Genomic DNA, 229,620 nt, shown 5'->3' with positions numbered 1-229,620 from the left:
TCGACCAGGGGGTTCGCGATGCGCAGCTCGATCAGGCCCCACAGGACCAGGATCACCGCGGAGGCCCCGAACAGCCCGAGGGTGGTGGTGCTGGACCAGCCCCAGTCGGCGCCCTTGGTGATCGGCAGCAGCAGGCAGAGCAGCCCCGCGGACAGACCGATCGCACCGATGAAGTCGAAGCGGCTGGGCGTGCGGACGCTGGACTCGGGGACCACGATCAGGACCAGCGCGATCGCGACCGCGCCTATCGCCGCGGCCCCGTAGAACAGCACATGCCAGTTGGTGTGCTGGGCGACGAACGCGGCGGCCGGAAGCCCCAGCGCACCGCCGATCCCCAGCGACGAGCTCATCAGGGCCATCGCGGAGCCCAGCTTCTGCGGAGGCAGTTCGTCCCGCATGATGCTGATGCCGAGCGGAATGGCGCCCATCGCCCCGCCCTGGATGGCCCGTCCGACCACCATCACCACGAGGTCGGAGGTGACGGCGCAGGTCAGCGAGCCGATCACCAGCAGGGCCAGGGCGACCATCAGGATCCGGCGCTTGCCGAACATATCGCCGAGCCGCCCCATCACGGGCGTGGCGACGGCGCCCGCGAGCAGGGTGGAGGTGATCACCCAGGACGCGTTCGAGCTGGTCGTGTGGAGCAGCTGGGGCAGTTCGGTCACCAGCGGGACGACCAGCGTCTGCATCACCGAGACGGCGATGCCGCAGAACGCGAGGACGGCCACGAAGCCGCCGCCGACCTCGCGCGGAAGCGGCGAGCCCGGCGACGCGGCGCTCTGGGGCTCCTCGACACGGGTGGGGGCTGACTGGGGCATGCGAGTGCCCGCCTCCAAACAAGTTCACGGGACAACGAATGATGTGCATCCTACACAGGATGTGTACGATGCACATTGTCAAGGAGGAGTACGGGGGCGGTGAGGAGGAAGCGTGCTGGAGCGGCTGGAACGCGAGCTGATGCTGGTCGCCCGATGTCATGTGCTGACACCCTTGTGCGGCCCGGACCGCCTGGACCGCTCCGCCTATCTGCTGCTCTCCCGGCTGGACGCGGAGGGCGCGATGTCCATCGGCCAGCTCGCGGACGCGTTCCAGCTGGACGTCTCGACCGTCAACCGCCAGACCGGGACCCTGGTCCGCGGCGGTCTCCTGGAGCGCATCCCGGACCCGGACGGGGGCCTCGCCCGCAAACTGCGCGCCACCACCCTGGGCGCCGACCGCTTCACCGCCGAACGGGACCGCCGCCGGGCCGCCCTGGCCGGGCTTCTCGAGGGCTGGACGCCGGGGGAGGTGGCCCGCTTCGAGGAGATGCTGACCCGGTTCAACCGCGAGGTGGAGACGCACGAGGGCCACGCCTGGCCCCGCGAGGACAACACCGTGGACGTGTAGGGACGCCGGAATGTGTGCACTCGGCCGTACGTTCATGTGAGTACGGAACGCACTGAGTCCGGAACGCGTCCGGAACGCACTGAGTGCGGAACCACCCGAGAAGTCCGAGGAGGACGCGGTCATGTCGACCCACGCACCCCACCCCACGACCGGAAGCGGCAGCGGCGGGCACCGCGTGGATGTGGTCCGCGGCTCGCAGCACGTCAAGGTCACGATCGACGGCCGGGTCGTCGCCGAGTCCAGGCGCCCGCTGCTCGTCCATGAGACGGGCCTGCCGGTGCGGTACTACCTGCCGCCGGAGGATGTGGACCTGACCCTGTTCGAGCCGACCGACACCACGACCACCTGCCCCTTCAAGGGGGAAGCGGCGTACTGGACGTTCATCGGCGCGGAGAGTGGGGGCGCGCTGCGGCCGGATGTGGTGTGGGCGTATCCGCAGCCGATCGACGCGGTGGCGGAGATCAAGAACCATCTGTCGTTCTACGACTCGGTGGCGGAGATCACCGTGGAGGAGTGACGGCGCCCGGCCTTCGGCCGCCGTCACCCCAACAGGGGCCTTCCTTCAGCCCGGCGGCGGGAACGGCTGTCGCGTGCACATCCACGCGTATACGTGGCTGGGCGAGAAGGAACTGTTCGACAGGGAGGCGCTCCGCCGTCTGCCGGACCGTCCCCGACCGCCCGTCACCGCGGAGGACGAGGAGTACTACCGGTCGCTCCTCGATGCCTTCCGGCGCTCCGAGCTGCCCCCGATGGAAACGGCCCACTGGCTGCTGAAGTCGCCCCGGGCGATCCGCGCGACCTTCGACGAGCCGAAGGACGCGGCGGTCTGGCTGGGCCGCGAACTGACCGAACACGCCCCCGGCTTCCTCTCCCAGCAGGAAGCGGACACCGCCCGCCTGGCCCGCCTGGTGACCACGGCCGCGGAGCGGCTGTCCCACGGCGGTGACGTCTCATTCGGCTTCTACCTGGGCCGTACGTCCTTCCTCTCCCTGGCCCTGGTCACCTGCTCCCCGAACCACACCGCCCCTGACCTGCGGTGCCCGCGGGGCGGCTAGCGGCCCCAGTGGATGGTGACGGGCCCGTCGGGGAGCCGGTCGGCACCGGGGCATTTGAACCAATCCTGAGCGATGTCGCGCGCCGCCTGGGCCGCGAACGCGGACAGCGCGCGAAGCCCCGGGGTCGATTGGCCGGGCGCACCGCTTGACTTGACGGTGTCCCGCACCACGGAGGCGCTGGTACCGACGATGAGGCGGTTCTGACTGTCCCTTGCGGGGGATGGGCCGCAGGGGACGTAAAGCGAGATTCCTCCCTTGTCGGAAAGATATCCGTAGGCGTCTCCCAGGGAGGCGGGGTTTCCCTTGCTCTGGATGCGTTCGCGTGGGTAGTTTCCCTGACCGGCCAGGTAGGTGACGTACACCTCTGCGTCGCCCCTCTTGAGTCGGCAACTGCCGGAGGATTGAGGGGCGCCAAACTGAATCGCCTCCTCCTCGAACTTGGCCCCTTCCGCCGGGAGAAGGGGGGTTGCCTCGTCCCCGGACACGCGATCGTTGCAGATCTTCTCGGGCACCTTGACGGCATCGTCGGACCGAGTGCTGGACACCAGCCACCATGATCCGCCGCAGGCTGCGAATACGACGACGAGGGCGGCTATTGCTCTGCCGCCAGGGATCCGTAACGAGAGCGACATCCGTGAACAGCCCGCTTCCTAGAGGGTTTCCATCGAATTGGCCTTGCTGGACCTTTGGTAGACCTCGGTGGCGGCACGCTTGACGCTGCTGCTGGTGGGGTCGAGACCGGCATCCGTCGCAACGCTATAGAAAGCTCTTTTGGTTGCCTGCGCAGTACGTTCGCGCTCGCTGTTCACATACGCTTCTCGGTTCTCCTCGATCTGCCGGGCCGCACCCTCCGGGTCTTTGATCATGTGCTCCAGTGTTGCTTCTCGGATGTCCTCGGATGCCCAGCTGAGAACGTCACCCGCTACGGGGACATAGCTCGCGCCGAGATCGACGAAGCGGCCGACCCACTTGTCTCTGTCAGCCAGTTTCTCGTTGTACTCCTCGATCTTCTCGACACTGTTGTCAGCGGCGGCGATGGCATCAGCCCGCCCTGTGGCTGTAAGGCCCGCGATTCTCCCGCCAGGGTCTGTCGCTGATGCGGCGAGTTGAGCAAGACTGTCCCCTTCGCCACGTTGGGTGAGCGCCTCGCGGATCATTTCAGTGGTGACGGTCTGCCGGGCCTGAGTGATGCTCGCGTATGCCTCTGGATCTTCCGCTGTGGTCTTCAGGAATCGATCCAGGACACCCAAGTCTTCACTCTCGGTCACGTCGGGGGCGAACCCAGTCGATTTGATGTAGCCGCTGTCGTCCCCACCCGCATACACCCGCTGAATGTCGTGCATGTACTCCGCCGACATATTCCCCAGACTCCCCGCGATCGGCGCGAGTCCACCCTCCCCCTTGAACAGATCGGGGTTCGCCGCGACCTTCCTCACCACCGTGCTGAACAACTCCGCCTGATCCAGGGTGTGATCCCTCGCGGGGCCCGCGCTGTCGTACGCCCGCCCCGACGTGGCGGACTCCAGCGCATGACCAAGGGCCTCCTTGCCGTAGTCCGCGCCCTTGGCGCCCCCGCCGAAGATGTCCGTCGCCTCATCCGCGGCCCACCAACGGTGGTTCTTGCCGTCCTTGTCACCAAGGAAGTAGTCCAGATTGCGGAGCTTCTCGAGCCCGTCGTCCCTCCCCCCACCCGTGGACTCGTGGAAGAACTCCGTCGACGCCTCCGGGCTGTGGCCCAGCCCCTCGAGGAGTCCCGGGATCGGGTCCCACCCCAGTCCGCCCTTCTTGCCGAGATTGAGACGGCAGTCCTGCTCCCCGCCGGGCCTTTCGGCCCACACCCACTCGTTCGGGTTCTTGCGGTCGAAGGTGACCATGTCCTGTGCGATGGGAACGAGGAAGTCCTTGTCGTACTTCCCGTGACGCAGCAGTGTGGAGAGGACCTGATAGCCGTGAACGGCACCGACCCGTCCCCACGGATCGGACGGCAGATACTCCTTCCCCACCCGCTTCAACTCGTTCACCCATGACTTCCCGAGATAGTCCTTGTCCTCGCGGAAGGCGGTGTTGGGGTTGTCCTCGCCACCGGGCTGCCGGGTCGCCGTCGCCAATGCCTCGCCCATACTGACCTGAATGCTGTGCGCCAGCTTGAACCGCGCCGTGTCGGCACCATCCGGTGCGCCGAGCGCGATCTGCTCCTGGAAGCGCAAGGCGTTCGTGGCGCCGAGGGACTGGTAGAAGTCCACGGCGAACTCACGGTCCTTGCGATTCCCCGCGAGGAGCTGCTTCAGCTCGGCCAGCTCCGGCCCGCTGAGCTTGCTCTCCCAGCCCCTGCCGGGTTCGAGCGCCTGCCTGGCGAGGTAAACGGCCCGTTCCGCCTGTGCGTCATCGAGCGAGTCATATGTCGCGTGGCCGAAGTTGTGGCTGTCACCGCCGTGGATCTTCTTCAGGGCGCGGGTCACGGAGTTGTCGATCTCGTCCGCCTGCGCAATGAGTCCGTTGATCCGGCTCTCCAGAGCCTCCCGCTCACCGGCCTGTTTCGGCGTCTCCTGATTGGTGTCCCCTTGGCGGCCCACCGCCACGCATGAGACCGTGCCGCCGTCCAGCCCGGTGACCCTGATGTGCGATTTCTTGGCGTCGACGTCCACGGCGGTCCTGAGGTCGGACTGGATCTCCGTCAGATCCGTGTGCGCGTCCCGGAGCATGCTGCAGATGGCCTTGGCCTCAGTGTGCGCGTCCCGGAATTCCTTCCCGGTCTTGCGGACGAACGGCCGGGTGACATCGGCGGTCACCCCTGACCAGCGCGCCGCGTCGGACTGTTTGACCATGCCGTCCTTGGCATCCGTGGCGAGCGTGTCCAGTTGGTCCACCATCTCCTTCCAGTCGTCGGCCGCCGCGCCGAGACTCTTGAAGGAGACGTGATAAAGGTCGTCGAACGTCAGACGGGCCATGATCACCGCCCCCCTCTACCGGTAGTAGCGGGAGATCCCGGAAACCGACATGGCGCTTCCGTTCCGATGCGTCATGGAAGCGCCGATCTCTTCGTCCGTATGAGCCTGTGACTTCTTGGTGTAGTCGAGACCGTTGGAGATATGGGCGCAGGCCTGGAGTAACGTCTTGAGCTGGTCGTTCCACATCGTGGCCATGGTGGTGAGGGCATCGCCCATGGTGAAGTGGTGCGCCCCCAGCGACTGCGCGGCTTTGGCCGTCGCGCCGTCGTCCTTCGCCCCCCGGGTCATATCGCCCGCCTTCTTCAGACGGGCGTGGAGTAAGAACGCCTCATGGCCGACTCGCCCCAGATCGTCCTGGTGCACCACGAGATCTTTTGAATCCCCGCTCGATGAGCCGTTGCCCGCGCTGTTGACCCGCATCCGGGACGCCGCCTCGGCGCGCAGCCCACTCCATTCCCCATCGAATGACACGCTCTCTCCCCAGGGGCGCCATGAACATGAACTTACATACAAATTATGGGAGTTGACGTCTCGTACGGACGCGCGAAGGTCGGCGTGTCACCGAAAAGCGGTACGTACGCGCCCCGACCCCTTGACGACAGGGCGATCTGAGTAGGAGGACTCATGCGTGGGCACCCCCGGCCGGGGTGAGGTGGTGTGCATGGCCGACAGCGCAGCACACACCCCGGCACCGGGCACCCCGGCACCGGACGCATTCGACCGAAGAGCCTGGATCCCACCCCTGCTTTCCATGCTCCTCTCCCTCCCCCTGACCTTCTTCCTCTCCATCGGCGTGGGGTTCGCGGGAATGGCGTGCGACGTCGGCTCCAGCGCCGAGATCAGCCGCTGCAACGCGAGCGTGCCACCGGCCGCCACGGTGTACTTCTGGGGCCTTCTGCTCCCCTTGGCGCTGCTCGTGGCCGGCTGGGTCCTGCCCTGGCGCCGGAGCTACCGCTTCCGGCGCGGCATCCTCTCGCTGCTGGTGCCCGGCGCCGTGTTCATCCTGTACTGCGTCTTCAACGCCATGGTCGACTGGCCCCCGGAGCCCTCGCCCTGATCTCACCGGCCCGGGGTAGTCGGCAGGGCATGGACGAGTTTCTGGTCGGCACCTGTTCGTGGACGGACCGCGCTCTGTTGTCCAGCGGCTGGTACCCGCCGGGGCTGCGCGACGCGGCGGGGCGGCTGCGGCATTACGCCGCCCGGTTCCCGGTGGTGGAGGTCGACGCCACGTACTACTCCCTCCCCAGCGCCCGTAACAGCGCCCTGTGGTCCGAACGCACCCCGGACGGCTTCCGCTTCGACGTCAAGGCATTCTCCCTGCTCACCGGGCACCCCACGAACCCGAACGCCCTGCCCGCCGATCTGCGTCCCGCGCTGAACGGGCAGCGGAGCCGGCGCGCGGGCTACCAGGACGTCGATCCTGGGCTGCTCGACGAGGTGTGGCAACGGTTCAGCGGAGCGCTCGAACCGCTGAGGCGCAGCGAGCGCCTCGGCACCCTGCTCTTCCAGTTCCCGCCCTGGTTCGCACCGGGCGACGCACGGGCGAAGGCATTCCTCCATCACTGCGCACGACGTACGGAGGGGTGGCCCGTCGCCGTGGAGTTCCGGCATCCCGGCTGGTGGCGGGACGACGAGTGGGCCGAGAGCGTGGCGGCGCTCTCGGACTGGGACATGGCCGCCGTGGCCGTGGACATGACCCAGACCCTGCCCGTCTCCATACCTCCGGTCACCCCGGTCACCTCACCCCGGCTCGCGGTGGCGCGCTTCCACGGGCGCAACGACGCCTGGGGTTCCGGCACCAAAGAGGATCGGTTTCGCCATACCTACACACAGGGGGAACTGGCGGAGTGGGTTCCGCGCATCCAGGGAATGGCCGAACGAGCCGAGCAGGTGCACGTCCTGTTCAACAACTGCTGCGCGGACGCGGCAGTCCGCGCGGCGGAGTCGATGCGGCAGCTGCTGGGTGCGCCCACGGGGCCGGGGTGAACCGGGAGGGCACGCACCCCCGTTGCACCCGCCGGTCAGCCGATCGCCGCCCGCATGATCCGCTTGGCGGTCCCGGCCGCCCGGCTGCCCCCGTTCTGGCCGTCCGCGTCCGGGCCGTCGTCCTCCACGACCACCGCGATCGCCACCCGTTTGCCGCCGCCCCCGCCGCTCCGCGCGTACGAGGTGAACCAATTAGCCGCCCCCGCCCCCGCCCCCGCGCCCGTGCCCGCACCACTGGCCGTGCCCGGCTGGCCGCCGAGGTCGGCGCCGCTGACGCGGGCCGCGCGGCCCGCGCCGTGGGCGATGACGTCCGCCATCGCCGAGCGCAGCGCGCCCGCCGTCGCCGCGCTCACCACCTGGGTGGTGGCGTGGTCCGAGCCCTTGCGCAGGGTCCTGCCCTCGGCGTCCGTCACCCGCGAGACCAGATGCGGCGCGACCAGCGTGCCGTCGTTCTCCAGTGCCGCGGACACCATCGCCAACTGGAGCGGGGTCGCCGTCACGTCGCCCTGACCGAGGCCGGAGAGCGCGGTGTGCGCCCGGTCGGCGCCGCTCGGGTACGTGCTTTCGGCGGCCGCGACCGGCGTGAATTGTTCCTTGTTGTTGAAGCCGAACTTCTCCGCCATGGTCCGCAGCTTCTCCTCGCCGAGGTCGGAAGCCGCCTTCGCGAAGACGGTGTTGCAGGATTCGCGCAGCGCGACGCGCAGGCTGACGTTCTCGCAGTGTGCCGCGCCGTCCCCGTTGCGCACCACCGTGGTGCTGCCGGGGAGGGCGTAGGGCTCGGGGCTCTCCGTGGCCTCGTCGATCGAGTCGTACAGACCGTTCTCCAGCGCCGCCGCCGTCACCACCAGCTCGAACGTCGCGCCGGGCGGGTAGGTACTCCTCAGCGCGCGGTTCAACAACGGCTTGTCCTTGTCGTTGTTGGCCTTCCGCCAGGCCTCCTGGTCGTCGGAGGTGCTCCCGGCGAAGGACGACGGGTCATACGACGGCGTGCTCACCATCCCGAGGATCTCCCCGTTCGACGGGTCGACGGCAACGGCCGCGCCCTTGGCGTCGCCCAGGGCCTCGTACGCCGCTTTCTGCACGGCCGGATCCACGGTCGTGACGACGTTGCCCGGGGCCTTCAGACCGTCCTCCGTGCCGTTGAGAACCTCGCGGTAGACCCCTTCGAGCCCACTCGCGCCGAAGGATTGGGACGCCTGGCCGGTCACGGGGTAGTAGAGGGCACCGTCGGTGTACGTGCGCTTGTACGGGAACGTGGCGTTGGCGGTGTGCTTCGAACCGGTCACCGGCTTGCCGCCCACGAGGATGTCCCCGAGACCGCCCTTGCCGCCGCTCCCGATGGAGCCGCCCTTGGCGTCGGCGTCCTTGTGCGTACCATCGTCGCCCGTGAGCTTCACGACGGTGAACACACCCCCGCCGATCACCGCCAGGGCAGCCACCACCGCCAGCGCGACGCGCGCCCGGGACCGTGACGGCGGTTGGGAGCGCTGCGGCGCGTACGGCGAGTCCGGCGTGTACGGCGAGTACACGGGAGGCGCGGGCGGGGCGCTGGACGGGACGGGCGGGACGACGGAGGCCGAGGAGTGCGGAACGCGGGGGTCCGGAGCACGGCCCGCGGCGCCGCCGGGGCTGGGGGCCTGAACATCCGGTCGGACGTCCGGCGCGGGGCTGACCGGCATGGAGCTGCGCGCGGGGCTGTCCGGCACCGAGTTGCCGGGCCCCGTGCCGTCCGGCGCCCCGGAGGGAGGACTCGGCGCGTCCGACTGCCGCCGCTCCCGTCGCGCCACGTGCCCGGCCACCGCCTCGGGCAGCCACCCCCGGGAATCGCGCTCCAACAGCCCTTCGCCCGCCAGCTCCCGGCAGATCTCGATCACTCCGGTCGGCGTCGGGCGCTCTTGCGGGTCCTTCGCCAGACAACGGTCCACCAGTCCGCGCAGCACCTCCGGGCAGTCGTCGAGGTCCGGCTCCTCGGCCACGATCCGGTACAGCAGCGCGTGCGACGAACCCTCGCCGAAGGGGTGCGCACCGGTGGCGGCGAAATGGGCCAGCAGGCCGAGGGCGAAGACGTCCCGCGCCGGGGAGACGTCCCGCCCCGCGATCTGCTCCGGCGCCATGAACCCGGGCGTGCCCAGCCGTACGTCCGGCCCGGTCAGCGCCGTGGCGTCCATGGCGTGCGCGATACCGAAGTCGATGACGCGCGGTCCGTCGGAGGCCAGCAGCACATTGGACGGCTTCAGATCGCGGTGGATCAGCCCCGCCCGGTGGATCGACTGGAGCGCCTCGGCCACTCCGGCCACCAGCTGGAGCACGGTGGTCGGCGGCAGCGCCCCGTACGCGTTCACCGCCGTACTCAGCGCGGGCCCGGCGACGTACGCGCTGGCGAGCCAGGGGCGCGGGCTGTCGGTGTCGCTGTCCACCACGGACGCGGTGTACGGCCCCTGCACCCGCCGCGCCACCTCGACCTCGCGCGCGAACCGCCGCCGGAACTCCGGGTCCTGGGCGTACTCGTCACGGATCACCTTGAGCGCCACGGGCTGACCGCCGCGGGTGTACGCGAGATACACGGCGCCCATACCCCCGACACCGAGCCTGCCCCGCACCCGGTACCCGGCGATCTCCGTGGGCTCGTTCCGACCCAACGCTTCCAACGCCCTGTCCCCCCTGGCTTCAGCCCCAAGGCTGTGAACTGCCGTGACGGCACACGATGTTAGTGGGACGGTGCGCAGGCGGTGCCCCTACGGGGGCCTGGGCGGCGCCTCGGCAGGAGGGCGCCGCCCGCGCCGTCACTCAGCTGAGCGTGCGCAGCGCCGCCACGTCGTACGCGGCCAGCTCCCCGAGCCGTCCCTCCAGCACCTTCGCCGCCCACTGGGGATCCTGGAGCAGCGCGCGGCCCACGGCCACCATGTCGAACTCCTCGCGCTCCAGGCGGTCGAGAAGGTTGTCGATGTCCTTCACCGCGGCGCCCTCGCCCTGGAAGCTGCGGATGAACTCGCCGTCCAGGCCGACCGAACCGACCGTGATCACCGGCTTGCCGGTGAGCTTCTTCGTCCAGCCGGCGAGGTTGAGGTCGGAGCCGTCGAACTCCGGGAGCCAGTAGCGGCGCGTCGAGGCGTGGAAGGCGTCGACACCGGCCGTGGCCAGCGGGGTCAGGATGGCCTCCAGCTCCTCCGGGGTGGTCGCGATCCTCGCGTCATACGCCCCCATCTTCCACTGCGAGTAGCGGAAGATGACCGGGAACGAGGGCGAGACAGCCGCGCGCACCGCGGCCACGAGCTCCGCCGCGAACGTCGTACGGGCCACCGGGTCACCGCCGTAGGCGTCCGTGCGCTGGTTGGTCTTCGACCACAGGAACTGGTCGATGAGGTAGCCGTGCGCGCCGTGCAGCTCGACCCCGTCGAATCCGATGCGCTCCGCGGCGGCCGCGGCGTCGGCGAACGCCCCTATGACCGCGTCCACGTCCTGGCGCGTCATCGCCTTGCCGGAGCTCTCGGCGCCCTCGGTGCCGTCGTCGACGGGGACGACGGGGATGCCGGACGGGCCGATCGCCGGGGCATCCGGGAACGGGGGCTTGCCGGCCTTGCGCACCATGCCGATGTGCCACAGCTGCGGCACGACCTTCCCGCCCGCCGCGTGCACGGCCTCGGCGACCTTCGCCCAGCCCGCCAGCTGCTCCTCGCCGTGGAAGCGGGGGACCCGGTCGCTCTCCCCGGCCGACTCGTGCCCGACGTACGTGCCTTCGGTGACGATCAGACCGACGCCGGCGGCGGCCCGGCGCGCGTAGTACGACACCACGTCCGCACCCGGGATGCCACCGGGGGAGAACTGCCGGGTCATGGGCGCCATGGCGATCCGGTTCGGAACGGTCAGACCGTTCAGGGAGACCGGCCGGGACAGGATCTGAGCGGCGCGGTCGGCGGAAGCGGGAAGAGTCACTGGGGCTCCTTGGCGAAACAGTTGACTTTGGCAACTATGCAGGTGCTGTACTAAGCAACCGCTCGCCGCGATGCCCCATTCCGGGCAGGACTGTGATCCCGGCTACGTCGGGGCCGGTGAGGCCAGGACCCGCGGGGCCGTGAGGCCAGGGCTCGCGAGGCCAGGGCCAGTGAGGCCGGGACCCGCGGGGCCGGGACCCGCGGGGCCGGGGCCCGCGAGGCCGGAGAGGAACCCCGCCGAGGGCGTCGCGAGGCAGCCCCCGGTCCGGACAGCGCCCGGAGGCCCGAAGGGTCAGCGGGCGAGAGCCGGGGCGGGCTCCCGCTCCCGGTGCTCGTCGCTCTGCCCGCGCCCGGGTGCCGCGGCCGACGGCCCGTGCTTGCGCGGCAGCACCGCGTACAGGCCCGCCGCGACCGCGATCGTCGCCACCCAGCCCAGGCCGTTCCGGCCGATCCAGGTGCCCGACAGCGGCCCGGAGAACCAGGACACCGAGGTCAGGCACAGCCCGATGGTCAGGGCCACGGCCCAGGCGGTCACGGCCTGCCAGGCGAAGCCGCCCCGGTACCAGTAGGCGCTGCCGCGGGTGGTGTCCATCAGCGCCTGGCCGTCGTAGGTCCGGCCGCGCAGCATGTCGACGCCGAAGACGCCGACCCAGGCCGAGAAGGAGACCGCCAGCAGCGTCAGGAAGGCGATGAAGGAGCTGATGAAGCTGGTCGCCACCAGCATCAGCAGAGCCCCGCCGACCAGGCTGATCACCGCGTTCACACTCACCGCCCAGGCGCGCGGCACCCGGATGCCCAGCGTCTGCGCGGTGAAACCGGCCGAGTACATCGACAGGCTGTTGATCAGCAGCATCCCCACCAGCGCGATGATCAGATACGGCACCGCCAGCCAGGCCGGCAGCAGCTCACCGATGAACGACACCGGGTCGGAGGCGGACGCCAGGTCCGGCGTGCCCGTGGCCATGACACCGCCCATGAGCACCATCGGCACGACGACGATGCCCGCGCCGCCGACCGTGTGCGCCACGACCTTCCGACCGGACGCCGAGCGCGGCAGATAGCGGGTGAAGTCGGCACCCGAGGGCGCCCAGCTGATGCCGCCGGCCGCGATGGTGCCGATCCCGGCGATCAACGTGGCCGTACTGCCGGCCGGCCGGGCGAGGACCGCGTGCCAGTCGGTGTCGGTGACCAGGAAGGCGAGGACCAGGAGGCTGAAGCCGCCGAAGAAGTAGGCCGACCACCGGTTGCACACCAGCAGCGCCTTGCGGCCCATGCCGCTGACCGCGAAGGTGGCCCCGACGAAGAGCAGCAGCGCCGCCAGGATCAGGCCGGTACCGCTCTTGATCCCGAAGAGCAGGTCCAGGATGGTCAGCAGCGCGTACGCTCCCGTCACCGCATTGATCGTCTCCCACCCCCAGCGGGCGATCCAGGTGACCACACCGGGCAGCAGGTTGCCGCGCTGCCCGAAGACGGCACGCGAGAGCGTCATGCCCGGGGAACCCCCGCGCTTGCCCGCGATCGACAGCACGCCGACGATCCCGTACGACACCAGAGGCGCGCAGACGGCCGCCACCAGGACCTGCCAGATGTTCAGCCCCCCGGAGACGACCAGACCGGCCCCCATGGTGAGCAACAGCACACTGATGTTCGCCGCCACCCAGGTGGGAAAGAGCTCGCGCACGCGCCCGTGACGCTCGCTCTCCGGCACCGGCTCGATACCACGCGTCTCGACGGCGCCCGCGTCGACGCCCGCGTCGGGGGCGTCCGGCGCACCGGTGGCTATGTCCGTGGGGGATTCGGGCATGGGGAGGCTCCGTGGAGGGGGACGGGGAGCGGGGAACCTCCCCAGCATCGGTGCTTGACCCGAAAAACGCCAAATGCGCCATTGGTCTAGGTCGGCTCTCTCCCGCAGGGAGCCGCCGAGGTCGGCTGTTCTCTCACGGCCGGTGCGTCGGGTGGTGACCGAGTTTTGGGCTCAGGGTGACCAGAGCCGTCAATTGCCCGCTGAAGCAGGGGAATTGGCGCGTGATTCTTCGTCGCGTCAGCGGCCTGCTCGCTGAACTCCTGGCCGGGGGACGACGGCTGGGCCGTCCCGTCACCCTCCGGGCGCCCCGGCCGGGCGGCCGGACAGCCGCACATACGCGAAGACCCCGCTCTCAGCCGCTGGGCGTACATGAGGGCGAACCGACCCATTGGTGGGCGGTGAGCTGGTGATCCAGGCGGTCGTCCCGGTGAATCGAGCGAGCGCGTAGCCGATCGGTGCTTCGACCGCTGCATATGGGAGCCGCCCCTGTCGATGCCGAAGTCGCCTGCGGCGCACGAAGAAGCGCGCTAGCATCTAAGTAAGATTCAATCTACGTAAGATCGAAACTATGTTTGATAGGTGGCCGGAGGTACGGCAGGGATGGACTTCAAGGGCAGGGTCGCTGACCTCGATCTCCTATCCAGGCAACTGGGCGTCGTGACCGGGGGCGCGGGAGCCACCCGGGGCCAGGCTGTGATCATGACGGGGCGGCGTCGGGTGGGGAAGTCTCGTCTGGTCCAGGAGTTCTGCGACCGGTCCGGCGTTCCGTACGTGGTCTTCCAGGCGACCCGGGGACGTAACGCCGTCGCCGAGCGAGCGGACTTCTCCGTGGCGCTCGCGCAGTCCGCGCTGCCCGGGGCGGAACTGGTGGCCGGGCTGCACGCAGCGGACTGGAACCAGGCGCTGCGGTCCCTGGCCGTCGCGGTGCCGGACGATGCCCCGAGCGTCGCGGTGATCGACGAAGTGCCGTGGCTGGTGGAGCAGGACCAGGAATTCGAAGGGGCGCTGCAGACGGTCTGGGACCGTCACCTGTCCGCCAAGCCGGTTCTGCTGATCCTGGTGGGCAGCGACATGTCGGTGATGGAGGCGCTGCAGTCGTACGGCCGTCCGTTCTTCGGCCGGGCCGCGAAGATGACCGTACGTCCGCTGCACCTGGCCGATGTGCAGGCCATGACCTCTCTGGATGCGGCGGACGCGGTGGACGCGCTCTTGATCACGGGGGGCTTCCCCGAGATCGTCCAGTCGTGGCGACCGGGAATGGGCCGTACGGACTTCTTGCGCGAGGCCGTGGCCAACCCTCTGTCGCCGCTACTGATGGCAGGCGAACTCTCACTCCTGGGCGAGTTCCCCGAAGCCTCGCATTCGCGAGCGGTGCTGGAGGCGGTCGGCAGCGGCGAGCGGACCTTCTCCACCATCGCCGCGCAGGCCGGAGGCGCGGGTGCCTTGCCCTCCGGGACCCTGTCGCCATTGCTGCACATCCTGCAGGCCAAGCGCATCCTGGCCACCGACCTCCCGCTCTCCGCCAAGGCCGACACCAAGAACAAGCGCTACCGGATCGCCGACCCGTACCTTCGTTTCTGGCTGGCCTTCCTGCAACGGGGAATCCCGCTCATCGAGCGCGGCCGCGGCGATCTGGCGCTGGAGCGCATCGAGCGCTCCTGGACCACGTGGCGAGGCCGTGCGGTCGAGCCGGTCATCCGCGAGTCGCTGCTGCGCCTGCTCCCCGATGACCGATGGCCCCACACGGAAGCGGTCGGCGGCTGGTGGAACCGTCAGAACAACCCCGAGATCGACCTGATCGGCGCCGACCGCGAACCGGTCGCGGGCGCGGTGCACTTCATCGGCTCGATCAAGTGGCTGGAGTCGCAGTCCTTCGGCCGACGCGAGTACGACGCCCTGGCTCGGGACATGCTCGCGGTGTCCGGCGCCGAACCGGACACCCCGCTCGTGGCCGTCTCCCGCTGTGGCGTTGAGGACGGCCTGCCGCTCGCGGCGCACTGGGGCCCGGAAGACCTGGTCCGCGCCTGGCAGTAGCCGGGGGAGCGGCGGGCGAGCGACCCAGAGGGCGGATGCCGGGGTCAGCAGACGGCGCGAGAGCGGAGGAAGGCCATGGAAGGGTTCAGCGAGTCGACTCTGCGGGCGTTGGCCGGTCCGCGCTCCTTCGAACGGGGAAGGGGGTATCTGGACGCGGTGTCCGGGGTCGAGGTCGGTGACGGCTGGGTCACCGCGAGTGTCCACGGCACGGAGCGGTACGAGGTGGAGCTGACGCTGGACGGGCCCGGCGGGCTGTCCGGAGAGTGCGACTGCCCGTACGGCCTGGAGGGCAACTTCTGCAAGCATCTGGTCGCCCTCGGCCTGACGGCGCTCGCCCAGCGGGAGAGCCTGCCGCGGCAGCGGAAGGCGGCCCGGGACCGCGCGCAGGACCTCGAGGGGTGGCTGTCCGACCTGTCCAAGGACGAGTTGCTCGCCCTGGTGCGGGAACAGGTCGCCGAGGATCGGCAGTTGCGGCGCCGCCTGGAGCTTCGGGCCGCGAGTGCCCGCGGAAACCTCGCTGCGTTCCGGGCCCGTATCCGCGATCTGCTCGACATCGGCCCGTTCGCGCAGCACGGGTACGTCGAGTACGCCGACGCCCGCACCTACGCCGATCAGGCCGGGCAGGCGGTGTCCGCGATCGGCGCGCTCACCGGTTCGGGCCGGGCCGACGACGCGATCCCCCTGGCGCGGGAGGCGATGAAGCTGCTCGCCGACGCGGTGGAGAGCGTCGACGACGCCGACGGCTGGCTCGGGCAGGTCGGTGCGGACCTCGCCGACGCCCACCTCGAAGCATGCCGTGCGGCACGCCCCGACCCCGAGGAACTCGCGCGCTGGCTGGTCGGCCATGCGCTCGGCGACGTGGACGACGGCCTCACAGACATCGACCCGCTCGACTACGAGGAAATCCTCGGCGAAGCGGGGATGGCCGTCCTGCGAGCTGGCGGTCGAGGCGTGGCGGGGTAACCGCCGCGGCTGGGCGGAGAAGTACCTGACGGAGCGTCTGGCCAAGGCGGGAGGTGACGTCGACGCGGTGATCGCCGTGCATGCGGCCGACCTCTCACCGAACGGACACACGCACCTGGTCATCGCCCACGAGCTGGACACCGCCCGGCGCCCCGAGGAGGCCCTGCGCTGGGCGGAACGCGGCATCCAGGACGCCCGCGATCTCGCCGCCGTCGACACTGCCCTTGTCGACTACCTCTGCGACCGCTACGCGCAGGCGGACCGGCTCCCCGATGCCGTGGCCCTGCGCCGCGACCCCTTCCGCGCCCGCCGCACCCTGCTCGCGTACCAGCAACTTCGCGCCGCCGCGCGGGCCGCGGACTGTTGGCCGGCCGAGCGTGAGGGGGCGCTGGACCTGCTGCGCGCCGACGCGGGACAGCGTCGGCAGCCCTGGTACAGCGGCCGGGTTCTGATCGACGCCCTGCTCGATGACAAGGACCTCGACGCCGCCTGGCAGGCCGCCACCGACATCGGCGCCGACGACCAACAGTGGCTCACCGTCGCCCCATGGAACAAAAATCGGGCGCCCGCACCGAAGTGCTGGCACCCGATCATGGCACCCGGGACGGACAATCACGGCAAAACCGTCATGCCCATTCCCATTCTCTGGGTGCCCCCGGCAGGATTCGAACCTGCGCACACGGCTCCGGAGGCCGTTGCTCTATCCCCTGAGCTACGGGGGCGTTGCCGCCGGTGTTTCGCGGCGACGGGTAGAACCCTACCAGCTCACTCGGGGTGTTCATGAACGCTTATCGGGAGAGGGTCCGGAGGGGCGGGCGGCGGGAGCGGAGGGGGGTATACCGCATGTGGCGGCGGGGGCGCAGGAGTCCGGGGCAAAGGTCCCCCGCACGTGGCGGAAGTGGGCAAAACCCGGACGTGGCCGGGGCCGCGCGCCTACTCTTCAGTTTGTGCCTGGGTTGTCCGGCCGGGTCCTTGTCGTTGACGACAACAAGGTCATCCGGCAACTGATCAGGGTCAACCTCGAGCTGGAGGGCTTCGAGGTCGTGACCGCGGCGGATGGTGCCGAGTGCCTGGAGATCGTCCACCAGGTGCGGCCCGATGTGATCACTCTCGATGTCGTGATGCCCAGACTGGATGGGCTGCATACGGCATCACGGTTGCGTGCGGATGCTCGGACGTGTCATGTGCCCGTCGCGATCATCAGTGCGTGTACGCAGTACGAGATGGACAGTGGGAAGGCGCTGGGCGTCGACGCCTTCCTGGCCAAGCCCTTCGAGCCGACCGACCTGGTGAAGCTCGTGGGGCGGCTGATGAGGCGAGGGGGTGCTGGGGCCACGGCTCCTGGTGATGCCGCGCCGGTTGTGGGGCCCACCGGCTAGTCGGCCGGTCGGCGGTGGGCTCCGGCGGCCGGTGGCCGACAGGTGGCAGCCGGTGGCCGGCAGCCGATGGCCGGTGGTCGTCAGTCGGCCGCCGGTGGTCGGCAGTCGGCAGCTGGCAGACAGCCACCGGCCGCCGGTGGATGCCTCGGGCGCGGGCCGTTCTTCACCGGCCCGGCGTCCGAAGGACGAAACCGGTTCGCGGGGGCACCCCCCTCCTCCCATACGCTTGTCCCGTGACTCCCGCCCAGCTCTCCCGCACTGTGCTGCACACCGTGCGTCGTGCCGTCGAGGACGACGAGCTGTGCGTCACCGTGCCGGAGCGGGTGAAGGTGCGGACTCCGCCGCGGCCCGGCTGCGGCGATTACGCCACCAACGTCGCCCTCCAGCTCGCCCGGGCCGAGGGGGTGTCCGGCGGCGGTGCGCTGCGGATCGCCGAGATACTGCGGCGGCGGCTGGTCCGTACGCCCGGGATCGCGCGCGTCGACATCGCCGACCCCGGGTTCCTGAACATCACCCTCGACGCCACCTCCCACGGGCACCTCGTGGACACCGTCCTCGCCCAGGGGCGCGACTACGGGCGCGGGGACGGAATGGCCGGGGAGCGGGTCCGGTTCGCCTCCGGGACCGCCGTGGGCGAGGTACGCGCCGCCCTCGTCGCCCATGTCGTCCGCGGGCTCGTCACCGCCTGTGGCGGGGAGGCGGAAGCGGACGGCCCCGGCGGGGAGGCGCTCGCCGTCCGCGCCGCCGGTGTCTCCGCCGACGGGCTCCTCATCCGGCTCGGCCCCGACGCCGCCCGCTGGGCCCTGCTGCGGCCCGCCGCCCACGACCTCCCCGACCTCGATCCCGAGCGGCTCCTCTGCCAGCGCGAGGCCAACCCCCTCTTCCGGGTCCGGTACGCCCACGCGCGGGTCCGGGCCGTGCTGCGCAATGCCCACGACCTCGGAGTCGAGGCACAGCCGGACGGGACCGACGGGACCGACGGGACCTTGGACGGGGCCTCCTACGGCCACCCCGCCGAGATCGCCCTCCTCGCCCTCCTCGGCGACTTCCCCCGTACCATCGAGGCCGCCGCCCGCCACCGGGCGCCCGACCGGCTGGTCCGGCATCTCGTCGCCACCGCCGACGCCCTCTTCCGCTTCCACGACACGTGTCCGCCCCTCCCGCGCGGCGAGCAGAAACCCTCGGCCGTGCACCGCTCGCGGACGGCCCTCGCCGAGGCCGCCGGCACGGTGCTCGCCAACGGCCTCCACCTGCTCGGCATGACCGCTCCAGAACATCTGTGACACCTGCGAGAGAGACACCATGAGCCGTTCCGCCCACCCCGCCGGCCCCCGCCACGCCGATGTCCTTCCCGAGGGGCACTACAGCGCGCCGCCCGCCGACCTCAACCAGCTCGACCCGCGCGTGTGGTCCCGTACCGTCGCCCGGAACGCCGACGGTGTCGCCACCGTGGGCGGGATCGACGTGACGCGGCTGGCCGAGGAGTTCGGGACGCCCGGCTACTTCCTGGACGAGGAGGACTTCCGGGCCCGGTGCCGGGCCTGGCGGGAGGCGTTCGGGGACGAGGCCGACGTGTTCTACGCGGGGAAGGCGTTCCTCTCCCGGGCCGTGGTGCGCTGGCTGCACGAGGAGGGGCTCAACCTCGACGTGTGCTCCGAGGGGGAGCTGGCCACCGCGCTGGCCGCCGGGATGCCCGCGGAGCGGATCGCGCTGCACGGGAACAACAAGTCGACGCGGGAGATCACCCGCGCGGTCGAGGCCGGGGTCGGGCGGATCGTGCTCGACTCCTTCCAGGAGATCGTGCGGGTGGCGCACATCGCCCAGCGGCTCGGCAGGCGCCAGCGGGTGCAGATCCGGGTCACCGTGGGCGTCGAGGCGCACACCCATGAGTTCATCGCGACCGCGCACGAGGACCAGAAGTTCGGCATTCCGCTGGCGGGCGGGCTGGCCGCCGAGGCGGTGCGGCGGGCGCTGAAGCTGGACGGGGTGGAGCTCATCGGCATCCACTCGCACATCGGCTCGCAGATCTTCGACACCTCCGGGTTCGAGGTGGCCGCCCACCGCGTGGTCGGGCTGCTGAAGGAGGTCCGCGACGAGCACGGGGTGGAGCTGCCGGAGATCGACCTCGGCGGCGGCCTCGGCATCGCGTACACCGCGGACGACGATCCCAGCGAGCCGCACGAGATCGCCGCGGCGCTGCGCGAGATCGTGCACCGCGAGTGCAAGGGGGCGGGGCTCGCGGTGCCGCGGCTGTCGGTCGAGCCGGGGCGGGCGATCGTCGGGCCGACCGCGTTCACGCTGTACGAGGTGGGAACGGTCAAGGAGCTGCCGGGCCTGCGGACGTATGTGAGCGTCGACGGCGGGATGTCCGACAACATCCGTACCGCGCTCTACGACGCCGAGTACTCGGTGGCGCTGGTCTCCCGCACCTCCACCGCCGAGCCGATGCTCTCCCGCGTCGTCGGCAAGCACTGCGAATCCGGTGACATCGTGGTCCGGGACGCTTTTCTGCCCGCCGATCTGGCGCCCGGCGACCTGATCGCCGTCCCCGCCACCGGCGCCTACTGCCGCTCGATGGCGAGCAACTACAACCACGCGCTGCGTCCGCCGGTCGTCGCCGTACGCGACGGACAGGCGCGGGAAATCGTCCGGCGGGAGACCGAGGAAGATCTCCTGCGGCTCGATGTCGGCTAGCGAGAAATAAATCTCGGATACTGGACCCGGGATAGGAATTTCCGTCCAGTGCCTGAGACTGGTGCACCAAACGATGGATGAGAGACGAGGTCGGATGATGCGTACGCGTCCGCTGAAAGTGGCGCTGCTGGGCTGTGGGGTAGTGGGCTCAGAGGTGGCGCGCATCATGACGACGCACGCGGACGACCTGACGGCGCGCATCGGGGCTCCGGTGGAGCTGGCAGGGGTGGCCGTGCGCCGCCCCAACCGGGTCCGTGAGGGGGTGCCGGAGCACCTGGTGACCACCGACGCCACCGCCCTGGTCAAACGCGGGGACATCGATGTGGTGGTCGAGGTGATCGGCGGGATCGAGCCCGCCCGGTCCCTCATCACCACCGCGTTCGAGCACGGCGCGAGCGTGGTCTCCGCCAACAAGGCGCTGGTCTCCCAGGACGGCGCGGCCCTGCACGCCGCGGCCCAGGAGCGCGGCGCGGACCTGTACTACGAGGCGGCGGTCGCGGGCGCGATCCCGCTGGTGCGGCCGCTGCGCGAATCGCTGGCGGGCGACAAGGTCAACCGGGTCCTCGGCATCGTCAACGGCACCACCAACTTCATCCTCGACCGGATGGACGGCAGCGGCGCGGGCTACAGCGAGGCGCTGGACGAGGCCACCGCGCTCGGCTACGCGGAGGCCGACCCGACCGCCGACGTCGAGGGGTTCGACGCCGCGGCCAAGGCCGCGATCCTCGCCGGGATCGCCTTCCACACCCGGGTCACCCTCGACGACGTGCACCGTGAGGGCATCACCGAGGTGACCGCGGCCGACATCGCCTCCGCCAAGCGGATGGGCTGCACCGTCAAGCTGCTCGCGATCTGTGAGCGCGCCGCCGACGGCCGGTCCGTCACCGCGCGGGTGCATCCGGCGATGATTCCGCTGGCCCATCCGCTCGCCTCGGTCCGCGAGGCGTACAACGCGGTGTTCGTGGAGGCCGAGGCCGCCGGCCAGCTGATGTTCTACGGGCCGGGGGCCGGTGGCTCGCCGACCGCATCGGCGGTGCTGGGCGACCTGGTCGCCGCCTGCCGCAACAAGCTGGCGGGCGCCGCCGGACCGGGGGAGTCCGCCTACAGCAGGCTTCCGGTGAGCCCCATGGGCGATGTGGTCACGCGATACCACATCAGCCTCGATGTCGCCGACAAGCCGGGAGTTCTCGCTCAGGTCGCCACAGTCTTCGCCGAGCACGGAGTGTCGATCGATACGGTCCGCCAGCAGGGGAAGGACGGTGAGGCTTCCCTCGTTGTCGTGACCCACCGCGCGAGCGACGCCGCGCTGTCGGCGACCGTGGAGACGCTCCGCAGCCTCGACACGGTCCGCGACGTCGCCAGCATCATGCGGGTCGAGGGCGAGTAGAGAGCGGGTGGAGCGGGTGACGCGGGCGTACCGCACAGCAGCGGGGCCGGGAGTAGCAGGGGAGTAAGGAAAACATGAACGCAATCGCCGACGCAGGGCCGCGAATGTCCGGCACCCGCCAGTGGCACGGCTGGCGGGGCATCATCGAGGAGTACCGCGACCGGCTCCCGGTCAGCGGGACGACCCCCGTCGTCACCCTCCGCGAGGGCGGCACCCCGCTCGTGCCCGCGCAGGTGCTCTCCGAGCGCACCGGCTGCGAGGTCCACCTCAAGGTCGAGGGCGCCAACCCCACCGGGTCCTTCAAGGACCGCGGGATGACGATGGCCATCAGCGCGGCCAAGGAGGCCGGTGCCAAGGCGGTCATCTGCGCCTCCACCGGCAACACCTCGGCCTCGGCCGCGGCCTACGCGGTGCGGGCCGGGATGGTCTGCGCGGTGCTGGTCCCGCAGGGGAAGATCGCGTTGGGCAAGATGGGCCAGGCCCTGGTGCACGGCTCGAAGATCCTCCAGGTCGACGGCAACTTCGACGACTGTCTGACGCTGGCACGCGGGCTGTCCGAGAAGTACCCGGTGGCGCTGGTGAATTCGGTCAACCCGGCCCGTATCGAGGGGCAGAAGACCGCGGCCTTCGAAATCGTCGACATGCTCGGCGACGCGCCCGACATCCATGTGCTCCCGGTGGGCAACGCGGGCAACATCACCGCCTACTGGAAGGGTTACAAAGAGTACGCGGTGCCCTTCGGGGACCAGGAGCCCCGGTCCACCCGCACTCCCCGGATGTGGGGGTTCCAGGCGTCCGGCGCGGCGCCGATCGTGCGCGGTGAGCCGGTCCGCGAGCCCAGCACCATCGCCACCGCGATCCGTATCGGCAATCCCGCCTCCTGGAGCTTCGCCGAGCAGGCGCGGGACGAGTCGGGCGGTCTCATCGACGAGGTGACCGACCGTCAAATCCTGGCCGCCTACCGGCTGCTCGCCTCCCAGGAGGGCGTCTTCGTGGAGCCGGCCTCCGCCGCGAGCGTGGCGGGCCTGCTCAAGGCCGCCGAGCAGGGTCTGGTCGACCCGGGCCAGCGCATCGTGTGCACGGTGACGGGCAACGGGCTGAAGGACCCGGACTGGGCGGTCGCGGGCGCGCCGCAGCCGGTTGTGGTCCCGGTGGACGCGGACGCGGCCGCCGTACGCCTCGGACTCGTCTAGCGCCGCGGGCCGGGATCCACCGGATTCCGGCCCGTTCCGGTGCCGGCCCTCGACCCCGCTTCCACCGGCGGCTTTCTCAAGATCCACTCAAGTGGTGGAAAAGATGCACGGGAGCGAAGTGGGCGCGCGGCACGCTCAAGTAGAGTGGTCGGGGACGGCGGCAGGGAGCGCGACACGCATCGTGCGCCTCCCGTGCGCCCTATGTCGCCACAGAACCTTCCTTCGATAGGCTGTACTGAATCCGCCCCGACGCAGAGTGCTCACCTCTGCGCGGCGTCGCCGTACTTCGCGTGACAACCCCCGCGGTTTTCCGTACCTCTTCGAGAAATCTCACGCACACACAAGGAGAGTCATCGAGCGATGGCCGGTCCAGCGTTCCGCGCCGCCGCCGTCCGAGTGCGCGTCCCCGCCTCGAGCGCCAATCTCGGCCCCGGCTTCGACGCCCTCGGCCTGGCCCTGGGGCTCTACGACGATGTGGTGGTCCGGGTGGCCGACTCCGGTCTGCATGTCGACATCGCGGGCGAAGGCGCACCGACCCTGCCGCGCGACGAGAGCCATCTGCTCGTACGGTCCCTGCGGACCGCGTTCGACCTGCTGGGCGGTCAGCCGCGGGGCCTCGAGGTGGTCTGCGCCAACCGGATTCCGCACGGCCGCGGCCTCGGTTCCTCCTCCGCCGCCATCTGCGCCGGGATCGTCGCCGCGCGCGCGGTGACCATAGGCGGCGCCGAGAAGCTCGACGACGCGGCGCTGCTGGAGCTGGCCACCGAGATCGAGGGCCACCCCGACAATGTCGCCGCGTGTCTGCTCGGCGGCTTCACCCTCGCCTGGACGGACGCGGGAGCCGCGCGGGCGATCAGGATGGACCCGGCCGATTCCATCGTTCCGGTGGTCTTCGTCCCGGGCAGCCCGGTGCTCACGGAGACCGCCCGCGGACTGCTGCCGCGCACCGTCCCGCATGTGGACGCGGCGGTCAACGCGGGCCGGGCGGCCCTGCTCGTTGAGGCCCTGACCAGGCGTCCCGAGCTGCTGCTCGCGGCGACGGAGGACCGGCTGCACCAGGAATACCGCGCTCCGGCGATGCCCGAGAGCCTGGCCCTGGTGAACCGACTGCGCGCGGACGGCGTCCCCGCGGTCATCTCCGGTGCGGGCCCCACGGTGCTCGCGCTGGTCGAGGACGGTGCGGCCGACAAGGTCGCACGACTGGCGGGTGAGGGATGGGCGGCCAACCGGCTGGCTCTCGACGCCGGGGGGGCGAGCGTTCTGCCGCTCAGCTGACACCACGCCCGGCACGGCCCGGGCGCTGGGAAAACTCGATTGCCGGTCTTGGAGAGGGGGAATGTTTGTTGGATCCGGTAGTGTTAACCTCAAGTCTGCACTGGATGCCTCTTGGATGTACTCGGAGGCGAGGTGCTCAGTGTCCCCATCAGGGACCACCCTTCTTCCGGGAGCCTCCCAGCACTGCCTGAGCAGCCTGCCTGAGCAGTATCGAGCACGCTCCGGAATCGGCGTGGCGGAGCCGAGGAAAGTCTTCCGTCTCGCCGGAACCATGAACTGATCTCTCCGCCGTAACCCGGCGGACCACCGCCCCGGCCCGGTCCGTAACGGAAGGACCACAGCCGGACAGCACAACCGGTCGCCGAGCCAGACAGGCCGACGCCCGCTCCAGGGAAGGACCCTTCGTGAGCGACACCACCGATCTGATGGGCGTGAACGCCTCCGGTACCTCCGACAGCAGTGTCGGCAATGCCGCCGCGCCCGCTACGGACGCTCCCGCCGCGCCTGCCACCGGTGCTGCCACTGGCGCTGCCCCGCGGCGACGCCGCTCGGGCACCGGCCTTGACGCCATGGTCCTGGCGGAGCTCCAGCAGCTCGCCTCGAGCCTCGGCATCAAGGGCACCGCGCGGATGCGCAAGAGCCAGCTGATCGAGGTCATCAAGGAGAAGCAGGCCGCGGGCTCCGGCGGAGCCCAGAGCTCCGAGAGCGCCTCCGACGAGGAGGTGACCAAGCCCAAGCGCCGTGCCACCTCCCGGGTCCGTACGGGCGATGGCAGCGCCGACGCGGCCAAGCAGGAGACGACCGCGAAGGCGGGCAAGGCCGACAAGGCCGACAAGGCCGACAAGGCCGACAAGTCCGCCAAGGCGGAGAAGAGCGACCAGGCCGAGAAGGCTGTGGCGCAGCAGCAGATCGAGATCCCGGGCCAGCCGGGCGAGCCGGCTGCCGATGAGCAGCCCGCCGGTGAGCGCCGCCGCCGTCGTGCGACCGCGTCCGCCGGGAGCCCCGAGCAGGGGGCCACGGCCACCGCCGTCGAGACCAAGACCGAGGCCAAGGCGGACGCGAAGGCCGAGGCCGCCGTGGACACCGCCGAGGGTAAGGGCGGCAAGGGCGGCGCCGACCGCCAGGACCGCCAGGAGCGCGGTCAGAAGGGCGACCGCCGGGAGCGCGGCGGCCAGCGCGACCGCCGCGGCGGCAAGGGGGACGACGGCCAGCAGGGCGGCGGCCGCCAGCAGCGTGACGGGCGCGGCCAGGGCCAGCAGCGCGCCGGCGCCGATGACACCGACGACGACTTCGAGGGCGGGCGCCGCGGGCGCCGCGGCCGGTACCGCGACCGCCGTGGCCGCCGTGGCCGCGACGACTTCGGCAACGAGCCGCAGGTGTCCGAGGACGATGTGCTGATCCCGGTCGCGGGCATCCTCGACATCCTCGACAACTACGCGTTCATCCGGACCTCCGGTTACCTCCCGGGCCCGAACGACGTGTACGTCTCGCTCGCCCAGGTGCGCAAGAACGGTCTGCGCAAGGGCGACCACGTCACCGGTGCGGTCCGTCAGCCGCGCGAGGGCGAGCGCCGCGAGAAGTTCAACGCGCTGGTCCGGCTGGACTCGGTCAACGGCATGGCGCCCGAAACCGGGCGCGGGCGGCCGGAGTTCGGCAAGCTGACGCCGCTTTACCCGCAGGACCGGCTGCGGCTGGAGACCGAGGCCAGCGGGCTGACGACCCGGATCATCGATCTGGTCGCGCCGATCGGCAAGGGCCAGCGCGGCCTGATCGTGGCCCCGCCGAAGACCGGCAAGACCATGATCATGCAGGCGATCGCCAACGCGATCACCCGCAACAGCCCCGAGTGCCATCTGATGGTCGTCCTCGTCGACGAGCGGCCGGAAGAGGTCACCGACATGCAGCGGTCGGTGAAGGGCGAGGTCATCTCCTCGACCTTCGACCGCCCGGCCGAGGACCACACCACCGTCGCCGAGCTGGCGATCGAGCGGGCCAAGCGCCTGGTCGAGCTGGGTCATGACGTGGTGGTGCTGCTGGACTCGATCACGCGTCTGGGCCGTGCGTACAACCTGGCGGCGCCCGCCTCCGGCCGCATCCTGTCCGGTGGTGTCGACTCCACCGCGCTCTACCCGCCGAAGAAGTTCTTCGGTGCGGCGCGCAACATCGAGGACGGCGGCTCGCTGACCATCCTGGCCACCGCGCTGGTCGAGACCGGCTCGCGGATGGACGAGGTGATCTTCGAGGAGTTCAAGGGCACCGGCAACATGGAGCTCAAGCTGGACCGGAAGCTCGCCGACAAGCGCATCTTCCCGGCGGTGGACGTCGACCCGTCCAGCACCCGCAAGGAGGAGATCCTGCTGGCGCCGGAGGAGCTGAACATCGTCTGGAAGCTCCGCCGGGTGCTGCACGCGCTGGACTCGCAGCAGGCCATCGAACTGCTGCTGGACAAGATGAAGCAGACCAAGTCCAACGCCGAGTTCCTGATGCAGATCGCCAAGACCACGCCCACCCCGGGCAACGGCGACTGATCCGGCACGGTCCGCGGAAGGGGCCTTCCCGCCACGGCGGGGAGGCCCCTTCGCCGTCCGGGCGACGGTGGAGATCGCCGTCGGGACCGCCGTCGAGATCGTTGCCGAATCTGTTGTTGAGATCTGAACCACAGCGGCCGAGTCCCTCACGGACCGGCCGCGATGTCGTTCTGGGCAGCGAAAACACAGGTCAAGGCGGTAGGCGGACGAAGGGGACGAACGGCACCGGCCTCGGATCGAACAAAAAGCAAGAAAACAACATGTGCAACCCTTGCGCTCGGCCTTTCGTCTGTCTGGGCGACACCGATCCGCACCGCGATGCCAGGCCTGACCGTGACGTCAGGGGGGTACCCGGGAAACGAGGACTGAGGAGCACATGGCTGACGACAGCAGCGGTACGCCGGTGAGCCCGGGCCCAGGAGCGCGCGGAGCCGGTGGCCGCCGCCGCAAACGGCCCAGCACCCGCCGCCGCGCCGTGCACTACACGATATGGACCCTGGCCGCCGTGCTGGTCCTCGGCGGTGCCGGACTCGGATACCTCTACTACAAGCTCAACGGCAACCTCACCAGCGTCGACATCAACAACGCCCTCGGCTCCGACCGCCCCAAGAACGTCGACAACGGTTCGATGGACATCCTCGTCCTCGGCTCCGACTCCCGGGCCGGGAAGAACGCCAAGTACGGCAAGGACGAGGGCACCTCCCGCTCCGACACCGCGATGGTCGTCCACGTCTACCAGGGCCGCCAGAAGGCCAGCGTGGTCAGCATCCCGCGGGACACCATGGTCAAGCGCCCCTCCTGCGTGAAGGACGGCGAGGAGAAGCCCGCGGCGCGGCAGGCCATGTTCAACAGCGCCTACGAGGTCGGCGGCCCGGCCTGTGCCGTGAAGACCGTCGAGTCCATGACCCACATACGCATGGACCACTACCTCGAAGTCGACTTCTCCGGCTTCAAGCAGCTGATCAACGACCTCGGCGGCGTCGACATCACCACCACCACCCCGATCCACGACGAGAAGAGCCACCTCGACCTCGAGCCCGGCCCGCACAGCCTCGACGGAGAGCAGTCCCTCGGCCTGGTGCGGACCCGGCACGGCGTCGGCGACGGCAGCGACCTCGGGCGGATCAAGCTCCAGCAGGCGTTCGTCAAGGCGCTGCTGGACCAGATCAAGCAGGTCGACGTGTTCGACAACCCGAAGAAGCTCTACGACCTGGCGGACACCTCCACCAAGGCCCTCACCACCGACTCCGAGCTGGGCTCGGTGAACAAGCTGAAGGGCTTCGCCGAGGGCCTCAAGGGCATCGGCTCGGGCGATATGAAGATGACCACGCTGCCCGTGCAGTACGACCCCGAGGACCCCGCCCGGGTGCTGCCCATGAAGCGGAAGTGCGAGCTGATGTGGCGGGCGCTGCGGCAGGACCGGCCGATCCCCGCGTCCGCCACCAAGGGCTCGGCCGGCGACGCCACCAGCGCGGGCAAGGTCGTCAAGTAACGCGGGTCCGCGCCGCCCCGCACGGCGCGGCCGGGGCCCGGGAATATCCGGGCCCCACCCCCGGTTTTGGGGGATACGGCCAGTGCTGGCAGACTGGACCGTCGGTCCCGGTTCACGACAGGCAACCCGCCCGTCGACCCGGCACCCTCCCGAACCTAGGAGAATCCCTTGAAGCGCGACATCCACCCGGAGTACGTCGAGACGCAGGTCAGCTGCACCTGTGGCGCGTCCTTCACCACCCGTAGCACCGTGAGCGGCGGCACCATCCGCGCCGACATCTGCTCCGAGTGCCACCCGTTCTACACGGGCAAGCAGAAGATCCTCGACACCGGTGGCCGTGTGGCGCGGTTCGAGGCCCGCTTCGGCAAGAACGCCGGGTCCGCCAAGAAGTAGCGACCCGTACGGCGCCGGTCTTCGGTCGCCCCTCTCCTGGGGCGACCGGACCGGCGTTTTGTCGTCACCGGCCTTCCCGGCTCTTCCCCGCAAGCCCTTACGCAGACCACCCAGGGAGCCCCGATGTTCGAGGCGGTCGAGGAACTCATCGGCGAACACGCCGACCTCGAGAAGCGGCTCGCCGACCCCGCGGTCCACGCCGACCAGCGCGAGGCGATGCGGCTCAACAAGCGCTACGCCGAGCTGACGCCGATCCTCGCCGTCTACCGCGACTGGAAGCGGGCGGGCGACGACATCGGCACGGCCCAGGAGCTCGCCCAGGACGACCCGGACTTCGCCGACGAGGTGAAGGAGCTGGAGCTGCGGCGCGAGGAGCTCACCGAGCGGCTCCGGCTGCTGCTGGTGCCCCGCGACCCCAGCGACGACAAGGACGTCATCCTGGAGGTCAAGGCGGGCGAGGGCGGCGAGGAGTCCGCCCTGTTCGCGGGCGACCTGCTGCGGATGTATCTGCGCTACGCCGAGCGCGTGGGCTGGAAGACCGAGATCCTCGAGGCCAACGAGTCCGACCTCGGCGGCTACAAGGACGTCCAGGTCGCGGTCAAGACCAAGGGCTCCGCCGAGCCCGGCCAGGGCGTCTGGGCCCGGCTGAAGTACGAGGGCGGGGTGCACCGCGTGCAGCGGGTGCCCGCCACCGAGTCGCAGGGCCGCATCCACACCTCCGCCGCCGGCGTGCTGGTCACCCCGGAGGCCGAGGAGGTCGAGGTCGAGATCGGCCCCAACGATCTGCGGATCGATGTCTACCGCTCCTCCGGCCCCGGCGGCCAGTCGGTCAACACCACCGACTCCGCGGTGCGCATCACCCACCTGCCCACCGGCATCGTCGTCTCCTGCCAGAACGAGAAGAGCCAGCTCCAGAACAAGGAGCAGGCACTGCGCATCCTGCGCTCGCGGCTGCTGGCCGCGGCCCAGGAGGAGGCCGAGAAGGAGGCGTCCGACGCCCGCCGCAGCCAGGTCCGCACCGTCGACCGCTCCGAGCGCATCCGTACGTACAACTTCCCGGAAAACCGGATCTCGGACCACCGGGTCGGCTTCAAGGCGTACAACTTGGACCAGGTGCTCGACGGCGAACTCGCCCCGGTGATCCAGGCGTGCGTGGACGCCGACGCGGCCGCCAAGCTGGCCGCGGCGCAGTAAGCACCCACCGGGAAGTCCTGTGCCCTTGTCCGGACCGGCTGGAGGAATTCAGTGAACGTGCTGCTCGCCGAGGTGGCCCAGGCCACCCAGCGGCTGGCCGCCGCGGGCGTGCCCTCTCCGCGCTTCGACGCCGAGGAGCTCGCCGCCTTTGTGCACGGCGTCAAGCGGGGTGAGCTGCACGGCGTCGCCGACGCCGACTTCGACGCCCGCTACTGGGAGGCGGTCGCCCGCCGCGAGGCCCGCGAGCCCCTTCAGCACATCACCGGCCGGGCCTTCTTCCGCTATCTGGAGCTCCAGGTCGGGCCGGGTGTCTTCGTACCCCGTCCGGAGACCGAGTCGGTGGTCGGCTGGGCCATAGACGCGGTGCGGGCCATGGACGTCGTCGAACCGCTCATCGTGGACCTGTGCACCGGCTCCGGGGCCATCGCCCTCGCCCTCGCCCAGGAGGTGCCGCGCTCCCGGGTGCACGCCGTGGAGCTGGACGAGGGCGCCGTCCAGTGGGCCCGCAAGAACGTCGAGGGGTCCCGCGTCGTTCTCCAGCACGGAGACGCGATGACGGCCCTGCCCGAGCTCGACGGGCAGGTGGACCTCGTCATCAGCAATCCGCCGTACATCCCGCTGACCGAGTGGGAGTACGTCGCACCGGAGGCCCGCGACCACGACCCCCAGCTCGCGCTGTTCTCCGGCGAGGATGGCCTCGATGTGATCCGCGGCCTGGAGCGCACGGCCCACCGGCTGCTGCGTCCGGGAGGCGTCGTTGTCATCGAGCACGCAGACACCCAGGGCGGCCAGGTGCCATGGATCTTCACGGAGGAGCGTGGCTGGGCGGACGCCGCCGACCACCCCGACCTGAACAACCGGCCCCGGTTCGCCACCGCGCGGAAGGCCATGCCGTGACGACGGCACCGCACCCCACCCTGGCCACGTACGAGGAGGTCCGTTAAATGGCACGGCGCTACGACTGCGGGGACGCCACCGATCGCAAGACCGGCCTGCGCGAGGCCGCGTCCGCGGTCCGCCGCGGCGAACTGGTCGTGCTGCCCACCGACACCGTGTACGGGATCGGTGCGGACGCCTTCAGCGCCGAGGCGGTCGGCGATCTGCTGGAGGCCAAGGGCCGGGGCCGCAACATGCCCACCCCCGTCCTCGTCGGCTCCCCGAACACCCTGCACGGTCTGGTCACCGACTTCTCCGAACAGGCGTGGGAGCTGGTCGACGCCTTCTGGCCCGGAGCGCTCACCCTGGTCGCCCGGCACCAGCCGTCGCTCACCTGGGACCTGGGGGAGACCCGCGGCACCGTCGCGATCCGGATGCCGCTGCACCCGGTCGCCATCGAGCTGCTCAACGACTTCGGGCCGATGGCGGTCTCCAGCGCCAACCTCACCGGCCACCCGTCCCCGCAGGACTGCGACGCCGCCCAGGAGATGCTCGGCGACTCCGTCTCGGTCTACCTCGACGGCGGGCCCACCCCCGCCGCCGTGCCGTCCTCCATCGTCGACGTCACCGGCAAGGTGCCGGTGCTGCTCCGCGCGGGCGCGCTTAACCCCGAGCAGCTCCGCGAGGTCGTACCCGACCTCGAGGTGGCCAATTGACAGCCCCTGAGACGGGGCGTGGCATAGCGGAACACCGGGCGAAGCACGCCGAGACCTCCTTCCGCATCCTCCACGTCAGCACCGGCAACGTCTGCCGCTCGCCGATCACCGAGCGGCTGACCCGGCATGCCCTCGCCCACCGCCTCGGCAGCGCCCGCACCAGGGGACTGATCGTGGAGAGCGCGGGCACCTGGGGGCACGAGGGCGCGCCCATGGAGGCGCACGCCGCGACCGTCCTGACCGACTTCGGCGCCGACCCGGCCGGTTTCCTCGGCCGCGAACTGCTGGACGAACACGTGATTCGGGCCGATCTGGTGCTCACCGCGACCCGTGACCACCGGGCCCAGGTCATCTCCATGGGGCACTCGGCGGGGCTGCGCACCTTCACCCTCAAGGAGTTCACCCGGCTGGTACGGGCCATAGACTCCGCCACGCTCCCCGATCCGGAGGAGGCGGGCGGAGTGGTCGAGCGCGCCCGCGCGCTGGTGCAGGCGGCGGCCGCGCTGCGCGGCTGGCTGCTGGCCCCCAACGAGGAGGCGGACGAGGTGCATGACCCCTACGGGGCGCCCATCACCTTCTTCCGTTCCATCGGCGACGAGATCCACCAGGCGCTGGACCCGGTCGTCACGGCCCTGACGGGGGTCGCCGCCCCGGCCTGAGCAGCTCCGGCCGCGACGGCCGCACGGCGCGCACGGACGGTCTGCCCGGCCTACATTGGGGGTGACGCCCGACCGACCCTCCCAAGGCTGTGAGCAGCGATGGCCGTCACCTCCGCAGGGCCCCGGGGCGGCACCTCCGCCGATCCCGCCGGTGTCCCGGGCCGCACCCCCTGGGGCCCCGACTTCGAAGCGCTCGCCCGCCAGGACCCCGAGCTCGCGGGGATCATCCTGAGCGAACTGGACCGCGTCTCCAGCGGGCTCCAGCTGATCGCCGCGGAGAACTTCACCTCGCCCGCGGTGCTCGCCGCCCTGGCCTCGCCGCTCGCCAACAAGTACGCCGAGGGCTACCCCGGAGCCCGCCACCACGGCGGCTGCGAACTGGTGGACATCGCCGAGCGGGTCGCCCAGGACCGCGCGAAGGCGCTGTTCGGCGCGGAGCACGCCAATGTGCAGCCGCATTCGGGCTCCTCGGCGGTACTGGCCGCGTACGCCGCGCTGCTGCGGCCCGGCGACACCGTGCTGGCCATGGCGCTGACCCACGGCGGCCACCTCACCATGGGCTCCCCGGCGAACTTCTCCGGCCGCTGGTTCGACTTCATCGGCTACGGCGTCGATCCGGCCACCGGGCTCATCGACTACGACCAGCTCCACGGGCTGGCCCGGGCCCACCGCCCGAAGGCCATCGTGTGCGGCTCGATCTCCTATCCCCGCCACCCCGACTACGCCGCCTTCCGGGCCGTCGCGGACGAGGTCGGGGCGTATCTCATCGCCGACGCCGCGCATCCCATCGGCCTGGTCGCGGGCAAGGCGGCGCCCAGTCCGGTGCCGTACGCCGACGTGGTGTGCGCAACGACACACAAGGTGCTGCGCGGGCCGCGCGGCGGGATGCTGCTGTGCGGTGCGGACCTGGCCGAGCGCATCGACCGGGCGGTGTTCCCGTTCACCCAGGGCGGCGCCCAGATGCACACCGTGGCGGCCAAGGCGGTGGCGTTCGGCGAGGCCGCCGCGCCCTCCTTCACCGCCTATGCGCAGCGGGTGGTCGCCAATGCCCGGGTGCTGGCCGACGCGCTGGTCGCGGAGGGTCTCGCGGTCACCACCGGAGGTACCGACACCCACATGATCACCGTGGATCCGGCCCCGCTGGGCCTGGACGGACGCACCGCACGGGGCCGCTGTGCCGCCGCCGGGATCGTGCTGGACACGTGTGCGCTGGCGTCCGCGACGGAGCCCGCGGGCTGGACCAAGGGGCTGCGGCTGGGCACCGCGGCGGTGACCACCCAGGGGATGGGAACGCCCGAGATGGAACGCATAGCCGCGCTGATCGGAACCGCGCTGCGGGACGAGGGCGTGATACGGGAGAAAGTGGCGGAACTGGCGGGCAGATTTCCGCCCTATCCGGACGAGGGCCGGCGCATGCAACCATCCGAAGGTGTAGGACGTCTGTAAGTACGTTCACCGGTTGCGGTCCGACACGCATAGGGTGTGTGGCTGTGATGGCCAGCGATACCTGTGGGGCAGCCTGTGCGTGAATACCTGCTGACTCTGTGCATCACGGCCGCGGTCACCTATCTCCTGACCGGGCCGGTGCGGAAGTTCGCCATCGCGGCTGGCGCGATGCCGGAGATCCGTGCCCGTGATGTGCACCGCGAGCCCACGCCGCGGCTCGGTGGCATCGCCATGTTCGGCGGGCTGTGCGCGGGACTGCTGGTCGCCGCCCACCTCACCAACCTCAAGGACGTCTTCGAGCTGTCGAACGAGCCGCGGGCGCTGCTGTCCGGCGCCGGGCTGATCTGGCTGCTCGGTGTGCTGGACGACAAGTGGGGCGTGGACGCGCTGATCAAGCTGGGCGGCCAGATGATCGCCGCGGGTGTGATGGTGCTCCAGGGCCTGACGATTCTGTGGCTGCCGGTGCCCGGTGTGGGACCGGTCTCGCTCACGCCCTGGCAGGGCACGCTGCTGACGGTGGCGCTGGTCGTCATCACCATCAACGCGGTCAACTTCGTTGACGGGCTGGACGGTTTGGCCTCCGGCATGGTGTGCATCGCCGCCGCCGCGTTCTTCATGTACGCCTACCGCATCTGGTACGGCTACGGTCTGGAGTCCGCCGCCCCCGCGACGCTGTTCGCCGCCGTGCTGATGGGCATGTGCCTGGGCTTCCTGCCGCACAACATCCACCCCGCGCGGATCTTCATGGGCGATTCCGGCTCCATGCTGATCGGCCTGGTGCTGGCGGCGGGTGCCATCTCCATCACCGGTCAGGTGGACCCGGACGCGATGAAGCTGTTCGCCGGGTCCGAGACGGCCGCGGTGCACGCCACCGTGCCCGTCTACATTCCGCTGCTGCTGCCGCTGACCGTCATCGCGGTGCCCTTCGCCGACCTGGTGCTGGCCATCGTGCGGCGCACCTGGCGCGGCCAGTCGCCGTTCGCGGCCGACCGCGGCCATCTGCACCACCGGCTGCTGGAGATCGGCCACTCGCACAGCCGGGCCGTCCTGATCATGTACTTCTGGTCGGCGCTGATCGCCTTTGGCGCGGTGGCGTACTCGGTGAACAGCGTCGGGATGTGGTTCGTGCTGGCGATCGTGGCGCTGAGCGCGGTCGGTCTGGTGCTGTTGCTGCTGCCGCGCTTCACCCCGCGGGTGCCGCGCTGGGCCGAGGGGTTCGTACCGCCGCGCTACCGCCGCGGGCACCGGGACGCGCCGGCGGAGCAGGCCGTGGCGCGTACGGAGGCGGCCACCGAGGCCGGTGCGGCCGGGGATCCGGCGGCGGAGGAGTCCGCGCCGCGGCCGCTGGCGGCCGGGATCAACGGGGCCACCGCGATCGGTGACCGCTCCCGGTTCACCCACCGCCGGAGGATCGGCACCCCGCAGTGATCTTCGTTCAGGGGCTCTGAGCTCCGCGAAGGGGCACGTCAGAGCGTCAGCGCCGCGTGCGATCCATAACTCCTGTGTGTGACGGGCAGCACACTCAGCAGGTAAAGACCTCATCAAATAGTTTGTGATACCGTTCACTAAACCCGGTGCCAGAGCCGAGGGACCGTAGTGCGACGGTCCTTCGTCGCGAGGTCTCCCTCATCCCCGGGGATACGCTCGTCCACGACGAAACGCTGCTTCCGACTCTTGCCGGAGAACCCTTCATGCAGTCCAACGACGCCCGAACGCTTCTGAGTTGCGCCGCGCCCACGGCCGTTGCCGGGGTGGTCGCCGTCGCTGTCAGTGCTGTGGTCGTCGGTGGAAAGGGCGCGCTCGGGGCCGCCTTCGGGGCCTTCCTGGGTGCCGCGGTGATGGCCACGGGCCTCATCGTGCTGGAGCGCACCGCCAAGCACCTTCCGCAGTTGTTCCAGATGATGGGACTGGTTCTGTATATGACCCAGTTCTTGCTGGTCGCGGTGTTGCTCGCGGTGTTCAGGGACACCACGTTGTTCTCCACCAAGGCTTTCGGTCTCGCTCTGCTCGCCGCGGTGCTGGTGTGGATTGCCGCACAGACCCGCGCTCATATGAAGGCCAAGATCCTCTACGTGCAGCCCGAAGCCGAGGACGAACGCAAGCCCGAGGGGGCGAAGAAGTCCGCTCCCGCCGGGTCCACGTCGTGATCGGTAGGGCCGGTATAAAGGCACGCCCGCTCACCTGCTATCGTCCGGTGCCATCTGAGGCACAGCGGGCGCAGGTAGCCGAACCCCCGTATTCCGCGGGACGGAATCGGCGGCCCATGCAGCTGATGTCCGACACGACATTCGGCCACCCGCCGATCAGCCGCCCCCACATCCGTAAGACCAGTCCAGTGCCGTTCCGTGGCCGTGTGCCGCGCCGACACAACGAGGTTGCCGTACCCATGCGCCACGCTGAAGGAGCTCGCGGTGAGTTCTGACCAGACGCTCGCCTTCGAGACGAACTGCCACATCTTCGATGGGTGCGGCTTCCCGGCACCCGGACTCCATTCGTTCAAGTTCGAGCCGCTCTTCACGGTGGGCGGTTTCGAGTTCAACAAGCCGATGCTGCTGGCCCTGCTGGGCAGCGTCGCCATCATCTGGTTCTTCTGGGCCGCCTTCGGCCGCGCCAAGGTGGTCCCGGGCAAGCTCCAGATGGTCGGCGAGGCGGGCTACGACTTCGTACGCCGCGGGCTGGTCTACGAGGCCCTCGGCAAGAAGGAGGGCGAGAAGTACGTCCCCTTCATGGTCGCGCTGTTCTTCTTCGTCTGGATCATGAACCTCTGGTCGATCATTCCGATCGCCCAGTTCCCGGTGACGTCGATCATCGCCTTCCCGGCCGGTCTCGCCGCGATCGTCTACATCATGTGGATGTACCTGACGTTCAAGAACCACGGCTTCGTCGGCGGCTGGAAGAACATCACCGGCTACGACAAGGAACTCGGCGCGATCCTCCCGCTGATCGTCACCATCGAGTTCTTCTCGAACGTGATCATCCGGCCCTTCACCCACGCGGTCCGGCTCTTCGCCAACATGTTCGCGGGCCACCTGCTGCTCCTGATGTTCACCATCGGCAGCTGGTACCTGCTGAACGGCATCGGAATCGCCTACGCGGGCGCGTCCTTCGTGATGACGATCCTGCTGACCGCGTTCGAGCTCTTCATCCAGGCTGTCCAGGCGTACGTCTTCGTGCTCTTGGCCTGCAACTACGTTCAGGGCGCGCTCGCCAAAGGCCACTGAGCAGCCCACTCCTCGTCCATCAGACGTCCGGTGGCCAACCCCCACCGGTCCATGAAACAGAAGGAAGAACCGGCATGTCCGCTCTCCAGACCCTCGCCGCCGACGGCGTCACCGGCAACCTCGGTTCGATCGGTTACGGTCTCGCCGCCATCGGCCCCGGCGTCGGCGTCGGCATCATCTTCGGTAACGGCACCCAGGCCCTGGCCCGTCAGCCCGAGGCGGCCGGCCTGATCCGCGCCAACCAGATCATGGGCTTCGCCTTCTGTGAGGCGCTCGCGCTGATCGGTATCGTCATGGGCTTCCTCTTCAAGTCCTGACGCACCGCGTTGACCACCACAGACGAAAGGCATTGAGATGAACGCCCTGGTACAGGTGGCGGCTGAGGAGGAGAACCCCCTCATCCCGCCGATCCCGGAGCTGGTCATCGGCCTGATCGCCTTTGCCATCGTCTTCGTATTCCTCGCGAAGAAGCTCCTCCCGAACATCAACCGTGTTCTGGAGGAGCGTCGCGCGGCCATCGAGGGCGGGATGGAGAAGGCCGAGGCCACCCAGGCCGAGGCCCAGCAGGTCCTCGAGGACTACCGCGCCCAGCTCGCGGACGCCCGTCACGAGGCCGCGCGCCTGCGCCAGGAGGCGCAGGAGCAGGGTGCCGCGCTCATCGCCGAGATGCGCGCGGAGGGCCAGCGGCAGCGTGAGGAGATCATCGCGGCCGGTCACGCCCAGATCGAGGCCGACCGCAAGCAGGCCGCTCAGGCGCTGCGCCAGGACGTGGGCAAGCTGGCCACCGACCTGGCGGGCAAGATCGTCGGCGAGTCCGTCGAGGACGTCGCCCGGCAGAGCCGCACGATCGACCGGTTCCTCGATGAGCTCGAGGCCAAGGCCGCCGACGGCTCGATGGCCGAGGCCGGCCGATGAACGGAGCGAGCAGGGAGGCACTGGCAGCCGCGCGCGAGCGCTTCGACGCCCTGACGGACAACACCTCCGTCGACGCGACGAAGCTCGCCGATGAGCTGGCCGCCGTCACCGCGCTGCTCGACCGCGAGGTCTCACTGCGTCGGGTCCTCACCGACCCGGCGCAGCCCGGCGAGGCCAAGGCCGAGCTGGCCGGACGCCTGCTGGGCGGGCAGGTCGGCGGGGAAACCGTCGACCTGGTCTCCGGGATGGTCCGCAGCCGCTGGTCGCGCCCGCGCGACCTGGCGGACGCGGTCGAGGAGCTGGCGGCCGCCGCCGACCTCGTGGCGGCCCAGCGGGCCGGCACCCTCGACGACGTCGAGGACGAGCTGTTCCGGTTCGGCCGGATCGTCTCCTCCTCGCCGGAGCTGCGCGGTGCGCTGTCCGGCCGGAACGCGAGCGCCACGGCCAAGGCCGATCTGGTGCGCCGACTGCTCGGCGGCCGGGCGGACCGGGTGACCGAGCGGCTCGTGGTGCGACTGGTCACACACCCGCGCGGACGTAGCCTGGAAGCGGGTCTCGATGAGCTGACCAAGCTGGCCGCGGCCCGCCGTGACCGTACGGTCGCCGTCGTGACCTCGGCGGTACCGCTCAGCGATCAGCAGAAGCAGCGCCTCGGCGCGGCTCTGGCTCAGCTGTACGGCCGCCAGGTCCACCTCAACCTCGATGTGGACCCGGAGGTCCTCGGCGGGATCGCGGTGCGCATCGGCGACGAGGTCATCAACGGGACCATCGCGGACCGTCTCGACGAGGCGGCCCGCCGGATGGCCGGCTGACACAGCCACCAACTCAACAAGCATGCAAGCGGCCCGAGTTGGGCCGTAGTCAGATACTTCGGGCCCAACAAGGAGAGCAGGGAACCCAGATGGCGGAGCTCACGATCCGGCCGGAGGAGATCCGGGACGCGCTGGAGAACTTCGTCCAGGCGTACAAGCCGGACGCGGCCTCGCGCGAGGAGGTCGGTACGGTCAGCGTTGCCGGCGACGGCATCGCGAAGGTCGAGGGACTTCCCTCGGCCATGGCGAACGAACTGCTGAAGTTCGAGGACGGCACCCTCGGCCTCGCCCTCAACCTCGAGGAGCGCGAGATCGGTGCGGTCGTCCTCGGTGAGTTCAGCGGGATCGAGGAGGGCCAGCAGGTGCACCGCACCGGCGAGGTCCTCTCGGTCGCCGTCGGCGAGGGCTACCTCGGCCGTGTCGTCGACCCGCTGGGTGCCCCGATCGACGGCCTCGGCGAGATCGAGACCGACGGCCGTCGCGCCCTCGAGCTGCAGGCCCCCACGGTCATGGACCGCAAGTCGGTGCACGAGCCGATGGAGACCGGCTACAAGGCCGTCGACGCGATGACCCCGATCGGCCGCGGACAGCGCCAGCTGATCATCGGCGACCGGCAGACCGGCAAGACCGCGCTGTGCGTCGACACGATCATCAACCAGCGTGACAACTGGCGTTCCGGCGACCCGAAGAAGCAGGTCCGCTGCATCTACGTGGCCGTCGGCCAGAAGGGCTCCACCATCGCGTCCGTGCGTGGCGCGCTGGAGGAGGCCGGTGCGCTGGAGTACACCACCATCGTCGCCGCCCCGGCGTCCGACCCGGCGGGCTTCAAGTACCTGGCCCCCTACACCGGCTCGGCCATCGGTCAGCACTGGATGTACCAGGGCAAGCACGTCCTGATCGTCTTCGACGACCTGTCCAAGCAGGCGGACGCCTACCGCGCCGTCTCCCTGCTGCTGCGCCGTCCGCCGGGCCGTGAGGCCTACCCGGGCGACGTCTTCTACCTGCACTCCCGGCTGCTGGAGCGCTGCGCCAAGCTCTCCGAGGAGATGGGCTCCGGCTCGATGACCGGTCTGCCGATCGTCGAGACCAAGGCCAACGACGTGTCGGCGTTCATTCCGACCAACGTCATCTCCATCACCGACGGCCAGTGCTTCCTGGAGTCGGACCTGTTCAACGCCAACCAGCGCCCCGCGCTGAACGTCGGTATCTCGGTCTCCCGAGTCGGTGGCTCCGCGCAGCACAAGGCCATCCGCCAGGTGTCCGGCCGGCTCCGGGTGGACCTCGCCCAGTACCGCGAGCTCGAGGCGTTCGCCGCCTTCGGCTCCGACCTGGACGCGGCCTCCAAGGCGTCGCTGGAGCGGGGTGCGCGCATGGTCGAGCTGCTGAAGCAGGGCCAGTACGCGCCGTACTCCACCGAGGACCAGGTCGTCTCCATCTGGTCCGGCACCAACGGCAAGATGGACGACGTTCCGGTCGAGGACGTCCGCCGCTTCGAGCGTGAGCTGCTGGACTATCTGCACCGTGAGCAGAAGGGCCTGCTGACCTCCATCGTCGAGGGCGGCAAGATGTCCGACGACACCATCGCCGCCCTGAGCGAAGCGGTGGACACCTTCAAGCGGCAGTTCGAGACCTCGGACGGCAAGCTGCTGGGCGAGGGCTGAGCATGGGTGCCCAGCTCCGGGTCTACAAGAGGCGGATCAAGTCCGTCTCCGCGACCAAGAAGATCACCAAGGCGATGGAGATGATCGCCGCCTCGCGCGTCGTCAAGGCGCAGCGCCGGGTGGCGGCCTCGACTCCGTACGCCACCGAGCTCACCCGGGCGGTGACCGCAGTCGCCACCGGCTCCAACACGCAGCACCCGCTGACGACGGAGGCCGACAACCCGGCGCGGGCCGCCGTGCTGCTCGTCACGAGCGACCGGGGTCTGGCCGGCGGTTACTCCTCCAACGTCATCAAGGCGGCGGAGCAGCTCACCGAGCGGCTCACCGCGCAGGGCAAGGAGGTCGACACCTACATCGTCGGCCGCAAGGGCGTCGCCTACTACGGCTTCCGTGAGCGCAAGGTCACGGAGTCGTGGACCGGCTTCACCGACAACCCGACCTACGCGGACGCCAAGAAGATCGCGGGCCCGCTGATCGAGGCCGTGCTCCAGGCGACGGCCGAGGGCGGTGTGGACGAGCTCCACATCGTGTACACCGAGTTCGTCTCGATGCTGACGCAGTCGCCGGTCGACAGCCGGCTGCTGCCGCTCAGCCTCGAGGACACGGCGGAGGAGCAGGCCCGCAAGGGCGAGATCCTCCCGCTGTTCGACTTCGAGCCGTCGGCGGAGGACGTCCTCGACGCCCTGCTGCCGCGGTACGTCGAGTCGCGCATCTACAACGCTCTCCTCCAGGCCGCCGCCTCCAAGCACGCGGCCACCCGGCGGGCGATGAAGTCGGCGACCGACAATGCCGAAGAACTGATCAAGTCGCTCACGCGGCTTGCCAACGCGGCCCGCCAGGCCGACATCACCCAGGAAATCAGCGAGATCGTCGGTGGCGCGAGCGCTCTGGCCGACGCCTCTGCGGGGAGTGACTGACAACTATGACCACCACTGTTGAGCCGACCGCTCCTGCCGGCGTGGCCACTGGCCGCGTCGCGCGGGTCATCGGCCCGGTCGTCGACGTGGAGTTCCCCGTCGACGCGATGCCGGACATCTACAACGCGCTGACCGTCGAGGTCGCGGACCCCTCCGCCGACGGTGCGACCAAGACCCTCACCCTCGAGGTCGCCCAGCACCTCGGTGAGGGCGTGGTCCGCGCCATCTCCATGGAGCCCACCGACGGTCTGGTCCGCCAGGCCGCGGTGACCGACACCGGCGACGGCATCACGGTGCCGGTCGGCGATGTCACCAAGGGCCGGGTGTTCAACACCCTCGGCAAGATCCTGAACGAGCCCGAGGCCGAGGCCGAGGTCACCGAGCGCTGGGCCATCCACCGCAAGGCCCCGGCCTTCGACCAGCTCGAGTCCAAGACCGAGATGTTCGAGACCGGTCTGAAGGTCGTCGACCTGCTGACCCCGTACGTCAAGGGCGGCAAGATCGGTCTGTTCGGCGGCGCGGGTGTCGGCAAGACCGTCCTCATCCAGGAAATGATCATGCGTGTGGCCAAGCTGCACGAGGGCGTTTCCGTGTTCGCCGGTGTCGGTGAGCGCACCCGTGAGGGCAACGACCTGATCGAGGAGATGGCCGAGTCCGGCGTTCTCCCGCAGACCGCGCTGGTCTTCGGCCAGATGGACGAGCCCCCGGGCACCCGTCTGCGGGTCGCCCTGGCCGGTCTGACCATGGCGGAGTACTTCCGCGATGTGCAGAAGCAGGACGTGCTGTTCTTCATCGACAACATCTTCCGCTTCACCCAGGCCGGTTCCGAGGTCTCGACCCTGCTCGGCCGTATGCCCTCCGCGGTGGGCTACCAGCCGAACCTGGCCGACGAGATGGGCATCCTCCAGGAGCGCATCACCTCGACCCGTGGTCACTCGATCACCTCGATGCAGGCGATCTACGTCCCCGCGGACGACCTGACCGACCCGGCCCCGGCGACCACCTTCGCGCACCTCGACGCGACGACGGTGCTCTCCCGGCCGATCTCGGAGAAGGGCATCTACCCGGCGGTGGACCCGCTGGACTCGACGTCCCGGATCCTGGACCCGCGCTACATCTCGCAGGACCACTACGACTGCGCCTCGCGCGTGAAGTCGATCCTGCAGAAGTACAAGGACCTCCAGGACATCATCAACATCCTGGGTATCGACGAGCTCGGCGAGGAGGACAAGCTCACCGTCTTCCGTGCCCGCCGTATCGAGCGCTTCCTGTCGCAGAACACCCACGCGGCGAAGCAGTTCACCGGTCTCGACGGATCGGACGTCCCGCTGGACGAGTCCATCGCCGCGTTCAACGCGATCGCCGACGGTGAGTTCGACCACTTCCCGGAGCAGGCGTTCTTCATGTGCGGTGGCCTGGACGACCTGAAGGCGAAGGCCAAGGAGCTGGGCGTCTCCTGAGCCCTGTGCTCATGGGAGAGGGGTGGGCCCGGTCCCGCCCCTCTCCGCACGCCCGTTATTCTGTAACGAAGCCCTGTCGTACCCGGCAGGTAGACCCGAGGAGCCACGTTGGCTGCTGAGCTGCATGTCGAGCTGGTCGCGGCGGACCGTAGTGTCTGGTCCGGCACGGCCTCCTTGGTCATCGCGCGCACCACATCGGGTGACATCGGCGTGATGCCCGGCCACCAGCCGCTGCTCGGTGTCCTGGAGTCCGGCCCGGTGACCATCCGTACGAGCGACGGCGGAACCGTCGTCGCCGCGGTGCACGGCGGGTTCATCTCGTTCGCGGACGACAAGCTCTCGCTGCTGGCCGAGGTCGCGGAGCTGTCCGACGAAATCGATGTCAAGCGTGCGGAGCGGGCGTTGGAGCGTGCCAAGTCGGAGGCGGACGCCGCCGCCGAGCGGCGCGCCGACGTCCGGCTGCGCGCGGTGGCGGGAGTGCACTGAGCCTGTCACGTACGGTCGAGAACCTCAGCCGCGGACCTCGCTGGAATTTTGCTTCAGCGGTCCGCGGCTGAGGTAATGCAGGTGCGGTTTTCCGGATGACGCGAGGAGGTCGGTGAAGATGGTCCTCGCTCTGCTTGTGAGCGGCGTGGTCGTCGCGCTGGTGGTGGTGGGACTCTTCGTCTTCGGTCTGCGACGGCGGCTGATCCAGCGCTCCGGCGGAACCTTCGACTGCTCGCTGCGCTGGAGCGCGGACGGAGGCGAAGACCGGTCCGAGCCCAGCGGCAAGGGGTGGGTGTACGGAGTCGCCCGCTACAACGGTGACCGTGTCGAGTGGTTCCGCGTCTTCTCCTACGCCTTCCGGCCCCGGCAGGTGCTGGAGCGGGACGCCATCGAGGTGCTGGAACGGCGTACGCCCAAGGGCGAGGAGGAGCTCGCGCTGCTCTCCGACGCGCTGGTGCTCGCCTGTCTGCACAACGGCACCCGGCTGGAGCTGGCGATGAGCGAGGACGCCCTGACCGGCTTTCTGGCCTGGCTCGAGGCGGCCCCGCCCGGCCGACGGGTCAACGTGGCCTAAGGCTGGCCTAAGGCCCCTCCACGCCCAGCTCCTGGGCCAGTACCGCGGCCTGTACCCGGCTGCGCAGCTCCAGCTTCCCCAGCACCCTGCTGACATGGGTCTTCACGGTGGCCTCCGCCATGGTCAGCCGTTCCGCGATCTGCGCGTTCGACAGTCCCTGCCCCACACAGCCGAGCACCTCGCGCTCGCGCGGGGTGAGCGCGGCGAGTGCCGACGGATCGGCGCCGCCGGACGACGCGGCCGCGGATCCCGCCCGGCCGAACTCGGCGATCAGACGGCGGGTCACCGCCGGGGCGATCAGCCCCTCCCCGCGGGCGACCGTGCGGACCGCCTCGATCAGCGTCGCCGCGTCACTGTCCTTGAGCAGAAAGCCGGCGGCGCCCGCGCGCAGCGCCCCGAAGACGTACTCGTCGAGGTCGAAGGTGGTCAGCACCAGCACATCGGCGAGCTGTGCGCGGACCACCTCACGGGTGGCCGACACCCCGTCCAGGCGCGGCATCTGTACATCCATCAGGACCAGATCGGGGCTAAGCGCGCGGGCCATGTCCACCGCCTGGCGGCCGTCGGTCGCCTCGCCGACCACCTCGATCCCGGGCGCCGACCGCAGGATGAGGACAAGCCCGGAGCGCACCGCGGCCTGGTCCTCGGCGACAAGCACACGGATCGTCCGCGGCGGGGTGGCCTGCTGGGTCACTGCGGCTCCTGTTCGATGGGCGGAGGGGCGGTGTCGCTGGGGTTCTGGGTGTTCTCGGCGCTGAGCGGCAGCGCGGCCCGGACCCGCCAGACCGTGCCCGAGGGGCCGTCGGCCGGTCCGGCGTCGAGGGTGCCGTCGAGCAGGGAGACCCGTTCGCGCATCCCGATCAGCCCGGTGCCGGAGCCGGGCGCCCGGGGCGCCGCGCGGTCCGCGCCGTACGGGCTGGTGACGCTGACCTCCAGCGGACCGTCCGGGAGACGGGCCAGGGTCACGTCCACCCGGCCGGGCGCGGCGTGCTTGACCGCGTTGGTCAGGGACTCCTGCACGATGCGGTACGCGGCCAGCTCGACCGGCGCGGGCAGCGGGGCGGTGCCGTCGGGGCGCTCGTCGCGCAGGACGAACTCCTGGCCGCCGGAGCCCGCGGCGGCCGTGGAGTGGGCCTGGTCCAGCAGGGTGTCCAGGGCGTCGAGGGTGGGCGCGGGGGCCGGTGCGCCCTCGTCCCCGGCGTCGCGCAGCAGGCCGATCAGCCGCCGCATCTCGGCGAGGCCGCGCACACTGTTCTCCCGGATGACGCCGAGGGCCTGTTCGGTGGCGGCGGTGTCCTTCAGGGAGAGCGCGGCGGTGGAGTGGATGGCGATGGCGGACAGGTGGTTGGCCACCATGTCGTGGAGTTCACGGGCCATCCGGGCGCGTTCGGCGGTGACCGCCTCCCGGCGGTCCAACTCGGCCAGGAGCGCGGTCTGTTCGGCGCGCAGCCGTTCGGCGGCGGCGGCCTCGCGGTGCTCGCGGATGGCCCAGCCGGTCCAGGCGGGGGTCAGCACCACCAGCCCGACGGCGATCCCGATCAGCAGGGACACCGGGGTGCGGAGGACCGCGATCGGCACGACCGTGGCCACGACCGTCAGATAGACCGTGGCCAGGGAGATCTTGCGGGCCATCGCGGGGGTTCCGTACACCACGGCCGCGTAGAGCACATCGGTGAACATCGCGATGGTGGCGATCAGCGAGCCCGCCAGCTGGTCACCGGCGAGGGCGGGCACGGCCACGCACAGCGCGACCGCGGGCGCGGTTCTGCGCAGCAGCTCGGCCCCGGCCATGACGACCAGCGGGACGAGCGTCAGGGCCTCCGGCTCCCGGCGGAAGGAGTCCCCGCTGACCAGCCCGAGCGACCACATGATCAGTCCGCCGACCAGTCCGGCGAGGCTGATCAGTACATCGTCGCGGTGCGGACGCTGGAGCAGACGCGGGCGGGACGGCATGAAGCCATCCCATCACGGGCGGCGGGGGCGGAACCTCCGCTCCCGGGCGGGTGCGGGCGGACCGCGGGTACATCGAAGGATGCAGTCGGCTCTCATCGCCTCCGACGACGCGACGGCCCGGATCGCACGGGACCGTTGAGGGGGAGAGCGAGAGGAGCCATCCGTGATTGTCGCGCTGATCGTCGCCTGTGAGGTCGGCTTCTGGGTACTGCTGGCCGGTGGACTGGCCCTGCGGTACCTGGCGAAGCTGCCGAAGGCGAGCGTCGCGGTGCTGTTGTGCGAGCCGCTGCTGGAGCTGGTGCTGTTCGTGGCGACCGTGATCGACCTCAAGCACGGTGCCGAACCGGACTGGAAGCACGGGCTCGCCGCCGTGTACATCGGCTTCTCGGTGGCTCTGGGCCATCAGACGATCACATGGGCGGACGCCCGGGTGGCGCATCGCTTCTTCGGCGGTCCGCCGCCGGTCAAGCCGCCGAAGTACGGGATGGCGCGGGCGGCGCACGAGTGGCGGACCGCGCTGCGCTGGATGCTGGCGGCGGTGATCGCGCTGGCGCTGTTGCAGGGGGCGATCTGGTACGTGGGGGACGACGGGGAGATCGGCTCACTGCGGGAGTGGCAGACGAAGATGCTGTTCGCCATCGGCATCAACGCGGTCATCGCGATGAGCTACACGCTGTGGCCGAAGCGGGAGCCCGATCGGACCCGGTCCTCGCTCCTGGAGTGAGGGGCACCGTCGGCGGGGCCGGGACCGGGGAGCGCCCGGTCCCGGCCCCGTAGGGGTACGTGATGTGCCGCCCGGGGCGTCAGCGGTTCTCGCCGGGCACCCACAGCACGTCGCCGACCTCCTTGTTGGCCGAACGGGCCAGGATGAACAGCAGGTCCGACAGCCGGTTGAGATAGGTGGCGGTGAGCGGATTCATGACGTCCGCGTGGGTCTCCAGCGCCGCCCAGGTGGAGCGTTCGGCGCGGCGGACGACCGTGCACGCCTGGTGCAGCAGGGCGGCGCCGGGGGTGCCGCCGGGGAGGATGAAACTGCGCAGCTTCTCCAGGTCGGCCAGGAAGCGGTCGCAGTCCGCCTCCAGTTTGTCGATGTAGCTCTGCTCGACGCGCAGCGGCGGATGGGCCGGGTTCTCCACCACCGGGGTGGACAGGTCCGCGCCCACGTCGAACAGGTCGTTCTGGACGCGGACCAGGACCTTGGTGATCTCGGCGGGCAGCCCGCCCAGCGCGATGGCCACCCCGATCGCGGCGTTCGCCTCGTTCGCGTCGGCGTAGGCGGAGATCCGCAGATCGGTCTTGGCGGTGCGGCTCATATCGCCGAGGGCGGTGGTGCCCGAGTCCCCGGTGCGCGTGTAGATGCGGGTGAGATTGACCATGGGTCCGAGCCTACGCGCCGTCTCGCCGACGTCCTGTGCGGTTCGGTTGCGCCCCGAAGGGGCGCGGGGCTGTGCCGGTGTGCGGCTCCGCCGCGTGGGCGTGCCCGGCCACGAGGCAGCCGCGGCCGAACGACGGCACTTCGCGGCACTTCCCGCGGAGCGCTTAGGCCCCGGCCTGCCGGAAGAGCCGGGCGCCCAGCGTCACCGCCACCACCGCGAGCCCGGTGGCGACCAGCGAGGCCAGGGCGATCTTGCCGTTCCCGTACTCACCGGCGAAGGCGGCCCGCACACCGTCCACCAGATAGCGGAACGGCACGAAGTGCGAGACCACGTCGAGCCAGCGCGGACCGAGTGTCATCGGCAGCAGCACCCCGGACAGCAGCATCGCGGGCATGGTCACGGCGTTGATGACGGGGGCGAACTCCTGCGGGGTGGCGACCCGCATGGCCAGCGCGTACGACAGCGAGGCGAGCGAGACGGTGAGCACGCCGACGAAGACGAAGCCGATCGCCACCCCCGGCACGGGGGCGCGCAGCCCCATCACCACGGCGACGACGACCAGCACCAGGGACTGCACCAGCAGCTGGACGACGTCCTTGAGCACCCGTCCCATCAGCAGCGCCAGTCGGCTCACCGGGGTGACCCGCATCCGCTCGATGGTGCCGAGGCGCTTCTCCAGCACCAGGCCGATACCCGCGAACGAGGCACTGAACAGGCCGAGCTGGATGAGGATGCCGGGGACGACGATCCGCCAGGAGTCGCCGTCGCCGCCCAGTGGCAGATCCCCCAGCAGCGGCCCGAAGAAGACCAGGAAGAGCAGCGGTTGGATCAGCCCGAAGACCAGGGCCGGGGTGGAGCGCAGGGTCTGGCGGGCGTAGCGGCCGAAGATGAGGGCGGTGTCGGACAGGAGGTGGGACACGGATTTCCCTTCGGGAGGGCGGGTTGGCGGGGCCGACCGGGGTTCGGGGCTGGCCGGACCCCGGGGCTGACCGGGGTCCGGCCGCGCGGGGTTCAGACGGCGAGCGGGGCGGTGTCGCGCGCGGGGGCGCCGCGCCCGGTGATGGCGATGAAGGTGTCCTGGAGGGTCGCCTCCGGTGACCCTCCGTACTCGGCCTTCAGCCGAGCCGAGGTGCCCTCGGCGGCGATCCGGCCGTGGTCGACGACGACCAGCCGGTCGGCCAGCGCGTCGGCTTCGTCGAGGTAGTGGGTGGTCAGGAAGACGGTCATGCCGTGCTCGTCGCGCAGTCGGCGGATCAGCTGCCACAGATCGGCGCGGCTGCCGGGGTCCAGGCCGGTGGTCGGTTCGTCGAGGAAGAGGATCCCGGGCCGGTGGACCAGGCCCAGGGCGATGTCCAGCCGCCGCCGCTGACCGCCGGAGAGCGCGCCGCAGGGACGGTCCAGCAGATCGGTGAGGTCCAGGTCCCCGGCCAGCTCCGCGGTGCGGGCGGCGGCCCGCTGTGCGGTCAGCCGGTACAGCCTGCCCTGGGTGACCAGTTCCTCCCGTACCGAGACGGTCGGGTCGACGCCGCCGGACTGGGCGACGTAGCCGATCCCGAGGCGTACCCCGGCCGGATCGCGGACCAGGTCGTGTCCGGCGACGGTGGCGGTGCCGCCGGTGGGCGGGAGCAGGGTGGTGAGCATGCGCAGCGTGGTGGTCTTGCCCGCGCCGTTGGGTCCCAGGAAGCCGAGGATCTCCCCCGGTTCCACGGTCAGGTCGATGCCGCGTACGGCCTCGACGGGGCCGCGCTTGGTCCGGAAGGTGCGGGCGAGCCCGCTGGTGGTGAGGACTGCCATGCCCCACAGAAAACCAGGGTCACGCCAAATTTGCAATGACTCCAAAGTTTCATGGGCTCCATCAAAGATAGGATGGCGGGCATGGCGGAAGGGCTCAGGGAGCGGAAGAAGCGGCAGACCAGGCAGTACATCTCGGACATGGCGACCGGGCTGTTCCTGGAGCGCGGGTTCGAGGCGGTCACCATCGCCGAGATCGCGGAGGCGGCCGACGTGTCCGTGAACACGGTCTACAACTACTTCCCGGCCAAGGAGGACCTCTTCTTCGACCGGGAGGAGGAGACGGTGGGGCGGCTGCCGCGCTGGATCAAGGAGCGCGCGGTGGGGGAGTCCGCCGCCGACGCCGTCCTGCGTGAGCTGCGCGCCTCCATCGAGGAGGGCGGCTACGAGCCGCTCAACCCGGGCTTCGCGCGCTTCATGGCCGTCATCCGGGACTCACCGGCGCTGAGCCTGCGGATCATGTCGATGCACGAGCGGTCCTGCCACGCCATCGGCGCCACCCTGCGCGAGGAGACCGGCGCGGACCCCGCCGACCCCGAGCCGATGCTGGTCGCCAGCCAGCTCTCCTGGGTGAACAGCGTGCTGTTCAACAGCGTCCAGCGGCTGGTCGCCGCCGGGGGCGACCCGGCGGATGTGACGCGGGAGGTGCTCAGGCGCCTGGAGTTGGTCACCTCGCTCCTCGGGGAGCGCACGCTCAACTATGCGGTGAAGAACACACCGTGACGCGCCTTACTAAGGGCTGCCACGGGGGGTGAACGGGCGTTAAGGTCCGGCACATCAAACGTCGATCGAAGGGTGTGTGTCGTGGCCAGGAAGCTCGCGGTCATCGGGGCCGGACTCATGGGGTCCGGCATCGCGCAGGTCTCGGCTCAGGCGGGCTGGGACGTCGTGCTGCGCGATGTGACCGACGAGGCGCTGCGGCGCGGTACGGACGGCATCCGGGCCTCGTACGAGAAGTTCGTCGCCAAGGGCAAGCTGGCGGCCGAGGCGGCCGAGCAGGCCCTCGCCCGCATCACCACCAGCACCGACCTCGAGGCCGCCGCCGACGCGGATGTCGTGGTCGAGGCCGTCTTCGAGAGGATCGAGGTCAAGCGGGAGATCTTCCGGACCCTGGACGGGCTGGTCAAGGACGACACCATCCTGGCCTCCAACACCTCCGCGATCCCGATCACCAAGATCGCGGCGGCCACCGAGCGGCCGGAGCGGGTCGTCGGCACCCACTTCTTCTCGCCGGTCCCGATGATGCAGCTGTGCGAGCTGGTGCGCGGCTACAAGACCAGTGACGAAACCCTCGCCGCCGCACGGGAGTTCGCCGAGGGCATCGGCAAGACCTGTATCGTCGTCAACCGCGATGTCGCGGGCTTCGTCACCACACGGCTGATCTCCGCGCTCGTCGTCGAGGCGGCCAAGCTGTACGAATCCGGGGTCGCCACGGCCGAGGACATCGACACCGCCTGCAAGCTGGGCTTCGGCCATGCGATGGGACCCCTCGCCACGGCCGACCTCACGGGTGTGGACATCCTCATGCACGCCACCGAGAACATCTACACCGAGTCCCAGGACGAGAAGTTCGCACCGCCGGAGTCCATGCGGCGCATGGTCGACGCGGGGGACATCGGCCGCAAGAGCGGCGAGGGCTTCTACCGCTACTGAGGGCTCGGACGCCGCGCCAGGCCCAGGAACTCACCCTCGCGGGTGAATTCGGTCTCGGTTCGCTTACAAGCGGCAACTTCGTCGCATGAAAGGCAGTCAGTTCTGTAGACAGAATCGCTCATTGACGACACGACGCACCGTAGTGGGGAGCGCATATGCACATCAGGGGCGACCACGCCGAGCTGGTCGTCGGGGGTCGACTGGATGTCCGAAGCGCGGCGGACGCCCGGACGGCCCTGCACACCGCCGTCGACTCCGGCGGTGGGGATCTGGTGCTGAACCTCACCGAGCTGGACTCCTGGGACGCCACCGGGCTCGGCGTCATCATGGGCGCCCACCGGCGGGCGGGCCGGGCCGGCCGCAGGCTCGTGCTGCGCGGAGTGCCGCCCCAGATGCAGCGGCTGCTGGTGGCCACCCGGCTGCACCGCATCCTGGCGATCGAGGGCGGCCTCGAGGCCGAGTCCCTGCCGCAGGTCTGAACGCGGACGCCCGGCCCCGCCGGGCCCCCGGGGCGGCGCCCCGGGGGCCCGGCGGGGCCGGGGTGGCGTGCCCTCCGTCCCGGGAAGTGGATACTGTGAGAAGGTCTAGGGTTCGGTACCGCCGGACCTTTTCCCTACGGCGGCACCGGACCAGAAGCGACGGCGGGCCGGGGAGCCACACCGCACGCCACGCACTGGGGGGCCATGACCATGGAGCCGATGAACCGCGGACCGGAGGATCACGGCCACGACGCCGCCGCTTCCCGTCCCGCCGAGCCCTCGCGCCCGGCAGACGACGCCGGGACGCCGTCACGGCCCGCCGGGACGCCGTCACGGCCCGCCCCGCCGCCGGGCGATCCGCTCCTGCCGCATCTGGACAGCGACGCGCCCGCGCCCGCCCGTACCGCCCGGATCGTCTCCGGCGACCATCTGCTGACCGTCAACCCCGTCGACGGCAGCGAGATAGAGCCCTGCCCGCCCGGTGAGCGGCCCGCCCGGCCCGAGCGGCGCGGTGCCGAGGAGCGGGCCGAGCTGCGCCGGGCCGCCGCCGCACCGCCCCCCTCCGGCACCATGGTGCCCGAGCTGCCCATGCTGGAGCGCGACGAGGAGCGGGAGCGGCTGTCCCGGCTGCTGGCCCGTGGCCGCTCGGTGCGCGTCACCGGCCCCTCCGGCGCCGGGCGCAGCGTGCTGCTGGAGGCCGTCGCCGCCGACTGCGAGGGGCTCGCCCCGGACGGTGTGGTGCGCCTGTCCGGCTACCACCGCACCCCCTCCGACCTCCTCCACGACCTCTACGCCGCCGTCTACCGCGCCCCGCTGTACCGCCCCGACCGCGCGGAGCTGCTGGCGGCGGTCCAGGAGATCGGCGCCGTGGTCGTCCTCGACGACATCGACTTCGGTGGGGCCGCGCTGGACGAGTTCCTCGACGCGACCCCCGAGTGCGCCTTCCTGATCTCCGCCACCCCCGAGATCACGGCCCCCTCCGCCGACTCGTACCTCGAAGAGGTCTTCCTCTCCGGCCTCAGCCGCACCGCCGGTCTGGAACTGCTGGAGCGCGCCGTACGCCGTTCCCTGACCGAGGAGGAGGCGAGCTGGGCCGCGGACCTGTGGTTCGAGTCCGAGGGGCTGCCGCTGCGCTTCGTCCAGGCGGGCGCGCTGCTGCGGCGCCGCGACACGGGGGGCTCCGGGCCGCTGCCGAGCCGCGCCGAGGCCGCGGCCCCCGCCGCGCTGCTCGCCGGACAGCTCGGCGAAGCGGCCCGGGACGCGCTGCGGTTCGCGGTCGCGCTCGGCGGGGAACTGCCGCACCAGGCCCATCTGCCCGCGCTCACCGAGGACGCCCACGCGGACGCGGCCCTCGGTGAACTGCTCGGCTGCGGTCTGGTCACCACCGCCGGATCGCACTACCGGCTGGCCGCCGGAGTGGTCGCCCAGCTCACCGGCGAGGGCTTCGCCGGGGACGCCGTCGAGTCCGCCGGGCGGGCGCACACCGTCGCCCAGCACTACGCCTGGTGGGCCGGACATCCCTCGGTCGCACCCGACCGGGTCGCCGCCGAGGCGGACGCGATCCTCGGGGCCATGACCACCCTGGTCGCCGGCCGGGAGGCGGGCCACGCCGACGCCGCCGTCCTGCTGGCCCGCGCCGCCGCCCCCGCCTTCGCCGCCGCACTGCACTGGGGCGCCTGGGAGCGCGCGGTCCGCCACGGCCAGGAGGCGGCCCGGTTGGCCGGGCAGGTCTCCGACGAGGCGTACTTCCACCACGAGCTGGGCGTCCTCGCGCTGTGCACCGGCAATCTGGAGCGGGCCCGCGCGGAGCTGGAGGCGTCCATCGGGCTGCGTGGTGTCCTCGCCGACAAGCGGGGCACGGTCGCGGGGCGGCGAGCGCTGGCCCTGGTCACCGACCGTACGGCCGGGTCGTCGATGGCCGGCGCGTTCGGGACCGCCGGGGGCGCCGGCCGTACGGCGGCGGGCGAGGAGGTCCCGGCCGCCCGCCACGAGCAGCCGGCCTCCGCGCCGGGCGCGGCGGACCCCGACGGCGAGATCACCGTTGTCACGCCGAGGGTGACGGCGACGAGCCCGCTCACCTCCCTTGGTACGGCCGCTGCCGCCGCGGCGGCAGAGACGAGCGTTCTCGCCGCGGCGGGCGCACCGGGTTCGGGGGACTCGACGGCGAAGGGGCGGTCGGCGGGCGCGGCGGCCCCGGCGGCGTCCTCGGGCCGGGGCGGCCGCCCGCGCGGGCTGCGTCGGCTGGTGGTGCCCGGCGCCCGGCGCAATGTGATCGCGGCGGCCGCGGGCGCGCTCCTGGTGGCGGTCCTCGGCACCGTGGTGACCCTGGGCGCCGTGTCCGACGACAACGACGGCCCCGCCGGCCGCGTCAAGCCCGACCGGACGGCGTCCCACCAGGACGGCGACCCGTCCCTGACCGCCGACGAGCCGACCAGCGGTACCGACGAGAACCCCCGGCCCGGGCCGACCGGGGTGCCGCGGACCGGCACCTCGCCCACCGGGCCGAGCAGCGGTACGCCCGGCGGCTCGACGTCCCCGGGCGATCCGTCGACCAGCGGCGCGCCCTCGGAGACCGGCGGGCCGTCGTCGCCGTCGCCGGACCCCACGACCCACCGCCCCACCCACCGGCCGACCAGGACGCCGAGCTCCACTCCGACCACCCCGGACGACCCCACGACCGAGCCGACTCCGTCGACCACACCGTCCACCACGGCGCCCACGCCCTCGGGCCACACCTCCACCACGGCCGCCGCCCCGACCACGCCCACCGCCGCCTCGTCCTCGTTGGTCTCGGCCTAGTGCCATCCGGGGCGTGTCCGCCCCCGAGTGGCCCGACCGCATCGCGCCGGGCGCGATGCGGTCGGATGGCCGGAAGCGATGGGTGTGACGGGCGGGGGCCGTCAGAAGAGACGGAGCTTGTCGTCCTCGATACCGCGCAGTGCGTCGTAGTCGAGGGTCACACAGCCGATACCGCGGTCCGTGGCCAGCACCCGCGCCTGCGGCTTGATCTCCTGGGCGGCGAAAATCCCCTTCACCGGGGCGAGACGGGGATCCCTGTTGAGCAGCTCCAGATAGCGGGTGAGCTGCTCGACTCCATCGATCTCACCGCGGCGCTTGATCTCCACCGCGACCGTGGTGCCATCGGCGTCCCGGCAGAGGATGTCCACGGGGCCAATGGCAGTGGGGTATTCACGCCGAATAAGCGTCCAGCCATCGCCGAGTGTCTCGATCCGATCGGCCAGCAGCTCCTGGAGATGGGCCTCGACACCGTCCTTGATCAGACCTGGATCGACGCCGAGTTCATGCGAGGAATCATGGAGGACTTCCTCCATGGAAATGATGAGCTTTTCCCCCGCTTTGTTCACGACTGTCCACACATCGTCATCGCTCTCTTTGAGAGTGCACGGCGGAGACATCCAGTTGAGGGGTTTGTAGGCCCTGTCGTCCGCGTGAATGGACACACTGCCGTCGGCCTTGACGAGGATCAGACGGGGTGCCGAGGGGAGGTGGGCGGTGAGACGGCCGGCGTAGTCCACGGAGCACCGGGCGATGACGAGACGCATGGTCGGCAACGCTACTCGACGGCGGTGGCTCCACGCGATTCGTCCGGCGATGGACCCCTTCGGCGTTGGCTGGTTGTGTGCCCGTTCTCCTGGTGCGGGGACTGTGGCGGAATTACCGTTGAAGCGGGCGGTCGCCGGGCGGGTACGCTCCGTCGCCGTCCGCCCATCCCATCCCTGAGATCCCGCCCGCGGGGTCGCGAGAGGAGAACCCATGTCGCTCGACGTCTCACCGGCCCTTCTCGAACAGGCCGAGCGAGGCGAGGTCGACGAAGCGGCCTTCGTCGACTGCGTCCGGAACTCCCTACCCTACGCATGGGAGATGATCAGCTCCCTGGTGGCCCAGCTGAAGGTGGACGGCGGGGAGTTCGCCGACAACCAGACGCCGCCGCCGGACGAGCAGGCACGCGGTCAACTGCTGCGCGCACTGGCGAGTGACGCGATACGCGGCGCGCTCCAGCGCCACTTCGGGGTCCGGCTGGCCTTCCAGAACTGTCATCGGGTGGCCGTGTTCCCGATGGACGCGTCGGCGGATGAGCGCCTCGCGCGCTTCACCTCGGTTCGGGGGCAGTTGCTGAACCAGTCGCCCGAACTGCGCGACTGCTGACGCGATGACCGCTGCCGCTCCCTCACGGGGAGGTGTATCAGCACAGGAGCGGCAGCACCTCACCACCGAGCCTGCGCACGTTCTCCTCCGTGGTCGCGAGGTCCCCGGACCCCTCGACCAGCAGCGCGAACCGGCGGATTCCGGTGCGCTCCGCGGTGGCCGCCAGGCGGTCGGCGCACAGCCGCGGCGGACCGACCGGGTGCAGTTCGCACAGCAACTCCGCATAGGCCACCGGATCGCGCATCCGGCGCTGCCGTCCGTCGACCGTGACATGAGCGCCGAGCCCCTTCCGCAACCAGCCGGGCATCGCCTTGGTCAGGGTCTCCGCTGCCTCGGGGCGCGCGTCCGCGATCTGCACCACCCCGGCCGAGACATGCTCCGCGGCCTCGACCTCTTCGGGTGAACGGCCCGCGGCGAGCGCGGAGGTCCGCCACAGCGCGACCGCCTCGGCCTTCTCCTCGTCACCGCAGTGCATACCCAGCAGCATGGGCAGCCCGCGCTCGGCGGCGAGCCGCACACTGCCGGGCGAGGTGCAGGCCACCACCACCGGTGGGGAGACCGCCCCCCGTTCGCCGAGCGGATCCTCACAGCGCGGCACCACCGGCACCTCACGGAAGGCGAACCGCTCTCCGTCCGCCCCCACCCGCGGCTCGCGCAGCCAGCGCAGCAGCAGATCGAGCGATTCGGGGAAGCCGTGCTCATACGCCTCCAGGCCCGAGCCGAAGACCTCCAGATCCACCCATGGCCCGCCGCGGCCGACGCCCAGGGTGAACCGGCCACCGGAGACCAGATGCAGCAGCGCCGCCTGCTCACCCAGCGCGACCGGATGCGCCGTCGGCAGCACGCTCACCGCGGTGCCGACCCCGAGGGTGCGGGTGCGACCCAGGAGATGGGCGGCGAGGGTGACCGCGGACGGACAGACTCCGTACGGAACGAAATGGTGCTCGGCGAGCCAGACCGCGTCCAGCCCCGCCACCTCCGCCAGTTCGGCCGACCGCACCGCCCGGTGCAGCGCCTCCTGCTGTCCCTGGCCCGGGAACTGAGCGGCCAGGATGAAAGCCCCCACATGCATCGCCATCTGCCTCCTTGTCGCGGATCGTCCGCGGACGCGGGCACACCCCCTGTAGGCATTAACGCCTGACACGTGCCAAGGGCACGGCTTGGCATGAAGTTTTCATGATGATCAGAGGGTGGCGGTGGACGACGGCTTTCCGGATACGTGACCGTAACGCGTAGGCTGGTCACAGCCTGTAGCTCCCCAGCGTCTGTCGAGTTGCCGAGTCATCGAGGTGTAACCGTGTCTCCACGAAGAAACCGCCAGCGGGGCGGAGAGAAGCCCGTCGGCCGCGACGGCGCCGATCGCTTTGGACTGGAGCGCACCGAGAACTGGCAGGACGAGGAGTGGGTGGTGCGACAGATCAGCGGCGCCGCCGCCACCAAGCACTACCGCTGCCCCGGCTGCGACCAGGAGATCCCGCCGGGGGTGCCCCATGTGGTCGCCTGGCAGCAGCATTCGGGGGCCGACGACCGCCGCCACTGGCACAAGGCGTGCTGGAACGCGCGGGACCGCCGGAGCGCCAAGCTCCAGCGGTCCCGTAACGTACCGAAATACTGAGGGGCCTCAGACGTCGCGCTTCTCGAGCAGCGCGTAGGCGGCGATCAGCGCCGCGCCGGTGACCGCGGCCAGCGCGCCCAACTGCGACCAGCCGCTGCCCAGTTCCTCGTCGAGCTGGAACAGCGCGGCCAGCGAGTTCGGCGAGGAGTACTTCTGCATGGTCTCGCCCAGGTCCCGAAGGCTGTCGGACATCATCAGGAACGCCGGGAGGATCGCCGGCAGCAGCACCACACCGAGCATCGCGGTGATGGCACCCGCGGAATGCCGCAGCATGGAGCCGACGGCGAGCGAGAGCAGCCCGAGCAGCGACATGTACAGCCCGGCGCCGATCGTCGCGCCCACCATCTGCTCACCGCTGGGGTCCATGACGTCCGGGCCGCTGTGCATGCCCGATCCGGCGAACGCCACCAGCGCGAGCGCGACGGTCGTGGTGGTGAACGAGAGGGTGAAGAAGACCAGCGCCTTGGCGGTCAGCACCCGCGCGCGATTCGGGCAGGCGGTGAAGCTGGTGCGGATCATCCCGGTGCCGTACTCGGAGGAGACCACGAGCACGCCGAGGGTGACGAGGCACAACTGGCCGAGCAGGGTGCCGAAGAAGGCGGGCAGGGTCGGGGGAGCGGTGACGTAGTCGTCGTCGCTGGTGCTCGCGGCGACCAGCAGACCGATCCCGACGACCAGCGCGATCATCACGCCCAGCGTCCAGATCGTCGACCGCACCGACTTGATCTTGGTCCACTCGGAGGTGAGGGCGTGTCCGAGGTGGGTGCGCCGGACCGGGATCGGCGAGGTGTACCCGCCCACGGCGGCGTACGGCTGGGACGGGTTGGCCCCGGCGGGCGGCGGGGCCGGCTGCGACAGGTGCGGCGGGGCCGGCTGCTGCTGCGGCGGCATCTGCGCCTGCTGCGGCATCTGCTGCGGATACGCCGACTGCGGGCCGCCCTGCGGCGGCATCTGCCGGCCCGGCGGCTGCGGGGCACCCGACGGCGCCTGCTGCGGCATCTGCGGAGGCGTCTGCGGCGGGACGGGCGCCGACTGGGGCTGCTGGTACGGGGTCGTCATCGGGCGTCCTCGCTGTCGCGCTTGGTCATGTCGGGAGCCGAGGCCGGGGGCGCGGCCGGAGCGGCCGGGGGAGCGGCGGGCGGCGCCGCGGCCGGTGCCGCGGCACCCTGCGGTCCGTGGGGCGGCGTGCCCGGCATCCCCGGGGCGTAGCCCTGCGGTGCCGCGGGCGGCTCGGCGTACCCCGGCAGCACGGTGCCGGGCGGAAAGCCCCCGGGCTGCCCCATGGGCTGCCCCGGCATCCCCGGGGCGTAGCCGTACGCTCCGCCCTGCGGCGGCATCCCGGGGACCGGCTCCATCAGCCCGGCGCGCTGGTCGGCGGTGGAGCGGTAGTCCACGGCGCCCGACGTCATCCGCATGTACGCCTCTTCCAGCGACGCCTGGTGCGGCGACAGCTCCCAGAGGCGGACGTCGGACTCGTGTGCCAGATCGCTGATCCGCGGCAGCGGCAGCCCGGTCACCCGCAGAGCGCCGTCCTGCTCCGGCAGCACCTGGCCGCCCGCCTCGCTCAGCGCCGAGGTGAGCTTCTCACGCTGCTCCGGCTCGCCCTCGGGGGTGCGGACGCGGGCGAAGTCCGCCGAGTTGTAGGAGATGAAGTCCCGGACGCTCATATCGGCCAGCAGCTGGCCGCGTCCGATGACGATCAGGTGGTCGGCGGTGAGCGCCATCTCGCTCATGAGGTGGCTGGAGACGAAGACCGTCCGGCCCTCGGAGGCCAGCTGCTTCATCAGGTTGCGGACCCACAGGATGCCCTCGGGGTCCAGACCGTTGACCGGCTCGTCGAAGAGCAGCACCTGCGGATCGCCGAGCAGCGCGGCCGCGATGCCCAGGCGCTGGCCCATACCGAGGGAGAAGCCCTTGGACCGCTTGCGGGCCACGCTCTGGAGGCCGACCACGCCCAGCACCTCGTCCACCCGGCGGGCCGGGATACCGGACAGCTGGGCCAGGCACATCAGGTGCTGACGCGCGCTGCGGCCGCCGTGCACCGCCTTGGCGTCGAGCAGGGCACCCACCTGACGTGGCGCGTTGGGGAGGCGGCGGAACGGGTAGCCACCCACGGTGACCTGCCCGGCGGTGGGCTCGTCGAGCCCCAGGATCATGCGCATCGTCGTCGACTTGCCGGATCCGTTGGGTCCCAGGAAGCCGGTGACAGCACCGGGCCTCACCTGGAACGACAGGTTGTACACGGCTGTCTTGGCGCCGTAGCGCTTCGTCAGGCCGACTGCCTCGATCATTCTCCGCCCCTCGTGCAATGGGTCCGGGGCGCGAGCCCCCGTGAGGGTTAGGAGGATAGCGGTGGGTTGACGGTTCCCTCACGGGAGGAACGAGAGCGCATCGTAATCACGGGCCGGCGGGGGCCCGGAGCCGTCGCTCCCCCCACCCCCTTCGTCCTGGGCGTAGTGCCGCAAACCGTCCAGCGGCAGCGCCCAGCCCTCGTCCCGGAAGGCGCGGGTGCCCGCCTCCCGCACCGCGGGATCGGCGCCCGCGCGCCCGACCCAGGAGCGCGGATCGGGGCCGAGCAGGGTGCGCAGCCGGGTGGAGGCGGCCAGCAGCCGGGCCAGCAGCGCGCTCTGGTCGCCGCCGCCGGGCAGCGGCGCCGTCGCGTCCGGGTTCCGCAGCACCCCGCGCACTCCGATATACAGATACGCGCCGCCGAGCCGCTCCCCGGACGGCAGCACCATCGGGAACTTTGCACCGGGCAGCAGCACCCGCCGGTAGTTGGGGTATTCGGTGGCGTCCACGGCCGCGAGCCGGGCGGTGTCGAGCCAGCTGACGACCAGCGGTGTGCGGGCCTCCGGATCGGTGTACGGCGCGGAGGCGACATAGCCGTAGCGCCCGATGTGCGCCGAGCAGCCCACCGCGATTCCGGTGACCTCCACCGGGACCATCGGCACCGCGTACGGGGCGCCTGGCCGGGACAGCTTGTGGTCCAGCTGGGCGGGGGAGGCGTTGGACCCGACGGCGATGACCGGGGCGCGCGCACCGGCCGTCGGCACCCCGAGTCGGGTCAGCACGGAGTCGAGCGGTACGCGCCGCCCGTCCGGGCCGGTCACCGGCCAGCTCCCCAGCCGTCCCTCCGCGGTCTCCAGCGGCCACAGTTCACCGCCGGTGAGCAGGGTGGGGGAGGTGACGGGGCGGCCGGGATAGCTGAGCGGCTGCCGGGCGGGTACCTCGGCGAAGCCGAGGGCGGCGAGGCTGCGGTCGGTCACACCGCGAGCCTACGCGCGGCCGCCGCTCGGCCAGGCCCCGTCGGGCCTCAGCGGACTCGCTGACGTCGGGTGCGGTGCGGGTGCGCCCCGAAGGGGCGCGGGGCTGTGTCGATGTGCGGCTGAGCCGCGTGGGCGCGCCCGGCCACGAGGCAGCCGCGGACGACGGCACTTCCCGCGGAGCGCCAGGCCCTGGCCGGTGGATCTTATCGGGCCCGCGACGCCTGGCACCGCGCCGACGGTGGTCACCGCCCCGAGCACGTACGCCCAGTACGAGAGCGGTCCTCCGCCTTGCGATGCTCCCCCGGCTACCGCCGGGAGGTGCCCCCGCACCAGACGCCGCGGACTGACCCTCAAAGATCCACCGGACAGGACCTACTACTAGGCGTCGCGGCGCTTGAGCAGCAGATATCCCGTCGCCAGGGCGACGGCCACCCACAGGCACATGATGGTGAAACCGCCCCACGGGCCGTACGGGGCGCCGTCGCCGTCCGGGACCACCCGCATGATGTGCTGGCCCGCCTGGTCCGGCAGATACTCGCCGAACTTCCGGGTCACGTCCACATTGGCCAGGATGTTCGAGATCAGGAAGAAGAAGGGCATCAGCACACCCAGCGACAGCAGCGGGCTGCGCAGCATCGTGGCGACGGCCATCGAGAACACGGTGATGAGCGTCATGTAGAGCCCGCCGCCGAGGACCGCGCGCAGCACCCCCGGGTCACCGAGTGACGCCCGGTACTGGCCCAGCAGGGCCTGGCCGGTGGCGAAGGCGGCGAAGCTGGTCAGCATGGCCACCGCCAGGGCGAGCAGCGCCGCCACGGTGAGCTTGGCGCAGTAGAGGACCCCGCGGCGCGGGACGGCCGCGAGTGAGGTGCGGATCATTCCGGTGGCGTACTCGCCGGAGACCACCAGCACCCCAAAGACGATCATCGCCAGCTGGCCGAGTCCGGTCCCGGCGAAGCTCACGAAGGTCGGGTCGAAGACCCGCTTGTCGCGGGCGTGCAGGCTGCCGAAGTGATGCCGGACCAGTGCGCTGATCAGCGCCCCGAGCGCGACCGTGACCAGCGCGGCCACGCCCAGCGTCCACACCGTCGAGCGCACCGAGCGGATCTTGGTCCATTCGGAGCGCAGCACCCTGGTCAGCGCCGCCATCGTCAGGGCTCCTTCCGTGACTGCCAGTCGGTGCCCCAGGCGGTGGCCCGGGCCGGCTCATCGGCCCCGGCGGGGTGCGCGTGGTACTCCACCGACCCGGCGGTGAGCCGCATGAACGCCTCCTCCAGGGACGCCTGCTGCCGGCTCAGCTCGTGCAGGACCAGCCGGTGGTCGGCCATCAGCTGGCCCAGGCGCACCGGATCGCCGTCGTCCACCTCGATCGAGCCGTCGGAGCCGGGGGTCGCCGCGATCCCGCCCGCGGCCAGCACATCGCGCAGCCGCTGGTGTTCGGGCGAGCGCAGCCGGACATAGGAACGTGAATGTTCGGTGATGAAATCGGACATCGAGGTATCGGCGAGAAGTCGTCCTTGACCGATGACGACCAAATGGTCGGCAGTGAGCGCCATTTCGCTCATCAGGTGACTTGAAACGAATACGGTCCGTCCTTGGGCCGCCAGATCCCGCATCAGATTCCGGATCCAGTGAATGCCCTCCGGGTCCAGTCCGTTGACCGGCTCGTCGAACATCAGGATCGACGGATCGCCCAGCATCGCGGCCGCCATGCCCAGCCGCTGGCTCATCCCGAGCGAGAAGCCCTTGGACCGCTTGTGGGCGACCGGGCCGAGGCCGACCAGGTCCAGCACCTCGTGGACCCGGGAGCGCGGTACGCCGTTGCTCTGGGCGAGGCAGAGCAGATGGTGGAAGGCGCTGCGGCCGCCGTGCACGGCCTTGGGGTCGAGGAGGGCGCCGACATGGCGCAGCGGGTCCGTCAGCCGCTCGTAGGGCTGCCCGTCGATCCGGACCCGGCCGGCCGTCGGGTGGTCAAGGCCCAGCACCATCCGCATGGTGGTGGACTTGCCCGCCCCGTTCGGACCGAGGAAGCCGGTGACCACACCGGGCCGGACGGTGAAGGAGAGACCGTCCACGGCCGGCGTGCCGCCGTAGGTCTTGCTCAGCCCCTCGATCTCGATCATGCGGCCACGCTAAGCGCGGCCCATCACCCCCGCCACCGGGCCGCCGCCCGCCGGGGGACCGGCGGCGGACAGGCGCCTGCCCCGCGCCGCACGGTGCGGCACGGGGCAGGGAACGCTCCGGAATGACCCGGTGTCACCGGGTCTGCTGGGCCGGGACGCCACGGCTGACCGCCTCGTCCTCCGGCGTACCCGCCGCGGCCACCGCGGCACCGGTCAGCGTGGCCAGCATCTCGCGGACGTTGGTCAGCTGGGCGTTGATGCTGTCGCGGCGGTTGGTGAGGGCCGCCAGCTCGCGCTCGGACTCGCTGCGGATCCGGTCGGCCTTGGCGTTGGCGTCGGCCACGATGTCCTCGGCCTGGCGCTGCGCGGTCTCCACCGTCTGGCGGGCCCGGCGCTCCGCGTCGGTACGCAGCTTCTCGGCCTCCAGCCGCAGCTGCTCGGCGCGGTGCTCGATCTCCGCGAGCCGCTTCTCGGCCTTGGCCTGACGCGAGGCCAGGTCGCGCTCGGACTGCTCGCGGCGCTTGGCCAGGTTCGTCTCGAAATCGGCGGCGGCCTGCGCGGCCTTGGCGCGGGTCTCCTCGAAGAGGGAGTCCGCCTCCTCGCGCTTGGACTGGGCGTCCTTCTGCGCCTCCTGGCGCAGAGTGGCCGCCTCGCCCTTCGCCTTCTCGACGATACGCGCGCCCTCGTCCTCGGCCTTCGCCTTGCGCTCGGCGGCGAACGACTCGGCGTCGTTGCGGACCTGCTGGGCCGCCGACTCGGCGAGCTCACGGTGCTGTTCGGCGGCCCGGCGGGCCTCTTCGCGCAGGTCCTTGGCCTCCTCCTCGGCGAGACGGAGGATCTTCTCGACCCGGGCGCCGAGCCCCGCGTAGGACGGCTCCGCGTCGTTGATCTGGGCCTGAGCGTTCTGCGTCTCGAGGTGCAGCTCCTCGATGCGCTTCTCCAAGGAGGTGATACGGGAAAGTGCACTGTCACGGTCGGCGACGAGCTTGGTAATGCGGTCGTCCACCTGACCGCGGTCGTATCCACGCCGCACGAGCTCGAAGCCGAAGGGGGAGGAAGTGTCGCTCATGGGGTTCCTGTCGAAAGAGACCGGTGAGGTGATAGAGGGAATCCTAGGGGGCCGAGCGGCGTGTCATCGAGTCAACGTCTGTTTGATCTGGAGAATGTCCAGCCTTTTGAGTGGCAGTAAGGCCCAACGCTTGTCACTCGTCGGGATGATTCGGACACGACAGGGCGTGTGCCGCTAGCCGTCGGAACGTTTTCCGCCCGGTCTGGTCGCACCCGCACCTGCCGCCGTCTTGACTCCGCCGTTCTCCTTGGCTCCCGCGCCGCCCGACGCGGGGGCCTCGAAGGACTCCAACGCCTCCAGCACGTCCTGGACACGGGAGATCTCCGCGTTGATGTCCTCGCGGCGCCGCTTGAGCAACTCCAGCTCGCGCTTGCCCTCGTCGACGATCTCCTGAGCCTCGGCCTCGGCCTCGGCCCGGGCGCGCTCCGCGTCCCGCGTCGCGTCGGCCTTCCGCTGCTCGGCCTCCTTCAGCAGACCCTCGGCCTTCTTCACCGCCGCGATCCGCACCCGGCTGGCCTCGCTGTTGGCCTCCGACACCAGCGACTTGGCCTTCTCCTCGGCCTTCATCAGCTGCGCGGTGGCCGCAGCGACCAGTTTGTCCACCCGCTCGCCGGTGGCCTTCATCTGCTCCGCGGACTCCCGGCGGGCCCGCTCGTGCAGCTCCTCCACCTCGGCCTCGGTCCGTGCCCGCAGCTCCTCGGCGCGCTCCCGGATGGCGGTCGCGTCGCCCCGGGCCTCACCCAGCATGACGTCCGCGTCCGTACGGGCCTTCTCCACCAGCCCGTTGGCCTCCTCGGTGGCCTCGGCGACCAGCCGGTCGGCCTCCTTGCGGGCCGCGCCCACCATGGTGTCCGCCTGCTCCTCGGCCGCGGTCGCCGCCCGCAGCGCGGCCTCCTGCGCCTCCGCGGTGAGCCGCTCGGCCTCCGCGCTGGACTCGGTGACCAGCCGGTCCGCCTGCTCCGCCGCGTCCGAGCGGCGCTTGTTGGCGTCCTCGCGCGCCCGGTCGACCAGCCGGTCCGACTCGGCCTGCGCCTCGGTGCGGATCCGCTCGGCCTCCGCCGCCGCTTCGGCCGCGATCCGCTCCGCCTCCGCCCGGGTGCGCTCGGCATGCTGCCGGGCCGAGGCGAGGGTCTCCGCCGCCTCGGTGCGCAGCCGCTCGGACTCCGCGGTGGCCTCCGCGAGCAGCCGCTCCGCCTCGCTCCCTGCCTCGCCGACCAGCCGGTCGGCCTGCACGGCGGCCTCCGAACGGATGGTGTTGGCGTCCCCGCGGGCCTGGGCCCGGGTGCGCGCCGCGTCCTGCTCCGCCGTGGCCCGCGCGTCCGCCGCCTCGGTGCGCATCGCCTGCGACCGCGCCGTGGCCTCGGCCACCAGCCGCTGCGCCTCGTCGGTGGCGCCGTTCACCAGGGTGTCGGCCTGCTCCGCGGCCTCCGCGCGGGCCTTGTTGGCCGAACGGCGCGCCTCGTCGAGCGTCTCATTGGCCTCGGTTCGCAGCCGCTCGGACTCGTGGGTGGCCTCGGTGAGCAGCCGGTCGGCCTGCTCGGCCGCCTCCGTACGCCGCCGCGCCGCTTCCTCGCGGGCCTCGCCGACCATCCGCTCCGACTCGGCGATCGCCTCCGAAACCGTACGCTCCGCGAGCGACTTGGCGGCCTCGGTCTCCTCCTGCGCCTCTTGCCGCAGCCGGGTGGCGTCCTGCGAGGCGCGCTCCCGCTCCGCGTAGGCGTCCGCGCGGACCCGGTCGGCCTCCTCCTGCGCCTCGGTGCGGACGCGGTCCGCCGCGTGCTCGGCGGCCGTACGCAGCCCGGTGATCTCGGCCTCGGCCTGCTCGTGCAGCCCGGCGACCGAATCCCGCACCTGCTGCGCGGTCTGCTCGGCGGCGGCCACCATGTCCGACGAGCGCTGCTCCGCCTCCTCGACCAGCCGCTGCGCCTCGGTCTGCGCCTCGGACACCCGGTTACGGGCAGCGGTCAGCAGCTCCTCGCTCTGCTCATGAGCCCGGGTCCGCTCCCGCTGGGCCTCCTCACGGGCGTCGGTCAGCAGCTCCTCGGCCTCGCGGCGGCGGCGGGCCGCCTCCTCCTGGGCGGCGGACAGGGCCTCGGCGGCCTCGGCGCCGATCCGCTCGGCGGCGGCGGCGGCCTCCGCCCGCACCCGGTCGGCCGTCTCCTGGGCCTCACCGCGCAGCCGCTCGGCCTCCGCGGCGGCCTCGCCGCGCAGCCGCACCGCCACCGACTCGCCCTCGGCGCGCGCGTTCGACGCGTCCGCCGCGGCCTCCTCGCGCAGCCGGTCGGCCTCCTCCTCGGCCTGCTGGCGCAGCGCGTTCAGCCGCTCGACGGACTCGCCGCGCTGCCGCTCGATCTCCTCGGCGGTCTCCCGGCGCAGCCGCTCGGCCTCGGTGTGCGCGTCGCTCAGGGCCTCGTCGGCGGAGCCGAGCCGCTGCTCGGCCTCCTGGTGCAGCCGGGTCAGCTCGGCCTCGGCGGCGGTCCGGCGCTCCTCGGCCGAGCGCTCGGCGTCCTCGCGCAGCTCCTCGGCCGTGCGGGTGGCCTCCGACCGGATCTCCTCGGCCCGCTCCTCGGCCGAGGTCACCAGCTCCTCGGCCTCGCCGCGGGCCCGCTTCAGCAGCTCGTCGGCCTGGCGGCGCAGCGCGTTCGCCCGCTCGATCGCCTCGGTGCGGACCCGCTCGCTCTCGCTGGTCGCGCCCGAACGCGTCTCCTCCGCGTCCTGCTTGGCCTTGGTCAGCAGGTCCTCGGCGGTGCTGGCCGCCTCCTCGATCTGCTGGACCGCCTCACGGCGCGCCTCGGCGCGGATCCGCTCACCCTCGGCCACCGCCTCGGACCGCAGCTGCTCGGCCTCGCCGCGCAGCCGCCGCGCGTCCTCCTGGAGCTCGACGGTCTTGGCGCGGTACTCCTTGGTGTCGTCCTTCGCCGCGCCCTTGAGCTGCTCGACGGTGTCATGCGCCTCCGAGCGCAGCCGGTCCGCCTCGGCCTCGGCCTCCCGCCGGACCCGCTCCGCCTCCTCGGCGGCCGCCTTGGTGGTGGCCTGCGCCTTCTCCGAAGCGCGGGTCAGCACCTCCTCGGCGCTACGGGCCGCCTTGGCCAGCTGCGCCGCGGAGTCCTCGGCGGCCCGGGCCCGGGCGTCTTCCCCGGCCTCCGAGATCATCCGTTCGGCTTCGGCGCGGGCGTCGTCCCGCAGCTGCTCGGCCTCCGCCCGCAGTGCCTCGGCCTCCTTGGTGGCCTCGCCGACCAGCCGGGCGACCTCCGCCCTGGCCGTACGGGTGCGCTGCTCGTTGTCCGACTCGGCGGCCGAAAGCCGCTTGGCCGCCGCCTCCTTGGCCTCGTTCAGAACCTTCTCGGCCTCGGCGCGCGCCTCGCGCAGCGCCGTCTCCGCCTCCTGCATCCGCTGCTCGGCGGCGCGGGTCTGCTCGACGGCCTGGCGGCGGGCCTCGTCCGACTCGGTGGCGGCACCGACCCGCAGCTGCTCGGCGTGGTCGGTGGCCTCCTGGGCCTGTGCCCCGGCCGCGTTGAGCAGCCGCTCGGCGTCCGCGCGGGCCCGGCGCAGAATCGACTCGGCCTCGGAACGGGCGGACTCCGCCTCCGAGCCGAGCCGCTGCCGGGCCTGCTCGACCAGCCGCTGGGCCTCGGCGCGGGCGGCCGACAGGGCCTGCTCGGCCTCGGCCCGGGACTCGTCCAGCAGCCGGCGGGCCTGGTCCTCGCTCCGGGCGCGCAGCTGCTCGGCCCAGGCGACGTTCTCGTTGACATGCGACTCGACGGTGGCGCGGCGCTCGGCGAGCTCCTGGTCCAGCCGCTGGCGGCGGGTCACCGCCTCGGCGTGCAGCTCGGCTTCGAGCCGGGCCTGCCGCTCGGCCTGCTCCTGGAGCAGCCGCTGGGTCTGGGCGCGGGTCTCGCGCAGCTCGCGCTCGGCGTCCGCGCGCAGCTGGTCGGCCTGGATCTGCGCATTGCGCAGCAACTGTTCTGCCTGGTAGCCGAAGTTGGCGCTGTCGTAGGCAGGACGGGACGCCAGAGTGCGGCGCGCCTCGTGCAGCTTGGCGCGCAGCACCTCGACTTGGTAGCCGAGGTCGTCGGCGTGCTGGACGGCCTTCTCCCGCTCGGTCTTCAGCCGCTCCATCTCGGCCTCGAACTTCGAGAGCTGATCGTCAGGCTCGTAGCGGTCGTAGCCCCGCACTGCGCGGTCCCATCCGTCCCCTGGTCGCATTGGCGGCCGGCTCCGTCCCTCGCGGTCCCTCGCGGTTCCTCGTGGTCCCGGCCCGGCGACAGGTGTGCCGGACGGTGCGGAGCTGGCCCTTCCGAAGAAATGGTGTCAGATCATCGGCGAAGTCCGGGCCGGACCCCGATCCCTTCCGATTCCCGTACCCCGGCCGAGCCTGCACTCTACCGGCCGGGGAAGGGGTAGGTCAGTGGTCCGCTTCAGTGGTCCGCTTCGGAGGGGGGCGCCGCGGTGACGAGTTCGGTCAGCACCCCGTGGCAGTCCTTCGGGTGCAGGAAGGTGATCCGGGAGTTCATCGAGCCACGGCGGGGCTCCTCGTAGAGGACCCGGACGCCCTTGCCGCGGATGTCCTCGGAGTCGGTGTCGACGTCGGCGGTGCCGAACGCGATGTGGTGGACCCCCTCGCCGTTCTTGGCCAGCCACTTGCCGACCGCCGAGTCCTCCCTGGTCGGCTCCAGCAGCTGGAGGTACGAGGCCCCGCCGTCCGAGGTCTCGTTGATCTTGAGCATGGCCTCGCGTACGCCCTGCTCCTCGTTGACCTCGGAGTGGAACACCTCGAAGCCGTACGTGGCACGGTAGAACTCGACGGTTTTGTCGAGGTCGAAACAGGCGATCCCGATGTGGTCGATTCTCGTCAGCATGGGACCAGTGCACCGCCCTCTCCGGTGGTTACGCAACGTGCGCGCGATCACACTGATGGGCCGGTGACCGCGCGGGTACCGGTCAGTACATTGACGATAACCCTCGTTAACTTCCTTCTTCTCGTGAAGGGGCGCACCACATGACTGCACCATCGACCGGTAACGCCAAGACCACCTCCGTGATCGTGGCGGGTGCCCGCACCCCCATGGGGCGGCTGCTGGGCAGCCTGCGCACGTTCTCCGGCGCCGACCTGGGAGGCATCGCGATCAAGGCCGCGATGGACCGGGCCGGGGTCGGCGGGGACCAGGTGCAGTACGTGATCATGGGGCAGGTGCTCCAGGCGGGCGCCGGCCAGATCCCGGCCCGGCAGGCGGCCGTGAAGGCCGGTATTCCGATGAACGTGCCCGCCCTCACCATCAACAAGGTCTGTCTCTCCGGCCTCGACGCCATCGCCCTGGCCGACCAGCTCATCCGCGCGGGTGAGTTCGACGTGGTGGTCGCGGGCGGCCAGGAGTCCATGACCAACGCCCCCCATCTGCTGCCCAAGTCGCGGGAGGGTTACAAGTACGGCGCCATCGAGATGCTCGACGCGATGGCGCACGACGGGCTCACCGACGCCTTCGAGAACATCGCCATGGGCGCGTCCACCGAGAAGCACAACACCCGGCTGGGCATCCTCCGTCCCGAGCAGGACGAGATCGCCGCCCGCTCCCACCAGCGGGCCGCCGCCGCCCAGAAGAACGGCCTGTTCGACGCCGAGATCACCCCCGTGGAGATCCCGCAGCGCAAGGGCGAGCCGGTCGTCTTCGCCAAGGACGAGGGCATCCGCGGGGAGACCACCGCCGAGTCCCTGGGCAAGCTGCGCCCCGCCTTCGCCAAGGACGGCACCATCACCGCCGGAAGCTCCTCGCAGATCTCCGACGGTGCCGCCGCGGTCGTGGTGATGAGCAAGGCCAGGGCCGAGGAGCTGGGCCTGGAGTGGATCGCCGAGATCGGCGCCCACGGCAATGTGGCCGGACCCGACAACTCCCTCCAGTCGCAGCCGTCCAACGCCATCGCGCACGCCCTGGGCAAGGAGGGGCTGACCACCGACGACCTGGATCTGATCGAGATCAACGAGGCGTTCGCCGCGGTCGCGGTGCAGTCAATGAAGGATCTGGGGGTTTCCTCCGAAAAGGTGAACGTGAACGGCGGCGCCATCGCCCTCGGACATCCGATCGGGATGTCCGGCGCCCGCATCGTGCTGCACCTGGCGCTGGAGCTGCGCCGGCGCGGCGGCGGTACCGGTGCGGCGGCGCTGTGCGGCGGTGGCGGCCAGGGAGACGCGCTGATCATCCGGGTGCCCGGAAAGAAGGCGTGATCCCGGCGGCCGCCGGTGAGTGGTTCTGATCCGTGCCGATACCCGGTAGGGCGGTACGGCGGTACGAGCGTGGAGGAGCGCGGCACCCATGAGTGATGTGCCCACCCTGGTGGAGCAGGCCCGGCAGGGGCGGCCGCGCGCGGTCGCCCGGCTGATCTCGCTGATCGAGGGCGATTCGCCGCAGTTGCGCGAGGTGATGGCGGCGCTGGCTCCGCTGGCCGGGGGTGCGTACGTGGTGGGGCTGACCGGCTCCCCGGGGGTCGGCAAGTCCACCTCGACCTCCGCGCTCGTCTCCGCCTACCGCCGGATCGGCAAACGGGTGGGGGTCCTCGCGGTGGACCCCTCCTCGCCGTTCTCCGGCGGGGCGCTGCTCGGCGACCGGGTCCGGATGTCCGAGCACGCCTCGGACCCCGGGGTCTACATCCGCTCCATGGCCACCCGCGGTCATCTCGGCGGGCTCGCCTGGGCCGCACCGCAGGCCATCCGGGTGCTCGACGCGGCCGGCTGCGATGTGGTGCTGGTCGAGACGGTGGGCGTCGGCCAGTCCGAGGTGGAGATCGCCGCCCAGGCCGACACCAGTGTGGTGCTGCTGGCGCCGGGGATGGGCGACGGGATCCAGGCCGCCAAGGCCGGGATCCTGGAGATCGGGGATCTGTACGTGGTCAACAAGGCCGACCGGGAGGGCGCCGACGCCACCGCCCGCGAGCTCAACCACATGCTGGGCCTGGGCGAGGCACGGGCGCCGGGAGACTGGCGGCCGCCGATCGTGAAGACGGTGGCGGCGCGCGGCGAGGGCATCGACGAGGTCGTCGAGGCGCTGGAGAAGCACCGCGCGTGGATGGAGGAGCACGGTGTGCTGGCCGAGCGCCGGATGCGGCGGGCGGCCGGTGAGGTCGAGACGATCGCGGTGACCGCGCTGCGCGCCCGCATCGGCGATCTGCACGGTGACCGGCGCCTCGGCGCGCTGGCGGAACGGGTCGTGGCCGGTGAGCTGGACCCGTACACGGCGGCCGACGAACTGGTGGCGGGAGTCACGGAGGGGGCGTAGGCAGCGCGGGCGCGGACGTGCGCTGAGGGCGGGCCCGGGTGTGCGGGGCCCGCCCTCGCGCGGTGGTCACTCCGGCGTGACCGGCTCACCTCCGCTCACCCCGGCGGGCACCGGCTCACGGTGATCGGTGTCCGGTGTCCCGTGGCCGGGGTGCGGTGGCCGGACCGGACGCGCGGCGCTCAGTCGTCGTCGCGGTCGCCGGCCTCGGCGCGGTCGTCGTCGGACGGTGCCTGGGCGACCTTGCCGGTCTGCGCGTCGACGGTCAGCTCGCGCTCCTTGTGGTTCTTCACGACCTCGACCTCCCACACCGCCGCGTGGTCGTCGTCGATGTCGACGGAGGTCGCCGTGCCACCGCCCGCCGCGGCCTTCCGGGCCGCCTGGACCGCGCTCACCTCGGCCTTCCTCAGCGCGGCACGCTCACGCGCGTCGTCGTCCTCCCCGCGGTCCACGTGCTGGTCCAGCACCTTGCCGCTGGAGGCGTCCACGGTCACCTCGTGCCACGTGCCGTCCTTGCCCAGGATCTCCGCGTCCCAGGCGGCGGTGCGGGCGTCGTCGTCCAGGTCGATGGAGGACAGCGTGCCCGGCACGGCCTTCAGGGCCGAGCCCGCCGCGTCGGAGAGCGTCACCCGGGCCTTCGCGGCGGCCTTGGCGTCGTTGTCGGCGTCGTCCTTGTCGTCGGACTCGGACGGGTGGGCCGCCACCTTCCCGGAAGCCTGAGCCGCACCGGCCGCACCGGCCGCACCGCCGTACGACGACCGCGCGCTGCCCGTCCCGCTGTCCGCCAGGGCGACGGCCGTACCGCCGCCGATCAGAGCGGCCGCGGCGACGGTGGCGATGACGATGTTGCGCTTCATGAGGGGTTCCTCCCCGTGTGGTGTTCGGACGTCAACCACCTTCACGGAGCGATGCTGAAGCTGAGCTGAAGCCACCTGAAGAGATCTTCAGGTTCGCTTTGGGAGGCTGGTCCCATGCGTTTGCTGATCGTTGAGGACGAACGGCGGCTCGCCGTGTCGCTGGCCAAGGGGCTGCGCGCCGAGGGCTTCGCCGTGGATGTGGCGCACGACGGGCGCGAGGGGCTGTACCGCGCGCAGGAGGGTGCGTACGACCTGATCGTCCTCGACATCATGCTGCCGGGGATGAACGGGTACCACGTGTGCGGGGCGCTCCGGGCGGCCGGCAGCGATGTGCCGATCCTGATGCTCACCGCCAAGGACGGCGAGTACGACGAGGCCGAGGGGCTCGACACCGGCGCCGACGACTATCTGACCAAGCCGTTCTCGTATGTGGTGCTGCTGGCGCGGGTGCGCGCGCTGCTGCGCCGCCGTGGGTCCGCCGCCTCGCCGGTGGTGCGGGTGGGCGAGCTGTCGGTGGACCGGGGCGCCCGGCGGGTGGAGCGGGACGGCGCCCAGATCGCGCTCACCGCCAAGGAGTTCTCCGTGCTGGAGCATCTGGCGCTGCGGCCGGGGGACGTCGTCTCCAAGGCCGAGATCCTGGAGCACGTCTGGGACTTCGCCTACGACGGCGACCCCAACATCGTCGAGGTGTACATCAGCGCCCTGCGCCGCAAACTGGGTGCGGGGCTGATCGAAACGGTGCGGGGAGCGGGGTACCGCCTCCGTGGGTAAGGTCTTCGGTTCCGTACGGGCCCGGGCGGCGTTGGGCGCGACCGTGGTGGTGGCGGTGGCGCTGGTGGCCGCGGGGTTCGCGGTGCTGGCGGTGCTGCGGGGCAATCTGGCGGACCGGGCCGAGGTCGATGCCGGGGCCGCCGCCCGGGCGGTCGCGTCGAAGGTCGCCGGTGGGGTGGCGTACCGGGAGCTGGACCTCGGTGACGACACCCCGGTGCAGATCGTGGACGAGGACCACCGGGTCCGGGCGGTCAGCGACGACCTCCAGGCCGTGACGGGCACCGGCAGCCCCTCGGTGCGGCCGGTGGCGGCGCCCTCCGATGATGACGCCGACGCCGATGACGACACCGCTGACGACGGCGGCACCGGAGAGGTCTCCTCGGCCCCGGAGTACACCAACGGCTCGGCCCGGATCGACGGCACGACCGCGGAGTACCGCTGGGCCGCTGTCGAGGCCACCGACGCGCACGGCGACGACGTCACCGTCTACGCGGGCGCCCCGCTGGCAACCGAGCAGGGCGCGGTGGGCACCGTGCGGCAGGCGATGCTGATCGGACTGCCGCTGCTGCTGGTGGTCGTGGCCGGGGTGACCTGGCTGGTGACCCGGCGGGCACTGCGGCCGGTGGAAGGGATCCGCCGGGAGATGGCCGCCATCACCGCCAGCACCGATCTGTCCCGGCGGGTGCCGGAGCCCCCCTCGTACGACGAGGTGGCGGCGCTGGCCCGGACGACCAACGAGACGCTCGCGGCGCTGGAGGCGTCGGTCGAGCGGCAGCGGGCGTTCGTGGCGGACGCCTCCCATGAGCTGCGCTCCCCGGTGGCCTCGCTCCGTACCCAGCTGGAGGTGGGCGCCGCCCATCCCGAACTGCTGGATGTGGACGGTGCCGTGGAGGACGTGGTGCGGCTCCAGCGGCTGGCCGCCGATCTGCTGCTGCTGGCCCGGCTGGACGCCGGGGAGCGGCCCGACCGCACCGCGCGGGTCGCGCTGGACGGGATGGTGCGCGAGGAGCTGTCGCAGCGGACGGGGGACCGGGTGCCGGTGGTCACCGAACTGGCCGCGGCGGAGGTGACCGGTTCGCGCGGGCAGCTCTCGCGGGTGCTGGGGAACCTGGTCGACAACGCCCAGCGGCACGCGCGGGGCGAGGTGCGGGTGTCGGTGCGCGCCGAGGGCGGCCGGGCCGTGCTGGGGGTCGCCGACGACGGCGCCGGGGTGCCCGGGAGCGAACGGGAGCGGATCTTCGAGCGGTTCGTACGGCTGGACGACGCCCGCAGCCGCGACGATGGCGGGGCCGGGCTCGGCCTCGCCATCGCGCGGGATGTGGCGGAGCGCCACGGCGGCACACTGACCGTGCGTGAGGGGCCCGGCGGTGGCGCCCTGTTCGAACTGGACCTCCCGCTGGGCGAGCGGCCCGGTCCCGGGTGATGACTCCCTACACCCGGCCGCGCTGGGCGCGCAGATGCTCGGCGACGGGTACCAGCGACCCGTACAGCGCGTCGAGTTCGTCCGCGCCGAGCAGGTCGATGAAGTGCTTGCGTACGGAGTCGACGTGGTGGGGCGCGACCTTGCGCATGGTGTCCCAGCCGTGCTCGGTCAGGACCGCGTACAGCCCGCGGCGGTCCGACTCGCAGTTCTCCCGGCGGACCAGACCGGCGTTCTCCATCCGGGTGATCTGGTGGGAGAGACGGCTCTTGGACTGGAGGGTCGCGGACGCCAGGTCGCTCATCCGCATCCGGTGGTCCTCCGACTCCGAGAGGTTGACCAGGATCTCGTAGTCGTTCATGGTCAGGCCGAACGGCTGGAGGTCTCGTTCGAGCTGGTAGGTCAGCAGCCGGCTGACGTCCAGATGGGTGCGCCAGGCGCGCTGCTCGTCGTCGCTGAGCCAGCGCGTGACGTTCTCGGTCTCCATGGGATGTATTCTACCTATAGAAGTTGAATTCCGAACCAATGGATGTATCGGGCTAGAGGTCACCTGTTCGACGTTACACTCCGCACGCTTGTGCTCACGAACCGGTACCCCCCGTCTGTCCGACGGCTATGCCGTCCAGCATCCGCTCCGTGGACTGGAGCAGTACCGTCCCGGCCCCCACGAACTCGAACTGGTGCTCCTCGCCGGAAGTTCCCCCGAGGCCGGTGTGCGCCCGGATGCCGCCCACGATCCCCCGCAGATAGGCGTGGTCGTAATGGTGGCAGGGGGAGGGGCAGTCGGCCCAGCCCACCAGGGCCTCCGGATCCACCCGCAGCGGCGGCTCCATGAAGACCACGGGACCGTTGGAGGCGGCCACGAACTTCCCCGTGCCGATGAGGGTCAGGAAGCCCGGCACGATCGACTGCTTCAGTGCCAGCGAGGGCTGGAAGGCGAGCAGATTGCCGGAGCGGATGGTGAGGTTCCCGTTGTCCAGGTCATAGGAGTTGACGTCGAACGCGCGGTCCGCGAGCACCATCTTGCCCCGGCCCTCGGCCACCACCCAGTCCGCGGCGTGCAGCGGGGAGTGGAAACTGCCCGCGATCAGCCGGTCGAGACGGCCGAGTCCGATGCCCTGGAAGTCGATCTTCCCGTAGTAGGCGACCATCTTCCCCTTCTGCAGGAACCACTGGCCGTCGAGGTCCACGCTGAAGGCGTACGGATTGATGTTGTCGTCGACCGGGAGGGTGTGCGCGTCATGGATGACGGGGCCGTTCACAGCTTCTCCTCCGATGCCTGGACATAGACCGTGCCGCTGCCGGACAGCTCGAGCTGGAACGCCTCGCCCGAGCCGCGGCCCACCATGTCGCGCCAGCCGATGGCCGTCGAGAGCTTATTGCGGACATCACCCCGGTGGGCGACATACGCCTGCGGATCGACATGGACCGGCCGTCCGGGGCCGATCGGCAACTGGATCACCCCGCCGTGTGCCATGACCGCCGCGGAGCCCTGGCCCTCCAGGGTCGTGGTGAACAACCCCTGCCCGGTGACCTGGCCGCGCACCATCCCCATCACCCCGCCCTGGGAGCCCATGAACATCGTGCCCTGGCGCAGCGAGCCGTCGAAGGCCAGCAGCCGGTCCGACTCCACATGGAGGGTGTCCCCGGCCAGGTCGATCACCTCCACGTGGTGTCCGCCGTGGCCGAACATCACGGTGCCCTGGCCCTCGACCGTCATCAGCGGAGTGGCCTCGCCCGCGATCCGGCGGCCGATCATGCCCATCACCCCGCCCTGGCCGCCGGTGATGCTGGGCGTGAACCGCACGTCCCCGCGGTAGGCGAGCATCGCGCCGCGCTGGCTGAACAGCGTCCGGCCGGGCGCCACCTCGGCCTGCACCATCCGCGAGGTGAGCATGGTGAACGGCATCAGATCTCACCCCCGATGGTGTTGCGCTCGCTCGGCTGCACATAGACCAGACCGTCGCCCTCGAAGCGGATCTGGAACGACTCGCCCCCGCTCTCGCCTATCAGCGCGCGGAAGTTCACCCCCGACTGGAAGTGCTGCTGGAGGCTGCCGGTGTGGGCTATGTACGCGCCCGGGTCGACCTGCAGCGGTGTCTGCGGGGTGACCCGCAGCACGACCGCCGTCCCGTCCGAGAGGATCGCCGCCTGGCCGGTGCCCTCGACGGTCGTGGTGAACAGCCCGTTGCCCTGCGCCGAGCCGCGCAGCCCGGTGAAGGTCGTCCCGGTGCGCAGCGCGGCGTCCGTGCACAGCAGATTCTCCGCCTCGACATACAGCTTCTCGCCGTGCAGCGAGACCAGGTTGATCTCGCTCGCCCGGTCGGCGAAGTAGCACGTGCCGTGCCCCTTCACCTCCATGACCGCCATCTGCTCACCGGTGAGCCGGCGGGTCACCATCCCGCGCAGCCCCTCCCCGCCGCCCGACTTCTTCTTGAAGGTCATCTCCCCCTCGTACGCGACCATCGCGCCGTTCTTGGCCTTGACGCCGTCGCCGGTCATGTCGACGGCGAGCACCTTGCTTCCCTGGAGCCGAAACTGAGCCACGAGCCGACGTTATCGGTCCCCCACGCCGACGGACAGGGAACAACCGGGGCGATCGGGGCCCCGCGAACGGAGATCGCCGCCGCGGCTGCCACAATGGGCGGAGGCTTGTGCATGGGTTCACAAGCCATTGCCGTGTTCTCCTCACGCGAAGGTGCTCCCGTGGACTTCAAGACCGCCACCGCGCTGCGCCGGCTCCGCCTGGTGTCCGCGCCCGAGGCCGTGTCCTTCCTCCTGCTGCTGATCTGCTCGGTCCTCAAGAGGACGACCGACTTCGACGCGGTGCCGGTGATGGGCTGGGTGCACGCCGCCCTCTTCATCCTCTACCTGGTGTTCTGGGCGGACGCCTGGAACCGCACCAGGTGGAAGTGGCAGACCGCCGCCCTCTACTTCGCCCTCGCCGTCCTGCCCACCGGCGGCTTCTTCGCCGAGCGCATGCTGAAGCGGGAGGCCGAGGCGAGCGTGATCGCGGCCCGTGCCCGCCGCGAGGGCGTGGTCAACGTATGATCGTCGCCTTCTCCGTGACCCCGCTGGGGGTCGGCGAGGACGTGGGGGAGTACGTCGCGGACGCGGTGCGGGTGGTCCGCGAATCGGGCCTGCCGAACCGTACGGACGCGATGTTCACCTCGGTCGAAGGTGAATGGGACGAGGTCATGGCCGTCGTCAAGCGCGCGGTCGCGGCGGTGGAGGCCCGGGCACCGCGGGTCTCGGTGGTCCTCAAGGCCGACATCCGGCCGGGTGTGACCGACGGCCTGACCTCGAAGGTGGACACGGTGGAGCGCCACCTCTCCGCCTGACCTCTCCGCCTGGCGGATCACCGGGGCTCCGCCCCGGACCCCGCCGCGCCCTCTTCCCGGGGCGGGGTTCCGCGTTCCGCCCTCGGCTTTTCCGCCCTCCTGGTCTGCCCTCAGCCCTCAACCGCCGGACAGCAGGGCCAGGGCCAGCGGGGTGCGCTCGTACAGGACCTGGTGGCCCTGGCGGCGGGAGGCGAGGAGCCCGGCTGCGCGCAGTACGGAGAGGTGGGCCGAGACCGACGACGAGGCGAGACGGTGGCGCAGGTCCGCCGGATCCGCGGGCTGCTGCTGCTCTCCTGGGTGCCGCCGATGTTCGTGGTGATGCCGGAAGCTCTGCTGACGCCGTACTCCGATGGGCTGGGTCTCGGCTCGGCCGGGCTGGGGCTGCTGATGTGCGGTATGCCGGTCGGCGCGATCGTCAGCGAGGTGCTGGTGGGCTCGCTGCTCGGGCCGCGGGCGCGGGCCCGGCTGACGCTGCCGGTGGGGGTGGCCGCGTCGCTGCCCGCCCTCGGGTACGCGGCCCACCCCTCGTTCGGCTGGGTCCTGGGCCTCCAGGTGCTGACCGGCTTCGGTATCGCCTACAGCCTGGGCCTGGACCAGTGGTTCTTCGCCGCCGTACCCGAGGAGCTGCGGGGCCGGGCGATGACGGTGGTGACGGCCGGGCTGATGACCGCGCAGGGGCTGGGCATGGCGGTCGCCGGGGTGGTGGCCGAGTTCGTGCCGGTGCCCGCGGTCGCCGCGGTGTCGGGCGGGCTGGGGGCGGTCTGCTCGCTGCTGGTGGCGCTGGAGGTACGGCGTGGCGCCCGCGTGGCCGAGCGCGCCGGACGCGGTACGGAACGGACCGAAGTGTGAGATGGAGCTGACCACGATATGACCGGCCGGTAGTGTCGGTGGTGTGCCGAAGCCGCTCAGCCTGCCGTTCGACCCGATCGCCCGCGCCGACGAACTCTGGAAGCAGCGATGGGGGTCCGTGCCTTCCATGGCCGCGATCACCTCGATCATGCGGGCCCAGCAGATTCTGCTCGGCCAGGTCGACGCGGTCGTCAAGCCGTACGGATTGACCTTCGCCCGCTACGAGGCGCTGGTGCTGCTCACCTTCTCCAAGGCCGGTGAGCTGCCGATGTCGAAGATCGGCGAGCGGCTGATGGTCCACCCGACCTCGGTCACCAACACGGTGGACCGCCTGGTCAAGTCCGGTCTGGTGGCCAAGCGGCCGAACCCCAACGACGGCCGCGGCACCCTCGCCTCGATCACCGACCGGGGACGCGAGGTGGTGGAGTCGGCCACCCGCGACCTGATGGCGATGGACTTCGGACTCGGGGTCTACGACGCCGAGGAGTGCGGCCGGATCTTCGCGATGCTGCGGCCGCTGCGGGTCGCGGCGGACGACTTCGAGAACGAGGCCGGGGACGGGGCCGAGGGCGAGGAGTAGCGGGGCCGGGGGCGGCGAAGATCGCCCCGGAACGCACGGTTACGCTCAGTGCCATGAAGAAGAGCGTCCTGACCCGCTACCGGGTGATGGCCTATGTCACCGGCGTGCTGCTGATCCTGCTGACGATCGGCATGGTCGCCAAGTACCTGCTGGACGTGGACGGTGCCGACGGCTACGTCACCGTCGTCGGTTTCGCGCACGGCTGGCTCTACGTCCTCTACCTGGTCTTCGCCTTCGACCTGGGCTCCAAGGCGAAGTGGCCGTTCGGCAAGCTCGCGTGGGTGCTGCTGGCGGGCACCGTGCCGACCGCGGTCTTCTTCGTCGAGCGCATGGTGGTCCGTGAGATCGCCCCGCTGGTCGAGGACGCCCAACCGGAGCCCGCCCGGGCGTGAGGCCCGGGCTCTGACGGCGCTCCGCGCCACTCTCGCCCAGATTTCTGTGCCGGACCGCTGACCTGCGAGGACGGTCCGGCAGACCACTCGATCGGCCTGTCCGGGGCGGTCAGCCGTTGAGAATTACTTGGACGTCCTAGTAAATTTGAGCCATGGACGCCGAAGGCATTGAGGCAGGCCGCCGTCGCTGGCAGGCTCGGTACGACGCGGCACGCAAGCGCGATGCCGACTTCAGCACGCTCTCGGGGGACCCCGTCGAGCCGGTCTACGGACCCGCTCCGGGGGACACCGTGGAGGGGTTCGAGCGGATCGGCTGGCCCGGGGAGTTCCCGTACACCCGTGGTCTGTATCCCACCGGCTACCGCGGCCGGGCGTGGACCATCCGCCAGTTCGCCGGGTTCGGCAACGCCGAGCAGACCAATGAGCGCTACAAGATGATCCTGGAGGCGGGCGGCGGCGGGCTGTCGGTCGCCTTCGACATGCCGACCCTGATGGGCCGCGACTCCGACGATCCGCGCTCGCTCGGGGAGGTGGGCCACTGCGGGGTCGCCATCGACTCCGCGGCCGACATGGAGATCCTCTTCAAGGACATCCCGCTCGGCGACGTCACCACCTCGATGACGATCAGTGGCCCGGCCGTACCGGTCTTCTGTATGTACCTGGTGGCCGCCGAGCGCCAGGGCGTGGACACCTCGCGGCTCAACGGCACGCTCCAGACCGACATCTTCAAGGAGTACATCGCCCAGAAGGAGTGGCTCTTCCCGCCCGAGCCCCATCTGCGCCTGATCGGCGATCTGATGGAGTACTGCGCCCACGGCATCCCCGACTACAAGCCGCTCTCCGTCTCCGGCTACCACATCCGCGAGGCCGGGGCCACGGCCGCGCAGGAGCTGGCGTACACCCTCGCCGACGGCTTCGGCTACGTGGAACTGGGGCTCTCCCGCGGGCTCGATGTCAATGTCTTCGCCCCCGGTCTCTCCTTCTTCTTCGACGCGCACATCGACTTCTTCGAAGAGATCGCCAAGTTCCGCGCCGCCCGCCGCATCTGGGCCCGCTGGATGCGCGATGTGTACGGGGCGACGTCGGAGAAGGCGCAGTGGCTGCGGTTCCACACCCAGACCGCCGGGGTCTCGCTGACCGCGCAGCAGCCGTACAACAACGTGGTCCGCACCGCCGTGGAGGCCCTGTCCGCGGTGCTCGGCGGCACCAACTCGCTGCACACCAACGCGCTGGACGAGACCCTCGCGCTGCCCAGCCAGCAGGCCGCCGAGATCGCGCTGCGCACCCAGCAGGTGCTGATGGAGGAGACCGGCATCCTCAATGTCGCCGATCCGCTGGGCGGTTCCTGGTACGTGGAGGCGCTGACCGACCGGATCGAGGCCGACGCCGAGAAGATCTTCGAGCAGATCAAGGAGCGCGGCCGCCGGGCGGTGCCGGACGGACAGCATCCGATCGGGCCGATCACCTCGGGCATCCTGCGCGGGATCGAGGACGGCTGGTTCACCGGTGAGATCGCCGAGTCCGCCTTCCAGTACCAGCGGTCGCTGGAGAAGGGCGACAAGAGGGTCGTCGGCGTCAACTGCCACCACGGCTCGGTCACCGGCGATCTGGAGATCCTGCGGGTCAGCCATGAGGTCGAGCGCGAGCAGGTGCGGGTGCTGGGCGGCCGCAAGGGCGGGCGCGACGAGACCAAGGTCGCCGCGGGGCTCAAGGCGATGCTGGCCGCCGCCCGGGACGGCGGCAACATGATCGAGCCGATGATGGCGGCGGTGCGGGCCGAGGCCACCCTCGGGGAGATCTGTGACGCGCTCCGCGACGAGTGGGGGATCTACACGGAGCCGGCCGGCTTCTGATCGTGCCCCCGGGCGGGTTCCGGCGTCGGGGCGGTCCCCGCGCCGGAGCTCGCCGCCGCCAGTCCGTGCAGCAGCAGGGTGGCGAAGTACCGGGCCCACTCCCGGTCCACCGGCTCGGCGCTGACCAGCAGCCGGTGCACCACCGAGCCCGCGATCACGTCGAAGATCAGGTCCGCGTTGCGGGCCGCCGCGGCCGGGTCCTCCTCGCGCGGCAGTTCACCGCGCAGCTGGGCCCGCTCCCGGCCCACCAGCACCAGCCGCTTCTGCCGGTCCACGATGGCCGAGCGCACCCGGGCCCCCAGCGCCTCGTCATGGGTGGCTTCGGAGACCACGGCCATCAGCGCCGTCTTGGTCTCGGGGCGCTCCAGCAGGGTGGCGAACCGCACCACCACCTCCTCGATGTCGGCCCGCAGACTGCCGTGGTCGGCCGCCTCCAGATGTTCGTCGAAGACCGCCGCCACCGCGTCCACGACCAGTTCGTTCTTACCCGCCCAGCGGCGGTAGAGGGTGGTCTTGGCCACCCCGGCGCGCGCCGCCACATCGCCCATCGTCAGCTTCCCCCAGCCGAGCTCGACCAGCGCGGCACGGGTGGCGCCGAGGATCGCGCGGTCGGCCTCGGCGCTGCGGGGGCGCCCGGTGCGGCGTGCGGGCGTGCTCATGTCCGCGACCATACCCACTGGTGGCGGCGGAAGGCCTGGTGAGAGAGATCACCAGAGATCGGCGGCGGGAGAGAGGGGGGCGGGGGTGACGCGGGCGCCCCCGGCCGATTACGCTACGGCTCGTAGCGTAAGAGCGATGACCATGAGCGCCGGTTGGGGAGCCGGCGGGCCGGCCGGGGGGCCGGTTGACGCGCTTTTCCATTCACCGCGTGAAGAGGGGAGGATAGGACCATGCAGCCACGGAACATGTCCATGAGTGGAGTGGTCGACCTCGCCGCGGTGAAGGCGGCCGGAGAAGCGAAGCAGAAGGCGGAGAAGGCGCGGGCCGAGGCGGCCCGCACCGGCGGCGCGGCCGCGCCCGCCCGTCTGGTCTTCGATGTCGACGAGGCGGGTTTTCAGCAGGACGTCCTCCAGCGCTCCTCCGAGGTGCCGGTCGTCATCGACTTCTGGGCCGAATGGTGCGAGCCGTGCAAGCAGCTCGGTCCGATCCTGGAGCGGCTGGCCGGGGAGTACGCGGGACGGTTCGTCCTGGCGAAGATCGATGTCGATGCCAACCAGATGCTCTTCCAGCAGTTCGGCGTCCAGGGCATCCCCGCGGTCTTCGCGGTGATCGCGGGCCAGCCGGTGCCGCTCTTCCAGGGTGCCGCGCCGGAGGCGCAGATCCGCCAGGTGCTGGACCAGCTGATCCAGGCCGCGGAGCAGCAGTTCGGCATCGTGGGTACACCTGTTGAAGACGGCGCCGGGGACGGGGAGGCCGAGCAGGCCGTCCCGGAAGCGCCCGTTTCGCCGCATGACGCCGCGCTCGCCGCGGCCCATGAGGCGCTGGACGCGGGGGATCTGGGCGGTGCCGTCCAGGCGTACCGCAATGTGCTCTCGGACGACCCCGCCAACAGCGAGGCCAAGCTGGGTCTGGCGCAGGCGGAGTTGCTGGAGCGGGTTCAAGGGGTGGACGCACAGCAGGTGCGCAAGACGGCCGCGGACAGTCCCGCGGATGTCTCCGCCCAGATCGCCGCGGCCGATCTCGATCTGGTGGGCGGTCATGTGGAGGACGCCTTCGGGCGCTTGGTGGAGGCGGTTCGGCGCACGGTGGGTGAGGACCGGGAGAAGGCGCGGGTTCATCTCCTCGGTCTCTTCGATGTGATCGGCGGTGAGGACCCCCGAGTGGTCACTGCGCGTAGTGCGTTGGCGCGCGTGCTGTTCTGACCTCGGACTCCTCAAACAAGACAGCGACCGCTCTTTACCAAAACTTGGTAATCGCGGTCGCTGTTACTGCCAGTAAATACACCCCCGCGGTTTGTCCGGTCTTGGAGTAAATCTCCCTCTCTTTCCGGTCACTTGGCGACGACCCTGCGTACCCGGCCGCGACCAGGAGGCCGCACGACGGTTATCCGGCCGTTACTCGCTAGTAACGAACCCCTTGTGCCTCGGCCGCGAATGGACCACGATCGGCCAAGCTCGGTCCATCCCCCCGGCAGCCCGGCATCCGGTCGGTGCGTCGGCGCGGTTGGGTCCCCACCGAGTAGGTCGGCGGCAGTGGCGCCGGCCTTGGACAGGGGGGTCTCTGCCCCAACAGGCAGGGCCTGTCCAGGAGGTTGCGCGAGAAGCGTGGCCAGTGGTTGTCGCTCGGGGGTGATCGCCGGTGTTTTTTGCGGGTGCGGTAAGCGCCTGTGAGACGTGGGCGCTCTCCTTCCCGAGGACGTAGCACTTCTCCCATCCCAGGTCCGGGGCCATGGCCCCGGCCGGAGATGTACGTCCGAGAAGGAGGAAAGTCATGGAGTCTCTGGCTCGTGGCGGGACCAGATGGAAGCGGTTCGCCGTTGTCATGGTGCCGAGCGTTGCGGCCACGGCCGCGATCGGCGTCGCCCTGTCCCAGGGTGCGCTCGCGGCTTCGTTCAACGTGTCCGGCCAGCAGTTCAAGGTCACGGCCGACCGGCTCGACGGTAAGGGCTTCGTCCAGTACGGCGCCCTTGACACACAGCACGGCGGGAAGAACATCCCGGTCGCGGTCTCGGCGTTCAAGAACGCCAAGATCAAGGGGCTGTGCCAGTCCGTCGTGATCCCGGTCCCGGTCTTCGGCGATGTGTCGCTGAAGCTGCAGGCCGGCAACGGCGGCAAGCAGGTCGAGGCGAAGAACCTCTTCATCGACCTGGACCAGCTGGACGCGGATGCGACGTTCCGCGGGATCAACATCGGTGTCGCGGCGGGCGATTCGACCAAGGGCCCGGGCATCAAGAAGGGCGACAAGGCCCTTCCTGGTTCCTTTGCCCAGGAGGCCGACTCGGCCACGCTCACCGATGTGAAGCAGACCGCCTGGGCGACCAGCGCGGGCACGTTCAAGCTCTCCGGCCTTTCGATGAAGGTCAGCAAGGGCAAGAACGAGTGCTTCTGACGCGCTGAGCTGGAGGGTGGGGGGCCGCGGCGCTGCCCCTCACCCGGCATCGCCCAGCAGCGCGGAGGCGCCGCGCAACGAGTACCGCTGTAGCACACCGCGATCGCAACGATCGCCAGCCCCAGGGAGCTGTTTTCAATGAGTGCCGAGTCGCCGGGGGCGCGTGACCGTATCGGCCGCCTGCGGAGGTCCTTCCGGGCATGGCGCTGGCAGCGCCCGTTCTGGGCGGGGCTGCTGACCCTGCTGGCCGGGCTGCCGATCATGTATTTCCCGTACAACAGCCTCAGCGCGGGCGGGTTCACCATCAACCTGTCCACCACCGCCGGATCCGCGTCGCTGATCATCGGTGTGCTGTTGGTGATCCTGGGCCTGACCATGTGGTTCCAGCCCGCCGTACGGGTGTTCGCCGGAGTCGCCTCGATCCTGCTCGGCCTGGTGTCGCTGCCCGTGTCCAACATCGGCGGCTTCCTGATGGGATTCCTGCTCGCGCTGTTCGGCGGCGGGATGAGCGTCGCCTGGGCACCGGGCGAGACTCCCTCGGCGCAGCCCGCCAACGGGCCGGGATCCGCGCCGGAGGACGACGAGGACGGTGACAGCGTGCCGGAACCGGCCGGAGCCGGGACCGCACCGGACCAGGAATCCACCAATGGGAGGCACCGTGCGGGGTGACCAGGAGCAGCCGGAGGGCGCAAGCGCGCGCCGGGCGAGAACGGGACCGCGGCACGCGGCACCCAGGAAGTCGATGCTCACTCGCCTTCAGGTGCCCGCGGGCAAGGCCATAGCACTGGCCGCCATGCCCACCGCGGTGCTCATGGGCATGGGGCTGACCCCCCAGCTCGCTTCGGCGAGCCCCCGGCCCGAGGACCGATACAAGGCCGGGCCGTGTGTGTCCCAGCCTGACGAAGCAGATAAGGCAGATAAGGCAGGCAAGGCGGACTCGAAGGATTCGGCGGAGTCCAAGGACCCCAAGGGGTCCGAGGACACCTCCGGCTCCAAGGAGGACGGCGGCACCCCGGCCCAGAAGCCGGACCCCACGCCGAGCCCGTCGAAGGACACGTCCACGCCCAAGCCGTCCCCGTCCGGCTCGTCCTCGGACTCCGCGGACGACGAGGAGTCGAAGGAGCCGAGCGCCTCGCCGAGCCCCTCGGAGTCCGAGTCCAGGAATCCGCTGGACCCGCTGGGCGTCGGGGACAAACTGCACGACATCTTCGATCCCGACGACAAGGAGGAGTCCGCGGAGCCGAGCGCTTCGCCGAGCCCGTCGGAGTCCAGCGAGCCCGCCCCGTCTCCGTCGTCCGAGAAGCCCGCCGATCCGGTCAAGGACACGGTGGACAAGGTCGGCGACGGGGCCAAGGACACCGCGGACAAGGCGAGGAAGACGGTCGAGGACACCAAGGACGCGGCCGAGAAGGCCACACCGAAGCCCTCTCCGTCCGCCTCGGAGTCCGGTGGCAAGGACGGCAAGGAGTCCTTCCCCTGCCCGGAGTTCGACGCCGACGCGTACAAGAACGCCGAGACCGAACCGACCTCCAGCCTGCTGCCCGACGACCCCTGGACCCTCAAGAGCAGCCTGCTGAGCCTGCACGGCCTGGACTACAAGGGCATCGTGGAGGTCAAGACACACAGCGGGCAGGTCAAGAAGGTCCTCAAGTTCACCGCCAAGGGCGTGGACATCAAGGACCTGCACCAGATGGTCATCGGACCCGCCGGCACCACCACGCATGTGGCGGCGCGCGAGGGGTCCACCTCGACCATCCGCAACGGCACGGTGACGATGTACACCGAGGAGCTGTCGGGCAACCTGCTGGGGATCATCCCGATCACCTTCAGCCCGAAGAGCCCGCCGCCGCTGAACCTCCCGGAGGTCTTCTTCACCAAGGTCACCGTCAAGCAGGCCGGCCAGTTCGGCGGCGACCTGACGGTACCGGGGATGCACCTGTACAAGACCGGGGAGTGACCCCGCGACACACAGACCCGTTCGGGAGCCGCAAAACCCTCTTTCGGGAGGGAACGCCCGTGGGCACCAACTGCGTTGCGCATCGGTGCCCACGGGCGTATTCGTGCGCACCGGGGCCTATGATTACCTTGAGTGTCCGAACGGACGCGCTCCATGTCGCTCGGGAGTGCGTGGCTTCGGGAGTGCGTCGGGGGAAACGGGGGACAGCGGGTGAGCCGCTCCAGCGCGGCAGCCGGAACGCGGCGCTGCTCGCCCTCGGCCAACAACCGCGCCCACGGCCGCGCCGCCGACCGCGCCCGGTTCGAGGCGGCCGTGGCGCTGTGCGAGGCCGGGCGGTACCAGGGGGCGTCCGAGGGCTTGAGGGCACTGCTGGAGGAGCAGCGGGCCCTGTTGGGCGCGGACCACGAGGAGACGCTGCGCAGCCGTCAGTGGCTGGCGCACAGCCTCGGCGGGGGCCGGAGCCCCGGCGGAGGCTGCCCGGCCGCTGCGGGAGATCCACGCCCGGCAGCTGGGGGTGCTCGGCGCGGACCATCCGGACACCCTGCGCAGCCGTCAGTTCCTCGCCGTCAACCTGGGCGAGTCCGGGCGGCGTCCGGAGGCCGTCAAGATGCTGCGGCTGCTGCTGATCGACCGTCGGCGGGTGCTCGGCCCGGACGACGTCCACACCCTGCGCACCCGGCATGTGCTGAGGTCCGCCGGGGAACGGCGACGGCCGGACTCCGAAAGGAGCCCGGCCGCTCGCTGTCGCGGGGGAGGGTTACCGGCTCTCGCCGCCCAGGTGGTGCACCCGCACCATGTTGGTGGTGCCGGGGACACCGGGGGGCGAACCAGCGGTGATGATCATGGTGTCGCCCGCGGAGTAGCGGCCCAGCTTCAGCAGCTCGGCGTCGACCAGGTCCACCATCGCGTCGGTGTTCTCGACGTAGGGCACCACGAAGGACTCCACGCCCCAGCTCAGCGTGAGCTGGTTGCGGGTGGCGGCGTCGGTGGTGAAGGCCAGGATCGGCTGCTGGACGCGGTAGCGGGAGAGCCGCCGGGCGGTGTCACCGGACTTGGTGAATCCCACCAGCGACTTGGCCCCCAGGAAGTCGGCGATCTCGCAGGCCGCGCGGGCCACCGAACCGCCCTGCGTCCGGGGCTTCTTGCCCGGCACCAGCGGCTGGAGGCCACGGGAGAGCAGCTCCTCCTCGGCGGCCTGGACGATCCGGGACATCGTCTTGACGGTCTCGATCGGATACGAGCCGACCGAGGACTCGGCGGACAGCATGACCGCGTCCGCACCGTCCAGGATCGCGTTGGCGACATCGGACGCCTCGGCGCGGGTCGGACGGGAGTTGGTGATCATCGACTCCATCATCTGGGTCGCCACGATCACCGGCTTGGCGTTCCGGCGACACAGCTCGATCAGCCGCTTCTGCACCATCGGGACCTTCTCCAGCGGGTATTCCACCGCCAGGTCCCCACGGGCCACCATCACGCCGTCGAAGGCCGCGACAACATCGGCCATGTTGGCGACCGCCTGCGGCTTCTCGACCTTGGCGATCACCGGCACCCGGCGGCCCGCCTCGTCCATCACCCGGTGCACATCGCGGACGTCGGCCGCGTCCCGGACGAAGGACAGCGCGACCATGTCGCACCCCATGCCCAGGGCGAACTTCAGGTCCTCGATGTCCTTCTCGGACAGCGCCGGGACATTGACCGCCGCACCCGGCAGGTTGATCCCCTTGTGGTCGGAGATCACCCCGCCCTCGATGACGATGGTCCGCACCCGCGGGCCCTCGACCGCGGTGACCCGCAGCTCCACATTGCCGTCGTTGATCAGGACCTGGTCGCCCTTGGAGACATCGCCCGGCAGCCCCTTGTAGGTGGTGCCGCAGATGGTCCGGTCGCCGGGGACGTCCTCGGTGGTGATGATGAACTCGTCGCCGCGGACCAGCTCCACCGGGCCGTCGGCGAAGGTCTCCAGTCGGATCTTGGGGCCCTGGAGGTCGGCCAGCACGCCCACCGCGTGCCCGGTCTCCTCGGACGCCTTGCGGACGCGGTGGTACCGCTCCTCGTGCTCCGCGTGACTCCCGTGGCTCATATTGAATCGGGCCACGTTCATCCCGGCCTCGATCAGTGACTTCAGCTGGTCGTAGGAGTCGACGGCGGGGCCCAGGGTGCAGACGATTTTGGAACGGCGCATGAGGCTGATCCTATCGGTTTGTTTCGCAGCGGAATATTTCAGGCCGGAGAAGGACGGACAACAAAACGGCGGCTAGTCGCTGACCAGGTCGAACGTCTGGCTGGCGATCTCCAGCTCTTCATCGGTGGGCACCACGGCCACCGCGACCCGGCTGCTCTCGGCGGAGATCAGCCGTGCCCCGGAACCGCGCAGCGCGTTCCGCACCGTGTCCACCTCGACACCGAACGCGGTGAGCCCGCCCATCGCCGCCTCCCGTACCGCCGCGGAGTTCTCTCCCACACCGGCGGTGAAGGCGATGGCGTCCACCCGCCCGAGTACCGCGGTGTACGCGCCCACATACTTCCGCAGCCGGTGGATGTAGATGTCGAAGGCGAGCTGTGCTTCGGAGTCGCCCTCGCCCATCCGGCGGCCGATCTCGCGCATGTCGTTGTCCCCGCACAGCCCGAGCAGCCCGCTGCGCTTGTTCAGCAGGGTGTCGATCTCGTCGATGGACATCTCGCCCACCCGGGACAGATGGAAGATCGCGGCCGCGTCCAGATCGCCCGAGCGGGTGCCCATCACCAGGCCCTCCAGCGGGGTGAGCCCCATCGAGGTGTCCACGCACTCCCCGCCGCGCACGGCCGAGGCGCTGGCCCCGTTGCCCAGGTGCAGCACGATGGTGTTGAGCTCGGAGACGGGCCGGTCCAGCAGGGCCGCGGTGGCGCGGGAGACATACGCGTGCGAGGTGCCGTGGAAGCCGTAGCGGCGCACCCCGAACCGGTCGGCGGTGTCCACGTCGATGGCGTAGCGCGCCGCGGCCTCCGGCATCGTCGAGTGGAACGCCGTGTCGAACACCGCGACCTGCGGCAGGTCCGGGCGCAGCTCCCGGGCCACCTTGATCCCGGTGACATTGGCCGGGTTGTGCAGCGGGGCCAGCGGGATCAGCTTCTCGATCTCCTCGACCACCTCGTCGGTGATCAGCGCGGGCGTGGTGAACCGGGTGCCGCCGTGCACCACCCGGTGGCCGACCGCCGCCAGCTCCGGCGAGTCCAGCCCCAGGTTCTGCCGGGCCAGCTCGTCGGCGACCTGCTTGAGGGCGGCCGCGTGGTCGGCGACCGGGCCCTCGCCGATCCGCTCCACGATGCCGGAGGCGAGCCGGGTGCGGTCGGTCATGTCCAGCAGCTGGTACTTGACCGACGAGGAGCCGGAGTTGAGGACGAGGACGCGGGAGCCGTTCACGCGGACTGCACCTTCTGTGTCGGGGACGTCGTGGATGTCGGGGGCTGCGCCTGGATGGCGGTGATGGAGACGGTGTTGACGATGTCCTGGACGAGTGCCCCGCGGGACAGGTCGTTCACCGGCTTGCGCAGACCCTGGAGCACCGGGCCGACCGCGACGGCGCCCGCCGAGCGCTGGACGGCCTTGTAGGTGTTGTTGCCGGTGTTCAGGTCCGGGAAGATCAGCACGGTGGCCTGGCCCGCCACCTCGGAGCCGGGCAGCTTGGTGGCCGCCACCGCCGCGTCCACCGCGGCGTCGTACTGGATGGGGCCCTCGACCAGCAGGTCCGGGCGGCGCTCGCGCACCAGCTCGGTCGCCTTGCGGACCTTGTCCACATCGGCGCCGGAGCCGGAGGTGCCGGTGGAGTACGACAGCATCGCGATCCTCGGCTCCACCCCGAACTGGGCGGCGGTGGTCGCCGACTGGATGGCGATGTCCGCGAGCTGCTCGGCGTTGGGATCCGGGTTGACCGCGCAGTCGCCGTACACCAGCACCCGGTCGGCCAGGCACATGAAGAACACCGACGAGACGATGTGGGCGCCCGACGCGGTCTTGATGATCTCGAACGCGGGCCGGATGGTGGCGGCTGTGGAGTGCACCGCGCCCGAGACCATCCCGTCGGCCAGCCCCTCCTGCACCATCAGGGTGCCGAAGTAGGAGACATCGGCCACCACGTCGTACGCCAGTTCGTAGGAGACGCCCTTGTGGGCGCGCAGCCGCGCGTACTGTTCGGCGAAGCGCTCGCGCAGCGGGGAGGTCTGCGGATCGACGACATCGGCGTCCGCGAGCTGGATGCCCAGTTCGGCGGCGCGCTTGCGGACCGTGTCCTCCTCACCGAGCAGGGTGAGGTCGCACACATCCCGGCGCAGCAGCACATCGGCCGCCCGCAGCACCCGCTCCTCGGTGCCCTCGGGGAGGACGACCCGGCGGCGCTGGGAGCGGGAGCGCTCGATCAGCTCGTGCTCGAACATCATCGGGGTGACCCGGCCGGAGCGGGCCACCGCGATCCGCTCGGTGAGCGCCGTGGTGTCCACATGCCGCTCGAAGAGGCCGAGCGCGGTCTCCGCCTTGCGCGGGACGCCCGCGGTCAGCTTGCCCTCGACCGCGAACAGCTCGGCCGCGGTCGGGAAGGACCCGCCCGCCACCGACGCCACCGGGGTGCCCGGGGCCAGCCGCGAGGCGAGCGCCAGGATGTCCGGGCCCGGCCGCTCGTCCAGGGTGAGCAGCACCCCGGCGATGGCCGGGGCACCCGCGCTGTGCGCGGCCAGCGCGCCCACGATCAGATCGGCGCGGTCCCCGGGCGTCACCACCAGACAGCCCTCGGTGAGCGCGGGCAGGAAGCTGGGCAGCATCGCGCCGCCGAAGACGAAGTCCCGTACGTCCCTCGAGAGTCCGGAGTGATCGCCGAGCAGTACCTCGGCGCCCAGGGTGCGGACGATCTGCGAGACGGTGGGCGCCGACAGCGCGGCGTCCTCGGGCAGCACGTAGCAGGGGACCGGCAGCCGGGAGCCCAGCCGCTCGGCGATGGCCTCGCGGTCCTCGGCGGCGACCCGGTTGACCACCACGGAGACCACGTCGCAGCCCTGTGCCTCAAAGGCCCGGTAGGCGTTGTGCGCCTCGGCGCCGACGGACTCCACGGTCTGGTTCTGCCCGCCCACCACGGTGATCACCGAGGCGCCGAACTCATTGGCCAGCCGTGCGTTGAGCCCCAGCTCGTCGGGGAGACTGGTGGCCGCGTAGTCGCTGCCCAGCACCAGGACGTATTCGTACTCCCGGGCCACCTCGTGGAACCGGCCGACCAGCTGGGAGACCAGCTCGTCGCTGCCCGCCTCGGCCTGGAGGGCGGCCGCGGCCTCGTAGGTCATGCCGAAGACGGACGCGGGGGACTGGCTCAGCCGGTACCGGGCCCGCAGCAGCTCGAAGAGGCGGTCGGGGTCGTCGTGCACCAGGGGCCGGAAGACCCCGACGCGGTCGACATGGCGGGTCAGGAGTTCCATCACTCCCAGCTCGACGACCTGGCGTCCGTCGCCACGCTCGATCCCGGTCACGTACACGCTGCGCGTCACGCGTGATCTCCGTTTCCTCGGCGTTCCTCGGGTGTTGTCCTGGCCTGCGTCCTTCGGACGCAAATTGACCACATTGTATGGCCCAGTCCTCTTGACAATACCTGCGGCCGTGATTATGGCGCTCGCCGATGCGAGGGATACAGCACCACCGCGCCCATGAAACAATCGGACTGGCTCAGATCTACCCGTAGGGAGCAGGAGACACAGCACGATGCGCATCGGAGTTCTCACCGCAGGCGGCGACTGCCCCGGCCTCAACGCTGTGATCCGGTCGGTCGTCCACCGCGCGGTGGTCGGCCACGGCGACGAGGTGATCGGGTTCGAGGACGGGTTCAAGGGCCTCCTCGACGGCCGTCACCGCAAGCTCGACCTCGACGACGTCGGCGGCATCCTCGCCCGCGGGGGCACCATCCTCGGCTCCTCCCGGCTGGAGCGGGCCCGGCTGCGCGAGGCGTGCGAGACCTCCAGGGACCACGCCCGCGACTACGGCATAGACGTGCTGATCCCGATCGGCGGCGAGGGCACCCTCACCGCCGCCCGGATGCTGTCGGACGCGGGGCTGCCGATCGTCGGGGTCCCCAAGACCATCGACAACGACATCTCCTCCACCGACCGCACCTTCGGTTTCGACACCGCCGTCGGCGTCGCCACCGAGGCCATGGACCGGCTGAAGACCACCGCCGAATCGCATCAGCGGGTCATGGTCGTCGAGGTCATGGGGCGGCACGCGGGCTGGATCGCCCTGGAGTCCGGGATGGCCGGCGGTGCCCACGGCATCTGTCTGCCGGAGCGGCCCTTCGAGGTCGACGCCCTGGTGAAGATGGTCGAGGAGCGCTTCGCGCGCGGCAAGAAGTTCGCGGTCATCTGTGTGGCCGAGGGCGCGCACCCCGCCGAGGGCTCCATGGACTACCAGAAGGGCGAGATCGACCAGTACGGCCACGAGCGGTTCGCCGGGATCGGCAACCGCCTGGCGGCCGAGCTGGAGCGGCGTCTCGGCAAGGAGGCCCGTCCGGTGATCCTCGGCCATGTGCAGCGCGGCGGCACCCCCACCGCGTACGACCGGGTGCTCGCCACCCGCTTCGGCTGGCACGCCGTCGAGGCCGCGCACCGCGGTGACTTCGGCATGATGACCGCGCTGCGCGGCACGGACATCACGATGGCGCCGATCGCCGACGCCGTCACCGAGCTGAAGACCGTTCCGGTGGACCGCATGGACGAGGCCGAGTCGGTCTTCTGATCCACCCGCGTCCGCCCTTTCCCGCGTGATTTCCCGCGTGATTTCCCGCGCGATGTGACGGCGGCTGTGACCGTACCCCCGTGGATGGTTACGGCCGCCGCTCGTTTTTCATCCCTTGACGAAGTTCACCCTTGAACAATCGACGTGAGTGAACAAGGCTGTCCCCGTGTCCGGGACACGCCCCGGACCTGTCCCGGACAGCGCCGGGACACGCCCGCGGGGGAGAACCACAGATGGCCGAGGTCGTCAGCGCTCCGGATCCACAACACGCCCGGAGCCCCGAGGAGTTCATCGCCCGGATGCGGGCGCTCAAGGACTGGTCGCACCTGACCGCCCGGGAGTTGGCGGTGCGCGCCGACGCGGCCGGGGACGTCCTGCCGCGCAGCACGGTCGCCCGTATGCTCGGGCGCGCCACGCTGCCGCGCGAGGAGCAGGTGGCCGCGTTCGTCCGGGCCTGTGGGGTCGGGTCCGCCGGGCTCACCGTCTGGCTGTCGGTCCGTGCGGACCTGGCGGCCGGTGCCGTGTCCGGCCACGGCGGCGGTTCCGCCGCGGCCGCCGCCACGTGCCGGGCCGTGCCCGCCGTCGCCCCGGTCCCGGCCCCGGCCCCGATCCCGGCCCCGGCCGTGGACGTGGACGAGGACGAGGACGAGGACGCCGTCCTGCCGGAGCCGTCCTTACCCCGCTCGCGTGCGGTGACACTGCTCTCCGTCCTGGCACTGACCGCCACCGTGGTGGCCATCGCGGTCACCACCCGCGGCAGCCACCACGGCGCACCGGCGGGGCAGAAGGCGGAACAGCGGCAGGAGGGCGCACGGCAGGAGCCGGGCACCGGAACGGCCTCGACCTCCGGCGCCGCGCTGCCCGCGCCCGCCCCCGGGGGGTACCGGATCCGGGCCGTCCATTCCGCGCTCTGTTTCTCCGAGCGCGAGGGCGACCGCACCGCGTGGGTCTATCAGGCGCCGTGCGCGGACGTTCTCCCCGACTTCTCCCTCGAGCGGCTGGACGGCGGATACTGGCGGATCGCCACCCGGCACTCCGAGCACGGCCCCGGCTGCTCGGGGATCACCGCTCGGCGAAAGGTCCCGGGGGCCTTGCTCGTCAACGACTTCTGCGACTCCCGGGGCTCGGGAGAGACGTTCCGGCTGGAGCCCGTCGACCGGCCCGTCACCGGTTTCCGGCTGCGGCCGGTCCACAGCGACTTCTGTCTGACGGTGCCCGGCGGCGGCACCGAACCCTGGGACCATGTGGTCCAACTCCCGTGCCGGGCGGGCGAATCGGGGCAGGTGTTCCGTTTCGACCGGGTGCCCTCCGGGGCGAACCCTGGCTGACGCGCCAGCCCCCGGCCCCCTCTGGTACTGTCCCCGCGATCACGGGGGACACCTGATCGTGGGGATCGCTCGATCAGGGGGATGAAGGAGTACGGGCGGGATGCGGGGTTTACCGGACCGTGGGTGGCTGCGCCGCACGGTCCTCATCGCGGTCATCACTGCGCTGGTCGTGGGCGTCGTCCTGGCGACCCGGGGCACCGAGGGCGGTCATCGCGCCGCCAACCGGGCCCAGTTGAGAAAGGCGTGCGACGGGACTCTGCCCTACGGCGATCTCGCACGTCTGGTGCCCGACGGACGCCGGGGTGAACTGCGGCAGTACGGCACGATGCTGGCCCCGGACCGGGACAGCCGGTCGCTGCTGGACTGCTCCCTGTCCTTCGGTGACGGACTGGGGGTCACGGTCCATGCCGAGGCCCTGGTCTCCGATGTGCCCGAGGAGATGAAGACCCGGGAGCTGCTCGACCCGAGCGGTGGCGAGGGCACCTTCGTGGCACCCGGCACCACCGGCCAGTACGGACGCCACGGCGCCTGGCTGGTGGCCGACTGCCGGGGCGGGCTCGCCGGACGCGCCCGGCCCACCACCGATCTCTACGTCCGCGCCGAGGTCACCACCGAGGGCGGCGCGGAGGGCGGTGGCCGGGCGGACCGGAGTGGCCGCGAGCGTGCCACCGCGCTCGCCGGATTCCGTACCGCCGTGCACGTCGCCAACGCCATCACCGCGTCCCAGCACTGCGGCGGCGCCCCGCTGCCGATGCCGACCGATGTCGTGGACACCTACGAGGCACACGCCAAGAAGGGCCGGTGGCGGTCCGAGCGGATCGACGAGCCCAGCCGCGATCTGCGCAAGTGCCGCTGGATCAGCGGCCCTTCGCTGCGCGGCGTGAAGTCCGGCCGCTGGACCAGCCTCGGCGACCTCCAGGAGTCCGGCGGCTTGAGCGCCTGCGTCGGCGACTGGGACGAGGAGGCCGAGGAGAACGACGGCGAGTCCGCCAAGGAGTGGGAGATCACCGGGGTCGAGGCCGCCAGCTGGTCGGGGATCCTCGGCCGGTCCGCGTACGACGCGTACGAGCGCGAGGGCAATGTGCCCGGGTGGGGAGCGGACGAGAACGCGGACGAGAACGCGGACCAGAAGGCGGACCAGGAGGCGGACGGGAAGAAGGACGGCCCGTCGGAGGGCGAGTCCGGCCCCGGCGGCGACAAGGGCGAGGACCGCATCTCGTCGTACGCCTCACGCCCCCAACTCGCCCTGTGGGCACGGTCGGTGTGCGGTGGCCGGGCCACCTACCACCGGGTCTCCGTGCTCCCCGAGGTCCGCTTCGACGACGGGGACACCGCGGTCCTCGGCGCCAAGGACCGCGCCAGGTTCTCCACCGTCGTCCGCGCGGTGCTGGACCGCTATCTCCGTTCCGACGACGCCTGGCCGAGGTCGGCGGGCTGCCGTGACACCAAGGTGCTCGGAGAGGTGGAGCAGTGGCACTGATCCCACGGCCGCTCACCCGGCGGCGGCTGCGCACGCTCGGGGCCGTCGCGCCGGCGCTGGCCGCCCTCGCGGGCGTGATCGTCTGGTTCGCGGGCAGCGAGGAACGGGCGCTGGACGAGGCCTGCGACGGGGTGCTCCCGGTCAGCGACGTCCGCGCGGTGCTCGGCGACGACGACACGGACGTCACCAACCACACCGAGGGCTCCTTCGACGGCGGGGGCGGGAGCGAACGGGGCAACTCCCTGTCCGTGCGCTGCGAGGTGAAGACCGAGAGCGGCGGCAGCCTCACGGTGACCATCGCGGGCTCACCCCGCCCGAGCAGCGAGTACGGTAACGGCGAGCTGTACGCCGCCCTGCCGTCCCGGGACACCCTCCCCGTCCCGCTCGGCCACGGCTGGGCCGGCCTGTTCGCCACCGACAGCGCCCGGCTCGGCGACGGCGAGGACGGCGAGGCCACCACCGCCGTACTGCTGCCGTGCGCCAAGGGCGGCGACTCCCTGCTGATCACCGTCGACACGGCGCTCGGCCGCGAGGTCACCCTCGACGACCCCGCCAATCGCCCCGACTTCGTCCGCACCGCCACCGCCACCGCCGAGGCCGCCAACGAGCACTGGGACTGCGGCGCACGCCTGGGCACACCGGTCAGGGATGTCGATCTGCCGGTCAACGAGGACGAGTACGAACCGCTCATCGGCGCCAGGGGCACCTGCGCCGGGGTCCCGACGGCCTCGCGCTCCGCCGTCTCCACCGCCCGCGAGACCGCCCGCGAGGGCGCACCGCGCGAGATCTGCGCCCTCGGCGCCCGGGACGGCTCCCCGCGCTACCGGCTGGAGGCGTACTACGGCCCGTACGCGGAGGACGCCCGCTCCCAGTTCACCCGGGACTACGACTACGAGAACGTCACCCCCGCCGAGAAAGCCGCGGGGCGGCTGGGCAAGAGCGCCTACTGGGCCGGAGCCACCTGCCCCGAAGGCGCCGAGTCCGCGCTCTACCTGATCCGCGCCGACGACGCCGACGGCGACGCCCGCCGCAGCCCGGACCTGGCCTACGAACGCGCCGCCCTCAAGGCGTTCGCGACCCGGTCCGCCGGCCACCACGGCTGCGCGGCGCCGTCGTTGCCGGGCGGATGAGACGCGGTGGGCCGGCGCCCGGTCGGCTCACCCCTTGACCGCGCCGCCCAGCGCGAAGCCGCCGCCCAGCCGACGGGAGATCAGTACGTACAGCAGGAGCACCGGGGTGGAGTAGAGGATCGAGAAGGCGGCGAGCTGGCCGTAGACGACCTGGCCGTAGTTGCCGAAGAAGGTGAAGATGGACACCGAGGCGGGCAGCTGCTCGGGGGAGAGGAGCAGCATGAAGGGGACGAAGAAGTTGCCCCACATCATGATGAAGCTGTAGATCATCACCACCGTGATGCCCGGCCCCATCAGGGGCAGGATCACCCGGGTCAGGCTCTGGAGCCAGGACGCGCCGTCCGTCCAGGCCGCCTCCTCCAGGATCACCGGCACGCCGTCCATGAAGTTCTTCATCAGCCAGACGGCGAAGGGGAGTTGGGAGGCGGCGAGGAACAGCGCGGTGCCCGCCATGGTGTCGATCAGATCCACCTGGACGAAGAGACCGTAGACCGGGACCATGATCGCGGTGATCGGCAGACAGGTGGTGAACAGCACCGTGAGCAGATACGGGCGCACCAGGCGGGACCGGAAGCGGGAGAGCGGATACGCGGCCGGCGCCGCGCACGCCACCGTCAGGACGGTGGCCCCGCCGCACAGCAGCAGGCTGTTGAGCATCGGGGTGAAGGTGATCTCGTCCGTCCACACCGCCGAGAAGTTGTCCAGCGTGGGCGATCCGGGCGCCGAGACCCGCAGGGTGGCCTCGCTGTCGAGCGAGGCGAGCAGCAGCCAGGCCAGCGGGAGGAGGAAGGCGGCCGCGACGGCCAGCAGCGCGGCGTCGGCGGCCACCCGGCGGCGGCTGCGGAGGGACCAGCGGAGGGCGCGAGGGGGCGGGGCGGACCGGACGGGGCGGGGCGACGGATGAGGACGGGAGAGCACGGACAACCTCGGACCTCCTCGCGCGGTGAGCGCAGTCGATCAGCGTCCCGTCCATGAAACCGCTTGCCCCGGCGGGGCGGAAGACCGGCGCGGCCACCCGCCCGGGGCGCGGGCCGGACCCGCCCGGTTCTCAGGCCCCCGTGACCCCGTCGACGCCCTCGCGCAGGAAGTCGGCGTGGCCGTTGTGGCGGGCGTACTCCAGCAGGACGTGCAGCAGCACCATCCGCAGCGACACCTCCTCGTCCCACCGGGGCTGGTAACCGGCCAGGTCCAGCGACTCGGCCGCCCGTTCTATCCGGCGGGAGTTCTCGACCTCCGCCTCCCACACCGCGAACGCCTCGGCCCTGGTCGACTCGCTCGCGTCGTACGCGGCCTGGAAGTCGACGGTGTCCGACCACACCATCGGCGCCTCGTGGTCCTCGAACGTGCGCTGGAACCAGGCGCGTTCCACCTCGGCGAGGTGGCGCACCAGGCCGAGCAGCGAGAGCGTCGAGGGCGGCATCGAGCGCTGCCGCAGCTCCTCGTCGGTGAGCCCCTGACACTTCATGGCGAGCGTGGCGCGGTGCAGGTCGAGGTAGGCGCGCAGCGTCTCGCGTTCGTCGCCGAAGCGGGGCGGGTCGATGCGGGGGTCGTTGGTCATCGGCCGGCTCCTCGCGCGGTGGTCGGGCACCGGTCCCGGGCCGGGGCCGTGCGGCCTACGATCATGGCCGGTGACCGCCCCGCCGCGCAGGTGATTTCCACCGCCGCCGACTCGCGCCGCGGACGCCGAGCGCCTCACCCGAAAGCGTTCACCCCGGTCAGCCCGGCCGACAGCCGCCAGAGCCGGGCCGCGGCCGTCCGGTCGGTGGCGTAGTCGCGTACGCCGTCGATCAGCTCGCCCTCACCCGCGGGCTCCGCGATGTCGCAGTCCTCGCAGTACGCGCCGCCCAGGTCCGCCAGCGCCGGTGAGGTCGCCGCCCACACCTGGGTCGCCGCGCCCTGCTCGGGCGTCTTGAACGCGCCCGCCACATTGCCGTGTTCGTCGATCCAGCCCGCGGCGACCATCTCCTCGCGGGGCACATGGCGGGCGAGATCGGTGGCGATGGTGCCGGGGTGGACGGAGAACGCCCGCACCCCGGCGTCCCGGCCGAGGACGTCGAGCCCGAGGGCGAACAGCGCGTTGGCCGTCTTCGCCTGCCCGTACGCGGCCCACTTGTCGTAGCCGCGCTCGAACTGCGGATCGTCCCAGCGGATGTCGGAGAGCTGGTGTCCGTTGGACGACACCGCGACGACCCGCGCCCCGCCGCCCGCCGCTCCGCCACCGCGCGCACCCCCGGCGGCGATGGCGGGCCAGAGGCGGTTGACGAGCGTGAAGTGGCCGAGGTGGTTGGTGGCGAACTGCGCTTCCCAGCCCGGTCCGACCCGGGTCTCCGGGCACGCCATGACCCCGGCGTTGTTGATGACCATGTCCAGCGGGCGGCCGGAGGCGAGGAACCGCTCCGCGAAGCCGCGGACACTGTCGAGGTCGGCGAGGTCCAGCTGCTCGACCTCCACGCCCCCGCCGACCCCCGCGACCGCCTCCCGCGCCGCCGCCACCCGGCGCGCCCCCACCACGACCCGCGCCCCCGCGCCCGCGAGTGCCCGTGTCGTCTCCAGCCCGAGGCCGGAGGCGCCGCCGGTGACGAGGGCGTTCCGGCCGGTGAGGTCGATCCCGCGCAGGACGTCGTCCGTGGTGCTCCGGGGCCCGAAGCCGGACCCGATCCGCTGCTGAGGTGTGGTCATGCCGGGAAACTACGGCCTGGAGCGTGCTCGACGGCACGGCGCGGGCCGGGACCGCCACTGGTTCACTCCGCCGCCGGGCGCGGTGCGGGGCGTCCGCCGTGGCAGGGCCCTACCCCGGCGGGGCGACCAGCTCCGCGGACTGCCCCGCACGCCGCAGCGCGTCGGCCACGAAGCCGTGTCCCTTCAGCTCCTCGATCAGCTCCCGCAGAAACCGGACGGTCTCCGGCCGTCGGCTCTTCGCCGTGCCCAGCGCCTGCCGGATCCGCATGAACCGGTCCTCGATCAGCCGCAGATCCGGGTGCGCGGCCACATACGCCGTCAGCGCCTGCCGGATCCCGGCCGCCACCTCCAGCCCCTCGGCGCGGAAGACCTCGACCCCTTCCTCGCCGCGCACCACGCTCGCGTGCCGGAGGGTGCGGGAGAGGAACAGGTCGTACGCGGACCCCCGCTTCACCCCGATCCGCACCCCGTCCCGGTCCACCTCGTCCGCCGTGCTGAACGGCGAGCCCTGCGGTACGGCGTACACCCCGTCGATGACGACGTACGGCGCGGTGAACGCCACCTCCGCCTCCCGCGCGGGCTCGACGGCCAGGAAGCAGATGTCCGCCCGCCCCGTCGCCATCGCCTCGTACGACTCGCGCGCCGCGTCGAAGCAGACGAACTCCACCGGCACCCCGAGCCGCGCGCCGATCTCCCGCGCGATGTCGACCGTGATACCGGTCGGCGCTTTGGAAGGGCCCTGGGCCAGCACGGGATTGCCCAGATTGATCGACGCCCGCAGCACACCCTCCGGTGCGAGGTCCCCGGTGACGGCGTCATTCGTGATCCCCATGGGCGGGGAGTGTACGGCCGCGGCGGCCCGTCAGGTGCGGCTCGGTGCCGGCTCCGGCTCGGAGAGATGCGCTGCCGCGCGGCGGGGGAGCAGCAGCGGGGTCGCCAGCAGCAGCACCCCGGCCAGGCCGATGGCCGTACGCGGGCCGAGCAGGCCGCCCAGCACGCCCCAGACGGCCGTCAGGAGCGCGGTCGAGGCCTTGGTCGTCACCGCCCAGGCGGACAGGGTGCGGGTGACCCGATCGGTCGCGGTGCGCTCGAGGCGGTAGGTGGTGCAGACCGGGTTGAAGACCCCGCAGCAGAAGATGAGCCCGAGCTCGACGCCCATCACCAGCAGCAGTCCTCCGGTGCCCGGCCCCAGGAAGGCCAGGCCGACGGGCCAGAGCGCGCGCAGCGCCCCGACCGCGACCAGCACCTGGTGCTGTCCGAACCGGGTGACGAGTGGTCGGGCCAGCCGCGAACCGAGCAGCCCGGCGATCGAGGGCGCGGCGAAGGCGAGGCCGTACTCCCACGGAGCGAACCCGAGTCGGCCGAGCATCAGGACGGCGAGCAGCGGCTGGGCGGCCATCACCAGGCCGTTGAACAGGGCGGTGTTGAGGAACAGCGGACGCAGTGTCGCGTCGGCGAGGATGTACCGCCAGCCGTCGAGCAGGTCCCGGGCCCGCATGCGCGCGGCCTTCCGGCGCTCGGGCCGTGGCTCGTGCCCGCCCGTCGCGCGGATGCCCAGGGCCGAGAGCAGGTAGCTGACCGCGTCGGCCACCACCGTCGCCACCGGACCGAGGAGCCCGATCGCCGCGCCGCCCAGCGGCGGCCCGATCATCGTGGTCGTCCAGGTCGTGGACTCGAACCGGGCGTTGGCGACGAGCAGGTCCTCGGCCGGCAGCAGCGTCTTGAGGTACGCGCCGGAGGCGGCGCGGAAAGTGATGTCGGCCGCCGCGACGACGACCGAGACCAGCAGGAGCTGAAGGAAGGTGAGGACGCCGAACGCGAACGCGGTGGGGATCGTCAGCAGCGCCGCGAACCGCACCAGGTCCATCGCGATCAGCACCGGCCGCTTGCGGCGGAACTCCACCCACGGGCCGAGCGGTACCGCCACGACCGCGCCCATCGCGGCCCCCACGGAGGAGAGCGCGGCAACCTCGGCCGGTCCGGCGTGCAGCACCCGGATGGCGATCAGCGGGAACGCGCCGAAGGCGAGCCATGTGCCGAGCGCGCTGGTCCCGTACGCCCCCCACAGCCACCCGAACTGCCGCCCCAGCCGGTGCCCGCTCCTCATACCCGACGCCCCCGCCACTCGTCCGCACAACCCATCCGCGATCGGAAGCATCCAAGCGAGCGCCGTACCCGGGGATCAAACAACCGCAGGGCCGCCGACCACAACCATCGGTTGTGTCCATAGGGTTTCGGCATGGACCTCGACACCGTCCGGACCTTCGTCGCCGCCGCCGACGCGAGGCAGTTCCAGGAGGCAGCCGCCGAGCTGGCGGTTACCCAGCAGGCTGTCTCCAAACGCATCGCCGCACTGGAGCGCGACCTCGGCGTGCGGCTGTTCACCCGCACCCCGCGCGGCGCCGAGCTCACCATCGACGGGCAGGCGTTCCTGCCCCACGCGCGCGAGCTGCTGCGCGTCGCCGAGCGCGCGGTCGCGTCCGTGCGCCCCGGCCGCCGTCCGCTGCGCGTCGATGTGATCGCCTCGCGCGTCGCGCCGTCGGGCCTGATGCGCGGCTTCCACCGCGCGCACCCCGAGGTCGACCTCGACGTGGTGATGCTGTTCGACGTCGAGACGGCCATCGCCGCCATCCGGTCCGGTGCGATCGACGCGTCCTTCCGCGCCGTCGCCGCGCCCGGCCGGCCCCTTCCCGAGGACATCGAGTCCGTCCGGGTGCTCGACGAGCCGCTCCAGCTCCTCACCGGCCCCGCCCACGCGCTGGCGGGCGCCCGGTCGGTGACCGTCGCCCAGCTCGCCGGGCACCGGATCTGGATGCCCGGCATCGTCCCCGGTACCGAGTGGGGCGCCTACTACGACGACCTCGTCGCCGCGTTCGGCCTCACCATCGAGGCGACCGGTCCCAACTTCGGCTCCGACGCGCTCCTCGACACCGTCGCCGACACCCCGGCCCTGGCCACCTTCATGGGCGAGCAGACCCTCCCCCAGCTACCGCTGGGAGGTGCCCCCACCGTCTGGCCCGCCGGCCACGGCCTGCGCCGTATCCCGGTGACCGACCCGACGCCCGTCTACCCGCACTCGCTCCTCTGGCACCGCGACAACCCCCACCCGGCCCTGGCCACCCTCCGCGCCCACCTCGCCGCCGCCGCCGCGGCGGGCGGGCGCGGCGCCGCCGGGACCTGGGTGCCGGACTGGGTGATGCCGCGCTGAGCGCCACCGCCGATTCATGGCCCGGCGAGGTCGAGTTCCGCCCAGACCTCCTTGCCGACGGTGCGTTCGCGTACGCCCCAGCGGGCGGCCAGGGCGCGGACGATGAGCAGGCCACGGCCGTTGTTGTCGCTGGGGGAGGGGCGACGTGGGCGTGGCATGCGTTCGCCCAGGGGGTCGGTGACGGTGACGCGTAACCGCGTCTTGGTGAGGGTGAGGTAGACGCGGAACAGCCGCCCGGGTACGTGGCCGTGGCGCACCGCGTTGGTGGCCAGCTCGGACACGATGAGCGCGGTGTCGTCGGCGATGGCGGGATGCCCCCACTCGGCCAGGAGGCGGGTGGCGTGCTGACGGGCGCGGGTCACGCTTATCAGCGTCGGGACGTAGTCGACGCGGGACTCGTGGACGACGGGGTCGTTGGGGTCGGTGATCCGGGGATCTTGGGGCGCGCAGGCCATCGCGTTCCTCCAGTGGGCAGGGCGGTGTGGAGCCGCCAACTGACGTCCCTGTGCGAGTGGTTCATCACGGACCGTAGCGCCGTCGTCGCATGCCGCACAAGTTCCTCTTGGAGGATTTCCTCCTATCGGTTTGCGGCCGAGGTCCCGCGCGACCAGACTGTGCGCGTGACGACAAGTCAGCCGATGCAGGGAAACAGCACCTCGACCGTTCTGGGACGCAGGCTCGGCGGCGAACTGATCAAGCTCCGCACGGCGGCGGGCTTGACGCAGACCCACGCCGCCAAAGCGCTCACCGGTTCCACCACCAAGGTCGCCAAGATGGAGCGCGGTTGGGTCCCGATGCGTGACCCAGACATCCGGGCGCTTTGCGAGCTCTACGGCGTGAGTGACCCCGCCGCTGTCGGCGGTCTCCTTGAGCTGGCGAAGATCGATCGCGAGCGGCGAAAAGCCAAGGGCTGGTGGAATGACTTCCCGGGCGTCGGAGCCATGCATGAGTACGTCGCTCTGGAAAGTGTGGCGACAAGCATCAGGACCTGGCAGGTCTCCTATATCCCTGGACTGCTCCAAACCCCCGAGTACGCCCGCGCCCTAGCGAAGGGAGGTTCGACCGAAGGTCATCCGGATGACGGCGAACAGTTCGTTGCCGCCAGGATTACCCGGCAGCGGCGACTCACTGAGGAGCCGAGGCTCGCCCTGCGGGCCGTGATCCATGAAAGCGCCCTGCGGCACCTCGTCGGCGGCGAGGAGGTTATGTGTCAGCAGTTGGAACGACTGGAGCAGGCGACGGAGCTTGCGAACGTGGCGATCCAGGTCCTGCCGTTTGCCGCGGGGGAGCACCCCGGCATGAGTGGTGCGTTCAACATCATCTCGTTCACCGAGCCGGGCGCCATGGACGTGGTGTACTCGGAGACGGCCTTCGGACAACTGTGGATTGAGGGCGGCGATGAAGCTGCCCAGCGTGACAAGCTTTTCGCGAGAATCGCCAGTGCGGCGCTCACCGAGTCGGAGAGCCGATCATTCATCAACGCCGTCCGAGGAGAGATGTGAGAATGGCGCCTTTTGTGTTCCGGAAGTCGAGTTACAGCAATGGAGACTACGAGTGCGTCGAGGTCGCCACCAACGTCCCGAACACTGTCGTCATACGTGACTCCAAGAATCCGGCCGGACCCATAGTTCGTTGTTCTCCCGCCGCCTGGATGGCGTTCAGTGCCGCCGTGGGCGGCGGGCAGGCGCGCCGTGGGGAGTGAGCCGTGACAGCTTTCGCCTTCCGCAAGGCGAGCTACAGCGATCCAGAGCACGAGTGCGTGGAGGTGGCCACCAACCTCCCCCGCACCGTCGCCGTACGCGACTCCAAGAACCCCCGCGGCCCCGTCCTCCGCTTCAGCCCCGCCGCCTGGGCGGTCTTCCGGGCCGCGCTCACCGCCCGCGCCGGCGGCGCAGCTATGCTGGCGCACCGGGTCGCGCGTTCGAACGGGTGCGCTGCTCGGTGACCTAGGGAAAGGCATGGTGGGGCACGTGGCCAAGCCCGTGCGTGCGGCTGTCGGGGACGAGTGGATCACCTGCATGTTCTGCAAGGGCGATCTGTTCCGGGACCGCAAGGTGAAACTCAACAGCAGCGGGGCGGAGCTCTTGAACCTCGCCTGGGCGAACGAGTCGGCGCTCGGGCTGATCTGCTGGAACTGCGGCTACGTTCACCTCTTCGCGAACCCGGAGATCGACCTGTACAAGGCCAAGAAGGGCGAGTGGTAGGCGGCGGCGGGCTGACCCGATTCAGACCTCCTCTCTCATCAGCCCGCAGGCAGGTCACTCGTTCAGCACCGGCGGCAACGCGCCCCTGCCATTCCATGCTGGGGGCGGCAGGGGCGCATGGCATGCCCCTGGCTATGCGTCGAGGTACAGCAGAGCCGTGATCGTCTTCTTGCAGACATCGCAGTGCATCGGAGCCTCGATGCTCGCCAGGTCGCACTCGATGGACGTGATGCGGTCCACCACTCCGGTGTCGACCTCGCTGCGCCAGGCGCTATGCCACCGCTCGGTGTTCTCCTGGAGCCGCGAGATGTAGCCGCGGGTCATCTCGTAGAACGCCCGGACTCCGTGCTCCTTCATGTACCCCCAGTTGAACTCCAGGCTCTTGAGCACGACCGGGAACGGATGCAGCGCCTGGGTGCGGCCCCAGGTCTCCAGCACGTCCTCGATATCGAGCCTGCCGATCCGCTCACCGAGGATCGCCCACATGCCGGAAGCGTCGTAGTCGTCCAGCACCTGGTCAAGGATCCCGGCGCAGCGGCGCAGGTTCGCCATCTTCGCCTCGAAGACCCGCGCGACCTCGGTGCGGGTCTCGGGCGATGGCTCCTTGCGGGCCTTGCTGATCGCTTGGGTTAACTCCGTGCTGAGAGCCGCCTCGTCACAGAGTGAGTCTCCGAAGCTGAGCCAGGGGTCGGGAAACCCCGCTCAGCTGTTACCGCGAAGATCCGATCGCCTTGCTTCCCCATCCGCTCCTCCTTGGAGCAAGTCGGCAGCGAACGGGTCCGCCGCGTCAACTGGACGGTGCGCACCGCCGCGCAAGCTCCGCAGCAGCCTGATCGAGCGGGACCTGGACCTGCTCGCCGCTGTCCATATCCCGCAGCGTGACCGTACCGGCGTCGCGCTCCGCCTTGCCGTAGATCACGCAGAAGTGTGCCCCTTGGTCACTGGCCCACTTCATCTGCTTGGCGAACTTCCCGCTGGAACCGAGATAAGTACCTGTTCGAACGCCAGCGCGGCGGATTTCAGCCGCCAGCCGGAAGCTGTCCGCTGCCAGGTCCTCGCCCATGACCGTAACGGCCACATCGATCTGCGAGTAGCTGTCCTGGTCGGCCTGCTCCAGCAGCGGCAGGATGCGCTCAATGCCGAGCGAACCGCCACAGGCCGGGGAGTCCTTGCCGCCGAGCCGGGAGATCAGACCGTCGTACCGCCCGCCGGAGGCGATCGACCCGGGCATGCCCGGCGCGACGACCTCGAAGATGATCCCGGTGTAGTAGTCCAGGCCGCGCACCAGGTTCGGCGTGAACCCGATCCGCTCGGCGGGGATCGCGTTCCTGGTCAGTTCCAGCAGCCGGTCCACCTCCGCCAGGCCCACCTGCCCCATCTCGCTGGACTTCAGCTCTCCCCGGATCCGCTCGATCGCGTCGGGCGAGGTGAGGTCATCCACCAGGCCCTGCGCCACGTCCTGCGACAGTCCACGGCCGGTCACCAATTCGCTCACCACCGCCTCCGGCGACAGCTTGTCGAGCTTGTCGAGCGTGATCAGCACACCCGAACCAACGCCGTCCGGCACGCCGTACGCCTCCAGCAGACCGAACAGGGCGTGGCGGGAGTTCACCAGGAAACGGAACTCCGGTACGCCGAGCGCTTCCAGGGCGTCGTGCAGAGCGAGGACGACCTCGGCGTCGGACAGTGGCGAGGATGAGCCCACGATGTCCAGGTCGCATTGGACGAATTCGCGGAAGCGCCCCTTGCCAGGCCGGTCGGCTCGCCATACGGGGGCGATGGCGTAACGCTTGTACGGCGACGGGAGTTGACTGCCGTACGCCGCTGCTGCGCGGGCGAGCGGGACGGTGAGGTCATAGCGGAGTGCCAGGTCCGCCTCTCCCGTGGCCTCATGCTCCCCGCGCCGCAGGATCTTGAAGATCAGTTTGTCACCCTCGTCGCCGTACTTGCCGGTGAGCACGTCCAGCCGCTCGAACGCGGGGGTCTGAAGCGGCTGGAAACCGTAGCGGGAGAAGACGGCGCGGATTGTCGCGAAAGCGCCCTCTCGCCTCTCGAACTCGGCGGCGAGGAAATCGCGGGCCCCGGACGCGGGGTCGAACTGCTTCATGGAGGCCATGCGGTCATAGTTCCGGAAGCGAGAGGTCTGGGGCAAAACAAGGCGCGCGCATGCGCGGACCGTGTCAGACCTCCTCCCTCATCAGGCGCAGATAGATCAGCGAGAACAACGCGCCCACCAGCAGCAACAGCAGGGCCACCGCCGTGCCGTAGCCGATGAGGGCCTTGTTGAACGCCTGGTCGTACATGAAGACCGGGAGGGTCTGGCTGCGGTTGCCGGGGCCGCCGCGGGTCATGGCCCAGATGAGGCCGAACACCGACAGCGTCTGCAAGGTGTTCAGCATCAGGTTGGTGCCGATGGAGCGGCGGATCATCGGCAGGGTGATGTGCCAGAAGCGGCCAAGACCGCCCGCGCCGTCGACCTCCGCCGCCTCCGTGATCTCCTTGGGGATCTCGGCGAGCGCGGCGGAGTAGACGAGCATCGAGAAGGCCGTGCCGCGCCAGACGTTGGCGAAGGACACGGCCAGGATCGGCAGGGTGTAGAGCCAGTTCTGCGACGGCAGGCCCACCGCGTCCAGGACCGAGTTCAGCGTGCCCTCGCGGCGGAAGAAGGCGTACAGCAGGAAGCCCGCCACGATCTCGGGAAGCACCCAGGCCGCGATGACGATCGAGCCGGTGAGGGTGCGCACCGGCTTGGACGCGCGCCGCATCAGGGCGGCCAGGCCGAGGCCCAGGGTGTTCTGGCCGATGAGCGAGGAGACGAAGGTGAAGACGAGGGTGAGGACGACCGCGTTGCGGAAGTCGTCGTCCCCGAAGGCGCGCCGGAAGTTGTCGAGGCCGACGAAGTCCGTGGTGGCCGCGCCGGTGAGCTGCATATTGGTGAACGCGATGTAGACGCAGTAGCCGATCGGCCCACCGAGGAAGAGCAGCAGCAGGACGGTCGCGGGGGCGAGCGGGAGCCAGCGCAGGGGGCGGTGGCGACGCCGCCCCCGGACCGGCGCCGCCACCTTGGTCGCGGTCGTCATCGTGGTCATCGGGCCTCAGCCCTTGCTGACCGTGTTGCCGTCGGCGATGGACTTCAGCTGCTCGGCGTACCCCTCGGCGGCGCCGCGCGGTGAGGCGTCGCCCGTGGTGACCGCCTCCATCGCCTCGCCGATGGCGGAGGACACCTGGGGATAGACGGGGAGCGCCGGGCGGTAGTGGGTGTGCTTGACCAGGCCGGTGAAGAAGGTGATACCGGGCATGGACCTCAGATACTCCGGGTCCCTCGCCACATCCTTCCGCACGGCGATCTGCGCGCCGACGATGTCCCACCGCACCGCGTTCTTCCTGGTCTGGAGCTGCTGGATGAACTTCCAGGCCAGATCGGGGTTCTTGGACTTGGCGGTGATCGACCAGGTCCAGCCGCCGGACATGCTGACCTTGCCCGGGGCCTGGCCCTTCTGGGTGGGCATCGGGGCCTGGCCGAGCGTCCTGGACCACTCGGGCCACGGCTTGCCGCCGGTCTTCAGCCAGTTCTGGCCGAGCCAGGAGCCGTCGAGGGCGATGGCCAGCTTGCCTTCGGGCAGCCATTCGCTGAAGACGGTGGTGCCGACGTTGGGGTCGAACGCGTCGGAGATGTCGGGGCCCAGCTTCTGGGAGTAGACGGTGCGGAGGAAGCCGAGGGCGTCCTCGAATCCTTTGTCGCCGACGACCCACTTCTTGGCCCCGGGGTCGTAGAGGGGGTCCTCGCCCGTGCCGTACAGCAGCATCTCGAAGCCCTGCATCACCGAGGTCTCACCGGGCGCCTTGCCGGTGTAGACGTTGAGCGGGATGACGCCGGGGACCTTCTTCTTGATGGTGCGGGCGGCCTCGAGGATCTCGTCCCAGTTCTTCGGCGCCCAGTCGTCCGGCAGCCCGGCCTTGGCGAAGATCTCCTTGTTGAACCACAGCCCGCGGGTGTCGGTGCCGTCCGGGATGCCGTACGTCTTGCCGTCCTCCGCCTTGGCGGCGCTCTTCGCGGTGTCGACGAACTGGTCCCAGGTCTTCCACGTGGCCAGATATGCGTCGAGGGGGCGCAGATAGCCCGCCTTGATATCGGAGTTGATCCGGAAGGTGTCCTCGTAGACCAGATCGGGCGCGGTCCGGGGCGACCGCATCATCTGCTGGATCTTGGTGGCGTAGTCGTTGTCCTGCGCCTGGACCGGGATCAGCTTGACCTTCTTGCCGGGGTTCGCCTTCTCGAACTGCTTCTTCACCTCGGCGAGATGGTTGTCCTTGAAGCGGATCTTGTTGTCGGTGGAACGGTTGTAGGCGACCTTGACGGTGTCCGGGTCGCTTCCCGAGCCACCGCCGCAGGCGGTGAGCCCCGCGGCGGCGACGAGGGCGGCGGAGAGGATCAGAGGAGCGGTGGGGCGCACGAGCACGACCTCCTAGCGCTGGCCTCGATGGGCTGCGCGCCGACCGTAAGTGCGGCCTCATCGCAGGGTCAATCCCCATGACCTGGAACGCACTTGAGCGAACGACAGTCCGGTCCGGCTCTCTCCGGACCTCACGCAGGTGCCGCCGCGGGTGCGGTCCGGATTCCGCTGGGACCCTTCGTGGCCGCGCGGAAGCTGACCCGCGTCGCCCGGGTCCGCCCCTGCTCAGCCCTCGCTCAGCCAGCGGTAGAGGAGTTCGGGGCGGCCGATCTGGCCGTAGTGGGGGGTGCGGGCGGCGCGGCCCGCTTCCACCAGGTGCTCCAGATAGCGGCGCGCGGTGATGCGGGAGATGCCGACTTCCTCGGCGGTGGCCGCGGCCGAGATGCCGTCATCGGCGCCGCGCAGGGTGTCGGTCACGGCCTGGAGGGTGGCCTGTGTCAGCCCCTTCGGCATGGCGGCGGGCCGGGGTGCCCGCAGGGCGGCGAGGGCGCGGTCGACCTCCTCCTGGCCGCTGGCCTCGCCCGCGGTCGCCCGGAACCGCGCGTAGCGCAGGAGGCGGTCCCGGAGGGTGGAGAAGGTGAACGGTTTCAGCACGTACTGCACGACGCCGAGCGAGACGCCGTCGCGGACCACGGCGAGGTCGCGGGCGGAGGTGACCGCGATGACGTCCGCGCCGTGCCCGGCCGCGCGCAGTGCCCGCACCAGTTGGAGGCCGTGGCCGTCGGGCAGGTAGAGATCCAGGAGCAGGAGGTCGGCGGGGGTCCGCTCCAGGAGCCGCTGGGCGTCCCCGCCGCAGCGGGCGGTCCCGACGACGGTGAATCCGGGGACGCGCTCGACGTACATCCGGTGCGCGTCCGCCGCGAGAGGGTCGTCCTCGACGACGAGCACCCGGATCAGCGCGGGATGCGCCTGCGACGGGCTCATGGGACGGACTCCTCTCGGTGCGCGTGGGGGGCGGCTGTCGAACGGCGGATGGCGAGCCGGAGCTAGGGGCTCCAATTTACGGAGCGTAATTGACGGTGGCCAGGCCCCGAACCCCGGCGTCCACCGGCTGGACGAGTCCGTACGGCACCGGGTACGTACGCGTCCCCGCCGTGGCTCAGCCGATCGGGGCCGCCACCAGCGGCAGGCGGACGGTGAATTCCGCGCCGCCGCCCTCTGCCGCCGACACCCGCACCGTGCCCGCGTTGCGGCGGACCGCCTGCTGGACCAGGGCCAGGCCAAGGCCCCGGCCCGGGGACTTGGTGCTCCAGCCGCGGCGGAAGATCTCCTCGGCCGCCGCCGGGTCGAGACCGGCGCCGGTGTCGGCGACGCGCAGGGTCAGCTCGCCGTCGGCCGCGCGGGCGGTGACCGTGACGCGGGCGCTGCGGGCAGCGCCGCTGCCCACGCCCTCGGCCGCCGCGTCCGTCGCGTTGTCGAGGAGGTTGCCGAGGATGGTCACCAGATCGCGGGCGGGCAGGCCGGGCGGCAGGACTCCGTCGTCGATGCGGCTGGCCGGGGCGAGGACGAGTTCGACACCGCGTTCGCTGGCCTGGGCCGCCTTGCCCAGCAGCAGCGCGGCCAGCACCGGCTCGGCGACGGCGGCGACCACCTGGTCCGTCAGCGCCTGCGCCAGCTCCAGCTCGGCCGTCGCGAAGTCGACCGCCTCGTCGGCCCGGCCCAGCTCGATCAGGGAGACGACGGCGTGGAGCCGGTTGGCGGCCTCGTGGGCCTGGGAGCGCAGGGCCTCGGCGAAGCCGCGGACGGAGTCCAGCTCGCCGGAGAGCGTCTGGAGCTCGGTGTGGTCGCGCAGGGTGACCACGGTGCCGCGTTTCTCACCGCTGCTCACCGGGGAGGTGTTCACGACCAGCAGCCGCTCCGCGGTCAGATGCAGTTCGTCCACGCGCGGCTCGGTGGCCAGCAGGGCGCCGGTCAGCGGCGGCGGCAGGCCCAGCTCGGTGACGTAGGCACCGACCGTGTCGCCGGACAGCCCCAGCAGCTCCCGTCCGGCGTCGTTGATCAGCGCGATCCGCCGCCGTCCGTCGAGCATCAGCAGCCCCTCGCGCACGGCGTGCAGGGCGGCCTCGTGGTAGTCGTGCATCCGGCTCAGCTCGGCGGCGTTCATGCCGTGCGTATGGCGGCGCAGCCGGGCGTTGATGATGTACGCGGCCACTCCGCCGACCGCCAGGGCGGCCAGCGCGACGCCGAGCAGGGCGAGCAGCTGGCGGCGCACCTTGGCGCTGATGGTGTCCACCGTGATGCCCGCGCTGACCAGCGCGGTGATCCGGCCCCCGGCGCGGGCGTCGCGGACCGGGGCGACCACACGCACCGAGGGGCCGAGGGTGCCGGTGTAGGTCTCGGGGAAGATCCGGCCGCGCAGCGCGGGCTTGATGTGGCCGAGGTAGCGGGCGCCGATCTGCTCCGGGTCGGGGTGGGTCCAGCGGATACCGCGGGTGTTCATGATCGTCACAAAGGTGACCCCGGTGTCCCGGCGCACCTTCTCGGCGTACGGCTGGAGCCGGGCGCTGGGGTCGTCGGACCGTACGGCCTCGGCGACGGCGGGGGAGGCGGCGATGGCGGCCGCGGCGGCGGTGGCCTGGCGGCGCGCGGCCACTTCCGCCTGCCGCCCGTCGGTCACGTACGCGAAGACGGCACATCCCGCCACCAGGGCGGCCACCAGCACGACCTGCATCGCGAAGAGCTGGCCGGCCAGGCTCCGGGGGCGGGGCACGCGCATGCCCATCAGTCTGCACACGCACCTTTGCGTGAACGAAATGAACGGAAGGGTGACCCCCATCACAGGGGTGGTGCATAGTCGCCGGGACCGTTCAAGGCGGTGTGCGAGCCGCACACGATACAGCGCCGGGACAGTTGGACGGCACCTACAGAAGGGGGCAGCAACGTGGCTGCGCAGACCTCGCCGACCGAACCGGGAAGCGCGAAGAAGGGCGCGAAGAAGGAACGGATTCACTACCTCTACCTCGCCGTGATCGGCGCGGTGGCGCTCGGCATCGTGGTGGGCTTCGCGGCTCCCGATGTGGCGGTGGAGCTGAAGCCCATCGGCGCCGGCTTTGTGAGCCTGATCAAGATGCTGATCTCGCCGATCATCTTCTGCACGATCGTGCTGGGCATCGGCTCGGTACGGAAGGCCGCGAAGGTCGGCGCGGTCGGCGGGCTCGCCCTCGGCTACTTCCTGCTGATGTCGACCGTCGCCCTCGCCATCGGGCTGGTCGTCGGGAACATACTCGAGCCCGGCAGTGGGCTGCACATGAGCCATGAGGCAGCTCAGGCCGGGCAGAGCCAGGCCGAGGATGCCGGCGGCGAGTCCACCGCGGACTTCCTGCTCGGCATCATCCCCACCACCCTCGTCTCCGCCTTCACCGGCGAAAAGCTGCTCCAGACCCTGTTCGTGGCCGTACTGGTGGGCTTTGCGCTCCAGGCCATGGGCCGGAAGGGCGAGCCGGTCCTGCGCGGTGTCGGCCACATCCAGCAGCTCGTCTTCACACTGCTGTCGATGGTGATGTGGGTGGCGCCGGTCGGTGCCTTCGGTGCCATCGCCGCGGTGGTCGGCGAGACCGGTCTCGACGCGCTCAAGGCGCTCGCCGTCATCATGATCGGCTTCTATGTCACCTGTGCCCTGTTCGTGGTGGTCGTCCTCGGCACACTGCTGCGGCTGGTCGCGGGGGTGAATCTGTTCCTGCTGCTGAAGTACCTGGCGCGGGAGTTCCTGCTGATCCTGTCGACCTCGTCGTCCGAGTCCGCGCTGCCGCTGCTGATCGCCAAGATGGAGCACGCGGGCGTCAGCCGTCCGGTCGTCGGCATCACCGTTCCCACCGGCTACTCCTTCAACCTGGACGGCACCGCGATCTATCTGACCATGGCCTCGCTGTTCATCGCCGAGGCGATGGGCGACCCGCTCTCGATCGGCCAGCAGATCTCCCTGCTGGTGTTCATGATCGTGGCATCGAAGGGCGCGGCGGGTGTGACCGGCGCGGGCATGGCGACGCTGGCGGGCGGCCTCCAGTCGCACCGGCCGGAACTGGTCGACGGCGTCGGCCTGATCGTCGGCATCGACCGCTTCATGAGCGAGGCCCGCGCGCTGACCAACTTCGCGGGCAACGCCGTCGCCACCGTCCTCGTCGGCACCTGGACCAAGGAGCTCGACAAGGAGCGGATGCGGGAAGTCCTCGCCGGACGGCTGCCGTTCGACAACGAGGCCTTCGTCCGGAACGGCGGTGGCCACGGCGCCCCGGACACCGACACCGACACCGACACCGACGGCGGGGTACCCGAGCAGCGTGGTGGCGACACGGCGAAGGAGCAGGTGCCCGTCTGACGCCGCCACATGATACGCACGGCCCCGCCCTCCTGAATCGGGGCGGGGCCGTGGCCGTTCGAGGGTGGTCACCGGCGGGGCCGGGGGATCGGCGGGCAGGGGATCAGGAGGAGGCGCTGGGCCGCGGCGGTCGCCCGCCCGCCTCGGGCGGTGTCGCGTCCGGGTCGACGCCCAGCACGATCGAACCGGTCAGGCCCTTGTCGTAACGGCCCGGCCTGACCTGCGCGAGCGAGACGAGCGAGGCCGACCCCGCCGACTGGGCGACGTGGTCGTCGGCGAGTACGACCCGCTCGGTCCCCGTGTGCTTCGCGTACGGATCCAGTTTCGCGATGGCGTCGGCCACCTTGTCGGAGAAGAACACCTGGCCGGTGTGGGCGACATGGCCGCCCTCGTACGTCCCGCCCCGGACATCGCCCTCGTAGTGCACCTTGAGGTGGATATGGGTGGTGCGGCCGTAGTACCAGCCGGGAAAGATCGTCTTGAACGTCGCCTTGCCGTCTCTGTCGGTGAGCTGGATGCCGCGCAGGAACGTCGTCTCGTCGGTGTTCGGGACGTGCCCGTGCTCATCCGCCTTGCTGGGGTCGTAGGGCTCGTCGGGGGAGATGGCGGTGTAACCCGCGTAGACACCTCCGGCGTCGCAGTGCCAGATGTCCACCGCCGCGTCGGACAGCGGCTTGCAGGTCTTCGTGTCCACCACCTGGAAGGTCAGGGCGAGGGGTACGCCCGGCCGCTTCTCCGTGATGTCGCGGCGGACCTTCTCGTCCTCGAGGTAGTAGGGACCCGACATCTGCTCGGCGGTGAGGAGACACTGCGGCCTGGACGTGGAGTCCGCGGTGGGCGAGCCGGTGGCGGCCGCGTCCGTGGCGGAGCTTTCGGGTCCGGCCGACGCCTGGGCGGCGTAGGCCGCGACCCCGGCCACCCCGAGTCCCGCTCCGCCGATGACGGTCAGGATCTTCCGGCGGTTGGGGCCCGGTGTGGCGGGCGCGTTCTCACCCTCCGAGGGTGTGTGCTGTTTGTCTTTCGCCATGCCCTGGAACCTAGGATTCCAGGATAGGCGGGGCCTGGGTCACGGCTGGGGATCCGCTGTGAAACACGGGATCGCGGATGGGGTTGATGGTTCATCGGCGCACCGGATCCCGGCCACCGTCGAGGCCCAGACCGCCCTGTACCGCGGCCTGCCGGCCGACCGCCGGGTGCTGATCCTGCTGGACAACGCTCGCGACGCCGAGCAGGTGCGCCCCCTGCTGCCCGGTTCCCCCGGCTGTCTGGTAGTGCTGACCAGCCGCGATGACTCACCAGCTGGGTCGTCGCGGAACAGGCGGCGCCGCTGCCGCTGGATCTGCTCGGCCGCGACGAGGAGCGCGCACCGCTGGTGCGGCGGCTGGGCGGCGAGCGGGTGGCCGCCGCACCGCAGGCCGTCGCGGACGTCATCACGGTGTGCGCCGGACTGCCGCTGGCGCTGGCCGTCGTCACCGCCCGCGCCGCCACCCACCCCGGCTTCGGCCTCGCCGCGCTCGCCGGTGAACCGCACGACGCCCGCGGCAGCCTCGACGCGTTCGAGGGCCCGGACACCACCACCGACATACGGGCGGTGTTCTCCTGGCCGTACCACACCCTCGGCGCCGACGCCGCCCGGCTGTTCCGGCTGCTGGGCGTCCAGCCCGGCCCGGACATCGCCGCCCCCGCCGCCGCCAGCCTGGTGGGCTTGTCCGTACCGCGGGCCCGCCGACTGCTGCTCCAGCTCACCCGGGCGCATCCGTGCCAGGCGTCGTGAGCAGGGCGTCCCCTGTGAAGACGGGCCCTAGGCCGGCCGCAGCCAGACCGTGGCCAGCGGGGGCAGCACCGCCAGCACACTGGCGGGGCGCCCGTGCCGGGCGGTGGCCTCCGCCTTCAGCGGCTCGCGGTTGGTCACCCCGCTGCCGCCGAAGCGCTCCTGGTCGGTGTTGAGCACCTCGTACCACTCCGCCGTCCCGCCGGGCACCCCGATGCGGTACTCGTGCCGGACGACCGGGGAGAAGTTGCTGACGGCCAGCAGTGGCGAGCCTTCGGCGTCGAAGCGCAGGAAGGCGAACACGTTGTCCTCGCGCGCGTCCCCCTCCACCCAGGAGAAGCCCTCCGGGTCGGTGTCCCGCTGCCACAGCGGGGGTGTGGCCGTGTAGACCCGGTTCAACTCGCGCACCAGGTCCCGTACGCCCCGGTGGTCGGCCTCGGCGGAGTACGAGGGGTCCAGCAGCCACCAGTCCGGGCCGTGCCCTTCCGACCACTCCGCGCCCTGCGCGAACTCCTGCCCCATGAAGAGCAGTTGCTTGCCCGGATGGGCCCACATGAAGCCCAGATAGGCGCGGTGGTTGGCCCGCTGCTGCCACCAGTCGCCGGGCATCTTGGACACCAGCGCGCCCTTGCCGTGCACCACCTCGTCGTGCGAGATGGGCAGCACGTAGTACTCGCTGTAGGCGTACACCATCGAGAACGTCATCTCGTGGTGGTGGTACTTGCGGTGCACCGGCTCGTGCGCCATGTAGCCCAGCGAGTCGTGCATCCAGCCCATGTTCCACTTCAGCCCGAAGCCGAGGCCGCCGAAACCACCGGCGCCCACATGGTGGGTGGCGCGGGTGACCCCGTCCCAGGCGGTGGACTCCTCGGCGATGGTGACCACCCCGGGACAGCGGCGGTAGACGGTGGCGTTCATCTCCTGGAGGAACGCGACCGCGTCCAGGTTCTCCCGGCCGCCGTGCGCGTTGGGCGTCCACTGGCCCGGCTCCCGGGAGTAGTCGAGGTAGAGCATCGAGGCCACCGCGTCCACCCGCAGCCCGTCGATATGGAACTCCTCGCACCAGTAGACCGCGTTGGCCACCAGGAAGTTGCGCACCTCGGTACGGCCGTAGTCGAACTCCAGCGTCCCCCAGTCCGGATGCGCCGCCCGCCGCGGGTCGGCGGGCTCGTACAGCGGACGGCCGTCGAACTCGGCCAGCGCCCAGTCGTCCCGCGGGAAGTGCGCGGGCACCCAGTCGACCAGCACCCCGATGCCCGCCTGGTGCAGCGCGTCCACCAGGTACTTGAAGTCGTCGGGAATGCCCAGCCGCGCGGTGGGCGCGTAGAAACCGGTGACCTGGTACCCCCAGGAGCCGCCGAAGGGATGCTCGGCCACCGGCATCAGCTCGACATGGGTGAAGCCGAGGTCCTTGACGTACGCGGGCAACTGCTCGGCGAGTTGGCGATAGGTCAGGCCCGGCCGCCAGGAGGGCAGATGCACCTCGTACACCGAGAACGCGGACTCGTGCACCCGTCGGCCCTGGCGGCGGGACATCCAGAGCTGGTCGGTCCACCGGTGGTGCGAGAGGTGCACCACCGAGGCGGTGGCGGGCGGGCATTCGGTGCGCCGGGCCATCGGATCGGCGCGCACGGTGTGGCTGCCGTCGGGCCGGGTGATCTGGAACTTGTACAGTGCGCCCTCGCCGACCCCGGGCAGGAACAGCTCCCACACCCCGCTGCCGCCCAGGGAGCGCATCGGGAAGGCGGTGCCGTCCCAGTAGGTGAAGTCCCCGGTGACCCGCACCCCGAGCGCGTCCGGCGCCCAGACGGTGAACCGGGTCCCGGCCACCCCCTGGTGGGTCATCGGATGCGCGCCCAGCGCCCGCCACAGCTCCTCGTGGCGGCCCTCGCCGATCAGATGCAGATCGAGTTCGCCGAGGGCGGGCAGGAAGCGGTAGGGGTCCTCCAGCTCCAGTTCGGTGCCCTCGTACGCCACCAGCAGCCGGTAGTCGGGGATCTCCGTCAGCGGCAGCACACCGGAGAACAGCCCGTCGCCCTCCCGGCGCAGCCGCGCCCGCAGCCCGGTGGCGGTCACGGTCACCGAGCGGGCGTACGGGCGCAGCGCCCGGAAGAGCACTCCGCCGCGCACCGGGTGGGCGCCGAGCAGGGCGTGCGGGTCGTGGTGCGCGCCGCCGAGCAGCCGCCGCCGGTCGTCGTCGCCGAGGGCGGGCGCGGGCCGCACCCCGTGACCGCCGTCGCCGTCGGCGGCGGTATCGGGATGGGGGTCGGGACCGGGCGCGGGGCCGGTGACCGGGCGTCCGGTGAGGGGCCGCCGGGACGCCCCGGCCGGGTCCGCCGACCGCTCCGCCGCGTCCGCCGCGGCCGCTGGGTCGGCGGAGTCCCGTCGCGCGGCGCGCGGTACGGGAGGGGAGCCGTAGGAGAGGCGGGACCCGGCGCCGTGTGGCCGGAAGGTCGGCGGGACCGGCGGGACCGGCGGGACGGCCGCGCCGCCGGTGGCGGCGGGGTCCTGGTCCGGCCCCTCGCCGGACGGGTGCGGGCGGGACGGCGGACGTGCGGTCACGGGGAGGTCCTCCCGGAGGTGCCGGCGGCGAGGCGCCGGATCGCGGACATGGGGATGGACAGCCAGTCGGGGCGGTGCCGGGCCTCGTAGACGACTTCGTAGACGGCCTTGTCGGTCTCGTGGGCGCGCAGCAGCTCCGGCTCGTCGCGCGGATCGCTGCCGGATACCTCGGCGTAGCCCGCGCAGTAGGCGGCACGGGTGCGCCCGGCCCACTCCTGGGGGTCCTCGTGGCGGCCCACGGCCGCCGCGTAGTCGAAGGAGCGCAGCATGCCCGCGATGTCGCGCACCGGCGGCTGCGGGCGGCGGCGCTCGGCCAGCGGACGGGACGGCTCGCCCTCGAAGTCGATCAGCGACCACCGGCCGCCGCCCCCGCCGGGGTCCGCAGCCGTCAGCAGCGCCTGTCCCAGGTGCAGATCGCCGTGGATGCGCTGGGCCGACCAGGTGCGGCCCGCGCGGCCCAGCGCGGCGAGGTCCTCGTACGCGTGGTGCAGCGCGGCGCGGTAGGGCTGGAGCGCGGGCACGGCGGCCGCGGCCGAGTCCAGCCGCTCGCTCATACCGGCCGCCAGATGCTCGATCTGACGGCGGCGCAGCACCGAGGTGGGCAGGGCGCGGGCCATCGCGAGATGCACCTCGGCGGTGGTGTGGCCGAGCGCGCGGGCGGCGTCGGTGAAGTCGGCCCGTACGGTCAGGGCGTCCAGCGCCAGCCGCCAGCCGTCGGCGGAGCCCGTCAGATACGGCTGGAGCACCCCGAGGGTGAACGGCTCCGGGCGGGGACCGGCGCCCTCGGCGGGCGGGGCGGCCTCGAACCAGGCGGCGGGCGCGGGCACCCGGGTGCAGTCGGTGCGGGCGAGGGCCAGCGGAAGTTCCAGATCGGGGTTGGTGCCGGGGCTGACCCGCCGGAAGAGCTTGAGAATAAACGTATCGCCATAGACCACGGAGGAGTTGGACTGCTCGGCGGTCATCAGCCGCGGGGCGAGGACGGCTGGGATGGCGGTGGCCGGTTCGCGGACGAAGCGCAACGGCCCCAGCCGGCCCGGCACCCGCAGCCGCTCCAGCAGCAGCCCGGCCAGCCGGGGGTCGGCCAGCGCCTCGTACAGGGTGCGTCCGTCCAGCGGTCCGCCGTCCGGGCGTCCGACGAGCGCGGGGGCCAGCGGCGGCGGCAGGGCCGAACGCACCCCCAGCAGGATCTGGTAGCAGTCGCTGGCGGCCGCGCCGCGCCGGTGGCCGCAGCCGTATCCGTGCCGGTGGCCGGGCGGCTCCGGCTGCTGGGCGCGGATCAGCAGATGGAGCAGACCGGGGGTGGCGCCGGCCGCCGCACAGGGCAGCAGCTCGGTGGCGGCCACGAGCGCGAAACCGGTGACCGGACGCCCCTTGCCCGCGAACCAGCGCTGCCGGGGCAGCCACTCCGCGAGCAGCGGCGCGAGCGAGGTGAGCAGCCCGCTCCCGTCACCCGGCGCGGCGGTGGCGGCGCGGGCTGCGGGGTACGGGGGCTGCGCCCGCGGTACGGCGGTCGGCGGGTGATGTGCCCCCCGGGAGAACGGAGCTTCCGGCATGACGTCGCGTCCTTTCCCCGGGCACACGACAGATCATGGCAAAGTGTCCCGGATTGCGGCATTGACTGTGCGACGGTGCGGGACGTGTCGGGCGAGGATCGTCCGTACGGTCCGTACGGGGTGCGCGATCGGCTTCGCCAGTGGACAGAGTGCCCATGACGGGGTGTCGAAAACGCCGGTACGCGCCCCCGGAGGGACGCGTACGGGCGATGCCGCCGTATTCGGTGGCCGAAACCCGACGAGGACTCTGCCGGGGCGGCCGGGGCGGGTCAGTCGGCCCGGTGTGCGGCGGCCTCGGCACGCCGCAGCCGGAACCAGTAGAAGCCGTGCCCGGCCAGGGTCAGCAGATACGGCAGCTCCCCGATGGCCGGGAAGCGGACCCCGCCGATCAGCTCGACCGGGTGGCGCCCGGCGAACGACTGGAGGTCCAGTTCGGTGGGCTGGGCGAAGCGCGAGAAGTTGTTCACGCACAGCACCAGGTCGTCCTCGCCGTCCCGGGTGCTGGGCGCCTCGCGCAGGAAGGCGAGCACGGCCGGGTTGGAGGAGGGCAGCTCGGTGAAGGAGCCCAGGCCGAAGGCCGGGTTCTGCTTACGGATCTCGATCATCCGGCGGGTCCAGTGGAGCAGCGAGGCGGGGCTGCTCATGGCCGCTTCCACATTGGTGACCTGGTAGCCGTAGACCGGGTCCATGATGGTCGGCAGGAACAGCCGCCCCGGGTCGCAGGAGGAGAAGCCCGCGTTGCGGTCGGGGGTCCACTGCATGGGCGTGCGCACGGCGTCCCGGTCGCCGAGCCAGATGTTGTCGCCCATGCCGATCTCGTCGCCGTAGTAGAGGATCGGCGAGCCGGGCAGGGACAGCAGCAGCGCGGTGAACAGCTCGATCTGGTTCCGGTCGTTGTCCAGCAGGGGCGCCAGTCGCCGCCGGATGCCGATGTTGGCGCGCATCCGCGGATCCTTGGCGTACTCCGCGTACATGTAGTCGCGCTCTTCGTCGGTGACCATCTCGAGCGTCAGCTCGTCGTGGTTGCGCAGGAAGATGCCCCACTGACAGCCGGAGGGGATGGCGGGGGTCTTGGAGAGGACCTCCGAGACCGGATAGCGCGATTCGCGCCGTACCGCCATGAAGATGCGCGGCATCACCGGGAAGTGGAAGGCCATGTGGCATTCGTCGCCGCCCACCGCGTAGTCGCCGAAGTAGTCGACGACGTCCTCCGGCCACTGATTGGCCTCGGCCAGCAGCACGGTGTCGGGGTAGTGGGCGTCGATCTCCGCCCGGACGCGCCGGAGCATCTCATGGGTCCGGGGCAGGTTCTCGCAGTCGGTGCCTTCCTCGGCATACAGATACGGGACGGCGTCGAGTCGGAATCCGTCGATACCGAGGTCCAGCCAGAAGCGCAGGGCGGCCAGTACTTCTTCCTGGACGCCGGGGTTCTCGAAGTTGAGGTCCGGCTGGTGCGAGAAGAAGCGGTGCCAGTAGTACTGCTTGCGTACCGGATCAAAGGTCCAGTTGGACGTCTCGGTATCGACGAAGATGATGCGGGCGTCCTGGTACTGCTTGTCGTCGTCGGCCCAGACGTAGTAGTCGCCGTAGGGTCCGTCCGGGTCGGTGCGCGACTCCTGGAACCACGGATGCTGATCGCTGGTGTGGTTCATGACAAAATCGATGATCACGCGCATCCCGCGCTGATGCGCGGCGTCGACGAACTCGACGAAGTCGGCGAGGTCACCGAAGTCCGGCAGCACGGCCGTGTAGTCCGACACGTCGTAGCCGCCGTCCCGCAGCGGCGAGGCGAAGAACGGCGGCAGCCACAGGCAGTCCACGCCCAGCCACTGGAGATAGTCCAGTTTGGCCGTGAGTCCCTTGAGGTCGCCGATGCCGTCGCCGTTGCTGTCCTGGAAGGAGCGGACCAGGACCTCGTAGAAGACGGCGCGTTTGAACCAGTCGGGATCGCGGTCCTTGGCCGGTGTGTCCTCGAAGGTGTCCGGTACGGGCTCGTTGACGATCATGGTGTGGGTGACCCTCCGATCGGTGAGGACGGTCGCAGGGAGAAGATATGCGCGGGAGCCGGCTCACGCCCCGGCTCCAGGCGCACATAGTTGTCCCTGCCCCAGTGATAGGTCTCGCCGGTGAGCTCGTCGCGCACCGGGACGGACTCGTGCCATTCCAGGCCGAGTTCCGGCATGTTCAACGAGACCGTCGCCTCCTGGGTGTGGTGCGGGTCCAGGTTGACGACGGTGAGCACGCACGAGTCGCCCGCGCGCTTGGAGTAGACGATGACGGAGTCGTTGTCGGCGTGGTGGAATCTGAGGTTGCGCAGCCGGCGCAGGGCCGGATGGCGGCGGCGCACCCGGTTCAGCCGGGTGATCAGCGGGGTGAGGGTACGGCCCTCACGTTCGGCCGCGGCCCAGTCGCGGGGCCGCAGCTGGTACTTCTCCGAGTCGAGGTACTCCTCGCTCCCGGCGCGCAGCGGGGTGTTCTCGCACAGCTCGAAGCCCGCGTAGACGCCCCAGGCGGGGGAGAGGGTGGCGGCCAGCACCGCCCGGGCGGCGAAGGCCGGGCGGCCGCCCTCCTGGAGGTAGGCGTGCAGGATGTCGGGGGTGTTCACAAAGAAGTTGGGCCGCATCCAGGCGGCCGTGTCCCCGGACAGCCCGGTGAGGTAGTCGGTGAGCTCCTGCTTGGTGTTGCGCCAGGTGAAGTAGGTGTACGACTGCTGGAAGCCGATCGCGGCGAGGGTGTTCATCATCGCGGGGCGGGTGAACGCCTCGGCGAGGAACAGCACATCGGGATCGGTGCGGTTGATGTCCCCGATCACCTTCTCCCAGAACACCACCGGCTTGGTGTGCGGATTGTCCACCCGGAAGATCCGCACCCCGTGGGACATCCAGAACCGCAGCACCCGCTCGGTCTCCCGGACGATGCCGGGGAAGTCCCGGTCGAAGGCGATGGGATAGATGTCCTGGTACTTCTTGGGCGGGTTCTCGGCGTAGGCGATGGTGCCGTCGGCGCGCCGGTGGAACCACTCGGGATGCTTGTCCACCCACGGGTGGTCCGGTGAGCACTGGAGCGCGAAGTCCAGCGCCACCTCCATCCGCAGTTCGCGCGCCCGCGCCACGAAGTGGTCGAAGTCGTCCAGGGTGCCGAGGTCGGGGTGGATCGCGTCGTGTCCGCCGTCGGCCGAGCCGATCGCCCAGGGCGAGCCCACGTCGTACGGGCCCGCGGAGAGCGCGTTGTTGGGGCCTTTGCGGAAGGCGGTGCCGATGGGGTGCACCGGCGGCAGATAGACCACGTCGAACCCGGCGGCGGCGACGGCGGGCAGCCGTTCGGCGGCGGTGCGCAGGGTGCCGCTGACCGGTCTGCGCCCCTCGGCCACCTTGGCGCCCTCCGAGCGCGGGAACAGTTCGTACCACGAGCCGAACAGTGCGCGCTCCCGCTCGACCTGGAGCGGCATCGGACGGGAGGAGGTGACCAACTCGCGCAGCGGATGGCGGTCCAGGGCCTCGGTGACAGCGGGGGCGAGGGCGGCGGCGAGCCGGTCGGCCACCGGGCGCCGCTCGTCGCGCAGTCCGTCGACGGCGCCCAGCACCGCCTCCCGGCCGTCGTTCTTGGGCACACCGGCCGCGGCTCTCTCGTGCAGCACGGCGCCCTCCTCCAGGACCAGATCGGTGTCGATCCCGGCCGGGACCTTGATCCGGGCATGATGCCGCCAGGTGGCGATCGGGTCGCTCCACGCCTCGACCGTGTACGACCAGCGGCCGGGGGCGCCGGGGGTGATCTCGGCGCCCCAGCGGTCGGTGCCGGGGGCCAGTTCGCGCATCGGGGTCCAGGGGCCGATGCGTCCGGCCGGATCGCGGAGGATGACATTGGCGCTGACCGCGTCGTGGCCTTCCCGGAACACGGTGGCACTGACCTCGAAGGTCTCGTCCACCACCGCCTTGGCGGGGCGGCGGCCGCAGTCGATCAGCGGGCGGATATCCAGGACGGGAATGCGACCGATCATAGGATCACCTGACGGCGTTGCGGGTGTGTGTGCTTCGGCGGCTTTTGTCCTTTGTATCGGTTCTGTCGCCGGGCGACGGGGTGCGGGCATGACAGCTCCTGTCCGCGTTCACTCTGGTGGGCGGATGGGGTCGGCCATGGGGGAGCGCGGGGAGAGAGCCTTCCCATACGGCACCGGGCGACAATCCGCGTTCCCGTGAACTACCGGTTCGTAACGCCGGGTACACGGGCCCGCCCCGCGCGTGGCGGGGGCCGTCCAGTCGGATGAGTATTCCGGTACGTCAGTTGGCCACCCGGAGCAGACGGTTCGGGGAACCCCGGCCCGCGCCCCGCACCGCGCCCGTGGCCGCGGCGGCCGTCAGCGCCGCGCTCACCCGGGCCGGGGAGGCCGACCGGTGGGCGGCCAGATACAGCGCGGCGGCACCGGCCGCGTGCGGTGCGGCCATCGAGGTGCCGGAGCGGGTGGCCGCCGCCGTGTCGCTCGTGTGCGACGCCGAGACGATCCGGTCGCCGGGCGCGAACAGGTCAACGGCCGGGCCCCAGTTGGAGAACCGCGGGCGCCGGTCGAACCGGTCGGTCGCGCCGACGGTGATGGCCTCCCGCACCCGGCCGGGGGAGGAGGAGCCCGCGCTCAGGCCCTCGTTGCCGGCCGCGACCGTGAAGGTGAGTCCGGAGGCGATCCCGGTCCGCACCGCCGTGTCCCACGCGGGCACCGGTGCCGGATCCGTCGTCCCCAGGCTCAGATTGACGACCGCGGGCCGCACGGCGTGCTTCAGCACCCAGTCGAGCCCGGCGAGTACCTGTGCGCTGGTGCCCTGGCCGCGGTCGTCCAGCACCCGGACGGCCACCACGTCGGCGCGCTTCGCCACGCCGTAGCGGGTGCCCGCCGCGGTCGCGGCCACATGGGTGCCGTGGCCGTTGCCGTCCTCGGCCACCGGATCGTCGTCGACGAAGTCCCAGCCGGAGCGGGCCCGGCCGCCGAAGTCCCGGTGGCCGGTGCGCACCCCGGAGTCGACGACGTAGACGGTGACACCGCGCCCGCCGTCCGCGGGCGCGGTGTACGCCCCGTCCAGGGTCCGTTCCGGCGCTCCGTCGGGCACCGGGTCCGGCTGGTCGATCCGGTCCAGGCCCCAGGACGGGGGATAGGGCTGGGTCCGCGGGGACCGCCGCGGGGCGGCGGCCGAGCGCAGGGACACCCGCGCGTCCCGGGTCACCGAGGCCACCGCCGGATCGGCCGCGAGCCGTCTCGCCTGTGTCTCGTCCGCCCGTATCGCATAGCCGTCGAGCGCGGTGCGATAGGTGCGGCGGATGCTCACGCCGTAGCGCTCCACGGTCTCCCGGCCGCGTCCGGAGGAAGCCGACGGCGCCCCCGGACCGCGTTTCAGCGCGACGATGTAGCCGCCCTCCACCGCCGTGGCCGCGCCCTGGACCGGGCCCCGGGCGGGGACGGCCTGGGCGGGCGGCGCCAGTGCCAGGACCACCGCCGCGGCGGCGGCCGGCGCCCCGGCCGTCCGGCGGCGGCGCCCACGTGTGTGTGCCATGGATCGATCCCCCTCCCCGAGTCGACGTGCGTCAGCGTCTCGTGACGGCAAAGATCCGGACAAGGGCGCACCCGGGGGCGGAATCGGCCATATCGACCGCGCGCGGAGCGGGGAGGGCCGCGGTGGCCGCCGGCCGTTCGCGCGCGGCGGTCAGAGCGTCCCGAGCCGGTCGCGGGACGTGCGCTCCGGCGCACCGGCCGCCTCGTCGAGCCCGGCCGCCAGCAGCCGCAGGCCCGCCTCGGACGGGGACCCCGGCTCCGCGCCGTACATCAGCAGCCCCTGGCCCCCGGAGTCCGGCAGCCGGGTCATCTCGAAGGCCAGCTCCAGCGGTCCCACCAGCGGATGGTGGAACGTCTTCGTGCCGAACGAGCAGCGGTGCACCGGGTGGCGCGACCACAGCGCCGCGAACACCTCGCTCTTCATGGTCAGCTCACCGATCAGCTCGGCCAGCCGCCGGTCGTCGGGGTGTTCGCCCGCCGCCACCCGCAGCGAGGAGACCGCGCGCCGCGCCTCGGTCTCCCAGTCCGGGTACAGCTCACGGGTGTGCGGATCGAGGAAGAGCATCCGCTGCGCGTTGGGCCGCTCCCGCGGGCGGTCCGGCGCCTCCGCGGCCAGATGCCCGGCGGTCAGGGCGTGTCCCAGCCGGTTCCAGGCCAGCACCTCGAAGCGGCGGTCCAGCACCAGGGCGGGCACCTGGTCCATCGCCGCCAGCAGCCGCCGGGTCGACGGCCGGGCGCACTCGGCGCGCGGCGCGCGGGGGCGCGGGGTGCGCGCGGGGCGGGCCAGATTGCGCAGATGCGCGTGCTCGTCGGGGGTCAGCCGCAGCGCCCGCGCGATGGCGTCCAGCACCCCGTCCGAGGCGCCCGCGGACTGCCCCTGTTCCAGCCGGGTGTAGTACGCGACGCTGACCCCCGCCAGCTGCGCCAGCTCCTCGCGGCGCAGCCCGGGCACCCGGCGCCGGGTGCCGTACGAGACCAGTCCGACGTCCTCGGGGCGCAGGGCGGCGCGGCGGGTGCGCAGAAAGCCGCCCAGTTCGGCAGGTGGGGCGGGGGTGGCGGGTCGGTCCATACGGTCCAGTGTCCACCGGCGGCGCGCATCGTGCCTGACCCTGTCAGTGGCAGCCAGCGCGCACCGGCGGGCGACGCCACTGGCCGGAAAGACCGCTGCCCGCGACGCCGTTCCCCGGCGCCGGGCGAAAGCTCCAGAACGGGGACGCGCCGGCCGCTACCGTCGAAGGGTGAAGGCCATCCGTCGATTCAGCGTGCGTCCCGTCCTTCCGGAACCCCTACGACCCCTGCATCCGCTGGCGCGCAATCTGCGCTGGTCCTGGCATCCCGAGACCCGTGAGCTGTTCCGGGCGGTGGATCCCGAGGGCTGGCGGACGTCGGGCGGCGACCCGGTGCGGCTGCTGTCCACCGTGCCCGTCTCCCGGCTCGCGGAACTCGCCGCGGACCGCGACTTCCTGCGCCGTCTCCAGGCTGCGGCCGACGATCTGCACGACTACCTCACCGCACCCCGCTGGTACCAGGGCCGGTCCGGGGCGGACCCCGCGGAGCCCGGCCCCGGCGCGCTGCCCACCGCCATCGCCTACTTCTCCCCGGAGTTCGGCATCACCGCCGCCCTGCCGCAGTACTCCGGCGGCCTCGGCATCCTCGCCGGTGACCACCTGAAGGCCGCCAGCGACCTCGGGGTGCCCCTGATGGGCGTCGGACTGCTCTACCGCCACGGCTACTTCCGCCAGTCGCTCTCCCGCGAGGGCTGGCAGCAGGAGCAGTACCCGGTGCTCGACCCCGACGAGCTGCCGCTGTCCCTGCTGTGCGAAGCCGACGGCCGGGCGGTGCGCGTTCCGCTCACCCTCCCCGGCGGCCGCCCGCTGTACGCCCGGATCTGGCAGGCGCAGGTCGGCCGGGTGCCGCTGCTGCTCCTGGACACCGATGTGGAGGAGAACGGCCACGGCGAGCGCGATGTCACCGACCGGCTCTACGGCGGCGGCAGTGAACACCGGCTGCGCCAGGAGATGCTGCTCGGCATCGGCGGGGTTCGCGCGGTGCGCGCGTACTGCCGGCTGACCGGCCACCCGGCGCCCGAGGTGTTCCACACCAACGAGGGCCATGCCGGGTTCCAGGGCCTGGAGCGGATCCGCGAACTCATCGACGCCGGCGGCGACTTCGACACCGCGCACGAAACGGTGCGGGCGGGCACCGTGTTCACCACCCACACCCCCGTCCCCGCCGGGATCGACCGCTTCGACCGCGAGCTGGTCGCCCGCCACTTCGGTGACGGCGGCGAACTCCCCGGGATCGCGGTCGAGCGGATCCTCGCCCTGGGCATGGAGACCTACCCCGGCGGTGAGCCCAACCTCTTCAACATGGCGGTGATGGGGCTGCGGCTGGCCCAGCGCGCCAACGGGGTGTCCACCCTGCACGGCCGGGTCAGCCGGGAGATGTTCGCCGGACTCTGGCCGGGCTTCGACCCCGAGGAGGTGCCGATCACCTCCGTCACCAACGGGGTGCACGCCCCCACCTGGACGGCGCCCGAGGTCTCCCGGCTCGGCGCCCGGCAGTTCGGCCACCTCCCCGACGGCGAGCTGTGGGGGCTCCGCCGCACCCTGCGGGAACAGCTGGTCGCCGAGGTCCGGCGGCGGCTGTACGCGGCCTGGCGGCAGCGCGGCGCGGGCACCGCGGAACTCGGCTGGATCGACGGCGTCCTGGACCCGGACGTCCTCACCATCGGCTTCGCCCGCCGGGTCCCCTCCTACAAGCGGCTCACCCTGATGCTGCGCGACCCCGACCGGCTGATGGAACTGCTGCTCCACCCCGAGCGGCCGGTCCAGATCGTCGTCGCGGGCAAGGCCCACCCCGCCGACGACGGCGGCAAGCGGCTGATCCAGGAGCTGGTGCGGTTCGCCGACGATCCGCGGGTGCGCCACCGTCTGGTCTTCCTGCCCGACTACGGCATGGCGATGGCCCAGAAGCTCTACCCCGGCTGCGATGTGTGGCTCAACAACCCGCTGCGGCCGCTGGAGGCGTGCGGCACCAGCGGAATGAAGGCCGCGCTCAACGGCTGTCTCAACCTCTCCGTCCTGGACGGCTGGTGGGACGAGTGGTACGACCCCGACTTCGGCTGGGCCATCCCCACCGCCGACGGCTCCGCCACCGACGAGACCCGCCGGGACGACCTGGAGGCCGCCGCCCTCTACGAACTGCTGGAGAACCGGGTCGCCCCGCGCTTCTACGACCGCGGTCCGGACGGCCTCCCCGGCCGCTGGATCGACATGGTGCGGCAAACCCTCACCACCCTCGCGCCCAAGGTGCTCGCGGGCCGGATGGTGCGCGAGTACACCGAGCGGCTCTACGCCCCGGCCGCCCGCTCCCACCGCGCCCTGGACCCCGCCACCGCCGGGGACCTGGCCCGCTGGAAGGCCCGGGTGCGCGGCGCCTGGTCGGAGGTGGCGGTGGACCATGTGGAGGCCCGGCTGACGCCGTCCGCCCCGGGCGGCGCCGCCGAACTGGGCTCGGCGCTCTCGCTGCGGGTCCGGGTGCGCCTCGGCGGCCTGGAACCCGGCGATGTCGAGGTCCAGGCGGTCGCCGGACGGGTCGACGGCACCGACCGCATCACCGACGGCAGCCGCATTCCCCTCAAGCCCACCTCGGGCCCGGACGGTGAGGGCAGCCGCCTCTACGAGGGCCCGCTCGCCCTGGACCGCACCGGACCCTTCGGCTACACGGTCCGGGTGCTGCCCGCCCACCGGCTGCTCGCCGACCCCGCCGAACCGGGCCTGGTCGCATGGCCGTCCCAGGACACGGCGGAGGAGTCGGGCGTGCTGTTGCGCTGACGCCGCCCACCGGTCCCGGTCCCCCGACGGGCCCGGGACCGGGGCCGGTTGCACACCGGGGGACAGTGCGTGAGGCCGCACCGTGCCCCGCACCCCGGGCGCCATCGGCTACGCCGGACCGCACACCGCCGAGGTGAGCGCGGCCCGCGGCGAGGTGCGGCTGCTGGGTCCGGACGGCCGGCGGGCATCCACCGCCGCCGTTCGCCGGGGACACCGGACGGAACATCGTCGAGAGCCGTGGCCATCCGCCGTGCTCGGTCCCGGAGAACCTCCGGGCGTGCCGGGACGTTGGTGCCGGGCGGCGGGGCGGGAGCCGGGCGGGCTGGAGGAAGCCCGCCCGGCCGGGAGAGCCAGGTGACTACGTGACGTTCACGCCGCCCCAGGCCTTGTCGACCGCCTTGTACTCGGTGCTGTTCGCGCCGTACAGGGCCTTGGCCGCCTTGAGGGTGGCGGTACGGGCCTTGGCGTAGTTGGTGGTCGAGGTCATGTACGTGGTCAGCGCCTTGTACCAGATCTTCTCGGCCTTGGCGCGCCCGATGCCCTTGACGGTGCGGCCGTCCTTGGTCGGGCTGTTGTAGGTCACCCCGCCGATGACCTTCCGCCCGCTGCCCTCGGACAGCAGGTAGAAGAAGTGGTTGGCGATACCGGAGGTGAAGTGCGGGTCGTCTTCGCCGACGCCGCGCTTCCAGTAGTCGTAGGAGTAGCCGTCCTTGCTCGGCTTGTCCATGTAGCGCAGCGGGGTGCCGTCGCCGTTGATGTTGATCTTCTCGCCGATGAGGTAGTCACCGGGGTCCTTGGCGTTCTTGGCGTAGAACTCGACCGCCGTGCCGAAGATGTCGGAGGTGGCCTCGTTCAGCCCGCCGGACTCACCGCTGTACTCCAGGTTGGCGGTGGCGGAGGTCAGCCCGTGGCTCATCTCGTGGCCCGCGACATCGAGCGAGGTGAGCGGGTTCTTGTTGTCCTTGCCGTCGCCGTAGGTCATGCAGAAGCACTCGTCGTCCCAGAACGCGTTCACGTACGCGTTGCCGAAGTGGACGCGTGAGTAAGCGGCCTTGCCGTTGTTCCGGATGCCGTTGCGGTGCAGGACCTTCTTGTAGTAGTCCCACGTCATCGCGGCGCCGTAGTGGACATCCACGGCGGCGGTCTGCGCGATGGTGGGCTTGCCGTTGCCCCAGACGTTGTTGGCGTCCAGGAACTTCGACCCCTTGCCCTCTTCCTTGTGCTTGAGGTTGTAGGTCATGTGGCCACCGCGGGCAGTGTCCTTCATCAGCCACTGGCTGCCGCTCTTGACCGTGCCGACGGTGACCTTGCCGTTGTGCTGGCCGGTACCGGTGCCGGTCTCGACGGCCTCGTAGGAATAGAGCCGGGCGCCGGTGTCGGCGTCGGTGATGACATGCGTGCGGCTCGGGGTGCCGTCCTTCTGCGCACCGCGCACCACGGTCTCGTAGGCGAGCACCGGCTTGCCGGTGGCGGCCCAGATCACCTTGCGGGGCGCGCGCTCGGTCTCGGCCTTGGCGCCGGCCGAGGACTTCGCGGCGCTCAGCGCGGACCGCTGGGCACCCGAGGGGGCGATGGCGGCGCGGGTGTCGGACACCGCGATCTTCGCGTCGGTGGCCTTGGTGACACCCTCGGAGGAGCCGTTCGCGGACTGGTGGACGACCAGGTCGCCGCCGAGCACGGGCAGCCCGTCGTAGGTGCGCTCGTAGCGGGTGTGGATGGCGCCGTCGGCGTCCTTGACCACATCGCGGACGACGAGCTTCTCCTTGCCGCCGAGCCCGAGGGACCTGGCGGTGGACACCGTGGTCGCGCCCGCCTCGCGGAGCAGCTCGGCGCGGGCCGAGGCGGAGAGCGTCAGGGTCCGGGCGCCGGTGGCGGTGGACTTCGGGGTGGCCGCGTCCGCGGAGCCGGTGGTGAAACCGGCGGCGAGGAGGGAGGCGGCGACGGTCGCCGCTCCGGCGGCGAAGGCGGTACGGCGTCTGCGGCGGGATCTGCCGGATATGACAGACGTCGAGCGTGAATCCACGCGTTTCTCCTGTTGTCAGGGGGAGTTGGACGGCATGACCGCCCAACGCGGCAAAGATGTGACTTTGCTGTGAAGAAAACATACCGGTGCCCGGGGCGAATGCCCCGGGCACCGGCTAAGTGCTTTGCGCAACTCCGCTTGTTTTACTTGACGTTGACCCCGGTCCAGGCGGCGGCAACGGCCTTGGACTCGGCACCGTCGGCGCCGTACAGGTCGTTGGCGGCCTTCACGGTCGCCTCACGGGCGGCCTTGTAGTCCGTGGTGGAGGTCATGTACGTGGTGAGCGCCTTGTACCAGATCTTCTCGGCCTTGTCGCGGCCGATGTTCTCGACCTTGGAGCCGTCCGCGGTCGGGCTGTCGTACTTGACGCCGTTGATCTCCTTGGCGCCGCTGCCCTCGGACAGCAGGTAGAAGAAGTGGTTGGCGACACCCGAGGAGTAGTGCACGTCCTTGTCGCCGACGTCGGCGGACCAGTTGTCCGCGGACTGGCCGTCCTTGCTCGGCTTGTCCATGTAGCGCAGCGGGGTGCCGTCGCCGTTGATGTTGATGGCTTCGCCGATGAGGTAGTCGCCGACGTCCTTCTCGTTCTTGGCGGAGAACTCCACCGAGGTGCCGAAGATGTCGGAGGTGGCCTCGTTGAGGCCGCCGGACTCACCGGTGTACTCCAGACCGGCGGTCTTGGAGGTGACACCGTGCGACATCTCGTGCCCCGCGACGTCGAGGGCGGTCAGCGGGGCCTTGTTGCCCTCACCGTCGCCGTACGTCATGCAGAAGCACTCGTCGTCCCAGAAGGCGTTGACGTAAGCGTCGCCGTAGTGGACCCGGGAGTACGCGCCCTTGCCGTCGTCGGCGATGCCGTTGCGGCCGTGCACGTTCTTGTAGTAGTCCCAGGTGGCGGCGGCGCCGTAGTGGGCGTCGACGGCCGCGGTCTGCGGGTCGTCGGCCTTGCCGTTGCCCCACTTGTCGTCCTCGTCGGTGAACGCCTTGCCCTCGCCGTCCTCCTTGTTCTCGAGATTGGTGGTCTTGTGGCCACCGCGGTCGGCGTCGGTCAGGGTGAAGCCGCTGCCCTCCTTGGAGGTGCCGAGCTCCACCGAACCGGAGTACTGGCCCTCGCCGCTGCCGGTCTTGATGCCCTGGAACTCGTAGAGCTTCTTGCCGGTGGCGGCGTCGGTGATGACGTGCAGCTGGTTGGGCGTGCCGTCCTTCTGGACACCGCCGACGACGGTCTCGTACGCCAGCACCGGCTTGCCGGAGGCGGCCCAGACGACCTTGCGGGGGGTCTCGGCGGCGGCCTTCTTGCTGCCGTCGGCCTTGGCCAGCTTGACCGCGGACGTGGCCGCGGTGGTCGGCGCGACCTCCGCGGAGGTGGTGGCGACCTTGATGGTGGCCTTGGTGGACTTGGTGACGCTTCTGGCGTCATCACCCTTCTTGCCTTCGGCCTCGTGGACGATCAGGTCGCCGCCGAGGACCGGCAGACCGGCGTAGGTGCGGTCGTACCGGGTGTGGACGGTGCCGTTCTTGTCCTTGATGACATCCTTGACGACCAGCTTCTCCTTGGCGCCCAGGCCAAGGGCCTTGGCGGTCTCCACCTTGGTCGCGTTGGCGTCGCGCATCAGCTCGGCACGGGCCGACGCGGTCAGCTTGGCGGGCAGTGCCCCGGCGCGGACATCGTCCCCGGCGGGTGCGGCACCGGCCGAGCCGGTGGTCATTCCGGTGGCCAGCAGGGCCGCCGCGGCGACCGCGGCACCGGCGGCGATGGCCGAACGGCGCTTTCCGCGGCCGGATATGGGCATGGTGAACGTCTTGCTCACGCGAAACTCCTCATTGCTGTGGGGGGTCAGCGCCGGGCAGCGGGGAAGTGCGGCCCGGTGCTGAACAAGAGGTGCAGGTGCGTAATGCCTCGGCAGACTGTCATACAAGTCGAGGACATGTCACGGGTTTGGCGACAGGTCGGCCGGAAAATGTTCGTTGAATGTTGATCATTCTCCGGATACCGGATTCAACGGGGCAGGCCGCGCCCCCCGTTCGCCGCGGCGCTGGGGGCGCGAAGGGGCGCGCGGGGGCTCGGTTACGGCCAAGCGGGCGTTCCCCGGCGGCTGTCGGGCGCCAAGTGGGGGGCGCGCGGCGCACAGGGAGGCGCCGCCAAGGGGAGTCGGGTCACCCCTGGCGGCGCCTGCTGTGTGGGAAGGGTCACACCCTCATCGGTCGCGGCTCGCGCCGAAGCACCGTCAGAAGGTGAGCTTCCAGCTGTTGATGTAGCCGGAGTCCTGCGCGTACACGTCCTGCACCTTGAGCTTCCAGGTCCCGGACGCGGCCTCGGACGAGGCGTCGACCGTGTAAGTGGTCTTCACATCGGCCGCCGAGTCCCAGATGCTGGAGTCCTTCAGCCGGTACGCGGTGCCGTCCGGGGCGACCAGGTCGATCACCAGGTCACCGCGGTAGCTGTGCACGATGTCCACGGCCACCTTCAGGCCTGAGGAGGCGTTCCCGGCCCGGCTCACCGCGATGGGCGAGGTGACGGCCGCGCCCGCGTCCGGAATGGCGACGTCGGTGGTGTTCTCGAAGACGCTGCCACCGCCGGAGGTGTTCACGGTCCAGGTGAAGGACGCGGTACCGGTCTTGCCCTGGGAGTCGGTCACCGTGACCTTCACCGCGCTGGATCCGGTGGCGGTCGGGGTGCCGGAGATCAGACCGGACGAGGAGTTGATCGACAGGCCGGCGGGCAGCCCGGTGGCGGAGTAGCTCAGCGCGCCCGCGTTGGAGCTGGTGGCCTTGATCTGGAGGCTGACCGGCTGGTTCACGATGCTGGTCTGGTCGCCCGGGCCGGTGACGGAGACGCCGTCGGCGATCCGGGTGCCGACGTTGACCCCGGCCCAGGCGTTGGCCACCGCGTTGTACTGGGCGCTGCCCTGGCCGAACAGCTCGCCCGCCGCCCACAGGGTGGCGTCACGCGCGCCCGCGTAGTTGGTGTTGGAGGTCATGCGCTGGGACAGCGCCTTGAACCACACCTTCTCGGCGTTGGCCCGGCCTATTCCGGTCACCGGGACGTTGTCGTAGGTGGGGCTGTCGTACTTGACGCCGTTGATCTCCTTGGCCCCGCTGCCCTCGGACAGCAGGTAGAAGAAGTGGTTGGCGATACCGGACGAGTAGTGCACGTCCACATTGCCGACCCCGGAGTACCAGCTGTCCTTGGAGGCCCCGTCCTTGCTGGGCTTGTCCATGTAGCGCAGCGGGGTGCCGTTGCCGTTGATGTCGATCTTCTCGCCGACCAGGTAGTCGCCCGGGTCCTTGGTGTTGTCGGCGTAGAACTCGACGGCGGCGGCGAAGATGTCGGACGTGCCCTCGTTGAGGCCGCCGGACTCACCGCTGTAGACCAGCTTGGCGGTGGCCGCGGTGACGCCGTGCGTCATCTCGTGCGCCGCCACGTCGATGGAGGTGAGCGGCTTGGCGTTGCCCTGGCCGTCGCCGTAGGTCATGCAGAAGCAGCTGTCCTGCCAGAAGGCGTTGACGTAGCCGCTGCTGTAGTGGACCCGGGAGTACGCCCCGACCCCGTCGCCCCGGATACCGGAACGGCCGTGGACGTTCTTGTAGTAGTCCCAGGTCTCGGCGGCGCCGTAGTGCGCGTCCACCCCGGCGGTCGCGGCGTCGGAGCTGGTGCCGTCGCCCCACACGTCATCGGCGTCGGTGAAGAGCGTGCCGGTGCCCGAGGTACCGCGGTTGAGGTTGTACGTCTTGTGGCCGCCGCGGCCGCTGTCGGTCAGGTTGTACGATCCGGAGCCGCCCGAGGTGCCGATGGTGACCTGACCGCTGTACTGGCTGTTGCCGGTGCCGTTCTGGACGGCCTGGTACTGGTAGAGCTTCTTGCCGGTGGTGGCGTCGGTGATGACGTGGAGCTCGTTGGGGGTGCCGTCCTCCTGGAGGCCCCCGACCACGGTCTCGTACGCCAGGACGGGAGTGCCCTGCGCCGCCCAGATCACCCTGCGCGGGGCGCGGTCGGCCTCGGTCTTCCGCGAACCCTGCGCGTTCGCCGCCGTGACGGCGGCCTTCTCCGCACCGGCGGCCTTGACGGCGGCGCTCGTGGTGGGAACCTTGACCCGGGCCTTGGTGGACTTGGCCACCGACCGCACCGCACCGCTCTTCGCCCGGTCGATGACCAGGTCGCCGCCGAGCACCGGAAGTCCGGCGTAGGTGCGCTCGTAGCGGGTGTGGGTGGTGCCGTCGGCGTCCTTGATGACGTCCCGGACGAGCAGCTTCTCCTCGGCGCCGAGGCCCAGGGTCCGGCTGGTGGCACCGGTGGCGGCCGCCGCCTCGCGCAGCAGCGCGGCACGCTGGGCGGGGGAGAGCTTGACCGGCAGGGCGCCCGGGTCCGCCTTGGCGGACATGGTCCCGGCGGCGGGTGCGGAACCCGAGCCGTCCGGGCGGGCGGACGCGGTGCCGGTCTGCACACCGACGGCGATCATCGCGGCGGCGGCGACCAGCGCGCCGGTCGCGACGGCATGCCGTCCGGGTCCGCGGGAACCGGGTCTGAGCTGCCGATGGGGGAGTGATCTCACGCTGACTCCTTCTGCGCTGGCCGCGCGATGGCGCGGCCGGGACGACCGGGCGGCTGGGTCGCCGTCCGGGCAGGGCGAGGCAGAACAAGCAGATCTTGTCGGTGCTGTGGGGGGTGGCTGTCTTCGGTACAGCGACAGACGGTGGGACTGCTGTCTCTCAGCCGAGGGAAGAGTCCCACCGATCCATTCAACCTGTCAGGGTCGCGACAAAGATTGACCGGAAAGTGTCCGTTGACACATGTGCTGCGTCCGTATTTCGGAGGACCTGGTGTTATTCCGGACGTCTGGGGAGACGGTGGGATGTCAGGGGCACCTCCTCACATCACCGGCATGACCCCTCCCGTGAACCCGATCGACGAACCCCCGCACTCCCTCACCGATCCCGGGCAGACGCTCCACGCCTACCTCGACTACTTCCGGGGGGTGATCCCGCACAAGCTGGACGGGCTCTCCGAGCGCGAGCTGCGCACCAGCCGGCTGCCGTCCGGATGGACCCCGCTGGAGCTGCTGTGCCATCTGACCCATGTCGAACGGCGCTGGCTGCGCTGGGGATTCCTCGGGGAGCCGGTGGACGACCCGTGGGGCGACCGCGGTCCGGACGACCGCTGGCACGTCCCCGAGGAGATCTCGCCCGATACGGTGCGGGCCCGGTTCGAGGAACAGTGCGTCTGGTCACGTGCGGCCGTCGCGGGCATACCGCTGGAGCGGCGAGCCCGCACCGGGGGCCGCTTCGCCACCGAGGCCGACGCCCCGTCGCTGGGCTGGATCCTCTTCCACCTGCTCCAGGAGTACGCCCGCCATGCCGGGCAGCTCGACGTGGCACGGGAGCTGGCCGACGGCGCCGTCGGCGAGTGACGACGAGCCCCGGCGGGGCCCGGGCCCGGCCCGGGCTCAGGCGGACGGCGCCGGGGCGTCGCCGTGCCAGGAGTGCCGGTCAGCACCGCCACCACGGATACCTCCGGGGCCGCAACGGTCGGGGGTGCCCGGCTCGCCGTACGCGTCCACCGCGCTCATACGAGACTGTCCCGCCACGCCTGGTGCAGCGCGGCGAATCTGCCCTCGCCGGAGATGAGTTCGTCCGGTGCGCCGTCCTCGACGATCCGGCCGCCGTCCATCACCAGCACCCGGTCGGCGATCTCCACGGTGGACAGCCGGTGCGCGATGACCACGGCGGTACGGCCGCGCAGCACCGTGTGCATGGCGTGCTGCACCGCCCGCTCGCCCGGGATGTCGAGGGAGGAGGTGGCCTCGTCGAGGATGAGCACCGACGGATCGGCGAGCAGGGCGCGGGCGAAGGCCACCAGCTGACGCTGGCCCGCCGAAATCCGGCCACCGCGCTTGCGGACGTCGGTGTCGTAGCCGTCGGGCAGGGCGGTGATGAAGTCATGGGCGCCGATCGCCCCGGCCGCCCGCTCGACCTCCGCGCGGGTGGCGTCCGGGCGGCCGATCGCGATGTTGTCGGCCACGGTGCCGGAGAACAGGAACGCCTCCTGCGTCACCATCACCACCCCGCGGCGCAGCTCGGGGGTGGCCAGCGCGCGCAGATCCACACCGTCCAGCAGCACCCGCCCCTCGGTGGGGTCGTAGAACCGGGCGAGCAGTTTGGCCAGGGTGGACTTGCCCGCGCCGGTGGCGCCCACCACCGCCACCGTCTGCCCGGCGGGCAGGGTCAGCCCGAAGCGGGGCAGCACCTCGCCGCCGGTGCGGTAGGCGAAGCGCACCGCGTCGAAGACGACCTCCCGGCCGGGGGCGTCCGCCGGGCGCGGCGGCAGCGGCACGGGGGCGGCGGGCTCGGGGACGGAGGGCCGCTGGGCCAGCAGACCCGCGATCTTCTCCAGCGAAGCGGCCGCCGACTGATAGGAGTTGAGGAACATCCCCAGCCGGTCGATCGGGTCGTAGAGCCTGCGCAGATACAGCGCCGCCGCGGCCAGCACACCGAGCGCGAGCCCTCCGGAGGCGACCCGGTAGGCACCCCACAGCACGATCGCGGCCACCGCCGTGTTGGCCACCAGCCGGGAGCCGACCACATAGCGCGCCATCTCCAGGATGGCGTCGCCGTTGGCCCGCTCATGGCGGTGGTTGAGCTCGCGGAAGCGGGCGTCGTTGGCGCGCTCGCGGCGGAACGCCTGCACCGGGCGGATGCCGTTCATGGTCTCGGTGAACGCCACGATGACCGCGGCGATGGCGGTCGACCGCTTGCGGTACACCCGCATCGAGCGGCGCTGGAAGGAGCGGATGAGCAGATACAGCGGTCCGAAGGAGAGCACGGCCGCGCCGCCGAGACCCCAGTCCAGGTACAGCAGTGTGAGGGAGATGTAGACGGCCGACAGCGCGACGCCGAGCAGCTCCTCGAGACCCTCGTTGAGCAGTTCGCGCAGCGACTCGACATCGGTGGTGGCGCGCGAGATCAGCCGCCCGGAGGTGTAGCGCTCGTGGAAGTCCACGCTGAGCACCTGGGCATGGCGGAAGATCCGGCCGCGCAGGTCCAGCAGCACGTTCTGGCTGATCCGGGCGGAGGAGCGGATGAACGCGTACTGGAGGGCGCCGGAGGCCAGCGCACAGCCCAGATAGCCCGCGCCCACCGCGAGCAGCGGCCCCCGGTCGCCGTCGCGGAAGGCGGGCACCGCGCGGTCGATGGCGTACGCCACGAGCAGCGGACCGGCCTGCACGGCCGCCTGCTGGAGCAGCAGCAGAACGGTGGTCAGCCAGACACGGGGGCGGTGCGGGGCGAGCAGTGAGCGCAGCAGCGCGAACGAGGCGCCCTTCGGGGCGGGCAGCACATCGCGGTCGAACGGATCGCCCCCGGGCCGGTCCCCGCCGCCGCCCGCGGGCGCGGCTCGTTCGCCACCGCCCTCCTCGTCGTCCTCGGCCGTCGGCGGGCCCGTCGCGGTCGTGGTCATCGGTCCTCCTCCCCCTCCTCACCCTCGTCTCCGGACATCAGCGACCGGTACTCGGCGCTGTCACGCAGCAGTTGCTGATGGGTGCCGACGGCGGCGATCCGGCCCCCGGAGAGCAGGGCGACCCGGTCGGCGAGCAGCACGGTGGAGGGGCGGTGGGCGACGACGAGCGCCGTCGTGGTGGCCAGCACCTGCCGCAGCGCGGCCTCCACCAGCGCCTCGGTGTGCACGTCCAGAGCGGACAGCGGATCGTCCAGCACCAGGAAGCGCGGGCGGCCGACCACCGCGCGGGCCAGCGCGAGCCGCTGCCGCTGTCCGCCGGACAGGCTCAGCCCCTGCTCGCCGACCTGGGTCCGGTCGCCCTCCGGCAGGGAGTGCACGAAGCCGGCCTGGGCCACCTCCAGGGCGCGCAGCAGATCGGCCCGCTCCGCGCCGTCCGCGCCCATCAGCACGTTCTCCCCGGCCGTCGCGGAGAACAGGGTGGGCTCCTCGAAGGCGACGGCCACCAGCGCGCGCAGCTCCTCGCGGGGGAGGGCGGTGATGTCCCGGCCGTCGAGGGTGATCCGGCCGCGGGTGGGCTCCTGGAGCCGGGGGACGAGGGCGGTCAGCGTGGTCTTGCCGGAACCGGTGGCGCCGACCAGTGCCACGGTCTCGCCGGGGCGGATGTGCAGATCCACTCCGCGCAGCACGGGCGGGGCGTCCGCGGGCGCGTCGGCGTAGCCGAACTCCACGCCCTCGAAGCGCAGTCCGCCGCCGGACCGGTCCCGCTGCCGGGGCAGCACGGGCCCGGCGGCGGGCGCGGGCCGGTCGGCGGCCGCGGCCGGGACCTCGTCCAGCACCTCGAAGTAGCGGTCGGTCGCGGTGGCCGCGTCCTGGCTCATCGCGAGCAGGAAGCCGAGCGACTCCACCGGCCAGCGCAGCGTCATCGCCGTGGACAGGAAGGCGACCAGCGTGCCCGCCGACAGCTCGCCGTCGGCGACCTGCACCGTGCCCAGCACCAGCGCCGTGCCGATCGCCAGCTCCGGCAGCGTCATGATCAGCGCCCAGATGCTCGCCAGCAGCCCGGCCTTGCGCAGCTCGGTCGAGCGGACGCCCTCCGACAGCGCCCGGAAGGCGCGGGCCTGGCTGCGGTGGCGGCCGAAGCCCTTGACGATCCGGACACCGAGCACCCCCTCCTCGACCACCGTCGTCAGATCGCCGGTCTGGTCCTGCACGGCGCGGGCAACGGTCGCGTAGCGCTTCTCGAAGTACGAGCAGAGGATCACCAGCGGCACCGCGGGGACCACCAGGACCAGCCCCAGCGTCCATTCCTGCGACAGCAGCAGTGCGAACCCGGCCAGTACGGTGACCCCGTTGACCACCAGGAAGGTGAGCGGGAAGGCCAGGAACATCCGCAGCAGCATCAGATCCGTGGTGGCGCGCGACAGCAGCTGACCGGAGGCCCAGCGGTCGTGGAAGGAGACCGGCAGCCGCTGGAGATGGCGGTACAGCCCGGCGCGCATCGCCGCCTCGACGGACGCCAGCGGCCGCGCCACCAGCCAGCGCCGGAGCCCGAACAGCCCCGCCTCGGCCACCCCGAGCGCCAGCAGCAGGGCGCCGCCCAGCCACACCCCGCCCGGATCGCGGTCGGCGACCGGCCCGTCCACCATCCACTTCAGGACCAGCGGAATGGCCAGCCCCAGACAGGACGCCACGATCGCCACCGGGACCGCCGTGAACAGCCGCGCCCGCACCGGGCGCACATACGGCCACAGCCGCAGCAACGAGCGCGTGGCGGAGCGGCGCCGCGGGGCGGCACCGCTCTCCTGGGCCCGGGGTCGTTCACTGGTGGTTGCCATCAGGACCGAGGTTACGGTTCGCCACTGACAGCTCTCACTCGGTTTTTTGACGTAGGTCCGGGGTCCGGAGGGCGCGCAGCAGCAGCACCGAGCGTTCCGGAAGCCCGAGCGGAGCGCCCGCCGGATGGCGGGTGCGTGGGGGCGCGGTCTGCTCCTCGCGCGCGGTGTCCAGCAGGAGTTCGTACTCCGAGGCCCACGGCGGGCCGGGCAGGGTGAAGGGGAGCGGCTCCGGTCCCGCGTGCAGCAGGGCGAGGAAGCTGTCGTCGCTGACCGGACCACCGCGCGGATCGCGCTGCGGGAGGTCGCGGCCGGAGAGGTAGACCCCCAGCGCGGTGGTCGGCGCGTACCAGTCCGCCTCGGTCATCTCGGTGCCGCGCGGGGTGAACCAGGCCAGGTCGCGCACCCCGTCGGACGGCCGGGCCCGGCCGGTGAAGAAGACGGGGCGGCGCAGCACCGGATGGGCGCGGCGCAACCGGACCAGCCGGGCGGTCAGTTCGGTCAGTGCCGCCCAGCCGGGGTCCTCCAGCAGCGACCAGTCCACCCATCCGGTCGTGTTGTCCTGGCAGTACGCGTTGTTGTTGCCGCCCTGGGTGCGACCGAGCTCATCGCCCGCCACCAGCATGGGCACCCCGGTGGACAGCAGCAGGGTGGACAGCAGGTTGCGCAGCTGGCGGCGGCGCAGCGCGCACACCTCCGGATCGTCGGTCTCGCCCTCGGCGCCGCAGTTCCAGGAGCGGTTGTCATCGCTGCCGTCGCGGTTGCCCTCGCCGTTGGCCTCGTTGTGCTTGCGCTCGTAGGAGACCAGGTCGCGCAGGGTGAAGCCGTCGTGGGCGGTGATGAAGTTGACCGAGGCGTACGGGCGGCGACCACCCCATCCGTATAAGTCGCTGGAGCCGGACAGCCGGTAGCCGAGGTCGCGGACATCGGGGAGCGCACCGCGCCAGAAGTCGCGGACCGCGTCCCGGTAGTGATCGTTCCACTCGGCCCACAGCGGGGGGAACGCGCCCACCCGGTAGCCCCCCGGTCCCACGTCCCACGGCTCGGCGATCAGCTTGACCCGGCGCAGCACCGGGTCCTGGCCGACGGAGGACAGGAACGGGGCGAGCATGTCGACGTCCTGCACGGTGCGGGCCAGCGCGCTGGCCAGGTCGAAGCGGAAGCCGTCCACTCCCATCTCGGTCACCCAGTAGCGCAGCGAATCCGTGATCAGCCGCAGTACCTGCGGCCGCAGTACGTGCAGGGTGTTGCCGCAGCCGGTGACATCCGCGTAGCGGCGCGGATCCGGCTGGAGGCGGTAGTAGCCGCGGTTGTCGACACCGCGCAGCGAGAGGGTGGGCCCCAGCTCACCGGCCTCGGCGGTGTGGTTGTAGACGACATCGAGGATCACCTCGATCCCGGCGTCGTGCAGGGCGCGCACCATCCGCCGGAACTCGTCCACCTGCTGACCGCGGGTGCCGGTGGCCGCGTAGGCGGCGTGCGGGGCGAAGTAGCCGATGGTGTTGTAGCCCCAGTGGTTGCGCAGACCCCGGCGGAGCAGATGGTCCTCGTGGGCGAACTGGTGCACCGGCAGCAGCTCGACCGCGGTGACCCCGAGCCGGGTGAGATGCTCGACGGCCGCGGGGTGGGCCAGACCGGCGTAGGTGCCGCGCAGCTCGGGCGGCACGGTGGGGTGGCGCATGGTGAAGCCGCGCACATGGAGCTCGTAGACGACCGACTCGTCCCAGGGGATGCCGGGGCGGTGGTCCTCCGCGGCGCCGCCCCCGTCGCCGACGACCACCCCCTTGGGGACGTACGGGGCGGAATCGCGGTCGTCACGCACGGTGTCGGCCACCTGCTGCTGCGGCCAGTCCCGCACATGTCCGTAGACCTCCGGGGGGAGCGCGAACTCGCCGTCCACGGCGCGTGCGTAGGGATCCAGCAGCAGCTTCGCCGGATTCCAGCGGGCCCCGGTCCATGGGTCCCAGCGGCCGTGGACGCGGTAGCCGTAGCGGCGGCCGGGCAGCACACCGGGCACGAAGCCGTGCCAGATGCCGTGGGTCTGCTCGGAGAGCGGGCAGCGGCTCTCGCCGCCGTCCTCGTCGAACAGACACAGTTCGACGGCCTCCGCACCGCCCGCCCACAGCGCGAAGTTGGTGCCCGGCACCCCGCCCGGCCCCTGGCACACCCGTGCCCCCAGCGGCTCCGGGCCGCCGGGCCACGGCTCCGGGCCCGCCGCCGGGACGGTGCGCGGGGCGGGCAGCGCGGTGGGCGCGGCGGGGCGGCCGCCCGCGAGACCGCTGGGCGCCGCCGTGGCCGTCGCGCGGTGGCCGGGCACACCGTCGTACACGGCGGCCGGATACGGTGCCGGGCCCGCCTCCGGCTCCGGAGGCCCACCCGGCGCCGTCTCCTGCTCGGCTGCTTTGGACACATCGGCCTCCGGCGGCTCGCGGCTCGCCCGCCCCGCCCCGGCCGGGGCACGGCGGGCAGCGCCTCATGACGGGCCGGCGGCCCCGGCGGCGTCCCGTGCCGCGCGGAAGTGCCCCCGCCCTCGGAGCTGTTCTGCCCGCAATACCGGCGGTGCTCACGTGTCCGGTGCGCAACGAGGGCGGGCCCGGACCGGCCCCTCGCCGGTGACCGCTCCCACCTGGGACTGAACCGTAACCATCGCGGGGAGTTCACTGTCACTGCCGTGTGGTTACCTGTCGCCATGCGCGCCTGCGCGGATGAGTTCGGGGCCGCCGCCGGGAGCGCGGCCAGGGGGAGGGAGAGCTGTTGTGACGGTGCGGCCGATATCGGGGGCGGGGACGGCGCGGGGCCGCGGTGGCCTGCTCGCGCTGGTGCTCGGTGCGTTGCTGGTTTTGGTGACCGCCTGCGGCGGAGGCGGCGGCTCCGGTGACGGGGACAAGGACAAGGACGGCAAGGGCGGCGGCAGCAAGCCGTCGCGGGCCCAGGTGACGATCGCGCCCAAGGACGGCGCGAAGGACGTCGACACCCATGGCGAGCTCAAGGTCACCGCGGCCCGGGGCACGCTCACCTCCGTCACCGTCAAGGACACCGACGGCAAGCGGGTCAAGGGCGAGATCACCAAGGACGGGAAGAGCTGGCGGCCCGAGGCCCATCTCGGCGCGGACACCCGCTACACGGTGGACGCGGTCGCCAAGGACTCCGACGGCCGTGCGGCCACCCGTCACGCGAAGTTCACCACGCTGCGCCCCAAGGAGACCTTCGTCGGGATCTACACCCCGGAGGACGGTTCGAAGGTCGGCGTCGGGATGCCGGTCTCGCTCCGCTTCAACCGCGGTATCACCGACCCGGCCGCGGTCGAGAAGGGCGTCGAGGTCAGCGCCTCCCCGTCGGTGCCGGTCGAGGGCCACTGGTTCGGCAACGACCGGCTGGACTTCCGTCCCGAGAAGTACTGGAAGCCCGGCACCAAGGTGACGCTGCGGCTGAACCTCGACGGGGTCGAGGGCCGTCCCGGGGTCTACGGCGAGCAGAAGAAGACGGTGACGTTCACCATCGGCCGCAGCCAGGTCTCGGTCGTCGACGCCAAGTCCAAGAAGATGAAGGTCAAGCGGGACGGCAAGACCATCAAGACCATCCCGATCACCTCCGGCGGTCCGGGCAACGAGACCTACAACGGCAAGATGGTGATCAGCGAGAAGCTCAAGGTGACCCGGATGGACGGCGCCACCGTCGGCTACGACGGGGAGTACGACATCAAGGACGTTCCGCACGCCATGCGGCTGTCGACCTCCGGCACCTTCATCCACGGCAACTACTGGGCGGGCCGCCCGACCTTCGGTTCCGCCAATGTCAGCCACGGCTGTGTCGGCCTCTTCGACCAGCGCGGCGGCGGTGACCGCTCGACCCCCGCGGCCTGGTTCTTCCGTGAGTCGCTCCTCGGTGACGTGGTCGTCGTGAAGAACTCCCACGACACCACCGTCCAGCCGGACAACGGCCTCAACGGCTGGAACATGTCCTGGGAGAAGTGGAAGAAGTAGTCCGGCCCCTCCGCTCCGCCCGGCCCCGGCCTCGCCGGTTCGCGTTAGCCGGCGCTAACCTGCGCCCATGACTGTGAACCTCGAGGTTGCCGACGGCGTTGCCACCTTCCGCCTGGACCGCCCCCCGATGAACGCGCTGGACATCGCCACCCAGGACCGGCTGCGGGAGCTCGCCGCCGAGGTGACCCGCCGCGACGACGTCCGCTCCGTGGTCATCTGGGGCGGGGAGAAGGTGTTCGCGGCGGGCGCGGACATCAAGGAGATGCGGGAGATGGACCACGCCGCGATGGTGGCCCGCTCCGGCGACCTCCAGGAGTCCTTCACCGCCATCGCCCGGATCCCCAAGCCCGTGGTCGCCGCCGTGACCGGCTACGCCCTCGGCGGCGGCTGCGAGCTGGCGCTGTGTGCCGACTTCCGGATCGCCGCGGAGAACGCCAAGCTGGGCCAGCCCGAGATCCTGCTGGGACTGATCCCGGGCGCCGGCGGCACCCAGCGCCTGTCCCGGCTGGTGGGCCCGTCCAAGGCGAAGGACCTCATCTTCACCGGCCGTCAGGTCAAGGCCGACGAGGCGCTGGCCATCGGTCTGGTGGATCGGGTCGTCCCGGCCGAGGAGGTCTACGAGCAGGCGCACGCCTGGGCGGCGAAGCTGGCCCAAGGGCCGGCCATCGCGCTGCGCGCGGCCAAGGAGTCGGTGGACCGTGGCCTGGAGACGGACCTCGACACCGGGCTCACCATCGAACGCGGCTGGTTCGCCGGGCTGTTCGCCACCGAGGACCGGGAGATCGGCATGCGCAGCTTTGCCGAGGACGGTCCCGGAAAGGCCAAGTTCTCCTAAGGACCGAGCAGTTCCGCTCACCGGACCGGGCGATGCCCTGGGCGCGCATGCCCCGTGCGAGCGAATTTTCTTCGCCATCGATCGACGGCCGGATGGCTGGTTCCGGTACGCTGGGTGATCACGCGGATGCGCGGTGATATCGCTGGTCAGACAGGGCGTTATGCCCCTCTGGCTGCCATTGGCATATGTCGGATCCGGTTTGTGGAGCCTCGGGCTCCGGTGTTCGGAATCCCATGGTTCCGCCCCGGACGCCCTTGTGGGCGGCCATGATGGGGGGCATGGCGGGCTTGGAGGGAATGGAGCAGCCGCGGCAGCGCACGGGGACGGCTGCGGTCCGGCGGATGCCGTCCGTCGACGAGGATCGGGCTCTCGAAGCGCTCGAGCTGTTCGGTGACCCTACGGCCGAGGAGGTGCGGCTGCCCTCCCTCCCGGAATCCGCGGGCGCCGCCCGCCGGTTGGCCGCGTACGTGGTGGTGCGCGAGTGGGGTCTGGCGTCCCAGATCGCCGAGTACACCGTGCTGCTCGTCTCCGAACTCGTGGGGAACGCGGTCCGGCACACCGGTGCCCGTACCTTCGGTCTGCGGATGCTGAAGCGGCGCGGCTGGATCCGGGTCGAGGTCCGCGATCCCTCGCGCGGGCTGCCGTGTCTGCTGCCGGTGGGCGATCTCGACACCAGCGGGCGCGGGCTGATGCTGGTGGACCAGCTCTCCCAGCGGTGGGGGGTGGATCTGCTGCCGTGCGGCAAGTCGACCTGGTTCGAGATGCGGGTGAACGACGCCGGCTGACGGGTGGGGCTGACCGATGGCGGTCCTGGCCGGGGGCGGCCCTGAGGGTGGCGGCCCTGAGGATGGCCTTGAGGGTGGCCGAATGTCGACCCTTCAGGTGTCCGGATCGTGGACGCGGAAGAGGCCCCCGGGTCGTCCTGTGGGGACGAAGCAGGGGGCCTCTCCGGCCCCGGTCCGCGGGGAAAGGGGTGTGTCCGCGGCATCCGGGTGAACGACCTGGCCCGGGTCAATGGGGGTCGCGGCCCCGACTATCGCAGAGACGGTAGAGCACTTCCAAGCCAATCCAAGGTGAGCTGTAACACTTGCCTTGTTAATGCCAGGTAGAGTGGCCCTTTTCCTTCGTTGTCCACTTCTGGCCGATGAATTTCCACTGGTCCAGACCGTGACGCGCGGACTTTCTTTGCCCTCCGGTCCTTGGCATGGCCCTGCCGAGCCCCCACCATGGAACCGCGCTACGCGCGTCACTCCCCTCCTGTGACACCCCCATGCGCATATCACCCCCCTGTCCCGGCTACGCATTCGGGAGCCCCCCATGGAAGCGCACGGCCGCACCCCCAACCGCCGCACTCTGCTCCGCTCGGGCGCGTTAATCGCGACCGCGTCCCTCGGCGCCGCCGCCACCGGCGCCGCCCACGCCACCGACACCAACTCCACCGGCAAGCGCCGCCGTCGCGCCGCCGCCGACTATCCCCCCACCCACTGGATCCCGGCCAGCAGCTCCAACTACCGCGTCTCGGACCGCCCGACCTCGTATCCGATCGAGTTCGTGGTCATCCATGTGACACAGGAGACGTTCCAGGACGCGATGAAGATCTTCCAGGACCCGGCCAAACAGGTCTCCGCGCACTACATGGTCGCCTCGGCCGACGGCTACATCGGCCAGTTCGTGCGCGAGAAGGACGTCGCCTGGCACGCGGGCAACACGGACTACAACAACCGCAGCATCGGCATCGAGCACGAGGGCTGGGTGGACCAACCCGAATGGTTCACCGACGAGTTGTACGCCTCCTCCGCGGCCCTCACCGCCGCCGTCTGCGACCGCTTCGCCATCCCCAAGGACCGCGCGCACATCATCGGCCACAGCGAGGTCCCCGGTGCCGACCACACCGACCCCGGTCCGCTGTGGGACTGGGACCGCTACATCGACCTCGTCAACGGGGTCTGACCGACGTCCGTGAACGGGGGCCGTGCCCGGCGGCCGTGCCCCACGGCCGCCGGGGCGCCGACCGCGGACCGCTAATCTGTGCGGGTCAGACAGACCCACGAAAGGGGCGGAACAGGTGGCGGACATCGAGGCGGCGCGCAAGGCGTTCGAGCGGTTCGACCTCAACGGCGACGGTCAGATCACCGCGGCCGAGTACACGAGCGTGATGGCGCAGCTGGGTGACCCCTATGTCACCGAGCCCGTCGCCCAGGCCGTCATCAACGCTCATGACGGCAACGGTGACGGACTGCTCACCTTCGACGAGTTCTGGGCAGCCCAGAGCAAGGACAAGTGACCGGGCCGCACGGCGGCGCGGCGGGCGTGTCAGCGCCACCCGCGCCGCTGTGCGCTCGCCCGCCGTCTGTGGTCGTTGCACAGCAGACAGCGGCCGTAGCCGGGCGGCAGCGGATCGTCCGGATCCCCGTACAGCGGATCGACGGCCCCGCGCGGATGCTCCGCGCAGCCGGTGGTACCGTGCTCGGCCGTGAGCGCCCCGGCCGCGGCCAGCGCCCGGCGCAGGGCGTCGGTGAGCAGCTCGGTCTCCCGCCCGGAGGGCGCGGCATCGAGCGCGAACGCGATGTCCGAGGCGGTGGTCAGCGCACTGCGGAGTTCGCGCAGATCTGCGTAACTCATACCGGGCAGCGTAGGCGCGCCCACTGACAGCGGCCGGTGCCGGGCGGTCCTACACCTCGCTGTCCTCGCGCAGCGGCCGGTCCTCCTCGTCATCACCGCCCAGGTCCTCGAGCGCATGCGCCACCCGGCTGACCGTGGCCCACGTCCTCAGCGCGGTCTTGCTGGAGAAGTCCGCCACGTCCTTGTCGAGCGGGTGGTCGGTGTACTGGTGGATCCGCCACTTCGCCTTGATGCGGGGCTTGCCGGCCGTCACATAGTCCGCGATCCACAGCCCGTCCCCGGCGTAGGACGTGGTGTCGTGGGTGAGCCAGAACGTGCGGTTGCAGTACAGCATGACCCGGTGGGTGGGGCGCAGCTTCTTGACCTCCCGGATGAACCGGTCCTTCTCGGCGTTGCTGGCACGGGTGCCCGAACCGGTGGTCTCCCAGTCCACGGCGAGCAGATCGTGCTGCTTGGACGCGCACTTCTCGACGAAGTAGCGCGCCTGCGCCGCGATGTTCCCGGGCCACAGGAAGTGGTAGAAGCCGACGACGCACCCCGCCGAGCGGGCGCGGGCCGCCTGGGACGACTGCTTGGGGTTGATGTACGACCGTCCTTCGGTGGCCTTGATGAAGACGAAGGCCAGCCCGTCCGGGTCGAAGCTGGACTGGTGCGAACTCACGTCGATGCCGTGCAGCATGGTGCCTGCCTCATGGGGGAGGGTGTGGGGAGAGGGTGCTGTTCTTGTCATGCCCGCTCCAGGACCCTATGCAACGGGATGCGGGAGTGCGTATCTCGCTTGCGCGAACGAATGAGTTTGCCGGGAAGAGCAACAACGCGCTGCGGCGGCATGATAGGAGGCAGGTCGGCGGTTCTCCGCTCCCCGGCTCGCCTCACGTCACGTGAGTTATCAGAGTTCTTTATGTGCACTCGTGGACGCCCATCGGCATGTGTTGAATGAACGTGCCCGGAGGCCAATTGGGGGTCGACGGGTGCTTTCTTGTTCCCTATGACGTGAGCGGAGTAAAGGCTATGCGCAAGGTTTTGAATGTGGCCGCTGTGGCTCTCGCCGGAACGGCTCTCGCGGCCTCCGCCGGGGTGGCCACGGCCGCGACCCCGTCGGCGTCCGCCGCCGTGCCCAGCTGTGTGGTCGCCGATGAGCAGTACATGGGCACGGTCTGGGTGAATCTCACCAACAACTGCTCCTCGCAGCAGCGGGTGAAGGTCGTGTACAAAGACCGGGTGGACGAGACGTGCTACGTCCTGAAGCCGGGCGGGACCGCCACCAGCCGTCTCGCCTTCAACTTCTCGCACTTCGACCGGCTGATCAGCTGCTGACAGCACTGATCTGAGCGGTGGTCCCAGCGGGCCCGCCACGTCCTTGGGGGGACGTGTCGGGCCCGTGCTTCCTCCATGGGGCGGCGGTGAAAACGTGTCCCAGTTCCCCTCAACGGCGAGGTGAAACCAACGGAATTCCGGGGCGTGATCTCTGGAATGGGGGGCACTCGTCGTGTCGGAGGTTGATAAATATGGTTCCCCTGCTTGTGGTTCTTCTGCTCGCTCTGCTTCTCTTCGGCGCGGGATTCGCGCTCAAGGCACTGTGGTGGATTGCGGTTATCGTCCTCGTCGTGTGGCTGCTCGGATTTGTTGTCCGCACGACCGGAGCGGGCGGCCGCCGGAGCCGGTGGTACCGCTGGTAGCCGTGGCCGGCGGCGGTCCGCGGACCGGACGCCTGACGAGAAGGGCCCGTCCCCGAGGGGGCGGGCCCTTCTCGTATGCCTCGCGTAGGCCCGAGGCTCCGCCGGATCAGGGCAGTTGGCCCGTCGTGCCACGGTCCTGGGCACCCGGTCGGGAACTGGCCTGGAGGCTGTCGCAGACGTTCTGGAACTCCTCGGCCAGCCGGGTGGCCTCGATCACCAGCACCCCGTAGGGCCGCGTCGGGTCGGCCAGCGGCAGTCCGTCGTGCTCCGCCTGCTCGGCGACGGCCCGGCGGCAACGCTGCACCTCCTCGGCCAGTCCGCACAGAGTCGCCGCCTGGTCCGCCAGCTTCCCCTCGTCGAGTTCGGCCAGTACCCGCGCGATCTCCTCGAGCGAGCCGAGGAAGACGCCGTAGCACCGCAGGAACTTCCGGTAGGAGTAGCTGCGCTCCTCCTCGCGCCAGCGCTCCAGACTCCTGGTGAGTGACGACAACTGGTACGCGGCCCGCTCCAGCGCGTTCAGGACCGCGCGGTACCGCGCGAAGGAGGCCCGCCGCCGATGGCGCGGCAGCAGTCGCCGCGGATTGAACGGAAGACTGTCCTCCGCGGTCCGCAGACCGGACCTCGCCTGGGTGACCAGCGCCTGCGCACGGTCGGCCCGTGAGCACCACTGCCGTGCGTGCTCCCGCGCGAACTCGCTCTCCCGCAGCGCCGGTCCCACGGCGCCCAGGACCGCCACGAGCGCCTGGGCCAGCGACCGGATGCCGTGTTCCGCGCTGCGGTACCGCAGCGGCGGCATCAGCACCACGTTCACCAGGAGCCCGAGCGAGCATCCGATGAGCACGAGCAGCACGATCTGCCCCAGCTGGGCGGCCCGCTCGGCGTTGTCCGACGCCGCGGCGTAGGTGGAGAACGCGAAGAACGCCGCCGTCGCCACCTGCGAGCGCTGCGCCCCCAGTGCCCGCCACTGACCGATCCCCAGCGCGATCACCGCCACCAGCGCGAACGTCAGCAGATCGGGCCCGGCCAGAAACCCCAGCGCCGACTGGACGGCCACCCCGGCCACCACCGCGGCCACATACCGCAGCGACTCCGCCACCGACTGGTACACCGTAACGTTCATGATCAGGACAGCCGAGAACGGCGCGAACGCCGGGGACTGGGCGTGCAGCAGGTCACCGGCGATGAACCAGGCGAGGGTGGCGGCGACGGTGCTCTTGGCAACGAGCAGCAGTGGTGTTTCCCACTTCCGTAGCCGCCCGAACCATCCCGTTCCGCCGGACTCGTATGTGGTGGTGGTATCGCTCATCCACCCCGGGTTCCCCCTGAAGCGAGCGGGCAACAAAGGAGGAGGGACAAGGAGCGGTGCCCGGGGGTTTGGCCATCCCCCGGGCCCTGTGGTGCCGCCTTCTGCGCACGCCCGAGCTTTTCGTCACGGGTCAGTCTGATGTCGTCGTGTTCTTCCTTTGAACTACCGCCCCGTGAGCGGGGTGGGCCGGACTCGAACCGGCATCCGACGACCAAGCCCGTGCCGGGTCGTTCAAGCGATCGGCGGCGAATGCTGAGGCTGGAGCAAGAGTCTGAGATTGAACGCGTGTCACGGGCGGAAAGCCTGTCGAGGACTGGGGGCTAAACCCAGCGACCCTGCGAAGACAGACTCGTCCCCTCTCGTGACCGAGTGCTGGGGAGGAGTGGTCAATACCCCTCCATGCAGCCGCGTGTATCACGACGAGCTTCAGTTTCAGCTTGCGCTCCTCGCGCACCCCGTACCGCCTTATGGGGCGGTCGGGGAGTTCATGACGCTACCCGAAGAGGTAGCCGAAGACCACGTCGCCGACGCGCTGGTCGGTGACGTCGGCGCCATTGGCCTCCTCGCGGGCGAACTTGACCGCCTGCTGGAGCTTTTCCACCCGGCTCAGCAGCTCGTTGACCCGGCGGGCGGGGAGGGCCCCGGAGAACTTCACCGTCGTCCAGTACCCGACCGGAATGTCCTCGTAATACACCTCGACCTGAGCCGGGTGCTTCTCCGTGGCCTCCGCCTTCACATGGTTGCGCGGCACCTTCTTGGTCCGCACCGTGCGCACGGCCTCGGTCTTCCAGGAGTCCGTGGACGGGTCCAGCGTCCAGAACTCCGCCCCGTCGAGCGTCGGCAGCCGCCGGATGAAGCCCCCGAGGTCGGCCAGCTGCTTCTCCAGGAACAGCAGGTACGACACGGGCACATCGCGCAGCAGCGTCCGCCCCTCGACCTCGATGTCCGCGCGGGCCTCGCAGTTGGCCCAGTCCTTGGTGGCGGTGACGTCGAACAGCCGGGTCAGGGTGGCAGCGGTGTCACGGAGTACGTCCTCCGCCTTGACCTGCACCCGCGTCGACTCGGGCGGCAGCTGCTCGCCCTCCTCGTCCTTCGGCTGGTACGTCCGGGAGATCCCCGCCAGCAGCGCCGGCTTGTCCAGTCCGCGTTGGGCCGCCGTCAGGTCCTGCTGGGCCTTGGACTTGACGCCCTTCTCCACTGCGATGATCTGATTGAGTTTCGCCACGTCCGGCACGCTAGCAGCCGCAACGCGGCGCCCTCGAACCGTTATTCGGGACGTGGTCGTCCGAAGGCCTCCGGGCCGGACACCGGGCTCACCGCCGGGCCACCTCTCCCATCCACACCCTGCGGCCCATCTGGTCCAACTCCGTCTTCCAGCGACCGCACTCCGGCATCGCCCGGCGCAGCAGCCGCCAGTAGTCCGGGCCGTGCCCGGAGACCCGGACATGCGCCAGCTCGTGCGCGATCACGTAGTCGACCAAATGGAACGGGAGCTGGAAGGTGGCCCAGTGGAGCGCGATCCGGCCCGAGCGGTAGGTGCCCCACCGTCGTCCGACGTCGCGCACCTCGATCCGCGGATCGGTCACGTCCATCCGTGCGGCCCAGGGCTGAAGACGCCCCTCGGCCCACCGCAGACCGGTCCGGGCGTACCAGTCCGCCAGCGCCCGCCCCGCACGTGCGGGCTCGGCAGCGGCGGCCCGGTCCATGCGCAGCCGACCCGCGACGAGCCGTACGGGCGCTCCCGGCTCGTCCACGTACAGCAGCCGGTAGTCCCGCCCGAGATAGCGGTGGATCTCGCCGTCGGCCAGCTCCCGGGTGGGGCGCACCGGCTGCCGCTCCTCGCGCAGCCGCAGTTTGCCGTCGATCCAGCCCCGGTTGGTGCGGATGAACGCCTCGGCCCGCTTCGCCTCGCACGCCTGCGGGACGCGCAGGACCAGTGATCCGTCCCGCTCGACTGTCAGGCCGAGGCGGACGCGGCGGGCACTGACCCGCACACCGAGCGTATGCCCGTCCACCGACAGCGTCTGTCCATCGGTGAGACGGGTGCCACCGGCGGTGGGGGAGGGGAAGCTTGCACCGGACACAGCCGCCTATTGTGCCCGACCCTCGGCGCGGAAGCTCTCCAGGTGATCCTGTGCGTAGCCCGCCAGTGAGTTCGACAGGCCCTGCAGTGGCCCGAGCCCTCCTTGCTGGGCCCTGAGACCGGCGCGGCGCAGCCGCTGCCAGATATGGGACTGCAGCTCGGCGACATCGCCGTCGTCTCCTGTGTACCGCGCGAGCTTCACCCGGTCGACGATCTCCGCGCACACCTCCTGGGTCAGGGTGCGCAGAAACGCCGTGTCCGGCACAGCGAACGACGGGTGGTCGCTGAGACGGTCTCCCAACTGGGCGTAGAGCCGCTGTTCCAACGGCGACAGGTCGGCCACCTCGGAGTCGGGCTGCTCGGCGTCGCGCGCCCGCTCGATCAGCGGGCCGATACGTTCCTTGATCTTGTCCCAGCGCCCGTCGAACTCGCGCAGCACCTCCTCCAGCTCCTTCGACAGCTGCCGGTACACGGGCCGGTCGTCCCGCTGGGCGCGCTCCTCCAGGTGGTAGCGCAGCGCCTGCACCTGCTCGGCGGCGGACTCGCGCAGGTCCGGGATACGGTCCACGATCTCGTCGAAGTCGGTCGCGAGGATGGACACCGGCGCGATGGCCTGTTCGATCTCGGGCAGCTCCAGATGATCGGCGATCAGGGCCCGCACCTTGCGGCCGTAGCCGCGCACCGAGAAGCCGCCGCCCGGGGCGTCGCGGTAGTGTCGCCGTACGCGCTTTTGCAGCAGCGTCCAGGACTGGGCGTTCGGCACCTGCCACAGCGCGTCCTCGTGCGGGAGGGCGCGATCCAGCGCGCCCATGAACTTCCGCAGCAGCCGGTCGAACGTGGCTCGCTGCTCCTTGTCGTGGAGCGTCAGCATGGCCTCGGACACCTTGGCCCGGCTGGACAGGTCCTCGACGCCGAGCCCCACCAGGAACAGCTCGACCAGATCAGCCGCCTCTTCCAGCGCGGGCAGCCCGTCGGACAGGCGCGTCGCGCCGAGCGTGGGCGGTGCCCCCTGGTACGCGGCGAGGGTGACCGCGAGGTTGTTCAGCACGCCGTAGTAGTCCACGACGCGCCCCTCCTCCTTGCCCGGGGAAGGGCGGTTGACCCGGGCCACCGCCTGCAACAGCTCCGCGTCCTGGATGGGGCGGTCCAGGTACAGCACCTGCTCGATTGGCGCGTCGAAGCCGGTGAGTAGCATCGACTTCACGATCAGGAACGCGATCGGGGGCTTCGCCGCGGGGACGGTGGCGGAGGGGCCCGGCGCGCTCCACGGATTGAGCCCGCCCGCCGGTACGGGGGCCTCCTCCGGTACGGGGTGTTCCGCCGGGCCGTGGACGACCTCCCACGGGTTGTCAGGGGGCAGGTCGGGGAACGGCTCCAGGAACCGCTCCACATGCTCGTCCTGCTTATCCTTGTCCGTCCACTCCCGCCACACACCGGACTTCTGCTCATCGCCCGCCGAGATCACCGGCACGAAGTCGATACGGCGCAGCAGCTCCTGGTAGTGCCAGGCCCGCAGCAGCAGCAGTTCGTCGCGGGTGTACTCCTCGGACCTCTTCTGCCGCAGTGCCTCCTGGGCCTCAGGGCCGAATTCGTCGCGCACCCGGGCTAGCAGTTCGGCTCGGACATCACGCAGCGCGTTCCGGTACAGCACCGCCGCCCGGCGGCTGACCGCGGCGACTTGGGCCTTGAATCCGAACTGCATCGCGCCCAGCACATAGTGGTGGAGCATGTCCCGGGCCTTGGCCCGGATCATGGACGTCGACTCGGCGACGTCCCGGCCGGTGGGCGGCGCCCAGCGGTTGCGTATCCGCTGCCGGGCGTCGCCGTCGAGCGGGGCGATCAGATCCTCGAACTTCTCGTCCAGCTCCCGCTTGTCCCGGACATGCGCGGGCCCGGTACGGCCCTCGTAGCGGATGGGCACGACCACCTTGTCCCGCTCGGCCTCGCGCATCCGGTACTCGTCGAGGAACCCGCCGCCCGGCTCCAGGCCGAAGATCTCCCCGGTGGTCTTCCGGGTGCCCTTCATGATCGGCGTGCCGGTGAAGCCGATCCGGGCCGCGTTGGGCAGCGCGTCGCGCAGACACGCGTGCAGCACCGAGGTGTGCGACCGGTGCGCCTCGTCCACGAGCACCAGCACCCGGGGTGAGTCGCTGCACTCCCGGAACTCACGGCGCGCGGCCCGCTTCGTCGCCTCGTCGGGCTTCGGGTCCGCCACCTCTTCCGGATCCGCGCCGGCGGCGACGCGCTCCCGGGCCTGCTCGAAGTCTTCGGCGAGCGCCCGGTCGTCGCCCCGGGTGTCACCGAGCCCCGGGATGCTCCCCAGGTACTTCTGGATCATCGCGAAGATCACGGACCGCCCGCCGTCCCGCCCCGCGCGCTCCAGCCGCCCCTCCAGGTCGGCCTGCGAGGTCGCCACCCCGATATCGCTTCCACTGACCCGGACGGCGGCCGAGAGCTGGTCCTGGAGCTGGGTGCGGTCGGTGACCACGAGGAGGGTGAACCTGTTCAGCTCCGGGTCACGGCTCGAGTGCAGCCGCCGTGCGAGGAACGCCATCGTCAGACTCTTGCCGGAGCCCTGGGTGTGCCAGATGACGCCCCCGCGCTCGTCGTTCTCCGCGCCCGCGTCGAGCGGGGACCGCCCGGTCCGCAGTTTGCGGACGATCTTCTCCACTGCCCGGTACTGCTGGTGGCGGCAGACCGTCTTGACCGTCTTCGCGGGCTCGCCCTCCTTGACCTTGAGCGGCAGTTCGAAGACGTAGTGCCGGATGACGTTGAGCAGGTTCTCCGGTTTCAGCACGACGGCGATCAGCTTGTGCTGCTCGGTCAGCTCGGCCCCCGGCTCCAACAGCCGACGCCCGTCCGCCGTGCGCGTCTCCTCCAGCTCACGGCGCAGCGCCCTGTCGTCCCGGTAGTCCGGGGTGACGCTGCGCCACGGTGCGTAGTGCGCCTCCTCAGCGGAGATCGTGCCGAGCGCGGCGGTCTCGCCGCACGCGGCGATCAGCAGCTGCGCGGAAGCGAACAGCTCGGGGACGCCGCGCGGCCTCTCCTTGTCCTTCCGGCCGTCGTCCGTCAGCGGGTTGCCGGTGTACGCCCGCAGATCGCGGACCGCCTTTCCGATGGGGTCCTTGACATCGGGACTCTTGGCCTCAACGACGGCGACCGGGATGCCGTTGATGAACAGCACAAGGTCGAGTACCACCTCGCCGTCCTTACCGGCCCCGGCTGCGCGCACCCGGAACTGGTCCACGACGAGGAACTCGTTGCGCTGCACACGCTCGGGGTCCTCGATGTCCCAGTCGATGTAGTGGACCTTCTGATCGGTGCCGTGGTGATGGACTTCGTCACCCTTCACCAGGTCGCCGTGGAGGAGGAGGTCGGTGGTCTCGCGGTTGGCGGCTAACAGGGGGCGCCCGGCGATGTTCCTGGCCGCCCGCCGCAGATTGCCGATGGCGCGATCGGCCTGGGTCCCCGTCACCCACTCCTCGCCGTTCTCCGCGAGGCGGTTGACGCGGGTGAGGGCGGCGGCGAGGCGTTTGGTGAGGAACACCTCGTCGTACGAGCGCTCGGCGCCGAGATCGGGGCCGTGTACGTGCGTCCAGCCCATCGAGACGAGTTGATCGATGAACGGCCGCTCCACCTCGTCCCGTTCGGCCTCTCTCCGTGCCATGCGCCCGCGCCCCTTCGCCCGTCCGGCCTGCCCGCCCGTGCCTCCTGCCCATTGTGCGACAGGGGAGTTGGGCTTCCGGCCGGAAGAGGAGAGACGCGGGGTGTTGTGCCGCTGCCCTTCCTACCTTTTGTAGGTCTTTGATAGCTTATGGGATGCGCGGGTGTGTGCCGCCTCCTTCCCCTTCTTCCGTATGCGCGGGGAATCGGAGGGCAGTGGCGTCGGCCGTCCACTCGAGGCCGCCCCTCTCCGGGCGGAGGAAGGCGACGCGCGGGGCGGTCACCCGGTGGTCGAAGAGCAATTCGCCGACGGGGTGGACCGTCTGCACTACGCCGGTACGGCCGCTGGCCGGGTCGTAGGCCACCTGGCCGGGGGCGGGCCGCTGGTGATGGGGATGGGGCTGTGGCGTGTGGGGCCGGTGGTTCATGCGGATCGGTCTCCGGTTGCCGGGGGATGTGTGCGGTGTGGGCGGGGTGGCGCCGGCGCAGGACTTCGCAGTCGGTGGCCTTGCTGCAGTCCCCGGATTGTCTGGCCTGTTCGCGCAGCGCGGCGTAGTGGCGGCAGGTGGGGCAGACGTCGGTCAACGGGCGCCCTCCGGTGGAGGTTGGCAGTGGTAAGGGCGTATCGGCGCTCATGGGGCGACCGCTCCGCGAACCGGCCGCCGAGGTCCCTGGGGGAGCCGCCTTGCGAGGTCTTCGGGGAGCGTCCCGCAGAAGAGTGCGTGCGGGGTGGCCGTGGCCAACGGCTCGGTCGAAGGCGTCGGGGCCCATCCGCGTCGGTGCGCCACCTCCTGTATCTCGCGGGTGACCCGGTCCGAGACGCGACCGAGGTGGTGAGGGGCTGTGGCTGTCGCTTCCGTAGGGCACGTGGATTCGATGGCGTGTTCGGAGGGAAACACGATGGAGGGTTCTTCCTGACCTGAACGTTTCTTGCGGGCTTTAATCACTCTGTGTACTCCCAGCATTGCGTTGAGCGACAGCGAGCAACAGGGGTTTGAGCACACCAAGAGGCTTGGCGTGAGGGGAGATCCGCAGGTGAGTGAGGCGAAGGATGGACAGGAACCGTCCAGGGCCTCGGAGCGGAGGTCCGGACCTGGCGGTTACAGGCGGGACTGAGCCAGCGGGAGCTGGGCTCGAGGGCCAATTACGGGCAGTAGTACGTGGCCAAGGTGGAGGCGGGCGAGCGGCTGGCGAGTGCGGAGTTCGCCGACACGTGCGATCAGGTCTTCGGCACGCCGGGTACGTTCGCCCGGCTCCGGCAGAGGGCCAGCCAGCATGGCTACCCGGACTGGTTCGTGCCGTACGTGCAGTTGGAGCGGCAGGCGGTCAGCATCCTGGACTACTCGGCGACGCTCATCATGGGCATGTTGCAGACGGCCGAGTATGCGCGGGAGGTATTCCGCGCCGTGCATCCCCGGGAGAGCGCGAGCGAGATCGACGCGAAGGTGGAGCGGCGGCTGCGCAGGCGGGAGGTGATGGAGATGGAGAAGGACGCCCCTCCGCTCCTGTGGTGCGTCCTGAACGAGGCGTGCCTACGGACCATAGTGGGTGGCGCCGAGATCATCGCGGTACAGCTCGCCCATCTCGTGAAGCAAGCCGAGTCTCCGCACATCACCATCCAGGTACTACCGTTCGCGGTGGGGGCACCACCAGCGGCAGAGAGTCTCACGCTCCTGACGTTCGACGAGGGGGCAGATGTCGCCTACGCAGACACGGCGATGGCGGGCCCACTCGTCGACTCACCGGAAGCGGTGGCAAGCGCAACTGCTACTTACGACCGGCTGCGGGCTGCCGCTCTGCACCCCGACGAGTCGTTGGCCGTGATCCGTAAAGTGATGGAGGAATACGTCCGATGGGGTCTGACCTCGACCTGTCCCATGCTGAATGGGTCAAGTCCAGCTACAGCAACGGTAATGAAGGCCAGTGCGTGGAGTTCGCACCCGGTATAGCCGCCACCGCTGGCGTTGTCCCCGTCCGAGACAGCAAGTATCCCGCAGGCCCGGCCGTTGTCTCCTCCCGCAAGGCGTGGGGCTCGTTCACTGCCGCACTGCGCAGCGAAAAGTTCTCCAGCGCTGAGGCGTAGCCTTGCGCGTTCCGTGGTTCTCGTGCACGAGAACCACGGAACGCGCAAGACCCGGCTCTACGCGCAGTTGCGGAAGCCCACTTTGCCGGCCAGAAGGTCATCCACCAGTCCAGCCTTCAGCGACCTCAGCTTGGCGAGGTTCGCCCTTTCGGCCGCGATCAGGGTGTCGAGGGCCGCGACTTCGGCCACCGTCTTCCGCTGCGCTGCCAAGGGTGGCCATGGCAGAATCAGCGCGGAAATGGCCTTTTGGCTGATGTTCTGCATGCTGCGACTGCTGCCTGAGGACAACGTGGAGATCTGCTGCCGGACATGCTCACTCGCCAGGCAAAGGTTGATGAACTCCCGGTCGGCTAGGGCCGGATTCTCGACGATTCTCAGCGTCTTGTCGCTCAGCATCAGGTGCTGGGCCGTCTGCGAGGCGATACAGGCAGATCCCACCAGTTCTGGCGTGTTGGCCCGTGAAATCAGAAGATCGCCCGAGTGGACTCTGTAGCGCTCATTGACGTGCGAGGGGTCGGTGACGGCCTTGTTCTCCATGGGGCGGAAGCCGTCCGTGTGCACGGCGCTGACTTTCAGCACCCCCCAGGCACCGGGTGCGGCCGGGGCGTTCGGAAGATCCGGACTGCGACCCGCATCCATCCGGAGGAGGCGTTCGCCCAGGCAACCGCCATCCGCTTCACAGGTCGCGGCCGCATCGATACGAGCCTGGCGTGTGATGCGCAACTTGGCGATGGAGGCCTCGATTGAACTTTCCGAGTCGGTGAGGGAGTCCAGCGTCTCGACGATCCGCAGTTGATTACTCAGAGATGGGAGATTGACCTTGAGCTCGGCGACGTCTTGGTCTGTTACTGCCGGATAATTGGAGCCCACGGCAGCCCGTACTGACTGGCGTAGTACATCACGGCTAAATAGTAGGTAGTGGAGGTAACGGTGATTCAACTTGGCGGGATCAGGGCGAAGTACGGTGAAGCCTGTAGAAACAACGACTCTATCGTTCAGTGACTGGAATGAAGCGTGTGATTGGTTCGCGGGTCTTACAGTCCCAAAGATAGCGTCACCTGTCCGCACCACGCGGCGTGCGCGAGAGGATGAATCGGCAAACCTGGTTTGTCGAGTATCGTTCCAAACCACACGTCTTTCTCGTACCGCCGACAGGTCCACGTAGGTGAAGACCATGTCTGGATCAGTTAGGGACCCCAGCGTTTCGGGATTCACGGCAGCAACGTCCCTGAGTTTTATTGTCGCGCTATGCATAACCCAGCTCCTCCAGGAACCTGTCCAGACGCTTCGCGGCTTCCGCCCGCTGGGCCTCGATCTCCCGCATTGACACCGCGTATTTGTCCTCCCACACCCGGTACGCCTCCACCAACTCCCGACGGCGGCGCACGACATGACCCTCCAGCTTGCTGGCCAGGTCATCCCGCAGAATGTCGAGCACCACCCGGCGCTCACCATTTGTCTCCTCCGCCAGCGCCTTTCGGGCACGCGTCAGGCGTGGTGGCTTCGGCGGCTTGTCGGCCTCGGCCTCCAGAGGCGCGACCTCCAGGACATCCAGCTTGACCTGCATCGTGTCCTCGGCAGCGGCCACCGTCTTCTTCTTCGCCTTAGACCGCCCCCGCTGGGCGGACTCCAGCGGCCAGAAGTCGCTTTCCAGCCGCTTGACCTCGTTACCGGCTGCCGTGCGGTCCTTCTTCAGCTTGGTCATCTCCGTCTTGCTGAGCACCGACTCAGCAAGTGCCGGGTCGATGGACCCGGAATCGCCCGAGCTCTCGACATCACCCGTCTCGGCCTCCGCCCTCGCCTCCGCGAGGGCCGCCTCCGCCTCCTGTGCGGCCTTGAGCTTCGCGTCCAGCCGCGCCTTGTGACGGTCCGCTGACGCCAGTTGCTCAAGGAAGTCCGAGGCAATGGCCGCGACCACCTTGTGGTCGTAGGCCTGGCGCCGCTCGGCCCCCGACCGGTTGCGCGCTCCGCCCGTCCTGGGGTCGCGCTCCGGGGCGAGCATCGTCTCGACGTTCTCCACCCAGCCGTCCACCACGCCCGTGAAGCCGCCCACCGACAGGGCCTTGAGCTCGTTGCGTGCGTCCTGCCACCACCCGGCGACCGCGCCCGCCAGGGCGTACTCGTCCAGCAGTCCGACCTGGAGCAGCGTGCTCCGGAACGACTCGATCAGGTCCGCCCGCAGCCGGGCGAGCTGCCTGCGCCGCTCGTTCTCCGTACGGTCGTCACCGTCCGCCGGGGCCAGCGCCGCGATCTGCTCCGCCTCCCGCCTCCACCACTTCTCGAACTCCCCGCGCAGCACGCCCTCACGCGTCCGCGCCAGCTCCGCCAGCCGGGCGGCGTCCGGCTGCTGTCCCTCCGGCAGGAAGTCCACGTAATCCGGGTCACCGGGGCGCTCCGCGAACAGATCGGTGACGCCGATCCCGTACGAGTCCAGCAGCCCCTTCTTCGCCTCGATCTCCGCGCGCGGCACCCCGCCCTTCAGATGCGCCCGCACATCCTGCGGCTCGGGTGGCGGGGTGTTGTCCACGTAGCGGCGGATGTTGAGGTTGTCGTCATTGGCCGCGAGCTCGTCGCGGCTGACGCGGCGGGCGAAGCCCTCCACCCCGGCGAAGTTCTCGTCGTCGCGGAAGCGGTGGTACGTCGAGACGATCTTCTCGACATGCTCCGGCAACAGCACGTTCTGGGCCCGCTCTGCGTGGAACTCGCGGTCGGCGTTGATGAAGAGCACGTCGTCGTTCTGGTGGCGCGGCTTGCCGCCGGGGGCGCGTAGCACGATGACGCAGGCGGGGATGCCGGTGCCGTAGAAAAGGTTCGGGGCCAGCCCGATGACGGCCTCGACCAGGTTCGCCTTCAGCAGCTCGGTACGGATGGCGCGCTCCGCGCCGCTCCGGAACAGGACACCGTGCGGCATGACGCTGAACACGGCTCCGCCCCGGTCGCGCACCTGGTACAGCATGTGCTGCAGGAACATCAGGTCGGCCTTGCCGCGCTCGGACGTCGCCCCGTACGGCATGCGAGAGGTGAGGTACTTGACCTCTCCCTGCGTGTAGTCCATGGAGAACGGCGGGTTGCTGAGCACCAGGTCGAAGTCGGTGTCCAGATGGGCCGGATCGGTGAGGGTGTCGCCCGTGCTGAGCTGGAACTTGCTGGCGCCGTGGAACAACATGTTCATGGTGGCCATGACCCAGGACCCGCTGTTCGCGTCCTGCCCGGCCAGCAGCAGGTCATCGGAGTTCTCGCCGTGCTCGTCGACGTACTCCTTGGCGTGGATGAGCATGCCGCCGGAGCCGACGCACGGGTCGTAGATCCGCTGGTTCTCCCTGGGCCGGGCCAGCTCCACCATCATGCGGACGACCGCACGGGGGGTGTAGAACTCGCCGCCCTTGCTGCCCGCCGAGTCGGCGAAGTCCTTCAGCAGGTACTCGTAGGCGGCGCCGATCATGTCGGGGAACTCGAAGTCCTCGCCGCGCAGCCGCAGGCTGCCGAAGTGGCCGATCAGCGCCGTGAGGCGTTTGTCGGCGAGTTTCGCGGACGAGGTGCTGCCCGCGCCTCCGCCGATGCGATTGAAGTTGATGTGGTCGAACAGGCCGCGCAGACGGGAGTTGTTCGTCTCCAGCTCACGGAGGGCGGGCAGGAGGTGTCCACCGGCCACATCGTCCACTGCTCCGGACAGCCGCTCCCAGCGGGCCGCATCCGGCACGTACAGCACCTTACGGCTGACATAGCTCTCAGGACTGTCGGCGACTTCCTCGGCATCCTCCGGGGAGCCGCCGGCCGCCAACTCCTCCGCGACGACCGCTTCCCGGGCGGCGTCGAACTCGTCGTTCACACGCTTGAGGAAGAGCAGGACGAGAATGAAGTCGCGGTACTCGGCCGCGTCCATCGTGCCCCGCAGGATGTCCGCTGCCGCGAACAGATGGCGTTCCAACTGGGCGAGCGTGAGCTTGGCCACGTACGAGACTCCCTCTGCTGATGTACTGCCCGGCGGCCCACCCCTGCGACCGTGACAGACGGAGCGGAGCGCCGGAGAGCAGCCTACGGCCTTCAATGGGGGCGACGGTCAGTAGTCGGTGAGACCGATACCGTCCTCGACGAAGCACCACACATCGGTGTAGGGGTCCCATTTCTCGCGCTCGGGCGAGGTGTGCTCTTCGTTGATCTTCTGCGCGAACTTCTTGGCGTTCTTGTACCCGCCCCGCACCTGCTCCGGAAGCACCAGCTTCGCCTTGTCCTCGGAGACGGACGTCAGATGCCGCCCGTAGGTCTTGACGAACTTCGGGTTCCCCCGCAGCTTGCCCGAGGCCGCACCGCATGCTCCGCCGAGCCCGGTCGTGTAGTTCTGGTAGTGCAGCAGCCGCCACAGCTCGAAGCAGGGGTGGGAGTACGCGACGTTGACGCCGGCCTGCTCGGCCATGTTCGCGGCTCGCTGAATGCCCTGGTGGTCGTCCCGGTCGAAGAGGCACCACACCGAGGGCTGGTACTTCTTCTCCAGGCCCCGCGTCTCGCGCGTCACCTTCTTCTTGTGCGCGATGGCCGCCTCGACGATCGCCAGCGGCTTGCGCTCGCGATGACTGCGCTGTGGGCCCCGCCGACCGCCGTCAGTGCGCTCGTCCCACATGATCTCGATGGTGGACTCGACCTTTCCCGCCGGGAGTGGTTCGTCCTTCCGCGCGTCCTTCCGGAGGGCTAACAGTGCGTCGATGTACGAGGGCTCGGTCAGCGTGCCCTCTGTGAAGACGTAGACCATGCGGCGGCGAACGGATCGCCGGGCGGTGCGCTGTGCCGAGTCCCTCCCCCTCTTCGGAGCCATCAGGTCCGCTCCACCTCCGTCGCTCGTGCCATCAGCAGTCTTCGCCCGATCTGGCCCGCGGTGAGAGTGGGGATACCACCGAAGGCGCCTTCCAGATAGGAGCGGGTCAGGTCCTCGTCCTCGCCCGGCTCCGCCGCCGTCAGGGGATACAGCTCGCTCGCGCCCCGGCTGTCCTTTTCGGTGAGCCAGATCTGACCGGGGTCCAGCAGCCGGCCGCCGCTCGGGGTCGACAGCAAGGATGGGTCGTGTGAGGTGAAGACGAGCTGAGCGCCGCGCGGATTGACCAGGGGGTCGTGGAAGAGCCGGACGACCTCGGCCGCGAACCGCGGGTGCAGGCTGGAGTCGAGTTCGTCGATCAGGAGCACCGCTCCCTGGTCCAGGGCGAGCAGTAGCGGGCCCAGCAGGGCGAACCAGGAGCGGGTGCCGAACGACTCCCGGTCCCAGGCGATGGCCACACCCTCGCCGCCGCCGTCGGTGTGCACCAGGCGGACCGACGGGCGGTCGGAGCCGGGGCGCCGTTCGAGCTGGGTGCCCATGATGCCGAGGTCGGCGACGCGCAGCAGCTCCTCGATGCGGGACCGAGCCTCGGGGTCCTGGAGCCTCTGCGTCGTGTACGCCTCGCGTTGCAGCCGTTCGGCCTCCGGGTCGATGTCCCACAGGTTGTCGAAGAACCAGCGGTGGATGCGGCTGAGCTGGGGATGGTTGTCGGCGGCGGCCCGGGAGAGGAGGAGCGCGTTGGAGCGGGTGGTACGGGCCAGGAGCGCGCGGTCCTGAATCCGGTCACCGGAGAAGTGGAACTCCCTGTCCCGGGAGGCGTCGCGGTCGAGCCATTCCTGACGACGCCCCTTGGGATAGGCGTGCAGCCACTCCGCTTCGACCCGGGTGTCGCTCAGCTCGAAGCCGTAGGTCCAGCGGACGCCGTCCTCCAGGACGAAGTCCGCCTCGTAGAAGCTGCTCTCCGCGGCCATGGCCGGGTCGAGTGCGAAGCGCTCGCGGGGGACGGGCTCGTGGGGCGTCCAGCCCGTGTAGGACTTGAGGACCGCCTCGCGCATTTTCTTGAGCGCGCTGATGACGTTCGATTTCCCGGATGCGTTGGCTCCGAAGATGCCGAGCAGCGGATAGACATCGATGGTCTTGCCGTCTGACAGCTTCAGTGTGCGGGCCGCGAGTGAGTCCTCGCCCTGGGGGACGACGAAGGACAGCTCCTGCTCGTCGCGCAGGGACAGCGCGTTCGCCACGCGGAATCTCAGCAGCATGCCACCCTCCTCGTCGACACAGCGTAACGGTGATGCGGCGGCGCGGAGTGATCATCTTGCAACTCGGTGCGGGTCGGTACACCAAGAAACCATCTTGTCGCGTGCAAGGGAGGAATGGCGTCCACGGACCGTGCCACGCTCAGTGCACCTGTAGCGGCGCGTTACCCAGCTGGGTGGTCAGCACAGCTCGGCTGAGGAGGCCTAGCCGCCGGCTCAGCTCATCGTGCATCCGTAGCTGTGCGTTGATCTCGTCGAGTGCGCCTGCCAGCGCCCGCTGACTCTCGAGGTCCGGCAACAGCACCGGCAACTGCGCCAAATTCGCTGTCGTCAGGGTCTCCACCGCCTGTCCGGGATTGGCCCGGTTGGACAGCCAGCGGCGCACCGGAGCGTGACCGAGGTAGTGGAGCAGATAGGAGGGGAGGAGCCGGTCGCTCGTCACCGCGACCCGTAGACAGGATGTGGCGAACAGCCATCCTTCCTGCTCCCTGGTGACCAGCGCCTGCCGTCCGAGCCCCGTCGTGGACTGACGCACGAGGATCACGTCACCCTCGCGGAGTCGGTAGCGCGTGGCCAGGCCCCCCGCCTTTTCCCTGCTCACCCGGCGGATGTGACTGCTGTCCACCGCCTGGTGGCCGGTGAGGTCGGGAGGTGAGATGACGGGCACTCCGTCCTCGATGTCCGCCGACAGTTCTTCCAGGAGTCCGCCGGAGGGGCCGGGCACGATCTCGCAGAGTTCGCCGAGCCGAGGCCGTTCGTACTTGGGCATCTCAGTGTTCCTTCCGAGGGCCCGGGACCGCCGGGGCGCAGGGAGCCGGACGCTCGGCGAGTAGCTGGGGAATCTGGTCCTCTGCGGCCGCCCAGTCGCGTACATCCGCCGAAAGGTACCCGAGGATGCGGTACGCGCTTTCCCGGTCGGCGGCGAGGGGGCGGGAACCAATCGGCTCGTGGTGAGCTACCTGATTGCGCAGCTTACGCAGGTCATCGAGGTCTTGGTGGAGGGGTTTCCTGGGGCCGCGATAAGAGGGGAAAGCGAGTCGGAGGGTGGGCCGCCAGAGCCGAGTCTCGTAGTCGTTGCCGGGGCCGAGCAAGGAGACCCAGAAGCCCAGCGTGAGCTCGCGCTGCACGGCCTCGGTCGTGCGTACGCGCCGGCGGTCGCGGGCGAGCTTTTTCTGGATGGCCGTGATCTTGCTACGGGAGACATGGTGGAGGTCGATCTCGGGGTGGTCCCACCAGTCAACCCGCCCGAACCGCGCCGTGAGCTCCTTCGCCATGGCATGTCCGAGTGTCCGCTCAAGGTGCCGGAGGAGTGCGAAGAAGGCCGAGGCGATCTCGGCTTCCCAGGCGTACCAGCGCATGGTGCCGTCACACTCGGGAGAGCAGAGGCAGCCGGGTGGGGAGAACACCTCCGCCCGTACGGCCCTGGCAACTGCGCCGAGCCTTGACTCCTGAGTACGCACTACACCCCCGCGGGATTGATTCCACCATTGACGCCAGGTATCGTCGCCGTGTAAGCCCCGGTGTGCGCCTAGGCATAGCAAGCGCCCCGGGGCACAGTTCTGCCGTGGTGCGCGTCATGTGCCGCGTCACCTTGATTCGGCACCCCCTGCCCACTGGTGACAAGCTATCAGAAAGCCTGACTCACTGTCGCGTAGGGGCCTACGCGAAGTTGAGAGCTGCGTGTGTGCGGACGGGGGGTGCCGCGAGTGGGGCGTTGCGGGCGTCCCTTGTCGCGCTCATGATCAAGTCATAGCCTCGCCATCCGGATCGAACATCCGTTGGGGGGGCTGGGCGTGGCGTTGCTCATGGTGGCCGCGACCGTGTACGGCGTGGCGCAGTTGCTGGTGCTGTCGTCGCCTACACGGTCCGTGCGGATCTCCACAGGTGTGATGGCCATCGCGGTGGGCGTCTACGGATGCGGGGTCGCGGCGGCGCTGCTGGAGCTGGCCTACACCCGCAGTGCCGTGGAACTGACCGGGAACTCACTGAACGAGGTCGTGAAGACCGCCAGTTACACAGCCGACCCGGTCATCGAAGAGCTGATCAAGGTCGCTCCCCTGGTGCTGATCGGCTGGAACGTCAGGATCCGCCGTCAGTGGGGTCTCACCGACTGCGTGGTCCTCGGTGCGGGGCTGGGGGCCGGGTTCGGGCTGCTGGAGGCCGTGGCGCGGTACGGGCTCGATGCGGAGCGGGCGATCGCGCACCCGGCGGGCGGATGGGCCATCCCGGACAGTCTGCGGGCGCCGTACATCCCCGGTCCCGACCAGGTCTTCTCCACCTGGTTCCCCGCCCCGCAGGCCGCCCTCGAACTGGGCGACCCCACACCGGCCGCGGTGACCAGCCCGCATCTGGTGTACACGGTCCTGACCGCGCTCGGAATTGGTGTGCTGTTTCGTGCCCGGGGCTGGTTGCGCGCGCTCGGCGCACTGCCGCTGGTGGCCGCCTGTGCCCATCACACGCTCACCAACTACGCCGCCGCGCACCCGACCGACCGCGACGCCGCCTCCCGGGTCGACACCTTCGAGGGGGTGCTGTGGGCGGTGCCGCTGGTGTGCCTGGCGTTCGCCATGGCCGTTGACCTGGGGCGGCTGCGGCGGGGCAAAACGCTCGTGCCGGATGTCCTGCTGCGGACGGAGCGTGCCGGACGGTCGGGCCTGGGCGCCCTGGCGGCGTACGGCGCCTGGTGCGTGCCCTGGTCGGCATTGATCGCGCTGCGTTTCGCCCGGCTGCGGCGGGGCTTCCTCTACGGGGTGGCGGGTGCGCCGTATCCCGGTGCGGACGCCCTCCACCGTACGGTCGTCTGGAGCGTCGCCCAGATCGACGCATCCGACCGCGAACATGCCTGGCGGCGTGTCGGCTTACGCGCTGTGGCCCAGGCGGGGCGCGGGATGCGGGACTGGCGCCGTAAGTGGTTCGCACTCGTCTCCTTCGCCCTGGCCCTCCCGGCCCTGATCCTCTTGGGGGTCGGTTCCTTCCCCGCCGCGGCCGAGGTCCAGCACCGTTTCGCCTCCGGCAACGGGCCGCGCGTCCTGGTCGGCTTCGGCGTCGTGGCCCTGCTGTGGACCGGCTGGCAGCTCATCCGGCTGCTGCGCGCCTGGCGTTGGACCCTGGCCCTCCCGCACGGCGAGGTGCTGGCCCTGATCCGGCTGCGGATCTGGACCGCGTTGGGTGGCTGTGTCATGGGCGCGCTGCTGCTGTTCAGACTGGGCGGGGGAACGCCGCCGGACGGCCCGGTGATCCGCAGCCTCCACCTCCTGGAAGCCCTCGACAACTTCCTCGCCTATCTCGGCTTCGCCTTGATGCTCCTGGCCGTGCTCGCTCTTCTCTCACCGGGCAGCGGACTCGGTTTCGCGCTGGTGGGCGCCAGAGTGGGCGCGGGTGTCATCACTCAGGAGGCCGCCATCCACGCGGCCGTGTACGGAACCCTGGGCGTCGTCCTCATGGCGGCAGTCGCGAACGGCGGAGGCGAAGTCGGTGACAGCGGTTCGACCAGTCAACGAGATGTGCACAGCGCCGTTCGCCGCGGTGAACGGGACGTGGACGTGGACAAGGTCTGGCAGGACGGCGAGCTCTACATAGATGTCGACAAAGGGAATATGATCAAGGTGTTGGACAGAGGGGATGGAACATCGGACATCGTCATCAAAGATCCGAGTAATCCAAGTGGCGAGCCCATTACAAGCTTCAATGCGAAGAACGGCTATGTTGAAAGACACCTGGGCTCGGGGGCATGGGAATGATCTCCCTCCCCTCCGATCGGAAGGTATGCGCATGACGGAAAGTCCATCTGAAGTGCCGACGCGTAACGAGGTCGCCCTCCACTGGCGCAGGCTCATCGATGGTCAGGAGTCCCGGGAAGAAGCACATCTGTGGGCCGCGCAATGGGTTGAAGCAGAAGAGGGGGACGTAGCGGACCCGATGGTCGGAAACGCTCTGCTCCGCTTGCATGGTTTCGACATGACGCGCAACCCGATGAATGCATCACTTATGCGGCATGGTGAACAGGGAGAATTCGTCCACTCTCGTGAATCGATCGCCGAAGCCTTCCAGAAATGGTGTGCCGAGTGCAGTCAATACGATGCTGATCCGGAGGGATTTCGGGCGGGACGGCGCGCTGCTGTTCGGGAATTTTTGCGGCGCGAGAAGGGGCGGTGAATGTGGTGGCGGACTGGGACAAGGGGGCGGCTATGAGTCCGCCCCGTTAGGCTGCCTCCAGCAGCACCAGGACCGTCGCGCAGATTCAGGGAGGTGAGTCATGACCGCCGAGATGGTCGCTCCCGCGTGGATGCATGAGCAGATCACGGCCGAGCAGTACGACTCCTGGTCCGAGGAGCAGTGCGCGGGCGTCGAGATCGTGGACGGGATGGTTGTGGTGAGCCCCAGTGCGTCCAAGCGACAAAACCGCCTGGCCCGCATACTCGCGAATGCCCTGGAGGCCGCGGCGGGGCCCGACTGGAACGCCGATACGGACTTCGATGTCCGATTGCAGGACGTTCCGCTCACCAATCGCCGTCCCGACGTGGTCGTGTACCGCGCGGAGACGATCGACATCACACCCACCCGACCCGAACATGTGCTGCTGGTCGCCGAGGTCATGTCACCAGGGTCGGAGACAACCGACCGGATCGTGAAGGTGGATCAGTACGCCAAGGCCGGGACCGCCTTTTACTGGCGGATCGAGCAGGCCGCTACCGGCGTACCGCTGGTGTACACCTACGTCCTCGACCCCGCGAGCAGGGCCTATCGGGAAGGAGACGTGTTCACCGGTGTGGTGAAGGTCGCGGCTCCGTTCCCGGTGGAAATCGACCTCGGCCAGATCTGAGCCGCGCGCCGTGGGCCAGCGGCACCCACGCCCGGCTGCCGGCCCTTTCCGCGCCCATGCCCAGCGGTGGCCGAGTTGGTCGGCCCGAACCGTCATGCGTCCGCCTCCACTACCGCGTCGGTCACCGCCAGGCGGCGCCGGGCCCGCGCGTACTCCGCCCTGAGGGAAGCGATCACCTCCGCCGTCGGTTGGACCGCATCGATCTGTCCCACGCCCTGTCCCGCGCCCCAGATGTCCTTCCACGGTTTCACATGGGTGGACGACGCGAACGCTATCCGTTCCTCACCCGCATCTCCCAGATGATCCGGATCAAGGCCGGCGGCGGTGATGCTCGGCTTCAGATAGTTGCCGTGGACTCCGGTGAAGAACGGTGTGTGGACGATGTCGGAGGCATGAGAACTCACGATCATCGACTTGTACGCGTCCGCCGCCCTGGCCTCGGTGGTGGCGATGAACCGGGTGCCCATGTAGGCAAGGTCGGCGCCCATCGCCTCCGCGGCGAGAACAGACGCGCCGGTGGTGATCGCTCCGGACAGGATGAGGGGGCCGTCATAGAACCGGCGCACCTCGCCGACCAGCGCGAACGGGCTCAGGTTGCCGGCGTGGCCGCCGGCCCCCGCGCAGACGAGGATCAGCCCGTCCACTCCGGCCTCGAGGGCCTTCTCGGCGTGCCGGATGGTGGTGACGTCGTGGAAGACCATTCCTCCGTATCCGTGAACGCGGCCGACCACCTCGCCGGGTGTGCTCAGCGAGGTGATGATGATCGGCACCTGGTGCCGGACACAGACCTCCATATCGTGTTCGAGGCGGTCGTTGCTCTGGTGCACGATCTGGTTGACCGCGTACGGGGCGATCGTGCGTGCCGGTTCGGCCGCCTTCGCCTCGGCGAGAGCCGTTTCGATGCGTGTGAGCCACCCCTCGAGGTCTTCCTTCGGCCGGGCGTTGAGCGCGGGGAAGGACCCGATGATCCCGCCGAGGCACTGAGCGATGACCAATTCGGGGGTGGAGATGATGAACATCGGTGATGCGAGCACCGGCAAGGACAACCGGTCCTTCAGATGGTCGATGGGTGTCATATGACTCTCCTGCTGGCCGTGGTGATGCGGTGGCTGGAACCGGGCGGCCGTCAGGTCCGCCGTGCCCCGGACGCCACGGCATGGGCGCGGATGCGATGCTTGGCGATCTTGCCGTTGTCGTCGCGCGGCAGGTCGTCGACGATCTCGATGTTCTTCGGGATCTTGAATCCGGCGAGCGTGGTGCGTAGTGCCCGGCCGATGTCCTCCGGGTCGATCACGGCATCGCGTTCCGCTTGCACCACGGCCTGCAGCCGCTCGCCGAATTCCGGGTCGGGCACGCCGAACACCGCGCAGTCGAGCACACCGGGCTGCCCGAGGATCGCGCTCTCGATCTCGGCCGGATAGATGTTGACTCCGCCGGAGATCACCATGTCCACCGCGCGATCGCAGATGTAGAGGTAGCCGTCCTCGTCGAGGTAGCCCATGTCTCCGAGGGTGATCAGGCCGTCCAGCGCGACGCGCTCTCGCGCCTCGGGCTGGTTCCGGTAGGTGAAGTCGGTGTACGCGGGCTGGTGTACGTAAATGATCCCGGTCTCTCCTGGGGGACAGTCCACGCCGTCCGGGGAGACGATACGGATGCGCGCCTCACCCACCGGGCGGCCGACACTACCGGGACGCTCGAGTGCCTCCCTGGAGTCGATCACGGTGATCCAGCCGCTCTCGCTGGAGGCGTAGGTCTCGTACACGATCGGACCGAGCCAGTCGATCAGCGCCTTCTTCACCTCCGGAGCACAGGGCGCGCCCGTCGATCCGACGAAGCGCAGCGAGGACAGGTCATAGCGCTCACGCACGGTGCGCGGCAGTTTCAGCAGGCGGACGTACATGGTGGGGACGCAGTACAGGGTGTCGATGCGGTGGCGTTCGATGAGGGCGAGCGTCTGCTCGGCGTCGAAGCGGGGCGCGATGACGAGGGTGTCGGCGATCTGGCTCGTCCACTGCGCGAAGCCGCTCGGCGCACTGTGGTAGAGAGGAGCCGGTACGAGGGCACGGCAGCCGGCCCGCACCCCGAAACAGGCCCTCATCACCTCAAGTGAGCGCCTCTGGTACAGCTCCAGTTCTGCCAGCGGTATGGGAGCGCGGACCACCCCCTTGGGCCGTCCGGTCGTGCCCGAGGTATAGGCCATGTGCCCGCGCGGTGCGACGACCGGGCCGCTGTAATCGGGCTGATGGACCAGCCAGGTCTCGTACTCGGCCGTTTCTCCGCCGGCATTGCCCGCGACGGCGAGCGTGGTGACGCCGTGGGGCAGCACGTCGTGTGCCGCACTGAGCAGATCTGCGTGGCCGATCACCGCCCGGGCGCCGCAGTCCTGCAGGATGTAGCCGATCTCGGACGGCGTGAAATGCCAGTTGATGGGGCAGTAGGAGAACCCGCCGATCCGGCAGGCGAGGATGACGTCCACGTAGGCGGGATCGTTGCGCAGGAGCACCGCGACCACATCGCCCTCGCGCAGCCCCAGCGCCGCCAGCCCGCCGGCCAGTTTGCGGGCTCGCGCATCAAGCTCCTCGGGGGCGATCTCCGTGTCTTCGAAGCAGACGGTTGCGGTCATCCGGAATCCTCTCCTCATTGAGCGGTATGCGGTACGGACGTGTGTGCGAGCCGGTGGTCGACAGCCTGCGGGCGAAGGGGAACAGCCCGAGAGAACCGGAGGGGGGCCGACGGAGGTCCATGGCCGCTGCTCCTCGGGGGCGGGCGGGGGCAGCGGGCTCCGGCGTTGACGTACGGGGGCAAGCCACCGACGGATTCGACGGCATCGAGGGCGGCGACGTCGCATCCGTACGCAGGTGCGGTGCCGCCTGTCTCCCGGATCTGCGCCGCCACAGCCTCGCCCCGCTCAGCGGTCAGGCCGACGACGGCGACAGCGGCGCCCTCCTCGGCCAGGCGCTGGACGGTGGCCGCCCCGATGCCCCCGGGGCGGCTCCGGTGACGACGGCGACCTCGTCGGTGAACCTGCTCACGAATGTTCTCCCATGGGTGAGGTTCTCGGTGAGGGGATGTCAGCCGCGGTCGACGACCACGGCGCTGCCCTGTCCGACGCCGACGCACATGGTGGCCAGCCCGCGGCGGGCGCCGGTGCGGCGCATCCGGTGCAGCAAGGTGGTGAGAATGCGGGCGCCGGAGCAGCCGAGCGGGTGGCCGAGCGCGATGGCACCGCCAGTGGGGTTGACCAGCTCCGGGTCCATGCCCAACTGGTCCATGCAGGCGAGTGCCTGGGCGGCGAAGGCCTCATTGAACTCCGCCTCCTCGATGCCGGCGACGTCCCGGCCGAGCCGGGCCAGCGCCTTGCGGGTGGCGGGGACCGGACCGATGCCCATGGTGTCGGGATGGACCCCGGCACTGGCGCCCGCGGCGTAACGTCCCAGCGGCTCCAGCTCCAGCTCGCGCAGCGCCTCCTCGCTGACCAGCAGCACCCCGGCAGCACCGTCGTTCATCGGGGAGGCGTTGCCGGCGGTGACGCTGCCGCCCTGGCGGAAGACCGGCTCGAGGGAGGCGAGGCGTTCGGCTGTGGTGTCCTCGCGGATGCCCTCGTCCGCGGCGACGACCACCCCGTCGGGCCGGGTGACGGGCAGGATCTCGGCGTCGAAGAGGCCGTCCTTGCGGGCGGCGGCGGCGCGTTGGTGACTGCGCAGTGCGAAGGCGTCCTGCCGTTCGCGGCCGACACCGTAGCGCTCGGCGACCTCTTCGGCGGTCTCGCCCATGGAGAGCACGCCATGCAGCTGGTGCATGCGGGGGTTGGTCAACCGCCAGCCGAGCCGGGTGTCATACGTCTCGACCTTGTGCGGCAGCGCCTCGTCCGGGCGCGGCAGTACGAAGGGGGCACGGCTCATCGACTCCGAGCCGCCGGCCACCACCACCTCGGCCTCTCCGGCGGCGATGGTCCGAGCGGCGGTGGTGATCGCTTCCATGCCCGAGGCGCACAGCCGGTTGACCGTGGCTCCGGGTACGGACTCGGGCAGGCCGGCCAGCAGTACTGCCATCCGGGCGACATTGCGATTGTCCTCGCCCGCCTGGTTGGCGGCGCCCCAGTAGACGTCGTCGATGCGGACCGGGTCCAGGGCGGGAACATCGTCGAGCAGGCCTGTGAGGACGGTTGCGGCGAGATCGTCAGGGCGGACGGTGGACAGGGCGCCACGCAGCCGGCCGATGGGGGTCCGGCGGGCGGCTGCGAAGTACACGGGGCGCACGGGGCCTCCTGTTGGGTGGCGGTGTGGGGTGTGAGACGGAGGGCTTGGCCGAAGGCGTTGACGCGGGTGTGGCTGGCGCCCGGCGCATCCGTGTGCATGCGCTCCTCCGCATGCCGCACGGGCGCCTCCGGGCCGCGCCGGGCACAGCCCGCCGGGACGACTATCCGGGCCGTGGCCAGGTGGCGCCGGTGGCGTGCTTCGGTGTGAGTCCGAGATCCATGAGGGCACACCTCGCCGTCGTGGTGCTGAGGGGCGGTGCGTACCGCCGATTAAACTAGCGCTGCAAGTTTTTCGACTGTAGCCCGTCATACGGCCGGTTGTGAAGGGCGGCCGTCCCGCGCGGCCACCGCGGTACATGCACCGTCCAGTCATCACGGACGCCCCCAGGTCTACCCGCACGCCGGGTTCGCGCGAACCACGGCCCGTTCACCGTCCTGCTGGAGGTGTGACCGCCAGAGATATGACCGACCGCACGGCGCGCGGTGGCGCGTGGAGTGGCCGGAACTGGTGGGGCGTGAGCGACGACACCGGTCCCGTGGCGGCGGACCGTCTGGCAGCGTGGCCCCGGGTTCCGGCCGACCGGCCTCCGGGACCGGCATCTTTCCCTGCGCGCAGGAGAGTCATGTCGCGCGGGCGCGGCGTGCCGTGGCGCGCCGCCCGACGTTCGGGAGGAACGTGAGGCGGCCGGCCCGCTCCATCTCCTCATCCGGCTTCGCCCCCCACGACGCCTCCAGCGGCCCCGACGAACACGGGGACTGAACCACGCACGGAAGCACCGCTGCCCGGCGGCCGAAGGGGCCGCCGGGCAGCGGAAGGCCGATGGCTACGACCAGGCGGCTTTCCCTAGCACTCGATGACGTTCACCGCGAGCCCGCCCCGCGCGGTCTCCTTGTACTTGACCTTCATATCGGCACCGGTCTCCTTCATGGTCTTGATGACCTTGTCGAGGGAGACATGGTGGCGGCCGTCGCCGCGGAGGGACATCCGGGCCGCCGTGACCGCCTTCACCGACGCCATGCCGTTGCGCTCGATGCAGGGGATCTGGACGAGGCCGCCGACGGGGTCGCAGGTGAGGCCGAGGTTGTGTTCCATGCCGATCTCGGCGGCGTTCTCGACCTGTTCGGGGGAGCCGCCGAGGACCTCGGCGAGGCCGCCCGCGGCCATGGAGCAGGCGGAGCCGACCTCGCCCTGGCAGCCGACCTCGGCGCCGGAGATGGAGGCGTTCTCCTTGAAGAGCATGCCGATCGCGCCCGCGGCGAGGAGGAAGCGGATGACGCCTTCCTCGTCGGCGCCGGGGACGAAGCGGGTGTAGTAGTGGAGGACGGCGGGGATGATGCCCGCCGCGCCGTTGGTGGGGGCGGTGACCACACGGCCGCCGGCCGCGTTCTCCTCGTTGACCGCCATGGCGTAGAGGGTGACCCACTCCATGGCGTGGGCGGTCTGGTCGCCCTCGGCGCGCAGGGCGCGGGCCGCGTTGGCGGCACGGCGGCGGACCTTGAGGCCGCCGGGGAGGATGCCCTCGCGGGACAGCCCTCGGGAGACACAGGACTGCATGACCTCCCAGATCTCCAGCAGTCCCGCGCGGATCTCGTCCTCGGTGCGCCACGCCTTCTCGTTCTCCAGCATGAGCGCGGAGATGGACAGGCCGGTCTCACGGGAGATCCGCAGCAGCTCGTCGCCGGTGCGGAAGGGGTGGGTCAGCTCGGTGTCGTCGAGCTTGATGCGGTCCTCGCCGACCGCGTCCTCGTCGACCACGAAGCCGCCGCCGACCGAGTAGTAGGTCTTCTCCAGCAGCGGGACGCCCTCGGCGTCGTACGCCTGGAGGGTCATGCCGTTGGCGTGGTACGGCAGCGAGCGGCGGCGGTGCAGCACCAGCTGGGAGGACTCGTCGAAGTCGATCTCGTGGCCGGGGCCGATCTCGGCGTCCAGCAGCCGCAGCCGCTTGGTGGTGCGGATGCGCTCGACCTGGTCGTCGGCGGTCTCGACGTCGACGGTGCGCGGGGAGTGGCCCTCGAGGCCCAGCAGTACGGCCTTCGGAGTGCCGTGGCCGTGGCCGGTGGCGCCCAGGGAGCCGAAGAGCTCGGCGCGTACGGAGGTGGTGTGAGCGAGCAGGCCCTCGTTCTTCAGACGGCGGACGAACATCCGCGCCGCTCGCATCGGGCCGACCGTATGCGAGCTGGAGGGGCCGATGCCGATCGAGAACAGATCGAAGACGGAGATGGCCACCGTTGAACTCCTTTGTCTGCACGGGGGCGTGCGGTGGTGCGATGCGTGGGGGGCGCCGGGGCCGGCGCCCCCCACGGCCGGTCCTGTTACTTGCCCAGGTCCGGGTAGAGCGGGTGCTTGTCGGCCAGCGCCGTGACCCGGGCCCCCAGCGCCTTGGCGTCGTACGACGGCTTGAGGGTCTCGGCGATCACATCGGCGACCTCACGGAAGTCGTCGGCGGTGAAGCCGCGGGTGGCCAGCGCCGGGGTGCCGATCCGCAGACCCGAGGTGACCATCGGGGGCCGGGGGTCGTTGGGGACGGCGTTGCGGTTGACGGTGATGCCGACCTCGTGCAGCCGGTCCTCGGCCTGCCTGCCGTCCAGCTCGGAGTCGCGCAGGTCGACCAGGACCAGATGGACATCGGTGCCGCCGGACAGGACGGAGACGCCCACCTCGGCGACATCGGGCTGGGTGAGCCGCTCCGCGAGGATCCGGGAGCCCTCGAGGGTGCGCTCCTGGCGCTCCTTGAAGGCCGAGCCCGCCGCGACCTTGAAGGACACCGCCTTGGCCGCGATGACATGCTCCAGCGGACCGCCCTGCTGGCCGGGGAAGACCGCAGAGTTGATCTTCTTGGCCAGCTCCTGCGTCGAGAGGATCACTCCGCCGCGGGGGCCGCCCAGGGTCTTGTGGGTGGTGGTGGTCACCACATGGGCGTGGGGGACGGGCGAGGGGTGCAGCCCGGCCGCCACCAGGCCCGCGAAGTGGGCCATGTCCACCATCAGGTAGGCGCCGACCTCGTCGGCGATCCGCCGGAAGGCGGGGAAGTCCAGCTGGCGCGGGTAGGCCGACCAGCCCGCGATCACCAGCTTGGGGCGGTGCTCCTTGGCCAGCCGCTCGACCTCGTCCATGTCGACCAGGCCGGTCTTCGGGTCCACGTGGTAGGGCACCACGTTGTAGAGCTTGCCGGAGAAGTTGATCTTCATCCCGTGCGTGAGGTGGCCGCCGTGCGCCAGGTTGAGACCCAGGATGGTGTCGCCGGGGGAGAGCAGCGCGAACATGGCGGCCGCGTTGGCCTGGGCGCCCGAGTGCGGCTGCACATTGGCCGCCTCGGCGCCGAAGAGCGCCTTCACCCGGTCGATGGCGATCTGCTCGACGACATCGACGTGCTCACAGCCGCCGTAGTAGCGGCGGCCGGGGTAGCCCTCGGCGTACTTGTTGGTCAGGACCGACCCCTGGGCCTCCATGACCGCCACCGGAGCGAAGTTCTCCGAGGCGATCATCTCCAGGGTGGACTGCTGGCGGTGGAGCTCGGCGTCGACGGCGGCGGCGATATCCGGGTCGAGCTCGTGAAGGGAGCTGTTGAGAAGCGACATCAGGGTCCCGATCGAGAGGAGGGTCAGTTTTCGCAGAAGGCGGTGTAGTCATCGGCGGAGAGCAGGTCGTCCGGCTCGTCCGTCACCCTCACCTTGAACAGCCAGCCGCCCTCGAAGGGGGCGGAGTTCACCAGCGCCGGGTCGTTCACCACGTCCTCGTTGATCTCGGTGACCTCCCCGGTGACCGGCGCGTACAGGTCGCTCACCGACTTCGTGGACTCCAGCTCGCCACAGCTCTCACCGGCGGTGACGGTGGCGCCCACCTCCGGAAGCTGGACGTAGACGACATCGCCGAGCGAGTTGGCCGCGAACTCGGTGATACCGATCGTCGACACGCCGTCGTCGGCGGCCGACAGCCACTCGTGCTCCTTGCTGTAGCGCAGTTGCTGGGGGTTGCTCATGGTCCGATTCTCCTGGATGCGAGGGAATGCTGAGGAACGGGTCTTGGCTGATGGGACGGGGTGGGTGCGGTACCGGGCTACAGCGCCGGGACAACGCGCCCCGGGGGGTGGGTGCGGTACCGGGCGACAGCGCCGGGACAACGCGCCCCGGGCGGTGCGCCGTGCGGTCAGCGCTCGCGCCGGTAGAAGGGGAGCGCGACGACCTCGTACGGCTCCCGGGTACCGCGGATGTCCACGGCCACGCCCTCGGTGCCGGGGTTCGCGTGCTCCGCGTCGACGTAGGCGATGGCGATGGGCTTGCCGAGCGTGGGGGAGGGGGCACCCGAGGTGACCTCGCCGATCACCGTGCCGTCCGGGCCCACCACCGGGTATCCGGCGCGCGGCACCCGGCGGCCTGAAGCGATCAGGCCCACGAGGGCGCGCGGGGGCTCGTTCTCCGCCCGGCGCGCCGCGTCCTGGAGGGCCTCGCGGCCGACGAAGTCACCGGCCTTCTCGAACTTCACCACTCGGCCGAGCCCGGCGTCGAACGGGGTCGTGGAGGTGGTCAGCTCATGTCCGTACAGCGGCATCCCCGCCTCCAGCCGCAGGGTGTCCCGGCAGGAGAGACCGCAGGGCACCAGGCCCGCGGGGGCGCCCGCCTCGGACAGGGCCTGCCACAGCCGCTCGGCGTCGTCCGGCGCGACGAACAGCTCGAAGCCGTCCTCACCGGTGTAGCCGGTGCGGGCGATCAGCGCGGAGACCCCCGCGACGGTGCCCGGCAGACCGGCGTAGTACTTGAGGTTGTCCAGGTCGGCGTCGGTCAGGCTCTTGAGGATGCCCGGGGACTCCGGCCCCTGGACCGCGAGCAGCGCGTACGCCTCCCGGTCGTCCCGGACGGCCGTCTCGAAGCCGGAGGCCCGTTCGGTCAGCGCGTCCAGTACCACCTGGGCGTTCGAGGCATTGGCCACCACCATGAACGCTTCGTCGGCGAGACGGTAGACGATCAGGTCGTCGAGGATGCCGCCCTCGGTGTCGCAGATCATGGTGTAGCGGGCGCGGCCCACGGCGAGCGCCGAGAGATGCCCGACCAGGGCGTGGTCCAGGGCCTGCCCGGCCTGCGGCCCGGTGAGTGTGATCTCACCCATGTGGGAGAGGTCGAAGAGCCCGGCGCGGGTGCGGACGGCGGTGTGCTCGTCGCGCTCGCTCGCGTAGCGCAGCGGCATGTCCCAGCCCGCGAAGTCGGTCATGGTGGCACCGAGCGCACGGTGCAGCGCGTCCAGCGCGGTGCGGCGTGGCGCGGTCGGGGCGTCGGTCATGATTCAGGCTCCAAGATCGAGATCGCGGCGGGGACAACAGGACGCAGAACGTCCTCCCCATCTGTCATCGGAACCTGAGAGGTTCGCCGTGACGCCCGCACGGGGTCCGGCTTGCACCTTGGGTGGAGCCACGCACAGCGGCTCGCTTTTCAGATCTGCCTCGCCCGCGCGGTAATAGGGCCTGAGAGATTCAAGGGAGGACTTGCTCCTTCGGCGCCCGGGCCGCCGGCGGCTGCCGGTGTGACCAAGGACTCTCCCGCGCGGATTCAAGCGGCCGGTATGGAGTTGCGCGGACATCATCGCACGTACTGGCGAGAAGGGAACCCCCAGTCCGTGAGGCGACCGCCTTGATGCGTATTACCTTTTCTTGACACTCTTCGGGTACGAGCCGCAGTGACCGACCTGGGAGGACGATCACGGTGCATGGGCAGGGAGCGTATGCGACGTCACGTGGGCCCCTGCCGGTGCGGCGCGGACGCGCGCCGTCCGCGGGGCCGGTCCGGCCGGGGCGCCGGGCCCTGGTCCACGATCTGCGCACCGGCGGTGACGCGTGCGCCGACGCGTGCGTCGACCCGGGCGCGGTCACGCCGCCGGACGAGCGGGCCGCGGGCGCCGCGGTGGGCGCCGAAGGGGGCGGGCCCCCGGCGGTCCGGAGCGGCGCCGGGGTGCCCGAGCTGCGCTATCCGGCCCACGACGTGCTGGTCGCCTCCGGGCTGCCGGGCAGCGGCAAGACCACACTGATCAACCGGACGGTCGCCCCGCTGGACGACGACGGCGGCACGGTGGTCCGGATCGACTCCCAGAACACACGCGAGGCGTGGGAGCGGCGGCTGCCGGGCTGGCTGCCCTACGCGCTCTACCGGCCGCTGGTCCGCTGTGCCCACTACGCCGGGCTGCACCGCGCGCTGCGCTCGGACGCCAGTGTGGTGGTGCACGACTGCGGCGCGCTGCCCTGGGTCCGCCGCTGGCTGGCCTGGGACACCCGGCGCCGGGGCCGGCGGCTCCACATGGTGCTGCTCGATGTGGAGCCCGAGGTCGCCCTGAAGGGGCAGGCCGCCCGCGGCCGCGGAGTCTCCGGGTACGCCTTCGGACGGCACCGGCGCGCCGTGCGGCGGCTGGTCGCCGGGGTGGAGGCGGGGCGGCCACCGGCCGGCTGCGCCTCGGCGGTGCTGCTGGACCGGGCGGCGACCAGCGCGCTGCGCGGCATCTCCTTCGAGTGAAATCCACCGCCCGACAACCGTCAGACGAGCGGGGCGTGAGTGGCGTACGACCGGCGCTCGAGCACATCGCGAGCGCACCCTGAGCGCACCCTGAATCACCCCGCGTGCTTCGCACCGCTCCGAGGTGGGGATGTGGTGTGGAGATGAGAACGCGGCCGATGGCCTTGTGCCGCCCAGCGGTTAGGGTGCTGATGCAGGTCGGACGAGATGGCGGTTGAAAGAGATGAGCATCCCGGAGCAGCACGGTTTCCCACCGGCTCACGGAGGTTTCCCCGACAGCGCTGTACCCGCGTTCCCCGGCAATGAGCTCGAAGAGGTGCTGGTCGCCTCGGTCGAGGTCCCCGGGGCCGGCGCCCGTATCGTCGAGGTGCTCGGCCGCAGTCATGTCTGGGTTCCGCTGCCCAACGGCGGTGGCCCGGAGAGCCGCGGTCTCGATCTGCCGACCATGGAGATCGAAGGCGCCGCGTACGTCCCGGTGTTCAGCTCCGAGCAGCAGTTCCTCCAGATCGTCGGCGGCCATATGTCGTTCACCGTCGCCCCGGCCGCGGAGTTCGCCCGCGGGCTGCCGCCCCAGATGGGCATCGCGGTGAATCCCGGCGGCCCGGTGGGCGTGCCGCTTCCGCCCGCCGCCGTGGCGGAGTTGTGCCGTACCGGCCGCACCGAGCTGGACGGCCCGGCCTCCGGCGGCCGGGTGCGGCTCTTCGAACCCGACTGGCAGGACGAACCGGTCGACTTCCTCGCCGCCGCCGGTATCGAGTTCGCCAAGGACAAGGGGATACGGACCGCGCGGCGCGCCCTGGCCAGTGTCGAGGGCGATCCGCCCGCCCTCTTCGTCGGCATCGAGCTCGACACACCCGGCCCGGAGGGCCAGGCGGTCGCGGTGGACGCGCTCGGGAGGGCGCTCGGCGTGGTGCCGCTGCCCTGGGCCGTGCAACTCGTGCTGCTGGACATCGCGCAGGACCCGGTCGCGGACTGGATGCTGCAACGGGTGCGTCCGTTCTACGACCGTGACCTCTGACTCATCCCAGGGCCCCCAGCCGTGGCCCGTAAGCTGGTTTCATGACCAGGCGGGGCGCATCCACGTGCCCCGCTGAGGTACGGGGCACAGCCGAGAGAGGGGCGGACCCAGGTGAGCGCGGGCGCGGAGTGGGGGGCGGCCGCCGGTCAGGTGGAGCGGATGCTGCAACAGGTCGCTCCCGGCCGGTACGACGCCTACGAGGCGCTGCTGCACGCCCTTGCCGAGGGCCAGGTCTGGATGCTGCTGTGGCACGGTTCGCCCGGTGCGGCCGACGCCCAGTACGGCAACATGGACGTGAGCGGCCTCGGTTACGCCCCGTGTGTGACCTCCGCCCAGGAACTGGCGGCCAGCGGCTGGAACCGCGCCCATGAGGTGGTGGAGGGCCGACTGATCGCCGACTCCCTCTACCGCGACCGCTACGGTCTGTGGCTCAATCCGCATGCGCCCGGCGGCGGTGTGGGCATCCCCTGGCTCGATCTGCGCCGGATCGCCGGAGGGCTGGACCGGCTGCCCGCGGGACCGCTGCGGGTGACCGAGCCCTCCATCGACCTCCCCCAGTTCTATGCCCTGTTGGGGCAGAACGCGCATCGCACCACCGCGGTGCGGTCGCTGCGCAGGGCCTGGGTGCAGCCGGCGCTCGGTGCTCCGTATCTGGCCATCGGCCTGGATCTGTACGACACCAGCGGACCGGCCGTGCAGTCGGTACGGACGATGATGGAGCAGTCGGTCGGAGCGGTGCCGGACGGGCTGCCGGTCTCCACGGTCGCGCTGTCGGACGCGTACGACCCGGTCGCCATGTGGATGCGGGCCAACGCCCGTCCCTTCTTCGACCGGGACGCCTACGGTGCCGCGCCCGCCGGGCCGTCCTACGGCTACGGCTATCCGCCGCCGCGCCCCGCGTACTGAACGGCGTCCCGTCCGGTGAACCACCCATGACCCGTTCGTTTACCAAGGTTTGACCCGGGGCCGCCGGGGCGGATTCCCCCGGCGGACCGGCGGTTACCCCGGGTGCGTGCCGATGCGCGGGACCTCTGCTCAGCCCGGCGCGCATATCGCCCGGATATGGCCGAAAAACCCATAGCGGACTCGACGTTACTGCTTCGCTCTCGCAGCACGACTGTCCGTATACCGGAACTGCGTGCGCCACATCACGGTTAGGCATCCATTGCCCGTGGGGTCTGGCGGGTGATCACAAGCGCGATGAAGACTCCCGCTCCAAGGGGTGCGGTTCTGCGCGTAGAGCCCCTTCAGGAAAGGTTCCGTACCACGAGCCTGACTTTCTCCAGGTGATGAACAAAGCCGCCACAGCGGCGAGTCGTGGGCCGGTCACCACCGGTCGAGAGGGGTCCCCACCACGATGACGGCACCATTGCACGGCACGAGCGCGGAGGCGGAGCCGGTCGCGACTGCCGATGTAGCGGCGGATGTAGTCAAGACATCGGTCGAGGGCAGATCGCTGCGGCAGATCGCCTGGATGCGTCTGAAGCGGGACAAGCTGGCGCTGGCCGGTGGAGCCGTTGTCATCCTGCTGGTGCTCGTGGCCGTCTTCGCGCCGCTGATCGTGAGCCTGCTCGGCCATCCGCCGAACGAGTTCCACCAGGATGAGATCGACCCGCTGTTCGGCACCCCCAAGGGCGACTGGGGCGGTATGAGCCCCGACTTCCTCTTCGGTGTGGAGCCCTCCAACGGCCGCGATGTGTTCAGCCGGGTGGTCTACGGCGCGCGGATCTCACTGCTGGTGGCCTTTCTCGCGGCGGTCGTCGCCGTGGTCCTGGGCACCGTGTTCGGCATCATCGCCGGATATTTCGGTGGCTGGGTGGACACGGTGATCAGCCGGACGATGGACATGCTGCTGGCCTTCCCGCAGCTGCTCTTCATCATCTCCCTGGTGTCGGTGCTCCCGAACGACCTGCTGGGACTGACCGGCAGCGGGGTGCGCATCACCATCCTGGTCTCGGTGATCGGCTTCTTCGGCTGGCCCTACGTCGGCCGGATCGTGCGCGGCCAGACGCTGTCGCTGCGCGAGAAGGAGTACGTCGAGGCCGCGCGGAGCCTGGGCGCAGGCCGGCGCTACATCCTCTTCCGTGAACTGCTGCCCAACCTGGTGGCGCCGATCACCGTCTACACGACGTTGATGATCCCCACCAACATCCTCACCGAGGCGGCGCTCAGCTTCCTCGGGGCGGGCGTCAAACCGCCGACCGCGTCCTGGGGACAGATGCTCTCCAAGGCCGTGGGCACCTACGAGGACGATCCGATGTTCATGATCATCCCAGGTGCGGCGATCTTCATCACGGTGCTGGCCTTCAACCTGTTCGGCGACGGCGTCCGCGACGCCCTCGATCCGAAGGGCACCCGATGACGGTGACACACCCGGCTCCGGTCCGGGCGCACCCAGACGTATGTCCCCCTGCCACATCTGTCAGGCGGCTGTCCGATCACTCCCCGGCGCCATGCCAAGGACCGCTATTCCGGAGGTTGCAGCAACTATGAAACCCCTACGTTCGTCGAGAAGCAGGCGGGTCGTCGGTGCGACGGCTGTCGTCTGCGCCCTCCTGGCCACCGCGGCCTGTGGTGGTGGGTCCGATGACGAGAGTGGCTCGGGGGCCGGTTTCAACGCCGCGATGAAGGGCGTTGCCAACAAGTCGGCCAAGAAGGGCGGCACCCTGAAGTTCGTCAACAAGCAGGACTTCGACTCCCTCGACCCGCAGCGTCAGTACTACGGCTTCGCCTGGGACTTCGCCCGCTTCTACGCGCGCCAACTGATCTCGTACGCGCCCAAGCCGGGCAACGCGGCCAATGAACTGGTGCCGGACCTGGCCACCTCCACGGCCAAGATCACCAACGGTGGCAAGACCTACACCTACACCCTGCGGGACGGCGTCAGCTGGGAGGACGGCTCGGCCATCACCTCCAAGGACGTCAAGTACGGCATCGAGCGCATCTGGGCCAAGGACGTCGTCTCCGGCGGCCCCAGCTATCTGCGCCAGGTGCTCGACCCGAAGGGCGAGTACCCCGGTCCCTACAAGGACAAGTCCAAGGACAAGCTGGGCCTGAAGGCGATCGAGACGCCGGACGACAAGACCATCGTCTTCAACCTCGCCAAGCCCAACGGTGACTTCGAGCAGATGCTCGCGATGCCGACCGGCTCCCCGGTGAAGGCGTCCAAGGACACCGGCGCCAAGTACACCAACCGGCCCTTCTCCTCCGGCCCGTACAAGTTCACCTCGTACACGCCGGGCAAGAGCGCCGCCCTGGTGCGCAACCCCAAGTGGAACAGGAAGTCCGACCCGATCCGCGCCGCGCTGCCGGACAAGGTCACGGTCACCTTCAACTCCAACCTCGAGGCGATCGACAAGCTCCTGATCAAGGGCGACTACGACGTCTTCCTGAGCGCCACAGGTATGACCCAGTCCGGGCGCACCGCCGCGCTCAAGCAGCACAAGGGCAATGTCGACAACATCGAGACCAGCTTCGTCCGCTACGTCGACATGGCCACCAAGATCAAGCCGTTCGACAACCTCCACTGCCGCAGGGCGGTCATCTACGGCACCGACTACAAGGCGCTCCAGACCACCCGCGGCGGCCCGCAGGCCGGTGGTGACATCGCCACCAACATGCTCCCCAAGAGCGTCAAGGGCGCGGACAACTACGACCCGTACGGCATCCTCAAGCGCGGCGGCAAGGCGGACGCGGCCAAGGCCAAGGACGAGCTGAAGCAGTGCGGCAAGCCCGGCGGTTTCAGTGCCAACATCGTGGCCCGCAACGACCAGCCGGGTGAGGTCGAGGCCGCCGAGACGCTCCAGGAGTCCCTGGGCAAGGTCGGCATCAAGCTGGAGGTCGAGCCGATCGAGGGCGCTTCGTCCGCCAGCATCACCGGCTCCCCGTCGGTGATGAAGAAGCGCAACTACGGTCTTTCGATGACCGGTTGGGGTCCGGACTTCCCCACCGGCCAGGGTTTCTCGCAGCCGCTGATCGACGGCCGGTTCATCGAGCAGACGGGTAACTACAACGTCTCCGAGACGAACGACCCGACGATCAACAAGTACTTCGACGAGGCGCTCAAGGAGACCGACCCGGCCAAGGCCGGTGAGATCTACACGAAGATGAACCACAAGGTCGCGGACCTGGCCGTGCAGATGCCCTTCATCTACGAGAAGAACATCACCTGGCGCAGCTCGCGTCTGACCAACGCCTACACGTCGGCGGCGTACAACGGCCGTTACGACTACGTCTCCCTCGGGGTCAAGTGACGGTCCCCCTGCGACCCTCCACCCCACCGTCGCCGCACCCGCTAGGCCCGAAGGGCAGGTGATGGCCGCGCGTGGCGGTCCGGAAGCCCCCCACCAGGGGGTGACCGGACCGCCACCGGGCCGCGCACAGTGCTTGCTTATGTCATCCGGCGCTTGTTCGCCGTCGTCATGATGCTGCTGGTCGTCACCCTGACGACCTTCGCCATCTTCTTCGTGATCCCCAAGTGGGCGGGATCCGACCCGGCGCTGCTGTTCGTCGGCAAACAGGCCGACCCGGAAGCGATCGAGGGCATCAGGAAGAAGCTGGAGCTCGGCGATCCGCTGCTGCTGCAGTTCTGGCACTTCGTCGAGGGACTGTTCGTCGGCCGCGACTACGCCAACGGCTCGGACGTCACCCACTGCCCCGCACCCTGCTTCGGCTACTCCTTCCGTACCGAGCAGGCGGTGTGGCCGCAGCTGACCGACGCCATGCCGGTCACCCTCTCGCTCGCCGCGGGCGCCTGTCTGCTGTGGGTCGTCGGCGGGGTGGCCACCGGTGTGGTCTCCGCGCTGCGCCGGGGCACCCTGTGGGACCGCTCGGCGATGACCGTCGCCCTGGCCGGTGTCTCGCTGCCGATCTACTTCACCGGTCTGCTCTCCCTGGCCATCTTCAGTTACCAGCTGAAATGGGTGGACGTGAACTACAAGGGGCTCGGTGACGATCCCGGTATGTGGTTCGAGAGCCTGATCCTGCCCTGGATCACCCTCGCCTTCCTCTACGCGGCGATGTACGCCCGGCTCACCCGGGCCACCATGCTGGAGATCATGGGCGAGGACTACATCCGTACCGCCCGGGCCAAGGGCCTGCGGGAACGGGTGGTCATCGGGCGGCACGCGATGCGCTCCACCTGGACGCCCATCCTCACCCTGCTCGGCCTGGACCTCGGCGCGCTGCTCGGCGGCGCGGTCCTCACCGAGACCACCTACAACCTGCCCGGCCTCGGCCGGCTCGCGGTGAACGCGATCAGCGACAAGGACCTCCCCGTGATCCTCGGGGTGACCCTGATCGCCGCGCTGTGCATCGTGGTCGCCAACCTCGTCGTGGACCTGCTGTACGCCGTCATCGACCCGCGAGTGAGGCTCGGATGACCGACTTGAACAAATCCGGGACACCGGAGACCAACGCGGTGGCGGCCCCCGAGGCCGCCGTCGGGGAGGTGGCCGCGGCCGGTTCGCCCGCCCCCACCGCCTTCCTCGAAGTGCGTGATCTGCGGGTCCACTTCCCGACCGACGACGGTCTGGTCAAATCCGTGGACGGGCTCAGCTTCCGGCTGGAGAAGGGCAGGACGCTCGGTATCGTCGGCGAGTCCGGCTCCGGCAAGTCCGTCACCTCGCTCGGCATCATGGGGCTGCACACCGCCGGGCAGTACGGCCGCCGCAAGGCGCGGATCTCCGGGGAGATCTGGCTGGGCGGCCAGGAGCTGCTGGGCGCCGACCCGGACGAGGTGCGCAAGCTGCGCGGCCGCGAGATGTCGATGATCTTCCAGGATCCGCTGTCCGCGCTGCACCCCTACTACACGATCGGCAAGCAGATCGTGGAGGCGTACCGGGTCCACCACGACGTCACCAAGGACGCGGCCCGCAGGCGCGCGGTCGAGCTGCTGGACCGGGTGGGCATCCCGCAGCCCGACAAGCGGGTGGACAGCTATCCGCACGAGTTCTCCGGCGGCATGCGCCAGCGCGCGATGATCGCGATGTCGCTGGTCAACAACCCCGAGCTGCTGATCGCGGACGAGCCGACCACCGCCCTGGACGTCACCGTCCAGGCGCAGATCCTGGATCTGATCCGGGACCTCCAGAAGGAGTTCGGCTCGGCGGTCATCATCATCACCCATGACCTGGGCGTCGTCGCCGAGCTCGCCGACGAGCTGCTGGTGATGTACGGCGGCCGCTGTGTCGAGCGCGGTCCGGCCGAGAAGGTCTTCTACGAGCCCCAGCATCCGTACACCTGGGGGCTGCTGGGCTCGATGCCCCGGATCGACCGCGACCAGACCGAGCGGCTGATCCCGGTCAAGGGCTCCCCGCCCAGCCTGATCAACGTGCCCTCCGGCTGTGCCTTCCACCCGCGCTGCCCGTACGCCGATGTGCCCCGGGACGGGATCACCCGCACCGAGCGGCCGGAACTGACATCGGTGGCCGGGAGCGAGGGGCACTTCAGCGCCTGCCATATGGCGCGGGAGGACCGCACGCGGATCTGGACCGAAGAGATTGCGCCGAAGCTGTGACGGACACGAAGGATCCGAAGATGACCGACCCGGAGCAGGCGACCCCGACGCCCGAGCCCCTGCTCAGGGTGTCGAACCTGGTCAAGCACTTCCCCATCAGGAAGGGGCTGCTGCAACGGCAGGGCGGTGCGGTGCAGGCGGTCGACGGACTGGACTTCGACGTACGGCCGGGGGAGACCCTGGGCGTGGTGGGCGAGTCCGGCTGCGGCAAGTCCACCATGGGACGGCTGGTCACCCGGCTGCTGGAACCCACCTCCGGGAAGATCGAGTTCGAGGGCGAGGACATCACGCATCTGGGTACCGCCGCGATGCGCCCGATGCGCCGTGACGTCCAGATGATCTTCCAGGACCCGTACTCCTCGCTGAACCCCCGGCACACGGTGGGCGCGATCGTCGGCGCCCCCTTCCGGCTCCAGGGCGTCAAGCCCGACGGCGGGATCAAGGCGGAGGTCCAGCGGCTGCTGGAGCTGGTGGGACTCAACCCCGAGCACTACAACCGCTATCCGCACGAGTTCTCCGGCGGTCAGCGGCAGCGCATCGGCATCGCCCGGGCGCTCGCCCTGAAGCCGAAGCTGGTCGTGGCCGACGAGCCGGTCTCCGCGCTGGACGTCTCCATCCAGGCGCAGGTGGTCAACCTGCTGGACGACCTCCAGGACGAGCTGGGTCTCACCTACGTGATCATCGCGCACGACCTGTCGGTGATCCGGCACGTCTCGGACCGGATCGCGGTGATGTACCTGGGGAAGATCGTCGAGCTGGCGGACCGCAAGGCGCTCTACGAGGCGCCGATGCACCCGTACACCAAGGCGCTGCTCTCCGCGGTGCCGGTGCCCGACCCCAAGCGGCGGGCCAAGCGGGAGCGGATCCTCCTCAAGGGCGATGTGCCCTCTCCGATCTCCCCGCCGTCCGGCTGCCGCTTCCACACCCGCTGCTGGAAGGCGACCGAGGTGTGCAAGCGGCAGGAGCCGCCGCTGGTGGCGCTGAAGACCGGGCACCAGGTGGCCTGCCACCACCCGGAGAACGTACCCGACGCGTCCGACGCAGCCGACCAGGTGTCCCAGGAGAAGGCCGCCGCCGAGACGGTACGGAAGGTGACGAAGGAGACCGACAGCTGAGACGGGGCGGGGGTGGCGGCTTCGGGCGCGTCGGCCGGTCGGACCGGCAGGTAAGAATGTCGCGTGCTCATCGAATGGTTCACCCCCTCCGTCCAGCATGTGTTCGAGCTGGTCGGAATCTTCTTCTTCGCGATATCCGGCGCCCTGCTGGGCGTACGGAAGAACTTCGATGTCTTCGGCATGGCGGTGCTCGCGGAGGCCACGGCGCTGGGCGGCGGGGTGTTCCGGGATCTGGTGATCGGCGCGGTACCGCCCATCGCCTTCACCGACCTCGGCTATTTCTTCACCCCGCTCATCGCCACCCTGATCGTCTTCTTCCTCCACCCGGAGGTCGAGCGGATCACCGGGGCGGTGGGCGTCTTCGACGCCGCCGGGCTCGGGCTGTTCTGTGTGATGGGCACCATGAAGGCGCATGACCACGGGCTGGGGCTCACCTCGTCCGTCACCCTCGGCATGGCCACGGCGGTCGGCGGTGGAGTGCTGCGCGATGTGCTGGCCAACGAGGTGCCCTCGCTGCTGCGCTGGGACCGCGATCTGTACGCCGTCCCGGCCATCGTGGGCGCGTCCATCGCGGCGCTGCTCATCCACTTCGACGCGCTGACGGGGGCCACCAGCGCGCTCGCCGCCACCACGGCGTTCATGGTCCGGCTGCTGGCGATGCGGTTCGGCTGGCGGGCGCCGCGCGCCTGGAACCGGCGCAGTACGGCGGCCGAGGAAGTCTGACGCGCGAAGTCTATGTATTCCGTTGCGGTTATATAGCCGTCGAGATATGTTCGAGATATGGCCATACCGTTCGACGTGCTCGCGGAGCCGACCCGACGGCAGATCCTGGACCTCCTGCTGGAGCGTCCCCGGCTGGTCGGTGAGCTGACCGAGCGGCTGGGGCTGACCCAGCCGGGCACCTCCAAGCATCTGCGGGTGCTGCGCGAAGCCGGTCTGGTGCGGGTCCGCCGGGACGCCCAGCGCCGGTGGTACGAGCTGTGCCCCGAGCCGCTGGCCGAGGTCGACGCCTGGCTGGCGCCGTACCGGCGGCTGTGGACCGACCGTCTGGACGCGCTCGAGCGGCACCTCGACACCCTGCCCGACAGCGCCGGAGCACCCGGCGCCTCCCAAGCCACCCAGGTCCCCGACGCACCAGACGCCCCAGACGCCCCCGAGGGCGAAGAGCCATGAAGGACACACTCAGCCAGGACGGCGGCGGCCGCTCCGCCCTGCGGCTGGAGCGGCGGATCGCCCATCCCCCGGAGAAGGTCTGGCGGGCGCTGACCGAGCCCGCCCAGCTGGCCCACTGGTTCCCCTCCGAGGTCCGGGTGGAGCTGAAGGCCGGCGGAGAGATGGGCTTCGTCTTTCCCGGCCGTGAGGGGCCGGACATGGGCGGTGAGGTCACCGAGCTGGATCCGCCCCGGGTTTTCGCCTTCACCTGGGGCGACGACCAGCTCCGCTGGGAGCTGCGCCCCGACGGCGACGGCTGTGTGCTGACCCTCACCCACACCTTCGGCGACCGGTTCGGCGCGGCAAGCTTCGCCTCCGGCTGGCACGCCTGTCTGACCGGGCTCGCGGCACTGCTGGACGGCGCCGAGACCGCCCCCGGGGACATGGCCGAGCTGCACGAGAAGTACATCGAGGCGTTCGGGCTGGCCGAAGGGGCGGTCGAGACCGCCGAGGGCGGCGGCTGGCGGCTGCGCTTCGAGCGCCAGCTCGTCCGCCCCGCCGAATCGGCGTGGCAGGCGCTGGCCGGAAAGCCCGGGCCCGGGACCGGCGCCGGGGCACCCGTCGTCGGCGGCCCCGTGCCCTTCGGATTCCGGGTGGACGCCGTCCCCGCCGGGCCGGTGACCGAGGTCGAGGCGCCGCGGGTGCTCGCCTACGACTGGGAGCTGGACGGCCGTCCCGTCGGCCGGGTGCGCTGGGAGCTGACCCAGGGCACCGGCCACGGTGCCCGCCTGATCCTCACCCAGACCGGCCCCGGGGACGCGGGCGAGGAGCGGCGGGCCGAAGTGCTCACCGCCTGGCGCCGCCATATCGCACTGCTCGCGGCGAAGCTGCTGCGGATGCCGGGCTGACGCGGTGCGCCGGTGACCCGGGCGGGAAGCTACGGGGTGCGGCCGAGCCAGCCCGCCAGCTGGGCGTAGGTGTCGGTCTCCGCCGGGTCGACCGGGACCACCGGATCGAAGGGCAGGCCCTCGCGCCCCTCCGCCGGAAGCGCCTGCCGTCCGGTCGCCAGAGCGAACCCGGCCAGCTCCTGGTCGAGCGGGATCGGATGGCCCAGGGCCCGGGACAGGTCCCAGGAGTGCATCACCGTCTCCATCACCGAACCGCTGAGCGCGTACCGGCCGGGCATCGTGCCCCACGGCACGGTGACCTCGGTGTCCAGCGTGGTGTCATCCGCCCAGGCCGCCGCCAGCCGGCGGCGCTCCGTGGCGTACGCCTCGGCCAGTCCGTCGTCGGGGACGTCGGGGGCCTCGTCGGGGGCGTCCGGCGCGGCGCCCTTCTCGCCCACCGCCACGAAGCGCCGGGTACCGGCGATGACATGGGACACCAGGCCGCGTACGTCGTATTCGCTACAGGGGGTCGGTGCGTCCAGCGTGTCCTTGCTCGTCAGGTCGATCAGCGCGGCCATCTGGTCGGCGGCGCGCTCGTAGAAGGGGCGCGGGTCGGGCAGGGGCTGTGCGGCGTCCATGAGGACCCTTTCCGTTCGTCGGGAGGGACTGCGTCGGGATCGGGGGAGAGCTTCCCGGGTTAAGTTGACATCCGCCGTCAGGTTTTCCCGCGAGTGTCCTTCCCGCTACCGGGGCGATCCCTAGCCCGCCGTCAGGGTGTTCCCCCGTCCGGGCTGCCGAGGAAGCCGAGCAGTGCGGCGGTCAGCTCGGCAGGGGCGTCCTCCTGGACCAGATGGCCCGCTCCCTCGATCAGCCGCAGCTCCGCCCCGGGGATGCGGGAGGCCAGCTCATGCGCGTGCTCGACAGGAATCCACGCGTCGTCGCTGCCCCAGCAGACCAGCACCGGCGGCACGATCTCCCCGTACAGACCCTCGATCTCGTCGATGAACCGCTGGTCGTTCTGCGCGATCTGCCGGTAGAACGCGGGCTGTCCGTCCTTCCCGCACCACGGTTCCACGAGCCGCTCCCACACGGCCGGATGCAGTCCCGGCCCGCTCGCCGAGCCGAGGTACTCGCGCACCAGCGCCCGGTGGAGCGCCGGAGGCAGCTCCGTGAAGACCTTGGAGTGGCCGCCGAACAGCTGATAGGCGGCGGAGCCGAAGGGCGGGAGGGCGACCGGATCGACCAGGGCCAGCCGCCGGTAGCGCGCACCGTGCAGCAGATGGGCGCGCAGCGCGACACAGCCGCCGAAGTCATGGGCCACGACCGCCGGTTCGGCCCCGGGCGCGGTCAGCCCCCAGTGGTCGAGCAGCTCGCCGAAGACCCGGCCCTGGGCGGCGAGGGACACGTCCTGGCCCTCGTGCTTCGCGGAGACGCCGTAGCCCGGCATGTCCCAGACGTAGACGCGATGGTGTCCGGCGAGCCCGCGGGCGACATCACGCCAGACGTACGAGGAGAACGGTGTGCCGTGGAGGAGGACGACCGCGGGCGCGTCGGGCGCGCCGAGGGCGGTCCAGCGGACGTCGCCGGAGGCACCGCGGTACGTACGGTCCAGATTCCAGTGGTCTGTCATGAGTAAAACTCTAGACACTCCTTACAGGTCCTGTCGAGGGGTGCCGCACAGGCGACGCGCCGCATCTACGACCACGCGCCCGGCACGCGCCCCCACCACGGCTCGTAGAATCGGGGCCACCATGGTTTACCTCGACCACGCCGCCACCACCCCGATGCTCCCGGAGGCGGTGCAGGCGCTGACCGCCCAGCTCGCCGTCACCGGCAACGCCTCCTCGCTGCACGCCGCCGGACGGCGGGCCCGCCGTACCGTCGAGGAGTCCCGGGAATCGCTCGCCGCCGCGCTGGGCGCCCGCCCGAGCGAGGTGGTCTTCACCTCGGGCGGGACCGAGGCCGACAACCTCGCGGTCAAGGGGCTCTACTGGTCCCGCAGGGACGCCGACCCGGCCCGCACCCGGCTGCTCGCCAGCCCCGTCGAGCACCACGCCGTGCTCGACGCCGTCGACTGGCTCGCCGAGCACGAGGGCGCGCGGGTCGAATGGCTGCCGGTCGATTCCCTGGGGCGGGTGCATCCCGAAGCGCTGCGCGAGGCCATCGCCCGCGACCCCGCGACCGTCGCCCTCGCGACCGTCATGTGGGCCAACAACGAGATCGGCACGGTCCAGCCGGTCCGTGAACTCGCCGAGGCGGCCGAGGAGTTCGGCGTACCGCTGCACGCCGACGCGGTCCAGGCGTTCGGCCAGCTGGAGGTCGACTTCGCGGCCTCGGGGCTGGCCGCGATGACCGTCAGCGGCCACAAGATCGGCGGCCCCTACGGCATCGGCGCGCTGCTGCTCGGCCGTGAACACGGCCCCGTACCGCTGCTGCACGGCGGCGGCCAGGAGCGCCAGGTGCGCTCCGGCACCCTGGACACCCCGGCCATCGCCTCGTTCGCCGTCGCCGGTGCCCATGCCGCCGCGCACCGCGAGGAGTTCGCGCGGGAGATCGGCGCGCTGCGCGACGCGCTGATCGCCGCCGTGCGCACCGCCGTGCCCGACGCGATCCTCGGCGGCGACCCCGACCCCGCGGGCCGCCTCCCGGCCAACGCCCACTTCTCCTTCCCCGGCTGCGAGGGCGACTCGCTGCTTCTGCTGCTGGACGCACAGGGCATCTCCTGCTCGACGGGCTCCGCCTGCACGGCCGGTATCGCCCAGCCCAGCCATGTGGTGCTGGCCACCGGGACCGACGCCGACCTCGCCCGCGGCACGCTGCGCTTCTCCTTCGGCCACACCTCGACCAAGGCCGATGTGGACGCGGTGGCGGAGGCGATCGGCCCGGCTGTGGAGCGGGCGCGCGGCGCCGGGCTGAGTTAGGCCCTGTCCGCTCCTGCCCCTTTCGTCTCACCGGGGAATGCGAAGTGATCTGCCGTTCACTCCAAATAGTCCCCGGAACAGGGATTTCCGCTTGAGATCGCGGAGGCGCGGCGGAAAGAATTGATCCGCAACGGTCCTGTGATTCCGGGGGAATGCGCAGGCCGCCTTTTATGAGAACCGGCCCGAGCCGGATCGGCGTGGGCGGTTTCCCGTGCCGGCGGCGTGTCCGGCACGATGAGCACGCGGTGAGCGCCGGTTCCTGAGCCGGGCCCGTGTGAACAGGAGCCCTGGATGTCGCAGCCTCCGCTGCCGCCGCACCACCAGCCGTCGTATCCGCCGCCGCACCCGCAAGGGCCGCACCAACCGCCGTCGCCGGCGGGGCACTTCGGCGGCGGAGGATACCCGGGGCCGGGCGCGGGCGGTCCCGAGGGCTACGGCGGCCCCGGGGGGCCGGGCGGTCCGGGCGGCTCGGGCGGGCACGGTGGCGGTCCGGGTGGGCCCGGTGGGCACGGCCGCTCGGGCGGGGGCGGCCGTGGCCGTGGCCGTGGCCGGCGGTCCAAGCCGCCCCTGGGGATGATCATCGGCGGAGTCCTCGCGGTGGCCCTGGTGGGCGGCGGAATCGCGCTGGCGACCGGAGGTGACGACGGCGGCAAGAGCGGAGGATCGTCCTCTGAAGGTGTCCAGGCGAAGACGCTGGGCAAGGTGTCCATGCCGAAGGTCGGCAAGGACACCAACAGCATGGGCACCTGGGTGACCGACAAGAACTTCGTGAAGGGGGAAGTCGACAAAATCGTCGGCTATTCGCTCGACGGCGCCACGTCGCAGTGGGAGATACCGCTCGACGGGCAGCTCTGCTGGGCATCCCGGAATGTCACCAAGGAGGACATGACCGCGGTCCTGTTCCGGGACGGCAAGGGGGCCGACGCGTCGTGCACCCAGGTCGCTCTGGTCGACCTGAACAAGGGCAAGCTGGCCTGGCAGAAGGAGGGGTCGGACACCGAGGGCAACGCCGGGGTGGAGTTCGACGAAGTCACCGTCGGCGGTGGCACCGTGGCGGCGGGGGGTACCAGCGGCGGAGGAGCCTGGTCGCTCGACGGCACACCGCTGTGGAGGCCGAAGTACATCGCTGACTGCGACGACAACGGGTACGCGGGCGGCGACGACAAGCTCATCGCGATCCGCGGCTGTAAAGAGGACATCGCCAGCACCGAGCGGCTGGAGATCCAGACGGTGAATCCCAGGACGCGGGCGGTGACCTCCTCCTACAAGCTGGCCGGGAAGGTCGAATACGCGCACGTCATCTCCACCGCACCCCTCGTCGTGGCCGTCGACACCGGCGACTCGGACGCCGGGACGGGCACCACGGACATCCTGACCATCGACGACAGCGGCAAGCGGGGCAAACTGCTCGGCACGATCGACGTCCTGGCCAAGGGGTACCAGCCGGACTGTCCGGCCACCGGCGTGGAGGGATGCACGGAGCTCGCCCTCGACAAGAAGAGCGGCACCATCTACCTCTCCTCGGAGGTGGACGTGGACGACGGCGGTCCGGGCGAACGGATCACCGGCATCGACCTGAAGACCGGCAAGGAGACCGGGAAGACCAAGATGGCCGAGAGCAGGTCGCTGATCCCCATCCAGACGGACCAGGACGGATCCGTGTTCGCCTATCTGGGCTCCATGTACAGCGAGGGCGGCGGGGTCGTGCGGATCGATCCCAAGACCTTCGACATGACCACGCTCCAGAAGCATCCGGACGACATGAAGGACGCGGAATCGGACATGGACACCTACGGCGACTGCACGATGATCTACCAGGGCAAGAAGCTGTACATCGGCGACAGCGAGGCGAGCAGGCCCACCAGCGACAGCAAGGGCCGTCCGCTCGCCGTCGTCTTCGGCGCCTCCTGATCCCCTGTCCGCCGGGCCCTCACCCCTCACGTCGCCGACCGCACCGCCCGCACCAGCCGCAGATAGCGGTCCCAGTCCCACAGGGGCCCCGGGTCGGTGTGGTCGGTGCCCGGCACCTCCACATGGCCCACGATGTGCTCGCGGTCCCTCGGTATCCCGTAGCGCTCGCAGATCGCGGCGGTCAGCTCGGCCGAGGAGCGGTACATCGCGTCCGTGAAGGAGCTCGCCCGGCTGACGAAGCCCTCGTGCTCGATGCCGACACTGCGCTCGTTGTACGCGCGGTTGCCCGCGTGGAACGCCACGTCCAGCTCACGGACCGTCTGCGCGACATGGCCGTCGCGCCGCACCACATAGTGCGCCGCGGCGCGGTGCCCGGGATCGCGGAAGACCCTCAGGGCGTCCGCGAAACCGCCCTGCACCACATGGATCACCACCCGGTCCACGGGGTAGTCGTACGGCCGGTCCGCCCGCCGCCAGTTCGCCCCCGAGGCCGCGACCCACTCCGCCCCCGGATGGTCGACCGCCCCGGCCACGCGCTCCTGGTCCACCCCGGGCAGCCGCCACCACAGCCGCTCCAGATCCTCCCGTGCGGCGTACCCGGCGACCCCGGCCGCGGTCAGCCCGGCCGCGGTACCGCCGAGCAGCACGGCGCGCCTGCTGATCCGGCGGCGCCCGCCGCCGGTCGTGGTGGTCCCGCCTGTGCTCTCGCTCACGGTCCGCTCAACGCGCGGGGGCCACGGCCGGGTTCCGGGGTGCTCGGATCATGACAGGGCGCCGGTGCGGGCGGGCCGCCGGACGACGTGCCCGCCGCCGGGCGGCGGGGGCCGCTCCGCGCGGAGGCCATACCGGGGCAGGGCCTACCCTGGAGGGGTTATGACTGACTTCCCCGGTGCGCCCACAGGTCCCCGCGACGGCCGTCGCCTGCGCGTCCTCGCCGCCATGTCCGGCGGGGTGGACTCCGCGGTCGCGGCGGCCCGCGCGGCCGAGGCGGGCCACGACGTGACCGGCGTCCACCTCGCGCTCTCCGCCAATCCGCAGTCCTTCCGCACCGGCGCCCGCGGCTGCTGCACCATCGAGGACTCGCGCGACGCCCGGCGCGCGGCCGATGTGATCGGCATCCCCTTCTACGTGTGGGACCTCGCCGAGCGGTTCCGCGAGGACGTGGTCGAGGACTTCATCGCCGAGTACGAGGCGGGCCGCACCCCCAACCCCTGTCTGCGCTGCAACGAGAAGATCAAGTTCGCCGCGCTGCTGGACAAGGCGCTCGCGCTCGGCTTCGACGCCGTGTGCACCGGCCACTACGCCACCGTCGTGCTCCGCGAGGACGGCTCCCGTGAGCTGCACCGCGCCAGCGACATGGCCAAGGACCAGTCCTATGTCCTCGGGGTGCTGGACGAGCGCCAGCTCGCCCACGCCATGTTCCCCCTCGGGGACACGCTGACCACCAAGGACGAGATCCGCGCGGAGGCCGAGCGGCGGGGGCTCGCGGTCGCCAAGAAGCCCGACAGCCACGACATCTGCTTCATCGCGGACGGTGACACCCAGGGCTTCCTCGCGCGCCATCTGGGCACCGCCGAGGGCGACATCGTCGACGAGGAGGGGCGCAGGCTGGGCAGCCACGAGGGTGCGTACGGCTTCACCATCGGCCAGCGCAAGGGGCTGCGCATCGGCCACCCGGCGCCCGACGGCAAGCCGCGCTACGTCCTGGACATCTCCCCGGTGAACAACACGGTCACCGTGGGCCCCGCCGAGTCCCTGGACGTCGCCGCCCTCACCGCCGTCAGGCCCCGCTGGTGCGGCACGGCCCCTTCGGGCCCCGGAGGCTACACCGCCCAGCTGCGCGCCCACGGCGGCGAGACCGAGGTCACGGCGGAGCTGGTCGACGGCGCCGAGCTGCGGGTGACCTTCACCGAGCCGGTCCGGGGCGTCGCCCCCGGCCAGGCCATCGTCCTCTACGACGGGACGCGGGTGGTCGGCTCGGCGACCATCGCCACCACCGAGCGGGCGCGCCCGGCCGTTCCGCGGGCGTAGCACCGGCCCGGCGCGGGGTGCCGGGCGGTTCCCCAGGCGAAGCGGCGGCCGCGGGGTGACGATGGTTGCGTCCGGTCTACCGCGATCCTCCTTCCCGAGGAGCCCCAGGAGGTGGACGACCGTGATTTTCTCCTCCGATACCCCTCATGGCGCCGACGAGCAGCGGGGCGAGCGACCCGGCGGCCCCGGTGGCCTCGTCGGTCTGCACGCCGGTCTCATGGGCGTCCTGTCCGACGCCGCCTGGCAGGTGCTGGTCGCCGCGGGCCTGGCGGCCATCGTGCTGGGCATCGTCGTACTGGCGTGGCCGGCGGCCACGCTGGCGGTGGTCGGCGCTCTCTTCGGTACGTATCTGCTGGTCAGCGGCATCCTTCAGCTGGCCGGGGCGTTCGGTGCGCATGTGCCGCGGCATCTGCGCGTCCTGGGCTTCGTCAGCGGCGCCCTCTCCGTGCTCCTCGGACTGCTCTGCTTCCGCGGGCCCGCGCAGTCGATCCTGCTGCTCGCCCTGTGGATCGGATTCGGCTGGCTGCTGCGCGGCGTCATGCTGACCGCCACGGCCATCTCCGCGGAGAGGCTGCCCGCCCGCGGGTGGCAGATCGCCCTCGGGATGATCAGTGTGCTGGCCGGAATCCTGCTGATCGTCCTGCCCTTCGGCTCCATCACGGCGCTCGCCCTGACCGCCGGGGTGTGGCTGATCGCCCTCGGGGCGGTCGAAATCGTCCACGGCGTCCAGCTGCGCGTCGGCAGCGGCCACCGTCCACCGCGCAGGGCCGGACGCGGCCTGCACTTCCGCTCGCAGCCCCACCCCCAGCCGTAGCCACCGGGTGAGGCTCCCGGCGGGTGGCGTCGCCCCGCGGGTCCCGGGCGGGCGTGCGACGGGGGTCCGGCCCCCGGGGCGGCGCGCCGCGCACTCGTAGAGTGGCGCCATGAACATCTGTGTCTTCTGCTCCGCCGCTGATCTCGGCGCCCGCTACACCGCCCCCGCCCGGGAGTTCGCCGAGCTGATCGGCAAGGGCGGGCACACACTGGTCTGGGGCGGGTCGGACGTCGGGCTGATGAAGGTCATGGCGGACGGGGTGCACGAGAACGGCGGGCGGTTGGTGGGGGTTTCGGTGGAGTTCCTGGCGGATAAGGCCCGCCCGAACGCCGACGAGATGGTGATCACCAAGGATCTCGCCGAGCGCAAGGCGCAGTTGCTGGCCCGGGCCGACGCGGTGGTGGTCATGGTCGGCGGCACCGGGACGCTCGACGAGGCCACCGAGATCCTGGAATTGAAGAAGCACGGTCTGCACATCAAGCCGGTGGTGCTGCTCAACACGGCCGGGTTCTACGACGGGCTGCGGCAGCAGTTCCAGCGGATGGAGGCGGAGGGTTTCCTGCCCCGGCCGCTGAGCGAGCTGGTCTTCTTCGCGGACGACGGCGCCTCGGCGATGGCGTATCTGGAGACGGTCTAGGAGCGCCGCCGTCGGCCGTTACAGGACGCGGGCGCCCGGCGGGAAGGCCACCCGCCCCGGGTGCGCGGGATTGCGCCAAGCCAGGGCGTGCACGTGCACGCGGTGAGGCAAGCTGGGGGCATGGGAACGCATCTGATCACTGGGGCAGGCTCGGGCATCGGTACGGCGGTGGCCGAGCGGCTGGCCGGCCGCGGCGACGACCTGTGGCTGCTGGCGCGGGACGCCGGACGGGCGAAGGAACTGGAGCGGCGGTTCCCCGGGGCGCGCACGGTCGTCGGAGACCTCGCGGACCCGGAGAAGCTGTCCTGGGCGCTGAGTCACCAGACCCTGCCGGACCGGCTGGACTCGCTGCTGCACATCGCGGGCGTGGTCGACCTCGGGGAGATCGGTGAGCTGACCCCCAAGGCGTGGAACCGCCAGCTCGCCGCCAACCTCGTCTCGCCCGCCGAGCTGACCCGGCTGCTGCTGCCGCAGCTCAGGCTGGCCAAGGGGCATGTGCTGTTCCTCAACTCCGGTGCGGGACTGCGTGCCAACGCCCAGTGGGGCGCGTACGCCGCGAGCAAGCACGGCCTCAAGGCGCTGGCCGACGCGCTGCGCTGGGAGGAGAGCGGCAACGGGGTGCGGGTGACCACCGTCTACCCCGGGCGCACCGCGACCCCGATGCAGGTGAAGGTGCACCAGCAGGAGGGCAAGGAGTACGACCCGGACCGCTGGATCGCGCCGGAGACCGTGGCCACCACCGTGCTGACCGCGCTCGACCTGCCGCATGACGCGGAGATCACCGATCTGTCGGTGCGTCCGCGCGGCTGACCCGTACGTCCGCGCGGCTGACCCGTGGGTCCGCGCGGCTGACCCGTGGGTCCGCGCGGCTGACCCGTGGGTCCGCGCGGCTGACCCGTACGTCCGCGCGGCGGGTCCGTACGTCGGCGCGGCCGTCGCCGTCACCGGCGTCGCTGTCGCCGCCGTCCGCCGGGGTGCCCGGTCCGGGCGGCGGCGCCACCGCCCCGGGCGAGTTCCACGGGCCGTGTCCCGGTGATCTTCTCGGCGCGCGACGTTCCCCCGGCCACCGCTGGGAGGCGCCCCCCCGCGCCGGGCGCCGCGGACCGATCCGCGACCGCCCGGACAGTGCCTGAGCGGCCGCGCTGAAATCCGGTGCGGTTCGGTTGCGCCCCGCGGGGGCGCGGGGCTGTGTCGATGTGCGGCTCCGCCGCGTGGGCGCGACCGGCCACCACGCGGCGGCGGACGACTGACGGCACCGCGTGGCGCTTCCCGCGGAGCGCTTAGGCTTCCCGGGTGAGCGAGAAGAGCAGCAACCACCACAGCTGGGGCGCGGGGGCCGCGACCGGCGTCGGGTCGATGCCGGGCGGCGACGCGCGGGAGGCCGCGAAGACCGTCACCGGGTCGCTGGAGGCCCTGCCGTATCTGGCGGAGCTGCCCGCGCGGGGGCCCGGCGCGGACATGATCGGGCGGACCGCCGGGATGCTCGTCGAGCTGTACGCCCATGTCGAGCCCAGCGGCTGGCGGATCAGCGACCGGCCGGGCCGGGACACCCGGCGGGCCCGGTCCTGGCTGGGCGAGGACCTCGACGCCCTGGAGGAGTACACGCAAGGGCACCGGGGGGCGCTGAAGGTGTCGGCCGTCGGGCCGTGGACCCTTGCCGCCGCCCTGGAACTGCGCGGCGGGGAGGCCGCGCTGAGCGACCCGGGTGCCTGCCGGGACCTGACCGCCTCGCTCGCCGAGGGCCTGCGGGCCCATCTCGCGGAGGTGCGCCGCCGGGTGCCGGGCGCCGAGGTGGTGCTCCAGCTCGACGAGCCGTCGCTGACCGCGGTGCTGGCCGGGAGCGTCCGTACGGCCAGCGGCTACCGCACCCACCCCGCGGTGGACCGGGGGGTGGTCGAGGGCGCGCTGCGCGATCTGGTCGCGGCGGCGGACGGGCCCGTGGTGGTCCACTCCTGCGCGCCGTCCGTGCCGTTCCGGCTGCTGCGCCGGGCCGGGGCCGCGGGCATCTCCTTCGACCTCTCGCTCCTCACGGAGAGTGAGGAGGAGGCGGTCGGAGAGACCGTGGAGGGCGGTACGGCGCTGTTCGTCGGCGCCGTCCCCGGCGTGGAGGGTCCATTGTCCGACCCTGCCGGTAGCGTCAGGGGTGTCAGGACGCTGTGGCGCAGGCTGGGGCTGTCGCCGGGGACTCTCGCGGAGTCCGTGGTGATCACTCCGTCGTGCGGGCTCGCGGGTGCTTCGCCCGCGTATGCCCGTGCCGCGCTGGCCCATTGCGTCCGGGCGGCGAGATCGCTCGCGGACAACCCTGAGTAACGGGAGGACGACACGGTGGCCGGCGAAGAGCAGTCGACAGTGCCCGCCGAGGCACGGGATCAGCACGCCAAGATCGCTGAGCAGGTCGAGGAGCACCGCTTCCGGTACTACGTCAAGGACGCCCCGATCGTCTCGGACGCGGAGTTCGACCGGCTGCTGCGCAGCCTGGAGGCCCTGGAGGACGAGCACCCCGAGCTCAGGGCGCCCGATTCGCCCACCCAGAAGGTCGCGGGGGCCTACGAGACGGAGTTCACCGAGGTCCAGCACCGCGAGCGGATGCTCAGCCTGGACAACGCCTTCGACGACGAGGAACTGGCCGCGTGGGCCGATCGCATCGCCCGCGAGCTGGGGAACACCTCGTACCACTACCTCCTCGAGCTCAAGGTGGACGGGCTGGCGGTCAACCTCACCTATGAGCGGGGGCGGTTGACCCGCGCCGCGACCCGGGGCGACGGGCGCACCGGCGAGGACATCACGCCCAACGTGCGCACCATCGCCGAGATCCCCAACCGCCTCAAGGGCGACCGGATCCCGGAGCTGGTGGAGGTGCGCGGCGAGGTCTTCTTCCCCCGCGAGCGCTTCGACGAGCTCAACGCCCGGCTGGTGGAAGCCGGGAAGCCGCCGTTCGCCAACCCGCGGAACGCGGCTGCCGGTTCGCTGCGCCAGAAGGACCCGAAGGTCACCGCCTCCCGCCCGCTGCGCATGGTGGTCCACGGCATCGGCGCCCGTGAAGGCTTCGACATCGACCGGCTGTCGCAGGCGTACGAGCTGCTGCACGAGTGGGGGCTGCCGACCGCGGCCCACTACCGGGTCGTCGACTCCCTGGAGGGCGTGCGGGAGTACATCGCGTACTACGGGGACAGCGAGCACCGGCACTCGGTGGAGCACGAGATCGACGGCGCGGTCGTCAAGCTGGACGAGATCCCGTTGCAGGGGCGGCTGGGCTCCACGTCGCGGGCGCCGCGCTGGGCCATTGCCTGGAAGTTCCCGCCCGAGGAGGTCAACACCAAGCTGGTCGACATCCGGGTCGGCGTGGGCCGCACCGGCCGGGTGACGCCGTACGCGGTGGTGGAGCCGGTCACGGTGGCGGGCTCGGAGGTGGAGTTCGCGACCCTGCACAACCAGGACGTGGTCAAGGCCAAGGGCGTGCTGATCGGCGACACCGTGGTGCTGCGCAAGGCGGGCGATGTCATTCCGGAGATCCTGGGGCCGGTCGTCGATCTGCGGGACGGCGACGAGCGGGAGTTCGTGATGCCCGCCGAATGCCCGGAGTGCCACACCCCGTTGCAGCCCGCCAAGGAGGGCGATGTCGATCTGCGGTGTCCCAACGGCCGTTCCTGCCCGGCGCAGCTGAGGGAGCGCATCTTCTATCTCGCGGGCCGCAAGTGCCTGGACATCGAGAATCTGGGCTATGTGGCCGCCGCCGCGCTCACCCAGCCGCTGGAGCCCTCCGATCCACCGCTGAAGGACGAGGGGGATCTGTTCGATCTCGATATCGAACAACTGCTGCCCATCAGGTCGTACGTACTGGATCCGGACAGCGGGCTGCCCAAGCGCGACCCCAGGACCGGTGAGGAGAAGGTGGTCACCTTCTTCGCCAACCAGAAGGGCGAGCCGAAGAAGAACGCCCTGGCCATGCTGGCCAATATCGAGGCGGCCAAGCAGCGTCCGCTGGCCCGGATCATCACCGGTCTGTCGATCCGCCATGTGGGGCCGGTCGCGGCCACCGCGCTGGCCCGAGAATTCCGTTCGCTGGACCGGATCGCCGAGGCGAGCGAGGAGGAGCTGGCGGCCGTCGAGGGCGTGGGCGGCATCATCGCGGCCTCGGTCAAGCAGTGGTTCACCGTGGACTGGCACCGCGAGATCGTGGAGAAGTGGCGGCGGGCCGGGGTGCGGCTGGAGGAGGAGGCGGGCGAGGACGAGGGCCCGCGGCCGCTGGCCGGGCTCACCGTGGTGGTCACCGGCACCCTGGCCTCGCACACCCGGGACGGCGCCAAGGAGGAGTTGCAGAACCGCGGGGCGAAAGTCACCGGCTCTGTTTCGAAGAAGACTGATTTCGTCGTTGTCGGCGACAATCCCGGCTCGAAGTACGACAAGGCCATGCAGTTGAAGGTTCCGGTTCTGAACGACGAGGGTTTTGCCGTTCTCCTCGAACAGGGGCCCGACGCCGCGAAAGAGGCCGCTCTGCCGGCTCCGGAGTCATCCGAGGAGTAGCCCGGTCCACCCGACCGGCGCAGTGGTCCGGCCATCTTGTCTGTACAGCAGTTCAAAGGTGGCCGGATTACGACTGGGAGCACTTCCCGCACGCAGCCGGCGGGCATCACCCTTACAGCGCATACCAGAAGGTCACCGATCGTCGGGCGGCATTCGGGCAACCGCTGCCGATCCCCGCCCGTCCCGGCCTTCTGCCGCCTACTGTTGAGGTGTGCGCCTGCCGTGGCGCTGGCACCGCCGGCTGTGAGAGGGACGGGTATGAAACCGACCGAAAGCGCCGCCCCGGCGTCGCGGCTGCGCCGGGCAGTCCTGCCCGCGCTGCCGGCCGCGGCGGTCGCCATGGCCGCTTTCGCGTTCGGCATCGGAGTGTTCCGGGTGCTCGACGCGGGCCACGCACTCTTTCCCGACGGCACGGTGGGCTGGTCGTTCGCCGTGCTCACCGGCATCATCGTCGGCCATCTCGTCGCCCTGGGCCGGGACCGCTGGTGGGGCGGCACCGGCTCCGGCGCCGCGTTAACCCTGGCCGCGCTGCTGCTCTACGGCTGGATCCCGGCCGTGCTCATCAGCCTCGCCGTGGTGGTGCTGGTCGGCGCCGCCCGGCGGCACCGCTGGCGACAGGCCGTGCTGCACGGCGCGGTCGACATCCTCGGCGTCGGCGCCGGTGCCCTCACCCTCGCCGCCTTCGGCACCCGGCCCTCGGTCGAACACCCCTGGCACACCGACACCTGGGCGATGTCCGCCATCCCCCAGACGGTCCTGACCGCCTTCGTCTATCTCGCCGTCACCCGCGCCCTGCTCTGGTACTCCCTCGCCCCGCCCGGCGCCGGACTGCCCACCGCCGCCCGCACCGCCCTCGTCCGGCACGCCCTCGTCGGGATCGCGCTGCTCGGCATCGCCCCGCTGATCGTCGTCGTCGCCGGGGACACCCCGCTGCTGCTCCCGCTGTTCGCGGTCCCGCTGGTCGCCCTGGACTCCACGCTGTGGATCGCCCGGGTGCGCGCCGAGGAGCAACTGCGCGATCCGCTCACCGGGCTGCCCAACCGCCAGTGGCTGCTGGAGCGCACCTGGGCCGCGCTGGACGAGGCCGAGAGGGCCGGAACCCGTACCGCGCTCGTTCTGCTCGACCTGGACCGGTTCCGTTCGGTCAACGACACATTGGGTCATCTGGCGGGCGACCGGCTGCTGCTCCAGATCGCCGAGCGGCTGCGGCGGGCCCTGCCGCGCGGGGCGGAGGTGGCCCGGCTCGGCGGAGACGAATTCGCGGTGCTGCTGCCCACCACCGACTCGCTCACCGCCGCCCAGCGCTCCGCCCGCGTCCTCGTCGGCGACCTCGGCTCACCGCTCGACCTCGACGGGCTCACCCTGGTGCTCGAGGCCAGCGCCGGGGTCGCCGTCTACCCCGACCACGCGCTGGACGCCGAGGGGCTGCTGCGCCGCGCCGATGTCGCGATGTACCAGGCCAAGCGGGACCGCAGTGGGGTCGAGCTCTACGAGGCCCGCCGCGACGGCAACACCCCCGACCGGCTCGGACTGCTGGGCGATCTGCGGCGCGCCCTGGACGCGGGCGAGGTGGAGCTCCACTACCAGCCCAAGGTCGGTTTCGACGGCCATGTCGCCGGGCTGGAGGCGCTGGTCCGCTGGGTGCACCCGGACCGCGGCCGGGTGCCGCCGGACGAGTTCATCGCCATGGCCGAAAGCTCCGGGCTGATGCCGCGGCTGACCGAATACGTGCTGGAGACCGCCCTCGGCCAGGTCGCCCGGTGGCGGGCGGACGGTCTCGAGGTGCCGGTCGCCGTCAATGTCTCGCCGCGCGATGTCCACACCCCCGGTTTCGCGGGCGCGGTGGCCGGGCGGCTGGCCCGGCACGGCGTCCCGGCCGGTGCCCTCCAGCTGGAGATAACCGAGCATGTGCTGCTGGAGGACCCGCAGCGCGCGGCCGACACCCTCGCCGGGCTGACCGGCCACGGCGTGCGGATGTCCCTCGACGACTTCGGCACCGGCTACTCCTCCCTGGTGCATCTGCGGCGGCTCCCGGTGAGCGAACTCAAGATCGACCGCTCCTTCGTGGCCCGGCTGGCCGTGGACAACGAGGACGCGGAGATCGTCCGCTGTACGGTCGACCTCGCGCATTCGCTGGGCCTGCTGGTCGTCGCCGAGGGCGTGGAGGACGACGAGACCTGGGAGCGCCTGCGCGACCTGGGGTGCGACGCGGTCCAGGGCTGGCTGGTGGCCGCCGCCATGCCGCCCGAGGAGACCACCGCCTGGCTGCGGGCCCGCGGTGAGAGCGGCTGGAGCCGCGAGGAGCGGGACGCCGAGCCGTCCCCGGCCGAAACCGACGCCGACCAGCCGGTCACCTAGCCCGGAGCGGGGGCAACCGGCGCGGGTGACGGCACGGGTGAACGGGGCGGATGGACGGGACAGGGGAGAGACGGGGGGAAAGCGTTTCGCGCCCGGCGCCGGCGGCGCCATAGGATTGGGGCCGGAACTTACACACTCACCCCGAGGATCCCTGCATGCCTGGCATCACGCGCGAGGAGGTCGCCCACCTCGCCCGGCTGGCGCGTCTGGAGCTGAAGGACGAAGAGCTCGACCACTTCGCCGGACAGCTGGACGACATCATCGGCGCGGTCGCCCGCGTCTCCGAGGTCGCCGACCAAGACGTACCGCCGACCTCCCACCCGCTGCCGCTGACCAACGTCATGCGCCCGGACGAGGTCCGTCCTTCGCTGACCCCGCAGGAGGCGCTGGCCTGCGCCCCGGCCCAGGAGCAGCAGCGTTTCAAGGTGCCGCAGATCCTGGGGGAGGAGTGACCGCCATGGCCGATCCGACCAGGCTCACCGCGGCGGAGATCGCCGCCAAGGTCGCCTCCAGCGAACTCACCGCCGTCGAGGTCACCGAAGCCCATCTGGCCCGTATCGAGGCCGTCGACGAGAAGGTGCACGCCTTCCTGCACGTGGACCGGGAGGGCGCGCTCGCCCAGGCCCGCGCGGTCGACGAGCGGCGGGAGCGCGGCGAGGAGCTGGGCCCGCTGGCCGGTGTCCCGCTCGCGCTCAAGGACATCTTCACCACCCAGGGGATCCCGACCACCGTCGGTTCCAAGATCCTCGAGGGCTGGCTCCCGCCGTACGACGCCACCGTGACCCGGCGGCTGAGGGACGCGGGCGTCATCGTGCTCGGCAAGACCAACATGGACGAGTTCGCCATGGGGTCCTCCACCGAGAACAGCGCGTTCGGACCCACCGGCAACCCGTGGGACCTCACCCGCATCCCCGGCGGCTCCGGCGGCGGTTCCTCCGCCTCGCTGGCCTCCTTCCAGGCCCCGCTGGCCATCGGCACCGACACCGGCGGCTCCATCCGCCAGCCCGCCGCCGTCACCGGCACCGTCGGCGTCAAGCCCACCTACGGGGCGGTCTCCCGGTACGGCATGGTGGCGTTCTCCTCCTCCCTGGACCAGGGCGGCCCCTGTGCCCGCACCGTGCTGGACGCGGCGCTGCTGCACGAGGTGATCGCCGGACACGATCCGCTGGACTCCACCTCCATCGACGCGCCCGTCCCGCCGGTCGTCGAGGCCGCGCGCAACGGCAGTGTGCAGGGCATGCGCATCGGCGTCGTCAAGGAGTTCGCGGGCGAGGGCTACCAGGCCGGCGTGATGCAGCGGTTCAACGAGTCGGTGGAGCTGCTGCGCGAGCTGGGCGCCGAGATCGTGGAGATCTCCTGTCCCTCCTTCGACAAGGCGCTGGCCGCGTACTACCTGATCGCCCCGTCGGAGTGCTCGTCCAACCTGGCCCGCTTCGACGCCATGCGCTACGGCCTGCGGGTGGGCGACGACGGCAACCACTCCGCGGAGGAGGTCACCGCGCTGACCCGCGCGGAGGGCTTCGGCGCCGAGGTCAAGCGCCGCATCATGCTCGGCACCTACGCGCTCAGCTCCGGCTACTACGACGCGTACTACGGTTCCGCGCAGAAGGTCCGTACTCTGATCACCCGGGACTTCGAGAAGGCGTTCGAGCAGGTCGACGTGCTGGTCTCGCCGACCACCCCGACCACCGCCTTCCCGATCGGCGAGCGCGCCGACGACCCGATGGCGATGTACCTGGCCGACCTGTGCACCATCCCGGCGAACCTCGCGGGCAACGCGGCCATGTCGCTGCCCTGCGGGCTGGCACCCGAGGACGGTTTGCCGGTGGGCCTGCAGATCATCGCCCCTGCCATGGCCGACGACCGGCTCTACAAGGTCGGTGCCGCGGTCGAGGCCGCGCTCACCGCCGCGTGGGGCCACCCGCTGCTTGAGGAGGCACCGTCCCTGTGAGCGCTCTGAAGAAGGCCAAGGGCTTCAAGAAGTCCAAGCCCGGTACCTACCTGTCCATCGGGACCACGCTGTTCGGCGCGGTCAACGTCCTGAAGCAGGCCAAGAAGGCCCGCTTCGAGAACGACAAGCTCCAGCTGGCCGATGCGGTGGTCTCCGCCGCCGCCATCGTCACCGGCGTCGCCCTGCTCGTCCGCGAGCTGAAGCGCATGGGCGACGACGACGTCCTCGCGGACTGAGAGGTTAGTTTTCCGTGACCGTCACTGAACTGGTGTCGTACGAGGACGCCCTGGCCGCCTACGACCCCGTGATGGGGCTCGAGGTGCATGTCGAGCTCGGCACCAAGACCAAGATGTTCTGCGGGTGTTCCACGACGCTGGGCGCCGAGCCCAACGCCCAGACCTGCCCCACCTGCCTCGGCCTGCCCGGCTCGCTGCCGGTCGTCAACGCGACCGGTGTCGAGTCCGCCGTCAAGATCGGGCTCGCGCTGAACTGCGAGATCGCCGAGTGGTGCCGCTTCGCCCGGAAGAACTACTTCTATCCGGACATGCCGAAGAACTTCCAGACCTCGCAGTACGACGAGCCGATCGCCTTCAACGGCTATCTGGACGTCGAGGTCGAGGGGGAGATCTTCCGCGTCGAGATCGAGCGCGCCCACATGGAGGAAGACACCGGCAAGTCCACCCATGTCGGCGGCGCCACCGGCCGTATCCAGGGCGCCTCGCACTCCCTCCTGGACTACAACCGGGCCGGGATTCCGCTGATCGAGATCGTCACCAAGCCGATCGTCGGGGCGGGGGAGAAGGCGCCGGAGGTCGCCAAGGCGTACGTCACCGAACTGCGTGAGCTCATCAAGGCGCTCGGGGTCTCCGAGGCGCGCATGGAGATGGGCCAGATGCGCTGCGACGTGAACCTCTCGCTGCGGCCGCACGGCGCCGAGACGTTCGGCACCCGCTCGGAGACGAAGAACGTCAACTCGCTGCGCTCGGTGGAGCGCGCGGCGCGCTTCGAGATCCAGCGCCATGCCGCCGTGCTCAGCGGCGGCGGGAAGATCATCCAGGAGACCCGTCACTTCCACGAGGAGGACGGCTCCACCACCCCCGGCCGGGTCAAGGAGGAGGCGGAGGACTACCGCTACTTCCCCGAGCCGGACCTGGTGCCGGTCGCCCCGCCCCGGGAGTGGGTCGAGGAGCTGCGGGCCGGGCTCCCGGAGCTGCCGCGGGTGCGCCGCACCCGGCTGCGCGAGGACTGGGGCATCTCGGAGCACGAGATGCAGTCCGTGCTCAACGCGGGCGCGCTCGACCTGATCACCGCCACGATCGACGCGGGTGCCCCGGCCGACCAGGCCCGTAAGTGGTGGATGGGCGAACTGGCCCGCCGGGCCAATGAGGAGGGCACCGACCTCGCCGCCCTGCCGATCACCCCGGAGCAGGTCGCGCGGGTGTGCGCCCTGGTCAAGGAGGGCTCGCTCAACGACAAGCTGGCGCGCCAGGTCATCGAGGGCGTGCTCGCGGGCGAGGGCGACCCGGACGCCGTGGTGGAGAAGCGCGGTCTGAAGGTCGTCTCGGACGAGGGCGCGCTCGGCACCGCCGTCGACGAGGCGATCGCCGCCAACGCCGCCATCGCCGACAAGATCCGCGGCGGCAAGGTCGCGGCCGCGGGCGCGCTGGTCGGCGCGGTCATGAAGGCCACCCGCGGCCAGGCGGACGCGGCGCGCGTCCGTCAGCTGATCCTGGAGAAGCTCGGCGTCGAGGGCTGAGCGTCACCGGACCGACGACGGGGTGGGCCCGCTGGGGCCCGCCCCGTTGTGCTGCCCGCGGCCGACGGACGGACAGCCGCCGCCCGCGGCGGCCGCCGCGTGCTCACCGGCGGTCGCCCCGAAGCCGCAGCCGTGGCGCAGCCGCCGGTCCGTCGGCACCGCCGAGGCCGGGCGGCTCCGCGCCCGGCGGCGCGGGGCGAGCCGTTGTGGTGAGGTCGGTGCCGGGCGTCGGCGGTCACCGCCTACGGCAGGCCGCCTCTGGGCGCGTGGCCGGTCCTGGCGCGCGGGGCGGACTCGGCGCCGTGAGCGGGCGGGCCGTCCGCGGCGGCGCGGCCCGGCGGGCCGCGGCTCTCCGGGCCGCCCACGGCACCGGCTCGTTCCCGGCGGCCTCCGGCCCGCCTACGGCGGTGGGGCGATCGAGTCGCGGGTGATGAAGGCCGTGTCCAGCGTGATGTGGCGCGGCGGCCGGGCGCCCGTCTCGATGCGGGTCACCAGCGCCCGTACCGCCTCCGCCCCCAACTCCTGCACCGGCTGGGCCACCACGCTGAGCCGCGGCCGGACCACCCGGGTCCACTCCGCGTCGTCGAAGGCGACCACCGAGATGTCGTCCGGGACGCGCAGCCCGCGGGCGTTCACCGCGGAGAGCACCCCGAGCGCGATCATGCTGTCGGTGGCGAAGACGGCGGTCGGCGGTTCCGGCAGGGAGAGCAGCTCGTCGGTGAGGGCGGCCGGGTCCTGCCGGTGGAAGGTGCCCACCCGCAGATACGCGTCGGTGTCCTCGACCCCGGCCGCACGCAGCGCGGCGCGATAGCCCGCGACGCGCTCGACACCGGTCGAGATCGGGAACGGCCCCGGGGCCGAGGCCTCGTCCTCCGCCCCCGCCCCGTTCCCCGTTTCGCTGCCGACCAGCGTCACCAGGGCGATCCGGCGGTGTCCGGCGGCGATCAGCCTGCGCACCGCGTCCTCGCTCGCGCCCTGGTTGTCCACCGTCACCGCGTCCGTCGGCAGCGCGGGCGCGTGCCGGTCCAGGAGCACCACCGGGCACACCCCCTCGACCAGCGCGGCCAGATGGCCGACCTCGGTGGTGGACGCGGGGGCCACCACCAGGCCGTCCACGTGCTTGTCGCAGAGCGTCTTCACGGCGGCGCGCTCGGCGCCGAGGTCCTCGTCGGTGTTGGCCAGCAGCACCTGGTAGCCCGCCGCGTGTGCGGCGTCGGTGATCCCGCGGGTGACCCCGGCGAAGAACGGGTTCTGGATGTCCGCGATCACCACCCCGAGCGTATGGGTCCGGCCGGTGATCATGCTGCGGGCGAGCTGGTTGGCGCGGTAGCCCAGCTTCTCGGCGGCGGCGCGGACACGTTCGCGCGCCTCGGGGCTGACCGAGCCGTACCCGGCCAGGGCCCGGGAGGCGGTGGACCGGGAGACTCCGGCCTCCCGGGCGACGTCGGGGATGGTCGCGGCGCGGCGTCGGTTGCTCGTCATGGCCAGGCCAGGTTATCGGCTGGCGACGGTCGGTGCGTACCGCCTCTTGACGCCGTCACCGAGGCGGTGGGAAGGTTCCCAACATGCGGCGTTGAGAACGTTCCCAATCCCCGATGGTGGGAACGTTCTCAACCCCCCATCCGGGGGTCCGGTCCAGGAGCCCGCTCCAGGACCCCCCACCCAAGTCCACACCACCGAATCCGCCCCTGACGGGCGGCGACCTCCCCATGCCTCGAACGCAGAGAGGACCGGCGTGACCACCGCAACCCTTCCGCTCAAGCCCATCACCGCGGACTTCAAGGAGGCCGTCTCCTTTGCCCTCGGCCAGAACGACACCGCCCGCCGCTTCATCGACGACGTCGTCGCGTCCGGGCTGCGCAATGTCTTCCTCGTCGGCTGCGGCGGCTCGCTGACCGCCGCCTACCCCGCGCACTACCTGCTGGAGACCCGGGCGCCGCTCCCCGTCTTCCACATGAACAGCGACGAGTTCAACCTGCGCCGCCCCGCGCTGCTCGGCGAGGGCTCCCTCGTCCTGGTCTCCTCCCACACCGGCACCACCAAGGAGACCGTGGCCGCGGCCCATTACGCCCGTGGGGCCGGGGCCCGGGTCGCCGCCCTCACCCGCAGCGCGGACAGCCCGCTGGCGCAGGCCGCCGAGATCGCCTTCACCTACCGCAGCGAGGACACCGTCGTCGCCCCCAAGCAGGTGCTGTTCGGGCAGCTGGTCCACGCCCTGCTCGAAGTGCTCGGCGCCGACGGCGACCACCTCGCCGTGCGCCGCGCGTACGAGGCGCTGCCCGACGCCCTCTACGCGGCGCAGGAGCAGACCGAGGAGCTCAACCACACGATCGCCACCGCCCTGGCCGACGAGGAGGTCACCTATGTGCTCTCCGCCGGGCCCAACTACGGCGCGGGCTACGGCTTCTCGATGTGCTACCTGATGGAGATGCAGTGGAAGCACGCCGGTTCGTTCAACGCCGGGGAGTTCTTCCACGGCGCGTTCGAGGTCGTCACCGAGGACCAGCCGGTCCTGCTGCTGCTCGGTGAGGACGCCACCCGGCCGATGGCCGAGCGCGCCCGCACCTTCCTGGACACCTACACCAAGAAGGCCCACTACCTCGACACCCGGTCGCTGACCCTGCCCGGCGTCCCGGAGCAACTGCGCGGCGAGATCAGCCCCATCGTGCTCGATGTGCTGGTCACCCGGCTGGCCCGGCACTACGAGGCGGTGCGCGGCCATGACCTCGACCAGCGCCGCTACATGTTCAAGGTCGCCTACTGAGCCCGTTCCCTCCCCGGCCCGGTGCGGCGCCGCGCGAGCAGTGCCGCACCGGGCCGCCCCGTAACCCCGCCATGCGAAAACCGACGTCCGACATCCGAAAGAGGAACCACCATGCGCATCTGCGGAGTCGGCGACAACGTCGTCGACCGCTACCCGCGGCGCGGACTGATGTACCCCGGCGGCAACGCCCTCAACGTGGCCGTGCACGCCACCCGGTGCGGTGCCGACGGCGCGTACCTCGGCGTCACCGGGAACGACGCGGCGGGCGCCCATATCCGCGCCGCGCTCGCGGCCGAGGGCGTGCGCACCGAACGGCTCCGTACCGTCGAGGGGCCCACCGCCCACGCCACCGTCCACCTCGACGACGGCGGCAACCGCCACTTCGGCGAGTGTTCCGAGGGCGTCTCCCGGTTCCGGCTCACCCCCGACGACCTCGACTGGCTCGCCGGTTTCGATCTCGTCCACACCGGGGACTGCGCCCACCTGGAGGACCAGCTCCCGCAGCTGGCCCGCGCCGCCCGCCGGGTCAGCTACGACTTCTCCGACCGGCCCTGGCGTTACGCCGGTCCGCTGCTGCCGCAGCTGTACTGCGCCGTCTTCTCCCGGCCGGACGCCGATGACACCGAGGCCGCCCATCTGATCGCCCGGGCCCACACCCTGGGCCCCCGGCTGGTGGTGGTCACCCGCGGCCACCGGGGAGCGCTGATCGGCCGTGCGGGCCGGGCCCCATACGCCCAGCCGGTGGTGGCCGTCGAGCCGCTGGACACCCTCGGCGCCGGTGATTCCTTCATCGCCTCTTTGCTGGTCGCCCTGCTCGGTGGCCTGCCGCTGGCGGAGGCGGCCGCCCGGTCCGCGGCCTACGCTGCCGAGGTCTGCGCCCTGCCCGGCGCCTTCGGCCGCCCCGCCCCCTTCCCCGCCCCCGACTCCCCGTCCGCCGCCGTCGATCGGACTCCGGTCTGAACCGTCCCGACCCGCCAGGAGAGAGCCGATGCGCCCAGCCGCCGTCATCTCCGTCTGTCTGCTCACCCTGCTGCTCACCGCCTGCGACCAGGCCCCGATCCGCACCACCCCGAACGACTTCACCCTCTCCGGCAGGCCGTCCGGTCATCTCACCGTGCTGGAGAAATGGGCCGATCCGGAGTACGCGCCGTACTTCAAGGAGGCGGTGCGCGCCTACGAGAAGCGCAACCCCGGTGTCACCATCGAGCTCCAGGCCGTCGGGGACCAGCCCTACAAGGACCGCATCGCGGTGCTGGCCGCGGCGCGCAAGCTGCCCGACATCTACTTCTCCTGGCCCGGCCGCTACGCGGGCAAGTTCGCCGACGGCAGGATGGCCGCCGACCTCAGCTCACAGCTGAAGAACACCGCCTGGGGCAGGAGCTTCGAACCCGAGGCGCTGGACGCGTTCACCTTCCGCGGCCGCGTTCACGGTGTTCCGCTCGACATGGACGCCAAGGTCCTCGTCTACCACAAGAAGATCTTCGCCGAGGCCGGGGTGCGCGAGCCGAGGACCTTCCCCGCGCTGCTCACCGCCTGCGACCGGATCAAGAAGGCCGGTTATGTGCCGATCGCCTTCGGCAACCAGTACGGCTGGCCCGCGGGGCATCTGCTCACCCAGTTCAACGCCATGGAGGTGCCCCCGGCGGTCCTCGCCCGCGACTACGCGGGACGGGGCGGGAAGGACGCCTTCCGCCACCCCGGCTACGTCCGCGCGCTGGAGGATCTGCGGCGGCTGCGGCAGCGCTGCTTCGCACCCGGCGGCACCAGCATGAGCCATGAGGCCGCGCAGGCCCGGCTGCTGTACGGCAAGGCCGCCATGCAGTACGTCGAGACGCTGGAGTTCTCCTACCTCTCCGAGGCCGGCGGCGCCCCGAAGTCCTTCGCGCACCACTGGGACTTCTTCGCCCTGCCGGCGATACCCGGCGCCGCCGGGAGCCCCCGCGCCCTCGCGGGCGGCACCGACGGGCTGATGGTCTCGGGCAACTCGCCCCACAAGGCGCTCGCCGTCGACTTCCTGCGCTTCCTCACCAGCCGCCCCCGGGCCCGGACGCTGGTGCACGACCTCGGCTGGCTCAGCTCCGTCAAGGGCACGGCCGACGCCGGAACCCTGCGCGGGCTGCCCAAGGCCCAGCGGACCATCGCCGGGCACGATATGGCGGTGTGGCTCGACACCGCCGCCGACGACAAGATCGTCAATCCCTATCTCTCCGCGGCCGAGTCCGTGCTCTCCGGCCGGATGACGCCCCAGCGGGCGATCGTCGAGGTGCGCCGGGGCGCGGAGAAGGCCCGGCGGTTCGGAGTGAGACCATGAACGCGACCACCGCCACCTTGAAGGCCAGGGGAGTCCGCCCGGCCCGGCGGCTGCGCCACGCGCTGTACGCCGCCCCCGCCCTCGCCCTGATCGCGCTGTTCGTCTACTACCCGATCGTCGAGAACATCCGGCTCTCGCTCTACAAATACAGCGCCTTCTCACCCGTCACCCGCTTCGTCGGGCTGGAGAACTACCGCCAGGCCGCCCAGGACCCGGTCTTCTGGCAGGCCCTGCTCAACAACATCGCCTACGCCGTCGTCTCCGTGGTCTTCCAGGTCGGCGCGGCCCTGGTGCTCGCCGCCGCGCTGGAGGAGCTGATCGGCCGCCGGCTGCGGGGCGTGCTGCGCACCGTCTACTTCATCCCGGCCGCCGTCTCCATGACCGTCACCGGGCTGCTGTTCCAGTTCCTCTACCAGCCGGACGCCGGAATGGTGAACGGCGCGCTGCGAGCCGTCGGCCTCTCCTCCCTGGAACACGACTGGCTCGGCGACCCCGGCACCGCGATCTGGGGTGTGATCGCCATGAGCCAGTGGCAGTCCTTCGGCTACACCACGATGCTGCTCACCGTCGCCGTGCAGCGGGTGCCGCGCGAGCTGTACGAGTCGGCGCACATGGACGGCGCGGGCCGGGTGCGCACCTTCTTCACCATCACCGTGCCCATGGTGCGCGAGATGACCGGACTGCTGGTGATCCTCACCGTCTCCCAGGCGTTCCTGGTCTTCAACGAGGTCATGGTGATGACCGGCGGCGGCCCCAGCAACTCCAGCCAGGTGCTGGGCACCTGGCTGTACGCCAGCGCCTTCACCGGCGACGACATGGGCTACGCCTCCGCGGTCGGCACCGTGATGTTCCTGATCACCTTCGCGGCGGGGGCGCTCCAGCTGATCCACTCCCGGAGAAAGGCGGCGCAATGACCCTCACCCTCGACACGGAGCGCTCCGCCCCGCACGCCGAAACCTCCACCACGACCTCGCCCGGCACGGCCCGGCGGATCCGCCCGGCAGTGACCCGGCTGCTGGCCTGCTGCGTCTTCGCCGCACTGGCCGTCGCGGTGCTCTACCCGCTGTGCTGGATGGCGCTGTCCGGGCTGAAGACCAACGGCGAGATCTTCTCCGACCCCTGGTCGCTCCCCGGCGAGCCGCACTGGGAGACCTACGCCGACGCCTGGGACCAGGGCGTACTGCGCTATCTGCTCAACAGCGCGCTGGTCACCTCGGCCTCGGTGCTGGCGGTGGTGCTCATCAGCGCCTGGGCCGCGTACGGGCTGACCCGGCTGGACATCCCGTGCTCCCAGCCCGCCCTGCTGCTGGTGCTCGGCGCGATGATGCTGTCGCCGACCGTGGCGCTGGTGCCGCTGTCCCAACTGCTCCAGGCGCTGGGCATCTACGACACCTACTGGGCGCTGATCGTCCTCTACACCGCGTTCAAGGTGCCGTTCACCACCTTCCTCATCCGCGCCTATCTGCTGGGGCTGCCCACCGAGGTGGAGGAGGCGGCGCATATCGACGGCGCCTCCCGCTGGCAGATCTTCTGGCGGGTGGTGGTGCCGATGGCCCGGCCCATCCTGGTCTCCGCGGCGATGCTCCAGGCGCTGTTCGCCTGGAACGAGTACGCGTTCGCGCTGGTCTTCATCACCGACGACCGCCTCAAGACGCTGCCGGTCGGGCTCGCCGACATGGCGGGGCGGCTCAACTCCGACTGGCCGATGCTCTTCGCCGGGCTGACGATCGCCGCACTGCCGATGATCGTGGTCTTTCTGCTGGGGCAGCGGCACTTCGTGCGGGGGCTGGCGGAGGGCGTGGGGAAGTAGGGCCGGTCCGGGTGGGCCCCACGGACCCACCCGGTGGCGGCGGTCAGCGGCTGAGCAGCCGGGGAGTGAGATCCGGGGTGTCGAACTCCGCGTCGTCGAAGGGGTACAGCGGCCGCTCGACGCGGTGGTGGCCCAGCCGCAGCAGATCCTGGTCCACCCCGCCGGGGGTGAGCGCCAGCCGCCAGTCCGCCGCCATCTCGTACAGCTCCGGCTCCAGATAGCCGATCTTGACGACCACCAGGTCGTAGCCGCGCGGGTCCAGCTCCCCGAAGTCGGCGCGGGTGTGGAACGGCTTGCGGCGGCTGACCAGGACGACGGTGACCCCGCCGCTGCGCACCGCCGCCAGATCGCCGCCCACCTCGTCGTCCCGGCGCAGGGCGACCACCTCGCCGGTGAGGTCGTACGGTGCGGCGTGCTCCCCGGTCCCGGCGCTGACCGCGCCGCCGACCGACAGCCGTACGGTGGCGCCGAGTCCGGCGGTGAAGCACTCCGCGACCGCCGCCGGATCGGTGATGCCCGGGTGCAGGGCGGTGACCCGGCCGGCGGCCAGCTCCTCGTGGGCCAGCAGCCGCCCCAGCACATAGGCCAGGTCACCGGCGCCCCCGGCGGTGGGATTGTCCCCGGAGTCGCTGATCAGGAAGGGGCGGGCGGGGGAGGCCACGGCCGCGGCGATGCACTCGTCGGCGCTGCCGGTGGGGCCGACGAAGTCGAAGTCGCGGCGCACCTCCCAGTATTCGCGGGCCAGGGAGCGTGCCTGTTCCACCGCGAGGACGGGGTCGTCGGCGGTGACCACCACCGCCGCCCGGCAGCGCGGTTCGTCCGCCCAGGCATAGCCGACCCACACCGCGGCGTCCACCACACCGTCCATCGCCTCCACCGCGGCCAGCCGTCCGTACAGCGACTTGGCGGGCTCCAGCCGGGTGCTGGTCTTCTCACCGGGCAGCAGAACCGGGATCTGGACCCATGCCACATGGGGGCGGCCCCTGCCGGTGGCGAGCCGTTCCACCAGCTTGCGGGCGGCGCGCTCCCGGGTCTCCCAGGCGTCCTCGTGCGGGGCCAGCCGGTGGGCGGTGATCAGGTCGAGCCGGTCGGCGAACCGGCGGGAGACATTGCCGTGCAGATCCATGGCGGCGGAGATCAGCGCCTCGGGGCCGATCGCCTCCCGTACCGCGTCGGTCAGATCGCCCTCGGCGTCGTCCATGCCGACCACGCTCATCGCGCCGTGGATGTCGTAGACCAGTCCGTCGAGGGGGCCGTCCTGGTGTGCCCGGCGCAGCCGGTCGGTGAGTTCGCCCTTGATGCGGTCGTAGGTGTCGCGTTCGACCGGACCGCCGGGCAGGGAGACGGCGTGGACCAGCGGCACCCATGCGACCCGTGCCGCCAGATCGCCGTCGGGCCCGGTCCAGGTGTAGCGGTCCAGCAGCTCGTCGCCGCGGGTGATCCGGAAGTCCTCGTAGGTGGTGCGGTGCGGGCAGAAGGTGCTGGACTCGATGGACATACCGCCGATCCCGATGCGCAGGCGGCGGCCTTGGGGTGCGGGGGGAGCCATGCTGTCTCGCTTTCCGGTGCGGAAGGTCGGGGGTGACGGCGGGGCGGGGCGTCAGCGGGCGGCGGCTCCGGCCAGGGGCATCGGGCGGCCTCCCGCGGCGAGTTCGCGCAGCGCGGCGTGGCCCGCGCCGAGCAGTCCCGCGTCGGCGCCGCTGGTGGCTGCGGTGATGGTCAGCTCGCTGGTGGCCATCGGCAGACAGCGCTCGTACAGCACGCCGCGGACCGCCGCGACCAGGGGTTCGGCCTCGGCGAGGGCCCCGCCGAGGACCACCGCCTCGGGGTTGAAGAAGTTGACGACGACGGACAGCACGGCGCCGATGTGCCGCCCCGCCTGCCGGACCAGGGTGGTGGCGTTCGGTTCGCCGTCGGTGACCAGGCGCAGCACATCCGTGGAACCGTCCGCGTCGATACCCAGCTCCCGCAGGGCGGCCGCGATCGCGGCACCGCTCGCCACGGTCTCCAGACAGCCGATGTTGCCGCAGGAACAGGGGCGTTCGGCGGCCGCGTCCACCCGCACATGGCTGATGTCGCCCGCCGAGCCGCGCGCCCCGCGGTAGAGGCGGCCGTCGCTGATGACCCCGGAGCCGATGCCGCGCCCGGCCTTGACCACCACGAGGTGGCGCAGCCCAAAGTGGGCGGCGCGGTGCTCGCCGAGGGCCATCATGTTGGCGTCGTTGTCGACCAGGACGGGCAGCTCCAGCCGCTCGGCGAGCCGGTCGCGCAGTTCGTACAGATGCCAGCCGGGCATCCGGGACGGGGCGATGACCTGGCCGGTGCCGGTGTCGACCGGTCCGGGGAAGCCCACCCCGACCGCCCGTACGGTGCGGCCCGCGGCGCGCTGTCGGTCGGCGAGCCCGGTGAGTCCGCGCACCAGCGGATCCAGTGCCCGGTCCGGACCGGCCGTCAGATCGAAGCCGTGCTCGGCCACGTCGAAGGTGGTGCCGGTCAGACCGACCGCACCGATCCGGGCGTGATGGCTGCCCAGGCCGGCGGCGAGCGCCACGGCCCCGCTGTCCGGTATCCGCAGCAGCCGGGGCCGCCGGCCACCGCGTGAGACGCCCTCGCCGTACTCGGTCAGCAGCCCGGCGTCCACCAGCTCCTGCACCCGGGCCGAGACGGTGGAGGCGGCAAGGCCCAACTCCCGTACCAGATCGGCGCGGGAGGCGGCGGCGCCGCTCGCGACGAGTTCGAGGACGTGCGCGGCGGAGCCGGGCTGCTCGTCGGCGGCGGTCATAGGGCGCCCTTTCCATCGGGTGGTTGTCGGCCGTGTCCGGGACGCGACGTCACCACTTTATTCGCTGGTCGAATTAAGTCACGGTATCTCGCGGCCTTAAGTAGACAATATTCAACGGCAGTCGCACCAGACTCTTGACTTCATTTCAGAAGCGTCCGTACTTTGCTCGCTATCTTCGAACGGCCGAGCGGCCGATGAATCCCGTGGAGGCAGCATGGGTCTGCGCACACCACGTCTACGCGGACCCCTCGCGGGTCTGGTCGCGGCCCTCACTCTCGGCAGCGCGGGTCTGGTCAGCGGCTGCGCCCCGGGGAACCGGCCGGGTCACCGACCTCGGCACCACCGGCGGCACCCGGGTCGAGGGCGGTACGGCCACCATGGCGCTGCCGCCCGCCGCCAGCCCCAACTGGATCTTCCCGATCGGCGCGCCCGGCTATCTGGCCTCGTACAACGGCGCCGTGCAGAGCCTGCTGTACCTGCCGCTCTACCAGCCGGAGGAGAAGGGCGGCCGGCTCACCCTGGACAGCCCGCGCAACCTGGCGGAACAGCCCCGCTACAGCGACGGCAACCGCACCGTGACCGTCACCCTGAAAAAGGGCTACCGCTGGTCCGACGGCACCCCCGTGACCACCCGCGACGTGAAGTTCTGGTTCGACCTGATCAAACACGACAAGGCGGAGTGGGGCGGCTATTCACCCGGACTGCTGCCCGACAACATCAAGGCGTTCCGCACCGTCGACGACCACACCTTCCGGCTGCGGCTCGACCGCGCGTACAACCCGGCCTGGTTCACCGCCAACCAGCTGCTCTACTTCACCCCGCTGCCCCGGCACGCCTGGGACCCGCGCGAGGAGGACCCCAAGAAGGTCTTCGCCCGGCTGACCCGGCACGCCAAACAGCTCTCGCGGTTCGCCACCGACCCGCTCTGGAAGACCGTCAACGGGCCCTGGACGATCGAGAAGTGGACCACCTCCGGCCAGGTGGCGCTGGTCCCCAACCGCAGGTACTCCGGCCCCGACAAGGCCCATCTCGACCGGGTCGTCCTCAAGCCCTTCACCACCGCCGACTCGGAGTTCAACGTGCTGCGCTCCGGCGGCGTCGACTACGGCTACATCCCGCCCTCGGTGATGGCCCAGTCCGGGAAGTTCCGCGAGCTGGGCTATCGCATCGACCCCTGGGAGGGCTGGGCGATCACCTATCTCGTGCTCAACTTCAACCACCCCACCGCGGGCCCGATGCTGCGCCAGACCTATCTGCGCCAGGCCCTCCAGCACCTCATCGACCAGCGGGCGATATCCGACGTCGTCTGGCACGGCACCGCCGAGCCCACCCGCGGCCCGGTCCCCGCGAGCCTCCTCGCCGAGGACCTCCACCCCTTTGACCGGGCTGACCCGGCGAAGGCGAAACGGCTGCTGACCGCCCACGGCTGGAAGGCCGACGGCGACGGAAAGCTGCGCTGCGCCCGGCCGGGGACGGGGGCGGGCGACTGCGGCAAGGGGATCGAGGAGGGGCGGCGGCTGCGGCTCTCGCTGCTGTCCCAGTCCGGCTCCACGGAGACCTCCAACATGATGCAGGAGATCAAGTCCTCGTACGACACGGCGGGGATCACCCTCGACGTACGCCAGCAGCCGCTCAACACCGTGCTCGGCACCACCGTCCCCTGCACCCCCGCCCAGCGGCTGTGCAAGGAGTGGCAGCTCGGCTTCTTCGGCACGGCGGGCAGCTGGTACTTCCCGCCCGACCCCAGCGGGGAGCAGCTCTTCGCCACCGGTGCCCCCTCCAACATGGGCAACTGGTCCGATCCGCGCACCGACGAGCTGATCAAGGACACCGAGTACTCCGGCGACCCGGCCGCCATGCGGCGCTACGGCGAGTACGTGGCCCGCCGGGTGCCGGTGCTGTGGACCCCCAACCCCGCCTACCAGGTCTCCGTCATCCGCAACGATCTGCGCGGGGTGGACCAGAACCCCACCCTCAGCCTCTCGCCGCAGGACTGGTACTTCGTCAGGAAGGAGGCGGGCGAGGGATGATCCGCTTTCTGCTCAAGCGCACCGCACAGGCCGCCGTCGTCCTGCTGCTGGTCTCCGTCATCGTCTTCGTCCTGCTGCACCAGCTGCCCGGCGGACCGGCCCGCGCCATCCTCGGCCCCCGGGCCACCCCGCAGGCGGTCGAACACTTCGACCACCAGCAGGGGTACGACCGTTCGCTGCCCGTGCAGTACGTGCGGTACCTGGGCCGTCTGATCACCGGCGACCTCGGTGAGTCCTACAAGCTCAACCAGACCGTTTCCTCGCTGCTGACCGATCGGCTGCCCAGAACCCTGGTGCTGACGGGCCTGGCCATCGCCCTGGCCGCCGTCCTCGCGATCCCGCTCGGCATCCTCCAGGCCGTACGCCGGGACAAGGCCGCCGACTACCTGCTGACCGGCGCCGCCTTCCTCGCCTACGCCACCCCCGTCTTCTTCCTCGGCCTGGTGCTGATCCTCGTCTTCAGCCAGCGGCTCCAGCTCTTCCCCGCCGAGGCCCCGCAGGGCCTCAGCGTCGCCGGGATCCTGGGCGAGCCACGCGCTCTGGTGCTGCCGGTGGTCACCATGGCGCTCGGCATCGTCGCCGCGTTCAGCCGCTACATGCGCTCGGCGGTACTGGACAACCTCGGCGAGGAGTACGTCCGCACCGCGCGCGCCAAGGGCCAGTCCAACGCGCGGATCATGGCCCGGCATGTACTGCGCAACGCGCTGATCCCGCTCGCCACCCTCCTCGGCCTGCTGATCGGCGATCTGCGCTCCCGGCTCGGCATGGCGATGATCCTGGTCACCCACGATCTGGGGGTGATCGCCCGGCGGGTGGACCGGGTGGCGGTGATGTACGCGGGCCGGACGGTGGAACGGGCGGGCGTACGCGCCCTGTTCGCGGCTCCGCGCCACCGCTACACCCAGGCGCTGTTCGCCGCGCTGCCGGAGCGGGCGGCGGACGCCGCCCAGCCGCTGGCCACCATCCCCGGGCTGCCGCCGTCCCTGGTGGTACGGCCGACGGGCTGCCGCTTCGCACCGCGCTGCGGATTCGCCACGGCGCGGTGCGAGGAGGCGGAGCCGGAGCTGAGTGAGCTCTCCGCGGAGCGAGCCCCGTCCTCGTCGTCCTTGTCGTCCTTGTCGTCCTCGTCGTCCTCGTCGGCCGCGGTGTCCTCGCCGTCCGCCGGGCACGCCTTCGCCTGTTTCCACCCGGTCGACCCCGGGGCCGACCCGGTCGCCGAGGTGGTCCCGGCCGCCCCCGCCGCGCCGCCGGTCCGCGGTGCGGAGACCCTGCTGCGGCTCACCGGGCTCACCAAGGACTACCCGCTGCACGGCGGCCCGTTCGCCCGGCGCAGGGGCGCCGCCGCGGTGAGCGCCGTGGCCGGGGTGTCGCTGTCGGTCCGGCGCGGGGAGACGTTCGGCATCGTGGGGGAGTCCGGCTGCGGCAAATCCACCCTCGGACGGCTGGTGGTCGGCATGGAGCCGCCGACCGGCGGCACCATACGCTTCGCCGGCCGCGACCTCGCCGCCCTCGGCCGCCGTGAACTGCGCGCCCACCGCCGCGAGGTGCAGCTGATGTTCCAGGACTCCTACGCCTCGATGGACCCGCGGATGCGGGTCGGCGCGATCCTGCGCGAGCCGCTGGTCATCCAGGGCATCGGCGACCGGGACGCACAGCGCGCGCGGATCGCGGAGCTGCTGGACGACGTGGGTCTGGAGCGCGGAGCGGTGCACCGCTATCCGCACGAGTTCTCCGGCGGCCAGCGGCAGCGGCTCGGGCTGGCCCGTGCGCTGGCGCTGTCGCCCGCGCTGGTGGTGGCCGACGAACCGGTCTCCGCGCTCGATGTCTCGGTCCAGGCGCAGATCCTCAATCTGATGCGGGAGCTCCAGCGCGAGAAGGGGCTGGCGTATCTGTTCATCTCGCACGACCTGGCGGTGGTCCGCTATCTCGCCGACCGGGTCGGGGTGATGTATCTGGGCAAACTGGTGGAGACCGGACCCGCCGCCTCGGTGTTCGGCTCACCCCTGCATCCGTACACCCGTGGGCTGCTGGACACCGCCGAGCGGCCCGACCCGGCGGCGGAGCCGCCCGGGGCGCCGCTGGGCGGCGAGACACCGTCGGCCGCCGATCCGCCCTCGGGCTGCCGGTTCCGTACCCGCTGTCCGTCGGCCCAGGACATCTGCGCCCGCAGCGAGCCGGTGGAGTCCGAACCGGCCGCCCCCGGGCACCGGGTGGCCTGCCACTTCCCGCTGGTCCCGGCGGCCGCGGCGGGGACGGCCCGGCCACCCCTGCTTCCGGGCGATTGACCAGCTCTCCGCCAGGAATGTGGTGATCGCCACAAACGGGACAAAGGATCTTTTCCTGCTGGCAGAGTGCACAGGTCACAACCACATCACGCGCTCACCGCCACGGATCCGGCCACCGCCGGGAGCCGCGCGAGACCGGCGCGGTACCCGGAAAGCAGCCATGGCCACACTCGCCCGGTGGTGTCTCAGGCGCCCCGTCCTCGTCATCGTGATGTGGCTGGCGGCCTTCGCGGGAGTCGCCTCGGCGGCGGGCGCGGCCGGTTCCGCGTACTCCAACAACTACGACATCCCGGGGACCGAGTCCTCCACGGTCTCCGCCCTGCTGGAACAGCGCTTCCCCGACCGTTCCGGCGACAGCGACACCCTCGTCTGGCACACCGCCGCATCCGCCGGAACCGTGGCCTCCAAAGACATTGAGCAGCGGATGACCACGGCGCTGCACCGGATCGCGCGGCTGCCCGGCGTTGTCTCCGCGACCGGCCCGTACGGCGACGAGGGCGGCGGCCGGATCAGCGCCGACCGGCACACCGCCTACGCCACCGTCGTCTTCCGCAAACCCGCGACCGACCTGGGCGAGGCCGAGGTGCGCCGGGTGCTGGACACCGCACGTTCCGCCGCTCGCGGACTTCCCGGACTCCAGGTCGAGATGGGCGGGGCGGGCGCGAGCCTCACCGAGAGCTCCGGCTCCGCGCATCTGAGCGAGATCATCGGGGTCGCGGTGGCCGCCGTCGTCCTCTTCCTCGCCTTCGGCTCGTTCGCCGCGGCCCTGCTGCCGATCGCCACCGCGCTCATCGGCGTCGGCACCGCCTACGCGGCCATCGGACTGCTCGGCCACACGATGACCGTGGCCGACTTCGCGCCCATGCTCGGGGTGCTGATCGGCCTCGGCGTCGGGATCGACTACGCGCTGTTCATCGTCACCCGGCACCGCCGGGGTCTGCGGCGCGGGCTGTCCGTCGACGAGGCCGCGCGGCGTGCGGTGGCCACCTCCGGCCGTGCGGTGGTCTTCGCGGGGGCCACCGTCTGTCTCGCGCTCCTCGGCATGCTGGTGCTGCGGCTGAATTTCCTCAACGGGGTCGCGGTGGCGGCCTCGCTCACGGTCGCCTGCACCGTCGCCGCCTCGCTCACCCTGCTGCCCGCACTGCTCGGGCTGATCGGCACCAAGGCCCTGAACCGGCGGGAACGCGCCCGGCTGGCCGAGCACGGTCCGCGGCCGGTGCGGAACCGCGGCCTCGCCACCCGCTGGGCGGCCCTGGTCGAGCGCCGCCCCACACTGCTGGGCGGAGTCGCCGCCGCCGTGGTGCTGCTGTTCGCCCTGCCCACCTTCTCCCTCCATCTGGGCACCTCCGACCAGGGCAACAACCCCGCCGACGCCACCACCCGGCGCTCCTACGACCTGCTCGCCGAGGGGTTCGGGCCCGGCTTCAACGGCCCGCTCACACTCATCGGCCGGATCGACGGGGCGGACGACCGGATGGCCTTCACCCGGCTGCCCCACACCCTGCGCACCACCGAGGGGGTGGCGTCGGTGAGCGCCGCGGACCTCGGCGGCGGTGGCGACACCGGACTCATCACCGTCGTCCCGAAGACCGCCCCGCAGGCCGAGACCACCTCCCGGCTCGTCGACCGGCTGCGCACCGAAGTGCTGCCCGAGGCCGAGCGGGGCAGTTCGCTGCGGGTGTACGTGGGCGGACTGACCGCGGGCTACGACGACTTCGCCGGGGTGATCGTCGCCAAGCTGCCGCTGTTCGTGGGGGTGGTGGTGGCGCTCGGCTGTGTGCTGCTGCTGCTCGCGTTCCGCAGCATCGGCATCCCCGTCAAGGCGGCGGCCATGAACGTGGCCGCCGTCGCGTCGTCCTTCGGGGTGGTCGTCGCGATCTTCCAATGGGGGTGGGGGAGCGAGCTGCTGGGGCTGGGACGGGCGGGCCCGATCGAACCCTTCCTGCCGGTGATCATGGTCTCGGTGCTCTTCGGGCTCTCCATGGACTACCAGGTCTTCCTGGTCAGCCGGATGTACGAGGAGTGGCAGCACACCCGGGACAACCGGGTCGCGGTCCGGGTCGGCCTCGCCGAGACCAGCCGGGTCATCAATTCCGCCGCCGTCATCATGATCGCCGTCTTCTCCGCCTTCGTGCTCAGCGGCGACCGGATCATCGCGATGTTCGGCATCGGGCTCGCCGCCGCCGTCGCCCTGGACGCCTTCGTGCTGCGCACCCTGCTGGTGCCCGCCCTGATGCATCTGCTCGGCGGTGCCAACTGGTGGCTGCCGGGCTGGCTGGAGCGGCTGCTGCCGCGGATCAGCATCGAGGGGGAGAGCGCGGCCGCCGGTCCGGTGACCCTGCCCGGACAGCGGGACACGCGGCACGCCGACGCGGGGACGCGGGGCGGCGTCTGAGGCGGTGGCCGCCGGGTGTGCGGGGACCGTCTGAGGTGGGTACGGCCCGCCGCCCGGCGCCCGCAAGCCCGTCCGGGGCTCCGCCTAAGGACCTGTCTAAGGCCCCTGCCCCGGTCCGCCCGTGTACCTAAGTCCCCCGGCCCCGTGAAGATCGGGCAGCCTCCCGATGTGCCGGGCCCCTCTGGCGAACGAGAGTGGAGTCACCTTCGAAGAGCTTCAGAACACCTCGTCACCAGGGGGAACACCATGCTGCACTACGAGCTCCACCGCGTCCGTGAGGCCGAGCTGCTGCGCGAGGCCGCCGCCCGGCGCCTGGTCCGCGAGGCCGCCGCCGGACGCCGCGGCCGGTCCGCGGAACCGGAATCCGGAGGGCGGGTGAGGCGGATACGCCGGTCCGGCCACGGACACCGCCCCTCCCGGTCCTACGGCACCGCGGCCTGACCACGGCTTCCGCGCCATGACGACCATGGGGGCCGCCGGGAAAGTCAGTGCCCGAACGTCGGACTCCTGTGCGATCCTCGACGACGTGCACACCACGTCTGTCAGCCCGGTGTTCGTCGGCCGCACCGAGGAACTGTCCCTCCTCGACGACGCGCTCGCCCGCGCCACCACGGGCGAGCCGCAGGTGCTGCTGATCGGTGGCGAGGCGGGGGTCGGCAAGACCCGGCTGGTCGACGAGTTCCTGGCCGCCGCCGTGGCCACCGGGGCGGTCGCGGCCACCGGTGGCTGCGTCGAAATCGGCGCCGACGGGCTGCCGTTCGCCCCCGTCTCCACCGTGCTGCGCTCCCTGCGGCGCAAGCTGGGCCCCGAGCTGGACGGAGCCGCCGCCGGACAGGAGGGCGAGCTGGCCCGGCTGCTGCCCGAACTGGGCGAGCCCGCCCGTGAGTCCCACGACGGGGACGGACGGGCCCGGCTCTTCGAGCTCACCGTCCGGCTGTTGGAGCGGCTGGCCTCGACGCGCACCCTCGTGGTCGCCATCGAAGACCTGCACTGGGCCGACCGCTCCACCCGGGAACTGCTCGCCTATCTCTTCCGCTCGCTGCTCAGCGCCCGGCTGCTGGTCGTCGCCACCTACCGCTCCGACGACATCCACCGCCGCCATCCGCTGCGGCCGTTCCTCGCCGAGGTCGACCGGATGCGCGAGGTCCAGCGGATCGAACTGGCCCGCTTCAACCACGGCGAGGTACGGGACCAGATCACCGGGATCAACGGCAGGGAGCCCGAACGCCAGCTGGTCGACCGGATCTTCAAGCGCAGCGACGGCAACGCCTTCTTCGTCGAGGAGATCGCCCGCTCCCTCAACGAGGGCTGTAGCAGGGGGCTCAGCGAATCGCTGCGCGATCTGCTGCTGGTGCGGGTCGAGGCACTGCCCGAGGAGTCGCAGGCGGTGGTGCGGATCCTCGCCGAGGGCGGCTCGGCCGTCGAGTACCCGCTGCTGCGCAGCGTCGCCCGGTTCGACGAGGACGATCTGATCGACGCGCTGCGCTCGGCCGTCGGCGCCAACATCGTCCAGCCCACGGCCGACGAGAGCGGCTACCGCTTCCGGCACGCGCTGGTGCGCGAGGCCGTCGTCGACGATCTGCTGCCCGGTGAGCGTTCCCGGCTCAACCGGCAGCTCGCCGAGGCCCTGGAGGCCGAACCCTCCCTGGTGCGCCCCGATGAGCGGGCCGCCCGGCTGGCCAGCTACTGGTACCACGCCCACGATCCGGCCAAGGCACTGCCCGCCGTGCTCCGGGCCGCCGCCGAAGCCCGCAGGCGCTATGCCCACGCCGAGCAGCTGCGGCTGCTGGAGCGGGCCATGGAACTGTGGGAGGACACCCCCAAGGAGATCCGCGAGACCCAGCGGCCCCTGGGCTACGCCGAGGCCTATCCGCCCTACGGCAGCGAGGACGAGGCCCTGCGCCATCTCGACCTGCTCGCCGAGGTGGTGGTGGCCGCCCATATGTCCGGCCAGCCCGAACGCGCCCTGGCCGTCAGCAAGAAGGCCCTGCGGAAGCTGGCGAAGGGCGACGCCGATCCGCTGCGGGCCGCCTGGTTCTGGACCCAGCAGTCCAAGCTGCTGGAGTCCATGGCGCGCGGCGACGGGTGGGAGGAGCTGAGCCGCGCCCAGGAGCTGGTGCGCGGACTGCCGCCGTCCCCCGTGCACGCCGAGGTCATGGCCCATATGGCGGGCTGGACCATGACCCACCGCCCGGGGCCGCACGGGCTGGCCGTCGCCGAGCGGGCGGTGGAACTGGCCCGGATGGTCGGTGCGGAGAGCACCGGACTGCACGCCCGGCTGACGCTGGGCTACTTCACCGGCGACTCGGGCGACACCGAGCGCGGACTGACCGAAATGCGCGAGGTCTGCGCACGGGCCGTGGACCTGGGCGACATCAGCGTCCTGGGGCGCTGCTACGTCAATCTGGCCTCCGCGCTGGAGGGCGTCGGCAGATCGGCGGAGGCGGTCGCGGCGTCGGAGGAGGGTGACCGGGTCCTGGACCGCTTCGGGCTGGTGGACTCCCGGGCCTGGGTGTACGGCAACCTCGCGGAGTCGTGGTTCTCCCTGGGCCGGGTGTGCGCGGCGGAGAAGGCGGCCCGGAAGGCCCTGCGGCTCGCCCTGGGCACCAAACCGCGCGGCACCGCCTCCAACCGGCTGGCCCAGCTGGCCCTGATGCGCGGCGACTGGGACGCGGCGGAGCGTGAACTCACCGCGGCCCGCGAACACTTCGGCTCCCACAACTACGAACCGCAGTACACCATCCAGACCATGGGGTTCGCCATGGAGCTGGCGTCCGGACGCGGCCGCATCCTGGAGGTCCGGGCCCTGCTGGACCAGGCGCTGGAGGCCGGATTCCCGCCCGGGATGCAGCGCTACGCCTGGCCGCTGCTGAACATCGCGGCCTCCGCCGAGACCGCCACGCGCGGACTGCCCACCGCCGAGCCCGGCCGGGCCGCCACACTGGCCCGGATCGCCGCGGCCGCCAAGGGGCTTGCCCAGTCCGTACCGATGTGGCGGGCCTACGCCGCGATGCTCCAGGCCGAGCTGGGGCGCGCCAAGGGGCACAGCCGCCCCGACCAGTGGGCCGAGGCCACCGATGCCTTCGCCGCGCTGGACCGGCCGTATCCGCTGGCCCGCGCCCGGCACCGCTGGGCGGAGGCGCTGCTCGACGCGGGCCGCGGTCCGGCGGACACCCGCGGACGCGAGCAGGCCGCCGAACTCCTCGCCCAGGCACATGCCGTGGCCGAGCGGCTCGGGGCACGCCCGCTGCGCGAGGAGATCGAGCTGCTGGCCCGGCGCGCCCGGCTGCCGCTGGCTCCCGCGGCCACCCGCGCCGCGCTCGCCGCCCCGGCGACCGGCACCCGCGCGCTTCCCATGGCGGCCACTCCCGCGCATCCCCCGGCCCCCGAACCCGCCGACCCCGCAGCGGAGTTGGGGCTGACGCCCCGCGAGCGCGATGTGCTGCGGCTGGTCGCCGCGGGCCACAGCAACCGCCAGATCGCCGAGGAGCTGTTCATCTCGCCGAAGACGGCGAGTGTGCATGTCTCCAACATCCTGGCGAAGCTGGGCGTCTCGGGCCGCGGTGAGGCCGCCGCCCTGGCCCACCGGTTGCGGGTGGTCGACGGTCTGGCCGACGGCGCGGTGGCCCGCTGACGGGGGACCGGGTCGGGGTGCCGGTGGACGGCCGGTGGCTCGGGCCGGAGGCCCGCCGACCGCGCGGGGTTCGGCTCAGCCGGCCTCGCGAGGCCGGATCACCACCCGGCCGGACTCGAGGTCTATAGGGCCCTTCCCCGGATCACTGCTGCCCACCTCGTCCAGGGTGACCTCCAGCCGGTTGCGCTCTTCCTCGGTGTGCTTGCGGCCGGGCGCGAACAGTTCCTCGATGAGGTTGAACATGGCGACCCCCGTTGGGTGTACGGCTGCGGCCAGTGTAGGCAGACGCCGCCCGGAATCGGGCGCGCCATGACATCTCCGGCGAACACCGCGGCCGTCCGCCTGTCCCCGCCCTCCCCCGCCCGGAGCCCACCGTCAGCCGGAGCCCGTCCCCGCCCCCGCCGTCGCCGTCGCCCGAGCCCACCGCCGTCCGGAGCTTGCCGTCGGCCGAAGCCCGCCGTCGCTCAGGTGATCTTGAGCTTCAGGATCCGGTCGTCCTGCTTGCCCGGCTCGCCCCGCCCGTCCGTATTGCTTGTTGTCACCCACAGCCCCCCGTCGTCCGTGGCCACCACACTCCGCAGCCGCCCGTACTTCCCGACCAGGAACGACCGGGGCTTGGCCACCGGCCGCTCGCCCTTCAGCGGAATGCGCCACAGCCGCTCCCCGCGCAGCCCCGCCATCCACACCGAACCCTTGGCGATGGCGATACCGCTGGGCGAGGCGTCAGTGGGCTTCCACTGCTCGAGCGGATCGACATACGCCTTCTCTCCCGCCTTGCCCTCGGCCTCGGGCCAGCCGTAGTTCT

The 229,620-nt window shown here is 70.9% G+C and carries 196 protein-coding genes, 1 tRNA gene, 4 pseudogenes and 1 riboswitch (2 of these 202 running past the window's edge); of the genes and pseudogenes, 114 read left to right on the top strand and 87 right to left on the bottom strand.

Going from position 1 to position 229,620, the window contains the following annotated elements; genetic code table 11:
- Positions 1-818: the beginning of an MFS transporter gene (locus HUT19_RS13095; protein WP_176180644.1), read on the bottom strand. 1,576 nt of this gene lie to the left of the window's left edge; 818 of the gene's 2,394 nt are visible here — the first part of the coding sequence; its start codon is at positions 816-818; its stop codon lies off the left edge, out of view.
- Positions 819-957: 139 nt separating this feature from the next.
- Here HUT19_RS13095 and HUT19_RS13090 point away from each other — a divergent pair, with 139 nt between their 5' ends.
- From HUT19_RS13090 to HUT19_RS13080, 3 genes are all read left to right on the top strand, one after another.
- The gene (locus HUT19_RS13090) at positions 958-1,386 is read left to right on the top strand and encodes a MarR family winged helix-turn-helix transcriptional regulator (protein WP_176186822.1); all 429 of its coding nucleotides are present in this window, start codon (positions 958-960) and stop codon (positions 1,384-1,386) included.
- A 121-nt stretch (positions 1,387-1,507) separates the two neighbouring features.
- Complete coding sequence (locus tag HUT19_RS13085) at positions 1,508-1,903, top strand: DUF427 domain-containing protein (protein WP_176180643.1); 396 nt, start codon at positions 1,508-1,510, stop codon at positions 1,901-1,903.
- Positions 1,904-1,976: 73 nt separating this feature from the next.
- Positions 1,977-2,441, top strand: a complete 465-nt coding sequence (locus HUT19_RS13080) for a hypothetical protein (RefSeq protein WP_176180642.1) — start codon at positions 1,977-1,979, stop codon at positions 2,439-2,441.
- Here HUT19_RS13080 and HUT19_RS13075 read toward each other — a convergent pair.
- The 3 genes from HUT19_RS13075 to HUT19_RS13065 form a co-directional block, all read right to left on the bottom strand.
- Entirely contained in the window at positions 2,438-2,953 is a 516-nt protein-coding gene (locus HUT19_RS13075; protein ID WP_176180641.1) for a hypothetical protein, read from the bottom strand. The two genes, HUT19_RS13080 and HUT19_RS13075, sit on opposite strands and share 4 nt — an antisense overlap.
- A gap of 138 nt (positions 2,954-3,091) precedes the next feature.
- The gene (locus HUT19_RS13070; RefSeq protein WP_176180640.1) at positions 3,092-5,389 is read right to left on the bottom strand and encodes a DUF6571 family protein; all 2,298 of its coding nucleotides are present in this window, start codon (positions 5,387-5,389) and stop codon (positions 3,092-3,094) included.
- A 15-nt stretch (positions 5,390-5,404) separates the two neighbouring features.
- Complete coding sequence (locus HUT19_RS13065) at positions 5,405-5,860, bottom strand: hypothetical protein (protein ID WP_176180639.1); 456 nt, start codon at positions 5,858-5,860, stop codon at positions 5,405-5,407.
- Between the two features lie 190 nt (positions 5,861-6,050).
- Between HUT19_RS13065 and HUT19_RS13060 the strand changes: the two genes are divergently transcribed.
- Positions 6,051-6,446: a hypothetical protein gene (locus HUT19_RS13060; RefSeq protein WP_176180638.1), complete on the top strand. Its 396-nt coding sequence runs from the start codon at positions 6,051-6,053 to the stop codon at positions 6,444-6,446.
- A gap of 29 nt (positions 6,447-6,475) precedes the next feature.
- The gene (locus HUT19_RS13055) at positions 6,476-7,375 is read left to right on the top strand and encodes a DUF72 domain-containing protein (protein WP_176180637.1); all 900 of its coding nucleotides are present in this window, start codon (positions 6,476-6,478) and stop codon (positions 7,373-7,375) included.
- Positions 7,376-7,410: 35 nt separating this feature from the next.
- Here the strand turns inward: HUT19_RS13055 and HUT19_RS13050 are convergent, their stop codons facing one another.
- From HUT19_RS13050 to HUT19_RS13040, 3 genes are all read right to left on the bottom strand, one after another.
- Positions 7,411-10,023: a penicillin-binding transpeptidase domain-containing protein gene (locus tag HUT19_RS13050; RefSeq protein ID WP_176180636.1), complete on the bottom strand. Its 2,613-nt coding sequence runs from the start codon at positions 10,021-10,023 to the stop codon at positions 7,411-7,413.
- A 139-nt stretch (positions 10,024-10,162) separates the two neighbouring features.
- On the bottom strand, positions 10,163-11,308 hold the full coding sequence (locus tag HUT19_RS13045; protein ID WP_176180635.1) for an NADH:flavin oxidoreductase: 1,146 nt from the start codon (positions 11,306-11,308) through the stop codon (positions 10,163-10,165).
- A gap of 291 nt (positions 11,309-11,599) precedes the next feature.
- Complete coding sequence (locus HUT19_RS13040; RefSeq protein ID WP_176180634.1) at positions 11,600-13,111, bottom strand: cytosine permease; 1,512 nt, start codon at positions 13,109-13,111, stop codon at positions 11,600-11,602.
- 600 nt (positions 13,112-13,711) lie between these two features.
- On the opposite strand from HUT19_RS13040, the gene HUT19_RS13035 reads away from it, so the two are divergent.
- The 3 genes and pseudogenes from HUT19_RS13035 to HUT19_RS44255 all read left to right on the top strand — a co-directional run.
- The gene (locus HUT19_RS13035; RefSeq protein ID WP_176186820.1) at positions 13,712-15,145 is read left to right on the top strand and encodes a DUF234 domain-containing protein; all 1,434 of its coding nucleotides are present in this window, start codon (positions 13,712-13,714) and stop codon (positions 15,143-15,145) included.
- Between the two features lie 75 nt (positions 15,146-15,220).
- Positions 15,221-16,108, top strand: coding sequence for an SWIM zinc finger domain-containing protein (locus HUT19_RS44260; protein WP_368661690.1), 888 nt, complete (start codon positions 15,221-15,223; stop codon positions 16,106-16,108).
- A pseudogene (locus HUT19_RS44255) lies at positions 15,990-16,352 on the top strand (DUF6880 family protein); the annotation flags it as partial. The gene HUT19_RS44260 and the pseudogene HUT19_RS44255, both read left to right, overlap by 119 nt.
- 406 nt (positions 16,353-16,758) lie before the next feature.
- On the opposite strand, the gene HUT19_RS13025 reads toward HUT19_RS44255, so the two are convergent.
- Positions 16,759-16,830, bottom strand: a tRNA-Arg gene (locus HUT19_RS13025).
- A 225-nt stretch (positions 16,831-17,055) separates the two neighbouring features.
- Here HUT19_RS13025 and HUT19_RS13020 point away from each other — a divergent pair.
- The 25 genes from HUT19_RS13020 to HUT19_RS12900 all read left to right on the top strand — a co-directional run bounded on the left by HUT19_RS13020 (position 17,056) and on the right by HUT19_RS12900 (position 43,386).
- Complete coding sequence (locus HUT19_RS13020) at positions 17,056-17,487, top strand: PleD family two-component system response regulator (RefSeq protein WP_254885553.1); 432 nt, start codon at positions 17,056-17,058, stop codon at positions 17,485-17,487.
- Between the two features lie 233 nt (positions 17,488-17,720).
- Complete coding sequence (nrtL, locus tag HUT19_RS13015; RefSeq protein WP_176180633.1) at positions 17,721-18,770, top strand: ArgS-related anticodon-binding protein NrtL; 1,050 nt, start codon at positions 17,721-17,723, stop codon at positions 18,768-18,770.
- 19 nt (positions 18,771-18,789) lie between these two features.
- Entirely contained in the window at positions 18,790-20,181 is a 1,392-nt protein-coding gene (lysA, locus tag HUT19_RS13010) for a diaminopimelate decarboxylase (RefSeq protein WP_176180632.1), read from the top strand.
- Between the two features lie 94 nt (positions 20,182-20,275).
- Positions 20,276-21,568 carry a homoserine dehydrogenase gene (locus HUT19_RS13005; protein ID WP_176180631.1) on the top strand — a complete coding sequence of 431 codons (1,293 nt, stop codon included), beginning with the start codon at positions 20,276-20,278 and terminating at the stop codon, positions 21,566-21,568.
- A gap of 104 nt (positions 21,569-21,672) precedes the next feature.
- A complete protein-coding gene (gene thrC / locus HUT19_RS13000; protein ID WP_176186816.1) occupies positions 21,673-22,761 on the top strand; it encodes a threonine synthase in 1,089 nt (362 codons plus the stop codon).
- 360 nt (positions 22,762-23,121) lie between these two features.
- Positions 23,122-24,036: a homoserine kinase gene (thrB, locus tag HUT19_RS12995; RefSeq protein WP_176180630.1), complete on the top strand. Its 915-nt coding sequence runs from the start codon at positions 23,122-23,124 to the stop codon at positions 24,034-24,036.
- Between the two features lie 404 nt (positions 24,037-24,440).
- Positions 24,441-26,564, top strand: coding sequence for a transcription termination factor Rho (rho, locus tag HUT19_RS12990; RefSeq protein WP_176180629.1), 2,124 nt, complete (start codon positions 24,441-24,443; stop codon positions 26,562-26,564).
- Between the two features lie 376 nt (positions 26,565-26,940).
- Complete coding sequence (locus HUT19_RS12985; protein ID WP_176180628.1) at positions 26,941-28,056, top strand: LCP family protein; 1,116 nt, start codon at positions 26,941-26,943, stop codon at positions 28,054-28,056.
- A 168-nt stretch (positions 28,057-28,224) separates the two neighbouring features.
- Positions 28,225-28,449: a 50S ribosomal protein L31 gene (gene rpmE / locus HUT19_RS12980; protein ID WP_176180627.1), complete on the top strand. Its 225-nt coding sequence runs from the start codon at positions 28,225-28,227 to the stop codon at positions 28,447-28,449.
- 123 nt (positions 28,450-28,572) lie between these two features.
- Entirely contained in the window at positions 28,573-29,643 is a 1,071-nt protein-coding gene (gene prfA / locus HUT19_RS12975; RefSeq protein WP_176180626.1) for a peptide chain release factor 1, read from the top strand.
- Between the two features lie 51 nt (positions 29,644-29,694).
- Entirely contained in the window at positions 29,695-30,540 is an 846-nt protein-coding gene (gene prmC / locus HUT19_RS12970; RefSeq protein ID WP_176180625.1) for a peptide chain release factor N(5)-glutamine methyltransferase, read from the top strand.
- A gap of 47 nt (positions 30,541-30,587) precedes the next feature.
- A complete protein-coding gene (locus tag HUT19_RS12965) occupies positions 30,588-31,235 on the top strand; it encodes an L-threonylcarbamoyladenylate synthase (protein ID WP_176180624.1) in 648 nt (215 codons plus the stop codon).
- Positions 31,232-31,894, top strand: a complete 663-nt coding sequence (locus tag HUT19_RS12960; protein WP_176180623.1) for a protein-tyrosine-phosphatase — start codon at positions 31,232-31,234, stop codon at positions 31,892-31,894. Before HUT19_RS12965 ends, HUT19_RS12960 begins: the two co-directional genes overlap by 4 nt.
- Before the next feature lie 99 nt (positions 31,895-31,993).
- Positions 31,994-33,340: a serine hydroxymethyltransferase gene (glyA, locus tag HUT19_RS12955; protein ID WP_176180622.1), complete on the top strand. Its 1,347-nt coding sequence runs from the start codon at positions 31,994-31,996 to the stop codon at positions 33,338-33,340.
- Between the two features lie 63 nt (positions 33,341-33,403).
- Positions 33,404-34,768, top strand: coding sequence for an MraY family glycosyltransferase (locus tag HUT19_RS12950; protein ID WP_176180621.1), 1,365 nt, complete (start codon positions 33,404-33,406; stop codon positions 34,766-34,768).
- Between the two features lie 263 nt (positions 34,769-35,031).
- Positions 35,032-35,487, top strand: a complete 456-nt coding sequence (locus HUT19_RS12945) for a hypothetical protein (protein WP_176180620.1) — start codon at positions 35,032-35,034, stop codon at positions 35,485-35,487.
- A gap of 264 nt (positions 35,488-35,751) precedes the next feature.
- Entirely contained in the window at positions 35,752-36,561 is an 810-nt protein-coding gene (gene atpB / locus HUT19_RS12940) for a F0F1 ATP synthase subunit A (RefSeq protein ID WP_176180619.1), read from the top strand.
- A 74-nt stretch (positions 36,562-36,635) separates the two neighbouring features.
- Entirely contained in the window at positions 36,636-36,878 is a 243-nt protein-coding gene (gene atpE, locus HUT19_RS12935) for an ATP synthase F0 subunit C (protein ID WP_020868408.1), read from the top strand.
- Between the two features lie 37 nt (positions 36,879-36,915).
- Positions 36,916-37,476: a F0F1 ATP synthase subunit B gene (locus HUT19_RS12930; protein ID WP_176180618.1), complete on the top strand. Its 561-nt coding sequence runs from the start codon at positions 36,916-36,918 to the stop codon at positions 37,474-37,476.
- The gene (locus tag HUT19_RS12925) at positions 37,473-38,288 is read left to right on the top strand and encodes a F0F1 ATP synthase subunit delta (protein ID WP_176180617.1); all 816 of its coding nucleotides are present in this window, start codon (positions 37,473-37,475) and stop codon (positions 38,286-38,288) included. The genes HUT19_RS12930 and HUT19_RS12925 overlap by 4 nt, the downstream gene beginning before the upstream one ends.
- A gap of 89 nt (positions 38,289-38,377) precedes the next feature.
- Positions 38,378-39,949, top strand: a complete 1,572-nt coding sequence (atpA, locus tag HUT19_RS12920) for a F0F1 ATP synthase subunit alpha (RefSeq protein WP_176180616.1) — start codon at positions 38,378-38,380, stop codon at positions 39,947-39,949.
- Positions 39,950-39,951: 2 nt separating this feature from the next.
- On the top strand, positions 39,952-40,866 hold the full coding sequence (locus tag HUT19_RS12915) for a F0F1 ATP synthase subunit gamma (RefSeq protein ID WP_176180615.1): 915 nt from the start codon (positions 39,952-39,954) through the stop codon (positions 40,864-40,866).
- A 5-nt stretch (positions 40,867-40,871) separates the two neighbouring features.
- Positions 40,872-42,326 (top strand): F0F1 ATP synthase subunit beta, encoded by a 1,455-nt coding sequence (gene atpD / locus HUT19_RS12910; protein WP_176180614.1) that lies wholly within the window; start codon positions 40,872-40,874, stop codon positions 42,324-42,326.
- Positions 42,327-42,434: 108 nt separating this feature from the next.
- Positions 42,435-42,812: a F0F1 ATP synthase subunit epsilon gene (locus HUT19_RS12905; RefSeq protein ID WP_176180613.1), complete on the top strand. Its 378-nt coding sequence runs from the start codon at positions 42,435-42,437 to the stop codon at positions 42,810-42,812.
- A gap of 118 nt (positions 42,813-42,930) precedes the next feature.
- Positions 42,931-43,386 carry a DUF2550 domain-containing protein gene (locus HUT19_RS12900; protein WP_176180612.1) on the top strand — a complete coding sequence of 152 codons (456 nt, stop codon included), beginning with the start codon at positions 42,931-42,933 and terminating at the stop codon, positions 43,384-43,386.
- A 7-nt stretch (positions 43,387-43,393) separates the two neighbouring features.
- On the opposite strand, the gene HUT19_RS12895 is transcribed toward HUT19_RS12900, so the two are convergent.
- Both HUT19_RS12895 and HUT19_RS12890 read right to left on the bottom strand, forming a co-directional pair.
- Positions 43,394-44,080 carry a response regulator transcription factor gene (locus HUT19_RS12895; protein WP_176180611.1) on the bottom strand — a complete coding sequence of 229 codons (687 nt, stop codon included), beginning with the start codon at positions 44,078-44,080 and terminating at the stop codon, positions 43,394-43,396.
- A complete protein-coding gene (locus HUT19_RS12890) occupies positions 44,077-45,339 on the bottom strand; it encodes a sensor histidine kinase (RefSeq protein WP_176180610.1) in 1,263 nt (420 codons plus the stop codon). The genes HUT19_RS12895 and HUT19_RS12890 overlap by 4 nt, the downstream gene beginning before the upstream one ends.
- A gap of 163 nt (positions 45,340-45,502) precedes the next feature.
- Between HUT19_RS12890 and HUT19_RS12885 the strand changes: the two genes are divergently transcribed.
- Positions 45,503-46,063, top strand: a complete 561-nt coding sequence (locus HUT19_RS12885; RefSeq protein ID WP_176180609.1) for a hypothetical protein — start codon at positions 45,503-45,505, stop codon at positions 46,061-46,063.
- Between the two features lie 79 nt (positions 46,064-46,142).
- On the opposite strand, the gene HUT19_RS12880 is transcribed toward HUT19_RS12885, so the two are convergent.
- From HUT19_RS12880 to HUT19_RS12870, 3 genes are all read right to left on the bottom strand, one after another.
- Complete coding sequence (locus HUT19_RS12880) at positions 46,143-46,715, bottom strand: cob(I)yrinic acid a,c-diamide adenosyltransferase (RefSeq protein WP_176180608.1); 573 nt, start codon at positions 46,713-46,715, stop codon at positions 46,143-46,145.
- 163 nt (positions 46,716-46,878) lie between these two features.
- Complete coding sequence (locus HUT19_RS12875) at positions 46,879-47,634, bottom strand: ABC transporter permease (RefSeq protein WP_176180607.1); 756 nt, start codon at positions 47,632-47,634, stop codon at positions 46,879-46,881.
- Positions 47,635-47,726: 92 nt separating this feature from the next.
- Entirely contained in the window at positions 47,727-48,509 is a 783-nt protein-coding gene (locus HUT19_RS12870; RefSeq protein ID WP_176180606.1) for an ABC transporter ATP-binding protein, read from the bottom strand.
- A gap of 81 nt (positions 48,510-48,590) precedes the next feature.
- Between HUT19_RS12870 and HUT19_RS12865 the strand changes: the two genes are divergently transcribed.
- The 4 genes from HUT19_RS12865 (at position 48,591) to HUT19_RS12850 (ending at position 53,437) form a co-directional block, all read left to right on the top strand.
- Positions 48,591-49,229, top strand: a complete 639-nt coding sequence (locus HUT19_RS12865) for a TetR/AcrR family transcriptional regulator (protein ID WP_176180605.1) — start codon at positions 48,591-48,593, stop codon at positions 49,227-49,229.
- Positions 49,230-49,310: 81 nt separating this feature from the next.
- A complete protein-coding gene (locus HUT19_RS12860) occupies positions 49,311-50,159 on the top strand; it encodes a 3-hydroxyacyl-CoA dehydrogenase family protein (protein WP_176180604.1) in 849 nt (282 codons plus the stop codon).
- Positions 50,160-50,314: 155 nt separating this feature from the next.
- Positions 50,315-50,638, top strand: a complete 324-nt coding sequence (locus HUT19_RS12855; protein WP_176180603.1) for an STAS domain-containing protein — start codon at positions 50,315-50,317, stop codon at positions 50,636-50,638.
- Between the two features lie 210 nt (positions 50,639-50,848).
- Positions 50,849-53,437: an ATP-binding protein gene (locus HUT19_RS12850; RefSeq protein ID WP_176186814.1), complete on the top strand. Its 2,589-nt coding sequence runs from the start codon at positions 50,849-50,851 to the stop codon at positions 53,435-53,437.
- Positions 53,438-53,538: 101 nt separating this feature from the next.
- Here the strand turns inward: HUT19_RS12850 and nucS are convergent, their stop codons facing one another.
- On the bottom strand, positions 53,539-54,201 hold the full coding sequence (gene nucS / locus HUT19_RS12845; protein WP_176180602.1) for an endonuclease NucS: 663 nt from the start codon (positions 54,199-54,201) through the stop codon (positions 53,539-53,541).
- Between the two features lie 211 nt (positions 54,202-54,412).
- Here nucS and HUT19_RS12840 point away from each other — a divergent pair, with 211 nt between their 5' ends.
- Positions 54,413-54,805: an SCO5389 family protein gene (locus HUT19_RS12840; RefSeq protein ID WP_037951008.1), complete on the top strand. Its 393-nt coding sequence runs from the start codon at positions 54,413-54,415 to the stop codon at positions 54,803-54,805.
- A 37-nt stretch (positions 54,806-54,842) separates the two neighbouring features.
- On the opposite strand, the gene HUT19_RS12835 is transcribed toward HUT19_RS12840, so the two are convergent.
- Positions 54,843-55,877 carry an LLM class flavin-dependent oxidoreductase gene (locus tag HUT19_RS12835; protein WP_176186812.1) on the bottom strand — a complete coding sequence of 345 codons (1,035 nt, stop codon included), beginning with the start codon at positions 55,875-55,877 and terminating at the stop codon, positions 54,843-54,845.
- A 225-nt stretch (positions 55,878-56,102) separates the two neighbouring features.
- On the opposite strand from HUT19_RS12835, the gene HUT19_RS12830 reads away from it, so the two are divergent.
- Complete coding sequence (locus tag HUT19_RS12830; protein ID WP_176180601.1) at positions 56,103-56,420, top strand: ATP/GTP-binding protein; 318 nt, start codon at positions 56,103-56,105, stop codon at positions 56,418-56,420.
- Between the two features lie 6 nt (positions 56,421-56,426).
- On the opposite strand, the gene HUT19_RS12825 is transcribed toward HUT19_RS12830, so the two are convergent.
- From HUT19_RS12825 to mce, 8 genes are all read right to left on the bottom strand, one after another.
- The gene (locus HUT19_RS12825; protein ID WP_176180600.1) at positions 56,427-57,479 is read right to left on the bottom strand and encodes an ABC transporter permease subunit; all 1,053 of its coding nucleotides are present in this window, start codon (positions 57,477-57,479) and stop codon (positions 56,427-56,429) included.
- Positions 57,476-58,711: an ABC transporter ATP-binding protein gene (locus HUT19_RS12820; protein WP_176180599.1), complete on the bottom strand. Its 1,236-nt coding sequence runs from the start codon at positions 58,709-58,711 to the stop codon at positions 57,476-57,478. Before HUT19_RS12820 ends, HUT19_RS12825 begins: the two co-directional genes overlap by 4 nt.
- A gap of 78 nt (positions 58,712-58,789) precedes the next feature.
- Positions 58,790-59,686 (bottom strand): hypothetical protein, encoded by an 897-nt coding sequence (locus HUT19_RS12815; RefSeq protein ID WP_254885552.1) that lies wholly within the window; start codon positions 59,684-59,686, stop codon positions 58,790-58,792.
- Between the two features lie 378 nt (positions 59,687-60,064).
- Positions 60,065-60,835: an ABC transporter permease gene (locus HUT19_RS12810; protein WP_176180598.1), complete on the bottom strand. Its 771-nt coding sequence runs from the start codon at positions 60,833-60,835 to the stop codon at positions 60,065-60,067.
- Between the two features lie 2 nt (positions 60,836-60,837).
- A complete protein-coding gene (locus HUT19_RS12805; RefSeq protein WP_176180597.1) occupies positions 60,838-61,809 on the bottom strand; it encodes an ABC transporter ATP-binding protein in 972 nt (323 codons plus the stop codon).
- 133 nt (positions 61,810-61,942) lie between these two features.
- The gene (locus tag HUT19_RS12800; protein ID WP_176180596.1) at positions 61,943-62,878 is read right to left on the bottom strand and encodes a cellulose-binding protein; all 936 of its coding nucleotides are present in this window, start codon (positions 62,876-62,878) and stop codon (positions 61,943-61,945) included.
- Positions 62,879-63,052: 174 nt separating this feature from the next.
- Complete coding sequence (scy, locus tag HUT19_RS12795; protein ID WP_303331863.1) at positions 63,053-67,084, bottom strand: polarized growth protein Scy; 4,032 nt, start codon at positions 67,082-67,084, stop codon at positions 63,053-63,055.
- A gap of 212 nt (positions 67,085-67,296) precedes the next feature.
- Positions 67,297-67,737: a methylmalonyl-CoA epimerase gene (mce, locus tag HUT19_RS12790; RefSeq protein ID WP_176180595.1), complete on the bottom strand. Its 441-nt coding sequence runs from the start codon at positions 67,735-67,737 to the stop codon at positions 67,297-67,299.
- A 179-nt stretch (positions 67,738-67,916) separates the two neighbouring features.
- Between mce and HUT19_RS12785 the strand changes: the two genes are divergently transcribed.
- Together HUT19_RS12785 and meaB are read left to right on the top strand one after the other, a co-directional pair.
- On the top strand, positions 67,917-69,098 hold the full coding sequence (locus HUT19_RS12785) for an acetyl-CoA C-acetyltransferase (protein ID WP_176186808.1): 1,182 nt from the start codon (positions 67,917-67,919) through the stop codon (positions 69,096-69,098).
- An 88-nt stretch (positions 69,099-69,186) separates the two neighbouring features.
- Positions 69,187-70,146 carry a methylmalonyl Co-A mutase-associated GTPase MeaB gene (meaB, locus tag HUT19_RS12780; RefSeq protein WP_176180594.1) on the top strand — a complete coding sequence of 320 codons (960 nt, stop codon included), beginning with the start codon at positions 69,187-69,189 and terminating at the stop codon, positions 70,144-70,146.
- Positions 70,147-70,325: 179 nt separating this feature from the next.
- On the opposite strand, the gene HUT19_RS12775 is transcribed toward meaB, so the two are convergent.
- Positions 70,326-71,000, bottom strand: coding sequence for a PepSY domain-containing protein (locus HUT19_RS12775; RefSeq protein ID WP_176180593.1), 675 nt, complete (start codon positions 70,998-71,000; stop codon positions 70,326-70,328).
- A gap of 114 nt (positions 71,001-71,114) precedes the next feature.
- Here HUT19_RS12775 and HUT19_RS12770 point away from each other — a divergent pair, with 114 nt between their 5' ends.
- Together HUT19_RS12770 and HUT19_RS12765 are read left to right on the top strand one after the other, a co-directional pair.
- Positions 71,115-71,771, top strand: coding sequence for a response regulator transcription factor (locus tag HUT19_RS12770; RefSeq protein ID WP_176180592.1), 657 nt, complete (start codon positions 71,115-71,117; stop codon positions 71,769-71,771).
- A complete protein-coding gene (locus HUT19_RS12765; protein WP_176180591.1) occupies positions 71,764-73,194 on the top strand; it encodes a HAMP domain-containing sensor histidine kinase in 1,431 nt (476 codons plus the stop codon). The genes HUT19_RS12770 and HUT19_RS12765 overlap by 8 nt, the downstream gene beginning before the upstream one ends.
- A 7-nt stretch (positions 73,195-73,201) precedes the next feature.
- On the opposite strand, the gene HUT19_RS12760 is transcribed toward HUT19_RS12765, so the two are convergent.
- The 4 genes from HUT19_RS12760 to HUT19_RS12745 all read right to left on the bottom strand — a co-directional run bounded on the left by HUT19_RS12760 (position 73,202) and on the right by HUT19_RS12745 (position 75,738).
- Complete coding sequence (locus HUT19_RS12760; protein ID WP_176180590.1) at positions 73,202-73,678, bottom strand: MarR family winged helix-turn-helix transcriptional regulator; 477 nt, start codon at positions 73,676-73,678, stop codon at positions 73,202-73,204.
- Between the two features lie 94 nt (positions 73,679-73,772).
- Complete coding sequence (locus tag HUT19_RS12755) at positions 73,773-74,453, bottom strand: AIM24 family protein (protein WP_176180589.1); 681 nt, start codon at positions 74,451-74,453, stop codon at positions 73,773-73,775.
- Entirely contained in the window at positions 74,450-75,100 is a 651-nt protein-coding gene (locus HUT19_RS12750; protein WP_176180588.1) for an AIM24 family protein, read from the bottom strand. Before HUT19_RS12750 ends, HUT19_RS12755 begins: the two co-directional genes overlap by 4 nt.
- Entirely contained in the window at positions 75,100-75,738 is a 639-nt protein-coding gene (locus HUT19_RS12745; protein WP_176180587.1) for an AIM24 family protein, read from the bottom strand. The genes HUT19_RS12750 and HUT19_RS12745 overlap by 1 nt, the downstream gene beginning before the upstream one ends.
- A gap of 159 nt (positions 75,739-75,897) precedes the next feature.
- On the opposite strand from HUT19_RS12745, the gene HUT19_RS12740 reads away from it, so the two are divergent.
- Together HUT19_RS12740 and HUT19_RS12735 are read left to right on the top strand one after the other, a co-directional pair.
- Positions 75,898-76,242, top strand: coding sequence for a DUF3817 domain-containing protein (locus HUT19_RS12740; RefSeq protein WP_176180586.1), 345 nt, complete (start codon positions 75,898-75,900; stop codon positions 76,240-76,242).
- A complete protein-coding gene (locus HUT19_RS12735; protein ID WP_176180585.1) occupies positions 76,239-76,532 on the top strand; it encodes an MTH1187 family thiamine-binding protein in 294 nt (97 codons plus the stop codon). The genes HUT19_RS12740 and HUT19_RS12735 overlap by 4 nt, the downstream gene beginning before the upstream one ends.
- 117 nt (positions 76,533-76,649) lie before the next feature.
- On the opposite strand, the pseudogene HUT19_RS42975 reads toward HUT19_RS12735, so the two are convergent.
- A pseudogene (locus HUT19_RS42975) lies at positions 76,650-76,811 on the bottom strand (transcriptional regulator); the annotation flags it as partial.
- On the opposite strand from HUT19_RS42975, the pseudogene HUT19_RS12730 reads away from it, so the two are divergent.
- The 4 genes and pseudogenes from HUT19_RS12730 to HUT19_RS12715 form a co-directional block, all read left to right on the top strand.
- Positions 76,797-77,381, top strand: a pseudogene (locus HUT19_RS12730) (MFS transporter); the annotation flags it as partial. The pseudogenes HUT19_RS42975 and HUT19_RS12730 overlap by 15 nt on opposite strands.
- Before the next feature lie 43 nt (positions 77,382-77,424).
- Positions 77,425-77,961 carry a MarR family winged helix-turn-helix transcriptional regulator gene (locus tag HUT19_RS12725; RefSeq protein WP_176180584.1) on the top strand — a complete coding sequence of 179 codons (537 nt, stop codon included), beginning with the start codon at positions 77,425-77,427 and terminating at the stop codon, positions 77,959-77,961.
- 53 nt (positions 77,962-78,014) lie between these two features.
- Entirely contained in the window at positions 78,015-78,353 is a 339-nt protein-coding gene (locus tag HUT19_RS12720; protein ID WP_176180583.1) for a DUF3817 domain-containing protein, read from the top strand.
- A 152-nt stretch (positions 78,354-78,505) separates the two neighbouring features.
- A complete protein-coding gene (locus HUT19_RS12715) occupies positions 78,506-80,206 on the top strand; it encodes a methylmalonyl-CoA mutase (protein WP_176180582.1) in 1,701 nt (566 codons plus the stop codon).
- Here the strand turns inward: HUT19_RS12715 and HUT19_RS12710 are convergent.
- Positions 80,182-80,865: a TetR/AcrR family transcriptional regulator gene (locus tag HUT19_RS12710; protein ID WP_176180581.1), complete on the bottom strand. Its 684-nt coding sequence runs from the start codon at positions 80,863-80,865 to the stop codon at positions 80,182-80,184. The two genes, HUT19_RS12715 and HUT19_RS12710, sit on opposite strands and share 25 nt — an antisense overlap.
- A gap of 231 nt (positions 80,866-81,096) precedes the next feature.
- Between HUT19_RS12710 and HUT19_RS12705 the strand changes: the two genes are divergently transcribed.
- The 5 genes and pseudogenes from HUT19_RS12705 to HUT19_RS44250 all read left to right on the top strand — a co-directional run.
- Positions 81,097-82,068 (top strand): tetratricopeptide repeat protein, encoded by a 972-nt coding sequence (locus tag HUT19_RS12705; protein WP_176180580.1) that lies wholly within the window; start codon positions 81,097-81,099, stop codon positions 82,066-82,068.
- A 568-nt stretch (positions 82,069-82,636) separates the two neighbouring features.
- Positions 82,637-83,254, top strand: coding sequence for a DUF6230 family protein (locus tag HUT19_RS12700; RefSeq protein WP_176180579.1), 618 nt, complete (start codon positions 82,637-82,639; stop codon positions 83,252-83,254).
- 138 nt (positions 83,255-83,392) lie between these two features.
- Positions 83,393-83,923, top strand: a complete 531-nt coding sequence (locus HUT19_RS12695; protein WP_176180578.1) for a DUF6114 domain-containing protein — start codon at positions 83,393-83,395, stop codon at positions 83,921-83,923.
- Between the two features lie 73 nt (positions 83,924-83,996).
- Positions 83,997-85,211, top strand: a complete 1,215-nt coding sequence (locus HUT19_RS12690; RefSeq protein ID WP_254885551.1) for a hydrogenase expression protein HypF — start codon at positions 83,997-83,999, stop codon at positions 85,209-85,211.
- Positions 85,212-85,725: 514 nt separating this feature from the next.
- A pseudogene (locus tag HUT19_RS44250) lies at positions 85,726-85,857 on the top strand (tetratricopeptide repeat protein); the annotation flags it as partial.
- A 111-nt stretch (positions 85,858-85,968) separates the two neighbouring features.
- Here HUT19_RS44250 and pyk read toward each other — a convergent pair.
- From pyk to pta, 3 genes are all read right to left on the bottom strand, one after another.
- Positions 85,969-87,396, bottom strand: coding sequence for a pyruvate kinase (gene pyk, locus HUT19_RS12680; RefSeq protein ID WP_176180576.1), 1,428 nt, complete (start codon positions 87,394-87,396; stop codon positions 85,969-85,971).
- Positions 87,397-87,468: 72 nt separating this feature from the next.
- Complete coding sequence (locus HUT19_RS12675) at positions 87,469-88,614, bottom strand: acetate kinase (protein WP_176180575.1); 1,146 nt, start codon at positions 88,612-88,614, stop codon at positions 87,469-87,471.
- Positions 88,611-90,719 carry a phosphate acetyltransferase gene (gene pta / locus HUT19_RS12670; RefSeq protein WP_176180574.1) on the bottom strand — a complete coding sequence of 703 codons (2,109 nt, stop codon included), beginning with the start codon at positions 90,717-90,719 and terminating at the stop codon, positions 88,611-88,613. Before pta ends, HUT19_RS12675 begins: the two co-directional genes overlap by 4 nt.
- A 211-nt stretch (positions 90,720-90,930) precedes the next feature.
- On the opposite strand from pta, the gene HUT19_RS12665 reads away from it, so the two are divergent.
- The 4 genes from HUT19_RS12665 (at position 90,931) to HUT19_RS12650 (ending at position 95,894) form a co-directional block, all read left to right on the top strand.
- Positions 90,931-91,956, top strand: coding sequence for a 6-phosphofructokinase (locus HUT19_RS12665; RefSeq protein WP_176180573.1), 1,026 nt, complete (start codon positions 90,931-90,933; stop codon positions 91,954-91,956).
- A gap of 233 nt (positions 91,957-92,189) precedes the next feature.
- Positions 92,190-93,284 (top strand): hypothetical protein, encoded by a 1,095-nt coding sequence (locus HUT19_RS12660; RefSeq protein WP_176180572.1) that lies wholly within the window; start codon positions 92,190-92,192, stop codon positions 93,282-93,284.
- Between the two features lie 100 nt (positions 93,285-93,384).
- On the top strand, positions 93,385-94,764 hold the full coding sequence (locus HUT19_RS12655; protein WP_176180571.1) for a hypothetical protein: 1,380 nt from the start codon (positions 93,385-93,387) through the stop codon (positions 94,762-94,764).
- Positions 94,755-95,894 carry a hypothetical protein gene (locus HUT19_RS12650; RefSeq protein WP_176180570.1) on the top strand — a complete coding sequence of 380 codons (1,140 nt, stop codon included), beginning with the start codon at positions 94,755-94,757 and terminating at the stop codon, positions 95,892-95,894. The genes HUT19_RS12655 and HUT19_RS12650 overlap by 10 nt, the downstream gene beginning before the upstream one ends.
- 27 nt (positions 95,895-95,921) lie before the next feature.
- On the opposite strand, the gene HUT19_RS12645 is transcribed toward HUT19_RS12650, so the two are convergent.
- The 5 genes from HUT19_RS12645 to HUT19_RS12625 all read right to left on the bottom strand — a co-directional run bounded on the left by HUT19_RS12645 (position 95,922) and on the right by HUT19_RS12625 (position 100,680).
- Positions 95,922-96,722 carry a carbohydrate ABC transporter permease gene (locus tag HUT19_RS12645; protein ID WP_176186806.1) on the bottom strand — a complete coding sequence of 267 codons (801 nt, stop codon included), beginning with the start codon at positions 96,720-96,722 and terminating at the stop codon, positions 95,922-95,924.
- Positions 96,723-96,942: 220 nt separating this feature from the next.
- Positions 96,943-97,452, bottom strand: a complete 510-nt coding sequence (locus tag HUT19_RS12640; protein WP_176180569.1) for a DinB family protein — start codon at positions 97,450-97,452, stop codon at positions 96,943-96,945.
- A 134-nt stretch (positions 97,453-97,586) separates the two neighbouring features.
- Positions 97,587-98,573 (bottom strand): oxidoreductase, encoded by a 987-nt coding sequence (locus tag HUT19_RS12635; protein ID WP_176180568.1) that lies wholly within the window; start codon positions 98,571-98,573, stop codon positions 97,587-97,589.
- A 109-nt stretch (positions 98,574-98,682) separates the two neighbouring features.
- Complete coding sequence (locus HUT19_RS12630; RefSeq protein WP_176180567.1) at positions 98,683-99,405, bottom strand: transporter substrate-binding domain-containing protein; 723 nt, start codon at positions 99,403-99,405, stop codon at positions 98,683-98,685.
- 30 nt (positions 99,406-99,435) lie between these two features.
- On the bottom strand, positions 99,436-100,680 hold the full coding sequence (locus tag HUT19_RS12625; RefSeq protein ID WP_176180566.1) for an MFS transporter: 1,245 nt from the start codon (positions 100,678-100,680) through the stop codon (positions 99,436-99,438).
- 132 nt (positions 100,681-100,812) lie between these two features.
- On the opposite strand from HUT19_RS12625, the gene HUT19_RS12620 reads away from it, so the two are divergent.
- Positions 100,813-101,781 carry a LysR family transcriptional regulator gene (locus tag HUT19_RS12620; protein ID WP_176180565.1) on the top strand — a complete coding sequence of 323 codons (969 nt, stop codon included), beginning with the start codon at positions 100,813-100,815 and terminating at the stop codon, positions 101,779-101,781.
- A gap of 14 nt (positions 101,782-101,795) precedes the next feature.
- Here HUT19_RS12620 and HUT19_RS12615 read toward each other — a convergent pair whose 3' ends face one another.
- Entirely contained in the window at positions 101,796-102,236 is a 441-nt protein-coding gene (locus HUT19_RS12615) for an ATP-binding protein (protein ID WP_176180564.1), read from the bottom strand.
- Between the two features lie 165 nt (positions 102,237-102,401).
- Here HUT19_RS12615 and HUT19_RS12610 point away from each other — a divergent pair, with 165 nt between their 5' ends.
- From HUT19_RS12610 to HUT19_RS12595, 4 genes are read left to right on the top strand one after another with little or no spacing between them, the layout of a single operon-like run.
- Complete coding sequence (locus tag HUT19_RS12610; protein ID WP_368661689.1) at positions 102,402-103,283, top strand: helix-turn-helix domain-containing protein; 882 nt, start codon at positions 102,402-102,404, stop codon at positions 103,281-103,283.
- Positions 103,284-103,285: 2 nt separating this feature from the next.
- Complete coding sequence (locus HUT19_RS12605; protein ID WP_176180563.1) at positions 103,286-103,483, top strand: DUF397 domain-containing protein; 198 nt, start codon at positions 103,286-103,288, stop codon at positions 103,481-103,483.
- A 3-nt stretch (positions 103,484-103,486) separates the two neighbouring features.
- The gene (locus HUT19_RS12600) at positions 103,487-103,726 is read left to right on the top strand and encodes a DUF397 domain-containing protein (protein WP_176180562.1); all 240 of its coding nucleotides are present in this window, start codon (positions 103,487-103,489) and stop codon (positions 103,724-103,726) included.
- A 25-nt stretch (positions 103,727-103,751) separates the two neighbouring features.
- Positions 103,752-103,985: a hypothetical protein gene (locus tag HUT19_RS12595; protein WP_176180561.1), complete on the top strand. Its 234-nt coding sequence runs from the start codon at positions 103,752-103,754 to the stop codon at positions 103,983-103,985.
- 132 nt (positions 103,986-104,117) lie between these two features.
- Here the strand turns inward: HUT19_RS12595 and HUT19_RS12590 are convergent, their stop codons facing one another.
- The 6 genes from HUT19_RS12590 to HUT19_RS12565 all read right to left on the bottom strand — a co-directional run bounded on the left by HUT19_RS12590 (position 104,118) and on the right by HUT19_RS12565 (position 111,155).
- Positions 104,118-104,537 (bottom strand): hypothetical protein, encoded by a 420-nt coding sequence (locus HUT19_RS12590; RefSeq protein WP_254885550.1) that lies wholly within the window; start codon positions 104,535-104,537, stop codon positions 104,118-104,120.
- A 235-nt stretch (positions 104,538-104,772) separates the two neighbouring features.
- The gene (hisS, locus tag HUT19_RS12585) at positions 104,773-106,101 is read right to left on the bottom strand and encodes a histidine--tRNA ligase (RefSeq protein ID WP_176180560.1); all 1,329 of its coding nucleotides are present in this window, start codon (positions 106,099-106,101) and stop codon (positions 104,773-104,775) included.
- A 64-nt stretch (positions 106,102-106,165) separates the two neighbouring features.
- A complete protein-coding gene (locus tag HUT19_RS12580) occupies positions 106,166-107,065 on the bottom strand; it encodes a carbohydrate ABC transporter permease (RefSeq protein ID WP_176186802.1) in 900 nt (299 codons plus the stop codon).
- 15 nt (positions 107,066-107,080) lie between these two features.
- Positions 107,081-108,439 carry an ABC transporter substrate-binding protein gene (locus tag HUT19_RS12575; protein WP_176180559.1) on the bottom strand — a complete coding sequence of 453 codons (1,359 nt, stop codon included), beginning with the start codon at positions 108,437-108,439 and terminating at the stop codon, positions 107,081-107,083.
- A gap of 225 nt (positions 108,440-108,664) precedes the next feature.
- Positions 108,665-109,363 carry a response regulator gene (locus tag HUT19_RS12570; RefSeq protein WP_176180558.1) on the bottom strand — a complete coding sequence of 233 codons (699 nt, stop codon included), beginning with the start codon at positions 109,361-109,363 and terminating at the stop codon, positions 108,665-108,667.
- 175 nt (positions 109,364-109,538) lie between these two features.
- Entirely contained in the window at positions 109,539-111,155 is a 1,617-nt protein-coding gene (locus HUT19_RS12565) for a sensor histidine kinase (RefSeq protein ID WP_254885549.1), read from the bottom strand.
- 165 nt (positions 111,156-111,320) lie between these two features.
- Here HUT19_RS12565 and HUT19_RS12560 point away from each other — a divergent pair, with 165 nt between their 5' ends.
- On the top strand, positions 111,321-112,754 hold the full coding sequence (locus tag HUT19_RS12560; protein ID WP_176180556.1) for a cation:dicarboxylase symporter family transporter: 1,434 nt from the start codon (positions 111,321-111,323) through the stop codon (positions 112,752-112,754).
- A gap of 103 nt (positions 112,755-112,857) precedes the next feature.
- Here the strand turns inward: HUT19_RS12560 and HUT19_RS12555 are convergent, their stop codons facing one another.
- Positions 112,858-113,781: an intradiol ring-cleavage dioxygenase gene (locus HUT19_RS12555; protein ID WP_176180555.1), complete on the bottom strand. Its 924-nt coding sequence runs from the start codon at positions 113,779-113,781 to the stop codon at positions 112,858-112,860.
- Positions 113,782-114,126: 345 nt separating this feature from the next.
- Here HUT19_RS12555 and HUT19_RS43950 point away from each other — a divergent pair, with 345 nt between their 5' ends.
- Positions 114,127-114,528: a hypothetical protein gene (locus HUT19_RS43950; RefSeq protein ID WP_303331859.1), complete on the top strand. Its 402-nt coding sequence runs from the start codon at positions 114,127-114,129 to the stop codon at positions 114,526-114,528.
- Positions 114,529-114,555: 27 nt separating this feature from the next.
- Here HUT19_RS43950 and glgB read toward each other — a convergent pair whose 3' ends face one another.
- From glgB to HUT19_RS12520, 6 genes are all read right to left on the bottom strand, one after another.
- On the bottom strand, positions 114,556-116,748 hold the full coding sequence (gene glgB / locus HUT19_RS12545) for a 1,4-alpha-glucan branching enzyme (protein WP_176186800.1): 2,193 nt from the start codon (positions 116,746-116,748) through the stop codon (positions 114,556-114,558).
- A 335-nt stretch (positions 116,749-117,083) separates the two neighbouring features.
- Positions 117,084-118,640, bottom strand: coding sequence for a maltokinase (locus tag HUT19_RS12540; protein ID WP_176180554.1), 1,557 nt, complete (start codon positions 118,638-118,640; stop codon positions 117,084-117,086).
- Positions 118,641-118,909: 269 nt separating this feature from the next.
- A complete protein-coding gene (gene treS / locus HUT19_RS12535) occupies positions 118,910-120,646 on the bottom strand; it encodes a maltose alpha-D-glucosyltransferase (protein ID WP_176180553.1) in 1,737 nt (578 codons plus the stop codon).
- Positions 120,643-122,637, bottom strand: coding sequence for an alpha-1,4-glucan--maltose-1-phosphate maltosyltransferase (locus tag HUT19_RS12530; protein WP_176180552.1), 1,995 nt, complete (start codon positions 122,635-122,637; stop codon positions 120,643-120,645). Before HUT19_RS12530 ends, treS begins: the two co-directional genes overlap by 4 nt.
- A gap of 280 nt (positions 122,638-122,917) precedes the next feature.
- Positions 122,918-124,177, bottom strand: coding sequence for a S8 family peptidase (locus tag HUT19_RS12525; RefSeq protein ID WP_176180551.1), 1,260 nt, complete (start codon positions 124,175-124,177; stop codon positions 122,918-122,920).
- Between the two features lie 150 nt (positions 124,178-124,327).
- On the bottom strand, positions 124,328-125,245 hold the full coding sequence (locus HUT19_RS12520; protein ID WP_176180550.1) for a helix-turn-helix domain-containing protein: 918 nt from the start codon (positions 125,243-125,245) through the stop codon (positions 124,328-124,330).
- A 169-nt stretch (positions 125,246-125,414) separates the two neighbouring features.
- Between HUT19_RS12520 and glgP the strand changes: the two genes are divergently transcribed.
- Positions 125,415-128,012 (top strand): alpha-glucan family phosphorylase, encoded by a 2,598-nt coding sequence (gene glgP / locus HUT19_RS12515; RefSeq protein WP_176180549.1) that lies wholly within the window; start codon positions 125,415-125,417, stop codon positions 128,010-128,012.
- Positions 128,013-128,370: 358 nt separating this feature from the next.
- Here the strand turns inward: glgP and HUT19_RS12510 are convergent, their stop codons facing one another.
- From HUT19_RS12510 to HUT19_RS12500, 3 genes are all read right to left on the bottom strand, one after another.
- Entirely contained in the window at positions 128,371-130,035 is a 1,665-nt protein-coding gene (locus HUT19_RS12510) for a M4 family metallopeptidase (RefSeq protein ID WP_176180548.1), read from the bottom strand.
- Positions 130,036-130,178: 143 nt separating this feature from the next.
- Positions 130,179-131,828: a M4 family metallopeptidase gene (locus HUT19_RS12505; protein ID WP_176186798.1), complete on the bottom strand. Its 1,650-nt coding sequence runs from the start codon at positions 131,826-131,828 to the stop codon at positions 130,179-130,181.
- Positions 131,829-132,263: 435 nt separating this feature from the next.
- A complete protein-coding gene (locus tag HUT19_RS12500) occupies positions 132,264-134,495 on the bottom strand; it encodes a M4 family metallopeptidase (protein ID WP_176186796.1) in 2,232 nt (743 codons plus the stop codon).
- Between the two features lie 423 nt (positions 134,496-134,918).
- Between HUT19_RS12500 and HUT19_RS12495 the strand changes: the two genes are divergently transcribed.
- Entirely contained in the window at positions 134,919-135,443 is a 525-nt protein-coding gene (locus HUT19_RS12495; protein WP_176180547.1) for a DinB family protein, read from the top strand.
- Positions 135,444-135,598: 155 nt separating this feature from the next.
- Here HUT19_RS12495 and HUT19_RS12490 read toward each other — a convergent pair whose 3' ends face one another.
- The 3 genes from HUT19_RS12490 to glgX are packed head-to-tail and all read right to left on the bottom strand — an operon-like array spanning position 135,599 to position 141,562.
- Positions 135,599-137,488 (bottom strand): ABC transporter ATP-binding protein, encoded by a 1,890-nt coding sequence (locus tag HUT19_RS12490; RefSeq protein ID WP_176180546.1) that lies wholly within the window; start codon positions 137,486-137,488, stop codon positions 135,599-135,601.
- Positions 137,485-139,323, bottom strand: coding sequence for an ABC transporter ATP-binding protein (locus HUT19_RS12485; RefSeq protein ID WP_176180545.1), 1,839 nt, complete (start codon positions 139,321-139,323; stop codon positions 137,485-137,487). Before HUT19_RS12485 ends, HUT19_RS12490 begins: the two co-directional genes overlap by 4 nt.
- A gap of 34 nt (positions 139,324-139,357) precedes the next feature.
- On the bottom strand, positions 139,358-141,562 hold the full coding sequence (gene glgX / locus HUT19_RS12480; RefSeq protein ID WP_254886157.1) for a glycogen debranching protein GlgX: 2,205 nt from the start codon (positions 141,560-141,562) through the stop codon (positions 139,358-139,360).
- 514 nt (positions 141,563-142,076) lie between these two features.
- On the opposite strand from glgX, the gene HUT19_RS12475 reads away from it, so the two are divergent.
- The 5 genes from HUT19_RS12475 to HUT19_RS12455 all read left to right on the top strand — a co-directional run bounded on the left by HUT19_RS12475 (position 142,077) and on the right by HUT19_RS12455 (position 146,422).
- The gene (locus tag HUT19_RS12475) at positions 142,077-143,303 is read left to right on the top strand and encodes an Ig-like domain-containing protein (protein WP_254885548.1); all 1,227 of its coding nucleotides are present in this window, start codon (positions 142,077-142,079) and stop codon (positions 143,301-143,303) included.
- A gap of 67 nt (positions 143,304-143,370) precedes the next feature.
- Complete coding sequence (locus HUT19_RS12470; RefSeq protein WP_176180543.1) at positions 143,371-144,138, top strand: enoyl-CoA hydratase/isomerase family protein; 768 nt, start codon at positions 143,371-143,373, stop codon at positions 144,136-144,138.
- A 278-nt stretch (positions 144,139-144,416) separates the two neighbouring features.
- Positions 144,417-144,923, top strand: a complete 507-nt coding sequence (locus HUT19_RS12465) for an ATP-binding protein (RefSeq protein WP_176180542.1) — start codon at positions 144,417-144,419, stop codon at positions 144,921-144,923.
- A 532-nt stretch (positions 144,924-145,455) separates the two neighbouring features.
- Positions 145,456-146,088 (top strand): N-acetylmuramoyl-L-alanine amidase, encoded by a 633-nt coding sequence (locus HUT19_RS12460; RefSeq protein WP_176180541.1) that lies wholly within the window; start codon positions 145,456-145,458, stop codon positions 146,086-146,088.
- A 115-nt stretch (positions 146,089-146,203) separates the two neighbouring features.
- Positions 146,204-146,422, top strand: a complete 219-nt coding sequence (locus HUT19_RS12455) for an EF-hand domain-containing protein (RefSeq protein ID WP_176180540.1) — start codon at positions 146,204-146,206, stop codon at positions 146,420-146,422.
- A 29-nt stretch (positions 146,423-146,451) separates the two neighbouring features.
- Here the strand turns inward: HUT19_RS12455 and HUT19_RS12450 are convergent, their stop codons facing one another.
- A complete protein-coding gene (locus HUT19_RS12450) occupies positions 146,452-146,760 on the bottom strand; it encodes a hypothetical protein (protein ID WP_176180539.1) in 309 nt (102 codons plus the stop codon).
- Positions 146,761-146,809: 49 nt separating this feature from the next.
- Positions 146,810-147,439 (bottom strand): glycoside hydrolase family 25 protein, encoded by a 630-nt coding sequence (locus HUT19_RS12445; protein WP_176186792.1) that lies wholly within the window; start codon positions 147,437-147,439, stop codon positions 146,810-146,812.
- Positions 147,440-147,771: 332 nt separating this feature from the next.
- Here HUT19_RS12445 and HUT19_RS12440 point away from each other — a divergent pair, with 332 nt between their 5' ends.
- The gene (locus tag HUT19_RS12440; RefSeq protein WP_217712258.1) at positions 147,772-148,077 is read left to right on the top strand and encodes a hypothetical protein; all 306 of its coding nucleotides are present in this window, start codon (positions 147,772-147,774) and stop codon (positions 148,075-148,077) included.
- A gap of 191 nt (positions 148,078-148,268) precedes the next feature.
- Positions 148,269-148,439, top strand: coding sequence for a hydrophobic protein (locus HUT19_RS42970; protein WP_254885547.1), 171 nt, complete (start codon positions 148,269-148,271; stop codon positions 148,437-148,439).
- Between the two features lie 106 nt (positions 148,440-148,545).
- On the opposite strand, the gene HUT19_RS12435 is transcribed toward HUT19_RS42970, so the two are convergent.
- The 4 genes from HUT19_RS12435 to HUT19_RS12420 all read right to left on the bottom strand — a co-directional run bounded on the left by HUT19_RS12435 (position 148,546) and on the right by HUT19_RS12420 (position 155,495).
- On the bottom strand, positions 148,546-149,745 hold the full coding sequence (locus HUT19_RS12435) for an aromatic acid exporter family protein (RefSeq protein ID WP_176180537.1): 1,200 nt from the start codon (positions 149,743-149,745) through the stop codon (positions 148,546-148,548).
- A gap of 493 nt (positions 149,746-150,238) precedes the next feature.
- On the bottom strand, positions 150,239-150,970 hold the full coding sequence (locus HUT19_RS12430; RefSeq protein WP_176180536.1) for a hypothetical protein: 732 nt from the start codon (positions 150,968-150,970) through the stop codon (positions 150,239-150,241).
- Between the two features lie 88 nt (positions 150,971-151,058).
- Positions 151,059-151,829: a M48 family metallopeptidase gene (locus HUT19_RS12425; RefSeq protein ID WP_254885546.1), complete on the bottom strand. Its 771-nt coding sequence runs from the start codon at positions 151,827-151,829 to the stop codon at positions 151,059-151,061.
- A 6-nt stretch (positions 151,830-151,835) separates the two neighbouring features.
- Positions 151,836-155,495 (bottom strand): type I restriction endonuclease subunit R, encoded by a 3,660-nt coding sequence (locus HUT19_RS12420; RefSeq protein ID WP_176180535.1) that lies wholly within the window; start codon positions 155,493-155,495, stop codon positions 151,836-151,838.
- A gap of 1,156 nt (positions 155,496-156,651) precedes the next feature.
- On the opposite strand from HUT19_RS12420, the gene HUT19_RS12415 reads away from it, so the two are divergent.
- Positions 156,652-157,440: a DUF5753 domain-containing protein gene (locus HUT19_RS12415; protein ID WP_254885545.1), complete on the top strand. Its 789-nt coding sequence runs from the start codon at positions 156,652-156,654 to the stop codon at positions 157,438-157,440.
- The gene (locus HUT19_RS12410; RefSeq protein ID WP_176180534.1) at positions 157,344-157,574 is read left to right on the top strand and encodes a DUF397 domain-containing protein; all 231 of its coding nucleotides are present in this window, start codon (positions 157,344-157,346) and stop codon (positions 157,572-157,574) included. The genes HUT19_RS12415 and HUT19_RS12410 overlap by 97 nt, the downstream gene beginning before the upstream one ends.
- A 57-nt stretch (positions 157,575-157,631) precedes the next feature.
- Here the strand turns inward: HUT19_RS12410 and HUT19_RS12405 are convergent, their stop codons facing one another.
- The 6 genes from HUT19_RS12405 to HUT19_RS12380 all read right to left on the bottom strand — a co-directional run bounded on the left by HUT19_RS12405 (position 157,632) and on the right by HUT19_RS12380 (position 164,995).
- Positions 157,632-158,750, bottom strand: coding sequence for a restriction endonuclease subunit S (locus HUT19_RS12405; RefSeq protein ID WP_254886156.1), 1,119 nt, complete (start codon positions 158,748-158,750; stop codon positions 157,632-157,634).
- Between the two features lie 70 nt (positions 158,751-158,820).
- Positions 158,821-161,526 carry a class I SAM-dependent DNA methyltransferase gene (locus tag HUT19_RS12400; RefSeq protein WP_176180532.1) on the bottom strand — a complete coding sequence of 902 codons (2,706 nt, stop codon included), beginning with the start codon at positions 161,524-161,526 and terminating at the stop codon, positions 158,821-158,823.
- A 108-nt stretch (positions 161,527-161,634) separates the two neighbouring features.
- The gene (locus HUT19_RS12395; protein ID WP_176180531.1) at positions 161,635-162,384 is read right to left on the bottom strand and encodes an RloB family protein; all 750 of its coding nucleotides are present in this window, start codon (positions 162,382-162,384) and stop codon (positions 161,635-161,637) included.
- Complete coding sequence (locus tag HUT19_RS12390) at positions 162,384-163,640, bottom strand: ATP/GTP-binding protein (RefSeq protein ID WP_176180530.1); 1,257 nt, start codon at positions 163,638-163,640, stop codon at positions 162,384-162,386. The genes HUT19_RS12395 and HUT19_RS12390 overlap by 1 nt, the downstream gene beginning before the upstream one ends.
- A gap of 139 nt (positions 163,641-163,779) precedes the next feature.
- Positions 163,780-164,406, bottom strand: a complete 627-nt coding sequence (locus HUT19_RS12385; protein WP_176180529.1) for a restriction endonuclease subunit S — start codon at positions 164,404-164,406, stop codon at positions 163,780-163,782.
- Position 164,407: 1 nt separating this feature from the next.
- Positions 164,408-164,995 (bottom strand): hypothetical protein, encoded by a 588-nt coding sequence (locus HUT19_RS12380; protein ID WP_176180528.1) that lies wholly within the window; start codon positions 164,993-164,995, stop codon positions 164,408-164,410.
- A 435-nt stretch (positions 164,996-165,430) separates the two neighbouring features.
- On the opposite strand from HUT19_RS12380, the gene HUT19_RS12375 reads away from it, so the two are divergent.
- The 3 genes from HUT19_RS12375 (at position 165,431) to HUT19_RS12365 (ending at position 168,459) form a co-directional block, all read left to right on the top strand.
- Positions 165,431-167,377 carry a PrsW family glutamic-type intramembrane protease gene (locus HUT19_RS12375; RefSeq protein ID WP_176180527.1) on the top strand — a complete coding sequence of 649 codons (1,947 nt, stop codon included), beginning with the start codon at positions 165,431-165,433 and terminating at the stop codon, positions 167,375-167,377.
- Positions 167,378-167,408: 31 nt separating this feature from the next.
- Complete coding sequence (locus tag HUT19_RS12370; protein ID WP_176180526.1) at positions 167,409-167,792, top strand: hypothetical protein; 384 nt, start codon at positions 167,409-167,411, stop codon at positions 167,790-167,792.
- A 100-nt stretch (positions 167,793-167,892) separates the two neighbouring features.
- Complete coding sequence (locus HUT19_RS12365; RefSeq protein ID WP_176180525.1) at positions 167,893-168,459, top strand: Uma2 family endonuclease; 567 nt, start codon at positions 167,893-167,895, stop codon at positions 168,457-168,459.
- 92 nt (positions 168,460-168,551) lie between these two features.
- On the opposite strand, the gene HUT19_RS12360 is transcribed toward HUT19_RS12365, so the two are convergent.
- The 8 genes from HUT19_RS12360 to gcvT all read right to left on the bottom strand — a co-directional run bounded on the left by HUT19_RS12360 (position 168,552) and on the right by gcvT (position 177,992).
- Positions 168,552-169,535: a nitronate monooxygenase family protein gene (locus tag HUT19_RS12360; protein WP_176180524.1), complete on the bottom strand. Its 984-nt coding sequence runs from the start codon at positions 169,533-169,535 to the stop codon at positions 168,552-168,554.
- A 50-nt stretch (positions 169,536-169,585) separates the two neighbouring features.
- A complete protein-coding gene (locus tag HUT19_RS12355; protein WP_176180523.1) occupies positions 169,586-171,082 on the bottom strand; it encodes an AMP-binding protein in 1,497 nt (498 codons plus the stop codon).
- 14 nt (positions 171,083-171,096) lie between these two features.
- Positions 171,097-171,414, bottom strand: coding sequence for a hypothetical protein (locus tag HUT19_RS12350; protein WP_254886155.1), 318 nt, complete (start codon positions 171,412-171,414; stop codon positions 171,097-171,099).
- A gap of 116 nt (positions 171,415-171,530) precedes the next feature.
- A complete protein-coding gene (locus HUT19_RS12345; RefSeq protein ID WP_176180522.1) occupies positions 171,531-172,718 on the bottom strand; it encodes an acetyl-CoA C-acyltransferase in 1,188 nt (395 codons plus the stop codon).
- A gap of 843 nt (positions 172,719-173,561) precedes the next feature.
- Complete coding sequence (locus HUT19_RS12340) at positions 173,562-174,944, bottom strand: L-serine ammonia-lyase (protein WP_176180521.1); 1,383 nt, start codon at positions 174,942-174,944, stop codon at positions 173,562-173,564.
- A gap of 86 nt (positions 174,945-175,030) precedes the next feature.
- Positions 175,031-176,296 (bottom strand): serine hydroxymethyltransferase, encoded by a 1,266-nt coding sequence (gene glyA, locus HUT19_RS12335; protein WP_176180520.1) that lies wholly within the window; start codon positions 176,294-176,296, stop codon positions 175,031-175,033.
- Between the two features lie 23 nt (positions 176,297-176,319).
- Positions 176,320-176,697 carry a glycine cleavage system protein GcvH gene (gene gcvH, locus HUT19_RS12330; RefSeq protein WP_176180519.1) on the bottom strand — a complete coding sequence of 126 codons (378 nt, stop codon included), beginning with the start codon at positions 176,695-176,697 and terminating at the stop codon, positions 176,320-176,322.
- 167 nt (positions 176,698-176,864) lie between these two features.
- Complete coding sequence (gcvT, locus tag HUT19_RS12325; protein ID WP_176180518.1) at positions 176,865-177,992, bottom strand: glycine cleavage system aminomethyltransferase GcvT; 1,128 nt, start codon at positions 177,990-177,992, stop codon at positions 176,865-176,867.
- A gap of 159 nt (positions 177,993-178,151) precedes the next feature.
- Positions 178,152-178,261, bottom strand: a riboswitch (glycine riboswitch).
- 150 nt (positions 178,262-178,411) lie between these two features.
- Between gcvT and HUT19_RS12320 the strand changes: the two genes are divergently transcribed.
- The 11 genes from HUT19_RS12320 to HUT19_RS12270 all read left to right on the top strand — a co-directional run bounded on the left by HUT19_RS12320 (position 178,412) and on the right by HUT19_RS12270 (position 189,922).
- Positions 178,412-179,212, top strand: coding sequence for an AAA family ATPase (locus HUT19_RS12320; protein ID WP_176180517.1), 801 nt, complete (start codon positions 178,412-178,414; stop codon positions 179,210-179,212).
- A 223-nt stretch (positions 179,213-179,435) separates the two neighbouring features.
- Complete coding sequence (locus tag HUT19_RS12315; protein ID WP_176180516.1) at positions 179,436-180,230, top strand: enhanced serine sensitivity protein SseB; 795 nt, start codon at positions 179,436-179,438, stop codon at positions 180,228-180,230.
- 111 nt (positions 180,231-180,341) lie between these two features.
- Positions 180,342-181,136 carry an enhanced serine sensitivity protein SseB C-terminal domain-containing protein gene (locus HUT19_RS12310; protein WP_254885544.1) on the top strand — a complete coding sequence of 265 codons (795 nt, stop codon included), beginning with the start codon at positions 180,342-180,344 and terminating at the stop codon, positions 181,134-181,136.
- Positions 181,137-181,587: 451 nt separating this feature from the next.
- Positions 181,588-182,592, top strand: coding sequence for an ABC transporter permease (locus HUT19_RS12305; protein WP_176180515.1), 1,005 nt, complete (start codon positions 181,588-181,590; stop codon positions 182,590-182,592).
- 127 nt (positions 182,593-182,719) lie between these two features.
- The gene (locus HUT19_RS12300; protein WP_176180514.1) at positions 182,720-184,483 is read left to right on the top strand and encodes an ABC transporter substrate-binding protein; all 1,764 of its coding nucleotides are present in this window, start codon (positions 182,720-182,722) and stop codon (positions 184,481-184,483) included.
- A 129-nt stretch (positions 184,484-184,612) separates the two neighbouring features.
- Positions 184,613-185,611 (top strand): ABC transporter permease, encoded by a 999-nt coding sequence (locus HUT19_RS12295; RefSeq protein WP_176180513.1) that lies wholly within the window; start codon positions 184,613-184,615, stop codon positions 185,609-185,611.
- On the top strand, positions 185,608-186,747 hold the full coding sequence (locus tag HUT19_RS12290; RefSeq protein ID WP_176180512.1) for an ABC transporter ATP-binding protein: 1,140 nt from the start codon (positions 185,608-185,610) through the stop codon (positions 186,745-186,747). The genes HUT19_RS12295 and HUT19_RS12290 overlap by 4 nt, the downstream gene beginning before the upstream one ends.
- A gap of 20 nt (positions 186,748-186,767) precedes the next feature.
- Positions 186,768-187,862, top strand: a complete 1,095-nt coding sequence (locus HUT19_RS12285) for an ABC transporter ATP-binding protein (RefSeq protein ID WP_176180511.1) — start codon at positions 186,768-186,770, stop codon at positions 187,860-187,862.
- A 63-nt stretch (positions 187,863-187,925) separates the two neighbouring features.
- Positions 187,926-188,585 (top strand): trimeric intracellular cation channel family protein, encoded by a 660-nt coding sequence (locus tag HUT19_RS12280; RefSeq protein ID WP_176180510.1) that lies wholly within the window; start codon positions 187,926-187,928, stop codon positions 188,583-188,585.
- A gap of 57 nt (positions 188,586-188,642) precedes the next feature.
- Entirely contained in the window at positions 188,643-189,035 is a 393-nt protein-coding gene (locus HUT19_RS12275) for a helix-turn-helix transcriptional regulator (protein ID WP_176180509.1), read from the top strand.
- Positions 189,032-189,922: an SRPBCC family protein gene (locus tag HUT19_RS12270; RefSeq protein WP_176180508.1), complete on the top strand. Its 891-nt coding sequence runs from the start codon at positions 189,032-189,034 to the stop codon at positions 189,920-189,922. Before HUT19_RS12275 ends, HUT19_RS12270 begins: the two co-directional genes overlap by 4 nt.
- Before the next feature lie 29 nt (positions 189,923-189,951).
- Here HUT19_RS12270 and HUT19_RS12265 read toward each other — a convergent pair whose 3' ends face one another.
- Both HUT19_RS12265 and HUT19_RS12260 read right to left on the bottom strand, forming a co-directional pair.
- On the bottom strand, positions 189,952-190,539 hold the full coding sequence (locus HUT19_RS12265; RefSeq protein WP_176180507.1) for a TIGR03086 family metal-binding protein: 588 nt from the start codon (positions 190,537-190,539) through the stop codon (positions 189,952-189,954).
- A 131-nt stretch (positions 190,540-190,670) separates the two neighbouring features.
- Positions 190,671-191,531, bottom strand: coding sequence for an alpha/beta fold hydrolase (locus tag HUT19_RS12260; RefSeq protein ID WP_176180506.1), 861 nt, complete (start codon positions 191,529-191,531; stop codon positions 190,671-190,673).
- A gap of 121 nt (positions 191,532-191,652) precedes the next feature.
- Here HUT19_RS12260 and HUT19_RS12255 point away from each other — a divergent pair, with 121 nt between their 5' ends.
- A complete protein-coding gene (locus HUT19_RS12255; protein ID WP_176180505.1) occupies positions 191,653-192,822 on the top strand; it encodes a cysteine desulfurase family protein in 1,170 nt (389 codons plus the stop codon).
- A 291-nt stretch (positions 192,823-193,113) separates the two neighbouring features.
- A complete protein-coding gene (locus HUT19_RS12250; protein ID WP_303331858.1) occupies positions 193,114-194,733 on the top strand; it encodes a hypothetical protein in 1,620 nt (539 codons plus the stop codon).
- A gap of 26 nt (positions 194,734-194,759) precedes the next feature.
- Here HUT19_RS12250 and HUT19_RS12245 read toward each other — a convergent pair whose 3' ends face one another.
- Positions 194,760-195,446 carry an N-acetylmuramoyl-L-alanine amidase gene (locus HUT19_RS12245; RefSeq protein ID WP_176180504.1) on the bottom strand — a complete coding sequence of 229 codons (687 nt, stop codon included), beginning with the start codon at positions 195,444-195,446 and terminating at the stop codon, positions 194,760-194,762.
- Positions 195,447-195,606: 160 nt separating this feature from the next.
- Here HUT19_RS12245 and mnmA point away from each other — a divergent pair, with 160 nt between their 5' ends.
- From mnmA to gatB, 11 genes are all read left to right on the top strand, one after another.
- Complete coding sequence (mnmA, locus tag HUT19_RS12240; protein WP_176180503.1) at positions 195,607-196,764, top strand: tRNA 2-thiouridine(34) synthase MnmA; 1,158 nt, start codon at positions 195,607-195,609, stop codon at positions 196,762-196,764.
- 217 nt (positions 196,765-196,981) lie between these two features.
- The gene (locus tag HUT19_RS12235) at positions 196,982-197,578 is read left to right on the top strand and encodes an HdeD family acid-resistance protein (RefSeq protein ID WP_254886154.1); all 597 of its coding nucleotides are present in this window, start codon (positions 196,982-196,984) and stop codon (positions 197,576-197,578) included.
- 109 nt (positions 197,579-197,687) lie between these two features.
- Positions 197,688-198,215: a TIGR00730 family Rossman fold protein gene (locus HUT19_RS12230; RefSeq protein WP_176180502.1), complete on the top strand. Its 528-nt coding sequence runs from the start codon at positions 197,688-197,690 to the stop codon at positions 198,213-198,215.
- Positions 198,216-198,335: 120 nt separating this feature from the next.
- On the top strand, positions 198,336-199,025 hold the full coding sequence (locus HUT19_RS12225; protein ID WP_176180501.1) for an SDR family oxidoreductase: 690 nt from the start codon (positions 198,336-198,338) through the stop codon (positions 199,023-199,025).
- A gap of 483 nt (positions 199,026-199,508) precedes the next feature.
- A complete protein-coding gene (locus HUT19_RS12220; RefSeq protein ID WP_176180500.1) occupies positions 199,509-200,525 on the top strand; it encodes a methionine synthase in 1,017 nt (338 codons plus the stop codon).
- A 15-nt stretch (positions 200,526-200,540) separates the two neighbouring features.
- Entirely contained in the window at positions 200,541-202,739 is a 2,199-nt protein-coding gene (ligA, locus tag HUT19_RS12215) for an NAD-dependent DNA ligase LigA (protein WP_176180499.1), read from the top strand.
- Between the two features lie 258 nt (positions 202,740-202,997).
- Positions 202,998-205,097, top strand: coding sequence for a bifunctional diguanylate cyclase/phosphodiesterase (locus HUT19_RS12210; RefSeq protein ID WP_176180498.1), 2,100 nt, complete (start codon positions 202,998-203,000; stop codon positions 205,095-205,097).
- 155 nt (positions 205,098-205,252) lie between these two features.
- On the top strand, positions 205,253-205,549 hold the full coding sequence (gene gatC / locus HUT19_RS12205; RefSeq protein WP_176180497.1) for an Asp-tRNA(Asn)/Glu-tRNA(Gln) amidotransferase subunit GatC: 297 nt from the start codon (positions 205,253-205,255) through the stop codon (positions 205,547-205,549).
- Positions 205,550-205,554: 5 nt separating this feature from the next.
- Entirely contained in the window at positions 205,555-207,048 is a 1,494-nt protein-coding gene (gene gatA / locus HUT19_RS12200) for an Asp-tRNA(Asn)/Glu-tRNA(Gln) amidotransferase subunit GatA (protein ID WP_176180496.1), read from the top strand.
- Positions 207,045-207,284 (top strand): hypothetical protein, encoded by a 240-nt coding sequence (locus HUT19_RS12195; protein ID WP_176180495.1) that lies wholly within the window; start codon positions 207,045-207,047, stop codon positions 207,282-207,284. The genes gatA and HUT19_RS12195 overlap by 4 nt, the downstream gene beginning before the upstream one ends.
- Positions 207,285-207,298: 14 nt before the next feature.
- Positions 207,299-208,804, top strand: a complete 1,506-nt coding sequence (gene gatB / locus HUT19_RS12190; protein WP_176180494.1) for an Asp-tRNA(Asn)/Glu-tRNA(Gln) amidotransferase subunit GatB — start codon at positions 207,299-207,301, stop codon at positions 208,802-208,804.
- 3 nt (positions 208,805-208,807) lie between these two features.
- Here gatB and HUT19_RS12185 read toward each other — a convergent pair whose 3' ends face one another.
- Together HUT19_RS12185 and HUT19_RS12180 are read right to left on the bottom strand one after the other, a co-directional pair.
- On the bottom strand, positions 208,808-208,963 hold the full coding sequence (locus HUT19_RS12185) for a hypothetical protein (RefSeq protein WP_176180493.1): 156 nt from the start codon (positions 208,961-208,963) through the stop codon (positions 208,808-208,810).
- Between the two features lie 240 nt (positions 208,964-209,203).
- Positions 209,204-210,286: a LacI family DNA-binding transcriptional regulator gene (locus HUT19_RS12180; RefSeq protein ID WP_176180492.1), complete on the bottom strand. Its 1,083-nt coding sequence runs from the start codon at positions 210,284-210,286 to the stop codon at positions 209,204-209,206.
- 253 nt (positions 210,287-210,539) lie between these two features.
- Between HUT19_RS12180 and HUT19_RS12175 the strand changes: the two genes are divergently transcribed.
- From HUT19_RS12175 to HUT19_RS12155, 5 genes are all read left to right on the top strand, one after another.
- A complete protein-coding gene (locus HUT19_RS12175) occupies positions 210,540-211,568 on the top strand; it encodes an SIS domain-containing protein (protein WP_176180491.1) in 1,029 nt (342 codons plus the stop codon).
- Between the two features lie 111 nt (positions 211,569-211,679).
- Entirely contained in the window at positions 211,680-212,528 is an 849-nt protein-coding gene (locus tag HUT19_RS12170; RefSeq protein WP_176180490.1) for a PfkB family carbohydrate kinase, read from the top strand.
- Positions 212,529-212,556: 28 nt separating this feature from the next.
- A complete protein-coding gene (locus HUT19_RS12165) occupies positions 212,557-213,879 on the top strand; it encodes an ABC transporter substrate-binding protein (RefSeq protein WP_176180489.1) in 1,323 nt (440 codons plus the stop codon).
- Positions 213,876-214,793, top strand: a complete 918-nt coding sequence (locus tag HUT19_RS12160) for a carbohydrate ABC transporter permease (protein WP_176180488.1) — start codon at positions 213,876-213,878, stop codon at positions 214,791-214,793. Before HUT19_RS12165 ends, HUT19_RS12160 begins: the two co-directional genes overlap by 4 nt.
- On the top strand, positions 214,790-215,689 hold the full coding sequence (locus tag HUT19_RS12155; RefSeq protein WP_176180487.1) for a carbohydrate ABC transporter permease: 900 nt from the start codon (positions 214,790-214,792) through the stop codon (positions 215,687-215,689). Before HUT19_RS12160 ends, HUT19_RS12155 begins: the two co-directional genes overlap by 4 nt.
- Positions 215,690-215,732: 43 nt before the next feature.
- On the opposite strand, the gene HUT19_RS12150 is transcribed toward HUT19_RS12155, so the two are convergent.
- On the bottom strand, positions 215,733-217,238 hold the full coding sequence (locus tag HUT19_RS12150; protein ID WP_176180486.1) for a M81 family metallopeptidase: 1,506 nt from the start codon (positions 217,236-217,238) through the stop codon (positions 215,733-215,735).
- A 51-nt stretch (positions 217,239-217,289) separates the two neighbouring features.
- Positions 217,290-218,471 carry an ROK family transcriptional regulator gene (locus HUT19_RS12145; RefSeq protein ID WP_176180485.1) on the bottom strand — a complete coding sequence of 394 codons (1,182 nt, stop codon included), beginning with the start codon at positions 218,469-218,471 and terminating at the stop codon, positions 217,290-217,292.
- Positions 218,472-218,674: 203 nt separating this feature from the next.
- Between HUT19_RS12145 and HUT19_RS12140 the strand changes: the two genes are divergently transcribed.
- The 5 genes from HUT19_RS12140 to HUT19_RS12120 all read left to right on the top strand — a co-directional run bounded on the left by HUT19_RS12140 (position 218,675) and on the right by HUT19_RS12120 (position 228,815).
- On the top strand, positions 218,675-220,501 hold the full coding sequence (locus HUT19_RS12140; RefSeq protein WP_254885542.1) for a peptide ABC transporter substrate-binding protein: 1,827 nt from the start codon (positions 218,675-218,677) through the stop codon (positions 220,499-220,501).
- Entirely contained in the window at positions 220,498-222,786 is a 2,289-nt protein-coding gene (locus tag HUT19_RS12135) for a dipeptide ABC transporter ATP-binding protein (protein WP_176180484.1), read from the top strand. The genes HUT19_RS12140 and HUT19_RS12135 overlap by 4 nt, the downstream gene beginning before the upstream one ends.
- A 160-nt stretch (positions 222,787-222,946) precedes the next feature.
- Positions 222,947-225,181, top strand: coding sequence for an MMPL family transporter (locus tag HUT19_RS12130; protein ID WP_176180483.1), 2,235 nt, complete (start codon positions 222,947-222,949; stop codon positions 225,179-225,181).
- Between the two features lie 246 nt (positions 225,182-225,427).
- Positions 225,428-225,622, top strand: coding sequence for a hypothetical protein (locus tag HUT19_RS12125; protein WP_176180482.1), 195 nt, complete (start codon positions 225,428-225,430; stop codon positions 225,620-225,622).
- A gap of 25 nt (positions 225,623-225,647) precedes the next feature.
- Positions 225,648-228,815, top strand: a complete 3,168-nt coding sequence (locus HUT19_RS12120) for a helix-turn-helix transcriptional regulator (protein ID WP_254886153.1) — start codon at positions 225,648-225,650, stop codon at positions 228,813-228,815.
- A 75-nt stretch (positions 228,816-228,890) separates the two neighbouring features.
- Here HUT19_RS12120 and HUT19_RS12115 read toward each other — a convergent pair whose 3' ends face one another.
- Both HUT19_RS12115 and HUT19_RS12110 read right to left on the bottom strand, forming a co-directional pair.
- A complete protein-coding gene (locus HUT19_RS12115) occupies positions 228,891-229,058 on the bottom strand; it encodes a DUF6191 domain-containing protein (RefSeq protein WP_176180480.1) in 168 nt (55 codons plus the stop codon).
- Between the two features lie 221 nt (positions 229,059-229,279).
- Positions 229,280-229,620, bottom strand: partial view of a sorbosone dehydrogenase family protein gene (locus tag HUT19_RS12110; protein ID WP_176180479.1) — the 3' portion only. Its footprint extends 862 nt past the window's final position; the window shows 341 of its 1,203 coding nt (coding positions 863-1,203); its start codon lies beyond the right edge, outside the window — the gene reads right to left on this strand; its stop codon occupies positions 229,280-229,282.

Source organism: Streptomyces sp. NA02950 (genome assembly GCF_013364155.1).
GTDB lineage: Bacteria > Actinomycetota > Actinomycetes > Streptomycetales > Streptomycetaceae > Streptomyces.
The sequence above is the reverse complement of the archived record's forward strand: the minus strand, read 5'-3'. Positions and strand labels throughout refer to the sequence as shown.

What these genes read in the sequence shown, in the direction of transcription:
- HUT19_RS13090 (WP_176186822.1), top strand. Translation starts at nt 958, where the DNA reads ATGCTGGTCGCCCGATGTCATGTGCTGACACCCTTGTGCGGCCCGGAC.
- HUT19_RS13085 (WP_176180643.1), top strand. Translation starts at nt 1,508, where the DNA reads ATGTCGACCCACGCACCCCACCCCACGACCGGAAGCGGCAGCGGCGGG.
- HUT19_RS13070 (WP_176180640.1), bottom strand. Translation starts at nt 5,389, where the DNA reads ATGGCCCGTCTGACGTTCGACGACCTTTATCACGTCTCCTTCAAGAGT.
- HUT19_RS13060 (WP_176180638.1), top strand. Translation starts at nt 6,051, where the DNA reads ATGGCCGACAGCGCAGCACACACCCCGGCACCGGGCACCCCGGCACCG.
- HUT19_RS13055 (WP_176180637.1), top strand. Translation starts at nt 6,476, where the DNA reads ATGGACGAGTTTCTGGTCGGCACCTGTTCGTGGACGGACCGCGCTCTG.
- HUT19_RS13040 (WP_176180634.1), bottom strand. Translation starts at nt 13,111, where the DNA reads ATGCCCGAATCCCCCACGGACATAGCCACCGGTGCGCCGGACGCCCCC.
- HUT19_RS13035 (WP_176186820.1), top strand. Translation starts at nt 13,712, where the DNA reads ATGGACTTCAAGGGCAGGGTCGCTGACCTCGATCTCCTATCCAGGCAA.
- HUT19_RS44260 (WP_368661690.1), top strand. Translation starts at nt 15,221, where the DNA reads ATGGAAGGGTTCAGCGAGTCGACTCTGCGGGCGTTGGCCGGTCCGCGC.
- lysA (WP_176180632.1), top strand. Translation starts at nt 18,790, where the DNA reads ATGAGCCGTTCCGCCCACCCCGCCGGCCCCCGCCACGCCGATGTCCTT.
- HUT19_RS13005 (WP_176180631.1), top strand. Translation starts at nt 20,276, where the DNA reads ATGATGCGTACGCGTCCGCTGAAAGTGGCGCTGCTGGGCTGTGGGGTA.
- thrC (WP_176186816.1), top strand. Translation starts at nt 21,673, where the DNA reads ATGTCCGGCACCCGCCAGTGGCACGGCTGGCGGGGCATCATCGAGGAG.
- thrB (WP_176180630.1), top strand. Translation starts at nt 23,122, where the DNA reads ATGGCCGGTCCAGCGTTCCGCGCCGCCGCCGTCCGAGTGCGCGTCCCC.
- HUT19_RS12985 (WP_176180628.1), top strand. Translation starts at nt 26,941, where the DNA reads ATGGCTGACGACAGCAGCGGTACGCCGGTGAGCCCGGGCCCAGGAGCG.
- prfA (WP_176180626.1), top strand. Translation starts at nt 28,573, where the DNA reads ATGTTCGAGGCGGTCGAGGAACTCATCGGCGAACACGCCGACCTCGAG.
- HUT19_RS12965 (WP_176180624.1), top strand. Translation starts at nt 30,588, where the DNA reads ATGGCACGGCGCTACGACTGCGGGGACGCCACCGATCGCAAGACCGGC.
- glyA (WP_176180622.1), top strand. Translation starts at nt 31,994, where the DNA reads ATGGCCGTCACCTCCGCAGGGCCCCGGGGCGGCACCTCCGCCGATCCC.
- HUT19_RS12945 (WP_176180620.1), top strand. Translation starts at nt 35,032, where the DNA reads ATGCAGTCCAACGACGCCCGAACGCTTCTGAGTTGCGCCGCGCCCACG.
- atpE (WP_020868408.1), top strand. Translation starts at nt 36,636, where the DNA reads ATGTCCGCTCTCCAGACCCTCGCCGCCGACGGCGTCACCGGCAACCTC.
- HUT19_RS12930 (WP_176180618.1), top strand. Translation starts at nt 36,916, where the DNA reads ATGAACGCCCTGGTACAGGTGGCGGCTGAGGAGGAGAACCCCCTCATC.
- HUT19_RS12925 (WP_176180617.1), top strand. Translation starts at nt 37,473, where the DNA reads ATGAACGGAGCGAGCAGGGAGGCACTGGCAGCCGCGCGCGAGCGCTTC.
- atpA (WP_176180616.1), top strand. Translation starts at nt 38,378, where the DNA reads ATGGCGGAGCTCACGATCCGGCCGGAGGAGATCCGGGACGCGCTGGAG.
- HUT19_RS12915 (WP_176180615.1), top strand. Translation starts at nt 39,952, where the DNA reads ATGGGTGCCCAGCTCCGGGTCTACAAGAGGCGGATCAAGTCCGTCTCC.
- atpD (WP_176180614.1), top strand. Translation starts at nt 40,872, where the DNA reads ATGACCACCACTGTTGAGCCGACCGCTCCTGCCGGCGTGGCCACTGGC.
- HUT19_RS12900 (WP_176180612.1), top strand. Translation starts at nt 42,931, where the DNA reads ATGGTCCTCGCTCTGCTTGTGAGCGGCGTGGTCGTCGCGCTGGTGGTG.
- HUT19_RS12890 (WP_176180610.1), bottom strand. Translation starts at nt 45,339, where the DNA reads ATGCCGTCCCGCCCGCGTCTGCTCCAGCGTCCGCACCGCGACGATGTA.
- HUT19_RS12880 (WP_176180608.1), bottom strand. Translation starts at nt 46,715, where the DNA reads ATGGTCAATCTCACCCGCATCTACACGCGCACCGGGGACTCGGGCACC.
- HUT19_RS12870 (WP_176180606.1), bottom strand. Translation starts at nt 48,509, where the DNA reads ATGGCAGTCCTCACCACCAGCGGGCTCGCCCGCACCTTCCGGACCAAG.
- HUT19_RS12865 (WP_176180605.1), top strand. Translation starts at nt 48,591, where the DNA reads ATGGCGGAAGGGCTCAGGGAGCGGAAGAAGCGGCAGACCAGGCAGTAC.
- HUT19_RS12855 (WP_176180603.1), top strand. Translation starts at nt 50,315, where the DNA reads ATGCACATCAGGGGCGACCACGCCGAGCTGGTCGTCGGGGGTCGACTG.
- HUT19_RS12850 (WP_176186814.1), top strand. Translation starts at nt 50,849, where the DNA reads ATGGAGCCGATGAACCGCGGACCGGAGGATCACGGCCACGACGCCGCC.
- nucS (WP_176180602.1), bottom strand. Translation starts at nt 54,201, where the DNA reads ATGCGTCTCGTCATCGCCCGGTGCTCCGTGGACTACGCCGGCCGTCTC.
- HUT19_RS12840 (WP_037951008.1), top strand. Translation starts at nt 54,413, where the DNA reads ATGTCGCTCGACGTCTCACCGGCCCTTCTCGAACAGGCCGAGCGAGGC.
- HUT19_RS12835 (WP_176186812.1), bottom strand. Translation starts at nt 55,877, where the DNA reads ATGCATGTGGGGGCTTTCATCCTGGCCGCTCAGTTCCCGGGCCAGGGA.
- HUT19_RS12825 (WP_176180600.1), bottom strand. Translation starts at nt 57,479, where the DNA reads ATGACGACCCCGTACCAGCAGCCCCAGTCGGCGCCCGTCCCGCCGCAG.
- HUT19_RS12820 (WP_176180599.1), bottom strand. Translation starts at nt 58,711, where the DNA reads ATGATCGAGGCAGTCGGCCTGACGAAGCGCTACGGCGCCAAGACAGCC.
- HUT19_RS12810 (WP_176180598.1), bottom strand. Translation starts at nt 60,835, where the DNA reads ATGGCGGCGCTGACCAGGGTGCTGCGCTCCGAATGGACCAAGATCCGC.
- HUT19_RS12805 (WP_176180597.1), bottom strand. Translation starts at nt 61,809, where the DNA reads ATGATCGAGATCGAGGGGCTGAGCAAGACCTACGGCGGCACGCCGGCC.
- HUT19_RS12800 (WP_176180596.1), bottom strand. Translation starts at nt 62,878, where the DNA reads ATGAGCGACACTTCCTCCCCCTTCGGCTTCGAGCTCGTGCGGCGTGGA.
- scy (WP_303331863.1), bottom strand. Translation starts at nt 67,084, where the DNA reads ATGCGACCAGGGGACGGATGGGACCGCGCAGTGCGGGGCTACGACCGC.
- mce (WP_176180595.1), bottom strand. Translation starts at nt 67,737, where the DNA reads ATGCTGACGAGAATCGACCACATCGGGATCGCCTGTTTCGACCTCGAC.
- meaB (WP_176180594.1), top strand. Translation starts at nt 69,187, where the DNA reads ATGAGTGATGTGCCCACCCTGGTGGAGCAGGCCCGGCAGGGGCGGCCG.
- HUT19_RS12775 (WP_176180593.1), bottom strand. Translation starts at nt 71,000, where the DNA reads ATGAAGCGCAACATCGTCATCGCCACCGTCGCCGCGGCCGCTCTGATC.
- HUT19_RS12770 (WP_176180592.1), top strand. Translation starts at nt 71,115, where the DNA reads ATGCGTTTGCTGATCGTTGAGGACGAACGGCGGCTCGCCGTGTCGCTG.
- HUT19_RS12760 (WP_176180590.1), bottom strand. Translation starts at nt 73,678, where the DNA reads ATGGAGACCGAGAACGTCACGCGCTGGCTCAGCGACGACGAGCAGCGC.
- HUT19_RS12750 (WP_176180588.1), bottom strand. Translation starts at nt 75,100, where the DNA reads ATGCCGTTCACCATGCTCACCTCGCGGATGGTGCAGGCCGAGGTGGCG.
- HUT19_RS12735 (WP_176180585.1), top strand. Translation starts at nt 76,239, where the DNA reads ATGATCGTCGCCTTCTCCGTGACCCCGCTGGGGGTCGGCGAGGACGTG.
- HUT19_RS12720 (WP_176180583.1), top strand. Translation starts at nt 78,015, where the DNA reads ATGAAGAAGAGCGTCCTGACCCGCTACCGGGTGATGGCCTATGTCACC.
- HUT19_RS12715 (WP_176180582.1), top strand. Translation starts at nt 78,506, where the DNA reads ATGGACGCCGAAGGCATTGAGGCAGGCCGCCGTCGCTGGCAGGCTCGG.
- HUT19_RS12710 (WP_176180581.1), bottom strand. Translation starts at nt 80,865, where the DNA reads ATGAGCACGCCCGCACGCCGCACCGGGCGCCCCCGCAGCGCCGAGGCC.
- HUT19_RS12705 (WP_176180580.1), top strand. Translation starts at nt 81,097, where the DNA reads ATGCAGCCACGGAACATGTCCATGAGTGGAGTGGTCGACCTCGCCGCG.
- HUT19_RS12700 (WP_176180579.1), top strand. Translation starts at nt 82,637, where the DNA reads ATGGAGTCTCTGGCTCGTGGCGGGACCAGATGGAAGCGGTTCGCCGTT.
- HUT19_RS12695 (WP_176180578.1), top strand. Translation starts at nt 83,393, where the DNA reads ATGAGTGCCGAGTCGCCGGGGGCGCGTGACCGTATCGGCCGCCTGCGG.
- HUT19_RS12690 (WP_254885551.1), top strand. Translation starts at nt 83,997, where the DNA reads ATGCTCACTCGCCTTCAGGTGCCCGCGGGCAAGGCCATAGCACTGGCC.
- pyk (WP_176180576.1), bottom strand. Translation starts at nt 87,396, where the DNA reads ATGCGCCGTTCCAAAATCGTCTGCACCCTGGGCCCCGCCGTCGACTCC.
- HUT19_RS12665 (WP_176180573.1), top strand. Translation starts at nt 90,931, where the DNA reads ATGCGCATCGGAGTTCTCACCGCAGGCGGCGACTGCCCCGGCCTCAAC.
- HUT19_RS12660 (WP_176180572.1), top strand. Translation starts at nt 92,190, where the DNA reads ATGGCCGAGGTCGTCAGCGCTCCGGATCCACAACACGCCCGGAGCCCC.
- HUT19_RS12655 (WP_176180571.1), top strand. Translation starts at nt 93,385, where the DNA reads ATGCGGGGTTTACCGGACCGTGGGTGGCTGCGCCGCACGGTCCTCATC.
- HUT19_RS12640 (WP_176180569.1), bottom strand. Translation starts at nt 97,452, where the DNA reads ATGACCAACGACCCCCGCATCGACCCGCCCCGCTTCGGCGACGAACGC.
- HUT19_RS12635 (WP_176180568.1), bottom strand. Translation starts at nt 98,573, where the DNA reads ATGACCACACCTCAGCAGCGGATCGGGTCCGGCTTCGGGCCCCGGAGC.
- HUT19_RS12630 (WP_176180567.1), bottom strand. Translation starts at nt 99,405, where the DNA reads ATGGGGATCACGAATGACGCCGTCACCGGGGACCTCGCACCGGAGGGT.
- HUT19_RS12625 (WP_176180566.1), bottom strand. Translation starts at nt 100,680, where the DNA reads ATGAGGAGCGGGCACCGGCTGGGGCGGCAGTTCGGGTGGCTGTGGGGG.
- HUT19_RS12620 (WP_176180565.1), top strand. Translation starts at nt 100,813, where the DNA reads ATGGACCTCGACACCGTCCGGACCTTCGTCGCCGCCGCCGACGCGAGG.
- HUT19_RS12615 (WP_176180564.1), bottom strand. Translation starts at nt 102,236, where the DNA reads ATGGCCTGCGCGCCCCAAGATCCCCGGATCACCGACCCCAACGACCCC.
- HUT19_RS12605 (WP_176180563.1), top strand. Translation starts at nt 103,286, where the DNA reads ATGGCGCCTTTTGTGTTCCGGAAGTCGAGTTACAGCAATGGAGACTAC.
- HUT19_RS12590 (WP_254885550.1), bottom strand. Translation starts at nt 104,537, where the DNA reads ATGGCGAACCTGCGCCGCTGCGCCGGGATCCTTGACCAGGTGCTGGAC.
- hisS (WP_176180560.1), bottom strand. Translation starts at nt 106,101, where the DNA reads ATGGCCTCCATGAAGCAGTTCGACCCCGCGTCCGGGGCCCGCGATTTC.
- HUT19_RS12580 (WP_176186802.1), bottom strand. Translation starts at nt 107,065, where the DNA reads ATGACGACCGCGACCAAGGTGGCGGCGCCGGTCCGGGGGCGGCGTCGC.
- HUT19_RS12570 (WP_176180558.1), bottom strand. Translation starts at nt 109,363, where the DNA reads ATGAGCCCGTCGCAGGCGCATCCCGCGCTGATCCGGGTGCTCGTCGTC.
- HUT19_RS12565 (WP_254885549.1), bottom strand. Translation starts at nt 111,155, where the DNA reads ATGCGCGTGCCCCGCCCCCGGAGCCTGGCCGGCCAGCTCTTCGCGATG.
- HUT19_RS12555 (WP_176180555.1), bottom strand. Translation starts at nt 113,781, where the DNA reads ATGGCGAAAGACAAACAGCACACACCCTCGGAGGGTGAGAACGCGCCC.
- HUT19_RS12540 (WP_176180554.1), bottom strand. Translation starts at nt 118,640, where the DNA reads ATGCCGGAAGCTCCGTTCTCCCGGGGGGCACATCACCCGCCGACCGCC.
- treS (WP_176180553.1), bottom strand. Translation starts at nt 120,646, where the DNA reads ATGATCGTCAACGAGCCCGTACCGGACACCTTCGAGGACACACCGGCC.
- HUT19_RS12530 (WP_176180552.1), bottom strand. Translation starts at nt 122,637, where the DNA reads ATGATCGGTCGCATTCCCGTCCTGGATATCCGCCCGCTGATCGACTGC.
- HUT19_RS12525 (WP_176180551.1), bottom strand. Translation starts at nt 124,177, where the DNA reads ATGGCACACACACGTGGGCGCCGCCGCCGGACGGCCGGGGCGCCGGCC.
- HUT19_RS12520 (WP_176180550.1), bottom strand. Translation starts at nt 125,245, where the DNA reads ATGGACCGACCCGCCACCCCCGCCCCACCTGCCGAACTGGGCGGCTTT.
- HUT19_RS12505 (WP_176186798.1), bottom strand. Translation starts at nt 131,828, where the DNA reads ATGCCCATATCCGGCCGCGGAAAGCGCCGTTCGGCCATCGCCGCCGGT.
- HUT19_RS12500 (WP_176186796.1), bottom strand. Translation starts at nt 134,495, where the DNA reads ATGATCGCCGTCGGTGTGCAGACCGGCACCGCGTCCGCCCGCCCGGAC.
- HUT19_RS12495 (WP_176180547.1), top strand. Translation starts at nt 134,919, where the DNA reads ATGACCCCTCCCGTGAACCCGATCGACGAACCCCCGCACTCCCTCACC.
- HUT19_RS12490 (WP_176180546.1), bottom strand. Translation starts at nt 137,488, where the DNA reads ATGACCACGACCGCGACGGGCCCGCCGACGGCCGAGGACGACGAGGAG.
- HUT19_RS12485 (WP_176180545.1), bottom strand. Translation starts at nt 139,323, where the DNA reads ATGGCAACCACCAGTGAACGACCCCGGGCCCAGGAGAGCGGTGCCGCC.
- HUT19_RS12470 (WP_176180543.1), top strand. Translation starts at nt 143,371, where the DNA reads ATGACTGTGAACCTCGAGGTTGCCGACGGCGTTGCCACCTTCCGCCTG.
- HUT19_RS12465 (WP_176180542.1), top strand. Translation starts at nt 144,417, where the DNA reads ATGGCGGGCTTGGAGGGAATGGAGCAGCCGCGGCAGCGCACGGGGACG.
- HUT19_RS12460 (WP_176180541.1), top strand. Translation starts at nt 145,456, where the DNA reads ATGGAAGCGCACGGCCGCACCCCCAACCGCCGCACTCTGCTCCGCTCG.
- HUT19_RS12450 (WP_176180539.1), bottom strand. Translation starts at nt 146,760, where the DNA reads ATGAGTTACGCAGATCTGCGCGAACTCCGCAGTGCGCTGACCACCGCC.
- HUT19_RS12445 (WP_176186792.1), bottom strand. Translation starts at nt 147,439, where the DNA reads ATGCTGCACGGCATCGACGTGAGTTCGCACCAGTCCAGCTTCGACCCG.
- HUT19_RS12440 (WP_217712258.1), top strand. Translation starts at nt 147,772, where the DNA reads ATGCGCAAGGTTTTGAATGTGGCCGCTGTGGCTCTCGCCGGAACGGCT.
- HUT19_RS42970 (WP_254885547.1), top strand. Translation starts at nt 148,269, where the DNA reads ATGGTTCCCCTGCTTGTGGTTCTTCTGCTCGCTCTGCTTCTCTTCGGC.
- HUT19_RS12435 (WP_176180537.1), bottom strand. Translation starts at nt 149,745, where the DNA reads ATGAGCGATACCACCACCACATACGAGTCCGGCGGAACGGGATGGTTC.
- HUT19_RS12420 (WP_176180535.1), bottom strand. Translation starts at nt 155,495, where the DNA reads ATGGCACGGAGAGAGGCCGAACGGGACGAGGTGGAGCGGCCGTTCATC.
- HUT19_RS12410 (WP_176180534.1), top strand. Translation starts at nt 157,344, where the DNA reads ATGGGGTCTGACCTCGACCTGTCCCATGCTGAATGGGTCAAGTCCAGC.
- HUT19_RS12405 (WP_254886156.1), bottom strand. Translation starts at nt 158,750, where the DNA reads ATGGTCTTCACCTACGTGGACCTGTCGGCGGTACGAGAAAGACGTGTG.
- HUT19_RS12395 (WP_176180531.1), bottom strand. Translation starts at nt 162,384, where the DNA reads ATGGCTCCGAAGAGGGGGAGGGACTCGGCACAGCGCACCGCCCGGCGA.
- HUT19_RS12390 (WP_176180530.1), bottom strand. Translation starts at nt 163,640, where the DNA reads ATGCTGCTGAGATTCCGCGTGGCGAACGCGCTGTCCCTGCGCGACGAG.
- HUT19_RS12385 (WP_176180529.1), bottom strand. Translation starts at nt 164,406, where the DNA reads ATGCCCAAGTACGAACGGCCTCGGCTCGGCGAACTCTGCGAGATCGTG.
- HUT19_RS12380 (WP_176180528.1), bottom strand. Translation starts at nt 164,995, where the DNA reads ATGCGCTGGTACGCCTGGGAAGCCGAGATCGCCTCGGCCTTCTTCGCA.
- HUT19_RS12370 (WP_176180526.1), top strand. Translation starts at nt 167,409, where the DNA reads ATGACGGAAAGTCCATCTGAAGTGCCGACGCGTAACGAGGTCGCCCTC.
- HUT19_RS12365 (WP_176180525.1), top strand. Translation starts at nt 167,893, where the DNA reads ATGACCGCCGAGATGGTCGCTCCCGCGTGGATGCATGAGCAGATCACG.
- HUT19_RS12360 (WP_176180524.1), bottom strand. Translation starts at nt 169,535, where the DNA reads ATGACACCCATCGACCATCTGAAGGACCGGTTGTCCTTGCCGGTGCTC.
- HUT19_RS12355 (WP_176180523.1), bottom strand. Translation starts at nt 171,082, where the DNA reads ATGACCGCAACCGTCTGCTTCGAAGACACGGAGATCGCCCCCGAGGAG.
- glyA (WP_176180520.1), bottom strand. Translation starts at nt 176,296, where the DNA reads ATGTCGCTTCTCAACAGCTCCCTTCACGAGCTCGACCCGGATATCGCC.
- gcvH (WP_176180519.1), bottom strand. Translation starts at nt 176,697, where the DNA reads ATGAGCAACCCCCAGCAACTGCGCTACAGCAAGGAGCACGAGTGGCTG.
- gcvT (WP_176180518.1), bottom strand. Translation starts at nt 177,992, where the DNA reads ATGACCGACGCCCCGACCGCGCCACGCCGCACCGCGCTGGACGCGCTG.
- HUT19_RS12315 (WP_176180516.1), top strand. Translation starts at nt 179,436, where the DNA reads ATGAGCATCCCGGAGCAGCACGGTTTCCCACCGGCTCACGGAGGTTTC.
- HUT19_RS12305 (WP_176180515.1), top strand. Translation starts at nt 181,588, where the DNA reads ATGACGGCACCATTGCACGGCACGAGCGCGGAGGCGGAGCCGGTCGCG.
- HUT19_RS12300 (WP_176180514.1), top strand. Translation starts at nt 182,720, where the DNA reads ATGAAACCCCTACGTTCGTCGAGAAGCAGGCGGGTCGTCGGTGCGACG.
- HUT19_RS12290 (WP_176180512.1), top strand. Translation starts at nt 185,608, where the DNA reads ATGACCGACTTGAACAAATCCGGGACACCGGAGACCAACGCGGTGGCG.
- HUT19_RS12285 (WP_176180511.1), top strand. Translation starts at nt 186,768, where the DNA reads ATGACCGACCCGGAGCAGGCGACCCCGACGCCCGAGCCCCTGCTCAGG.
- HUT19_RS12275 (WP_176180509.1), top strand. Translation starts at nt 188,643, where the DNA reads ATGGCCATACCGTTCGACGTGCTCGCGGAGCCGACCCGACGGCAGATC.
- HUT19_RS12270 (WP_176180508.1), top strand. Translation starts at nt 189,032, where the DNA reads ATGAAGGACACACTCAGCCAGGACGGCGGCGGCCGCTCCGCCCTGCGG.
- HUT19_RS12265 (WP_176180507.1), bottom strand. Translation starts at nt 190,539, where the DNA reads ATGGACGCCGCACAGCCCCTGCCCGACCCGCGCCCCTTCTACGAGCGC.
- HUT19_RS12260 (WP_176180506.1), bottom strand. Translation starts at nt 191,531, where the DNA reads ATGACAGACCACTGGAATCTGGACCGTACGTACCGCGGTGCCTCCGGC.
- HUT19_RS12255 (WP_176180505.1), top strand. Translation starts at nt 191,653, where the DNA reads ATGGTTTACCTCGACCACGCCGCCACCACCCCGATGCTCCCGGAGGCG.
- HUT19_RS12250 (WP_303331858.1), top strand. Translation starts at nt 193,114, where the DNA reads ATGTCGCAGCCTCCGCTGCCGCCGCACCACCAGCCGTCGTATCCGCCG.
- mnmA (WP_176180503.1), top strand. Translation starts at nt 195,607, where the DNA reads ATGACTGACTTCCCCGGTGCGCCCACAGGTCCCCGCGACGGCCGTCGC.
- HUT19_RS12235 (WP_254886154.1), top strand. Translation starts at nt 196,982, where the DNA reads ATGGGCGTCCTGTCCGACGCCGCCTGGCAGGTGCTGGTCGCCGCGGGC.
- HUT19_RS12230 (WP_176180502.1), top strand. Translation starts at nt 197,688, where the DNA reads ATGAACATCTGTGTCTTCTGCTCCGCCGCTGATCTCGGCGCCCGCTAC.
- HUT19_RS12225 (WP_176180501.1), top strand. Translation starts at nt 198,336, where the DNA reads ATGGGAACGCATCTGATCACTGGGGCAGGCTCGGGCATCGGTACGGCG.
- HUT19_RS12210 (WP_176180498.1), top strand. Translation starts at nt 202,998, where the DNA reads ATGAAACCGACCGAAAGCGCCGCCCCGGCGTCGCGGCTGCGCCGGGCA.
- gatC (WP_176180497.1), top strand. Translation starts at nt 205,253, where the DNA reads ATGCCTGGCATCACGCGCGAGGAGGTCGCCCACCTCGCCCGGCTGGCG.
- gatA (WP_176180496.1), top strand. Translation starts at nt 205,555, where the DNA reads ATGGCCGATCCGACCAGGCTCACCGCGGCGGAGATCGCCGCCAAGGTC.
- HUT19_RS12180 (WP_176180492.1), bottom strand. Translation starts at nt 210,286, where the DNA reads ATGACGAGCAACCGACGCCGCGCCGCGACCATCCCCGACGTCGCCCGG.
- HUT19_RS12170 (WP_176180490.1), top strand. Translation starts at nt 211,680, where the DNA reads ATGCGCATCTGCGGAGTCGGCGACAACGTCGTCGACCGCTACCCGCGG.
- HUT19_RS12165 (WP_176180489.1), top strand. Translation starts at nt 212,557, where the DNA reads ATGCGCCCAGCCGCCGTCATCTCCGTCTGTCTGCTCACCCTGCTGCTC.
- HUT19_RS12160 (WP_176180488.1), top strand. Translation starts at nt 213,876, where the DNA reads ATGAACGCGACCACCGCCACCTTGAAGGCCAGGGGAGTCCGCCCGGCC.
- HUT19_RS12155 (WP_176180487.1), top strand. Translation starts at nt 214,790, where the DNA reads ATGACCCTCACCCTCGACACGGAGCGCTCCGCCCCGCACGCCGAAACC.
- HUT19_RS12150 (WP_176180486.1), bottom strand. Translation starts at nt 217,238, where the DNA reads ATGGCTCCCCCCGCACCCCAAGGCCGCCGCCTGCGCATCGGGATCGGC.
- HUT19_RS12145 (WP_176180485.1), bottom strand. Translation starts at nt 218,471, where the DNA reads ATGACCGCCGCCGACGAGCAGCCCGGCTCCGCCGCGCACGTCCTCGAA.
- HUT19_RS12135 (WP_176180484.1), top strand. Translation starts at nt 220,498, where the DNA reads ATGATCCGCTTTCTGCTCAAGCGCACCGCACAGGCCGCCGTCGTCCTG.
- HUT19_RS12130 (WP_176180483.1), top strand. Translation starts at nt 222,947, where the DNA reads ATGGCCACACTCGCCCGGTGGTGTCTCAGGCGCCCCGTCCTCGTCATC.
- HUT19_RS12125 (WP_176180482.1), top strand. Translation starts at nt 225,428, where the DNA reads ATGCTGCACTACGAGCTCCACCGCGTCCGTGAGGCCGAGCTGCTGCGC.
- HUT19_RS12120 (WP_254886153.1), top strand. Translation starts at nt 225,648, where the DNA reads ATGGGGGCCGCCGGGAAAGTCAGTGCCCGAACGTCGGACTCCTGTGCG.
- HUT19_RS12115 (WP_176180480.1), bottom strand. Translation starts at nt 229,058, where the DNA reads ATGTTCAACCTCATCGAGGAACTGTTCGCGCCCGGCCGCAAGCACACC.